The 224,053-nt window shown below is 69.4% G+C and carries 212 protein-coding genes, 4 tRNA genes, 2 rRNA genes, 6 pseudogenes and 1 riboswitch (2 of these 225 only partly in view); of the genes and pseudogenes, 150 read left to right on the forward strand and 74 right to left on the reverse strand.

All coding sequences use genetic code 11. The features are described from left to right. The 10 genes from AB5J55_RS24265 to AB5J55_RS24310 all read left to right on the forward strand — a co-directional run. Positions 1 to 2,214: ribosomal RNA gene (locus AB5J55_RS24265) — 23S ribosomal RNA — on the forward strand; it begins 908 nt to the left of the window's first position. 94 nt (positions 2,215 to 2,308) lie between these two features. Next, positions 2,309 to 2,425: ribosomal RNA gene (rrf, locus tag AB5J55_RS24270) — 5S ribosomal RNA — on the forward strand. Positions 2,426 to 2,495: 70 nt separating this feature from the next. Further along, a complete protein-coding gene (locus AB5J55_RS24275) occupies positions 2,496 to 3,161 on the forward strand; it encodes an HAD family hydrolase (RefSeq protein ID WP_369272682.1) in 666 nt (221 codons plus the stop codon). Between the two features lie 69 nt (positions 3,162 to 3,230). Next, complete coding sequence (locus tag AB5J55_RS24280) at positions 3,231 to 4,442, forward strand: MFS transporter (protein ID WP_369272683.1); 1,212 nt, start codon at positions 3,231 to 3,233, stop codon at positions 4,440 to 4,442. Continuing rightward, the gene (locus AB5J55_RS24285; RefSeq protein ID WP_369272684.1) at positions 4,393 to 5,565 is read left to right on the forward strand and encodes an acetoin utilization protein AcuC; all 1,173 of its coding nucleotides are present in this window, start codon (positions 4,393 to 4,395) and stop codon (positions 5,563 to 5,565) included. The genes AB5J55_RS24280 and AB5J55_RS24285 overlap by 50 nt, the downstream gene beginning before the upstream one ends. A gap of 291 nt (positions 5,566 to 5,856) precedes the next feature. Further along, positions 5,857 to 6,672, forward strand: a complete 816-nt coding sequence (locus AB5J55_RS24290; RefSeq protein ID WP_369272685.1) for a phosphatase — start codon at positions 5,857 to 5,859, stop codon at positions 6,670 to 6,672. A gap of 129 nt (positions 6,673 to 6,801) precedes the next feature. Next, positions 6,802 to 7,014, forward strand: a complete 213-nt coding sequence (locus tag AB5J55_RS24295) for a helix-turn-helix domain-containing protein (protein ID WP_004984898.1) — start codon at positions 6,802 to 6,804, stop codon at positions 7,012 to 7,014. 156 nt (positions 7,015 to 7,170) lie between these two features. Then, a complete protein-coding gene (locus AB5J55_RS24300) occupies positions 7,171 to 7,269 on the forward strand; it encodes an AURKAIP1/COX24 domain-containing protein (protein ID WP_003948845.1) in 99 nt (32 codons plus the stop codon). A gap of 293 nt (positions 7,270 to 7,562) precedes the next feature. Further along, positions 7,563 to 8,624: an NAD-dependent epimerase/dehydratase family protein gene (locus AB5J55_RS24305; protein WP_369272686.1), complete on the forward strand. Its 1,062-nt coding sequence runs from the start codon at positions 7,563 to 7,565 to the stop codon at positions 8,622 to 8,624. Positions 8,625 to 8,638: 14 nt separating this feature from the next. Further along, a complete protein-coding gene (locus AB5J55_RS24310; RefSeq protein WP_369272687.1) occupies positions 8,639 to 9,691 on the forward strand; it encodes a lysophospholipid acyltransferase family protein in 1,053 nt (350 codons plus the stop codon). A gap of 130 nt (positions 9,692 to 9,821) precedes the next feature. Here the strand turns inward: AB5J55_RS24310 and AB5J55_RS24315 are convergent, their stop codons facing one another. The 3 genes from AB5J55_RS24315 to AB5J55_RS24325 form a co-directional block, all read right to left on the reverse strand. Further along, positions 9,822 to 11,063: a DUF5667 domain-containing protein gene (locus AB5J55_RS24315; protein WP_369272688.1), complete on the reverse strand. Its 1,242-nt coding sequence runs from the start codon at positions 11,061 to 11,063 to the stop codon at positions 9,822 to 9,824. Positions 11,064 to 11,309: 246 nt separating this feature from the next. Further along, positions 11,310 to 12,083 carry an ECF subfamily RNA polymerase sigma factor, BldN family gene (locus AB5J55_RS24320; RefSeq protein WP_369272689.1) on the reverse strand — a complete coding sequence of 258 codons (774 nt, stop codon included), beginning with the start codon at positions 12,081 to 12,083 and terminating at the stop codon, positions 11,310 to 11,312. A gap of 969 nt (positions 12,084 to 13,052) precedes the next feature. Further along, positions 13,053 to 13,973, reverse strand: coding sequence for an HAD family hydrolase (locus AB5J55_RS24325; RefSeq protein WP_369272690.1), 921 nt, complete (start codon positions 13,971 to 13,973; stop codon positions 13,053 to 13,055). Between the two features lie 153 nt (positions 13,974 to 14,126). Between AB5J55_RS24325 and AB5J55_RS24330 the strand changes: the two genes are divergently transcribed. The 5 genes from AB5J55_RS24330 (at position 14,127) to AB5J55_RS24350 (ending at position 19,893) form a co-directional block, all read left to right on the forward strand. Continuing rightward, a complete protein-coding gene (locus tag AB5J55_RS24330; RefSeq protein ID WP_369272691.1) occupies positions 14,127 to 14,414 on the forward strand; it encodes a glutaredoxin family protein in 288 nt (95 codons plus the stop codon). A 280-nt stretch (positions 14,415 to 14,694) separates the two neighbouring features. Beyond that, entirely contained in the window at positions 14,695 to 15,468 is a 774-nt protein-coding gene (locus tag AB5J55_RS24335; protein ID WP_369272692.1) for a redox-sensing transcriptional repressor Rex, read from the forward strand. Continuing rightward, entirely contained in the window at positions 15,465 to 17,234 is a 1,770-nt protein-coding gene (locus tag AB5J55_RS24340) for a glutamyl-tRNA reductase (protein WP_369272693.1), read from the forward strand. Before AB5J55_RS24335 ends, AB5J55_RS24340 begins: the two co-directional genes overlap by 4 nt. Then, the gene (hemC, locus tag AB5J55_RS24345; RefSeq protein ID WP_369272694.1) at positions 17,231 to 18,190 is read left to right on the forward strand and encodes a hydroxymethylbilane synthase; all 960 of its coding nucleotides are present in this window, start codon (positions 17,231 to 17,233) and stop codon (positions 18,188 to 18,190) included. The genes AB5J55_RS24340 and hemC overlap by 4 nt, the downstream gene beginning before the upstream one ends. Beyond that, on the forward strand, positions 18,187 to 19,893 hold the full coding sequence (locus tag AB5J55_RS24350; RefSeq protein WP_369272695.1) for a uroporphyrinogen-III synthase: 1,707 nt from the start codon (positions 18,187 to 18,189) through the stop codon (positions 19,891 to 19,893). Before hemC ends, AB5J55_RS24350 begins: the two co-directional genes overlap by 4 nt. A gap of 101 nt (positions 19,894 to 19,994) precedes the next feature. On the opposite strand, the gene AB5J55_RS24355 is transcribed toward AB5J55_RS24350, so the two are convergent. Continuing rightward, entirely contained in the window at positions 19,995 to 21,380 is a 1,386-nt protein-coding gene (locus tag AB5J55_RS24355; RefSeq protein WP_369272696.1) for an FAD-binding oxidoreductase, read from the reverse strand. 225 nt (positions 21,381 to 21,605) lie between these two features. On the opposite strand from AB5J55_RS24355, the gene hemB reads away from it, so the two are divergent. After that, positions 21,606 to 22,598, forward strand: a complete 993-nt coding sequence (gene hemB, locus AB5J55_RS24360) for a porphobilinogen synthase (RefSeq protein WP_369272697.1) — start codon at positions 21,606 to 21,608, stop codon at positions 22,596 to 22,598. A gap of 319 nt (positions 22,599 to 22,917) precedes the next feature. Further along, on the forward strand, positions 22,918 to 23,274 hold the full coding sequence (locus AB5J55_RS24365; protein ID WP_369272698.1) for a DUF805 domain-containing protein: 357 nt from the start codon (positions 22,918 to 22,920) through the stop codon (positions 23,272 to 23,274). A gap of 24 nt (positions 23,275 to 23,298) precedes the next feature. Here the strand turns inward: AB5J55_RS24365 and AB5J55_RS24370 are convergent, their stop codons facing one another. Further along, positions 23,299 to 23,493, reverse strand: coding sequence for a hypothetical protein (locus AB5J55_RS24370; RefSeq protein ID WP_369272699.1), 195 nt, complete (start codon positions 23,491 to 23,493; stop codon positions 23,299 to 23,301). A gap of 289 nt (positions 23,494 to 23,782) precedes the next feature. On the opposite strand from AB5J55_RS24370, the gene AB5J55_RS24375 reads away from it, so the two are divergent. Together AB5J55_RS24375 and AB5J55_RS24380 are read left to right on the forward strand one after the other, a co-directional pair. After that, positions 23,783 to 25,003 (forward strand): PLP-dependent aminotransferase family protein, encoded by a 1,221-nt coding sequence (locus AB5J55_RS24375; RefSeq protein WP_369272700.1) that lies wholly within the window; start codon positions 23,783 to 23,785, stop codon positions 25,001 to 25,003. Between the two features lie 3 nt (positions 25,004 to 25,006). Beyond that, positions 25,007 to 25,858 carry an arylamine N-acetyltransferase gene (locus AB5J55_RS24380; protein ID WP_369272701.1) on the forward strand — a complete coding sequence of 284 codons (852 nt, stop codon included), beginning with the start codon at positions 25,007 to 25,009 and terminating at the stop codon, positions 25,856 to 25,858. An 18-nt stretch (positions 25,859 to 25,876) separates the two neighbouring features. Here the strand turns inward: AB5J55_RS24380 and AB5J55_RS24385 are convergent, their stop codons facing one another. The 3 genes from AB5J55_RS24385 to AB5J55_RS24395 are packed head-to-tail and all read right to left on the reverse strand — an operon-like array spanning position 25,877 to position 28,489. Continuing rightward, a complete protein-coding gene (locus tag AB5J55_RS24385) occupies positions 25,877 to 26,686 on the reverse strand; it encodes a DUF4253 domain-containing protein (protein ID WP_369272702.1) in 810 nt (269 codons plus the stop codon). Between the two features lie 31 nt (positions 26,687 to 26,717). Beyond that, positions 26,718 to 27,641, reverse strand: coding sequence for a DUF2690 domain-containing protein (locus tag AB5J55_RS24390; protein ID WP_369272703.1), 924 nt, complete (start codon positions 27,639 to 27,641; stop codon positions 26,718 to 26,720). After that, positions 27,638 to 28,489, reverse strand: a complete 852-nt coding sequence (locus AB5J55_RS24395) for a peptidoglycan-binding protein (RefSeq protein WP_369272704.1) — start codon at positions 28,487 to 28,489, stop codon at positions 27,638 to 27,640. The genes AB5J55_RS24390 and AB5J55_RS24395 overlap by 4 nt, the downstream gene beginning before the upstream one ends. 318 nt (positions 28,490 to 28,807) lie before the next feature. Here AB5J55_RS24395 and AB5J55_RS24400 point away from each other — a divergent pair, with 318 nt between their 5' ends. Continuing rightward, entirely contained in the window at positions 28,808 to 29,248 is a 441-nt protein-coding gene (locus tag AB5J55_RS24400) for a peptidoglycan-binding protein (protein WP_369272705.1), read from the forward strand. 82 nt (positions 29,249 to 29,330) lie between these two features. Here AB5J55_RS24400 and argS read toward each other — a convergent pair whose 3' ends face one another. After that, a complete protein-coding gene (argS, locus tag AB5J55_RS24405; RefSeq protein WP_369272706.1) occupies positions 29,331 to 31,085 on the reverse strand; it encodes an arginine--tRNA ligase in 1,755 nt (584 codons plus the stop codon). A 257-nt stretch (positions 31,086 to 31,342) separates the two neighbouring features. Here argS and lysS point away from each other — a divergent pair, with 257 nt between their 5' ends. Beyond that, positions 31,343 to 33,085 (forward strand): lysine--tRNA ligase, encoded by a 1,743-nt coding sequence (gene lysS, locus AB5J55_RS24410; RefSeq protein WP_369276278.1) that lies wholly within the window; start codon positions 31,343 to 31,345, stop codon positions 33,083 to 33,085. A gap of 90 nt (positions 33,086 to 33,175) precedes the next feature. On the opposite strand, the gene AB5J55_RS24415 is transcribed toward lysS, so the two are convergent. The 3 genes from AB5J55_RS24415 to AB5J55_RS24425 form a co-directional block, all read right to left on the reverse strand. Then, on the reverse strand, positions 33,176 to 34,510 hold the full coding sequence (locus AB5J55_RS24415) for a DUF2637 domain-containing protein (protein ID WP_369272707.1): 1,335 nt from the start codon (positions 34,508 to 34,510) through the stop codon (positions 33,176 to 33,178). Between the two features lie 167 nt (positions 34,511 to 34,677). After that, positions 34,678 to 35,577: a DUF3558 domain-containing protein gene (locus AB5J55_RS24420; RefSeq protein WP_369272708.1), complete on the reverse strand. Its 900-nt coding sequence runs from the start codon at positions 35,575 to 35,577 to the stop codon at positions 34,678 to 34,680. A 137-nt stretch (positions 35,578 to 35,714) separates the two neighbouring features. Further along, complete coding sequence (locus AB5J55_RS24425) at positions 35,715 to 36,560, reverse strand: DUF3558 domain-containing protein (protein ID WP_369272709.1); 846 nt, start codon at positions 36,558 to 36,560, stop codon at positions 35,715 to 35,717. Positions 36,561 to 36,775: 215 nt separating this feature from the next. On the opposite strand from AB5J55_RS24425, the gene AB5J55_RS24430 reads away from it, so the two are divergent. Then, complete coding sequence (locus tag AB5J55_RS24430) at positions 36,776 to 37,969, forward strand: RtcB family protein (RefSeq protein WP_369272710.1); 1,194 nt, start codon at positions 36,776 to 36,778, stop codon at positions 37,967 to 37,969. A 53-nt stretch (positions 37,970 to 38,022) separates the two neighbouring features. Here AB5J55_RS24430 and AB5J55_RS24435 read toward each other — a convergent pair whose 3' ends face one another. Both AB5J55_RS24435 and AB5J55_RS24440 read right to left on the reverse strand, forming a co-directional pair. Next, on the reverse strand, positions 38,023 to 38,769 hold the full coding sequence (locus AB5J55_RS24435) for a tyrosine-protein phosphatase (protein WP_369272711.1): 747 nt from the start codon (positions 38,767 to 38,769) through the stop codon (positions 38,023 to 38,025). 11 nt (positions 38,770 to 38,780) lie between these two features. After that, a complete protein-coding gene (locus tag AB5J55_RS24440; protein ID WP_328880070.1) occupies positions 38,781 to 39,557 on the reverse strand; it encodes an SDR family NAD(P)-dependent oxidoreductase in 777 nt (258 codons plus the stop codon). A 103-nt stretch (positions 39,558 to 39,660) separates the two neighbouring features. Here AB5J55_RS24440 and AB5J55_RS24445 point away from each other — a divergent pair, with 103 nt between their 5' ends. Beyond that, positions 39,661 to 40,089 carry an ester cyclase gene (locus tag AB5J55_RS24445; RefSeq protein WP_369272712.1) on the forward strand — a complete coding sequence of 143 codons (429 nt, stop codon included), beginning with the start codon at positions 39,661 to 39,663 and terminating at the stop codon, positions 40,087 to 40,089. A 9-nt stretch (positions 40,090 to 40,098) separates the two neighbouring features. On the opposite strand, the gene AB5J55_RS24450 is transcribed toward AB5J55_RS24445, so the two are convergent. Next, complete coding sequence (locus AB5J55_RS24450) at positions 40,099 to 40,434, reverse strand: YnfA family protein (protein WP_369272713.1); 336 nt, start codon at positions 40,432 to 40,434, stop codon at positions 40,099 to 40,101. Positions 40,435 to 40,571: 137 nt separating this feature from the next. Between AB5J55_RS24450 and AB5J55_RS24455 the strand changes: the two genes are divergently transcribed. Further along, positions 40,572 to 41,057, forward strand: coding sequence for a hypothetical protein (locus AB5J55_RS24455; protein ID WP_369272714.1), 486 nt, complete (start codon positions 40,572 to 40,574; stop codon positions 41,055 to 41,057). Positions 41,058 to 41,084: 27 nt separating this feature from the next. Here the strand turns inward: AB5J55_RS24455 and AB5J55_RS24460 are convergent, their stop codons facing one another. Continuing rightward, positions 41,085 to 41,492 carry a winged helix-turn-helix transcriptional regulator gene (locus AB5J55_RS24460; protein WP_369272715.1) on the reverse strand — a complete coding sequence of 136 codons (408 nt, stop codon included), beginning with the start codon at positions 41,490 to 41,492 and terminating at the stop codon, positions 41,085 to 41,087. A gap of 132 nt (positions 41,493 to 41,624) precedes the next feature. On the opposite strand from AB5J55_RS24460, the gene AB5J55_RS24465 reads away from it, so the two are divergent. Beyond that, complete coding sequence (locus AB5J55_RS24465) at positions 41,625 to 42,515, forward strand: NADP-dependent oxidoreductase (protein WP_369272716.1); 891 nt, start codon at positions 41,625 to 41,627, stop codon at positions 42,513 to 42,515. On the opposite strand, the gene AB5J55_RS24470 is transcribed toward AB5J55_RS24465, so the two are convergent. After that, positions 42,512 to 43,345, reverse strand: a complete 834-nt coding sequence (locus tag AB5J55_RS24470) for a DUF6597 domain-containing transcriptional factor (protein ID WP_369272717.1) — start codon at positions 43,343 to 43,345, stop codon at positions 42,512 to 42,514. The genes AB5J55_RS24465 and AB5J55_RS24470 overlap by 4 nt on opposite strands. Positions 43,346 to 43,424: 79 nt before the next feature. Between AB5J55_RS24470 and AB5J55_RS24475 the strand changes: the two genes are divergently transcribed. The 6 genes from AB5J55_RS24475 to AB5J55_RS24500 all read left to right on the forward strand — a co-directional run bounded on the left by AB5J55_RS24475 (position 43,425) and on the right by AB5J55_RS24500 (position 49,476). After that, positions 43,425 to 44,015 carry a TIGR03086 family metal-binding protein gene (locus AB5J55_RS24475; RefSeq protein ID WP_369272718.1) on the forward strand — a complete coding sequence of 197 codons (591 nt, stop codon included), beginning with the start codon at positions 43,425 to 43,427 and terminating at the stop codon, positions 44,013 to 44,015. A gap of 77 nt (positions 44,016 to 44,092) precedes the next feature. Continuing rightward, a complete protein-coding gene (locus AB5J55_RS24480; protein WP_369272719.1) occupies positions 44,093 to 45,187 on the forward strand; it encodes an LLM class flavin-dependent oxidoreductase in 1,095 nt (364 codons plus the stop codon). Next, entirely contained in the window at positions 45,184 to 45,789 is a 606-nt protein-coding gene (locus AB5J55_RS24485) for an FMN reductase (protein ID WP_369272720.1), read from the forward strand. The genes AB5J55_RS24480 and AB5J55_RS24485 overlap by 4 nt, the downstream gene beginning before the upstream one ends. A 141-nt stretch (positions 45,790 to 45,930) precedes the next feature. Then, complete coding sequence (locus AB5J55_RS24490; RefSeq protein WP_369272721.1) at positions 45,931 to 46,662, forward strand: response regulator transcription factor; 732 nt, start codon at positions 45,931 to 45,933, stop codon at positions 46,660 to 46,662. Between the two features lie 30 nt (positions 46,663 to 46,692). Continuing rightward, positions 46,693 to 48,084, forward strand: coding sequence for an ATP-binding protein (locus tag AB5J55_RS24495; RefSeq protein ID WP_369276279.1), 1,392 nt, complete (start codon positions 46,693 to 46,695; stop codon positions 48,082 to 48,084). A gap of 126 nt (positions 48,085 to 48,210) precedes the next feature. Continuing rightward, entirely contained in the window at positions 48,211 to 49,476 is a 1,266-nt protein-coding gene (locus AB5J55_RS24500; RefSeq protein ID WP_369272722.1) for an ArgE/DapE family deacylase, read from the forward strand. Positions 49,477 to 49,646: 170 nt separating this feature from the next. Here AB5J55_RS24500 and AB5J55_RS24505 read toward each other — a convergent pair whose 3' ends face one another. Then, complete coding sequence (locus AB5J55_RS24505; protein WP_369276280.1) at positions 49,647 to 50,543, reverse strand: LysR family transcriptional regulator; 897 nt, start codon at positions 50,541 to 50,543, stop codon at positions 49,647 to 49,649. 79 nt (positions 50,544 to 50,622) lie between these two features. On the opposite strand from AB5J55_RS24505, the gene AB5J55_RS24510 reads away from it, so the two are divergent. Both AB5J55_RS24510 and AB5J55_RS24515 read left to right on the forward strand, forming a co-directional pair. Beyond that, entirely contained in the window at positions 50,623 to 51,567 is a 945-nt protein-coding gene (locus tag AB5J55_RS24510) for an EamA family transporter (protein WP_369272723.1), read from the forward strand. A 41-nt stretch (positions 51,568 to 51,608) separates the two neighbouring features. Beyond that, positions 51,609 to 52,337 (forward strand): NAD(P)-dependent oxidoreductase, encoded by a 729-nt coding sequence (locus AB5J55_RS24515; RefSeq protein ID WP_369272724.1) that lies wholly within the window; start codon positions 51,609 to 51,611, stop codon positions 52,335 to 52,337. Here AB5J55_RS24515 and AB5J55_RS24520 read toward each other — a convergent pair. Further along, positions 52,309 to 52,620 (reverse strand): hypothetical protein, encoded by a 312-nt coding sequence (locus tag AB5J55_RS24520; RefSeq protein WP_369272725.1) that lies wholly within the window; start codon positions 52,618 to 52,620, stop codon positions 52,309 to 52,311. The two genes, AB5J55_RS24515 and AB5J55_RS24520, sit on opposite strands and share 29 nt — an antisense overlap. Before the next feature lie 333 nt (positions 52,621 to 52,953). Here AB5J55_RS24520 and AB5J55_RS24525 point away from each other — a divergent pair. Together AB5J55_RS24525 and AB5J55_RS24530 are read left to right on the forward strand one after the other, a co-directional pair. Beyond that, positions 52,954 to 53,049 (forward strand): annotated as a pseudogene (locus tag AB5J55_RS24525) (hypothetical protein); the annotation flags it as partial. A 91-nt stretch (positions 53,050 to 53,140) separates the two neighbouring features. Next, positions 53,141 to 53,386, forward strand: a pseudogene (locus AB5J55_RS24530) (DUF6087 family protein); the annotation flags it as partial. 67 nt (positions 53,387 to 53,453) lie between these two features. On the opposite strand, the gene AB5J55_RS24535 reads toward AB5J55_RS24530, so the two are convergent. Next, the gene (locus tag AB5J55_RS24535; protein WP_003974483.1) at positions 53,454 to 53,891 is read right to left on the reverse strand and encodes a hypothetical protein; all 438 of its coding nucleotides are present in this window, start codon (positions 53,889 to 53,891) and stop codon (positions 53,454 to 53,456) included. Between the two features lie 509 nt (positions 53,892 to 54,400). Here AB5J55_RS24535 and hemL point away from each other — a divergent pair. From hemL to AB5J55_RS24585, 10 genes are all read left to right on the forward strand, one after another. Beyond that, positions 54,401 to 55,720: a glutamate-1-semialdehyde 2,1-aminomutase gene (hemL, locus tag AB5J55_RS24540; RefSeq protein WP_369272726.1), complete on the forward strand. Its 1,320-nt coding sequence runs from the start codon at positions 54,401 to 54,403 to the stop codon at positions 55,718 to 55,720. Continuing rightward, positions 55,717 to 56,430, forward strand: a complete 714-nt coding sequence (locus AB5J55_RS24545; protein ID WP_369272727.1) for a histidine phosphatase family protein — start codon at positions 55,717 to 55,719, stop codon at positions 56,428 to 56,430. The genes hemL and AB5J55_RS24545 overlap by 4 nt, the downstream gene beginning before the upstream one ends. A 109-nt stretch (positions 56,431 to 56,539) precedes the next feature. Next, positions 56,540 to 57,826: a hypothetical protein gene (locus tag AB5J55_RS24550; protein WP_369272728.1), complete on the forward strand. Its 1,287-nt coding sequence runs from the start codon at positions 56,540 to 56,542 to the stop codon at positions 57,824 to 57,826. A 66-nt stretch (positions 57,827 to 57,892) separates the two neighbouring features. After that, the gene (locus AB5J55_RS24555) at positions 57,893 to 58,507 is read left to right on the forward strand and encodes a TlpA family protein disulfide reductase (protein ID WP_369272729.1); all 615 of its coding nucleotides are present in this window, start codon (positions 57,893 to 57,895) and stop codon (positions 58,505 to 58,507) included. Position 58,508: 1 nt separating this feature from the next. Beyond that, the gene (locus tag AB5J55_RS24560; RefSeq protein ID WP_369272730.1) at positions 58,509 to 59,276 is read left to right on the forward strand and encodes a cytochrome c biogenesis CcdA family protein; all 768 of its coding nucleotides are present in this window, start codon (positions 58,509 to 58,511) and stop codon (positions 59,274 to 59,276) included. Between the two features lie 3 nt (positions 59,277 to 59,279). Then, entirely contained in the window at positions 59,280 to 61,001 is a 1,722-nt protein-coding gene (locus AB5J55_RS24565; protein WP_369272731.1) for a cytochrome c biogenesis protein ResB, read from the forward strand. Continuing rightward, positions 60,998 to 62,098 (forward strand): c-type cytochrome biogenesis protein CcsB, encoded by a 1,101-nt coding sequence (gene ccsB, locus AB5J55_RS24570; RefSeq protein ID WP_369272732.1) that lies wholly within the window; start codon positions 60,998 to 61,000, stop codon positions 62,096 to 62,098. Before AB5J55_RS24565 ends, ccsB begins: the two co-directional genes overlap by 4 nt. A 76-nt stretch (positions 62,099 to 62,174) precedes the next feature. Continuing rightward, positions 62,175 to 62,780: an RNA polymerase sigma factor gene (locus AB5J55_RS24575; protein ID WP_369272733.1), complete on the forward strand. Its 606-nt coding sequence runs from the start codon at positions 62,175 to 62,177 to the stop codon at positions 62,778 to 62,780. Next, positions 62,777 to 63,709 carry a CU044_5270 family protein gene (locus tag AB5J55_RS24580; RefSeq protein WP_369272734.1) on the forward strand — a complete coding sequence of 311 codons (933 nt, stop codon included), beginning with the start codon at positions 62,777 to 62,779 and terminating at the stop codon, positions 63,707 to 63,709. The genes AB5J55_RS24575 and AB5J55_RS24580 overlap by 4 nt, the downstream gene beginning before the upstream one ends. Before the next feature lie 38 nt (positions 63,710 to 63,747). Continuing rightward, on the forward strand, positions 63,748 to 64,152 hold the full coding sequence (locus AB5J55_RS24585; RefSeq protein ID WP_369272735.1) for an SRPBCC family protein: 405 nt from the start codon (positions 63,748 to 63,750) through the stop codon (positions 64,150 to 64,152). Positions 64,153 to 64,173: 21 nt separating this feature from the next. Here the strand turns inward: AB5J55_RS24585 and AB5J55_RS24590 are convergent, their stop codons facing one another. From AB5J55_RS24590 to AB5J55_RS24605, 4 genes are all read right to left on the reverse strand, one after another. Then, complete coding sequence (locus AB5J55_RS24590) at positions 64,174 to 65,565, reverse strand: condensation domain-containing protein (RefSeq protein WP_369272736.1); 1,392 nt, start codon at positions 65,563 to 65,565, stop codon at positions 64,174 to 64,176. Positions 65,566 to 65,723: 158 nt separating this feature from the next. Then, the gene (locus AB5J55_RS24595) at positions 65,724 to 66,689 is read right to left on the reverse strand and encodes an isopenicillin N synthase family dioxygenase (protein ID WP_369272737.1); all 966 of its coding nucleotides are present in this window, start codon (positions 66,687 to 66,689) and stop codon (positions 65,724 to 65,726) included. Beyond that, entirely contained in the window at positions 66,682 to 67,140 is a 459-nt protein-coding gene (locus AB5J55_RS24600) for a nucleoside deaminase (protein ID WP_369272738.1), read from the reverse strand. The genes AB5J55_RS24595 and AB5J55_RS24600 overlap by 8 nt, the downstream gene beginning before the upstream one ends. Before the next feature lie 73 nt (positions 67,141 to 67,213). Next, positions 67,214 to 67,531 (reverse strand): hypothetical protein, encoded by a 318-nt coding sequence (locus AB5J55_RS24605; RefSeq protein ID WP_369272739.1) that lies wholly within the window; start codon positions 67,529 to 67,531, stop codon positions 67,214 to 67,216. Between the two features lie 26 nt (positions 67,532 to 67,557). On the opposite strand from AB5J55_RS24605, the gene AB5J55_RS24610 reads away from it, so the two are divergent. Beyond that, positions 67,558 to 68,073, forward strand: a complete 516-nt coding sequence (locus AB5J55_RS24610; RefSeq protein WP_369272740.1) for a hypothetical protein — start codon at positions 67,558 to 67,560, stop codon at positions 68,071 to 68,073. Positions 68,074 to 68,092: 19 nt separating this feature from the next. On the opposite strand, the gene AB5J55_RS24615 is transcribed toward AB5J55_RS24610, so the two are convergent. Further along, positions 68,093 to 68,416 carry a PLD nuclease N-terminal domain-containing protein gene (locus AB5J55_RS24615; protein ID WP_369272741.1) on the reverse strand — a complete coding sequence of 108 codons (324 nt, stop codon included), beginning with the start codon at positions 68,414 to 68,416 and terminating at the stop codon, positions 68,093 to 68,095. Between the two features lie 88 nt (positions 68,417 to 68,504). Here AB5J55_RS24615 and AB5J55_RS24620 point away from each other — a divergent pair, with 88 nt between their 5' ends. The 3 genes from AB5J55_RS24620 to AB5J55_RS24630 are packed head-to-tail and all read left to right on the forward strand — an operon-like array spanning position 68,505 to position 71,481. Then, a complete protein-coding gene (locus AB5J55_RS24620; RefSeq protein ID WP_369272742.1) occupies positions 68,505 to 69,962 on the forward strand; it encodes a menaquinone biosynthesis decarboxylase in 1,458 nt (485 codons plus the stop codon). After that, a complete protein-coding gene (gene mqnP, locus AB5J55_RS24625; RefSeq protein ID WP_369272743.1) occupies positions 69,959 to 70,861 on the forward strand; it encodes a menaquinone biosynthesis prenyltransferase MqnP in 903 nt (300 codons plus the stop codon). The genes AB5J55_RS24620 and mqnP overlap by 4 nt, the downstream gene beginning before the upstream one ends. A gap of 47 nt (positions 70,862 to 70,908) precedes the next feature. Continuing rightward, on the forward strand, positions 70,909 to 71,481 hold the full coding sequence (locus tag AB5J55_RS24630; RefSeq protein WP_369272744.1) for a Uma2 family endonuclease: 573 nt from the start codon (positions 70,909 to 70,911) through the stop codon (positions 71,479 to 71,481). Here the strand turns inward: AB5J55_RS24630 and AB5J55_RS24635 are convergent. Then, positions 71,459 to 72,103, reverse strand: coding sequence for a rhomboid family intramembrane serine protease (locus AB5J55_RS24635; RefSeq protein WP_369272745.1), 645 nt, complete (start codon positions 72,101 to 72,103; stop codon positions 71,459 to 71,461). The genes AB5J55_RS24630 and AB5J55_RS24635 overlap by 23 nt on opposite strands. Positions 72,104 to 72,193: 90 nt before the next feature. Here AB5J55_RS24635 and AB5J55_RS24640 point away from each other — a divergent pair, with 90 nt between their 5' ends. The 9 genes from AB5J55_RS24640 to AB5J55_RS24680 all read left to right on the forward strand — a co-directional run bounded on the left by AB5J55_RS24640 (position 72,194) and on the right by AB5J55_RS24680 (position 80,154). Then, positions 72,194 to 72,877, forward strand: a complete 684-nt coding sequence (locus AB5J55_RS24640) for a UbiX family flavin prenyltransferase (RefSeq protein WP_369272746.1) — start codon at positions 72,194 to 72,196, stop codon at positions 72,875 to 72,877. Between the two features lie 68 nt (positions 72,878 to 72,945). Continuing rightward, positions 72,946 to 73,407 (forward strand): Lrp/AsnC family transcriptional regulator, encoded by a 462-nt coding sequence (locus tag AB5J55_RS24645; RefSeq protein ID WP_369272747.1) that lies wholly within the window; start codon positions 72,946 to 72,948, stop codon positions 73,405 to 73,407. Between the two features lie 74 nt (positions 73,408 to 73,481). Then, entirely contained in the window at positions 73,482 to 74,645 is a 1,164-nt protein-coding gene (mqnE, locus tag AB5J55_RS24650) for an aminofutalosine synthase MqnE (protein ID WP_328880031.1), read from the forward strand. 33 nt (positions 74,646 to 74,678) lie between these two features. Next, on the forward strand, positions 74,679 to 75,338 hold the full coding sequence (locus tag AB5J55_RS24655) for a UdgX family uracil-DNA binding protein (RefSeq protein WP_369272748.1): 660 nt from the start codon (positions 74,679 to 74,681) through the stop codon (positions 75,336 to 75,338). Positions 75,339 to 75,378: 40 nt separating this feature from the next. Further along, complete coding sequence (locus AB5J55_RS24660; protein ID WP_369272749.1) at positions 75,379 to 75,903, forward strand: N-acetyltransferase family protein; 525 nt, start codon at positions 75,379 to 75,381, stop codon at positions 75,901 to 75,903. Between the two features lie 88 nt (positions 75,904 to 75,991). After that, positions 75,992 to 76,294: a DUF4229 domain-containing protein gene (locus AB5J55_RS24665; RefSeq protein WP_369272750.1), complete on the forward strand. Its 303-nt coding sequence runs from the start codon at positions 75,992 to 75,994 to the stop codon at positions 76,292 to 76,294. Positions 76,295 to 76,437: 143 nt separating this feature from the next. Then, positions 76,438 to 78,093: an SPFH domain-containing protein gene (locus AB5J55_RS24670; RefSeq protein WP_369272751.1), complete on the forward strand. Its 1,656-nt coding sequence runs from the start codon at positions 76,438 to 76,440 to the stop codon at positions 78,091 to 78,093. Then, positions 78,090 to 79,433, forward strand: coding sequence for an SPFH domain-containing protein (locus AB5J55_RS24675; protein WP_369272752.1), 1,344 nt, complete (start codon positions 78,090 to 78,092; stop codon positions 79,431 to 79,433). Before AB5J55_RS24670 ends, AB5J55_RS24675 begins: the two co-directional genes overlap by 4 nt. A 58-nt stretch (positions 79,434 to 79,491) precedes the next feature. Further along, positions 79,492 to 80,154 (forward strand): TetR/AcrR family transcriptional regulator, encoded by a 663-nt coding sequence (locus AB5J55_RS24680; RefSeq protein WP_369272753.1) that lies wholly within the window; start codon positions 79,492 to 79,494, stop codon positions 80,152 to 80,154. Here AB5J55_RS24680 and AB5J55_RS24685 read toward each other — a convergent pair. Continuing rightward, entirely contained in the window at positions 80,136 to 80,987 is an 852-nt protein-coding gene (locus AB5J55_RS24685; protein ID WP_369272754.1) for a MaoC/PaaZ C-terminal domain-containing protein, read from the reverse strand. The two genes, AB5J55_RS24680 and AB5J55_RS24685, sit on opposite strands and share 19 nt — an antisense overlap. Then, positions 80,987 to 82,321: a 3-oxoacyl-ACP reductase gene (locus AB5J55_RS24690; RefSeq protein WP_369272755.1), complete on the reverse strand. Its 1,335-nt coding sequence runs from the start codon at positions 82,319 to 82,321 to the stop codon at positions 80,987 to 80,989. Before AB5J55_RS24690 ends, AB5J55_RS24685 begins: the two co-directional genes overlap by 1 nt. Positions 82,322 to 82,405: 84 nt before the next feature. On the opposite strand from AB5J55_RS24690, the gene AB5J55_RS24695 reads away from it, so the two are divergent. The 3 genes from AB5J55_RS24695 to AB5J55_RS24705 all read left to right on the forward strand — a co-directional run bounded on the left by AB5J55_RS24695 (position 82,406) and on the right by AB5J55_RS24705 (position 87,141). Next, positions 82,406 to 83,692, forward strand: a complete 1,287-nt coding sequence (locus AB5J55_RS24695; RefSeq protein ID WP_369272756.1) for an acetyl-CoA C-acetyltransferase — start codon at positions 82,406 to 82,408, stop codon at positions 83,690 to 83,692. Positions 83,693 to 83,927: 235 nt separating this feature from the next. Continuing rightward, positions 83,928 to 85,856 (forward strand): long-chain fatty acid--CoA ligase, encoded by a 1,929-nt coding sequence (locus AB5J55_RS24700; protein WP_369272757.1) that lies wholly within the window; start codon positions 83,928 to 83,930, stop codon positions 85,854 to 85,856. Positions 85,857 to 86,025: 169 nt separating this feature from the next. Further along, a complete protein-coding gene (locus AB5J55_RS24705; RefSeq protein ID WP_369272758.1) occupies positions 86,026 to 87,141 on the forward strand; it encodes a sugar ABC transporter substrate-binding protein in 1,116 nt (371 codons plus the stop codon). A gap of 27 nt (positions 87,142 to 87,168) precedes the next feature. Here the strand turns inward: AB5J55_RS24705 and AB5J55_RS24710 are convergent, their stop codons facing one another. Then, on the reverse strand, positions 87,169 to 88,068 hold the full coding sequence (locus AB5J55_RS24710; RefSeq protein WP_369272759.1) for a LysR family transcriptional regulator: 900 nt from the start codon (positions 88,066 to 88,068) through the stop codon (positions 87,169 to 87,171). A gap of 279 nt (positions 88,069 to 88,347) precedes the next feature. On the opposite strand from AB5J55_RS24710, the gene kstD reads away from it, so the two are divergent. Beyond that, entirely contained in the window at positions 88,348 to 90,120 is a 1,773-nt protein-coding gene (kstD, locus tag AB5J55_RS24715) for a 3-oxosteroid 1-dehydrogenase (RefSeq protein WP_369272760.1), read from the forward strand. A gap of 38 nt (positions 90,121 to 90,158) precedes the next feature. On the opposite strand, the gene AB5J55_RS24720 is transcribed toward kstD, so the two are convergent. From AB5J55_RS24720 to AB5J55_RS24735, 4 genes are read right to left on the reverse strand one after another with little or no spacing between them, the layout of a single operon-like run. After that, positions 90,159 to 90,806 carry a class I SAM-dependent methyltransferase gene (locus AB5J55_RS24720; protein WP_369272761.1) on the reverse strand — a complete coding sequence of 216 codons (648 nt, stop codon included), beginning with the start codon at positions 90,804 to 90,806 and terminating at the stop codon, positions 90,159 to 90,161. Between the two features lie 27 nt (positions 90,807 to 90,833). Then, entirely contained in the window at positions 90,834 to 91,076 is a 243-nt protein-coding gene (locus AB5J55_RS24725) for a hypothetical protein (protein ID WP_369272762.1), read from the reverse strand. A gap of 25 nt (positions 91,077 to 91,101) precedes the next feature. Beyond that, the gene (locus AB5J55_RS24730) at positions 91,102 to 91,425 is read right to left on the reverse strand and encodes an AzlD domain-containing protein (RefSeq protein ID WP_369272763.1); all 324 of its coding nucleotides are present in this window, start codon (positions 91,423 to 91,425) and stop codon (positions 91,102 to 91,104) included. Beyond that, on the reverse strand, positions 91,422 to 92,111 hold the full coding sequence (locus AB5J55_RS24735; RefSeq protein ID WP_369276281.1) for an AzlC family ABC transporter permease: 690 nt from the start codon (positions 92,109 to 92,111) through the stop codon (positions 91,422 to 91,424). Before AB5J55_RS24735 ends, AB5J55_RS24730 begins: the two co-directional genes overlap by 4 nt. Before the next feature lie 107 nt (positions 92,112 to 92,218). On the opposite strand from AB5J55_RS24735, the gene AB5J55_RS24740 reads away from it, so the two are divergent. After that, positions 92,219 to 92,767 carry a helix-turn-helix domain-containing protein gene (locus AB5J55_RS24740; protein WP_369272764.1) on the forward strand — a complete coding sequence of 183 codons (549 nt, stop codon included), beginning with the start codon at positions 92,219 to 92,221 and terminating at the stop codon, positions 92,765 to 92,767. A gap of 127 nt (positions 92,768 to 92,894) precedes the next feature. Here AB5J55_RS24740 and AB5J55_RS24745 read toward each other — a convergent pair whose 3' ends face one another. Next, a complete protein-coding gene (locus AB5J55_RS24745) occupies positions 92,895 to 93,098 on the reverse strand; it encodes a cold-shock protein (protein ID WP_003992177.1) in 204 nt (67 codons plus the stop codon). A gap of 322 nt (positions 93,099 to 93,420) precedes the next feature. Here AB5J55_RS24745 and AB5J55_RS24750 point away from each other — a divergent pair, with 322 nt between their 5' ends. The 5 genes from AB5J55_RS24750 (at position 93,421) to AB5J55_RS24770 (ending at position 98,695) form a co-directional block, all read left to right on the forward strand. Beyond that, on the forward strand, positions 93,421 to 94,269 hold the full coding sequence (locus tag AB5J55_RS24750; protein WP_328880014.1) for a menaquinone biosynthesis protein: 849 nt from the start codon (positions 93,421 to 93,423) through the stop codon (positions 94,267 to 94,269). A 76-nt stretch (positions 94,270 to 94,345) separates the two neighbouring features. Continuing rightward, entirely contained in the window at positions 94,346 to 96,031 is a 1,686-nt protein-coding gene (locus tag AB5J55_RS24755; protein WP_369272765.1) for a serine/threonine-protein kinase, read from the forward strand. A gap of 10 nt (positions 96,032 to 96,041) precedes the next feature. After that, positions 96,042 to 96,773: a prepilin peptidase gene (locus AB5J55_RS24760; protein WP_369272766.1), complete on the forward strand. Its 732-nt coding sequence runs from the start codon at positions 96,042 to 96,044 to the stop codon at positions 96,771 to 96,773. Between the two features lie 102 nt (positions 96,774 to 96,875). Next, complete coding sequence (mqnC, locus tag AB5J55_RS24765; RefSeq protein ID WP_369272767.1) at positions 96,876 to 98,075, forward strand: cyclic dehypoxanthinyl futalosine synthase; 1,200 nt, start codon at positions 96,876 to 96,878, stop codon at positions 98,073 to 98,075. A 17-nt stretch (positions 98,076 to 98,092) separates the two neighbouring features. Further along, complete coding sequence (locus AB5J55_RS24770) at positions 98,093 to 98,695, forward strand: hypothetical protein (RefSeq protein WP_369272768.1); 603 nt, start codon at positions 98,093 to 98,095, stop codon at positions 98,693 to 98,695. A gap of 18 nt (positions 98,696 to 98,713) precedes the next feature. Here the strand turns inward: AB5J55_RS24770 and AB5J55_RS24775 are convergent, their stop codons facing one another. Continuing rightward, positions 98,714 to 99,712, reverse strand: a complete 999-nt coding sequence (locus tag AB5J55_RS24775; protein ID WP_369272769.1) for a chitinase — start codon at positions 99,710 to 99,712, stop codon at positions 98,714 to 98,716. 172 nt (positions 99,713 to 99,884) lie between these two features. On the opposite strand from AB5J55_RS24775, the pseudogene AB5J55_RS24780 reads away from it, so the two are divergent. Both AB5J55_RS24780 and AB5J55_RS24785 read left to right on the forward strand, forming a co-directional pair. Next, positions 99,885 to 100,919 (forward strand): annotated as a pseudogene (locus AB5J55_RS24780) (acyltransferase); the annotation flags it as partial. A gap of 48 nt (positions 100,920 to 100,967) precedes the next feature. Then, a complete protein-coding gene (locus AB5J55_RS24785; protein ID WP_369272770.1) occupies positions 100,968 to 101,663 on the forward strand; it encodes a demethylmenaquinone methyltransferase in 696 nt (231 codons plus the stop codon). On the opposite strand, the gene AB5J55_RS24790 is transcribed toward AB5J55_RS24785, so the two are convergent. Together AB5J55_RS24790 and AB5J55_RS24795 are read right to left on the reverse strand one after the other, a co-directional pair. After that, positions 101,650 to 101,961 (reverse strand): PASTA domain-containing protein, encoded by a 312-nt coding sequence (locus tag AB5J55_RS24790; RefSeq protein ID WP_369272771.1) that lies wholly within the window; start codon positions 101,959 to 101,961, stop codon positions 101,650 to 101,652. The two genes, AB5J55_RS24785 and AB5J55_RS24790, sit on opposite strands and share 14 nt — an antisense overlap. Positions 101,962 to 102,115: 154 nt before the next feature. Next, positions 102,116 to 102,622, reverse strand: coding sequence for a GNAT family N-acetyltransferase (locus tag AB5J55_RS24795; protein WP_369272772.1), 507 nt, complete (start codon positions 102,620 to 102,622; stop codon positions 102,116 to 102,118). Positions 102,623 to 102,720: 98 nt separating this feature from the next. On the opposite strand from AB5J55_RS24795, the gene AB5J55_RS24800 reads away from it, so the two are divergent. After that, positions 102,721 to 104,028: a geranylgeranyl reductase family protein gene (locus AB5J55_RS24800; protein WP_369272773.1), complete on the forward strand. Its 1,308-nt coding sequence runs from the start codon at positions 102,721 to 102,723 to the stop codon at positions 104,026 to 104,028. Between the two features lie 15 nt (positions 104,029 to 104,043). Here the strand turns inward: AB5J55_RS24800 and def are convergent, their stop codons facing one another. Next, a complete protein-coding gene (gene def, locus AB5J55_RS24805; RefSeq protein WP_369272774.1) occupies positions 104,044 to 104,673 on the reverse strand; it encodes a peptide deformylase in 630 nt (209 codons plus the stop codon). Between the two features lie 116 nt (positions 104,674 to 104,789). Here def and AB5J55_RS24810 point away from each other — a divergent pair, with 116 nt between their 5' ends. Next, entirely contained in the window at positions 104,790 to 106,616 is a 1,827-nt protein-coding gene (locus tag AB5J55_RS24810) for an FAD-dependent oxidoreductase (protein WP_369272775.1), read from the forward strand. A 77-nt stretch (positions 106,617 to 106,693) separates the two neighbouring features. Here the strand turns inward: AB5J55_RS24810 and AB5J55_RS24815 are convergent, their stop codons facing one another. After that, positions 106,694 to 107,527, reverse strand: a complete 834-nt coding sequence (locus tag AB5J55_RS24815) for a C40 family peptidase (protein WP_369272776.1) — start codon at positions 107,525 to 107,527, stop codon at positions 106,694 to 106,696. Positions 107,528 to 108,240: 713 nt separating this feature from the next. Here AB5J55_RS24815 and AB5J55_RS24820 point away from each other — a divergent pair. The 15 genes from AB5J55_RS24820 (at position 108,241) to recQ (ending at position 126,529) form a co-directional block, all read left to right on the forward strand. Then, positions 108,241 to 108,600 (forward strand): NADH-quinone oxidoreductase subunit A, encoded by a 360-nt coding sequence (locus AB5J55_RS24820; protein WP_030950624.1) that lies wholly within the window; start codon positions 108,241 to 108,243, stop codon positions 108,598 to 108,600. 15 nt (positions 108,601 to 108,615) lie between these two features. Then, positions 108,616 to 109,170 (forward strand): NADH-quinone oxidoreductase subunit B family protein, encoded by a 555-nt coding sequence (locus AB5J55_RS24825; protein WP_010041554.1) that lies wholly within the window; start codon positions 108,616 to 108,618, stop codon positions 109,168 to 109,170. After that, the gene (locus tag AB5J55_RS24830) at positions 109,167 to 109,928 is read left to right on the forward strand and encodes an NADH-quinone oxidoreductase subunit C (RefSeq protein ID WP_369272777.1); all 762 of its coding nucleotides are present in this window, start codon (positions 109,167 to 109,169) and stop codon (positions 109,926 to 109,928) included. The genes AB5J55_RS24825 and AB5J55_RS24830 overlap by 4 nt, the downstream gene beginning before the upstream one ends. Then, positions 109,925 to 111,247: an NADH-quinone oxidoreductase subunit D gene (locus tag AB5J55_RS24835; protein WP_328879997.1), complete on the forward strand. Its 1,323-nt coding sequence runs from the start codon at positions 109,925 to 109,927 to the stop codon at positions 111,245 to 111,247. Before AB5J55_RS24830 ends, AB5J55_RS24835 begins: the two co-directional genes overlap by 4 nt. Beyond that, a complete protein-coding gene (gene nuoE / locus AB5J55_RS24840) occupies positions 111,244 to 112,116 on the forward strand; it encodes an NADH-quinone oxidoreductase subunit NuoE (RefSeq protein ID WP_369272778.1) in 873 nt (290 codons plus the stop codon). Before AB5J55_RS24835 ends, nuoE begins: the two co-directional genes overlap by 4 nt. Beyond that, a complete protein-coding gene (nuoF, locus tag AB5J55_RS24845) occupies positions 112,113 to 113,465 on the forward strand; it encodes an NADH-quinone oxidoreductase subunit NuoF (protein ID WP_369272779.1) in 1,353 nt (450 codons plus the stop codon). Before nuoE ends, nuoF begins: the two co-directional genes overlap by 4 nt. Then, positions 113,462 to 115,966 (forward strand): NADH-quinone oxidoreductase subunit G, encoded by a 2,505-nt coding sequence (locus tag AB5J55_RS24850; RefSeq protein ID WP_369272780.1) that lies wholly within the window; start codon positions 113,462 to 113,464, stop codon positions 115,964 to 115,966. Before nuoF ends, AB5J55_RS24850 begins: the two co-directional genes overlap by 4 nt. Beyond that, on the forward strand, positions 115,963 to 117,327 hold the full coding sequence (gene nuoH, locus AB5J55_RS24855) for an NADH-quinone oxidoreductase subunit NuoH (protein WP_369272781.1): 1,365 nt from the start codon (positions 115,963 to 115,965) through the stop codon (positions 117,325 to 117,327). The genes AB5J55_RS24850 and nuoH overlap by 4 nt, the downstream gene beginning before the upstream one ends. Beyond that, positions 117,320 to 117,961, forward strand: coding sequence for an NADH-quinone oxidoreductase subunit NuoI (nuoI, locus tag AB5J55_RS24860; RefSeq protein ID WP_369272782.1), 642 nt, complete (start codon positions 117,320 to 117,322; stop codon positions 117,959 to 117,961). Before nuoH ends, nuoI begins: the two co-directional genes overlap by 8 nt. Continuing rightward, positions 117,958 to 118,800 carry an NADH-quinone oxidoreductase subunit J gene (locus tag AB5J55_RS24865; RefSeq protein ID WP_369272783.1) on the forward strand — a complete coding sequence of 281 codons (843 nt, stop codon included), beginning with the start codon at positions 117,958 to 117,960 and terminating at the stop codon, positions 118,798 to 118,800. The genes nuoI and AB5J55_RS24865 overlap by 4 nt, the downstream gene beginning before the upstream one ends. After that, on the forward strand, positions 118,797 to 119,096 hold the full coding sequence (gene nuoK, locus AB5J55_RS24870) for an NADH-quinone oxidoreductase subunit NuoK (protein WP_003998919.1): 300 nt from the start codon (positions 118,797 to 118,799) through the stop codon (positions 119,094 to 119,096). Before AB5J55_RS24865 ends, nuoK (AB5J55_RS24870) begins: the two co-directional genes overlap by 4 nt. Before the next feature lie 15 nt (positions 119,097 to 119,111). After that, positions 119,112 to 121,025, forward strand: a complete 1,914-nt coding sequence (gene nuoL, locus AB5J55_RS24875) for an NADH-quinone oxidoreductase subunit L (RefSeq protein ID WP_369272784.1) — start codon at positions 119,112 to 119,114, stop codon at positions 121,023 to 121,025. 5 nt (positions 121,026 to 121,030) lie between these two features. Further along, positions 121,031 to 122,602: an NADH-quinone oxidoreductase subunit M gene (locus tag AB5J55_RS24880; RefSeq protein WP_369272785.1), complete on the forward strand. Its 1,572-nt coding sequence runs from the start codon at positions 121,031 to 121,033 to the stop codon at positions 122,600 to 122,602. Beyond that, complete coding sequence (nuoN, locus tag AB5J55_RS24885) at positions 122,599 to 124,248, forward strand: NADH-quinone oxidoreductase subunit NuoN (RefSeq protein ID WP_369272786.1); 1,650 nt, start codon at positions 122,599 to 122,601, stop codon at positions 124,246 to 124,248. The genes AB5J55_RS24880 and nuoN overlap by 4 nt, the downstream gene beginning before the upstream one ends. 262 nt (positions 124,249 to 124,510) lie before the next feature. Next, positions 124,511 to 126,529, forward strand: a complete 2,019-nt coding sequence (recQ, locus tag AB5J55_RS24890) for a DNA helicase RecQ (RefSeq protein WP_369276282.1) — start codon at positions 124,511 to 124,513, stop codon at positions 126,527 to 126,529. Positions 126,530 to 126,571: 42 nt separating this feature from the next. On the opposite strand, the gene AB5J55_RS24895 is transcribed toward recQ, so the two are convergent. After that, entirely contained in the window at positions 126,572 to 127,510 is a 939-nt protein-coding gene (locus AB5J55_RS24895; RefSeq protein ID WP_369272787.1) for a M56 family metallopeptidase, read from the reverse strand. Between the two features lie 210 nt (positions 127,511 to 127,720). Beyond that, positions 127,721 to 128,941, reverse strand: a complete 1,221-nt coding sequence (gene fahA, locus AB5J55_RS24900; protein WP_369272788.1) for a fumarylacetoacetase — start codon at positions 128,939 to 128,941, stop codon at positions 127,721 to 127,723. A 324-nt stretch (positions 128,942 to 129,265) separates the two neighbouring features. Here fahA and AB5J55_RS24905 point away from each other — a divergent pair, with 324 nt between their 5' ends. Further along, the gene (locus AB5J55_RS24905; protein WP_369272789.1) at positions 129,266 to 130,096 is read left to right on the forward strand and encodes an HAD family hydrolase; all 831 of its coding nucleotides are present in this window, start codon (positions 129,266 to 129,268) and stop codon (positions 130,094 to 130,096) included. A gap of 35 nt (positions 130,097 to 130,131) precedes the next feature. Here AB5J55_RS24905 and AB5J55_RS24910 read toward each other — a convergent pair whose 3' ends face one another. The 3 genes and pseudogenes from AB5J55_RS24910 to AB5J55_RS24920 all read right to left on the reverse strand — a co-directional run bounded on the left by AB5J55_RS24910 (position 130,132) and on the right by AB5J55_RS24920 (position 134,863). Beyond that, the gene (locus tag AB5J55_RS24910; protein WP_369272790.1) at positions 130,132 to 130,896 is read right to left on the reverse strand and encodes a transglycosylase SLT domain-containing protein; all 765 of its coding nucleotides are present in this window, start codon (positions 130,894 to 130,896) and stop codon (positions 130,132 to 130,134) included. A 5-nt stretch (positions 130,897 to 130,901) separates the two neighbouring features. After that, positions 130,902 to 131,070: riboswitch (cyclic di-AMP (ydaO/yuaA leader) on the reverse strand. A 286-nt stretch (positions 131,071 to 131,356) separates the two neighbouring features. Then, positions 131,357 to 133,365: pseudogene (locus AB5J55_RS24915) on the reverse strand (CocE/NonD family hydrolase). A gap of 19 nt (positions 133,366 to 133,384) precedes the next feature. Then, positions 133,385 to 134,863: a peptide MFS transporter gene (locus tag AB5J55_RS24920; RefSeq protein ID WP_369276283.1), complete on the reverse strand. Its 1,479-nt coding sequence runs from the start codon at positions 134,861 to 134,863 to the stop codon at positions 133,385 to 133,387. Between the two features lie 228 nt (positions 134,864 to 135,091). Here AB5J55_RS24920 and AB5J55_RS24925 point away from each other — a divergent pair, with 228 nt between their 5' ends. The 5 genes from AB5J55_RS24925 (at position 135,092) to AB5J55_RS24945 (ending at position 141,072) form a co-directional block, all read left to right on the forward strand. Continuing rightward, a complete protein-coding gene (locus AB5J55_RS24925; protein WP_369272791.1) occupies positions 135,092 to 136,102 on the forward strand; it encodes a polyprenyl synthetase family protein in 1,011 nt (336 codons plus the stop codon). A 297-nt stretch (positions 136,103 to 136,399) separates the two neighbouring features. Then, on the forward strand, positions 136,400 to 137,434 hold the full coding sequence (locus AB5J55_RS24930; RefSeq protein ID WP_369272792.1) for a CHRD domain-containing protein: 1,035 nt from the start codon (positions 136,400 to 136,402) through the stop codon (positions 137,432 to 137,434). 284 nt (positions 137,435 to 137,718) lie between these two features. Next, positions 137,719 to 138,984 (forward strand): outer membrane lipoprotein carrier protein LolA, encoded by a 1,266-nt coding sequence (locus AB5J55_RS24935; protein WP_369272793.1) that lies wholly within the window; start codon positions 137,719 to 137,721, stop codon positions 138,982 to 138,984. An 80-nt stretch (positions 138,985 to 139,064) separates the two neighbouring features. Next, positions 139,065 to 140,165, forward strand: a complete 1,101-nt coding sequence (locus AB5J55_RS24940) for an ABC transporter ATP-binding protein (protein WP_369272794.1) — start codon at positions 139,065 to 139,067, stop codon at positions 140,163 to 140,165. A gap of 25 nt (positions 140,166 to 140,190) precedes the next feature. Then, a complete protein-coding gene (locus AB5J55_RS24945; protein WP_369276284.1) occupies positions 140,191 to 141,072 on the forward strand; it encodes an ABC transporter permease in 882 nt (293 codons plus the stop codon). A gap of 52 nt (positions 141,073 to 141,124) precedes the next feature. On the opposite strand, the gene AB5J55_RS24950 is transcribed toward AB5J55_RS24945, so the two are convergent. The 3 genes from AB5J55_RS24950 to AB5J55_RS24960 form a co-directional block, all read right to left on the reverse strand. Beyond that, entirely contained in the window at positions 141,125 to 141,709 is a 585-nt protein-coding gene (locus tag AB5J55_RS24950; RefSeq protein ID WP_369272795.1) for a flavodoxin family protein, read from the reverse strand. An 82-nt stretch (positions 141,710 to 141,791) separates the two neighbouring features. Then, positions 141,792 to 143,165 carry an amidase gene (locus AB5J55_RS24955; RefSeq protein WP_369272796.1) on the reverse strand — a complete coding sequence of 458 codons (1,374 nt, stop codon included), beginning with the start codon at positions 143,163 to 143,165 and terminating at the stop codon, positions 141,792 to 141,794. Between the two features lie 120 nt (positions 143,166 to 143,285). Further along, positions 143,286 to 143,807: a DUF6668 family protein gene (locus AB5J55_RS24960; RefSeq protein ID WP_369272797.1), complete on the reverse strand. Its 522-nt coding sequence runs from the start codon at positions 143,805 to 143,807 to the stop codon at positions 143,286 to 143,288. 290 nt (positions 143,808 to 144,097) lie between these two features. Between AB5J55_RS24960 and AB5J55_RS24965 the strand changes: the two are divergent. Beyond that, positions 144,098 to 145,280: pseudogene (locus AB5J55_RS24965) on the forward strand (tetratricopeptide repeat protein). Between the two features lie 84 nt (positions 145,281 to 145,364). Here AB5J55_RS24965 and AB5J55_RS24970 read toward each other — a convergent pair. The 4 genes from AB5J55_RS24970 to AB5J55_RS24985 all read right to left on the reverse strand — a co-directional run bounded on the left by AB5J55_RS24970 (position 145,365) and on the right by AB5J55_RS24985 (position 149,032). After that, positions 145,365 to 146,309 carry a M28 family metallopeptidase gene (locus tag AB5J55_RS24970; protein ID WP_369272798.1) on the reverse strand — a complete coding sequence of 315 codons (945 nt, stop codon included), beginning with the start codon at positions 146,307 to 146,309 and terminating at the stop codon, positions 145,365 to 145,367. A gap of 161 nt (positions 146,310 to 146,470) precedes the next feature. Next, positions 146,471 to 146,953 (reverse strand): VOC family protein, encoded by a 483-nt coding sequence (locus AB5J55_RS24975; RefSeq protein WP_369272799.1) that lies wholly within the window; start codon positions 146,951 to 146,953, stop codon positions 146,471 to 146,473. Between the two features lie 113 nt (positions 146,954 to 147,066). Beyond that, on the reverse strand, positions 147,067 to 148,020 hold the full coding sequence (rarD, locus tag AB5J55_RS24980; protein ID WP_369272800.1) for an EamA family transporter RarD: 954 nt from the start codon (positions 148,018 to 148,020) through the stop codon (positions 147,067 to 147,069). A 157-nt stretch (positions 148,021 to 148,177) separates the two neighbouring features. Continuing rightward, positions 148,178 to 149,032, reverse strand: a complete 855-nt coding sequence (locus tag AB5J55_RS24985) for an SDR family oxidoreductase (RefSeq protein ID WP_369272801.1) — start codon at positions 149,030 to 149,032, stop codon at positions 148,178 to 148,180. 89 nt (positions 149,033 to 149,121) lie between these two features. On the opposite strand from AB5J55_RS24985, the gene AB5J55_RS24990 reads away from it, so the two are divergent. Next, a complete protein-coding gene (locus tag AB5J55_RS24990; protein WP_369272802.1) occupies positions 149,122 to 149,544 on the forward strand; it encodes a winged helix-turn-helix transcriptional regulator in 423 nt (140 codons plus the stop codon). 143 nt (positions 149,545 to 149,687) lie between these two features. On the opposite strand, the gene AB5J55_RS24995 is transcribed toward AB5J55_RS24990, so the two are convergent. The 5 genes from AB5J55_RS24995 to AB5J55_RS25015 all read right to left on the reverse strand — a co-directional run bounded on the left by AB5J55_RS24995 (position 149,688) and on the right by AB5J55_RS25015 (position 156,712). After that, positions 149,688 to 150,767: a 2-oxoacid:ferredoxin oxidoreductase subunit beta gene (locus AB5J55_RS24995; RefSeq protein ID WP_369272803.1), complete on the reverse strand. Its 1,080-nt coding sequence runs from the start codon at positions 150,765 to 150,767 to the stop codon at positions 149,688 to 149,690. After that, positions 150,760 to 152,688, reverse strand: a complete 1,929-nt coding sequence (locus AB5J55_RS25000) for a 2-oxoacid:acceptor oxidoreductase subunit alpha (RefSeq protein WP_369272804.1) — start codon at positions 152,686 to 152,688, stop codon at positions 150,760 to 150,762. The genes AB5J55_RS24995 and AB5J55_RS25000 overlap by 8 nt, the downstream gene beginning before the upstream one ends. 297 nt (positions 152,689 to 152,985) lie before the next feature. Beyond that, a complete protein-coding gene (locus tag AB5J55_RS25005; RefSeq protein ID WP_369276285.1) occupies positions 152,986 to 153,645 on the reverse strand; it encodes a LuxR C-terminal-related transcriptional regulator in 660 nt (219 codons plus the stop codon). A gap of 356 nt (positions 153,646 to 154,001) precedes the next feature. Further along, positions 154,002 to 155,366 (reverse strand): sensor histidine kinase, encoded by a 1,365-nt coding sequence (locus AB5J55_RS25010; protein ID WP_369272805.1) that lies wholly within the window; start codon positions 155,364 to 155,366, stop codon positions 154,002 to 154,004. A gap of 137 nt (positions 155,367 to 155,503) precedes the next feature. Next, positions 155,504 to 156,712, reverse strand: coding sequence for a sensor histidine kinase (locus AB5J55_RS25015; RefSeq protein WP_369272806.1), 1,209 nt, complete (start codon positions 156,710 to 156,712; stop codon positions 155,504 to 155,506). Between the two features lie 305 nt (positions 156,713 to 157,017). Here AB5J55_RS25015 and AB5J55_RS25020 point away from each other — a divergent pair, with 305 nt between their 5' ends. The 13 genes from AB5J55_RS25020 to AB5J55_RS25080 all read left to right on the forward strand — a co-directional run bounded on the left by AB5J55_RS25020 (position 157,018) and on the right by AB5J55_RS25080 (position 169,684). Further along, the gene (locus tag AB5J55_RS25020) at positions 157,018 to 157,440 is read left to right on the forward strand and encodes an NADH-quinone oxidoreductase subunit A (RefSeq protein ID WP_328424719.1); all 423 of its coding nucleotides are present in this window, start codon (positions 157,018 to 157,020) and stop codon (positions 157,438 to 157,440) included. Continuing rightward, positions 157,431 to 158,114, forward strand: a complete 684-nt coding sequence (locus AB5J55_RS25025; RefSeq protein ID WP_369272807.1) for an NADH-quinone oxidoreductase subunit B — start codon at positions 157,431 to 157,433, stop codon at positions 158,112 to 158,114. Before AB5J55_RS25020 ends, AB5J55_RS25025 begins: the two co-directional genes overlap by 10 nt. Then, the gene (locus AB5J55_RS25030) at positions 158,111 to 159,688 is read left to right on the forward strand and encodes an NADH-quinone oxidoreductase subunit C (protein WP_369272808.1); all 1,578 of its coding nucleotides are present in this window, start codon (positions 158,111 to 158,113) and stop codon (positions 159,686 to 159,688) included. Before AB5J55_RS25025 ends, AB5J55_RS25030 begins: the two co-directional genes overlap by 4 nt. Continuing rightward, a complete protein-coding gene (locus AB5J55_RS25035) occupies positions 159,685 to 160,653 on the forward strand; it encodes an NADH-quinone oxidoreductase subunit H (protein ID WP_369272809.1) in 969 nt (322 codons plus the stop codon). The genes AB5J55_RS25030 and AB5J55_RS25035 overlap by 4 nt, the downstream gene beginning before the upstream one ends. Before the next feature lie 113 nt (positions 160,654 to 160,766). Further along, positions 160,767 to 161,288: a 4Fe-4S binding protein gene (locus AB5J55_RS25040; RefSeq protein WP_369272810.1), complete on the forward strand. Its 522-nt coding sequence runs from the start codon at positions 160,767 to 160,769 to the stop codon at positions 161,286 to 161,288. A 17-nt stretch (positions 161,289 to 161,305) separates the two neighbouring features. Beyond that, positions 161,306 to 161,980, forward strand: coding sequence for an NADH-quinone oxidoreductase subunit J (locus AB5J55_RS25045; protein WP_369276286.1), 675 nt, complete (start codon positions 161,306 to 161,308; stop codon positions 161,978 to 161,980). Then, positions 161,980 to 162,369 carry an NADH-quinone oxidoreductase subunit NuoK gene (nuoK, locus tag AB5J55_RS25050; protein WP_369272811.1) on the forward strand — a complete coding sequence of 130 codons (390 nt, stop codon included), beginning with the start codon at positions 161,980 to 161,982 and terminating at the stop codon, positions 162,367 to 162,369. Before AB5J55_RS25045 ends, nuoK (AB5J55_RS25050) begins: the two co-directional genes overlap by 1 nt. Next, positions 162,366 to 164,360 (forward strand): NADH-quinone oxidoreductase subunit L, encoded by a 1,995-nt coding sequence (locus tag AB5J55_RS25055; RefSeq protein WP_369272812.1) that lies wholly within the window; start codon positions 162,366 to 162,368, stop codon positions 164,358 to 164,360. Before nuoK (AB5J55_RS25050) ends, AB5J55_RS25055 begins: the two co-directional genes overlap by 4 nt. 6 nt (positions 164,361 to 164,366) lie before the next feature. After that, positions 164,367 to 165,941: a NuoM family protein gene (locus AB5J55_RS25060; RefSeq protein WP_369272813.1), complete on the forward strand. Its 1,575-nt coding sequence runs from the start codon at positions 164,367 to 164,369 to the stop codon at positions 165,939 to 165,941. Continuing rightward, the gene (locus AB5J55_RS25065; protein ID WP_369272814.1) at positions 165,938 to 167,461 is read left to right on the forward strand and encodes an NADH-quinone oxidoreductase subunit N; all 1,524 of its coding nucleotides are present in this window, start codon (positions 165,938 to 165,940) and stop codon (positions 167,459 to 167,461) included. Before AB5J55_RS25060 ends, AB5J55_RS25065 begins: the two co-directional genes overlap by 4 nt. Before the next feature lie 240 nt (positions 167,462 to 167,701). After that, positions 167,702 to 168,562 (forward strand): zinc metalloprotease HtpX, encoded by an 861-nt coding sequence (htpX, locus tag AB5J55_RS25070; RefSeq protein WP_328424705.1) that lies wholly within the window; start codon positions 167,702 to 167,704, stop codon positions 168,560 to 168,562. After that, positions 168,559 to 168,954, forward strand: a complete 396-nt coding sequence (locus tag AB5J55_RS25075; RefSeq protein WP_369272815.1) for a YccF domain-containing protein — start codon at positions 168,559 to 168,561, stop codon at positions 168,952 to 168,954. The genes htpX and AB5J55_RS25075 overlap by 4 nt, the downstream gene beginning before the upstream one ends. 163 nt (positions 168,955 to 169,117) lie before the next feature. Next, the gene (locus tag AB5J55_RS25080) at positions 169,118 to 169,684 is read left to right on the forward strand and encodes an SMI1/KNR4 family protein (RefSeq protein WP_369272816.1); all 567 of its coding nucleotides are present in this window, start codon (positions 169,118 to 169,120) and stop codon (positions 169,682 to 169,684) included. A gap of 58 nt (positions 169,685 to 169,742) precedes the next feature. Here the strand turns inward: AB5J55_RS25080 and AB5J55_RS25085 are convergent. After that, positions 169,743 to 170,069 (reverse strand): annotated as a pseudogene (locus tag AB5J55_RS25085) (hypothetical protein); the annotation flags it as partial. Between the two features lie 78 nt (positions 170,070 to 170,147). On the opposite strand from AB5J55_RS25085, the gene AB5J55_RS25090 reads away from it, so the two are divergent. After that, complete coding sequence (locus AB5J55_RS25090) at positions 170,148 to 170,414, forward strand: GlsB/YeaQ/YmgE family stress response membrane protein (RefSeq protein ID WP_369272817.1); 267 nt, start codon at positions 170,148 to 170,150, stop codon at positions 170,412 to 170,414. A 140-nt stretch (positions 170,415 to 170,554) separates the two neighbouring features. On the opposite strand, the gene AB5J55_RS25095 is transcribed toward AB5J55_RS25090, so the two are convergent. After that, a complete protein-coding gene (locus tag AB5J55_RS25095) occupies positions 170,555 to 171,043 on the reverse strand; it encodes a YajQ family cyclic di-GMP-binding protein (protein WP_030174428.1) in 489 nt (162 codons plus the stop codon). Positions 171,044 to 171,267: 224 nt separating this feature from the next. Here AB5J55_RS25095 and AB5J55_RS25100 point away from each other — a divergent pair. Then, positions 171,268 to 171,349, forward strand: a tRNA-Tyr gene (locus AB5J55_RS25100). A gap of 557 nt (positions 171,350 to 171,906) precedes the next feature. On the opposite strand, the gene AB5J55_RS25105 is transcribed toward AB5J55_RS25100, so the two are convergent. From AB5J55_RS25105 to AB5J55_RS25150, 10 genes are read right to left on the reverse strand one after another with little or no spacing between them, the layout of a single operon-like run. Further along, a complete protein-coding gene (locus AB5J55_RS25105; protein WP_369272818.1) occupies positions 171,907 to 172,185 on the reverse strand; it encodes a gas vesicle protein K in 279 nt (92 codons plus the stop codon). Further along, complete coding sequence (locus AB5J55_RS25110; RefSeq protein ID WP_369272819.1) at positions 172,182 to 172,409, reverse strand: gas vesicle protein; 228 nt, start codon at positions 172,407 to 172,409, stop codon at positions 172,182 to 172,184. Before AB5J55_RS25110 ends, AB5J55_RS25105 begins: the two co-directional genes overlap by 4 nt. 3 nt (positions 172,410 to 172,412) lie before the next feature. Continuing rightward, complete coding sequence (locus tag AB5J55_RS25115) at positions 172,413 to 173,225, reverse strand: GvpL/GvpF family gas vesicle protein (RefSeq protein WP_369272820.1); 813 nt, start codon at positions 173,223 to 173,225, stop codon at positions 172,413 to 172,415. A 55-nt stretch (positions 173,226 to 173,280) separates the two neighbouring features. Beyond that, positions 173,281 to 173,604 (reverse strand): gas vesicle protein GvpJ, encoded by a 324-nt coding sequence (gvpJ, locus tag AB5J55_RS25120; protein ID WP_369272821.1) that lies wholly within the window; start codon positions 173,602 to 173,604, stop codon positions 173,281 to 173,283. Continuing rightward, positions 173,597 to 174,598: an SRPBCC family protein gene (locus AB5J55_RS25125; protein ID WP_369272822.1), complete on the reverse strand. Its 1,002-nt coding sequence runs from the start codon at positions 174,596 to 174,598 to the stop codon at positions 173,597 to 173,599. Before AB5J55_RS25125 ends, gvpJ (AB5J55_RS25120) begins: the two co-directional genes overlap by 8 nt. 6 nt (positions 174,599 to 174,604) lie before the next feature. After that, positions 174,605 to 175,363 (reverse strand): histone protein, encoded by a 759-nt coding sequence (locus AB5J55_RS25130; protein WP_369272823.1) that lies wholly within the window; start codon positions 175,361 to 175,363, stop codon positions 174,605 to 174,607. A gap of 7 nt (positions 175,364 to 175,370) precedes the next feature. Next, complete coding sequence (locus AB5J55_RS25135) at positions 175,371 to 175,625, reverse strand: gas vesicle protein GvpG (RefSeq protein WP_369272824.1); 255 nt, start codon at positions 175,623 to 175,625, stop codon at positions 175,371 to 175,373. Position 175,626: 1 nt separating this feature from the next. Continuing rightward, positions 175,627 to 176,376 carry a GvpL/GvpF family gas vesicle protein gene (locus AB5J55_RS25140; protein ID WP_369272825.1) on the reverse strand — a complete coding sequence of 250 codons (750 nt, stop codon included), beginning with the start codon at positions 176,374 to 176,376 and terminating at the stop codon, positions 175,627 to 175,629. A 3-nt stretch (positions 176,377 to 176,379) separates the two neighbouring features. Beyond that, positions 176,380 to 176,847, reverse strand: a complete 468-nt coding sequence (gene gvpJ, locus AB5J55_RS25145) for a gas vesicle protein GvpJ (RefSeq protein ID WP_369272826.1) — start codon at positions 176,845 to 176,847, stop codon at positions 176,380 to 176,382. Positions 176,848 to 176,887: 40 nt separating this feature from the next. Then, positions 176,888 to 177,208, reverse strand: a complete 321-nt coding sequence (locus tag AB5J55_RS25150) for a gas vesicle protein (RefSeq protein WP_369272827.1) — start codon at positions 177,206 to 177,208, stop codon at positions 176,888 to 176,890. Between the two features lie 351 nt (positions 177,209 to 177,559). On the opposite strand from AB5J55_RS25150, the gene AB5J55_RS25155 reads away from it, so the two are divergent. Next, positions 177,560 to 177,772: a hypothetical protein gene (locus AB5J55_RS25155; protein ID WP_369272828.1), complete on the forward strand. Its 213-nt coding sequence runs from the start codon at positions 177,560 to 177,562 to the stop codon at positions 177,770 to 177,772. Positions 177,773 to 177,995: 223 nt separating this feature from the next. Here AB5J55_RS25155 and AB5J55_RS25160 read toward each other — a convergent pair whose 3' ends face one another. After that, positions 177,996 to 178,652 carry an SDR family oxidoreductase gene (locus AB5J55_RS25160; protein ID WP_369272829.1) on the reverse strand — a complete coding sequence of 219 codons (657 nt, stop codon included), beginning with the start codon at positions 178,650 to 178,652 and terminating at the stop codon, positions 177,996 to 177,998. Between the two features lie 164 nt (positions 178,653 to 178,816). Further along, positions 178,817 to 180,082, reverse strand: coding sequence for an amidohydrolase family protein (locus AB5J55_RS25165; protein WP_369272830.1), 1,266 nt, complete (start codon positions 180,080 to 180,082; stop codon positions 178,817 to 178,819). Positions 180,083 to 180,366: 284 nt separating this feature from the next. Between AB5J55_RS25165 and AB5J55_RS25170 the strand changes: the two genes are divergently transcribed. From AB5J55_RS25170 to AB5J55_RS25205, 8 genes are all read left to right on the forward strand, one after another. Next, a tRNA-Thr gene (locus AB5J55_RS25170) sits at positions 180,367 to 180,439 on the forward strand. Positions 180,440 to 180,485: 46 nt separating this feature from the next. Next, positions 180,486 to 180,558 (forward strand) — tRNA-Met (locus AB5J55_RS25175). Positions 180,559 to 180,647: 89 nt separating this feature from the next. Beyond that, a complete protein-coding gene (gene rpmG, locus AB5J55_RS25180; RefSeq protein WP_003948671.1) occupies positions 180,648 to 180,812 on the forward strand; it encodes a 50S ribosomal protein L33 in 165 nt (54 codons plus the stop codon). 134 nt (positions 180,813 to 180,946) lie between these two features. Further along, positions 180,947 to 181,411 (forward strand): MaoC family dehydratase N-terminal domain-containing protein, encoded by a 465-nt coding sequence (locus AB5J55_RS25185; protein WP_369272831.1) that lies wholly within the window; start codon positions 180,947 to 180,949, stop codon positions 181,409 to 181,411. A gap of 5 nt (positions 181,412 to 181,416) precedes the next feature. Continuing rightward, complete coding sequence (locus AB5J55_RS25190) at positions 181,417 to 181,845, forward strand: MaoC family dehydratase (RefSeq protein WP_369272832.1); 429 nt, start codon at positions 181,417 to 181,419, stop codon at positions 181,843 to 181,845. A gap of 110 nt (positions 181,846 to 181,955) precedes the next feature. Continuing rightward, positions 181,956 to 182,522 carry a TetR/AcrR family transcriptional regulator gene (locus tag AB5J55_RS25195; protein ID WP_369272833.1) on the forward strand — a complete coding sequence of 189 codons (567 nt, stop codon included), beginning with the start codon at positions 181,956 to 181,958 and terminating at the stop codon, positions 182,520 to 182,522. A gap of 111 nt (positions 182,523 to 182,633) precedes the next feature. After that, complete coding sequence (locus AB5J55_RS25200) at positions 182,634 to 184,094, forward strand: MFS transporter (protein ID WP_369272834.1); 1,461 nt, start codon at positions 182,634 to 182,636, stop codon at positions 184,092 to 184,094. 256 nt (positions 184,095 to 184,350) lie between these two features. Next, positions 184,351 to 185,406, forward strand: a complete 1,056-nt coding sequence (locus AB5J55_RS25205; RefSeq protein ID WP_369272835.1) for a UDP-N-acetylmuramate dehydrogenase — start codon at positions 184,351 to 184,353, stop codon at positions 185,404 to 185,406. 28 nt (positions 185,407 to 185,434) lie between these two features. Here AB5J55_RS25205 and AB5J55_RS25210 read toward each other — a convergent pair whose 3' ends face one another. Beyond that, the gene (locus tag AB5J55_RS25210; protein WP_369272836.1) at positions 185,435 to 186,067 is read right to left on the reverse strand and encodes an NAD(P)-dependent oxidoreductase; all 633 of its coding nucleotides are present in this window, start codon (positions 186,065 to 186,067) and stop codon (positions 185,435 to 185,437) included. 119 nt (positions 186,068 to 186,186) lie between these two features. Here AB5J55_RS25210 and AB5J55_RS25215 point away from each other — a divergent pair, with 119 nt between their 5' ends. Further along, on the forward strand, positions 186,187 to 186,783 hold the full coding sequence (locus tag AB5J55_RS25215) for a TetR/AcrR family transcriptional regulator (RefSeq protein ID WP_369272837.1): 597 nt from the start codon (positions 186,187 to 186,189) through the stop codon (positions 186,781 to 186,783). A gap of 22 nt (positions 186,784 to 186,805) precedes the next feature. On the opposite strand, the gene AB5J55_RS25220 is transcribed toward AB5J55_RS25215, so the two are convergent. Both AB5J55_RS25220 and AB5J55_RS25225 read right to left on the reverse strand, forming a co-directional pair. Beyond that, the gene (locus AB5J55_RS25220) at positions 186,806 to 187,834 is read right to left on the reverse strand and encodes an adenosine deaminase (RefSeq protein WP_369272838.1); all 1,029 of its coding nucleotides are present in this window, start codon (positions 187,832 to 187,834) and stop codon (positions 186,806 to 186,808) included. A 143-nt stretch (positions 187,835 to 187,977) separates the two neighbouring features. After that, on the reverse strand, positions 187,978 to 189,204 hold the full coding sequence (locus AB5J55_RS25225) for a pyridoxal phosphate-dependent aminotransferase (RefSeq protein WP_369272839.1): 1,227 nt from the start codon (positions 189,202 to 189,204) through the stop codon (positions 187,978 to 187,980). A 284-nt stretch (positions 189,205 to 189,488) separates the two neighbouring features. Between AB5J55_RS25225 and AB5J55_RS25230 the strand changes: the two genes are divergently transcribed. The 16 genes from AB5J55_RS25230 (at position 189,489) to tuf (ending at position 209,062) form a co-directional block, all read left to right on the forward strand. Continuing rightward, a tRNA-Trp gene (locus AB5J55_RS25230) sits at positions 189,489 to 189,561 on the forward strand. A 108-nt stretch (positions 189,562 to 189,669) separates the two neighbouring features. Further along, positions 189,670 to 189,954, forward strand: coding sequence for a preprotein translocase subunit SecE (gene secE, locus AB5J55_RS25235; RefSeq protein WP_234761724.1), 285 nt, complete (start codon positions 189,670 to 189,672; stop codon positions 189,952 to 189,954). Between the two features lie 80 nt (positions 189,955 to 190,034). After that, a complete protein-coding gene (nusG, locus tag AB5J55_RS25240) occupies positions 190,035 to 190,844 on the forward strand; it encodes a transcription termination/antitermination protein NusG (RefSeq protein ID WP_369272840.1) in 810 nt (269 codons plus the stop codon). Between the two features lie 192 nt (positions 190,845 to 191,036). Beyond that, the gene (gene rplK / locus AB5J55_RS25245) at positions 191,037 to 191,471 is read left to right on the forward strand and encodes a 50S ribosomal protein L11 (protein WP_028805116.1); all 435 of its coding nucleotides are present in this window, start codon (positions 191,037 to 191,039) and stop codon (positions 191,469 to 191,471) included. 78 nt (positions 191,472 to 191,549) lie between these two features. Beyond that, positions 191,550 to 192,275 (forward strand): 50S ribosomal protein L1, encoded by a 726-nt coding sequence (rplA, locus tag AB5J55_RS25250; protein WP_369272841.1) that lies wholly within the window; start codon positions 191,550 to 191,552, stop codon positions 192,273 to 192,275. Positions 192,276 to 192,413: 138 nt separating this feature from the next. Next, on the forward strand, positions 192,414 to 193,220 hold the full coding sequence (locus tag AB5J55_RS25255; protein ID WP_369272842.1) for a hypothetical protein: 807 nt from the start codon (positions 192,414 to 192,416) through the stop codon (positions 193,218 to 193,220). 72 nt (positions 193,221 to 193,292) lie between these two features. Further along, entirely contained in the window at positions 193,293 to 194,165 is an 873-nt protein-coding gene (locus AB5J55_RS25260) for a hypothetical protein (protein WP_369272843.1), read from the forward strand. Between the two features lie 290 nt (positions 194,166 to 194,455). Then, positions 194,456 to 194,986 carry a 50S ribosomal protein L10 gene (rplJ, locus tag AB5J55_RS25265; RefSeq protein ID WP_031118800.1) on the forward strand — a complete coding sequence of 177 codons (531 nt, stop codon included), beginning with the start codon at positions 194,456 to 194,458 and terminating at the stop codon, positions 194,984 to 194,986. Positions 194,987 to 195,100: 114 nt separating this feature from the next. Continuing rightward, positions 195,101 to 195,490, forward strand: a complete 390-nt coding sequence (gene rplL, locus AB5J55_RS25270; protein WP_062706819.1) for a 50S ribosomal protein L7/L12 — start codon at positions 195,101 to 195,103, stop codon at positions 195,488 to 195,490. A gap of 605 nt (positions 195,491 to 196,095) precedes the next feature. Beyond that, a complete protein-coding gene (gene rpoB / locus AB5J55_RS25275) occupies positions 196,096 to 199,581 on the forward strand; it encodes a DNA-directed RNA polymerase subunit beta (protein ID WP_369272844.1) in 3,486 nt (1,161 codons plus the stop codon). 98 nt (positions 199,582 to 199,679) lie between these two features. Next, positions 199,680 to 203,579, forward strand: a complete 3,900-nt coding sequence (locus tag AB5J55_RS25280; protein WP_369272845.1) for a DNA-directed RNA polymerase subunit beta' — start codon at positions 199,680 to 199,682, stop codon at positions 203,577 to 203,579. Between the two features lie 185 nt (positions 203,580 to 203,764). After that, positions 203,765 to 204,349, forward strand: a complete 585-nt coding sequence (locus tag AB5J55_RS25285; RefSeq protein ID WP_369272846.1) for a DUF1707 and DUF4190 domain-containing protein — start codon at positions 203,765 to 203,767, stop codon at positions 204,347 to 204,349. 354 nt (positions 204,350 to 204,703) lie between these two features. Further along, positions 204,704 to 205,075, forward strand: coding sequence for a 30S ribosomal protein S12 (gene rpsL / locus AB5J55_RS25290; protein ID WP_003948652.1), 372 nt, complete (start codon positions 204,704 to 204,706; stop codon positions 205,073 to 205,075). Between the two features lie 2 nt (positions 205,076 to 205,077). Then, positions 205,078 to 205,548, forward strand: a complete 471-nt coding sequence (gene rpsG / locus AB5J55_RS25295; protein WP_003992340.1) for a 30S ribosomal protein S7 — start codon at positions 205,078 to 205,080, stop codon at positions 205,546 to 205,548. A gap of 39 nt (positions 205,549 to 205,587) precedes the next feature. Beyond that, on the forward strand, positions 205,588 to 207,714 hold the full coding sequence (fusA, locus tag AB5J55_RS25300; protein WP_190073629.1) for an elongation factor G: 2,127 nt from the start codon (positions 205,588 to 205,590) through the stop codon (positions 207,712 to 207,714). Between the two features lie 154 nt (positions 207,715 to 207,868). Further along, positions 207,869 to 209,062 (forward strand): elongation factor Tu, encoded by a 1,194-nt coding sequence (tuf, locus tag AB5J55_RS25305; protein WP_030046358.1) that lies wholly within the window; start codon positions 207,869 to 207,871, stop codon positions 209,060 to 209,062. A gap of 96 nt (positions 209,063 to 209,158) precedes the next feature. Here the strand turns inward: tuf and AB5J55_RS25310 are convergent, their stop codons facing one another. Further along, positions 209,159 to 209,710: a hypothetical protein gene (locus tag AB5J55_RS25310; protein WP_369272847.1), complete on the reverse strand. Its 552-nt coding sequence runs from the start codon at positions 209,708 to 209,710 to the stop codon at positions 209,159 to 209,161. 271 nt (positions 209,711 to 209,981) lie between these two features. On the opposite strand from AB5J55_RS25310, the gene AB5J55_RS25315 reads away from it, so the two are divergent. The 14 genes from AB5J55_RS25315 to rplW form a co-directional block, all read left to right on the forward strand. Further along, on the forward strand, positions 209,982 to 210,569 hold the full coding sequence (locus AB5J55_RS25315; protein WP_369272848.1) for a putative colanic acid biosynthesis acetyltransferase: 588 nt from the start codon (positions 209,982 to 209,984) through the stop codon (positions 210,567 to 210,569). Between the two features lie 23 nt (positions 210,570 to 210,592). Next, on the forward strand, positions 210,593 to 211,699 hold the full coding sequence (locus tag AB5J55_RS25320; RefSeq protein WP_369272849.1) for a glycosyltransferase: 1,107 nt from the start codon (positions 210,593 to 210,595) through the stop codon (positions 211,697 to 211,699). 73 nt (positions 211,700 to 211,772) lie between these two features. Beyond that, the gene (locus AB5J55_RS25325; RefSeq protein ID WP_369272850.1) at positions 211,773 to 212,474 is read left to right on the forward strand and encodes a CDP-alcohol phosphatidyltransferase family protein; all 702 of its coding nucleotides are present in this window, start codon (positions 211,773 to 211,775) and stop codon (positions 212,472 to 212,474) included. Between the two features lie 121 nt (positions 212,475 to 212,595). After that, the gene (locus AB5J55_RS25330) at positions 212,596 to 213,576 is read left to right on the forward strand and encodes an NAD-dependent epimerase/dehydratase family protein (protein WP_369272851.1); all 981 of its coding nucleotides are present in this window, start codon (positions 212,596 to 212,598) and stop codon (positions 213,574 to 213,576) included. A 28-nt stretch (positions 213,577 to 213,604) separates the two neighbouring features. Continuing rightward, entirely contained in the window at positions 213,605 to 214,804 is a 1,200-nt protein-coding gene (locus tag AB5J55_RS25335; protein ID WP_369272852.1) for a glycosyltransferase family 4 protein, read from the forward strand. Between the two features lie 153 nt (positions 214,805 to 214,957). After that, entirely contained in the window at positions 214,958 to 216,388 is a 1,431-nt protein-coding gene (locus AB5J55_RS25340) for a hypothetical protein (protein WP_369272853.1), read from the forward strand. After that, the gene (locus tag AB5J55_RS25345; RefSeq protein ID WP_369272854.1) at positions 216,385 to 217,992 is read left to right on the forward strand and encodes a hypothetical protein; all 1,608 of its coding nucleotides are present in this window, start codon (positions 216,385 to 216,387) and stop codon (positions 217,990 to 217,992) included. Before AB5J55_RS25340 ends, AB5J55_RS25345 begins: the two co-directional genes overlap by 4 nt. Then, positions 217,989 to 219,545 carry an oligosaccharide flippase family protein gene (locus AB5J55_RS25350; RefSeq protein ID WP_369272855.1) on the forward strand — a complete coding sequence of 519 codons (1,557 nt, stop codon included), beginning with the start codon at positions 217,989 to 217,991 and terminating at the stop codon, positions 219,543 to 219,545. Before AB5J55_RS25345 ends, AB5J55_RS25350 begins: the two co-directional genes overlap by 4 nt. Before the next feature lie 74 nt (positions 219,546 to 219,619). Then, positions 219,620 to 221,200 (forward strand): fibronectin type III domain-containing protein, encoded by a 1,581-nt coding sequence (locus tag AB5J55_RS25355; protein ID WP_369272856.1) that lies wholly within the window; start codon positions 219,620 to 219,622, stop codon positions 221,198 to 221,200. After that, positions 221,197 to 221,682: an adenylyltransferase/cytidyltransferase family protein gene (locus AB5J55_RS25360; RefSeq protein WP_369272857.1), complete on the forward strand. Its 486-nt coding sequence runs from the start codon at positions 221,197 to 221,199 to the stop codon at positions 221,680 to 221,682. Before AB5J55_RS25355 ends, AB5J55_RS25360 begins: the two co-directional genes overlap by 4 nt. A gap of 536 nt (positions 221,683 to 222,218) precedes the next feature. After that, entirely contained in the window at positions 222,219 to 222,527 is a 309-nt protein-coding gene (gene rpsJ, locus AB5J55_RS25365; protein ID WP_003948644.1) for a 30S ribosomal protein S10, read from the forward strand. Positions 222,528 to 222,544: 17 nt separating this feature from the next. Further along, a complete protein-coding gene (gene rplC, locus AB5J55_RS25370; protein ID WP_055622540.1) occupies positions 222,545 to 223,189 on the forward strand; it encodes a 50S ribosomal protein L3 in 645 nt (214 codons plus the stop codon). A gap of 8 nt (positions 223,190 to 223,197) precedes the next feature. Continuing rightward, entirely contained in the window at positions 223,198 to 223,854 is a 657-nt protein-coding gene (rplD, locus tag AB5J55_RS25375; RefSeq protein ID WP_328424618.1) for a 50S ribosomal protein L4, read from the forward strand. Further along, positions 223,854 to 224,053, forward strand: the beginning of a protein-coding gene (gene rplW, locus AB5J55_RS25380; RefSeq protein WP_369272858.1) for a 50S ribosomal protein L23. It continues 220 nt past the right edge of the window; the window shows 200 of its 420 coding nt (coding positions 1-200); its start codon is at positions 223,854 to 223,856; its stop codon lies off the right edge, out of view. Before rplD ends, rplW begins: the two co-directional genes overlap by 1 nt.

The following is a 224,053-nucleotide window of genomic DNA, read 5'->3' on the forward strand; positions in this document are numbered from 1 at the left end:
CTGGTTCTCCCCGAAATGCATTTAGGTGCAGCGTCGTGTGTTTCTTGCCGGAGGTAGAGCACTGGATAGGCGATGGGCCCTACCGGGTTACTGACCTTAGCCAAACTCCGAATGCCGGTAAGTGAGAGCGCGGCAGTGAGACTGTGGGGGATAAGCTCCATGGTCGAGAGGGAAACAGCCCAGAGCATCGACTAAGGCCCCTAAGCGTACGCTAAGTGGGAAAGGATGTGGAGTCGCAGAGACAACCAGGAGGTTGGCTTAGAAGCAGCCACCCTTGAAAGAGTGCGTAATAGCTCACTGGTCTAGTGATTCCGCGCCGACAATGTAGCGGGGCTCAAGCGTACCGCCGAAGTCGTGTCATTGCGATATGTACCCCCAACGGGGATCGTGATGGGTAGGGGAGCGTCGTGTGCCGGGTGAAGCAGCACCGGAAGGTAGTTGTGGACGGTTCACGAGTGAGAATGCAGGCATGAGTAGCGATTCACACGTGAGAAACGTGTGCGCCGATTGACTAAGGGTTCCTGGGTCAAGCTGATCTGCCCAGGGTAAGTCGGGACCTAAGGCGAGGCCGACAGGCGTAGTCGATGGATAACCGGTTGATATTCCGGTACCCGCTGTGAAGCGTCAAACATTGAATCGGGCGATGCTAAGTCCGTGAAGCCGCCCTGGAGCCTTCGGGCAAAGGGGAGTGGTGGAGCCGACGGACCAGACCTGTAGTAGGTGAGTGATGGGGTGACGCAGGAAGGTAGTCCATCCCGGGCGGTGGTTGTCCCGGGGTAAGGGTGTAGCCCGAGTGGTAGGTAAATCCGCCATTCATACAGGGTGAGACCTGATGCCGAGCCGATTGTGGTGAAGTGGATGATCCTATGCTGTCGAGAAAAGCCTCTAGCGAGTTTCATGGCGGCCCGTACCCTAAACCGACTCAGGTGGTCAGGTAGAGAATACCGAGGCGTTCGGGTGAACTATGGTTAAGGAACTCGGCAAAATGCCCCCGTAACTTCGGGAGAAGGGGGGCCACGCTTGGTGAGAGGACTTGCTCCTCGAGCTGGGGGTGGCCGCAGAGACCAGCGAGAAGCGACTGTTTACTAAAAACACAGGTCCGTGCGAAGCCGTAAGGCGATGTATACGGACTGACGCCTGCCCGGTGCTGGAACGTTAAGGGGACCGGTTAGTCAGGATTCGTCCTGGCGAAGCTGAGAACTTAAGCGCCAGTAAACGGCGGTGGTAACTATAACCATCCTAAGGTAGCGAAATTCCTTGTCGGGTAAGTTCCGACCTGCACGAATGGCGTAACGACTTCTCGACTGTCTCAACCATAGGCCCGGTGAAATTGCACTACGAGTAAAGATGCTCGTTTCGCGCAGCAGGACGGAAAGACCCCGGGACCTTTACTACAGTTTGATATTGGTGTTCGGTTCGGCTTGTGTAGGATAGGTGGGAGACTTTGAAGCGGGCACGCCAGTGTTCGTGGAGTCGCCGTTGAAATACCACTCTGGTCGTGCTGGATGTCTAACCTGGGTCCGTGATCCGGATCAGGGACAGTGTCTGATGGGTAGTTTAACTGGGGCGGTTGCCTCCTAAAGAGTAACGGAGGCGCCCAAAGGTTCCCTCAGCCTGGTTGGCAATCAGGTGTTGAGTGTAAGTGCACAAGGGAGCTTGACTGTGAGACCGACGGGTCGAGCAGGGACGAAAGTCGGGACTAGTGATCCGGCGGTGGCTTGTGGAAGCGCCGTCGCTCAACGGATAAAAGGTACCCCGGGGATAACAGGCTGATCTTCCCCAAGAGTCCATATCGACGGGATGGTTTGGCACCTCGATGTCGGCTCGTCGCATCCTGGGGCTGGAGTCGGTCCCAAGGGTTGGGCTGTTCGCCCATTAAAGCGGTACGCGAGCTGGGTTTAGAACGTCGTGAGACAGTTCGGTCCCTATCCGCTGCGCGCGCAGGAATATTGAGAAGGGCTGTCCCTAGTACGAGAGGACCGGGACGGACGAACCTCTGGTGTGCCAGTTGTTCTGCCAAGGGCATGGCTGGTTGGCTACGTTCGGGAGGGATAACCGCTGAAAGCATCTAAGCGGGAAGCCTGCTTCGAGATGAGTATTCCCACCCACTTGATGGGGTAAGGCTCCCAGTAGACGACTGGGTTGATAGGCCGGATCTGGAAGCACGGTAACGTGTGGAGGTGACCGGTACTAATAGGCCGAGGGCTTGTCCTCAGTTGCTCGCGTCCACTGTGTTGGTTCTGAAACCACGAACAGCCCCATGCCAGGCCACGGTATGGTGCGGCATGGTTCGACAGTTTCATAGTGTTTCGGTGGTTATAGCGTGAGGGAAACGCCCGGTTACATTCCGAACCCGGAAGCTAAGCCTTACAGCGCCGATGGTACTGCAGGGGGGACCCTGTGGGAGAGTAGGACGCCGCCGAACAAATTTTAGAAAAGGCCCACACCTTATGGTGTGGGCCTTTTCGCATTTCAGGGTCTATTAGGGTCTGGGCATGCGCTATGACCTCGTCATCTTCGACAACGACGGTGTGCTCGTCGACAGCGAGCCCATTTCCAACCGGATGCTCGCCGCGTACCTCACCGAGCTGGGGCATCCGACCTCGTACGAGGAATCCATTCGGGATTACATGGGCTCTGCCATGCATCGGATTCATGAGTTGGTGCTGGAGCGGACAGGGCAGCGGCTTCCCGGGGACTTTGATGACGTCTTCCATGCGCGTGTGTTCGCCGCCTTCGAGCGGGAGTTGAAGGCGGTGGCCGGTGCGGCCGAAGTACTCGAGAAGCTTGGTGGGGACGGTGTGCCGTACTGCGTGGCGTCGTCCGGGAGCCATGAGCGGATTCGGGTGGGGCATCGGACGACGGGGCTTGAGCGGTTCTTCGATGAGGGGCGGATCTTCAGCTCGCAGGACGTGGGACGGGGGAAGCCGGCGCCGGATCTGTTTCTGTACGCGGCCGAGCGGATGGGGGTCGCGCCGGAGCGGTGTGTCGTTGTCGAGGACAGTCCGCTGGGGGTGGAGGCTGCTGTGGCGGCGGGGATGGACGTGTACGGGTTCACCGCGATGACACCCGCCGCGAAGCTGGCCAAGGCCAGTCGACTCTTCGCCGACATGGGCGAGTTGGTCGACCTGCTGGCGTTGCCCGACGAGCGCGACGCCTAGCAAACTTGAGGGAGATTCATCTTTGGCTGGATCTACCCACCAGTACCCCGGGGCCTTACGCTCGCCGCCATGACTGATGTGCTGCGGCGCGGTAGGGCCTCGTTGGCGTTCGGCTTCTTCGCTCAGGGAGTTGCCTTTGCCCTGCTCGTGACCCGGATTCCGGCCATCCAGGACCGGTACGGCGTCTCCGACGCGCTGCTGCCCGCCTTTCTTGCCGCCGTACCGATCCTGGCCGGCGTCGGGAGTGTGACGACCGAGCGGCTGGTGAAGCGGATACCGCCGAGCCGGGTGCTGCGGTGGTCCCAGCCCGTCGTGCTCCTGGCGCTGCTCGGGGTCGCGGCGGGGGAGCGGATGGTGGTGCTGGGGCTCGCACTGGCCGCGTTCGGGCTGGCCGTGGGCGCGCTCGATGCCTCGATGAACATGCTCGGGGTGAGTCTGCAGCGGTCGTACGGGCGCAGCATCATGCTCAGCTTCCACGCCGTGTACAGCCTGGGCGGGATCGTCGGCGCCTCGTTGGCCTGGGTGGGGGCGCATTGGGATCTGGCGCTGGTCGTGTCGTATCTGCCGGTTGTCGTGGTCTTGTTGCCGGCCGCGCTGGTGGGGAGTCGGTGGTACGTCGACGGTGGGAGCGGCGCCGTGGCGGAGGAAGCGGGTGAGGGTGGGCCCGTTGTGTTCAAGATGCTGTTGCCGCTGTGTCTGGTGATGACATTCGCGTACATCGGCGACTCGACCGTCTCCAACTGGAGCGCGAAGTATCTCGCGGACGTGCTGGGGAGCTCGGAGCAGATGGCGACCGTGCCGTACAACGTCTATATGGTCACCACGCTGCTGGGGCGGGCCATCGGGGACTTCGGGGTGCGGCGGTTCGGGGCTGTCGCGGTCGTGCGGATGGGGTCCGTGGTGGCGGCCGTCGGGTTCGCGGTGGTGGCCGGGGCGCCGGGGGCGTGGGTGGGGATGCTGGGGTTCACGCTGCTCGGGCTGGGATTGTGTGTGCTGGTGCCGCAGACCTTCGCGGCGGCCGGGCGGTTGTTCCCGGGGGCTTCTGATACGGCCATTGCGCGGCTCAATGTGTTCAATTACGTGGGGTTTTTGATCGGCTCACCTTTGGTGGGTGCACTGGGGGATGCGTGGAACTATCGCGGGGCGATGCTTGTGCCGATGGTGTTGGTGCTGGTGACGCTTGTGTACGCCCGTTCGTTCGCCGCTCAACCGGACCGATACGGTGGCGGGCATGAGCGGCCGAGCACAGCTGATGTGGGACGAGGCAGTAACGGGCTATGACTTCGGCCGGGACCATCCGATGGACCCGGTCCGGCTCGCGCTGACCCGGAGACTCGTCGATGCCTTCGGGCTGGACAAGGACGTGGATGTCGTCTCGGCGCAACCGGCCGGGGAGTCGACCCTGCGGCTGGTGCATCGGGAGGACTACATCGAGGCCGTGAAGGCGGCTTCGGCGAACCCGGCGGCGGCGGATCAGTCGTACGGGCTCGGGACGCTGGATGACCCCGCGTTCGCGGGGATGCACGAGGTGTCGGCGCTCATCGCCGGGCAGTCGGTGGGGGCGGCGGAGGCCGTGTGGCGGGGTGAGGCGCTGCATGCGGTGAACTTCGCCGGTGGGCTGCACCATGCAATGCCGGGGGGTGCGTCGGGGTTCTGTATCTACAACGACGCCTCGCTGGCCATTGCCCGGCTGCTGGAGTTGGGGGCCGAGCGGGTCGCGTACATCGATGTCGACGTGCATCACGGGGATGGGGTGCAGGCGGCGTTCTGGGCAGATCCGCGGGTGTTGACGATTTCGTTGCACGAGCATCCTCGTACGTTGTTTCCGCAGACCGGGTGGCCGGAGGAGACGGGTGCGGAGGCGGCTGAGGGGTCGGCCGTGAATGTGGCGTTGCCGGCCGGGACCGGGGATGCGGGGTGGCTGCGGGCGTTCCATGCTGTCGTGCCGGAGTTGATCGGTGACTTTCGGCCGCAGGTGCTGGTGACTCAGCATGGGGCTGACACGCACTTCGAGGATCCGCTTGCGCACCTTGCCGTTTCGCTGGATGCGCAGCGGGCTGTGCAGGTGGCCTGTCATGAGCTGGCGCACGAGTACGCCGACGGGAAGTGGGTGGCGCTGGGTGGGGGCGGATATGCGGTGGTGGAGGTTGTGCCGCGGTCGTGGACTCATCTGGTGGGGATTGCTGCGGGGCGGGCGATTGAGCCTGAGGCGATGATTCCGGAGGGGTGGCGGCAGGAGGTCTTTGCGCGGACTCGGCAGTTGGGGCCGGCGCGGATGACGGATGGGCGGTGGCCCATTTCCTGGGGGGACTGGGAGGCGGGGTACGACCCTGCGGATCGGTTGGATCAGGCGGTGCTGGCTACTCGGCGGGCGGTGTTTCCGTTGCGGGGGCTGTTGCCGTAGGTGGGGTGGGAGCCTCGTGGGTTTCGCCCCCGCCGCCCCTACCCGTCCCGTCCTTGAAGGGGCTCCCGGCCCTTCGACCCCGGACCTGGGGGCTGCCGCCCCCACACCCCCGCTATCGGCCTGAACGGCCTCGTCCTCAAACGCCGGACGGGCTGAAATACCCGGACCGGCGCCGAGAACGTGCCGCCGGCGGGCGCGCAGCCCCAGGGCGGGCCGGCCCCGTTAGCCCAACTGTGCGGCCTTTCCCCATTCCTCCGCCCCTTCCCCGTTCCGTCCGTCACCATCGCTCACGTGGTGAGTCGCGGAGCGCTTCGTGCCCATCTTCTGGATGCTCGGCTGGCCGGGGTCGTGGCTACTTCTCGGGAGGTGAGTCTGAGGAGTTATCGGCTGTTCGCGGCCGGCGATCCGCGTGTGGTTATCGGGCTTGATCCTGCGGGGAGTTGGCGGCAGCGGGATTTGATTGCGTTGATGGCGGACAGGTGCGGGGTTTCGGCCGATCCGGCATGCGTATCTGGACTGGATGTGATCGATCCGGAGCGGACTTTGACCGGTTTGGATGCCTTCGCCGATCGGGTCGCGGCCGCCGCCCAGCGCAGCGCGCCCGTGCTGCTCGGTACCGGGCATCCGCATCGACTGCTCGGGTTCTACGCCGCCTTGGCGGACGCGTTGTCGGCGGCGGGATGTGCCGTACTCACCCCTGCGCATGGTCGCTGTGTCGACATAACGACCCGGTTCGGTCTACGCACGTACAACCTTGCCTACGTACGAGGAGTCGCGTTGGTGCGGGAACCCGACCTCTCTCGCCCCGGTTGTGAGCCCGGCGCACACACGCACTCACCGCTCCCGGTTCGTACCGCGCTGGCTGCCGCGGCGGAGGCCGGCGGGCCGTTGCCGGAGCTGGTGATCGGGGATCACGGGTGGGTCTGCGGGGCAGGTCAGCTGGGGTTTGAGGCGATTGGGCTGGCCGATACCGATGACCCCGCGCTCTTCGTGGGGGAGGCCGAGGGGGCCGTGTCCGCCGTCGTTCCACTTGATGACGCTGTGCGGTCTGATTACTACCGGCCGCTTACCCGCTACGTACTCAATCGAGCGTGTCTGTCACAGTAGGCCGCCGATGGGTGCACCTCTTCCCCACTCGCATCACACGCCCCTACCCTGGGGAGTGAGCACGCAACGACGAAGAGTCACCGGAAGGGGAAGCCGGTGGCCGTCGAGTGCGGAAGGTTCAGGTGTGTCATGGCTGCAGCTGGCGAGAGGCCTCTGAACGAGGTTCAGTTCCTTACCGTGGCGGAAGTCGCCTCGGTGATGCGAGTGTCGAAGATGACCGTGTACCGGCTGGTGCACAGTGGTCATCTGCCCGCGATCCGGGTGGGGCGGTCCTTCCGCGTCCCCGAGCAAGCGGTTCACGAGTACCTCCGCGAGAGTTACGTGGGGGTGGAAACCGCCTGACAGCGACGGGTGAGGGGGGATCCTCAGGGCATTGCGGGATCCCCCCTCGTCCCCTCGATTACGACCTCAGCGCTCGGGCGGGTAGGCTAGCCCCTCGTAGGTCGTATGGGCCCATGGCGCCCAACGCCGAGTGATGAGAAGTGAGCGAGGGTAGTCGTGGGCTCTGTTATCAAGAAGCGGCGCAAGCGGATGGCTAAGAAGAAGCACCGCAAGCTGCTCAAGCGCACGCGCGTTCAGCGTCGCAACAAGAAGTAAGCGGCGCGCTGCGAAAGCGGCGTGACGTGTTTGTGGCCCCCCACCGGATCCGGTGGGGGGCCACACGCTTTTTTGGGGCCGGTGGGTGAGACCGTGGAAGGGGATGTGCGATGAGTCGAACTTCGTACGTATGCCTGTACACATGCCTGGTCCGTCTGGTCGTACGCATGGAATTCCCGTCACTTCATGCATTGGGCGGTCATCACAGCGCAACGTCGACCCGCTAAGTTGGCCGCACAAGGGGAACTCGGGGAACTCGGCAGGGTACGAGTGCTGGAAGGAAGGCGCTGATCTTGGGCAAGGTCGTGCTCGTGACCGGAGTGGCCCGTCAACTGGGGGGCCGGTTCGTACGACGGATCCAGCGTGACCCGCAGGTGGACCGGGTGGTCGCCGTGGACGCGGTCCCGCCCGAGCATCATCTGGGCGGCGCCGACTTCATCCAGGCCGACATCCGGCAGCCCACCATCGCGCGGGTGCTGGCCGAGAGCGGCGCGGACACCGTCGTGCACATGGACGTGACCGGGACCGCGCTCGGCAGCGGCAGCCGGACCATGGTCAAGGAGACCAACGTCATCGGGACGATGCAGCTGCTCGGCGCCTGCCAGAAGTCCCCCAACGTCAAGCGGCTGGTGGTCAAGTCCAGCACGAACGTCTACGGGTCAGCGCCCCGCGACCCGGCCGTCTTCACGGAGACCACGCCGCCCAAGTCGCTGCCCAGCGGCGGCTTCGCCAAGGACGCCGTCGAGGTGGAGGGCTATGTGCGCGGGTTCGCGCGGCGGCGGCCGGACGTGGCCGTGTGCGTGCTGCGGTTCGCCAACATCCTCGGCCCGACCGCGGACACACCGCTCGCCTCGTACTTCTCGCTGCCGGTCCTGCCGACCGTGTTCGGCTACGACCCACGGCTGCAGTTCGTCCACGAGGACGACGTGATCGAGGTGCTGCGCATCGCCTCGCACGAGCCGGCGCGGGGCACGCTCAACAGCGGCACCTTCAACATCGCCGGCGACGGTGTCCTGCTGCTCTCGCAGTGCTCCCGGCGCCTGGGCCGCCCCACCGTGCCGCTGCTGCTTCCCGCGGTGACATGGGCGGGCTCCCTGGTGCGTACGCTGGGTATGTCGGACTTCTCGCCGGAACAGATCCGGCTGCTCACGCACGGCCGGGTGGTGGCGACGGACCAGATGCGAGAGACGCTCGGATTCAAGCCGAAGTACACGACGGCGGAGACCTTCGCGGACTTCGCGCGCAGCCGCGCGCCGGGCCTGCTCCCGCCGGAGGCCCTTGCCGGGGCCGTCGACCGGATCGCCGCAGCGCCCGTCCTGGGCGGCGGAAACCCCCCGACGCAGAGCGCCAACTGAGGAGCGCATCAACGATGGCGGACGCCAAGGTCATTCCGTTCGACGACGACCGGTCCCGCGGGAGCGCCGTGCAGCGGCCTTCGCGGCGCCGGAGCGCGGGGAGCCGGCGCAAGAACGGTGAATCCGCGCTGGTACGCGAGGTCCAGCCCCTCCCGGGACGGGCCTTCGCGCAGGATGATGTTCCTGTGACACGTGAGGAAGAGCCGCCCCGCAAGGCCCAGGACGACGGCGGCCTGGAGCGGCGGATCGCGAGCGGCCTGGCCTTCCTGCGCCGCCGCCTCACCGGGGACTACGAGGTCGACGACTTCGGGTACGACGAGGAACTCACCGACCAGGTCCTGATGTCCCTGCTGCGCCCGGTGTACGAGAACTACTTCCGGGTCGAGGTGAAGGGTGTCGAGAACATCCCGGCCGAGGGTGGCGCGCTGATCGTCGCCAACCACTCCGGCACGCTGCCGCTGGACGGCCTGATGATGCAGGTCGCCGTGCACGACCACCATCCCGCGGGCCGGCACCTGCGCCTGCTCGCGGCCGACCTGGTCTTCATGCTGCCGGTGGTCAACGAACTCGCTCGCAAGCTCGGCCACACCCTCGCCTGCGCCGAGGACGCCGAGCGGCTGCTGGCGCAGGGCGAGTTGGTCGGCGTGATGCCGGAGGGCTTCAAGGGCATCGGCAAGCCCTTCAGCGAGCGCTACAAGCTGCAGCGCTTCGGCCGGGGCGGCTTCGTCTCCACGGCCCTGCGCCAGGGCACCCCGATCATCCCGTGCTCGATCGTCGGGGCCGAGGAGATCTACCCGATGATCGGCAACGCGAAGACGCTGGCCCGCCTGCTGGGCTTCCCGTACTTCCCGCTGACGCCGACCTTCCCGTGGCTGGGCCCGCTGGGTGCGATTCCGTTGCCGACCAAGTGGACGATCCAGTTCGGTGAGCCGATTCCAACGGACGGCTATCCGCCGGAGGCGGCCGAGGATCCGATGCTGATGTTCAACTTGACGGACCAGGTCAGGGAGCAGATCCAGCACACGCTGTACAAGTTGCTGGTGCAGCGGCGGTCGGTGTTCTTCTGATCGGCGTACTCGTGGTCGGTGTACTCGTGGTCGGTGTTCTTCCGATACGACGTTCTTCCGATACGTCGACGGGGGCGCCCCCTCGTGAGAGGGGGCGCCCCCGTCGACGTATGACCTGGCTCTACGGCTGCTAGTTCGCGTCCTCGCTGTCGATGCCCAGGCCGGGCAGGAGGCCCGGGAGGAGGGGCGGGAGGGTGACGGCGGGCTCGGTGCTCGGGGTGGACGTGGATGGTGAGGCGCTGCCGGTGTCCTTCGGCGGGTCGAGCAGGCCGCCGGTGTTTCCGCCGAGCAGACCTTCGCCCTCGCCGGTGGAGCCCTCGGCCGACTTGCTGGGGCTGCTCGACCGGTTGCCGTCGGACGAGCCGCTGCCGCCCGCGCTGGGGCGGGCCGACCGGTCGGATCCGGACGTACCTGTGGATGCCGATCCGGAACCGCCCTGCCGCTTTCCGTCGCCGCCCTGCGCCGGGGTCGGCGGGAGGAGGGACTGCAGCGGGGCGACCTCTTCGTCTATGGCGTCGAAGACCGAGGACACCTGGTCACTGACGTCCCCGAGCTGGAGGGGAAGCCGCTCGCGCAGGACGCCCCACGCCGCTCGGTGCGAGCGTGAGAAGGCGGAGAGGGCCTGGATGGGCCCCAGGGAGCCCGGGTCGCGCTTGTACGCCTCACGGAGCAGGCGGTGCCCCTCCGAGGCGTCGTGGCGCATGCCGGACAGGGCACGGCGGACCTCGCCGACCGACTCATGGTCGAGCTGTCCGCCGCGGCCACGCTCCATCAGCCTGCGGGCCTCGCTCAGCCGGGTGGAGGCCTGATCGAGATATGTTCGCCCGCGCTCGTCGTCGCCATCGGCCAGGACGTTGAGCTTGAAGTCCTCGATGCCGCGCTTGAGGCCGTAGAGATTGTCACCGGGCAGGGCCTCGGAACTCGCGGCGGCGACTCCGCCGAAGGCCCCCGCGGCGACTCCTACGCTGAGCCCGCCCGCGGTCAGGCCCTTGGCCAGCCGGGAACGCGGCCGGAACTTGCCCAGCGGGGACGCCCGGTGAGCGCCCCGGGCCCGATGCGAACGCTGCTCGGGCAGGGCGGGACTCGCCTCGCCCGCCGCGGTGCCCTCCTGCATCATGGCCTCCATCGCGGCCACGAGCTGGGCCCGCTGGACGACCTTGACCTCCGGGTCGAGCACGGGCTTGGGCAGCTCGTCCAGACTCGTGGTGAGGGCCAACAGGCGCCCCTGCTCGGTCTGTTCCGCAGCAGCCGGTGCCGGTGCCGATACATCGCACTGCTCGGCCTGCTCGGCCGCCGAGACCCGGTCGGTCAGCTCCTCCAGGGCCTGGGCGAAGGCGTTCGCCCGCCGGTGCGCCGATACGTTCGCGATCACTGGCGGCACCTCCTCTCGTCATCACGGTCGACTCCCCAGGGGGTCCTGAGGGTTGCACGCCCTGACCGAATCCACGCGATCGAGTGATCAGAGTCGGCCAGAGAGTGACCACAGGGAGCCTGCATCCCGCACAACGAGTGGCTTGGCACTTGGGTTACGGACGGAGGATGAACGGGTCGCGAAGTCAACGGACTTTCACCGAGGGTGAGTTGAAGTAGCGGAGTGTGCTGGTTCGGTAGGGGCCGCTCAGCGGGCGTCTTCCGGGAGCAGCCGGGCGAGGGTGCGCACGGCGCGGTACTGGAGGGTCTTGATGGCGCCCTCGTTCTTGCCCATGACACGGGCGGTCTCGGCGACGGAGAGGCCCTGGAGGAATCGGAGGGTGACGCACTCCTGCTGCTGCGGGTTGAGGCGTCGTACGGCCTCGAGGAGGGCGGCGTTGGAGAGGGACTCGAGGACGGAGTCCTCCGGGGAGCGCTCGACCTCGTTGGCGTCGAGCATCTCGCCGGTGGTCACCTCCAGCCGGAAGCGGCTGGACTTGAAGTGGTCGGCGACGAGGTTGCGGGCGATGGTGACGAGCCAGGCGCCGAAGTCCCGGCCCTGCCAGGTGAAGGTGCCGATCCGGCGGAGTGCGCGCAGAAAGGTCTCGCTCGTGAGGTCCTCGGCGGTGGCCTTACCTCCCACCCGGTAATAGATGTAGCGGTAGACGGTGTCGCTGTACTGGTCGTAGAGCCGGCCGAACGCGTCGGCCTCGCCGGCCTGCGCGCGTTCCACGAGATCCATCATTCGAGCGCTGTCGCTGTCGGCGGCCGGCCGGCGGGTGGTTGTTGCGCCGGTCGAGCGTCCGCGTCTGCCGACGGCGGCGCTGCCGTCGGCGAGCGCGTAGCACGGGCCTACGGGCGCGGTGGTTACGGCGAGGGCGGGGACGGCGTACGCGGTGGGGACGAAGCCGCGCAACAGGTTGTGGACCGTTGCGCGCAGCGTAGCCAGGCCCGAGGCGTCAACCCCGACGTGTGGGTACACGGGACTCCCAGAGGCAGAGCTTCCATCACGTGCAGTGCGGGACCGTTCACCCGTCGTAGCGACGGAGGGGTACCGGATTGCGTCTGAGGAGAATAACGCTTCGTGCAGGCACTGCTACGCCCAGTTGCTCAAATCATCGATTGCGTCTCTTCTGTAACCGATTGACGTCCTATCAAGTGCCGGAGCGTGACCGGTTGTTGATCGAAGTCGTCCGTGTTCCGGCTTACTCCAGGGCGTGTTGTGGCCGTGTGCAGCCAAGGGGACTGGACAGGGGGTTGTGGGGGTAGGAGGTGCGGATTGGCCGGCCGCCCGGGCGTGGTCAACTTGCTGCTCCCGGGCGTTCCTCGCCCCCGCCGCCCCTACCCTTCCCGTCCTTGAAGGGGCGCTGCCCCTTCGACCCCGGTCCCCTGGGGACTGCCGCCCCCAGACCCCCGCTTCGGCCTGAACGGCCTCGTCCTCAAACGCCGGACGGGCTGAAAACCCGGGCCGGCGCCGAGAAGTGCCGTCCGCGCTCGTGCACCGCCCCCTGCGGGTGGGTGGGGGTTGGGGATGGCACAGCCCTCGTCCTCAGATGCCGGACGGGCCGAAGTGCCTGGACCGGCGCCGAGGGGGGACCGTCCGCGCTCGTGCACCGCCCCCTGCGGGTGGCTGGGGGTTGGGGATGGCGCGCAGCCCTCGTCCCCAGATGCCGGACGGGCCGAAGTGCCTGGACCGGCGCCGAGGGGGGACCGTCTGCGCTCGTGCACCGCCCCCTGCGGGTGGCTGGGGGTTGGGGATGGCGCGCAGCCCTCGTCCTCGGATGCCGGACGGGCCGAAGTGCCTGGACCGGCACTGGAACGTGACCTGCGGAGTGGCCGTGGCGGCGCGCCCTTCGGTACGTCCCCGACCCGCGACGAAACCGTTGGCGCTACGCGAACCCCCATCTGGCGGCACGGGCCGCCGAAGGCATCGGCCCGTAGCCGAAGAGCGCTATCGCCGCCGTCTGTGCAATGCGATTGCCGCTGCCGTGCCCCCGGCGACCGCGCCCACGCCCGCCGCCGCCGGGATGCCGACCTTCGCGGCCTTTCGGCCGGTGCGGTAGTCGCGTAGGCGCCAGTCCAGCTTTCGGGCGTGTTTGCGGAGCTTGGTGTCGGGGTTGATGGCGTAGGGGTGGCCGACGAGGGAGAGCATCGGGATGTCGTTGTGGGAGTCGCTGTAGGCCGCGCAGCGGGAGAGGTCCAGGCCCTCCGCGGAAGCCAGGGCGCGGACGGCCTCCGCCTTCGCCGGGCCGTGCAGCGGTTCGCCGACCAGCTTGCCGGTGTAGACGCCGTCCACTGATTCGGCCACCGTGCCGAGGGCGCCCGTCAGGCCGAGGCGGCGGGAGATCACCTGGGCGATCTCGACCGGGGCGGCCGTGACCAGCCACACCTTCTGGCCCGCGTCCAGGTGCGCCTGGGCAAGGGCGCGCGTACCCGGCCAGATGCGCTCGGCCATGTACTCGTCGTAGATCTCCTCGCCGATCGAGGTCAGCTCGGCGACGCGGTGGCCCTTCACGATCGACAGGGCCGAGTCGCGGGCGTCCTGCATGTGCTCCGGGTCCTCGACCCCCGCCAGCCGGAACCACGCCTGCTGCCAGGCGAACTTGGCGAGGTCGCGTGTCTCGAAGAACTTCCGCTTGTACAGGCCCCGGCCGAAGTGGAAGAGGGCAGCACCTTGCATCACGGTGTTGTCCAGGTCGAAGAAGGCGGCGGCTTGCTCGTCGCCGAGCACCGGGAACTCCGGCTCGACGGCGGAGACCTCCGTCGCTTCCTGCGACGACTTGCGCGCTGCCTCCGCCGAAGCCTCGCCAGCCAACACGCTCCGCGCCGTGGCGGAACGCCTACGGGGAGTGAGCCATCCAAGAGCGGCCATGACCGTGAGCATAGCCAGTTTGTTCGGTGCTTCCGGAGTCGAGAGGTTTGGAGGTTGTGAACTCTCCGCGACCGCGTAGTTAAACAGCGTGGTGATGCGTCGCATCAGCACCCGTTCGGCGTCCGCCCCGCATTCGCGCGCCGGCGCGCGAGAATGGCTGACATGAGCCCCCTCTTTCGTCGCGCCGCAGCCAAATCCCCCCAGGACCGGCTCGTCACCCTCATCGGCAAGCCCGATTGTCATCTGTGTGATGAGGCACAGATCGTCGTCCGGAAGGTGTGTGCCGAGCTGGGGGTTCCGTGGGAGCTGAAGGACATCAACCAGGACCCCCAACTCCACGGCCAGTACTGGGAACAGATCCCCGTCGTCCTCGTCGACGGCGCCCAGCACACGTTCTGGCGCGTGAACGAGGATCGCCTCCGCAAAGCACTGACCGGGTAGTCCAACTACTCCGAAAACGGCTTAGGATCGACGGCGACTTGGTCTCGGGGGCGGGGATCGTTGAGGAGAGTGTGCGGTTTTGCCCTCAAGAGTTGAGGAACGGTGGTGCGTATGCGCCGGTTCCACACCAGTGCGCCGGGCGTGCGTGAGCCCGGTCACGTTGGGCGGGCAAATCGGACACCATCTTTGTGCACGCGTTCACAAAGACATAGCCTGCATTCGACGGGGCGGTCTAGGTACGTGTGACCGCCTGCCCCCACGCTCTACCCGCAGGAGCACCGTGGCAACTGGCCGAACTCACCGACCGGCGACCCGCAGCCGAGGGATTCCCGAGGCCACCGTCGCCAGGCTTCCGCTGTACCTCCGCGCCCTGACCGCACTGTCGGAGCGCTCGGTACCCACGGTCTCCTCCGAGGAGCTCGCGGCCGCGGCGGGGGTCAACTCCGCCAAGCTGCGCAAGGACTTCTCGTACCTCGGGTCGTACGGAACGCGCGGTGTCGGCTACGACGTCGAGTATCTCGTCTACCAGATCTCCCGCGAACTGGGCCTGACCCAGGACTGGCCGGTTGTGATCGTCGGTATCGGTAACCTCGGCGCCGCGCTCGCCAACTACGGCGGCTTCGCCTCCCGTGGCTTCCGGGTCGCCGCGCTCATCGACGCCGACCCGGCCATGGCCGGCAAGCCCGTCGCCGGGATCCCCGTGCAGCACTCCGACGACCTGGAAAAGATCATCCAGGACAACGGCGTGTCGATCGGTGTCATCGCCACCCCCGCCGGTGCCGCCCAGCCGGTCTGCGACCGGCTCGTGGCCGCCGGGGTCACCTCCATCCTGAACTTCGCGCCGACCGTGCTGACCGTCCCGGACGGCGTCGACGTGCGCAAGGTCGACCTTTCCATCGAGCTGCAGATCCTCGCCTTCCACGAGCAGCGCAAGGCAGGCGAGGAAGCCCACGCCCACGCCGACGGCGCCGGACCGGCCGCCGTCACCCGCGAGTCCGACCGATCCACCGACCAGGGGCCGGACGGGGAAGTACCCGCCGTGATGCCGGCATGAGTCTCCTCGTCGTAGGGCTGAGCCACCGCAGCGCCCCGGTCAGCGTCCTGGAGCGCGCTGCGCTGAGCGCGGACGCCCAGATCAAGCTGCTGCAGGACACCGTCGCCGCCGAACCGGCCACCGAGGCCGCCGTGCTGGCCACCTGCAACCGCATCGAGCTGTACGCCGACGTGGACAAGTTCCACGCCGGTGTCGCCGAGTTGTCCACGCTGCTCGCCCAGCACAGCGGGGTGGGGCTGGAAGAGCTCACGCCCTACTTGTACGTCCACTACGAGGACCGGGCCGTCCACCATCTGTTCTCGGTGGCCTGCGGCCTCGACTCCATGGTCGTCGGGGAGGGGCAGATCCTCGGGCAGATCAAGGACTCCCTCGCCAAGGCGCAGGAGCTGCACAGCGCCGGACGGCTGCTGAACGACCTGTTCCAGCAGGCCCTGCGGGTCGGCAAGCGCGCCCACTCCGAGACCGGCATCGACCGCGCCGGCCAGTCCCTGGTCACCTTCGGCCTGGAGCAGCTCGCGGGCGGCATGGACGTCGCGGCGTGGGCCCGCGGCAGGAAAGCCCTGGTCATCGGGGCCGGCTCGATGTCCTCGCTGGCCGCCGCCACGCTCGCGCGTGCCGGTGTCGCCGAGATCGTCGTCGCCAACCGCACCTACGACCGCGCCGAGCGCCTCGCAGCCCTGCTCGGAGAGCAATACGCCCAGGGCCTTGGTGAGACCGACGGTACGGACGTGCCGGCCCGCGCGGTACCGATGGAGTCGGTGCCGGTCGAGCTGACACGTGCAGATGTCGTCGTCTCCTGCACCGGAGCGACCGGACTCGTCCTCACGGCCGAGGAGATCGCCGCAGGCGTGGAGGGCCGTACCGGTCAGCCGGTCGCCTTCGAGGAAGCCGGCGACAGCGGTCGTACGGCTGCCAAGGCGCCGGCCGCCAGGAGCGGCGCCGACGCCGCCGACGTACGGCAGACTCCGCTGCCGCCCACCAGCGTCGGCACCGACGAGGACTGCCCGCTGGATCTCGGCTCCGTGCAGGGAGGTTTCTCTGTCATGGGGGAGGCCGCCGTCGCCGGTATGGACGCGGCCACCCTGGAGCAGCACGCGGCCTGGGCCGCGGGCAGCGCCGTCGACCGTCGTGAGGCCGCCCGGCGCAGCCCCGAGGCCGACGCCGAGCTGATCACCGCGCTCGCCGCGACCGTGGCCACCGTCGGCCGGATCCCCGAGCGCCGCAAGCCCGAGCCGGTCGTCGAGGCGTCCCGCCCCGCTCCGGTGCTCGCCCTGCTCGACCTCGCCATGCCCCGCGACATCGACGCCGCCGTGCACCGGCTGACCGGGGTGCGGCTGGTCGACATCGAGTCGCTGGCGGAAGCCTCCGCCGACGCTCCGATGGCGGCCGACGTCGACCAGGTCCGCCGTATCGTCTCCGACGAGGTCGCGGCCTTCGGGGCGGCTCAGCGGGCCGCGCACATCACGCCCACCGTCGTCGCGCTGCGCACGATGGCCGCCGATGTCGTGGCGAGCGAGATCGCCCGGCTGGAGGGGCGGCTGCCCGGGCTCGACGACAAGCACCGCGGCGAGATCACGCAGACCGTCAAGCGCGTGGTCGACAAGCTGCTGCACGCGCCGACCGTGCGGGTCAAGCAGCTCGCGGCGGAGCCGGGCGGCGCGGGGTACGCGGATGCCCTGAGGACCCTGTTCGACCTCGACCAGGAGACGGTGGCCTCCGTCTCGCGCGCCGAGGACAGCACCGAGAAAGACCGAGGCCCACGATGACTCAGCAGGCACTACGGCTCGGCACCAGGCGCAGCAGGCTCGCCATGGCCCAGTCCGGGCAGGTCGCGGACGCCGTCAGCCAGGTGACCGGACGGCCCGTCGAGCTGGTCGAGATCACCACGTACGGCGATGTCTCGCGCGAGGCGCTCGCGCAGATCGGCGGCACCGGCGTCTTCGTCACCGCCCTGCGCGACGCGCTCCTCAAGGGCGAGGTCGACTTCGCGGTCCACTCCTTGAAGGACCTGCCGACCACGCAGCCCGAGGAACTGGTCCTCGCGGCCGTTCCCGAGCGGGAGGACCCGCGCGATGTGATCGTCGCGCAGGACGCACTGAAGCTCACCGACCTGCCGCGCGGGGCGCGCATCGGTACGGGTTCGCCGCGCCGGATGGCGCAGCTCAACGCGTATGCGCGCAGCCACGGGCTGGACATCGAGACGGTCGCGATCCGCGGGAACGTGGATACGCGGATCGGGTACGTGCGCGATGGTGAGCTGGATGCGGTGGTGCTGGCCGCGGCCGGCCTGAGCCGTATCGGCCGCATCGACGAAGTGACCGACTTCCTGTCGGTCGACACTGTTTTGCCCGCCCCCGGCCAGGGGGCACTGGCGATCGAGTGCACCGCGGACAACGCGGACCTGATCGCCGCGCTCGGGGAACTCGACGACCCGTTCACACGGGTCGCAGTGACCGCCGAGCGCTCACTGCTCGCCGCCCTGGAGGCCGGTTGCAGTGCACCTGTGGGTGCGCTGGCCGACCTTCTGGCCGACGGGCAGATTGTCAAGGAAATGCGCCTGCGGGGCGTCGTCGGCACGACCGACGGCACTCGTATGGTGCAGCTGTCCACCACCGGTCCCGTGCCCGAGACGCACGACCAAGCGCTTGCGCTCGGTCGCGAACTCGCCTCCGAGATGCTTGCCCAGGGCGCGGCCGGTCTGATGGGGGAGCGAGCACAGTGAGCCCCACCACCCTTCCCGCCGGCCTTGAACACGGGCACGTCACCTTCCTCGGTGCCGGACCCGGGGATCCGGGGCTGCTGACTCTGCGCGCCGTCGAAGCGCTGGCGAACGCGGACGTACTGGTCGCCGAGCACGAGGTGCTCGACGTCGTACGTCAGCACGCCAGGCAAGGCGTCGCCGAAGTGCACACGGACACGGGTCCCGATACGGACGCCGCTGTGGGCACAGGCGCGCCTCAGCTGGCGGTTGTTGACGGCGCGTCAACAACCGCTGGGCTACCCGCAGTGCGGGATGCCGCACATCTTGTCATGGAGGCCGCACGGGGCGGCAGGCGGGTCGTGCGTGCGGTGTCCGGTGATCCCGGGCTCGACACGTACGCCGCCGAGGAGATGCTGGCGTGTGCCGCGGCGGGCGTGCCGTTCGAGGTCGTGCCGGGTGTCGCCGCTGCCGTGGGCGTGCCCGCGTATGCCGGCGTGCCGCTGCGGGACGCGCAGGGCGCGGACGTGCGGTTCGTGGACGCGCGGACGGCTTCGGACCGCTGCTGGACGGAGGTCGGGGCGTCGGACGGGACGGTCGTCGTCTCGACGACGCTGGATTCCGTGGGCGCGGCCGCCGGTGAGCTGGTGTCGGCGGGGCGCAAGCCCGATACGCCGATGACGGTGACCGTCGCCGGTACGACCACCCGGCAGCGGACCTGGACCGCGACCCTCGGGACCATCGCCCAGACGCTCAAGCAGGCCAAGGTGCTGCCCTCGCCCGAAGGCGGGCGGCCGGTGATAGCCGTGGTCGGTGAGCGTTCCGCCGCCGCCCAGCGCGACCAGCTGTCGTGGTTCGAGTCCAAGCCGCTCTTCGGGTGGCGGGTGCTCGTGCCGCGTACGAAGGAGCAGGCGGCTTCGCTCTCCGACCAGCTGCGGTCGTACGGGGCCGTGCCGCACGAGGTGCCGACGATCGCCGTCGAGCCGCCGCGGACGCCTCAGCAGATGGAGCGGGCGGTCAAGGGGCTCGTCACCGGGCGGTACGAGTGGATCGCCTTCACCTCGGTGAACGCGGTCAAGGCCGTGCGGGAGAAGTTCGAGGAGTACGGGCTCGATGCCCGGGCGTTTGCCGGGATCAAGGTCGCCGCGGTGGGGGAGCAGACCGCGAAGGCGCTGATCGCGTTCGGTGTGAAGCCGGATCTTGTGCCGAGTGGGGAGCAGTCGGCTGCGGGGCTGCTGGAGGACTGGCCGCCGTATGACCCGGTCTTCGACCCTATTGACCGGGTGTTCCTGCCTCGGGCCGATATCGCTACGGAGACCTTGGTCGCCGGGCTCATCGAGCTGGGCTGGGAGGTCGATGACGTCACGGCCTATCGGACCGTGCGGGCTTCGCCGCCGCCGGCCGAGACCCGGGAGGCGATCAAGGGGGGTGGCTTTGATGCCGTTCTCTTCACGTCGTCTTCCACCGTGCGGAACCTGGTGGGGATTGCCGGTAAGCCGCACAACGTGACGGTGATCGCCTGTATCGGGCCGGCCACCGCGAAGACTGCCGAGGAGCATGGGCTTCGGGTGGATGTGATGGCTCCGGAGCCGTCCGTGCACAAGTTGGCCGAGGCGTTGGCCGAGTTCGGGTTGCGGCGGCGGGCCGCGGCGGTTGAGGCGGGGGATCCTGTTACTCGGCCGAGTGAGCGGCGGCCGGGGGCTCGGCGGCGGCGGTCCACGACGTAGGTGTGGGCGGGGTGTTTTTCGCCCCCGCCGCCCCTACCCGTCCCGTCCTTGAAGGGGCAGCGCCCCTTCAAGGACGGGACGGGCTGAAGTGCCCGGACGGGCTACATCGGCACCGTGTGGCCGAAGCGGAGCAGGTTGGATGGGTCGTAGGTGGACTTGTCCTGGCCCAGGCGGGTGTAGGTCTCGGGGGTCCAGGCTCGGGCCCGGTCGGTGGTGTCTCCCGGGGTGCCGTGGATGTTGATCATTGTGTGGCCCGTGCCGTAGGGGGTCATCGCTGTGTACAGGGACCTTGTGGCCATCTCTATGGCCTCGGCTGCCGGTGGGGCTGCCAGGACGCCCACCGATTCCAGGAGGTAGTCCGCGTCCCGGGAGCAGATCGCGTCCTCCAGGCGGGCGGGGCGGGCGAGGGCGCCGCCCATGTGACGGATTTCGACCACGAGTAGGGGGCAGTCGGGGACGTCGGGGCCCACCTGGGAGAGGAATGTGTCGATCGCGTCCGCGGGCAGGTCGCGTAGCAGGGCGCATGCCTCGCGGGCCGGCAGGGGGTCCTGCGGTTCCATGTGGATGCGGTCCAGGGCTGCGTACGGCATCTCCTCCACCATGTCCACCGCCACCGGGGCCGCCGCGCGGATCGGGGCCAGCAGGCGCTCCCCCTCGGCCGGGTCGCCGGGCCAGGCGATCGCGACGCGGGCCCAGAAGCCGCCGCGCAGGGGTTCGGGGATCTCCGGGATGGGCGGGAGCCGGAGGAGGGAGAAGGTGCTGCACATCTCGTCCGGGACGGTCTTTGTCCAGTCGGTCCAGGCGTGCAGTAGTGCCTCCGTGTGCTCGCCCGAGGAGTAGATCCCGCCGCCGAGGATCGTGGACAAGGGCAGCAATTCGCAGACCATCGAGGTCACCACGCCCACATTGCCCTTGCCGCCGCGCAGTGCCCAGAACAGTTCCGGCTCGTGGTCGGGGTCGGACTCGTACAGGGTGCCGTCGGGTGTGGCCACCTGGAATGAGCGGACCAGGTCGGCCGCGTAGCCGTAGGCCCGGCCGAGGACCGGCAGGCCGCCGCCCAGGGTGTAGCCGACCGCGCCCGCGTCCGTGGACGTGCCGGAGAGGGCGGCCAGGCCGTGCGGCGCGGTCGCGTCCATGACGTGCCGCCACTTCGCTCCGGCCGCGATGGTGGCGAGGCGTTGGTCCGTGTCGATGCGTACGTCTGTCATGCGGGCCGTGCTGATCAGCAGGCCGTGGTCGATCGGGAAGTTCGCGCCGTGGCCCGTCGCCTGCACGGCGACCGGAGTGCCGGTGGCCGACGCCCAGCGCAGCGCCATCACGATGTCGTCGACGCCCGTCGCGCCCACCACCACGTCGGGCGTGTGCAGCGCGGCCAGGTTGAAGCCGGTGACCTCGTCGGCGTAGCCGTCGTCGCCGGGGCGCAGGACCGGGCCGTGGATCTCGGAGAGGGCAAAGAGGTCGGGGGTGTTGTGGTGGGTGGCGGTCATCGCGTCCTCCGTGGTGTGTGTGCGTGCGTACGGAGGGACGGCGGCGGCGAGGCGGGTGGGGCGGGGCCGTCGGGGTCCATGTGTGTGGGGGCCAGCGGGGCCCGGGAGGTCTCTCCTTCAGGATGGACCCGGTGAGTGGGGGGCCGCATGCGGGCCGCAGGGGCCGTGTTCCGTCCGACGCCTCGTCGGCAAAGGCACCCGCGACGCGGGCGTAGCGTAGGTGGCATGACGACGTACGGATCCTTCCCCGGTACGCGGCCGCGGCGTCTGCGGACCACCCCCGCCATGCGGCGGATGGTCGCCGAGACCAGGCTGCACCCCGCCGACTTCATCCTCCCGGCCTTCGTACGCGAGGGCGTCAGCGAGCCGGTGCCGATCGCGGCCATGCCGGGGGTCGTCCAGCACACGCGGGACAGCCTGAAGAAGGCCGCTGCCGAAGCGGTGGAGGCCGGCATCTCCGGGATCATGCTCTTCGGGGTCCCCGAGGAGGAGAAGAAGGACGCCCTCGGGACCCCTGGAACCGATCCTGACGGGATTCTCCAGGTCGCCATCCGCGATGTGCGGGCTGAAGTGGGGGACGAGCTTCTCGTCATGTCCGATCTGTGTCTCGACGAGACCACCGATCACGGGCACTGCGGGGTACTGGACGCGGACGGGCGTGTCGACAACGACGCGACCCTGGAGCGGTACGCCGAGATGGCGCAAGTGCAGGCCGACGCCGGAGCCCACGTGGTCGGACCCAGCGGAATGATGGACGGGCAGATCGGCGTCGTCCGGGACGCGCTCGACCAGATCGGGCGGGAGGACGTCGCCGTCCTCGCCTACACCGCCAAGTACGCCTCCGCCTTCTACGGGCCCTTCCGGGAGGCCGTCGCCTCGTCGCTGCAGGGTGACCGGAAGACGTATCAACAGGACCCGGCGAACGCGCGGGAGTCGCTGCGGGAGCTCGCCCTCGACCTGGAGGAGGGTGCCGACATGGTGATGGTCAAGCCGGCCGGACCCTACCTCGACATCCTGGCGCGGGTCGCCGACGCGGTGGACGTACCGGTCGCCGCCTATCAGATCTCCGGCGAGTACTCGATGATCGAGGCCGCCGCCGAGAAGGGCTGGATCGACCGGGACCGGGCCATCCTCGAGACGCTGACCGGCATCAAGAGGGCGGGCGCGCGCAACATTCTGACCTACTGGGCCGTCGAGGCGGCACGGGGACTTCGCTGACGAAACGGCCGACGGCCCGGCAACGGTTCCGGATCGGTCCGGCATCAGAACGCATTCGTTTCGGCCACGGCCAGAACTCGGCCAGGGGTAGTTCCGGTTGCGGCGCCGGATCCGCGCGGGATTACTCGGTGATCTTCGAAGGATCTGTCCTGAATTCGGGCGGTCGCAAAGCGGGCGGGGGCAGGCGGGTGGTCGGGGTTCGGTGCAATGAGCTGCGCAGACAACCGAATTGACGAGGCCCCGTCAGTGTTCGTAGCTTCTGCGCCTGGCCTGATCCGTTCCGGAGGGTCTGTCATGCGTCGATCCCTGGGGGGATGCAGTGAGCTGGTTCGTCGAGGTGCTCAAGAAGTACGCGGTGTTCAGCGGTCGTGCGCGCCGCAAGGAATACTGGATGTTCACGCTGTTCTACCTGATCTTCGAGATCGTGCTGATGGCCGTCGGCTACGCGATCGACTTCCCGGCCCTCGTGGGCATCTTCGTGGTCGCGCTCCTGCTGCCCACCCTGGCCGTCACGGTGCGCCGACTGCACGACACCGATCGCTCGGGCTGGTGGATCCTCATCGGGATCGTCCCGCTCGTCGGCTTCATCGTCATGCTGGTCTTCCTGTGCTCGGACACCCAGCCGGGCGCGAACAAGTTCGGCCCGAGCCCCAAGGAGGTCCCGGCGCACGCGTGATGCCGTGAGCCGGTGATGTGGGCCTCAAGGCCTGGAGGCCGCCCGGACGTTGTCCGGGCGGCCTTTCGCCGTCCCCGGGTCGTGGAGGGCGGCCGGGCCCTCGTCGCGCAGTCCCTCGCCGTCCTCGCACGCGGTCAGCGTGAGCGCGGCGATCGTCACCAGCGTGGCGGCGAGGAGCCGGGCCTGCGGGCGGCGGGCGGGGGGTGCGGACGCGGACATGCGGTGGGCCCTCTCCGTGGGTGGGGTTGGGGTCGGACCCCAGCCTGCGTGATCATCCCTCCCGGCCGCCAGCGTCCGTCGTCAATTCGGGACGCCCGAGCGGCGGGATGCAGGTTGACCTGCGGGGACGTCATGTCCCAACGGCTCGGTGTGGGACGTCCGGAGCGGTGAAACGCCCTGCCGCGCGGCTGCGGAGTCCGTATACCGAAAAGCTGCCTGTAGGCGACACGTAGTTCTCTACGCTGCGGCACGAGCCGTCACGCTCGTCGTCGAGCCGAAGGAGCCTGTCATGACCGTCACCGAGCCAGCGCCTCCCGTGCCCCACCACGCCCCGGCCGCCGTGCCGCCGCTCGCGGCGCGGGCCGGGGCGGTCGGTGGCTCGCCCGTGCGGGACATTCTCGCCGTCACCGCCCGGCCCGAGGTCATCAACTTCGCGGGCGGGCTGCCGGCACCGGAGCTGTTCGACCGGGAGGGCATCGCGGCCGCCTTCCGTGATGTGCTCGCCGAGACGCCGGAGCGGGCGTTGCAGTACTCCACGACGGAGGGCGAACCGAGCCTGCGCACCGGGCTCGCCGCGCGCATGTCGGCGGGGGGCCTCGCGACCGACGCCGACGACCTCCTCATCACCACCGGCTCCCAGCAGGGTCTGTCGCTCCTGGCGACGGCGCTGCTGGATCCCGGTGACACGGTTCTCGTCGAAGACCCCTGTTATCTGGCGGCCCTTCAGGCCTTCGCCCTCGCGGGAGCGCGGGTCGTGGCCGTGCCGGGGGACGCGGACGGGGTGGACGCCCAGGCGCTGGAGGAGCTTGTCGCGCGGGAGCGGCCGAAGCTCTTCTACACCGTGCCCACCTTCCAGAACCCGACCGGCAGGACCCTGCCCGCCGAGCGCAGGGCGGCCGTCGCCGAGGTCGCCGCCCGGGGCGGGGTGTGGATCGTCGAGGACGACCCGTACGGCGAACTCCGCTACGAGGGCGAGCGCGTGCCCTGGATCGCCTCCTATCCGGGGGCCCAGGACCGCACGGTGCTGCTCGGCTCCTTCTCCAAGGTGATGGCGCCGGGTCTGCGACTGGGCTGGCTGCGCGCGCCGGCCGCCCTGCGGCGGGCCTGCGTGGTCGCCAAGCAGGCGGCCGACCTGCACACGCCGACCCTGAACCAGCTCGCCGCCGCCCGCTACCTGACCGGCCTCGACGGACATGTCGCCGGCGTCAGGGACGTCTACCGCGAACGCCGTGACGCCATGGTCGCCGGCCTGCCCGGGGCCCTCCCGGAGGGATCGACCTGGGTCCGTCCCGAGGGCGGCATGTTCCTGTGGGCCCGCCTGCCGGAGTCGTACGACACGACGGCTCTGCTGCCGAAGGTGGTCCGGCAGGACGTGGCGTACGTCCCCGGCGAGCCCTTCTTCGCCGGTGAGCCCGACCGGTCGACCCTGCGGCTGTGCTTCGTGACGCAGACGCCCGAGGAGATCGGGGAGGGCCTGAGGCGGCTCGGGGAGGGTTTGCGTCAGGCTTAGGGCATGGCCGACACAGCGCAGACGGTTCAGGCGGCGGGGTTCGACCTCGACGCGTACCTCCGGCGGATCGGTTGGGAGGGCGAACGGCGGGCCGGCGTGGCGACGCTTCGGGGTGTGCACCTGGCGCACATGAGGGGCATCCCCTTCGAGAACCTGGACGCCCTGCGGCGTACGGCGCCCTCCCTCGACCCGGCCGATCTGATGGCCAAGCTGGTCCACAGCCGGCGCGGCGGGTACTGCTACGAGCACAACACGCTGCTCGCGTGCGCGCTGGAGGCGCTGGGCTTCGGCGTGACCCGGCTGGCCGCGCGCGTCGTCGTGGGAGCGGACCGCGTCGAGAGCCGCCCGCGCACCCACATGGCGCTGCTCGTCGAGGAGCCCGGCGACCCGCAGCCGTATCTCGCGGACGTCGGCTTCGGCGCCATCGGCGCGCTGCTGGAGCCGGTGCCGCTGACGGCCGGTGTCGAGTTCCGGGACGCGGAACGCCGGCACCGGCTCGTCCACGCGCCCCACCACGGGCCGCTGGAGCTGTGGGTGCTCCAGGCCCACGACCGTGCGAAGGGCGACTGGGCGGATCAGTACGCGTTCACTCTGGAGCCGTTCGAGAAGCCCGACTTCGAGGTCATCAACTGGCACATCGGCACCAATCCGCGCTCGCCGTTCACCCAGCGCGTCTACGTCCAGAGCGTCACCGCCGAGCGTCACCTCCTGCTCAACGGCACGCTGCTCACGCGGACGCGGGCGGACGGGGCGGTCGTCGAGCAGGAGGTGACGCAGGAGGAGCAGGCGCGGCGGTTGCTGGCCGAGGAGTTCGGCATCGAGGTGCCGGACGGGATGCGGGTGTTGCCGCAGTGACCGGGGATGGCGGGGCCGTCAGTCCCACCAGAAGTGCCAGGCCGGCTGGTTGAGGAGCCGCTTCTCGGCGTACGCGCGCACGGTGCTGTCACCGCTCTGCAGGATGTTGTCAGGGCAGAACGCGAAGTGCTCGGCGGCCACGGCCTCCGCCTCCGCCGGGGTGGTCGGCGGCAACGCGACGGAGACGAGAAGGTGGTCGAAGCCGAGCGCCACGACCCGTATGCCGAAGCGGTCCTCCCAGGAACGGAGCACCGCGCAGAGGCGGGCGGTGTCGCCCTCGTGGTTCACCGGGCCCGTCCAGCCGATCGCCGCCGGAACGTCCGCGCTGCGACGGGCCGGAACGAGGGCGAGGCGGGGGCCCTCCAGCAGGCCGCCGCTGTCCAGCAGGGAGTCCGCGATGTCGGTGGCCACCGCGTCGGGGTCGTCGGCGGGGACGGTGCCGGAGGCGGCGGGCGCGTCGGCCAGGCCGGGCCACTCCTCCTCCGTCTCCCCGGCCGCGTACTCGTCCCAGAGGTCCGCGAGCACCTCATCGGCGTCGTGATCTCCCGGGTACGACATCGCGTCGGGCGTCAGCTCCCACATCTGCGGGCCGCCATGGCGGCCGCCCGCGTCCAGGACGACCGGCAGCAGGCCGGCGATCCGCCGGGCCGGGGCCAGCGCGGCCCAGGATCCCGGCACCGCCTGCTGGTCGGCGAGCCACAGCAGCGGCTCGTGCGATTCGCCCTCGTGGGTCGCGTCGAGAAGCCTCCCGGGCGGGAGTTGGAGACCGAGCGAGGCGCCCGTCGGGTCGGTCGCGAGCTTCGGCAGCGGGTTCGGAAGAGTCGCCATGCCGGTGACTGTAGAGGTCGGCACTGACAACTCATCCGGCCACTCGGCTGTCGAAACACTCCTTCCCGCCGCCCGCTGCCGGCCAGAAACAGGCACGGACTGCGGTTCCGGGCCGAGCCGCGGTCATCGGGGTGTGTACGTACGCGTCCGTGTCGATGCCGCTCTCGGCCTCGGCGCTGCGGACGTCACCGTCACCGACGTCGGCGCAGCCGCGGTCGGTCGCCGACATTTCCAGCCGGTCACCCACGTGCGTCCCCCACATCCGGGCCCAACTCGTCCCGCATTCCTCGCTGTAGCGCAGTTCCAGCCAGGCGCCGGTGGCGGTGCGGTGCCTGGCGAGGGTGACCGGAGCCGCGGCGCACTTCATGTGCATCGGGCTCCTGCCCTCGCACGCCGCCCCCTGGCAGCGGGGCCCGGCCGCGGACGGCGGCGGGGCCAGGGCCGACCCCGGCTCCCCCTCCGGGTGCGGCAACAGCAGGACCACCGCCGCGACGCCCCCGAGGAGCACGGCACAGATCGACGCGAGCACCGCCAGGGCTGTCGCACCGCGGTGGGCGGCACGGCCGTCGGCGGGAGTTCCGGCACCCGTGCCCTGCTGAAGAGACGGAGATGGAGGGGTAGGCGGAGGGGGAGTTGCAGGGGGAGGCAGGGGGGCCTCAGCGGACGGCGCCGAGGGCGGAGACGGAGGCCGGGGGCCCTCCCGCGCCCGCCCGCTGCTCTCCGACTCCGCGATCTCCCACAGGGCCAGACAGCGCCCCTCCGGCTCGCCCGCGAGACGGCACAGCTCCTGTACCGCGTCGCGCGGGGGCAGGGTGCGGCCGTTGAGGTAGCGGTCCCAGGAGGACTTGCTGAACGCCGTCTTCGCCGCGAGGCCGACCAGGCTCAGGCCGGTGCGCACCTTCAACTCCCGCAGTGCGCAGGCCAGTCGTGCCCGTTCCGGGGACGGTGTCGTCATCGCCGGAGGGCCTTCCAGGTGTGCGGGCCGATGATGCCGTCCACTGCAAGCCCCGCCCGCTGCTGTGCGCGTCTGACCGCTGCCTCCGTCAGCGGACCGAAGATCCCGTCGATGGCGCCCGGCGAGATGCCCGCCCGGCGCAGCAGACACTGCGCCTCGGCCACGTCCGGCCCCGCGTGGCCGTTCGCCAGGACGGCGCCCCCGGTGGGGCTGATGCCCGCGTACCAGCGGCCGTCGACCCGCTCGACACGGCAGGCGTAGGCGGGCGCCGGCTGCGAGGGCGATGCCGGTGCCGACGCGGCGGACACGGCGAACGGAGCTGCTGTCTCTCCCGCGCCGCCGAGGAGCCGTACGGCGATGAGGACCGTCGACGAGACGGCCAGCACCAGTGCCACGGCGCCCGCGAGCAGGGCGACCCGCAGCGAACGCGTCGGAGAACGTGCGCCGTCGGCCGGAGCTTCGGCGTCGGCTTCGACCGCGGTCCCGGCCCAGGTCGTCAGGATCTCCGACGCTGTCGTGGTTGCTTCCGGCATCGCCGCGTCCGGGGCGGGCGGGCCCGCCGCGGGCGCTTCCCCGCGCCTGTTCCCCCACGCCTCCGCCGCGACCTCGCGCAGGGCGAGCCACCGGGTCGGATCCTCACCCCCGAGCCGGGCCATCGCCTCGACTGCCTGCGGTGGCGGCAGCGAACGGCCGCCCAGATACCGTTCCCATGACTTCGGGCTGTACCCCGTCCTCGCGGCCAGCTGCCGCAGGCTCAGCCCGCTGTGGTCCTTCAGCCGGCGCAACCGCACCACCAACTGCCGTATCCGCGGATCGAGTTCCGCGGGCAGCACTGCCCAACGCGACATGTTCCCCCCACTCGCGTTCACGGTCCGGCACGCGGTCCGTGGTCAGCGGCCCCCATGCCCCGTCGCATTCTGCATCAGCATCCACGGCCCGCACCGGGAGCGGGTTTGCGTACCGGTACGAAATCGGCCAACCGCTCGCCTCGGGCGTCCCGCCGTGCCGTCACACCGCGTCAGGTTTCCGCAGGTCAGCGGGTGGGACGTCCCGCGGTGACGTCACTTCCGCGGCAACTGTGGCAAGCCTCGCCGCCCGCCCCGCACTCTCGTTTCGCCAGCCCGGCGGCAGGGGCCGCCACCCGAGACAGAGCGAGAGGGAAACGCATGCGACCGAATGTCTGGACGAGGACCCTCGTCAGCGTCAGTGCCGTCATCGGCCTTGCCGCCGGAAGCCTCGCCACCGCGGGCACCAGCTTCGCGGCACCGGACACACAGCCGGCCGTGAGCTCCGAGGTCTCCGTCCTCGCGGTGAACAACCTCGGCCTGACCGCCGCCGAGGCCAAGAAGGTCCAGGGCTGGCTGAAGCAGTACTGGGGCTACACCGGCGCGATCGACGGGCAACTCGGCACCAACAGCTGGAAGGCGTTCCAGCGCTGCTTCAAGGAGTACTGGGGCTACACCGGCGCGATCGACGGCATCGTCGGATCGGGCACCATCAAGGCGCTGCAGCGGCTGCTCCAGCACTACGGCTACACCGGCGCGATCGACGGGATCGCCGGCTCGGGCACCAGGGCCGCGTTCAAGAACTTCGCCAACAGCCGTTAGCCGCACAGCCGTTCCGCACCACGACAGCGGCCCGTCCTCTCCTTGGGGGGAGAGAACGGGCCGCGCGTGTGTCCTCGGACGCTCAGAGCCGCTCGGGCGTCCGGATGCCCAGCAGGGCCATGCCCTGGTGCAGCGTCCGGGCCGTCACGTCGCACAGGAGCAGACGGTTCTCCACCTGCTCGGGCGACTCCGCCTTCAGCACCGGGCACTTGTCGTAGAACGACGTGTACAGCGACGCCAGCTGGTACAGGTACGCGGCCAGCTTGTGCGGGGCGTACTCCGCGGCCGCCTCGAAGACCGTGTCGCCGAACGCGTCCAGGTGCAGGCCGAGCGCCCGCTCCGCGGCGTGCAGTTCCAGCTCCGGGTGCGCGGCCGGCCGGGCCTCGCCCGCCTTGCGCAGGATCGACTGGATCCGGGCGTAGGCGTACTGGAGGTAGACGGACGTGTCGCCGTTCAGCGAGACCATCTGGTCCAGGTCGAACTTGTAGTCCCGGTTCGGCGACGTCGACAGGTCCGCGTACTTCACCGCGCCGATGCCGACCTGCGCGGCCCGCTCCTGGATCTCGTCCTCGGTGAGGTCCTGCGCCTTCTCCCGGACGACCTCCGCGGCCCGCTGCACCGCCTCGTCGAGCAGGTCCTCCAGCCGTACGGTCTCGCCCTCACGCGTCTTGAACGGCTTGCCGTCCGCGCCCAGCACCGTGCCGTAGCCCATGTTGTGCGCGGTGACGCCGTCGTTCAGCCAGCCTGCCCGGCGAGCCGTCTCGAAGACCATCTTGAAGTGCAGCGACTGACGTACGTCCACGACGTAGAGCAGCGACGTCGCGTGCAGGTCGGTGACGCGGTTGCGGATCGCGGTGAGGTCGGAGGCCGCGTAGCCGAAGCCGCCGTCGGCCTTCTGCACGATCAGCGGGACCGGCTGGTCGTCCTTGCCGCGGATCTCGTCGAAGAACACCACGAGCGCGCCCTCGGAGCGGACCGCGACACCCATCTCCTCCAGGAGGCGGGCGGTCTCGGGCATGCCCTCGTTGTACGCGGACTCGCCGACGATCTCCTCGTCGCGGATCTCCATGTCCAGCTTCTCGAAGACCGAGTAGAAGTAGACCTTCGACTCGTCCACGAACTGCTGCCACAGCTCGAGCGTCTCCTTGTCACCGGACTGCAGGGCGACGACCCGCTTGCGGGCCCGCTCCTTGAACTCCTCGTCCGAGTCGAAGACCGCGCGGGACGACTTGTACACCCGGTTCAGGTTGCTCATCGCCTGCTCGCCGTCGACGTCGGCCGCGGGGGCAAGCTCGCCGGGGTTCTCGAACAGGTACTGGATGAGCATGCCGAACTGGGTGCCCCAGTCGCCGATGTGGTGCCGGCCGATCGTCTTCTCGCCGGTGAAGTCGAGCATGCCGCGGAGGGCGTCGCCGATGACCGCCGACCGCAGGTGGCCGACGTGCATCTCCTTCGCCACGTTCGGCTGGGCGTAGTCGACGACGGTGATGCCGGGGGTGTCCTTGCGGGGGACGCCGAGGCGTTCGGTGTCCGCGTAGCGCGCCGCGAGGTTCTCCGTGATCGCCTGGTCGGAGACCGTGATGTTCAGGAAGCCGGGGCCGGAGACCTCGACGTCCTTGATCACACCGCCGGTGACGATGTTGCCGACGACCTGCGTCGCCAGCTCCCGGGGGTTCGACTTGGCCTTCTTGGCGAGGGCCAGGATGCCGTTGGCCTGGAAGTCGGCCCGGTCGCTACGTCGCAGCAGGGCGTCCCCGACGGTTCCCGGGAGGGTGGCCGTGAGGGCGTCGGAGAGCTGTGCGTCGACGTTGGCGGTGATGGACGTGACCGGGGCCATGGGTATGGGCTGCCGTTCTGGTCGGGGCTGGGTTGACAGTCCCGGTCAGTATCCCACGGGGGTGCAAAGGGGTTTTCCGGGTTCATGGCCGGGTGCGGGGCGGTGGGGGCCGGTCGCGCAGTTCCCCGCGCCCCCGACAGGCGGCTGCGCCGCCTGTCGGGGGCTGCTGTGAAAAGGCGTTTTCGTCGTTGCCGCCGGAGCTGGGAGAATGTTGGAGCCAGCCGTTGACCGTACGGCTGCCCTGGAGAAAGAAGGACGTGCCGATCGTGGCTCAGAGCACCGAGACCACCGACTGGGTCTCCCGTTTCGCGGATGAGGTCATCGAGGAGTCGGAGCGTCGGGCCCCGGGCAAACCGGTCGTCGTCGCGTCGGGACTCTCCCCCTCCGGACCCATCCACCTCGGCAACCTGCGCGAGGTCATGACCCCGCACCTCGTCGCCGACGAGGTCCGGCGGCGCGGGCACGAGGTCCGGCATCTGATCTCCTGGGACGACTACGACCGCTACCGCAAGGTGCCGGCCGGTGTCGCCGGGGTCGACGAGACGTGGGCCGCGCACATCGGCAAGCCGCTGACCTCCGTCCCGGCGCCGAGGGGGTCGGCCCACCCGAACTGGGCCGAGCACTTCAAGGCGGCGATGGTCGAGGCGCTCGCCGAGCTGGGCGTGGAGTTCGACGGGATCAGCCAGACCGCGCAGTACACCTCCGGGGTGTACCGCGAGCAGATCCTGCACGCCATGAAGCACCGCGGCGACATCGACGCCGTGCTCGCGCAGTACCGCACCAAGCCCAAGGGGCAGGGCAAGAAGTCGCAGAAGCCGGTCGACGAGGCCGAGCTGGAGGCCGCCGAGGGCTCCGGCGCGGCCGGCGAGGACGACGGCAGCTCCGGCTCCGCCGGGTACTTCCCGTACAAGCCCTACTGCGGCAACTGCGAGAAGGACCTCACCACCGTCACCTCGTACGTCGACGACACCACCGAGCTGACGTACACCTGCAACGAGTGCGGCTTCTCCGAGACCGTCCGGCTCAACGAGTTCAACCGCGGCAAGCTCGTCTGGAAGGTCGACTGGCCCATGCGGTGGGCGTACGAGGGTGTCGTGTTCGAGCCGAGCGGTGTGGACCACTCCTCGCCGGGGTCGAGCTTCCAGGTGGGCGGCCAGATCGTCGGGATCTTCGGCGGCAAGCAGCCGATCGGGCCGATGTACGCCTTCGTCGGCATCAGCGGCATGGCGAAGATGTCCTCCTCGCGCGGTGGGGTGCCCACCCCGTCCGACGCGCTGAAGATCATGGAGCCGCAGCTGCTGCGCTGGCTGTACGCCCGCCGCAGGCCCAACCAGTCCTTCAAGATCGCGTTCGACCAGGAGATCCAGCGGCTCTACGACGAGTGGGACAAGCTCGACGGGAAGGTCGCCGACGGGTCCGCTCTGCCCGCCGACGTCGCCGCGCACTCGCGTGCCGTGCGCACGGCCGCGGGTGAGCTGCCGCGTACGCAGCGCCCGCTGCCGTACCGGACGCTCGCGTCCGTCGCCGACATCACCGCCGGGCACCAGGACCAGGCGCTGCGGATCCTCTCCGAGCTGGACCCGGAGAACCCGCTGGGCTCGCTCGACGAGGCGCGTCCCCGGTACGACAAGGCCGAGGCCTGGATCAACACGCAGGTGCCCGCCGACCAGCGGACCATCGTGCGCGACGAGCCCGACGTCGAGCTGCTGAAGTCCCTCGACGAGGCGTCCCAGCAGTCCCTGCGGCTGCTCCTCGACGGTCTGGAGTCGCACTGGTCGCTGGACGGGCTGACCCACCTCGTCTACGGCGTGCCCAAGGTGCAGGCCGGGTTCTCCGCGGACGCCACGCCCAAGGAACTGCCGGCCGAGATCAAGACGGCCCAGCGGACGTTCTTCGCGCTGCTGTACCACCTGCTGGTCGGGCGGGACACCGGGCCGCGGCTGCCCACGCTGCTGCTCGCGGTGGGGCAGGAGCGGGTGCGGACCCTGCTCGGGGAGTAGGCGGTACGGGAAAGGGGCCCTCTGCGGAGGGCCCCTTTTTCGTGCTCAAGGCCTGTGCTCAAGTCCCGTGCTCGAGTCTCCGGCTCGGCGTCAGGCGATGTGGTCCTCTTCCAGCTCCGCCGAATGGCGCTTCTGGAAGCGTTCCGTGAGGGTCTTCAGAGCGCTGGGGCTCAGCGACGTGCCGTACGTCGCCTGGATGTTGTCGCCCAGGACACGGGGCGTGGGGTAGCTGCCGTCGATCGACTGACGGAAGACCTGGTAGTAGTCGTCCTCGTTCGGCTCCGGGGGCTCCGGAGGGCCGCCGCCCTCGCCGAGCTGGCGGGTGCGGTTGCCGGTCACGGGGATCGGGAAGGTGCCGGTGTCCTCGGGGGAGGGTTCCTGGACGGGCGGTTCCTGCTGGTACTGGTCCTGGTACTGCTCGGCCTGGAGCTGCTCCTCGTACCACTGCTCGTAGTGGCCCTGGGGGTCGTACTGGGCGTTGTAGCCGCCCTGGTACTCGACGTTCCGGGGGGTGTTGAACCAGTCCTGCACGTACTCCGGCTGCTCGACGTCGGGCGGGCCGACCGGCTCGGGACCGACCAGCTCGGGGCGCTGCTCGCCGGCGGGTGCCGCCTGCCGGGGGACCGGCGCCGCGGCGGCGCGAGGGCCGGCCGCGTTGCCCGGCGTCATGCCGGCCACGTCGGCCGGCGGAACGGCGTCCAGGGCCTGCTTGGGCGCCGGCGGCAGCAGGGCGGGTTCGATGCCCGCCGCCGCGAGCCCCGCCGGAGCCGTCTGCGCCAGCGGAACCCCGTACCGCGCCAGACGCAGCGGCATCAACGACTCCACCGGCGCCTTGCGCCGCCACGCCCGGCCGAAGCGGGAGCGCAGGCGGGCCTGGTACACCAGCCGCTCCTGCTCCAGCTTGATGACCTGCTCGTAGGAGCGCAGCTCCCAGAGCTTCATGCGGCGCCACAGAAGGAAGGTCGGGAGGGGGGAGAGGAGCCAGCGGGTGAGGCGGACACCCTCCATGTGCTTGTCGGCCGTGATGTCCGCTATGCGGCCGATCGCGTGGCGGGCCGCCTCCACCGAGACGACGAACAGGATCGGGATCACGCCGTGCATGCCGACGCCCAGCGGGTCCGGCCAGGCCGCCGCGCCGTTGAAGGCGATCGTCGCCGCCGTCAGCAGCCACGCCGTCTGGCGCAGGAGCGGGAACGGGATGCGGATCCACGTCAGGAGCAGGTCGAGGGCGAGCAGGACGCAGATACCTGCGTCGATGCCTATCGGGAAGACATAACTGAAGTTCCCGAAGCCCTTCTGGATGGCCAGCTCGCGGACGGCCGCGTACGAACCGGCGAAGCCGATGCCGGCGATGATGACGGCGCCGAACACGACCACACCGATGAGAATGCGGTGCGTCCGAGTCAGCTGCGGTGGCCCGGCCACTCGTACTCCCCTCCCAGTGCATGTTGTTGCGCGCAACAGGGTGGCACATCTGTGCGGCGCGCGGATTGCGGGTACGGCACGAGCCCGGTCCCTTCAGAGGGCCGGGCTCGTGCAACAGGCGTGTCTGAGCTGCGTGTTGTGACGCAGCGGTGGGGCAGGTGTGACGGTCAGCTCTTCTTCGACGCTGACTTGGACGGGGAGCCGGACGCCTTCGAGGAGCTCCCGGAGGGCGACTTCGAGGGAGACTTCGAAGCCGACTTCGACGGGGCGCTGCTCGGCGTGCCCGCGCTGCCGCTGCCGTTCGCGTTCTTCACCGCGGCCACCGCCTCCTTGGCGGCCTTGCGCGCGAGCTTGTCCAGGGACTCCGCACTGGGGGTCTTCTCACCGGCCAGACCGGCGCCGTTGTAGTCGAGCGTCACGACGACGTTCTCGACCCGGGCCACGATGGTCTCCTGCCGGAAGGAGCCCTCCTTCTTCTTCAGGTCGTAGCGCACCGCCGTCGCCTCGTCGCCCACCCCGGCGACCGGCTCCGACTTGGTGTTCTTCGCGCCCGACACCGACTTCGCGTCCTGGGCCTGCGTCTCGTAGAACTCCTGCGCCCGCTTGTCGCCCGACCCGCGCGAGGCGTCCGACTCGAAGCGCAGCAGGGAGACGTTGAGCCAGCGGAACTGCGAGCCCTTCACGCCGTTGTTGTCGAGGCTGCTCCAGGAGCAGGAGCCACGCGTCGACGCGTCGTCCGACGAGCCCTTCTTGCCGGACTTGGCCTCGGGGGCGAGCTCCTCCAGCGTCTTCTTCGACAGCGTCTTGCACGCCTCCGGAAGCGCCTCGTACGCCGCCGCCTGCACCGTTGGCGACGGGCTCGCGGACTCGGACGCCGAAGCAGAGGCCTTCGTGTCCCCGGCGGTCTTGTCGTCCGAACCGGAGTCCGAGGAACAGCCCGCGGAGATCAGCACCGCGGGGACGACGGCCGCGCAGACAAGGGCACGCTGCAGGCCGTGAAGGCCCTTCCCCCGCTGCTCGTGCTGCTTACGCCCGTCACGCTGTTCTCGCTCTGCTGCTCGCTGCATGGTTCCTTCACTCATGACTGACACTCGTGGTCCCTGCGGTCGGATCGGGTCCGAGGGGCCACGGTACGCGGTGAAGAAGGTGTGCGGTCTCGTTTCGGTTACGTCGCACTTGGGCGTACGAGGGTGCGCGAGGGGCGCTACTCGGCCAGTTCGTCGGCCAGTTGTGCCGCCAGTTTCTGGGCCCTGTCCTGCATTTCCTCGCTGTCCGGGACCGTGCCGACGGTGGCCGGCTGCTCCTCGTACTCGATCGTCACGATCACGTTGGACGTGCGGAACGCCACAGTCACCTTGCGCTGCTGGGCCGTCGAACCGGAGCTGCTGAGCTTGTCGTCGAGGAAGGCCTCGTCGCCGAGGTCGTCGAGCACGCGGGGCTGGAGGTCGGCGGAGGTCGAGGCCGAGGCCGACGGGGAGGTGGAGGCGGAGGGCGAGGAGGACGCGGACGGTGAGGCCGGGGACGAGGAGGAGGGCGAGCCGCTCGGGTCGGCGGAGGGGGTGCCCTCGTCGGTCGCGGTGGCGGACTCGGTGCTCGTCGGCTCGGGGAGGTCGGCCGCCTCCTGCAGGGCCGCGAAGAGCTGCTCCGCCTCGCTGTCGTCGCTGACCGAGGTGTCGTACGACACCACACGCTCGAAGTCGACGAAGAGATGGTCGGTGGCGTCGGTCGACTCGACCTTCCAACGGCACCCGACCTTGCGGTCGGTGTCGTAGGTGAGGGTCGGGGCGCCCTCGTACGCCTTCTCGCGCTGGTCCTCGTCCGTGATCTGCTTGATGCCCGGCAGGAGCGAGTCGAGCGTGTCCTCGCCGACCACGCCGCACGGTTCGGGCAGCGTGTCGTACCGGCCGGGCTCGGCCGCCGCGGTCGCCGTGCCGGAGTCGCCGGGGTTGGAGCCGTCGGTCGTGCCGCCGTCGTCGGAGCTGCCGGTGCAGCCGGCCAGCAGCGCCGCGAGGAGTGCGGCGACGCCGGATACGTAGGCCTTCCGCTGCACGGTCAGGCTCCTCTCGACGGTGGCTCTGTGGTCGGTCCGTTGCCGGTCATTCAGTGTCCCCGCTGGTTATTCGCTTGCCGCGCGGGGGCGCCCACTGGAGACAATGTGTATCGCACGCACTGCCGTGGGCGCCGGTCCGCTGTCCCTTTCGTCGACCTTGGCGCCGGTTTTGCGATTTCAGGCTTGTATTTGTTTTCCGGGGGATTGAGGACGTTATGTCGTACGTGGAGATGCCGGGCGCGAAGGTTCCCATCCGTATGTGGACCGACCCGGCGACGGTCGAGGACGGGGCGCTCCAGCAGCTGCGGAACGTCGCGACCCTGCCGTGGATCAAGGGCCTCGCCGTGATGCCGGACGTGCATTACGGGAAGGGGGCGACGGTCGGGTCCGTCATCGCGATGCGCGGGGCCGTGTGTCCCGCGGCGGTGGGCGTGGACATCGGGTGCGGAATGTCGGCGGTGAAGACGTCGCTGACGGCCAATGACCTGCCGGGGGACCTGTCGCGGCTGCGGTCGAAGATCGAGCAGGCCATTCCGGTGGGGCGCGGGATGCACGACGACCCCGTCGACCCCGGGCGGCTGCACGGCTTCGGTACGGGCGGGTGGGACGACTTCTGGGGCCGGTTCGACGGGATCGCGGATGCGGTCAAGTTCCGTCAGGAGCGGGCCGGCAAGCAGATGGGAACGCTGGGAGGCGGCAACCACTTTGTTGAGGTCTGCACTGATACGGACGGTTCTGTCTGGCTGATGCTGCACTCCGGTTCCCGGAACATCGGCAAGGAACTGGCCGAGTTCCACATCGGCGTGGCCCAGAAGCTCCCGCACAACCAGGGGCTGGTCGACCGCGACCTCGCCGTCTTCGTCGCGGACACCCCGCAGATGGCGGCGTACCGCAACGACCTGTTCTGGGCGCAGGAGTACGCCAAGTACAACCGCACGATCATGATGGCGCTCCTCAAGGACGTGGTCCGCAAGGAGTTCAAGAAGGCCAAGCCGACCTTCGAGGCCGAGATCAGCGCGCACCACAACTACGTGGCCGAGGAGCGCTACGACGGCATGGACCTGCTCGTGACCCGCAAGGGCGCGATCCGGGCCGGCTCCGGCGAGTTCGGGATCATCCCGGGCTCGATGGGCACGGGTTCGTACATCGTGAAGGGCCTCGGGAACCCGATGTCCTTCAACTCGGCCTCGCACGGCGCGGGTCGGCGCATGAGCCGGAACGCGGCGAAGCGGCGCTTCTCCACGAAGGACCTGGAGGAGCAGACACGGGGCGTGGAGTGCCGTAAGGACTCCGGTGTCGTGGACGAGATCCCGGGCGCGTACAAGCCGATCGAGCAGGTCATCGATCAGCAGCGGGACCTGGTGGAGGTCGTGGCGAAGCTGAAGCAGGTCGTCTGTGTGAAGGGCTGAACGCGGCAGGCCCCCGGTGCGGACCGGGGGCCTCGCTCATGCCCGCCGGCGCGTCACCGCTCCAGCAGCGCGGCCCGGAGCGCCTGGCTCAACGGCTGTGGGTCCAGGGACAGCGCCTCGAAGACGTAGCCCTCGATCGAGCCGTAACGCCCCGCCAGGTCGGCCAGGAACAGGCGCATGACCGCTTCGGGGGCGCGGCCGAAACCCGGCCAGCTCGGGGCGCGGCCGTCGTTGCGGGCCTTCCAGTCGGCCAGCAGGGCGGGGGCGGCCAGTTCCGTGAGGGTGAAGTCCTCGATGATCGTGCGCTCCGGCACTCCGAGCAGGCCCAGGATCAGCGCCGCCAGCAGGCCCGTGCGGTCCTTGCCCGAGGCGCAGTGGAAGGCCAGGGGCGTGTCCGACTCCGCTGCCTTCGCCACGAGTTCCAGCGCGCCGCGGATTTCCTTCGTGCCGTCCTGTGCCACCTCCCGGTAGCGCTCGGCCAGATACGCGCCCGGGTCCACGTCGGGAGTCAAGGCCGCCTGGTTGTACGGGCGGTGCTCGATGCTGAGGTTGTGGTAAGTGAACGACGGGTGGTCCGGGATACGGCCGCTGTTCTCGATCTCCCGCGGGTGGCGCAGGTCGATGACCGTGCCGATGCCCAGGGCGCGGAAGCGGGCCCAGTCCGCGGTGCCCTCGCTCAACTTGCCAAGGGAGTCCGCGCGGTAGAGACGGCCGGCGCGGACGCGATGGCCGTCGGTCGTCGGGTAGCCGCCCAGGTCGCGGAAGTTGTGCAGCGCTTCGAAACGTATGTGTCCGTCCACGCTGCGTGACCCTACTTCTCCCGGTGGACCTTCGTGTTGGACGCCTGGGCGCGGGGCCGGACGACCAGGAGGTCGATGTTGACGTGGCTGGGGCGGGTGATGGCCCAGGTGATGGTGTCGGCGACGTCGTCGGCGGTCAGCGGGGCGGCCACGCCTTCGTAGACCTTCGACGCCTTGTCGGTGTCGCCGGAGAAGCGGGTCAGGGCGAACTCGTCCGTCTTGACCATGCCGGGCGCGACCTCGATGACGCGGACCGGGCGGCCGACGATCTCCAGGCGCAGGGTCTCGGCGAGGACGTGGGCGCCGTGCTTGGCGGCGACATAGCCACCGCCGCCCTCGTAGGTGCCGTGGCCGGCGGTGGAGGAGACGACGACCACCGTGCCGTCGCCGCTCGCCTCCAGCTTGGGCAGCAGGGCCTGGGTGAGGTTCAGGGTGCCGAGGACGTTCGTCTCGTACATGGTGCGCCAGTCGGCCGGGTCGCCGGTGGCCACCGGGTCGGCGCCCAGGGCGCCGCCCGCGTTGTTGACCAGGACGCCGATCGTCTTGAAGGCCAGCGCGAACTCGTCGACCGCCGCGCGGTCGGTCACGTCCAGTTGGTAGGCCGCCGCGGAGTGGCCGGCTGCGTTGATCTCCTCGGCCAGTGCCTCGATGCGGTCCTTGCGGCGGGCGGTGAGGACCACGCGGTAGCCGGCCGCGGCGAGCTGCCGTGCCGTGGCGGCGCCGATACCGCTGCTCGCACCGGTGACGACGGCGATGCGGGAGGCGGTGGACGGGGCTGCGGCGGGCATGGCTGCTCCTCTTGCGTGGTCGAGTCCAGGCACTGTCCGGCCAGGATAGGCGCGCGATGCGGTGGGACAATGAGACGGGTGGTCCCCGAGCAGGAGGTGGATCATGGGACAGGCACGTGAAGTCATGGACCGGCTCACCGCGGCGATCACCACCGCGGACCCCAAGGGCATCGCCGAGCTGTACGCACAGGACGCGGTCGCCGTCACCCCGGACGGCGGGGAGCTCCACGGGCGCGACGACATCGCCGCGTACTGGCGCCAGATGACGGAGATGGTTCCCGACGGCCGGTACGAGTCGGTGCACTCCTACGAGGTCGGCAACACGGCCATCGACGAGGGCGTCTTCAGCGGCCGGAACACGGGACCGATCCAGTTGCCCACCGGCGAGACGCTGCCCGCCACGCAGAAGGAGATCAAAATCCGCGGGGTCGACTTCGCCACCGTCGACGACAGCGGACACATCGTCGACTACCGGCTCTACTTCGACGAGATGGAGTTCCTCGGGCAGTTGGGGCTGCTGCCGCCGACCTGAGCCCGGAGTTCAGTCGCCTCGCGGTGCGTACATGATCACCGCCATGCCCGCGAGGCAGATCAGCGCGCCCATGACGTCCCAGCGGTCCGGGCGGTAGCCGTCGGCGATCATGCCCCAGGCCAGTGAACCGGCGACGAAGACACCGCCGTAGGCGGCGAGGATGCGGCCGAACTGTGCGTCGGGCTGGAGCGTGGCGATGAAGCCGTAGGCGCCGAGGGCCATCACGCCCGCGCCGATCCACAGCCATCCGCGGTGTTCGCGCACGCCCTGCCAGACCAGCCAGGCGCCGCCGATCTCGAACAGGGCGGCGACGGCGAAGAGGGCGGCGGAGCGCAGGACGAGCATGCGGGCAGCTTGCCATGGGGCCGCGTCGTGTCCGTTCACCGGTTCGGGGCCGCGGCACCTCACCTGTTGGACGGCGCCTGCCGCTCGCTCCGCGTGGGATACATCCGTACGACCACGCAGGAGTGAGGAGTCGGCGGATGCGGCGGATGAGGGTTGCTGCGATGTGCGGTGCGGCCGTGATGGCGGTGGCCGGTGGGGTGACCGTGGCCCCGACGGCCGGGGCGGTGAGCGCGCCGGAGGCGGTCCTCGCCTATCACGGTTCCGCCGCCATGTCCGGTGGCCGGGTCGCCGTACGGTTCACGCCGTACCGGCTCGGCACGGGTGCCGTGCCGGACCCGGCGGTGGCGGTACGGCTGCGCTGGTCCGAGCCGCTGGCGGACCGGCAGGCGCTGCCCGACAGGTGTGCGCGGGCGGGCGAGCGGATCGTGATGTGCCGGGTCGGGGCGCTGGACGCGGACGGGGTGGGGGAGCCGGTCGGTCTGCGGGTACGGCTGCGGGGCGCGCCGTCGGAGGTGCTGGTGGAGTTCGACACCGTGCGCAGCGGTGGCGCGGCGGGCGTGGACCGCGGGAACGATCAGCAGCGGGTGCTGGTGCTGGACACGGGGGACTCGTACCACTTCTGACGCCGGCCTCCGCCTCGGAGCCAGGGTCTAGTCGGCCGGGGTCTCGCTGTCGTAGCGCTCGCGTGCCTGTCGGACCTCGTCGAAGTGGGTCTCCGCCCAGTCCTTCACCGCGGTCAGCAGCAGGGCCAGGCCGTGCCCGAGCGGCGTGAGCTCGTAGTCGACGCGGACGGGGACGGACGGGGTGACCTTGCGGGTGAGGAGGCCGTCCCGCTCCAGTGAGCGCAGGGTCTGGGTCAGCATCTTGGGGCTGACCCCGGCGATCTTGCGGCCGAGGTCGCTGTAGCGCATGGGGCCCGCGGAGAGCGCGGCGACGACGAGGCTGACCCACTTGTCGCTGAGGCGGTCCAGGAGCTGGTTGGTGGGACAGCTCTTGAGGAAGGCGTCGTAGGCGATGCGGGCCTCTTCGCGCCGCTGGGCCGCTGTCATGGTCGGCATGGCTCACCTCGCGGGTAGGTACGCACTCCCAGGTAACTACTTACGAATAGATAGTAACTCTTCCTAGGGTTGTTGCAACAGCGGGGAAACCCACCCCGACATGCACTGATTGCACAAACCAGGAGAGTTGCCATGCGCGCTGCTGTGGTGAGGACGTTCGGCGGACCGGACGCCGTGGAGATCGTGGAGCGGGAGGTGCCCGAGCCGGGTGCGGGGCAGGTGCGGATCAAGGTCGCGGCGGCGGGGCTGAACCCGGTCGACGCGGGGTTGGCGGCCGGTGTCTTCGGGGGTGCCGGCACTGATATCGGGCTCGGCTGGGACGTGGCCGGGACGGTGGACGCGGTGGGGTCGGCCGCTTCCTGGGGTGTCGGGGGCGAGGTGGTGGCGCTGCACTACGGCATGCTCAAGCCGCTGGGCACGCACGCCGAGTACGTCGTCGTCCCCGCGGACGCCGTCGCCAAGGCCCCGGTGACGGGCGACTCCGTCCACGCGGCCACGCTGCCGCTGAACGCCCTGACCGCCGCGCAGGCCCTGGACCGGCTGGAGTTGGGGCCGGATCAGTCGCTGCTGGTGACGGGCGCGGCGGGTGCGGTCGGCGGGTACGCCGTCCAACTCGCCGCTCACCGGGGGATATCCGTCACCGCACTGGCCCGCGAGGCCGACGAGGAACTCGTGCGGTCCCTGGGGGCCACCCGTTTCACGGCGGGCGCCGTCGAGGCGGGGAGCTTCGACGCCGTGCTGGACGCCGCGATCCTGGGTGAGACGGCCCTGGGGTGGGCGCGGGACGGGGGCTCCTACATCGGCGTCATTCCGGGCATCCAGCCCGGGTCCGTGCGCGGGGTGCGGACCGGTGCGGTAGAGGTGAGTGCCGACGGGGCGCAGCTCGCCGAACTGGTCCGGCTGGTGGACGACGGGGTGCTGGCCCTCCGGGTGGCCGAGACCTTCGCGCTGGACGACGCGGCCAAGGCACACGCCCGGCTGGCGGAGGGCGGGGTGCGGGGCCGGTTGGTCCTGGTTCCCTAACCGTCGGTGCGGCTGGACCGGCCGTCCGCCGCGTATGCCGTCGGCGGCACCCCCACCGTCGCCGTGAAGTCCCGTACGAGGTGGGCCTGGTCGGCGTAGCCGAGTTCGCCTGCGAGGGTGGCCCAGTCGACCTCGGCGCGGGTGCCGGCGAGGTCCAGGGCCTCGTGGATGCGGTAGCGCAGGAGGACCCACTTCGGGCTGACGCCGACGTACGTCGAGAACAGGCGCTGCAGTGCCCGCACCGACAGGCCCTGCTCCCGGGCGAAGTCGCCGACACGGCGCACCGTGCGGTCGGCGCGGATGCGCCGGACGAGGTCGATGGCGAGGTCGGCCTGCGGGTCCGGGGCGCAGGGCAGGGCGAGCAGGAAGGCGTCGAGGGCGGCCACGCGGGCGGCGTCGTCGGCGGGGGTCACGCTCGCGCGGGCGGCGTCGCCCGTGGCGTGCGCGAACACCTCCTCGGCGGGCAGCGCGCGGCCCGTCCACCGGGACACCGGCGCCTCGGGGGCGTAGGGCCGGAAACCGCCGGGCCGGAACTTCACCCCGCAGACCCGGCCCCGGCCGGTCAGCTTCCGGGTGTACAGACCGAGCGCCACGCCGGTGACCTCGGCATACGGCGGCCCCTCGTCCTCGTCCCACTGGAAGGTGAGGTTCACGGCCGGGTGCGGGACGACGTGGGAGGCGTAGGGCGCGGGCAGGTCCCAGTCGATGAGCCAGTACCACTCGACGTACCGGCGCAGCGGCTCGGCGGGCTCGTGCCGGCGGAACCGGACGCGGTTCAGCAGCGCGGACGGGTCGACGATCCCGCGGGTGTCGTGGCGGGGTGCCTCCATGGCCGGATCGTACGTCGCGATTTCGCAGGCGTCGCGTTTCTTCAAGAAGGGCGGGGGGCGGCTTCCCTACGGTCGGGGCATGGACACGAACAGTGTGAGGACGTACGGCATCGGTGAGCTGCTGGCCATGGCGCGCGAGCGGGCGGTTCCGGTGCTGCGGGGCATTCCCGACACCGCGCTCGCCGCTCCCACGCCCTGCGCCGAGTACGACGTGAAGGCGCTGGTCAACCACCTCTTCCAGGTGATCGTGCAGTTCCAGAAGCTCGCCGTGAAGGAGGCGTCGGACTTCGCCGAGACCCCCGACCGGGTCGCCGGGAGCCCCGAGTGGCGGGAGCGGCTCACGGACGAGGCGGACCGGCTGGTGGCGGCCTGGTCCGCGCCCGGTGCCGAGGAAGGCAGGACCGGCGGGATGAACATGCCCGCGCGGCTGGTCGGCTCTATGGCGCTGCTCGATCTCACCGTGCATGTGTGGGACCTGGCGCGGGCGACGGGCCAGGACTACCCGGCCGCCGACGAGGCGGTCGTGGCGGAGCTGGCCGGCGCGGTGGACGAGCTGGCACCGACGGCCAGGAGGATGGGGGTGTTCGGGGAGCCGGTGCCGGTGGCCGAGGGCGCGTCGGTGTTCGAGCGGCTGCTGGCGCGGACCGGCAGGGATCCGCACTGGCGCTAGTGGTCGGGAATAGTGCCTGGCCGCTCGCCGTTCTCCGGGTATAGTTGAACCGTCAACAACCTGGAGGGTGAGCGACCATGCAGTTCGGGATCTTCAGCGTCGGCGATGTCACGCCGGACCCCACCACGGGCCGTACGCCGACCGAGCGCGACCGCATCAAGGCCATGGTCGCCATCGCGCTGAAGGCCGAGGAGGTCGGGCTCGACGTCTTCGCGACCGGCGAGCACCACAACCCGCCGTTCGTGCCGTCGTCGCCGACGACGATGCTCGGCTACATCGCGGCACAGACGGAGCGGCTGGTGCTGTCCACCTCCACCACCCTCATCACCACCAACGACCCGGTGAAGATCGCCGAGGACTTCGCGATGCTCCAGCACCTGGCCGACGGCCGGGTGGACCTGATGATGGGCCGCGGCAACACGGGCCCGGTCTACCCCTGGTTCGGCCAGGACATCCGGCAGGGCATCAACCTCGCCATCGAGAACTACGCCCTGCTGCACCGGCTGTGGCGCGAGGACGTCGTGAACTGGGAGGGCAAGTTCCGTACGCCCCTCCAGGGCTTCACCTCCACGCCCCGGCCGCTGGACGGCGTGGCGCCGTTCGTCTGGCACGGCTCGATCCGCTCGCCGGAGATCGCGGAGCAGGCCGCGTACTACGGCGACGGCTTCTTCCACAACAACATCTTCTGGCCGGCCGACCACACCAAGCAGATGGTCGAGCTGTACCGGACCCGGTACGCCCACTACGGGCACGGCACCCCCGAGCAGGCGATCGTCGGGCTGGGCGGGCAGGTCTTCATGCGGAGGAACTCGCAGGACGCGATCCGGGAGTTCCGCCCGTACTTCGACGTCGCGCCGGTCTACGGGCACGGCCCGTCACTGGAGGACTTCATGGACCAGACGCCGCTTACGGTCGGCTCCCCGCGGCAGGTGATCGAGAAGACGCTCTCCTTCCGCGAGTACGCCGGTGACTACCAGCGCCAGCTGTTCCTGATGGACCACGCCGGGCTGCCGCTGAAGACCGTCCTGGAGCAGCTCGACATGCTCGGCGAGGAGGTCGTGCCGGTGCTGCGCAAGGAGTTCGCGGCCGGGCGTCCGGCCGAGGTGCCGGAGGCGCCCACGCACGCCTCCCTGCTGGCGAAGAAGGGTTCGGAAGAGGTGACCGTCGCATGAAGCTCGTCGTCGTGTCCGCGGGGCTGAGCGTCCCGTCCTCCACGCGGCTGCTGGGCGACCGGCTGGCGGCGGCGATGGTCCGACAGGCCTCCGACCCGGTGGACGTGGAGGTCGTCGAGCTGCGCGACCTCGCCGTGGAGATCGCGCACAACTTCACCAACGGCTTCCCGGGCCGCAAGCTGGCCGCCGCGATCGACGCGGTGACCTCGGCGGACGGGCTGATCGTCGTCACGCCGGTGTTCTCGGCCTCGTACAGCGGGCTGTTCAAGTCCTTCTTCGACGTGATCGACAAGGACGCGCTGGCCGGCATCCCGGTGCTGATCGCCGCCACCGGCGGCACCGCCCGGCACTCCCTGGTCCTCGAGCACGCCCTGCGTCCGCTCTTCGCCCACCTGCGGGCCGTGGTCGTGCCGACCGGCGTCTACGCCGCCTCGGAGGACTGGGGCGCCGAGGGGCTGAACGGCCGGATCGAGCGGGCGGCGGGCGAGCTGGCGGGGTTGACGCAGGGCCTGTCGGGAGTCAGGACGGCCGCCGCGGACGACCTCACGGTTGTGCCCTTCGCCGAGCAGCTGGCGGCCATTTCCAGCCCGTCCGGCGCTTGAGGACGAGGCAGTTGAGGCCGAAAGGGGGTCTGGGGGCGGAGCCCCCAGGGGCGGCCGTGTGAGGGTGTGAGCCCAGTAAGAAGGGTGATCGTAAGCTCGCTCACACGGCCGAACCGCCGGAGGCCTTGGCACACTGAACCCGTGTCCCAGACTGTTCTCCTCGCCGAAGACGACCGCGCCATCCGCCACGCCCTGGAGCGCGCGCTGACCCTGGAGGGCTACCAGGTCACCGCGGTCGCCGACGGCGTCGAGGCGCTGGCGCAGGCCCACCGCACGCCGCCGGACGTGCTCGTGCTGGACGTGATGATGCCCGGTATCGACGGCCTCCAGGTCTGCCGGGTGCTGCGCGCCGAGGGCGACCGCACCCCGATCCTGATGCTGACGGCGCTCGTGGAGACCCAGGACCGCATCGCCGGCCTGGACGCGGGCGCCGACGACTACGTGGTGAAGCCCTTCGACGTCGAGGAGGTCTTCGCCCGCCTGCGCGCCCTGCTGCGCCGCACCAGCGAGGCGAACGGCGCCCCCGTCGACCTACCGAAGCAGCCGCAGACCCCCGCCCCCGAGCCCTCCGGCCGGCTGATCGAGGCGGCCGGGCTGCGGATGGACCCGCAGGCGCGGCGGGCGTGGCGGGGCACGCGGGAGCTGGAGTTGACGCGGACCGAGTTCGAGCTGCTCGAGCTGCTGGTCCGCAACGCCGGCATCGTCCTCGACCACTCCACCATCTACGACCGCATCTGGGGCTACGACTTCGGCCCCGGCTCCAAGAACCTCGCCGTCTACGTCGGCTATCTGCGCCGCAAGCTCGACGAGCCGGGCGCGCCGCAGCTGATCCACACGGTGCGCGGGGTGGGTTACGTGCTGCGGGAGGACTGAGTGGGCGCGGCCCGGCGTCGGCTCGGGAGGCTGCTGACGGCACGACGCAGCACGGGACTGGGCACCACCTTCGCCCTGTCCTTCGCCGCCGTGACCGCCGTGGTCACCGTCCTGGTCGGTCTGCTGTCGTACACCGCCGCCGCCCGGCTGGTGCGGGTCGACCAGGAGTCCGTGTTCGACGAGGTCGTGCAGGACCTGCGGGGCGAGGTCCGGCAGCGACCGATGACCCCGGACGACTTCTCCTCCTCCGCGCCGGGCCACGATCTCGTACGGCCCGCCCGTACCGATGTGCAGGTGCTGGGCCCGGACGGGACCGTCGTCGACCCGGGGCGGCCGGGACTGCCGGTCACCTCCGCCGACCGGCGGATCGCGGTCGACGGGACGGCCGGGCGGATGATCCAGCACAAGGACGTCGACGTCGGCAGCGACGTCTACCGCGTCGCGACGGTCGCGCTCGGCGGCGGGCGGGGCGCGGTGCAGATCGCCCAGGAGTTCAGCGACACCGAGGACCTGCTGCGGGCACTCCAGCAGCGGACCCTGCTGCTGATGGCGGCCGTGGTGACGCTCGCGGGGCTCTTCGGCTGGTGGCTGGCCCGGCGCATCACGCGTCGCCTGGTCGTCCTCACCTCCGCCGCCGAGGACGTCGCCCGCACCCGGCGGCTCGGCATCCAGGTGCCGGTCACCGGATACGACGAGGTCGGCCGGCTGGGCCGCGCCTTCGACCGCATGCTCGGGCGCCTCGCCCAGTCGGAGGAGGACCAGCGGCGGCTCGTTCAGGACGCGGGCCACGAGCTGCGCACCCCGCTCACCTCACTCCGTACGAACATCTCCCTGCTGCGCCGCATCGACGAACTGCCTCCCGACACCCGTGACGAGCTGGTCGCGGACCTGGGTCAGGAGGCGCGCGAACTGACCGATCTGGTCAATGAGTTGGTCGACCTGGCGGCCGGGCAGTCCGACGCCGAGCCGGCCCAGCGGGTGGACCTCGCCGACATCGCGGAGGACGTCGCCGGGCTCGCCCGGCGGCGTACGGGACGGCGGATCGTGGTCCGCGCATGCGGGGAGACGACGACGCAGGGGCGGCCGGCGATGCTTCAGCGCGCGGTGACCAACCTCGTCGAGAACGCGGCGAAGTTCGACCGCGAGGGGACCGCGCCGATCGAGATCAACGTCGCCGGGCCCGCCCGGCCCGGGACGGTGCGCGTGGAGGTCCTCGACCGGGGGCCCGGTATCGCCGAGGACGATCTGATCCGGGTCTTCGACCGCTTCTACCGGGCCGCCGACGCGCGATCGCTGCCGGGGTCCGGGCTGGGGCTGTCGATCGTGCGGGAGGTGGCGCTGGCGCACGGGGGAGCGCCGTTCGCCTTCCGGCGGGACGGGGGCGGGACGGCGATCGGGTTCACGGTGGGCGGTTCCGGCTGAGGGCGGGCCGCACTCTCTCGGATCTCCATGGATCGGATCTCCATGGATCGGATCACCGTGAATGGGCCACCATCTGTTCGGGCGGGGCGTGCGTCGTGCCCGGTGGTCGAGGGGAGGAGCGTCATCGTGCTGAGCGACGTGGAGAGCGCCGTACTGGCGGAGATCGACGAGACCGGGATCGGGCGGACGCTGCTGGAGCTGATCTCCGTGCCCAGCGTGACCGGGAGCGCGGCCGAGTCGGAGCTGCAGCATCTGCTGGCGGGGCGGCTTGAGCGGCTCGGGCTGGACGTCGACCTGTGGTCCATGGACCTGGACGCGCTGCGCGCGGACCCCGGCTTTCCGGGGGCGGAGGCCGAACGCGAGGAGGCCTGGGGGCTTGTCGGGGTGACGGAGGACGGCGGCGACGGTCCGGCCTTCGTCCTCCAGGGCCACGTGGATGTCGTACCGCCGGGCGACCTGGACGCCTGGGAGGGCGATCCGTTCGTGCCGAGGGTGGTCGGGGACGTCGTCCACGGCCGGGGCGCCTGCGACATGAAGGCCGGCCTGGTGGCCCACCTCGCCGTCCTCGCGGCGATACGGGCCGCCGGGGTGCGGCTGCGCGGGCGGGTCGGCGCGCACTTCGTCGTGGGCGAGGAGGACGGCGGCCTCGGCGCCTTCGGCACGCTGCGGCGCGGCCACCGGGGCGACGTCTGCGTCATCGCCGAGCCGACGGGCGGTGCCCTCGTGACCGCCAACGCCGGCGCCCTGACCTTCCGTATCGCCGTGCCCGGCAAGGCGGCCCATGGCAGCGCTCGGGACCAGGGCGTGAGCGCGGTCGACGCGTATCTGCCGCTGCACCGGGCGCTGGCCCGGCTGGAGACCGAGCGCAACCGGGACGCGCATCCCCTGATGGCCGAGCACCCGATCCCCTACGCCCTGTCGGTGGGGACCCTGCGCGCCGGGGACTGGGCGAGCAGCGTGCCCGATCTGCTGGTCGCGGAGGGGAGGTTGGGCGTACGGCTGGGGGAGGACCCGGCGCAGGCGCGGGCGGCGTTCGAGCGGTGCGTGGCGCAGGCGTGCGCCGATGACCCCTGGCTGCGCGCGCACCCGGCGACCGTGACCTGGCCGGGCGGGCAGTTCGCCGCCGGGCGGCTGCCGGAGGGGCATCCGCTGCCGGAGGTGATCCGGGGCGCCCATGCTGACGCCGGGGGAGCCGCGGGGCTGCGGGAGTGCGGGGCGCCGTACGGGAGCGATCTGCGGCTGTACGACGGGGCGGGGATCCCGACGTTGCAGTTCGGGCCGGGGGACATCCGGGTGGCGCACAGTGAGCGGGAGCGGGTGTCGCTCGCCGAAGTGGTGCAGGCGGCGCGGACGTTGGCGGTGACGGTGCTGCGGACGGTCGGCACGAAGTGAGCCGAGCCGGGGGGCGACGCCTGGGCCCTGTCGTTGGATCAGGTCGGCGTCGCGGGCCCCTGGCACGCACATCTGCTCGGGTCCGCCAGGTGGAACCGATCCGCACAGCCGAGCGGATCCAAACGACAGGGCCTAGAGGGGTCGGAGCCGGGCGGGGCGCCCTGACGCCCTCACTCCTTTGAGGAACGTCCGACCCCGAGGACAGCGAGCAGCGCCCGGGTTGCAGGGCTGGGATTGAAGCGGCTCCACGCCAGGTACTCCATGCGATGCGGTCCGTCGAGCACCCGGACCAGGGCCAGTTCGGGGTCGTCGGCGGCCAGCGGGCCGATGTACGCCGACGGCAGCAGCGCGATGCCGAGTCCGCGGGCGACCAGCCGGGAGATCAGCTCGACGACGCCGGCCTCATACGCGACGTCGCGGACCAGACCGGCCGCGGCGAAGGCCCGGTCGGACTGGGCGCGGGCCGGCGTCCCGGCCGCGAAGTCCACGAACGTCTCGTCGGCGATCTCCGCCAGCGTGACCCGGGAAACGCCGGCGAGCCGGTGCCGGGCCGGCACGACGAGGGCGTGCTCGTCGTGATCGAGGACGACGGACTCGACGCCGGACGGCGCCTCGCCCTCGGGCAGGCCCAGGAAGGCGATGTCCAGGTCGCCGTCGCGGATGGCCGTCGCCAGTTCGTCGCTGCGTCCGGAGCGCAGGACGACGTGGACGTCCGGGTACCGGGCGCGGTACCGCTGCAGCAGCTCCGGTACGTCCACGGCTGCGGTCGTCACGATCACACCGACGGCGAGCCGGCCCCGTACGACTCCGGTCGCCGCGGCGGCGTCGGCGACCGCGCGGTCGGCCGCGGCCAGGCACTCGCGCGCGGCGGCGACGAACGCCTCCCCGGCACTGGTCAGTTCGACACGGCGGCTGGAGCGGGCGAACAGCCGGACGCCGAGCTCCCGTTCCAGTCCGGCGATCCGGTGACTGAGTGACGACTGCACCACGTCGCAGCGCTCTGCGGCGCGGGTGAAGTTGCGGGTTTCGGCGACGGCGACGACGTAGCGCATCTGCTGGAGGTCCACGTTTCCATCGTTGTGGTTCATGGCTGTGATGACAACCATGCTTTGGAGTCATGAGGTGCGGCTGCGGAGACTGCGTGACATGCCTTCCTTGACCGAGCGGTCACCGGGCCCGGTACGGCCTTCGTACGCGCTGCCGGTGACAACCGCCGCGACCGCCGCAACCGTCGCCCTCACCGCGATCGCCCCCGTGACCTGGGGCACCACATACGCCGTGACCACGGAACTCCTGCCACCCGGGCACCCGATGTTCGCGGCGCTGATGCGCGCCCTGCCCGCCGGACTGATCGGGCTGGCGATCACGCGCGTGCTGCCGCGCGGGGACTGGTGGTGGCGGGCCGCCGTCCTCGGCGGTCTCAACATCGGCGTCCTGTTCCCCCTGTTGTTCCTCGCCGCCGAACGCCTCCCCGGCGGCGTCGCCGCCACCCTCGGCGCCACCCAGCCACTGCTCGTCGCCGGGCTGGCCATCGCGGTGCTTCACGACCGGCCGACACTCTGGCGATGGACGTGGGGCGTGATCGGCGTCGCCGGCGTCGGACTCGTCGTGCTCGGGCCGGACGCCCGACTGGACGCCGTCGGCGTGCTCGCCGGCCTCGGCGGTACGGCCGCCATGGCCGGCGGGGTCGTCCTCACCAAGCGCTGGGGCCGTCCCGCGGGCGTCGGCGCCCTGACCCTGGCCGGCTGGCAACTCACCGCCGGCGGGCTGCTGTTGCTCCCCCTCACCCTCGCGATCGAGGGCGTGCCGCAGCGGATCGACGCCGGGGCGGCCGGCGGCTACCTGTGGCTCGGCAGCATGGGCGGGCTGATCGCCTACACGCTGTGGTTCCGCGGCATCGGCAGGCTGCCGGTCGGCGCGTCCGCACCGCTGGTGCTGCTGTCCCCGCTGGTCGCGACCGTCGTCGGCCTCGCCCTGGGCGAATCGCTGAGCCTGCCGCAGAGCGCCGGCTTCGCGCTCGCCCTGGCCGCGCTGCTCGCGGCACAGCTCAATTCCCCGAAGGCGCTGATGAGAGGAGTGCGGGTTCGATGACGACGGGTTCGATGAAGACGAGCTTGATGAGGGCAGGGCCGATGAAGGCAGGCAGGACGATCGCCGTGCTCGGTGCCACCGGGATGGTCGGCAGCCGGGTGATCGGCGAGGCGGGCGCGCGCGGACACCAGGTGCTCGCCCTGTCCCGGAAGCCCCCGGACCAGGGTCCGAACGTCACGCCGGTCGCGGTCGACGCGAACGATCCCTCCGCCTTGCGCGAGGTGCTCACGCAGTCCGCGGCGGACGCCGTCGTGCTCACCGTACGGACCCTTCCGGTCGACCAGGAGTTCCTCGTCGGAGCCACCCGCACGGTGCTGGACGTCGCCGCCCGACTCGGCATCCGCGTCCTCGTCGTCGGCGGCGCCGGCGCGTTGCGCAGCCCCGACGACCCCGACCTGCTGGTGGCCGACAACCCCGCGTACGTGCCGGCCGAGTGGCGGGCCGTGGCGGCAGCCGGAACGGCTCAGTTGCGGGCCTGCGAAGCCCACCCCGATGCCGACTGGGTCTATCTGAGCCCACCGGCCCTGCTGGAGCCCGGTGACCGGACCGGCCGCTACCGGCGGGGCACCGACACCTTGCTCACCGGCGCGGACGGCCGTTCGTGGATCAGCGCGGAGGACCTGGCGGTCGCGGTGGTCGACGAACTGGAGACCTCCGGCCCCGAGCGCCACGGCCACCACGTCCGCCACTTCACGATCGTCCACTGCGACGAGAACCCGGCGACGTCACCTCGGCACGCGGTCACACGAGGTTGCGCTCCAGGGCGGTGACATAGCCGGCCATGAAGTGGTCGCGGATGCCGTCGCCGGCGATGGCATACACGCCGCTTGCGGCGCCACCCGTGGTGGAGCGGTCGATGGGGGCCCATCCGAAGCACTTCGGACTCGTCTTCGGGGCGTTCGACTTCGCTCGACCGACCGCGGTGAGTGGATCTTCATCGAGTGCAGTCCTTCCGGGCAGTGGGCATGGATGGAGCCGCCGACCGGTCTGCCGATGACTGCCGCACTCGCCGATCTCCTGGAAGGAGGACTCCGTGGCCGGTGAAACCGACATCGAGACGGCCGCAGCCGATCTCCGGCGCCGGCTCGCCCGACACTGGAGAAGGATGGCTGGCTGCGCTTGCCGCAGTGGCGGGCCGCCGTGGAGGCCGTGCCCCGCCACAGGTTCATCCCGCGCTTCCACTGGGAGAACCACGCCCCGGGCGTCACCACCTGGGATCCGGTCACACAGGAGACGGTCGGTGAGGAGGAGTGGCTCCGGCTCGTCTGCACCGACGAGACATGGATGACCCAGTTCGACGGCCGGGACATCGACTGGGCCGACCCGAAGCCGATCAGCAACGCGACCCCGGTCTCGTCGTCGGCGTTGCCGAGCCTCGTGGTCCGGATGCTCGAAGACCTGGATGTGCGGGACGGCGTGAATGTGCTGGAGATCGGCACCGGAACCGGTTACTCGACAGCACTGATGTGCCACCGGCTTGGCAGCGAGAGCGTGACCTCGATCGAGACGGACGAGGGCGTGGCCCGACGAGCCGGCCACGCCCTCACCGGATCCGTCCCACAGGCGGCGGGGGCGCCCTGGCGCAAAGATCGGCCGACTTCGCGCCGTGCCTGTCGTGCCCGGCGACGGGCCCAGGGCATCGCATCTGAGCCCGGATGCGCCCCGTGCCATCGAGCGCTGGAACGGGCACACCTGGGAGCTGTACGGGTTCGCCGACAGCCCGGCCGAGGCGGAAGACGACGGCGACCCGCCCGCTGCCCAGGGCACATCACCGCCCCCGGCGAAACCAATGTGCCCTCAATGTGCCCTGGCCACCTGACGGCCCCTCCCCGGCACCAAAAAGGGCGAGGCCCGAAGACCCCGCCCGATCTGCAAGAAACCGCAGGTCACGGCCACACGAGGCAGTACGGCTGATGCCCCGCCTCATGCAACCTGTGACTGAAGTCCTGCCACTCGTGCAGCAGCTGATACACGTTGAACGCATCCCGGGGCCCACCCCGGTCCGGCACGGTCGACCAGATGAACGCCGCCGCGCCCACCGCTTCCTCTCCTATGCCGCGCAGGGGGTCCACGACCGTCATCGGCAGCTTGACCACGGCGTAGTCGGGGTGGAGGACGACCAGCTCCAGGGGTGGCACCTTGTGCAGGGGGACGCCCTCGATGCCGGTGAGGACCATCGCGGCCATGGTCTCCGGCTTGATCTTGGTGAACATGCCGTTCATGCCAAGCTCGTCGCCGCCGAGTTCCTCGGGGCGCATCGAGATCGGGACGCGGGCCGCGGTCGCGCCGTCAGGCGCGCCGAAGTACTTGTACGTCACCCCCACCCGACCACCATTCCCGCTCACCCTCAGCCGATCACTGCGTCGGTCGGCCCGCTCTGATTCGTTAGGTACACCCGGCATATCCGGTACTACGTGTCCCTGACGTGCTTCGTTCGAATCCTCCGCCTCGCGCCGGTGTTTTCCCCGCCGGGCACGTCGAGGACCGAGGTCATCAGTCCCCTCGCCCAGTCCGCCACCGCGATGCATATCTCCACCCGACTGCTTTTCTAGGACGCGTGGCCCCGGCCGCGCAACCCGATCATCGTGTCAGTGACCTCCCCCACGGCCGCCCGCCGAAACGTGCGTTGAAACACCTGTCCGCGGGATGCCTTCAGTCCCCGACCATCACGCCCCGCATGAGCTGTGTGTATCACGCCCAGTCTCGCAGATCGCGGGCGAGCGGAGACCGGTTGCCCGGTCAGCGGTGGCCCCGCTGCCGTCACCTCCCGCTGGCCTACCCTGAGGAGGTCACTGGCAATCGGAGCCCGAGAAGGTCGGAGAAGTCGCAGGCCATGAGCGAATCGCCCTACCCATACGAAGCACCGGCCTCGCAGGCCCTGTTCGACCGTGCGGCCGCCGTCACACCCGGCGGCGTGAACTCCCCGGTCCGTGCCTTCCGCGCCGTGGGCGGAACGCCCCGGTTCATGGTGTCCGGCAGCGGCCCGTATCTCACCGACGCCGACGGACGTGAGTACGTCGACCTCGTCTGCTCCTGGGGTCCCATGATCCTCGGGCACTCCCACCCGGACGTGATCGCCGCCGTCCAGGACGCAGTCTCCCGCGGTACCTCCTTCGGTACGCCCGGCGAGGGCGAGGTCGCGCTTGCCGAGGAGATGGTCGACCGGATCGAGCCGCTGGAGCAGGTGCGGCTCGTGTCCAGCGGCACCGAGGCCACGATGTCCGCCATCCGGCTGGCCCGCGGGTTCACCCAGCGGTCCAAGGTGATCAAGTTCGCCGGGTGCTATCACGGGCACGTCGACTCGCTGCTCGCCGCCGCCGGGTCAGGGGTCGCGACCTTCGCTCTTCCCGACACCCCCGGCGTCACCGGCGCCCAGGCCGGCGACACGATCGTCCTGCCCTACAACGACCTCGAGTCCGTCCACGAGGCCTTCCACCGCTTCCCCGGTGAGATCGCCTGTGTGATCACCGAGGCCTCGCCCGGCAACATGGGCGTCGTCCCACCGCTGCCCGGCTTCAACCAGGGGCTGAAGGACGCCTGCGGGAAGAACGGCGCCCTCTACATCTCCGACGAGGTCATGACCGGCTTCCGCACCAGCCGCGCCGGGTGGTACGGCGTCGACGGGGTCAAGCCCGACCTCATGACCTTCGGCAAGGTCATGGGCGGCGGCTTCCCGGCCGCCGCCTTCGGTGGCCGTGCCGATGTGATGGCCCACCTCGCGCCCGCCGGGCCCGTCTACCAGGCCGGCACCCTCTCCGGTAACCCCGTCGCCACCGCCGCCGGGCTCGCCCAGCTGCGGCTCCTCGACGAGGCGGCGTACGACAAGGTCAACGCAGTGTCGGAGACCATCCAGTCCCTCGTCACCGAGGCCCTCACCAAGGAAGGCGTCACGCACCGGCTGCAGACCGCCTCCAACATGTTCTCCGTGTTCTTCACGGACCGGGAAGTGCGCAACTACGAGGACGCCAAGCGGCAGGAATCCTTCCGCTTCACCGCCTTCTTCCAGTCGATGCTGGCGCAGGGCGTCTATCTGCCGCCCTCGTCCTTCGAGTCCTGGTTCGTTTCCACCGCCCACGACGAGCAGGCCGTCCAGCGGATCGCCGACGCCCTCCCGGCGGCGGCCCGAGCGGCGGCGGAGGCCACGGCGGCATGAGCGACACCCCCATGACCAACGACAGCCCCACCAGCGACAGCGACATCACCGTCGTACACCTCATGCGGCACGGCGAGGTGGCCAACCCGGACGGGATCCTCTACGGCCGGCTCGCGGGGTATCACCTGTCCGACCTCGGGCGGCAGATGGCCGACCGGGTCGCAGAGCATCTCTCCTCCCGGGACGTCACGTACGTCTGCGCCTCCCCGCTGGAGCGGGCGCAGGAGACCGCGACGCCGATCGCCAAGGCGCACGGCCTGGACCTCACGACCGACGCGCGGCTCATCGAGGCCGGCAACGTCTTCCAGGGCAAGACCTTCGGAGTGGGGGACGGGGCCCTGAAGAGGCCGGAGAACTGGAAGCACCTCGTCAACCCCTTCAAGCCGTCCTGGGGCGAGCCGTACGTCGAGCAGGTCATCCGCATGATGGGCGCGCTGGACGCCGCCAAGGACGCCGCGCGTGGGCACGAGGCCGTGCTGGTCAGTCATCAGCTGCCGATCTGGATCGTGCGCAGCTACGTCGAGAAGCGGCGGCTGTGGCACGACCCGCGCAAGCGGCAGTGCACGCTGGCGTCCCTCACGAGCTTCACGTACCAGGGAGACAAGATCGTGTCCGTCGGCTACAGCGAGCCGGCCATCGACCTCGTCCCCGCCCATCTCCGCGCCGGCGCCAAGCCGGTGAAGGGGAAGGACAAGGCCTTCGGCGCCTAAGACACCTTTGTGACATTTGTTGCGAATCCTCCGTGATCTGGAGGAACCTCCCCGTTCGTCGCGCCCTCTGACTGGGTGACCACCAGAGGATGCGACGGACGGGAATGCAATGGGCGACTTCAACCGAAGGGGAGTTCTCGGGCTCGGCGCCGGAGCCGCTGCCGCACTCGGACTCGCGGGGTGCGGCACCTTCACGCAGTCAGACGGATCGAACCAGGGTGGCGGTTCCGGCGACGGCGGGGACAACCGGCCCGGCACCCAGACCCAGCGCGCCAAGCCCATAGGCGACGGCTCCACCTCGTACACCGGCAAGCAGCCGAACCAGCCCGGCAAGCCCGAGCCGCTGGAGCCCGGTCAGGAGCCGCCGCAGTTCGTCGTCTTCTCCTGGGACGGTGCCGGTGAGGTCGGCAACGGTCTCTTCCCGCGCTTTCTCGACCTCGCCAAGCAGCACGAGGCGCACATGACCTTCTTCCTCTCGGGGCTCTATCTGCTGCCCGAGTCGAAGAAGCGGCTCTACGACCCGCCGAACAACCCGCGCGGCGCCTCGGACATCGGCTACCTCACCGACGACCACATCAAGGCCACGCTGAAGAACGTCCGCCAGGCCTGGCTCGACGGCCACGAGATAGGCACCCACTTCAACGGCCACTTCTGCGGCGGCAACGGCACCGTCGGCAACTGGACCGCGCAGCAGTGGCGCAGTGAGATCGACCAGGCCAAGTCCTTCGTCAAGGAGTGGCGTACGAACTCCGGGTGGACCGACCTGCCCTCCCTGCCCTTCGACTACGAAAAGGAACTCGTCGGCGGCCGCACGCCCTGTCTCCTCGGTCAGGACAACCTGCTGCCCACCGCCCGTGAGCTCGGCTGGCGCTACGACGCCTCCTCGCCCGGCGGCCGTCAGGTGTGGCCGACGAAGAAGCAGGGGCTGTGGGATCTGCCGTTGCAGCAGATACCTTTCCCCGGCCGTTCGTTCGAGGTCCTCTCCATGGACTACAACATGCTCGCCAACCAGTCGATCAACTCCACGAACGCGCCCAGCCACAACTACCCGGCCTGGCGAGAGCAGTCCGCGCAGGCGTACATCCAGGGATTCAAGCGGGCATACGAGACAAACCGCGCCCCCTTCTTCGTGGGCAACCACTTCGAGCAGTGGAACGGCGGCATCTACATGGACGCCGTCGAGGAGGCCCTCAAGCACATCGCGCGGGAGAAGGAGAAGGGCGGCGATGTCCGGCTCGTCTCCTTCCGGCAGTTCGTGGACTGGATGGACGTACAGAAGCCGGACGTTCTGGACAAGTTGCGCACGCTGGAGGTTGGGCAGGAGCCGGCCGGGGGCTGGAGCGCGTTCACGAAGGGCGGCGCGGGCAGCTCCGCGAGCCCCCAAAACGCTGCCTGAAATGCGGTTTTCCACCCGCAAGGGGGGTGCGCAAGATCCCCGGAACGGGCATGCGAAACTTTTCACATGAGTGCCGCAAGCGCCCCCCTGCGCTCGAACCGCCGACGTCTCGTCCTGCTCACCGCGACAGCCGCGGCCACCGCGCTGACCCTGTCCGCGTGCAGTTCCGGCGGCACGTCGGGCGGCGGCGGTGACACCAACTTCGTCACCGGCAAGAACGGCATCGACACGGTCGCGCAGGGCGAGCGCACCACGGCGCCCGTCCTGGACGGCAAGACCGTCGACGACAAGAAGCTGACCACCGCCGACTACAAGGGCAAGGTCCTCGTCGTCAACGTGTGGGGATCGTGGTGCCCGCCCTGCCGGCTCGAGGCGAAGAACTTCGAGAAGGTGTCCACCGACCTCAAGGACCAGGGCGTTCAGTTCGTCGGCATCAACACCCGCGACACCAGCACCACCCCCGCGCTCGCCTTCGAGAAGGAGCAGGGGATCACCTACCCGAGCCTGTACGACCCGACGGGCAAGCTGATGCTCCGCTTTGAGAAGGGCACGCTCAACCCGCAGCTCATCCCCTCCACCCTCGTCATCGACCGGGACGGCAAGGTCGCGGCGCGTGCGCTGCAGCCCCTCAGCGAGGAGTCGCTGCGGGGCATGATCGAGCCGGTCCTCGCGGAGAAGTGACGTGGCCGGAGCGCTCACCCTCGCCGCGGAGTACAACGGCACCGTGCTGCACGGTGCCCTGCTGCTGGCGCTGCCGATCGCGATGCTCGGCGGGCTCGTCTCCTTCTTCTCCCCGTGCGTCCTGCCTCTCGTCCCCGGCTATCTGTCGTACGTCACCGGAGTCAGCGGCACCGACCTGGCCGAGGCCCGCCGCGGACGGATGGTCGCCGGCGCCTCCCTGTTCGTGCTCGGCTTCACCGTCGTGTTCGTCTCCGGCGGGGCGCTGTTCGGCTACTGGGGCTCGACCCTTCAGGAACACAAGGACGACCTGTCGAAGATTCTCGGCGTCCTGATGATCCTCATGGGCGTCTTCTTCATGGGGATGATGCCCTGGCTCACCCAGCGCGAGTTCCGCTTCCACACCAGGCCGACCACCGGACTCGCCGGTGCGCCCCTGCTGGGCGCACTGTTCGGTATCGGCTGGACGCCGTGCATCGGCCCGACCCTGTCCTCCGTGCAGACGCTCGCCATCAACGAGGCCAGTGCCGCCCGCGGCGCCATACTGACCGTCGCCTACTGCCTCGGCCTCGGCATCCCCTTCGTGCTCGCTGCCGTAGCCTTCCGCAAGGCCCTCGGCGCCTTCGCCTGGGTCAAGCGCCACTATGTCTGGGTAATGCGCATCGGCGGCACCATGATGATCGTGACCGGTGTGCTGCTGCTGACCGGCGCGTGGGACCGCATCGTGCAGGAGATGCAGGTCTGGTCCAACGGCTTCACTGTGGGGATCTGATCCATGAGCAAGACGACAACCGACGCGACCCCGGCCGACGACCAGGACCTGGGCACCGCCGGCTCTCAGCTCTCCACCGCCCCCGCCGAGGAGATCTCCCACCTGCCCTCCCTCGGCGTCATCGGCTGGGCCCGCTGGTTCTGGCGGCAGCTCACCTCGATGCGGGTCGCGCTTCTGCTGCTTCTGCTGCTGTCGCTCGGCGCGATCCCCGGCTCGCTCATCCCGCAGACCGGCATCGACGAGACGAAGGTCGCCGAGTTCCGCAAGACACACGAGACGCTCGCGCCGATCTACGACAAGCTGGGCCTCTTCAACGTCTACAGCTCGGTGTGGTTCTCCGCGATCTACATCCTGCTGTTCGTCTCCCTCATCGGCTGCATCGTCCCGCGCACCTGGCAGTTCGTCGGCCAGCTCCGCGGCCGTCCGCCGGGCGCCCCGAGGCGCTTGACCCGGCTGCCCGCCTACACCACCTGGCGCACCGAGGCCGAGCCCGAGCAGGTCCGCGAGGCGGCACTTGCGCTGCTGAAGAAGCGCCGCTTCCGCGCCCATCTTGCCGGTGACGCCGTCGCCGCGGAGAAGGGCTATCTGCGCGAGGTCGGCAACCTCGCCTTCCACATCGCGCTGATCGTGATGCTGATCGCCTTCGCCTGGGGCCAGTTGTACAAGTCCGAGGGCAACAAGCTGATCGTCGAGGGCGACGGCTTCTCCAACACCCTCACCCAGTACGACGACTTCAAGTCCGGCAGCCTCTTCAGCCAGGACGACCTGGATCCGTTCAGCTTCAACCTGAAGAACTTCGTCGGCAGCTACGAGCCGTCCGGCCCCAACCGCGGCACCCCGCGTGTCTACAAGGCGGACGTCACCTACAGCGTGGGCGCCTTCGGCAAGGAGGAGAAGACCACCATCGAGGTCAACGAGCCGCTGGAGATCGGCGACTCGAAGGTCTACCTCGTCAGCCACGGCTACGCCCCCGTCGTCACGGTCCGCGACGGCAAGGGCAAGGTCGTCTACAGCGACGCGGTACCGCTGCTGCCGCTCGACGGCAACGTCACCTCCACCGGTGCGATCAAGGTCATGGACGGCTACCGCGATGCCAAGGGCAAGTGGGACCAGCTCGGCTTCCAGGCCTTCTTCCTCCCCTCCTACGTCAAGGGCAACGAGATCGCCTCGCAGTTCCCGGCGCTGCTGAACCCGGTGCTGAACCTGGAGGCCTACCACGGTGACCTCGGTGTCAACGCGGGCCTCCCGCAGAGCGTGTACCAGCTGAACAAGAAGAACCTGAAGGGGTTCAAGGACTCCAAGGGCGCACAGCTCAGGGAGAACCTGAAGCCCGGCGAGACCATGAAGCTCCCGGACGGCGCCGGCTCGATCACCTTCGAGAAGGAGATCAAGGAGTGGGCCGGCTTCCAGGTCGCCCGCCAGCCCGGCAGCGGCTGGGCGCTCGCCGGTTCCCTCGCTGCGATCTTCGGCCTGGCCGGCTCCCTGTTCATCCAGCGCCGCCGCGTCTGGGTGCGGGCAGCCCCCGGTCCCGACGGCGTCACGGTCGTCGAGATGGCCGGCCTCGGCCGCAGCGAGTCCGCCAAGGTGCCCGAGGAACTCGGCGACCTCGCCGGGATCCTGTACGAGCAGGCGCCGGGCGCACCCGACGCCGCCGACGACCCCGCAGATTCCGAAGCTTCCCCCGACCCCCAAGTCGCACCCGCCGAAGGGGCTGACACCAAGTGACTCTCGCCGCCGCGACCGAGCTGGCCGCCGCCACCAACGAAAACCTGGCGAACATCAGCAACACGCTGATCTACTCGTCGATGGCCGTCTACACGCTGGCCTTCTTCGCGTACATCGCCGAATGGCTCCTCGGCAGCCGCAGCAAGGTGGGCCGCACAGCCGCCGCGCTCACCCCGGCGAAGACCGCCAAGGCCGCCGCGCCCGCCGTCACCGTGAACAAGGGCGGCTCCACCGCCGTACTGGAGCGGCCGAAGGTCGTCGTGCGGGCCACCGCCGGTCAGCGGGACGTGCCGGACGGGCCCGGGGCGCACGGTGGGGACGCGCAGGGCGACCTCTACGGGCGTATCGCCATCTCCCTCACCGTGCTCGCCTTCCTGATCGAGTTCGGTGGTGTGCTCACCCGGGCTCTGTCGGTGGAGCGGGCGCCGTGGGGCAACATGTACGAGTTCAACATCACCTTCTCCACGGTCGCCGTCGGGGTGTACCTGTCGCTGCTCGCGCTGAAGAAGAACGTGCGCTGGCTCGGGCTGTTCCTGATCACCACGGTCCTCCTCGATCTCGGCCTCGCCGTCACTGTCTTGTACACCGCCAGCGACCAGTTGGTTCCCGCCCTTCACTCGTACTGGCTGTACATCCACGTCTCCACGGCGATCTTCTGCGGCGCGGTCTTCTACGTCGGCGCGATGTCCACGCTGCTCTACCTCTTCAAGGACAGCTACGAGAACAAGCTCGCCAACGGCGGCACACCCGGCCGCTTCGCGAACTCCGTCCTCGACCGGCTGCCCGCCTCGGCGTCCCTCGACAAGTTCTCCTACCGCGTCAACGCCGCCGTCTTCCCCCTGTGGACCTTCACGATCATCGCGGGCGCCATCTGGGCGGGCGACGCCTGGGGCCGTTACTGGGGCTGGGACCCCAAGGAGACCTGGTCCTTCATCACCTGGGTCGCCTACGCCTGCTACCTGCACGCCCGCGCCACGGCCGGCTGGAAGGGCCGCAAGGCCGCCTACCTGGCCCTGATCGCCTTCGGCTGCTGGCTGTTCAACTACTACGGCGTGAACATCTTCGTCTCCGGCAAGCACTCCTACGCCGGGGTGTAAATCCGTTGCGGCCAAGGCCGGTTCCTGTGACCTGGGTCACGGGAACCGGCCTTTGTCGTACGGACAGGTAGAGGGCGTGGATACGAATCTGCGGAAACGGATCCGCGCGGGGGACCACGACGCTTTCGGTGAGCTCTTCGACGCGTACGCACGCTCCGTCTACAACCACGCCTTCCGGCTCACCGGTGAGTGGCCGGTGGCCGAGGATGTCGTCTCGCTGACCTTCCTGGAGGCCTGGCGGCTGCGCGAGAGGCTCGATGAGGAAGGCGGTTCGCCACGCCCCTGGCTGCTCGGCATCGCCACCAACGTCACGCGCAACCTCCGCCGGGCGACCCGCAGGCACACGGCAGCCGTCGCCCGTATGCCGCGCGACGAGACCGTACGGGACTTCGCCGACGAGGTCGCCGGGCGTGTCGACGACGCCGTGCAACTGGCCCTCGTACGGACCGCGTTGACCAGGCTGCGGCGGGCCGAGCGTGAGGTGCTGGCGCTGTGCGTGTGGTCGGGGCTGGACTACCGGGCGGCCGCCGAGGCGCTGGGGGTGCCGGTCGGGACCGTACGATCGCGGCTCTCGCGGGCTCGAACAAAACTCGCGAAATATATGGAACCGCCTTACCCGGACGGACAGATGAGAGGTGACCGCACCACCGCGGTCGGGCCCACGAGGGAGGGAAACAGATGAGCCGGCTTCCCGAGCACGACCTTCCGCCGGGCCGTCACCGACTCCTCAAGGAGCATCTGATGACCGAGATCCGGCGTGCGGACGCGACCGACAGGCGTGCACTCTCCAGGAGGTGGCTGCACCCCGCGCTCGCCGCTGCCGCCGTCGCGACCGCGGCCGCCGTCACGTTCGTGGTCCTGCCGTCGTCCGATGGCGGCGCGAGCGTGCGGCCGACCGGCAAGGCCGCCGCGGTGCTGGAGGACATCGCGCTGGCGGCCGGGGACGCGGGCGGCGGCTACGGCGAGATCCGCGACGACCAGTTCGTGTACGTCGACAGCAAGGTGTCGTACGCGGGGTACGAGGAGGGGAAGGGGACCACGATCCAGCCGCTGCACAGGTCCGAGGAGTGGACATCAGTGGACGGCACCCGCAAGGGGCTGGTCCGGGAGGACGGGCGCGGTCAGTGGTCCACGGACCCCGACCCCGCCCCGGGCAAGCCCGGCTACGACATCACGACCAATTACCGGCACCTGTCGACGCTCCCCACCGACCCGGAGAAGATGTACGACTGGCTGGCCGAGGTCGGCCCGGCGCACAGCGGCCAGAAGACCCATCAGGCGATGTTCGTGCTGGTCGGCGACTTGATCCGGGACGCGATCATGCCCCCGGAGCAAGGCGCGGCGCTCTTCCGCGCGGTCGCCCGGATCCCCGGCGTGAAGGTCGTCGAGAACGTGGTGGACGCCGCCGGACGGCGCGGTGTCGCGATCACCCGGGACGACCCCGACAACCCGACCCGGGACGAGTGGATCTTCGACGCGAAGACCTTCGAGTTCCTCGGCGAGCGCTCCGTGGCCACCGAGGACTACTCGAACATCAAGAAGGGCCGGGTCACGAGCAACACGGCGATCCTGGGCCGGGCCGTCGTCGACCGTGCAGGTCAGCGCCCGTAAGGGGTGCGCATCGCCCTCGGCGGGGTCAGGCTGGTGTCATGAGCGGTTCCGTAGAACAGGGCATCAGCCAGACCCACGGGAACACGCACATCCTGCACTTCCTGGTGCGGCTTCCCCGGCCCGTGGAGACGGTCTGGCCGGCGCTCGGCACCCCCCAAGGGCTTGCCGCCTGGTTCACGCCCGCCGACGTACTGGAACCTCGGCTCGGCGGCGCGATCTCACTGCGTGACGTCGGATCCGGGCAGGTCACGGCATGGGACGTCGAGCGGGTCGCCGAGTACACGGTGGAGGGCGGCGGACGCCTGCGGTTCCACCTCGAACGGGACGGCGAGACGGGGACCGCCCTGCGCTTCACGTACGAGTTCCAGGGCGAGACGGGGTCGGAGCAGCACTGGCGGGCCCGCTTCGAGGCGCTGATCGAGGTGCTGGAGGGCGGCTCCTGAGCGCCACCGCGTCACCCCGGACTACGAGACGGTCGAGGCGATGACGTCCCGCAGCCGCTCCACGTACAGCCGCATGTTCTTCTGCGCGACGTCGGTGTCCGGGTAGCGGCTCGCGAACCACAGGCCCTCGTGCAGCCGGGTGACCCACGCGCACACCTGGTCGCCGTACGACACCCTGATCAGCCCGTACGCCTTGTGCTCGGTCCAGTGGCCGGAGCCGGGGATGCCGCGGGCGTCGACGAAGGAGACGATCGAGTACAGGTCCGGTGACGTGGGGCGGAAGTCCGCGCCGAGCAGGCGGAGCACCCGGGCCAGCGGCATGCGGGCCAGATGCCGGCCTGCATGCAGCGCGGCGCGTACCGTGCGCAGGGCGCTGGGCAGGTCGTGGGCCTGCTCCATGGGGATCTCGATGGGCGCGCCGCCGACGTACCAGCCGACGGAGTCGGACCACCGGGACTTCACTCGGGTGTGGAACGGCACGACGGTGCGGTAGACGGGCTCGCCGCCGATCTCGTGGACGATGAGGGCGGTCGCGGCCAGGATGCCGACCGAACTGCCGCCGTAGGGACGGCAGTACGCCTCGAACGCGGCGGCGGTGTCCGCGTCGGTGAGCGGCTCGCGCAGCAGTTCCTGGGTGGGCAGCCCGCCCTCGGGGTCCAGGCCCAGATCGACGGGGAAGTTGGGCAGCCTGCCGTCGCAGCGCCGGATGAACTCGCGCCAGCGGCCGACGATGTCGTGGCTGTCGTCGATCCGGTCGGCGTCCGTCCGCTCGATCTCGCAGAAGTCGACGTAGCTGCCGGCGGGCGTCCCTTCCACGGTCCCGCCCGCAAGGCACACGCCGTAGAGCTCGTGGATCTCGGCGGGGATGCGATGGATGGAGTGGGCGTCGACGTTGCTGTGGTCGAAGGCCATGTACACGCTGGTGGAGTCGTCGCGGACGACGGCCGTGTAGATGAGGTTGGGCCAGCGCAGCGCGTCCGCGGTGACGTCGAAGCGGTCCTGGAGATGCTGGACCAACGCCCTGGGGTCGGTGAAGTCGCCGACCTCGGTGCGGTGCAGGGACACGGCGTCGGCGTCGAGCGTGAACCGGCGTACGTCGTCGCCGGGCCTGCCGGACCAGCGGAAGCCGCTGCGCAGCGTCTCGTGCCGCAGCGTCCACCTGCGCAGCGCCTCTCCCAGCGCGTCGAGGTCGGCCCGGCCCGGGAGGTCGAACGCGGTACCGAGCCAGGTCGGCACGAACAGGCCGTCCTCGCGCACGGATTGGGCGGTCCTGAGGTGCGACTCCTGGATGTACGCCGGTGGGCGGGAGTCCTCCGGGAGGTCTGCCGCCGTCGCCACGGTCGCCGGACTGAACGTCCATTCGACGAGTCGTCCGGGTCGGACCTCGCAGCGCTGGATGTCAGTCATTCGCACGGGCGGCTCCATTCGCGGCGGGGGACACACCCGAAAGGGTGGTATCCCGCCCAACGAGGCAACCCTTTCTCAGAAACGGCTCGTCGCGATCACTCGACCATGATCATCGACGGTCATCAACGGGCGGCGGTCGGTTGACGGCGGGCAGGCGGCGGCGGTCAGTTGACGGTGATCGAGTTCAGCTTCTCCCGCAGGTACACATGCGAGTCCACCGGCGCGTACGCCACCCGTCCCACCGGAGCGGGCACCGACTCCACGCGGGTGCCGGGCGTGCACTCCCCGAAGTAGACGAGGGACATCAGCTCCTCGGAGGGGGCGTCGGCGGGCGGCGGCAGGACGCGATGTCGCCCGGACCGCCACCGGTCGCCGGTCCAACGGGCCATCAGATCCCCGATGTTGATGGTGAACGCGGCCGGATCGAACGGCGCGTCCTCCCAGCCGCCGTCGTCCGTGTAGACCTGCAAACCGCCCTTGCCCGCCTGCCGGTCGAGGATCGTCACGGTCCCGAAGTCGGTGTGCGGTCCGATCCGGAACTGACCGGGCTCCGGCTCACCGATCACCTCCGCTCCCGGGTACCAGTTGATGTTGAAGCCGTACGTCGGGTGGGCCATGTGGCGGGTGAAGAAGTCCGGTTCGAGGCCGAGGGCCTCACCGAGCAGGGAGAGGAGCCGGTTCTCCAGTTCGCCCATCCGCGCGAGGTACTCCTCGCACAGCGCCCGGAGGTCGGGGACCTCGGCCGGCCAGACGTTCGGCGCGTACCACTCGGCGTTGACGACCGGGTCCTCGAAGGGCTCGTGCGTCGCGAAGGTCAGCGACTCCTTCAGGTCCGGCGGGGTCTCGGTGCCCTCCGCGTAGCCGTTCGCCTCGGCCCCGGGGCCGAGCCAGCCGCAGCCGCCGACCTTGGCCTCGTAGGCCTGCTTGGCCTCCACGGGGAGCACGAAGAAGGCGCGGGCCGCCTCCCGGATCCGTCCGCGCAGCGCAGGGTCCACGCCGTGGCCGGTGACCAGTAGGAAGCCGGCGGTCTGCAGGGCCCGGTCGACGGTACGGGCGATCGCGCCGCGCGCCTGGGTGTCGCCCTCGAGCCAGGGCCCGAGGTCGATCGTGGGAATTCGTGGCTCACTCACCGATGTCCTCGTTCCACAGTGCCGGATTGCTCCTGATGAAGTCGCGCATCATCGCGACGCAATCGGGGTCGTCGAGCAGCACGATCTCCACGCCGTGCTCGGCCAGCCAGTCGTGCCCGCCGTGAAAGGTGACCGCCTCGCCGATGACGACGCGGGAGATCCCGAACTGCCGTACCAGTCCGGAGCAGTACCAGCAGGGCGAGAGCGTGGTCACCATGGTCGTTCCGCGATACGACCGCTGCCGTCCCGCCGCCCGGAACGCGGCCGTCTCCGCGTGCATCGACGGGTCACCGTCCTGCACGCGCCGGTTGTGTCCGCGGCCGAGGACGACCCCGTCCGGGCCGTGGAGCGCGGCACCGATCGGGATACCGCCCGCGGCGAGCCCGGCGCGCGCCTCCGCGACGGCAGTGGCCAGCCAGGCGCTGGCCGTAGCGTGATCCAAGAGCTCCATGTCTCTCACTTTCCTGCGGGGGAGACGCGGGGGCGACCTGGGATGCCTACCCACGCGCCGCAAAGACGGAGCGTCACCCGCTCTCCCCGTTGAAGGGCGCGAAGCACGTCACCGTGTCCGGCGTACGCAGGGTGCCGTCCGCGGTGAACGACTGCCGCGCCCCCTCGGAGGGAACGTCGTCCCCGGTGACGCGGGCGGCACGGTCGTACTGCTCACGCGTGGCGTCCGGCAGGGGCTGCTTCAGGAGCGTGGACGCGCGACTCGGGCTGCGGGATGCGGACTTCGCTGCCCTGGACGCGTTCGCGCGTGAGGTCGCCGGCTTGCGCTGACGCGGTAATTCGGTGGCGGGGCGGTGGGCGCCGGGTGTTGTGTGGCCTGGCCCGGTGATCACGAGGAATGCCGGGGTGGGGAGGCTTTGTGGCGGGTCGGGAGTGGGCTTGGCAGGTTGCCGAGCTGCGTCAGAGGGGTGGTGCGCTGGCCGCCTTCGTGGCCGCGTGCGGTGACGACGAGGAACGGGGCCGGGAGGCCCGGGAGTTGGCGGGGCGGTTGCTCGCGTCGGATCCCGGCGACCTCGATGCGGCCCACGAGATCGTGCGGACGCTGGCCGATTGGGCGGACGATCTCGCGGATCACCCGTACCACCCCGGCGTCCCCCGCCCCGACGCGGCCGACCGTCTGACGCGCGACCACGTCAAGGACGTCCTGCGCGACCGCCTCACGGCGCCGGCCCGCGACTGGCTGTCGGGGACGAAGCTCTCCTTCGACGTCTGCTTCTTCGCCCTGCGCAGGCTGCGGAGACTCGATCCGCAGACGCGCGAGGACGTCTTCTATGCCTACGGCCGCGGCACGATGGCCCTCGACCTCGGCAATCGCGCGGCCGCGGCACGGGAACTGGCACGACTGAGGGAGCTGCGCGAGCTGTACGAGGCGTAGGCGGAGCCCGAGCTCCGTGTCAGGGCTCGTCCCGCTTCCGCTTGTCGTCCTTCGTCCCGTCGTCGTCCTCGTCCAGGGACTTCAGGAACTCCGGATTGTCGTCGGGCGCGACCCACTGCCGGCGCCGGTTGTCCCGGACGCCGGACCAGCCTTCGGCCGCCAGGCTGCGCTTCTTGCCCGCGATGAGCCAGGAGATTGAGCCGACCAGCGGGAAGACCAGGACGAGGATGGCCCACAGCGGCTTGGGCATGTGGCGGATCTCGTCCTCCTTCGTGCTGATGCAGTCGATGAAGGCGTACACGCTGAGCGCCAGTGGCACGAGGAACATCAGCACGCGGAGCATGGGCCCCTCTCCAGCGAAACGGTCGTCGGACCGGGGGCACCGCCCCCGGGTTAAGGGCCAGGGTAGCCGCTCGGGGATACTTGACCCCATGGCTTACGACGATCTTCGTTCCCTGCTCAGGGCGCTGGAGCGCGAAGGCGACCTCAAGCGCATCAAGGCTGAGGTCGATCCGTATCTCGAGGTCGGGGAGATCGTCGACCGCGTACAGAAGTCCGGTGGTCCCGCGCTGCTCTTCGAGAACGTGAAGGGCTCCTCGATGCCCCTCGCGATGAACGTCTTCGGGACCGACCGGCGGCTGCTCAAGGCCCTGGGCCTGAAGTCGTACGGCGAGATCTCCGACAAGATCGGCGGGCTGCTCAAGCCCGAGCTGCCGCACGGCTTCGTCGGGGTCCGCGAGGCCTTCGGGAAGCTCGGCGCCATGACGCACGTGCCGCCGAAGAAGGTGAAGTCGTCGGGCGCGCCCGTGCAGGAGGTCGTGCTGCAGGGCGACGAGGTCGACCTCGACCGGCTGCCGGCGCTGTTCACCTGGCCCAAGGACGGCGGCTCCTTCTTCAACCTCGGGCTCACGCACACCAAGGACCCGGAGTCGGGCGTACGGAACCTGGGGCTGTACCGCCTCCAGCGCCACGACAAGCGCACGATCGGCATGCACTGGCAGATCCACAAGGACAGCCGGAACCACTACCAGGTCGCGGCGAGGCGGGGCGAGCGGCTGCCGGTCGCCATCGCCTTCGGGTGCCCGCCCGCCGTGACGTACGCATCCACCGCCCCGCTTCCCGGTGACATCGACGAGTACCTGTTCGCCGGGTTCGTCTCCGGCAAGCGGATCGAGATGGTGGACTGCAAGACGGTGCCGTTGCAGGTGCCGGCGCAGGCCGAGGTCGTGCTGGAAGGGTGGCTGGAGCCCGGCGAGATGCTGCCGGAGGGGCCGTTCGGCGACCACACCGGCTTCTACACGCCGCAGGAGCCGTTCCCGGCGCTGAAGATCGACTGCGTGACGATGCGGAAGCGGCCGTTGCTGCAGTCGATCGTCGTAGGCCGCCCTCCGACGGAGGACGGACCCCTGGGCCGTGCGACGGAACGCTTCTTCCTCCCCCTGCTGAAGATCATCATCCCGGACATCGTGGACTACCACCTGCCCGAAGCCGGCGGTTTCCACAACTGCGCGATCGTCTCGATCGACAAGAAGTACCCGAAGCACGCCCAGAAGACGATGCACGCGATCTGGGGCGCGCACATGATGTCCCTGACCAAGCTGATCGTGGTCGTCGACTCCGACTGCGACGTCCACGACCTGCACGAGGTCGCCTGGCGGGCGCTCGGCAACACCGACTACGCCCGTGACCTCACGGTCGTCGAAGGCCCCGTCGACCATCTCGACCATGCCTCCTACCAGCAGTTCTGGGGCGGCAAGGCGGGCATCGACGCGACGAAGAAGTGGCCCGAGGAGGGCTACACGCGCGACGGCGGCTGGCCCGACATGGTGGAGTCCGACCCCGAGACGGCGGCGAAGGTCGACCGCCGCTGGAAGGAGTACGGACTGTGAGCAGCGCCTCCGCCGCGATTCCGCAGCCAGGACGCACGAAGGCGTTCCTCCGCCTCGTCATGATCGAGCACTCGGTGTTCGCGCTGCCGTTCGCGTACATCGCCGCGCTCACCGCGATGTTCCAGTGGGACAGGAACATCCACTGGGGGCGGCTGCTCCTGGTGACGATCTGCATGGTGGGTCTGCGGACCTTCGCCATGGCCGTGAACCGGATCATCGACCGCGAGATCGACGCCCGTAATCCGCGCACCGCCCACCGCGAGCTGGTGACGGGCGCGATGTCGGTCCGTCACGCCTGGACCGGCGCCCTGATCGCCCTGGTGATCTTCCTGGGTTCGGCGGCCCTGCTGAACCCGCTGTGCCTGGCGCTCGCCCCCATCGCGGTGATCCCGATGGTGGTCTACCCCTACGGCAAACGCTTCACGAACTTCCCCCAGGCCATCCTGGGTCTCGCCCAGGCGATGGGCCCGGTCGGCGGCTGGCTGGCGGTCACCGGCACCTGGTCCTGGGACGCGGTGATCCTGGGCCTCGCGGTGGGCATCTGGATCGGCGGCTTCGACCTGATCTACGCCTGCCAGGACATCGACGCCGACCGCGAGATCGGCGTCATGTCGGTCCCGGCCCGCTTCGGCATCCCGGCGGCGATCTGGAGCGCCCGGGCCTGCCACGCGGTCACGACGGCCCTGTTCGTCTGGTACGCCCTCGCCACGGACGCGGGCACCTTCTTCTGGCTGGGCCTGCTGATCGTCGCCGGCGCGTTCGTCTACGAGCACTCGATCGTTCGCCCGCATGACCTGTCCCGCCTGAACAGGGCGTTCTTCAGCGTCAACGGGTTCATCGGGATTGCCCTGTTCGTGTGTGCGCTGATGGATCTTGTGGTTCGGGGTCTGACCGTGTAGCTACCGTGCGGCCTAGCATCGAGGGCAGGACCCCCAGGGAGGCCACCGTGACCGTCTCGGGCATCGACCGCCTGCACTCGCAGCTCAGCAAGCTGGAGGACATGTTCCCCGGCTATCTGACGGAGATTGTCGAAGGCAGCATCGTGATGAATCCGGTCAGGCCGTTCCACGGGAAGACGATCCTGAGGGTGTCGGCGAACCTTGAGGGGCAGCTTCCGCCGGAGTGGGGACTGGTGAGCGATGTGGCGTTCCCCTTCGACGACGCCAACGAGTTCTGCCCGGACATCGCGGTCATCCCCGCCGAGGCGGAGGACGAGAACCGCAGCTCCTACCCCGCCGATCTGATCGAGCTCGTAGCCGAAGTGGTGTCGCCGGAGATTGTCCGCCGTGACTACGAGGTCAAGCCCCGCTGGTACGCCTCACGTGGCATTGCCAACTACTTGATCTTCGACCCGCTGCAGGGCCACTGCGTCACGATGTGGAACCCCGGCCCGGACGGCTACCGAGGCCGCGACACCATCGCCTACGGCCCCGACCTGACCATCGACTCCCCGCTCGGCAGGCTGAAGATCCCCACCGCGAGCCTCCCTGTCGACCCTAAAGCGCGCCCCCGCCCCTGAGCCCAGGCCCGTCCGCCCGGCGCCGCAGCACGAACGCCGCCGCGACCCCCGCCACCAGCCCCACCAGATGCCCCTGCCAGCTGACGCCGGACTGGGTCGGGGCGAGGCCCGCCAGTATCGAGGTGCCCCAGATCGCGGCCACCAGCAGGCCGGCCAGGATGCCGAGCGGGCGGCGCTCCACGAAGCCACTGACCACGAGGTAGCCGAAGAGGCCGAAGATCAGGCCGGAGGCGCCCGCGGTGTTGGTCCCGGACGGGGATATCAGCCAGACGCCGAGCCCGTCGGCGACGATGATCAGGGCGCAGACGGCGGCGAAACGGCGTATGCCGCCGAGGGCGGCCAGGAAGCCGAGGACCAGCAACGGCACGCTGTTCGCGGCGACATGGGCGAAGCCGAAGTGGATGAAGGCGGCCGGGACGACGTCCACCAGCTCGGACGGGGTGCGCGGGACGATGCCGAAGCCGTCCAGCGCGTGCCCGCTGAGCACGTCGGCCACTTCCAGGAGCCACAGCAGCGCCACCCAGACCAGCATCAGCTTGGCCGCGGTCCGGGCGCGGTCGCCCCGCGACCACTCGCGGCGCTGCGCACCCCACGTGCCTGCCGTCCCCGACGTACCCGCCATGGCCACCCCACCGCCCAACTCGTCCCCCTGGGGAACGCCCGGCCCCCCTTGGTCGGTTCCCACCCCGTAAGGCCGGATAGGCTCGGTGTCGTGAACCCAGTCAAGCCAGGAGAGACGCCGCGTACGCCTTGGATCGTAGGGGTGTCCGGCGCTTCCGGCACCCCATACGCCGCCGCGGTGCTGCGCGCGCTCCTCGCCGCGGGGGAGAGCGTCGACCTGGTCGTCAGCAGGGCGTCCCGGCTCACGCTCCTCGACGAGACCGGGATCTCCTTCCGCGACGCCCACTGGCAGGACGACCTGCGCGAGTGGCTCGCGCGGGGCGCCGACGGCAAGCCCGGGACCTTCGAGCCGGACATCGCGGGTGTCCGGTACTGGAACGCCGGGGACCTCGCCGCGGGCCCGTCCTCGGGGTCGTACCCCACGAAGGGCATGCTGATCGTGCCCGCCTCCACCGCCTGCGTCGCCGGCGTCGCGCTGAGCCTGTCGAAGGACCTGCTCCAACGCGCGGCGGGTGTGGCCCTCAAGGAGGGGCGCAAGCTGGTCGTGGCCGTCAGGGAGACCCCGCTGAACGGCCAGACGCTGAGGCACCTGGTGACCCTCGACGACGCGGGCGCCACCGTCGTACCCGCCTCGCCCGCCTTCTACGCGGGGGCCACCCACATCCAGGACCTGGTGGACTTCGTCGCCGGACGCGTGCTCGACGCGGCGGGCGTCGAGCACCGGCTCTACCGCCGCTGGAAGGGCGAACTGGGCGGCGGAACCCGCACGACATGAACGCCATCTGAGCAAGTCGCAGTAACTCTCATCACTTCGGGAACTCTTCACCGGAAGGCTTCGATCGCATGGACGCGGTGGACAGGCAGCTCATCCAGGCCCTGAGGGAGAACGGCCGGGCCTCCTACGCGGAGCTGGGACGCCTCGTCGGCCTGTCGGGACCCAGCGTCACCGACCGCATCAACCGGCTGGAGGCGGCCGGCGTCATCACCGGCTACCGCGCCACCGTCGACGCCGCCTCGCTCGGCCTCGGCGTCACCGCGCTGATCGGCATCTCGCTGTCCGACGCCACCGACCACGAGGATGTCGCGAGCCGCCTGCGGGACCTGGGCGAGATCGAGGACTGCTGGTTCATCGCGGGCGACGACTCGTACATGCTCAAGGTCCGCGCGGCCGACGTGGACGGGCTGGAGAAGATCATCCGCCGGCTCAGCGGCACCAAGGGCGTCTCCCGGACCCGTACGACGATCGTGCTCTCCACCAAGTGGGAGAACCGGGTCGGACAGCTGCCCGAGGAAGAGGGCGCGTAGCGCCTGATGGGGGTCCCCCCGCCCGAAGGGGCGGGGAGTACGGTTTACGGAGTCTTTCCGAGAGAGGTGCACGCATGGACGTCGGGCTCAAGCGCGAGCTGGAGGAGAAGGTCCGCTCCGGCGAGCGGCTGTCCCGCGAGGACGGCATCGCGCTGTACGAGTCGGACGACCTGGCGTGGCTCGGCGGCCTCGCGCACGAGGTGCGCACGCGCAAGAACGGCGACGTCGTCCACTTCAACGTCAACCGCCACCTCAACATGACCAACGTCTGTACGGCCTCCTGCGCGTACTGCTCCTTCCAGCGCAAGCCGGGGGAGAAGGACGCGTACACGATGCGCATCGAGGAGGCCGTCAAGCTCGCCAAGGCGATGGAGTCGGACAACCTCACCGAGCTGCACATCGTCAACGGCCTGCACCCGAACCTCCCGTGGCGCTACTACCCGCGCTCCCTGCGCGAGCTGAAGGCCGCCCTCCCGAACGTCTCCCTGAAGGCCTTCACGGCCACCGAGATCCACCACTTCGAGACGATCAGCGGTCTGTCGGCGTCGGAGATCCTCGACGAGCTCATCGACGCCGGGCTGGAATCCCTCACCGGCGGCGGCGCGGAGATCTTCGACTGGGAGGTCCGGCAGCACATCGTGGACCACCGCACCCACTGGGAGGACTGGTCCCGGATCCACCGCCTGGCGCACGAGAAGGGTCTGAAGACCCCGAGCACCATGCTGTACGGCCACATCGAGGAGCCCCGGCACCGGGTGGACCACGTCCTGCGCCTGCGTGAGCTGCAGGACGAGACGGGCGGCTTCCAAGTCTTCATCCCCCTGCGCTACCAGCACGACTTCGTCGACATGAAGGACGGCAAGGTACGCAACCGCCTCCAGGCCAGGACCCAGATGGCGACCGGCGCGGAGGCCCTGAAGACCTTCGCGGTGTCCCGTCTGCTGTTCGACAACGTCCCGCACGTCAAGGTCTTCTGGGTCATGCACGGCGTCCAGACCGCCCAGCTGGCTCTCCAGCACGGCGCCGACGACATGGACGGCTCGGTCGTCGAGTACAAGATCACCCACGACGCGGACAACTTCGGCACGCCGAACAAGCTGACCCGCGAGGACCTGCTGGACCTCATCCGGGACGCGGGCTTCCGCCCGGTGGAGCGGAACACGCGCTACGAGATCATCCGCGAGTACGACGGCCCGGACCCGCTGCGACGCGAGTCCCCGCAGCCGATGCGGGTGTGATTCCGACGGGCGGGGCCGTGGTACCCGTCCGCCATGGTGAGCACCAAGGCGCCCGAGGACGCCTACACCGCTGAACCCTTCCTCCCCGACCGTGGCGGTCTTCCCGCCCTGCGTCGCGCCGCCGCCGAATGCCGGGGCTGTCCCCTCCACCGGGACGCCACCCAAACCGTCTTCGGCGTCGGCGGCCGGAACGCCCGCGTCATGCTCGTCGGCGAACAGCCCGGCGACCAGGAGGACCGGCAGGGCAGGCCCTTCGTCGGTCCCGCCGGGCGTCTCCTCGACAGGGCGCTGGAGGAGGCCGGCCTGGACCCGGCGGACGCTTACGTCACCAACGCCGTGAAGCACTTCAAGTTCACCCGGGCCGAACCCCGCAAGCGCCGGATCCACAAGGCACCGACCCTGCGCGAGATGACCGCGTGCGGTCCCTGGCTGGCCGCCGAACTGGCCGTTGTGAAGCCGGAGTTGATCGTGCTGCTGGGCGCGAGCGCGGGCAAGGCGCTGCTGGGGTCGTCGTTCCGGGTCGGAGAGGTGCGCGGAATGCTGCTGGAGCGGGAGATCCACGGCCGGCCCGAGAAGCTGGTGGCGACGGTGCATCCGTCGTCGGTGCTGCGGGCCCAGGACGACGCGGACCGGGAGACGGCGTACACGGGGCTGGTCTCGGACCTGAAGGCGGCGGCGCGAGCGTTGTCGTAATGGCTTTCGCCGCGCTCCCTGTAATGGCTACGATTGCGCCGTGTCCCTTACCTTCACGCTCGACCCGGCCGTCACTCCCGACCTCCGCGACGGCATCCTCGACCTGTGGACCGACGTCTCCAACGCGGGCGGAGCCGTGGGCTTCGTGCCGCCGGTGACACGGGAGGAGATCCGGCCGGAGCTGGTGCGGCAGTTCGCCGGGATGGCCGACCGAAGCAGGCGGCTGCTGGTCGGGCACGATGACGACGGGCGGGTCGCCGCGACCGCGTTCCTCACCTTCAACTCGCACCGGCTGATGATCCACTGGATCTGGCTCTACACGGTGATGGTGCACCCCCGCCACCAGGGCAAGGGCTACGGCCGCGACCTGCTGACCGCCGCCGAGCAGGCCGCCCGCACCTTCGACGGCATCGAGGCGATCCGCCTCACCTGCCGCGGCGGGCTCGGCCTCGAGAACTTCTACGGCTCCTGCGGCTACAAGGAGGTCGGGCGGATCCCCGACGCCATCCGGGTCGCGCCCGGCGACGACCGCGAAGACGTGATCATGCTGCTGCCGCTCGATTGACCCACCCCGCCGACCCCCCTGCAAGATCGGCCGCCCCGCGTGCTTCACTGGACAGTGGCCCTTTTTGGAATCGGAAGAGTGGATTGAGATGCTCCGCTACACACTGATGCGCCTCGGGATCTTCGTGGGCTGCCTCGTGGTCGTCTGGGGCCTCGTCTACTCCGGCCTAGCCCCGCGTGGCCTCGGCGACTCCAACGGCATGTGGATCGTCCTGCTCGCGCTGCTGCTCTCGGCACCCATCAGTTTCGTCGTGCTGCGCAAGGAGCGCGACCGCGCCTCCGTGCAGATCGTGCAGAAGGTCGACCGAGTGAAGGCCAACCTGGAGGCGAACCGCAGCCAGGAGGACGACGCGGTCGACGAGACGGCTCGGGCGCAGCGCCAGACCTCCTGACTTGCCGCGTCCCGGCAGCGATACCACTCGGTAACCGCACGGGCCCCGCCCTTACGCTTGTCCGGATCCATGGTGTGGGATGGCCGGATCCACGTCGGTGGAACGGCTGTTCGCACCGGCATTCGTGAACGTAAGGGGGAACCGTGGCACGAGCGCGCGCGCAGGCAAAGAAGAGCGCACGACGCGTTGCCGACGCCGTCGTCTCCGGAACCGATCCGCGGACGGCCGCGCAGGACGAACTGCGGCGGCAGATCGGCGGTCGGGGGACACGGGGAGACGGTGGCGAGGAGTACGACGCCCAGGGCCAGGGCATCGACCCGGCCGACTTCCCGGCCGCCCGGGAACAGGGCGGCTCCACCGCCACCGTGATGCGGCAGAAGACGGTGCCGCTGGACGAGGCCGGGGAGGCGCTCGGCCGCAGCGAGCAGGTGCGCGAGGGCGCCGAGATGGTGCACGCCATCTGCCCGATGGTGATCCCCAAGGGCCGCTCACTGATCTCCATGCTGCCCGTGCTGACGCTGCTCGTGCTGGGTGCGGTGGGTGCGGGAATCGTGGGCGCGTCCGGCGCCGACGTCCTGACCAACCCGCTGTTCGGCGTGCACTACTGGGTCATCTCGCTGTGCGCCGTCGCCTTCGTGTGGTGGCGCCAGGGCATGGTCATGGTGCCGGACGGCTGCCAGGCGATGATCACCCGGTTCGGCAAGCTGGAGAGGGTCGTCGGCCCGGGCCGGATCGTGCTGCTGAGCCCGTGGAAGCGGGTGTCGTACATCGTCAACACCACGATCGAGTACCCCTTCAACGCTCCGGTGCGCGAGGCACCGACCAAGGGCGGCGTGAAGGCGTCGATCGACCTGTTCATCCAGTTCCGGATCAGCGATCCGACCGAGTTCGTCTACACGCTGGGCGCGGTACGCGGCTTCGAGGAGAAGCTGAGCAACGCGGTGAGCGAGACGATCCGCACCCTCGTCTACGAACAGGAAGCCGCCGGCATCTACGACATGGTCGGCGAGGACACCGGCCGGCTGCTGGACCTGCTCAACCAGCAGTTCCGCCCGGCCGTCGAGCTGACCAACGCCAACATCACCCACGCCGAACCGTCCGACCAGCGTTACCGCATGGACCTGGCGGCGCCCGAGATGGTGCGGGTGGCCAAGGAGGCGTACACGCACGAGTACGCGCTCCAGCTCCGCAAGGAGCAGGACGAGGGCGACCTCACCCGCGAACTCGCCTCCAGCCACGAGACGCTCTCCGCGATCCAGGCCGACATCGCCCAGTACCAGGCGCAGATGGACACCGCCGTGGAGCGCGAGACCAACCGCGCCGAGGCGCTCGCCCGCCAGCGCTACGTCCAGGCCGAGTCCGAGGCGAAGGCCAACGCGGCCCTGCTGGAGGCACAGGCCCTCGACATCCGCGCGGTGACCGCCGCGGAGGCGCCCGAGATCCTGGAGTACCGCTACCAGCAGCAGGTGCTGGACACGCTGGAACAGGTCGCCGACCACCTGCCCCGGCTGGTGCGCATCGGCGGCGCGACGGACGGCGTCGCCGGCATCGACTTCCTGGAGCTGGCCCGCGAGTTGGTCGGCGAGCGCGGCACGGAACTGTTCACCGACGAGGACATGGCAGCCGTACGGTCGCGTCTCGCCGAGGTGTCCGAGCGGATCGCCGCGCGCGAGACGGAGATCGGCGCGCTGCTGGCGGCCGAGCGGCCCACGGTGCCGCAGGTGCCCGAGCAGCGCGAATCGACCGACAGTTCCGAGAGCTCGATCAGCTCTGACGTGTCCGAGGGGGCCGACCAGTGAGCACCGCCCGTTCCTCCCACCGCCGGTCGGTCATCTCCGAGAAGGTCGCCCCCTGGAGCGACATCGCGCGGCTGCTGCGCGGCGGCGAGGCCGACACCCTGATCCCGGTCATCATCCCCCGCCACCGGCGCCGACTGTGGTGGATGCTGCCGCTGTGGCTCGGCGTCTACGCCCTGTTCATGGGCGTGATGCTGTCCCTGCAGGAGGCGGACTCCGAGTCGGTCGCCGGGGACCTCGCCTACGGCACCCTCGCCACCCTCTCCTACGTCGGCGGAGTCGTCCTGCTGCTGATCGGCGTGCTGTGGTGGTGGCGCTCCTCGATCGTCGAGATCGAGCAGGGCACCAACGGCGTGCTGACCCGCTACGGCGCCGTCATCCGCACCCTGGACGCCGGCCGCCACTACCTGTGGCACCCGTGGTCCCGGGTCGACTTCGTCGTCGACACCGCCACCGAGATCCCGTACTCCGCGCCGGTCATGGCCTGCCCGACGCAGGAGAACGTGCCGCTGCGCTCCATCGAGTTCTTCCTGAAGTTCCGCATCACCGACGCCGTGCTGTTCGTCCGCACCATCGGCGCGGGCAACTTCGACCTCGTGCTCTCCAGCGCCGTGCAGGACGCGATCCGGCAGCGGGCGCGCAAGATGCGCACCGAGCGGGCGTACGACCTGCGCGGCTCGGACGTGGCCGACATGCAGGAGCTGCTCAACCGCCAGCTGTCCGGCTACGGCGTGCGCATCACCGGCTCCAACATCCCGGACGTGCAGCTGCCGGCGCAGTACCAGCAGCACCTGGCCACCCGGGAGCGGGTCGCCAAGGAGCGCACGGCGTACGACCAGGAGTGGGGGCTGATCCGCAAGCGCCGCATCGACCAGCTGGGCATGGACATCGAGCGGGCCAAGAAGGTGCGCGACGCCCGGATCGTCGAGGTCAAGGCCGCGCTGAACCGGGCCCGTGAAGAGGTCGCCCAGCTGCTGGAGGAGCAGGAGACCAACGCCCAGCGCGTGCGGTTCGAGATCGAGACGCGGGGCCGCAGCGGTCTGATCGCCGCCGAGAACGAGGCACGCGCCCAGCGCGCTCTGGCCAAGGCCTACCGCGACAACCGCGCTGTCCTGCAGTACGAACTGGCCCGGCGCCGCCTGGAGGTGGGCGCGAAGCTCGCCGGCCGGGCCCCGCAGCCGGTGGTCGTACGGACCGATGGCACGAGCGCCGACACCTCCGCTCTGTCCACCCTGCTCGCCGCGCAGTTGCTGCCGCGGCTGACGGCCCTGCCGTCGGTCGACGGGCAGTTGCTGACGGACCGGGTGGCACGGTTCGCCGACGAGCTGAGCGACGACAAGTAGGGCAGGCGTTCATGGCGGGCCGGGTGGGATCTCCCTCCCGGCCCGTACGCTAACGGCCATGGGTGCCGTGAAGACCAAACGGATGCCGCGGGCCGTCCGTGAGCAGCAGATGCTGGACGCCGCCGTGCGGACCTTCGGCAGGCGCGGGTACATGGCCGCGTCGATGGACGAGATAGCCGAACTGGCGGGTGTCTCGAAGCCGTTGGTGTATCTGTATCTGAACTCGAAGGAAGACCTCTTCACCGCCTGCATCCGGCGCGAGGCCGCCGCGCTCGTCGTGGCAGTGCGCTCCGGCGTACGGACCGAACTGCCCGCCGACCGCCAGCTCTGGGACGGGCTGCGGGCGTTCTTCACCCACACCTCGCACTACCCGGACGCCTGGTCCGTCCTGCACCTCCAGGCCCGCACCCATGGCGAGCCGTTCGCCTCCGAGGTCGCCGCGATGCGTGCGGAGATCGTCGAGTTCGTGACGCAGCTGATCCTCGCGGCCGCACGCGAGGCCCACCGCGACCCCGACCTCCCCGAGAGCGAGGTCGCCGGTCTCGCCGAGGCCCTGGTCGGCGCCGCCGAGTCCCTCGCCGACTGGGCCAACACCACGCCGAACGTGACGGCACGGGAGGCGGCGGCCACGCTGATGAACTTCGCGTGGGCCGGCCTGGGCAACCTCATGGACGGCCGGCCCTGGTCACCGCCGGACGCCCCTCACGGGGCGAGCGGGTAGACCTCCCCGGCAAGGTGGACGCGGTCCTCGCCGCCCCGCAGCTCGAACCGCCCGCCCTCCGCGGCGTACGTCACCTTCCCCGGCAGCAGCACCGGCGCCCGGAAGCCGGCCCGCACCCGCACCGCTTCCGGTGTGCCGTGCGCGGCGAGACAGCGGGCCACCGTCCACATGCCGTGCGCGATGGCCCGGGGGAAGCCGAACAGGCGGGCGGTGAGCGGGGGGAGGTGGATGGGGTTGCGGTCGCCGGAGGCGGCCCCGTAGCGGCGTCCGACGTCGGCGGCGAGCCGCCAGTCGGCGACTGCGGGCAGCGGCTTGTGCTCCGGCACGTCCTCCACGGTCGGTGCCGCCGCCGGGGTGTCGGTGCGGTGCCTGGCCAGATAGGTGCTCCGCGACTCCCACACGACCTCGTCGCCGGCCCGCATCTCGGTGATCACGGCGGCCTCCGTACCGCGTCGGTGGGGCATCAGCCCGTCGATGTGCACGGAGAGTTCGTACGCACGCGTGGCGGTGAGGGCCCGGCGCCGGGTGACGGCGATCGACGTGTGGACGAGACCGAGCAGCGGCAGCGGGAAGTCCCGGCCGCTCATCAACCGCATCGCCAGCGGGAAGCCCAGCACATGCGGATACGTCACCGGCAGGGCGTCGTCCCCGGTGGGGAACCCGCACACCCGCTCGTACGCGGCCAGCCGGGCGAGGTCGACGCGGAGGTCCGGCAGAACGAGCCTGGTGCGCGGGAACTCCGCCTGCGGGCCCGGGCGTTTGAAGGGTGACAGCAGGGCGCCCCGGGCGAGCAGGGGCGGAAGCGAAGGAGGAGCCGTGAGGACGAGGGACATCACGCCCCCAGCAGGCTCTGGCCGCATACCCGGACGACCTGGCCGTTGACGCCTGAGGATCCCGGATCCGCCAGCCAGGCCGTCGTCTCGGCGACGTCGATCGGCAGTCCGCCCTGCGCGAGGGAGTTCATCCGGCGCCCCGCCTCCCGGATGAACAGGGGAATCGCGGCGGTCATCCTCGTCTCGACGAACCCGGGCGCGACCGCGTTGACCGTCACCCCGTGCTCGGCCAGCGCACGCGGCGCGAGGGCTCTGACCAGCCCGACGATGCCCGCCTTGCTCGCGCCGTAGTTGGTCTGCCCGGCGTTCCCCGCCAGCCCCGCGATCGACGCCGTCGCCACGATCCGTCCGCCCCGTTTCAGCGTTCCGCTCTCCAGCAACGCGTCCGTGGTGCGCAGCACGCTCGTGAGATTGACGTCGAGCACCGAACTCCAGCGCTCGGCAGGCATGTTGACCAGTCGCCGGTCGCGTGTGATGCCGGCGTTGTGCACCAGGACGTCCAGACCGTCCGGCAGCGCGGCGGCGATGCGCGCGCCCGCGTCGGGGGCGGTGATGTCGAGTGCGAGCGCGGTGCCGCCGAGCCGGTCGGCCACGCGCCGGGCGTCCTGTTCGGCCTGCGGCACGTCGAGTACGACGACCCGGGCGCCGTCCCGGGCCAGCGTCTCGGCGACCGCCTCGCCGATGCCGCGCGCGGCGCCGGTGACCAGCGCGGTGCGGCCGGTGAGGGGGCGGTCGGGGTCGTGGGGTGCGTCGCGGGGTGCGGTGACGTCCGCCGGTGCGGAACCCACCTCGATGACCTGGCCGCTGAGGTACGCCGACTTGGGGGAGAGGAGGAAGCGCAGGGTCGACTCGGCGGCGTGCGCGTCCGTCAGCCGCAGGAGATTCACCGTCCTGCCCCGCCCGATCTCCTTGCCGAGCGAGCGCGTGAAGCCCTCCAGGGCCTGCTGGGCGGCGGCCTGGTGGTGGTCGGCCGGGTCGAGGGGCGCGCCGAGGACGACGACCCGGCCGCTCTCGGCGACCGACCGCACGACGGGGTGCAGGGCCGCGTGCACCTCGGCGAGCGTCTCCACGTCCCGCACGCCCGTGGCGTCCAGGACGGCGGCGGCGGGCTTCCCGGAGGGGGCGGTCGTCAGGTCGAGGCCCAGAGCGGTGCGGGCATCGGCATCGGTGAGGCCGAGGTCCGACTTGCCGGCCGTCAGGAGCAGCCGGTCGCCCTTGAGCGAGGGCCGCTCCGGTGACCAGCGGTGCAGCGCGGCGGGCTGCGGCAGTCCGAGTCGGCGGGTGAGGAAGCGGCCGGGGGCCGTGCCGGTAAAGCTCAGATAGCGGTCGGCCATGTCCCACTCCCAGTGCGCTCCGGTGCTGACTCCGGAGTAAGGTTACCCGAGGTAAGTCCATGGTGGACATGAGGAGTGGTGGAGATGAGCTCCCTGTTGGCGCCGGCGGTCCGGCGTGTAGCGATCATCGGCGGCACCCGTATCCCGTTCGCCCGCTCCGACGGCCCGTACGCCACCGCGTCCAACCAGGACATGCTCACGGCCGTGGTCGACGGCCTGGTCGAGCGGTACGGGCTGGGCGATCCGGGCGCGGTCGGCGAGCTCGTGGCGGGGGCCGTCCTCAAGCACAGCCGGGACTTCAACCTCGCCCGCGAGACCGTCCTCGGCTCGAAGCTGGACGCGCACACACCCGCCTACGACATCCAGCAGGCCTGCGGAACCGGTCTCCAGGCCGTCATCGCCGCCGCCAACAAGATCGCGCTCGGCCAGACCGAGTCGGCGATCGCCGGTGGCGCGGACACGGCGAGCGACGCGCCCCTCGGCGTCAACGACGAGCTGCGCCGCATCCTGCTTCAGGCCCGGCGGGCCAAGTCGCTCGGCGGCCGGCTCAGGGCACTGTCGGGCGTACGGCCGTCCCACCTCGTCCCCGACATCCCCCGCAACGCCGAGCCCCGCACGAAGCTGTCCATGGGTGAGCATGCCGCCGTCACGGCACGGGCCTGGGGTGTTTCCCGCGAGGCGCAGGACGAGTTGGCGGCGGCCAGTCACCAGCGGCTGGCGGCGGCGTACGAGCGGGGCTTCTTCGAGGGTCTGGTCGTGCCGTTCCGGGGCCTGGACCGGGACCAGAACCTGCGCCCCGGTTCGACGCCGGAGAAACTGGCCGCGCTCAAGCCGGTGTTCGGCCTCGACCGGCCCGACCCGACGATGACGGCGGGCAATTCGACGCCGCTGACGGACGGGGCGGCGGTGGTGCTGCTGGCGAGCGAGGAGTGGGCCGAGCGCAGGGGGCTGGAGCCGCTGGCGTACCTCACCGCTTACGAGACGGCGGCCGTGGACTTCGTACGGGGCGATGTCGCGGGTGGCGAGGACGGACTGCTGATGGCACCGGCGTACGCCGTCCCGCGGATGCTGGAGCGGGCCGGACTGGCCCTCCCCGACTTCGACCTCGTCGAGATTCACGAGGCCTTCGCGTCCCAGGTGCTGGCCACGCTGGCGGCGTGGGAGAAGCGGGGGCTCGCCCCCGTGGACCGGGCCCGGCTGAACGTGACCGGGTCCTCCCTGGCCACCGGCCACCCCTTCGCGGCCACCGGAGCGCGGATCGTGGCGACGCTGGCCAAGTCGCTGGCGCAAAAGGGCGGTTCGGGCCGCGGGCTGATCTCCGTGTGTGCGGCGGGCGGGCAGGGGGTGACGGCTGTCCTGGAGCGAAGGTAAGGGGACGGTGAGGCGAAGCTGAGTGTCCCTCACATAACCCGCGACGTTGCACATACCCGACTCCGGACCACCCCCGAACCCGCACAACCCCCACACGCCCGCGCCGTACGATCACCTGCCTAACCAGCGGTAACCCGTTTCCGCAGGCCTCGGCAGGTGAACGCCACGGTGCGCGAGGCACGTACGTCATGCAGCAAGCAGTTTCTTCGCTGCACGCCCGCCGCAGGAGCCGCCCGTGTCCACCCCGCTTCCCTCCTTCGCCGCCTCGGCCGCCTTCGACGACGCTCCGGGCCCGAGCCTGGTGCAGCCCGAGACGCGACGACTGGACGGTGCCGTGCGGGAGGCGTACGTACCGCCGTTCGCGCCGCCGGTGACCCATGGGTCGCTCGGGGACCTGCCTTTCGACAACGCGGCCGCGGCGCCGGACGCGGTCGTCCTCAGCCGCAGGGGCGAGGACGGGCGGTGGTCGGACGTGACGGCCGCGCAGTTCGCCGAGCAGGTGCAGGCGGTGGCGAAGGGGCTGATCGCCGAGGGACTGGAGCCGGGCGACCGGATCGCGATCATGGCGCGGACGAGGTACGAGTGGACGCTCCTCGACTTCGGCGCATGGGCGGCCGGCCTTGTCACGGTCCCCGTCTACCCCACCTCGTCCGTCTTCCAGACCCGCTGGATCCTCCAGGACTCCGGTGCGGTGGCCCTGGTCACGGAGACCGCCGCGCAGGCGGCCGCCCTCGGCCCCGAACTGGACCGGGTGCCCGACCTGCACCGCATGTGGGTGATGGAGAAAGGTCATGTGGAGCGGCTGGCGGAGCTGGGCGCGCAGCAGCCGGACGGCGAAGTGGGCGTACGGCGGGGCATGCTGGTGCCGGACACGCTGGCGACGCTCATCTACACCTCGGGCACGACGGGCCGCCCCAAGGGCTGCGCGCTGACGCACGGCAACTTCTTCGCCGAGGTGGACAACGCGATCGAGCTGCTCTACCCGATCTTCAAGGCGCGCACCAGCGAAGAGGCGTCGGTGCTGCTCTTCCTCCCCATGTCGCACGTCTTCGGCCGTATGGTCGCGGTGGCCTGCATCCGGGCCAGGGTGCGCCTCGGCCACGCGCCGAGCCTGAAGGCGGAGGACCTGCTGCCGGACCTGGCCGCCTTCCGCCCCACGTGCCTGCTGACCATCCCCTACATGCTGGAGAAGATCTTCAACTCCGCCCGCGCCAAGGCCGAGACGGGCGGCCGGGCGTCCTCCTTCGACCGCGCGGCGTCGGTGGCCGAGCGCTACGGCGAGGCGATGGAGGCCAGGGCCTCGGGGACGGGCGGTGGCCCGGGCACGACGCTCAAGACGGCCCGCGCCTTCTACGACCCCCTGGTCTACCGCCGTATCCGCAACGCGATGGGCGGCCGGGTGCGGTACGCGATCTGCGGTGGCTCACCGCTCGGCCGCCGTCTGGCCGCCTTCTACTCCGGCGCCGGCATCGAGATCTACGAGGGCTACGGCCTGACGGAGGTGACGGGCGCCGCGACCGTGACCCCGCCCTCCAAGCCCCGTCTGGGAACGGTGGGCTGGCCCCTGCCCGGCACCCGCATCCGTATCGCCGCGGACGGCGAGATCCTCATCTCCGGCGACCAGGTGCTGCGCGGCTACTGGGACCCTTCCGCGGGCGGCGTCGTCCCGGCCGCCGCCGACGGCTGGCTGCCGACCGGGGACATCGGCGCCCTGGACGACGAGGGCTATCTGACGATCACCGGCCGCAAGAAGGAACTCCTGATCACGGCGGGCGGCAAGAGTGTGGCCCCGGCGCCCCTGGAGAACTGGCTGCGCTCGCACCCCCTGATCTCCCAGTGCATGGTCGTGGGCGACCGCCGGCCTTTCGTGTCCGCCCTGATCACCCTGGACATGGACGGCGTGAGCCACTGGCGCCGCATGAACGGCAAGCACGCCGTCCCCGCGGAACTCCTGGTCGACGACGCCGAGCTGAGGGCGATTCTGCAACGCGCGATCGACGAGGCCAACAAGCTGGTCTCGCGCCCGGAGTCCATCCGCCGCTTCACGATCCTGCCGACGGACTTCACGGAGCTGGACGGCCACCTCACACCGTCGATGAAGCTGCGACGGGAGGCTGTCATGCGGGACTTCGCGGCGGAGGTCGAGGAGCTGTACACGAAATAGCGGCGGTTCCGGGCAACCCGCCAGGATCCGACATCACGACAAACGGTTGCCGTCTCGTTACGACATTTGCTTGACGTGACATGCCATGGCCACGTTGGCTACCGCCACCGGGTAGCAAAGCCGCTCATCCGCTCGGAAGGCACCAGTAGTGAATGCTCGTACCCCCCACATGCCCGCTGCACGCCGCTTCTCCATAGCCCTCGCCGCGTCCGCCTCGGCGCTCTCGCTCGCCGCGTGCGGTGTGGTCGACGGCATCGGAGGCGGTGACAGCTCGGAGTCGCCCAACAAGGGCGACGACGTCACGGTGGGGCTCCTGCTGCCCGACAAGGACACGGCGCGCTTCGAGAAGTTCGACCACCCGCTGATCAAGAAGGAAGTCGCCTCCCTCACCCACGACAAGGGCAAGGTCGTCTACGCCAACGCCGAGTCGAGCACGGACAAGCAGAGTCAGCAGTTCCAGCAGATGATCGCCGACGCGGTGGACGTCATCCTCGTGGACGCGCTGGACTCCAAGGCCATCGCGCCGGACGTGCAGAAGGCGAAGGACGCGGGCATTCCCGTCATCGCCTACGACCGGCTCGCCGAGGGGCCGATCGACGCGTACGTCTCCCACGACAACGAGCTCGTCGGCGAGGTGCAGGGCCGCGCCCTCGTCGAGGAACTCGGCGCGAAGGCCGCGACCAGCAAGGTCGTCATGATGAACGGCGACCCCGCCGACCCGAACACCGACCGGTTCAAGAAGGGCGCGCTCGACGAGCTCGAGGGCGAGGTGAACATCGTCAAGCGGTACGACACCGACAAGTGGGCGCCCGAGACGGCCAAGGCGAACATGAAGAAGGCGATCTCCGCCGTCGGGCTGGACAACATCGCCGCCGTCTACTCGGCGAACGACGGCATGGCCGGCGCCGTCATCGACGCGCTGAAGGAGTCCGGCGCGAGCAAGATCCCGCCGGTGACCGGGCAGGACGCCAACCTGGACGCGGTGCAGCGGATCGTCGCGGGCGAGCAGTTCATGTCGGTGTACAAGTCGTTCCTGCTGGAGGCGACCAACGCCGCGAAGATGGCCGTGTACAAGGCCCAGGGGCGCGCGATCCAGTTCGACGCCCTGACCCAGGACTCGGTCGACAGCCCGACCCAGGACGGCATCCCGGCCCAGCTGGTCTCGGTGGTCCCCCTGACGAAGAGCAACATCAAGCAGACGGTGATCCAGGACGGCGTCTACACCGTCAAGGAGATCTGCACCGCCGAGTACAAGGCGGACTGCGCGGCCATCGGCCTGGAGTAGACGCCGAGGCGCCCTCTTCAGTGCCCGTCAGACCCGGGTGGCTCGGCGGTGGGACTCCACCAGGTCCGCGAACGCCCGGGCCGGCGGGCTGAGCGAGTCCCAGCGGCGCACGGCCCAGCCCACGGGCAGGGGGCGCAGCTCGGGGAGGGGAATCAGGCGCAGCCGACCCTCCTCGGGGACCGGCAGCCCCGGCAGCGCGGGCAGGACCGCCCGTCCCACCCCCAGCTCGGCCAGCAGCAGCGCGGTGTCCCAGTCGGCGACGCTCGTGTCGTGCGCGAACCGGACGCCCAGCTCGGCGCAGGCGGCGTCCAGATGGGCCGCCGAGGCGGAGTTCGGCGGCAGCCGGATCAGCCGCACGTCACGCAGGTCGGCGCCGACATCGACGTACGGCCGCGCCGCGAGCGGATCGTCGGACCGCACCGCCAGCACCCACGGCAGCTCCACCACCGGCCGCTGCTCGATACCGCGCACCTGCGGCCCGAGGGTGATCCAGGCCAGGTCGAGCGTGCCGTCGGCCAGCGCGTCGAAGCTGCCCCGGCCCGAACTGACCGTGCGGAACTCCAGGTTGACCCGAGGATGCCGTCGCCGGTACGCGACAACCGCCTCGGCCATGAAGTGCCGTACGGTCGTCGCGCCTGTCGCCACCCGCACGTAGCCGCTCTCCCCGTCGACGAGATCCCGCAGCTGCCGTACGGCGAGGTCCAGCCCCGATATCCCCTCTGCGGCGGCCGCCTCCAGCACCCGGCCGGCCTGCGTCGGCACGACCCCCCGGGGCTGCCGCTCCAGCAACGCGACCCCGGTCTCGCGCTCCAGCCGCTTCACGTGCTGGCTCACCGCCGACTGGGTGCACCCCAGCTCCCGGGCGACCGAGCTGAGACTCCCGGCACGGCATACGGCCACGAACACACGCAGGTCATCGAGGGTCATGACCTCTAAGTTAATGCTTGGGTACAGCCACAAATCCCAAGGATTGACTGGGCCTTGGCCGATGGACGACGATCCTCGAAGGGCCCGGGCGGCAACCCGCTCCACACCCTCGCCGGAGTCCGGACCATGGCGTGGGGGGAGCGGGTGCCGACCCAAAAGCGCGACCGGACGGCGGTTTCAACGCTCCTGCAGCGCCCTTGACTTCACGAGGCATCCGCGTCACATTCGCATTTCTGACACACCCTCAGAAACGCGGCGTCCAGGGCGGGAGCGGCCTCCATGACCAGCAGCGTGCACCCTTCGCGAAGACACGTACTGGCCGCCGGTGCCGCCGGAGCCGCAGGCACGGCCCTCGGGTCCGGCGCCGTGGCCCAACCCGCCGCTCACGCCGCCGACCTGCCCCTCCTGGGCACCTACGACGTCGTCGTCATCGGCTCCGGAGCTGCCGGCATGACCGCCGCGCTGACTGCCGCCAAGCAGGGGCTGAGTTGTGTGGTGGTGGAGAAGGCGTCCACCTTCGGAGGGTCCGCCGCGCGGTCCGGGGCCGGGATCTGGATTCCGAACAACTCGGTGATTCTCGCGGCCGGTGTGCCGGACACGCCGGCGAAGGCGGCCGAGTACCTGGCCGCCGTCGTCGGGCCGGATGTTCCCGTCGAGCGGCAGCGGGCCTTTCTGGCGCACGGCCCGGCGATGCTGTCCTTCGTCATGGCCAACAGCCCGCTGCGATTCCGCTGGATGGAGGGGTACGCCGACTACTACCCCGAGCTGCCCGGCGGCCTCGCGAACGGCCGCTCCATCGAGCCCGACCAGCTCGACGGCAACCTCCTGGGCGCCGAGCTGGCGCGGCTGAACCCGCCGTACATGGACGTCCCTCCAGGCATGGTCGTCTTCAGTGCCGACTACAAGTGGCTGGCCCTGGCTGCGGTGAACGTCAAGGGCGCAGCCGTGGCCGCGGCCTGTCTCGCGCGCGGTACGGCCGCGGCGCTGCGGGGTGAGAAGCCGCTGACCATGGGACAGTCGCTGGCGGCCGGCCTGCGCCTGGGGCTGCGGTCGGCCGGGGTCCCGGTCTGGCTCGGTACTCCCCTCACCGACCTGTACGTCGAGAACAGTGCCGTGAGCGGCGCGGTCGTCACCCGGGACGGCGTCCCCGGCCTGGTGCGGGCCCGCCGTGGCGTGATCGTCGGCTCGGGCGGCTTCGAGCACAACGCGGCGATGCGCGAGCGCTACCAGCGGCAGCCCATCGGCACGGACTGGACGGTGGGCGCGAAGGAGAACACCGGCGACGGCATCCGGGCCGGGCACCGGCTCGGCGCCGCCCTGGGCCTCATGGACGACGCCTGGTGGGGCCCGGCGATCCCGCTCCCCGGCCAGCCGTACTTCTGCCTCGCCGAACGCACCCTCCCCGGCGGTCTGTTGATCAACGCCGCCGGCGCCCGCTTCGTCAACGAGGCCGCCCCCTACAGCGACGTCGTCCACACGATGTACGACGTCAACGACACGAGCCCGGCCATCCCGTCCTGGCTGATCGTCGACCAGAACTACCGGAACCGGTACCTCTTCAAGGACGTCCTCCCGGCCCTGCCCCTCCCGGCCGACTGGTACAGCTCGGGCGCCGCGCACAAGGCCTGGACCCTGGACGCGCTCGCGCGATCGATCGGTGTCCCGGCGCCGGCCCTGCGGACCACGGTCGACCGCTTCAACTCGCAGGCCCGGCAAGGCAGGGACCCCGACTTCAAGCGGGGCGACAGCGCCTACGACCACTACTACACGGACCCCTCCGTGCTGCCCAACTCGTGCCTCGCGCCCCTCTGGCTGCCCCCGTTCCACGCCTTCCGCATCGTCCCCGGCGACCTCGGCACCAAGGGCGGCCTCCTCACCGACGCCCGCGCCCGCGTGCTGCGGGATGACGGCTCGGTGATCCGGGGACTGTACGCCGCCGGCAACGCGAGCTCGGCCGTCATGGGGCACAGCTACGCGGGCGCGGGCTCGACGATCGGCCCGGCGATGACGTTCGGGTACATCGCGGCGCGGGACATCGCCGGGAGCCTCTAGAAATCCGCTCCCGCAGTGTCCCGCGCGGGATCAGGCGGTCACCCGGGCTTGCGGGCGATGAGGAACGCCTGCGGGGACGTCTCGTCCAGCGCCGGGTCTGCTTCGCGCACCGTCCGGGAGACGAGGGTGAAGCCGGCCGCCGTCAGCAGGTCGGCCATGTCTTCCGGGCGGCGGCGCTGGAAGGTGAGCGAGACAGGGTGCCCGAAGGGCCGGTCGTGGTGCCGGTGTTCGTCACCGGCCTGGAACGCGACGAGCAGGGGCGCGCCGGGCGCCAGCACCCGGTGGAACTCGGCGAAGAGCTCCGGGAGCCGGTCCACAGGCGTGTGGATGGAGGAGTAGAAGGACAGCGCACCGGCCAGAGCGCCGTCCGGCAGCTCCAGCTCCAGCATCGAACCCTGCTCGAAGCGCAGCCCAGGGTTCTCGCGGCGCGCGATCGCCAGCATGGACTGCGACAGATCGAGCCCGAACACGGACAGCCCGAGCGAGGCGAGGCGGGCGGTGGTCCGGCCCGGTCCGCATCCCAGGTCGGCGACCGGCCCGTCCCCCTCGACGAGTTCGGCGAACACCCCCAGCAGTGCCCGCTCCAAGGGTCTGCCCGCGAGTTCGTCCCGGAAGAGGTCCGCGTAGTCCTCGGCGATGGCGTCGTAGAAGGTACGGGTGGTGGTCAGGAAGTCGGAGTCGGTCATGGGCGGGGACCCTAGCGAACGCGACCGCTACTCGGACCCGTCCTGCGCCCGACCCGTTCCCATCCGGCCACCGCCGATCGCGGCGCCGACGGCGATGCCCAACCCCATCCCCAGGGCCAGCCCGAGCCCGAGGTTGTCGAAGGCGGTCAGGCCGAGCACGATGCCGATGCCCGTGCCGAAGGAGAGGCCGAGCGAAAGGCCCATGGCCGGTTTGCTGTTGGCGGCACCGCCGCCGCCTTCCCCGTGGTTGTTCCCGTCCCCGTTGTTCACCTGGCGATTCTCCCACGGGGCCGGCTCATGGCACCCCAGCCGCCCGCAGCACCGCGGTGGCCACCGCCGCCCCCAGCACCACCACCGGGAACGGCGCCCGCCGCCACGCCAGCACGCCGCCCACCAGCACCCCGGCCGGCCGCGCCCACCCCGCGAAGCCGTCGCCCTCCGTCCAAGTCCCCGTCGCCAGCAGCGCCACGAGCAGCACCACCGCACCCGCAGCCAGCAGCTCCTGGACCCGTGCGGGGAGCACCACCCGCCCGTGCAGCGCCGGGCCGACCAGACGGAAGGCGTACGTCCCCACTGCCAGCGCCAGGATCATGGCGACCGTTCCCGTCGTGCCGGTCATGACGCGCCTTCCTTCCTGCCGGACGAGCGGTACGCGACGAGTCCCGCCAGCGCCAGCAGCACCGGCACCCCCGCCGGGACGACCGGTACCGCGGCCAGGGCGAGGGCGGCGCCGAGGAGCGCGGCACGGCGTACGGCGGAGTCCTTGCGCAGAGTGGGTAGGACCAGTGCGACCAGCACGGCGGGGAAGGCGGCGTCCAGGCCGTACGTCGCCGTGTCGCCCAGTGCGGTTCCGGCGAGCGCGCCGGCGAGGACACCGATGTTCCAGGCGACGAACAGTCCGAGGCCGTTCACCCAGAACGCCGCCCGGCGCCGTACCAAGTCCGGCTGGGCGAGGGCGAAAGCCACCGTCTCGTCGGAGACGAGGTGGGCGCCGAGGAGGCGGGCGAGGCGGCCGCGGCCGAGGACGTCCGCCACGGCCAGGCTGAAGGCGGCCGTGCGGGTGTTGAGCAGCAGCCCGGTGGCCGCCGCGGCGAACGGCCCGCCCCCGGCCAGCAGCACGCCGACCGCGCTGAACTGGGCCGAGCCCGCGTAGACGACCAGTGACATCACCACCGGCACCCACACCGGCAGCCCGCCGGCCACCGCGATCGCGCCGAAGGAGACGCCCACGACCCCGCCGGCCAGCCAGATGAGGGCGCTGTCGCGCACCAGGGCCGTCATCGCGGGCGCCGGAAGAGGTGACATCATCGGTGTTCGGAGTAGCGAACGCATGTTTTCCAGAATGAACAGTCGGCACCCGTTCGTCAAGGCGAACGATTGGACCGACGAAGCGAACGACGGGAAGTGAACCGATGAGCGAGCCCCTGACCTGGATCGCCGCCTCGCTGCGACGCGAGCGCACCCGGGCCGGGCTGTCCCTGTCCGAGCTGGCCAAGCGGGCCGGCATCGCGAAGTCCACGCTCTCCCAGCTGGAGGCCGGCGGGGGGAATCCCAGCGTGGAGACGCTGTGGGCGCTGGGGGTCGCGCTCGGTGTTCCGTTCAGCGTGCTGGTGGAGCCGCCGTCGCCGGCGGTCCAGGTGATCCGGGCGGGGGAGGGGCCCACGGTCGCCTCCGAGCGGGCGGACTACGTGGCCACGCTGCTCTCCGCCAGTCCGCCCGGCGCTCGCCGGGACATCTATCACCTGCGCGCGGAACCCGGCCCGGCCCGGGAGTCGGAGCCGCACATTCCGGGGTCGGTGGAGCACCTGATCGTGAGCACGGGGCGAGTGAAGGCGGGGCCGCGGGGGGACGAGGCCGAGCTGGAGCCCGGCGACTACATGTCGTATCGGGGGGATGTGCCCCACTCGTACGAGGCGCTCGCTCCCGGGACGACGTTCGTGCTGGTCATGCAGCACATCTAGGCGTCGACGGGGAGGGGAAAGGCAGGAGCCCCGCTGCCTTGCGGCACGGGGCTCCTTGGGTACTGCTATCTGTTCCGGATCAAAGCACCAGGCTCCGAGACCGAATGATCAGACTGATCGGGACTGATCAGACGGGGGTGACGTTCTCCGCCTGCGGGCCCTTCGGGCCCTGGGTCACGTCGAAGGAGACCTGCTGGTTCTCCTCCAGCGAACGGAAGCCGCTCGCATTGATCGCGGAGTAGTGAACGAAGACGTCGGGGCCGCCGCCTTCCTGGGCGATGAAGCCAAAGCCCTTTTCGGCGTTGAACCACTTCACGGTTCCGGTAGCCATAAGCCCTCCTTGGGCCCAAAGGGTTGCCCTGCTCCAGAACCCTGCAAGTGTGAAAACAAAATGCCGCACAACTGCATACGTCTGAAAACGACGAGAGCCCGCGGTCACATGCTCCGCAGGCTCTGTACTGCAAGGGAAACCAAACTGCAACTTGCGGCGAGCCTAGCACGCGGGCAGCCGAAAGCAATAGAGGTCAAGATCACGTCACCCGGACGTTTGAATGCACGTGTCGGGGTTGACGGGAGCGCTGGTGATCTGAGCGTCACCGGGGAGTCGCCACCCTGAAGGGTGCACGCTACCCCATGGGGTCTAGTCTCGCGATGTGGACAATTCTCGCACCAGGCCGCGCGTAGGCCACATCCAGTTCCTGAACTGCCTGCCCCTGTACTGGGGGCTCGCGAGAACGGGCACACTCCTCGACTTCGAGCTGACCAAGGACACTCCCGAGAAGCTCAGCGAGCAGCTGGTGCGGGGCGACCTCGACATCGGGCCGATCACCCTCGTGGAGTTCCTGCGCAACGCCGACGACCTGGTCGCCTTCCCCGACATCGCGGTCGGCTGCGACGGCCCGGTGATGTCCTGCGTGATCGTCTCGCAGGTCCCGCTGGACCGGCTGGACGGCGCCCGGGTCGCCCTCGGCTCGACCTCGCGGACCTCGGTCCGGCTGGCCCAGCTGCTGCTCGCCGAGCGCTACGGCGTACAGCCCTCCTACTACACCTGCCCGCCCGACCTCAGCCTGATGATGCAGGAGGCGGAGGCGGCCGTACTCATCGGAGACGCGGCGCTGCGGGCCAACCTCCTCGACGGCCCGCGTTACGGCCTCGAGGTGCACGACCTCGGCTCGCTCTGGAAGGAGTGGACCGGCCTGCCCTTCGTCTTCGCGGTCTGGGCGGCGCGCCGGGACTACCTGGAGCGCGAGCCGGCCATCACCCGCCAGGTCCACGAGGCCTTCCTGTCCTCCCGCAACCTCTCCCTGGACGAGGTCGGCAAGGTCGCCGAGCAGGCGGCCCGCTGGGAGGCCTTCGACGAGCAGGTCCTGGAGCGGTACTTCACGACCCTGGACTTCCGTTTCGGCGGCCCGCAGCTGGAGGCGGTCGCGGAGTTCGCGCGGCGGGTGGGACCGACGACGGGCTTTGCAGCGGATGTGAAGGTGGATCTGCTTCAGCCGTGAGGGTGGGGTCCGCGCGCACTAATCTGCTGGAAGTTCCACGGCCGCACTAGGCCGTACGGGGGAGGGGTGGACGCCGATGCAGCCGCTCGGAGTTGACGAGCCCACGGTCGTCGGACCGTACCGGCTGCTCGGCCGGCTCGGCTCCGGCGGCATGGGGCGGGTGTATCTCGGCCGCAGCACGGGCGGCCGTACGGTCGCCGTCAAGATCGTGCATCCGCACTTCGCGCTGGACGAGGAGTTCCGCGCCCGCTTCCGCCGGGAGGTGGACGCGGCGCGGCGGGTGGGCGGTGCGTGGACGGCGCCCGTGCTGGACGCGGACCCGCAGGCGGCGGTGCCGTGGGTGGCCACGGCCTATGCGGCGGGTCCCTCGCTGTCGGCCGCGGTCGCGGACTCGGGCGCGCTGCCCGCGCATTCGGTACGAGCGCTGGGGGCCGGGCTGGCCGAGGCGCTGGCGGCCGTGCACGAACTGGGGCTGGTGCACCGGGACGTGAAGCCGTCGAACGTCCTGCTGACACTGGACGGCCCCCTGCTGATCGACTTCGGCATCGCGAGGGCCATGGACGGCACGGCGTCGCTGACATCCACCGGCGTCTCGATCGGCTCCCCCGGATACATGTCGCCCGAACAGATCGTGGGCAAGGGCGCCACGGGGGCGGCGGACGTCTTCTCGCTGGGCGCGGTACTGGCGTACGCGGCGACCGGGGCGCCCCCGTTCTCCGGGGACTCGTCGGCGGCGCTGCTCTACAAGGTCGTGCACGAGGAGCCCGAACTCGGCCCGCTGGACGGCGAGGTGCGGGAGCTGGTGGAGGCCTGCCTGGCCAAGGAGCCGGGTGCCCGGCCCACGCCGGGTGAGGTGGCCCGGCGACTGGCTCCGGACGGGGCGGCCCGGCTGGTGACGGGCGGATGGCTGCCGGGCGGGCTGGTCGAGCAGGTCAGCCGGAGTGCCGTGCGGCTGCTGAACCTGGAGGCGGGGGAGCCGGGAGAGAGCGGCCCGCCGGCATGCGACGTCCCGTCGGGGCCGGTGGGCTTCAGCCGGCAGGCGACGGTGGGGGAGTTCGGGCCGCCACCGGTCATGCCGGGGCCGGGAGGTGCGGGCGCGACCACGCCGCCCGTCGCCGTCCCCGAGCCCCGCGACGCCCCGCCGCAGGAGGCGACCCCCGCATCCGACAGCCGCCCCGGCAAGCTCTCCCTCTCCGTCGCGGCGGCCTCGGCGCCGGGGGAGGGCGGCCGTGGCCGGAGGCTGAGCTGCACCGTCGCGCTCGCGGTGGCGGGGGCGTTGGCCGCGGTGACGGTGGGTTCCGTGGTCGTGTTCGACCTGTTGCCGGGCGGGGACCAGGACCGCAACGCGGGTTCCGACGCCGCCTCGTCCGCATCGCCGGGCAAGAGCAGCCCCACCGTCGAGGGTTCCGTGCCCGCCCGGTATCTCGGCACCTGGGAGGGCCAGGCCACCGCCCTGGACGGCGCCCTGCCGTCGGGCACCTACCGGCTCACCGTGCACAAGGCCGACGTGGGCGAGGAGTTGGGCACACTCCGGCAGACGGACGTGCTCGGACTCGTCTGCAACGACGTACTGACCCTGAAGAAGGTGACGGCCAAGGAGCTCGTCGTCACGTCCGTGGGCAGGAAGACCAACCACGGCGGCTGCAACCCGGCACCGCACACCGTCCGGATCTCCCCGGCGGGCGACGACCTGGTGTTCCGCTCGGAGAGCGACGCGGAGGGCAAGCCCGAGGCGCGGCTGTCGAAGGTCGGGCAGGGCTGAGCACGTGGGGGTGAGCACGCCCGTCCTGGTCGTCCTGGCCGCACTCTGGGGTGCCGCGGCGGGCACGCTGCTGCCCCGGCCCGCCCATCGGTTCTCCGTCACGGAGGAGGAGGGGTGGCGGGAGCGGTGTCCGGGCGGGCACCCGATCGGGGGCTGGATCGGGTGGGCTCGGTGTCGGGAGTGCGCCGACGCGCCGTCGTACGGGCCCAGTACGGCCCTCATGGTCACCGTCACCGCCCTCGTCTGCGCCGCTCTCGCCGCCGCCACCGACACCCGGCCCGAGCTGGGCGTCTGGCTGCTGCTGGCGCCGGTCGGCGTGCTGCTCGCGGTCGTCGACCTGCGGGTGCGGCGGCTGCCCGACGTCCTGACCCTGCCGCTCGCGGCCGCCGCGCTGCTGCTGCTCGGCCTGGCCGCCGTCGTCCCCGAGCACGCCGGTGACTGGCCGACCGCCCTGTGGGCCGCCCTCGCGCTCGGCGCCGGCTACTTCGTGCTGTGGCTCATCAACCCCGGCGGCATGGGCTTCGGCGATGTGAAGCTCGCGCTCGGGGTGGGGGCGGCGCTGGGGTGGTACGGCTGGCCGACGGTCATGCTCGGCACCTTCGCCGGGTTCCTGTTCGGGGCTCTGTACGGCGGTGCGCTGGTCGTTCTGCGGCGGGGCGGGCGCAGGACAGCGATCCCGTTCGGGCCGTTCCTGCTCGGCGGTGCGCTCGTGGGGCTGCTGATCGGGGCGTACGCGGCGTGACGTGGGCGCCGTCGGCCCGGGAGCGGCCTGACGTCCCTGGCCCGAAAGGCCTGGCGTAGGCTGGTTCGGTCTGTCCAACTGCTTGACGAAAGGGACGCCCCGGTGACCGAGAAGGCCGACCTCCAGTCTGTGCTCGACCGTGCCGCAGCGGGTGGGCGGATCACCCCAGAGGAAGCGCTCGACCTCTACCGCGACGCCCCGCTGCACGCGCTGGGCGCCGCCGCCGACGCCGTACGCCGCCGCAGGTACGCCGGCACCGAGCACATCGCGACGTACATCATCGAGCGCAACATCAACTACACGAACGTGTGCGTCACGGCGTGCAAGTTCTGCGCCTTCTACGCCGCCCCCAAGGACACGGCCAAGGGCTGGACCCGCGACCTCGACGACATCCTGCGGCGCTGCGCCGAGACCGTCGAACTCGGCGGCACCCAGATCATGTTCCAGGGCGGTCACCACCCGGACTACGGCGTGGAGTACTACGAGAAGCACTTCGCGGCCATCAAGAAGGAGTTCCCGCAGCTCGTCATCCACAGCCTGGGGGCGAGCGAGGTCGAGCACATGGCCCGGATCTCCAAGGTGAGCATCGAAGAGGCCATCACCCGGATCCACGAGGCCGGGCTCGACTCCTTCGCCGGCGCCGGCGCCGAGCTGCTGCCCGCGCGGCCGCGCAAGGCCATCGCCCCGCTGAAGGAGAGCGGTGAGCGCTGGCTGGAGATCATGGAGGCCGCGCACCGGCTGGGCGTCGAGTCCACGTCGACCATGCTGATGGGCACGGGCGAGACGAACGCCGAGCGCATCGAGCACCTGCGGATGATCCGTGACGTCCAGGACCGCACGGGCGGCTTCCGGGCCTTCATCCCGTACACCTACCAGCCCGAGAACAACCACCTGAAGGGCCGTACGCAGGCCACGATCTTCGAGTACCTGCGGATGATCGCCATCGGGCGGCTGTTCATGGACAACATCGCCCACATCCAGGGGTCCTGGCTGACCACCGGCAAGGAGATCGGCCAGCTGTCGCTGCACTACGGCGCCGACGACCTCGGCTCGATCATGCTGGAGGAGAACGTCGTCTCCTCCGCCGGCGCCAAGCACCGCTCCAACCGGATGGAGATCATCGATCTGATCCGCAAGGCGGGGCGGGTTCCGGCCCAGCGGGCGACCACGTACGAGCACCTCGTCGTGCACGACGACCCGGCGAACGACCCCGTCGACGAGCGGGTTGCGTCGCACATCTCGTCCACGGCGATCGAGGGCGGCACGGCGCATCCCGAGCTGAAGATCCTCGCGTCGAACTAGGCCTGGCCGGGGCTTTCGTGCTGACGATTCACGCCGACTCCAGAGGTCATGCACTCGTCGTCCAGGGCGAGTTGATCGCTGACGTCGGGCAGCTGGCGGACCTGGCCGCGGCCCATCCGCGGGCGCGGGTGCGGGAGTGGCCGGGCATCCTCACGCCCGGGCTGATCAATTTGCACGGCAACGAGCTGCTGGAACAGGCGTACCACCCGGATCCGCGCGAGGCGGACCTGCTGGGCACCGCACCGTTGACCGGGAAGGCGCTCGACGCGCTGGACATGGACGACGCCCGCTGGGGTGCGAGCGCCCGGCGTGGCCTGCAGCGCATGCTGGCCCACGGCACGGTCCGGGTGGCCTGCGAGGAACTGCGCAACCCGGCGGTGCGGGACGCCCTGCACCGCTCCCGTCTGGCCATGGGCCGGCTCGGGCGCCCCGGTGGAACCCCGGCGCTCGACCCCTACGCCTCCGGGCTGCCGGTGGAGTTCGCGGAACCGAGGGAGCAGCACTCCGCCGCCCGGTTCGCCTTCTTCGACGTGCGGGACGAGGCCGAGCTCGCGGCGCGCGGCGCGGGGACGTGTGTGGCCACGGTCGTGGACGGGCGGCTGGTGTACCGGCGGCGGTAGCCGCCCCAACGTACCGGATCAGCCCGCGAACGCCTCCGCGAACGCACCGTCCTCCTGGCCGACCCCGCTGCAGTTCGTCAGCGGGTCGTCCGAGGAGGAGCCGTCGGCACACTGCCGGTCCCGGAACGTCGCCCACATCGACACCCACCCGATTCCCTTCTCCTCGGCGAACTCCCGCACCTGCGCCGCGTCGTCGAGCGTGAACGTCTCGTTGTCGACGTCGTTGACGCCGAGCATCGAGGTGAGCGCCATGGCCCGCCAGGCGGTCGCGTCGGACGTGCCGAAGAGCTCCTTGAGTTGTGTGTGGGCGGCATTGGCGGAGGTGAGGGCGTAGTCGCCCATGTCGCCGGTGTAGGACTCGCCGTAGTTCATCGTCATGAGGTTGACGGTGGAGACCTGTACGTCGTGCTGGTTGGCGGACTCCAGCAGCGCCACACTGTCGTCGTCGAGGCCGGAAGGCATCACCGGCAGCGTGAAGGACACGCGGAGGTCGCCGCGCTCCTGCTGCAGCAGGGCGATCGCCTCCGAACGCAGGTCCACCGAGTCGGAGTCGGTCAGCTCGTCGCCCTCGATGTCGAAGTCGGCCTGGCTGGAACCCGCCGCGTCCAGCGCCTTCCCGTACGCCGCCGCCAGCTCGGACGCGCTGTCGCAACTCGCCGCCATTTCCTTGCCGGAGGCGCCGCCGAAGGAGACCCGGACGGTGGCGCCGTTCTGTTTGAGTTTCGAGATACGGGACTTGACGGCCGAGTCGGAAATGGCGGTGGTGCCGTTCCATTTCGGGGTGCAGTTGCTGCCGTCCGAGATGACGAAAGCCAGGTTGTACGTCGTCGGGGAGCCGACGGAGTCGTTTTCGGAGGCTTCGGTGGCGCTGACGTAGGGGGCGTACGACGTGCTCGCGGCAGCCGTTCCGGAGGCCGAGGGGGAGGCCGTCGCGGAGGACGAGGTGCTGGGCCGCTGGGGGGTCGGCGGCGCCGCGTCCGCCGTACCACCGGAGCCCGCGGAGCACCCCGTGGTCAACGCGAGCAGGCAGGTGAGTCCGGCCGCCGTTGGCAGAAACTGAAGCGAACCGGCGAGGTCGGAACGCCGGCGGGGGTGAGCTGAGGTGGGGGCGCACAGGAGAGGGGCGCTTGCCGCGCCGCTTGCCGCTGCGACGGACGCCAGGGATCCCGGCCCGGATCCGCGGCCCGAGCCCCCCGCCAGGGACCGCTACTTCGACACCCTCCGAGCCGTCGCCCTCATGCGCGTCGTCACGTACCACACGTTCGGCTGGGCCTGGGCGGGCATGGTCTTCCCCTCGATGGGAGTCATGTTCGCCCTGGCCGGCACCCTGATGGCGAAGTCCCTGGAGCGCCCGGCGCTCAAGGTGGTCCGCAGCCGGATGCGGCGGCTCCTGCCGCCCTTCTGGTTCTGGGGCGTCTTCGTGGTCGTGGCGATGCTGATCCACGACTGGATGCCGGGCCGGCAGATCGTCTACTGGATCGTCCCGCTCGGTGACCCGCCGGGCAACGCGTGGGCCGAGCAGGCCTGGGAGATCCTCTGGTACCTGCGGACGTACCTCTGGTTCGTCCTGCTCTCGCCGCTCCTGCTGCGCGCCTTCCGCCTGGCCCCGGTGCCCGTCCTGATCCTGTCCCTGGCACCGGTCCTCGTCGTCCACTTCCTGTGGGAGCCCCCGGACAACCGGTTCGGCAGCGCGCTCACCGACCTCGCCACGTTCCTCTTCTGCTGGATCCTCGGCTTCGCGCACCGCGACGGCGTCCTGCGCCGCCTCAAGCCCTTCGCCGTCGCCGTCCTCTCGCTCGCGGCGATCGGGTACGGCGGCTGGTACGCCTTCACACACCAGGCCGAGACGGGCTCGTACGACCTGGACGACATCCCGCTCGCGCAGGCGTTCTGGTCGGCGGGCTATGTGACGCTGCTGATGTACGCGAAGGAGTACTTCCGCATCGACTTCGCCTGGCTGACCCGTGTCCGCCCCCTCGACCGCCTCGTCACGGTCTTCAACGCCCGTGCCGTGACGTTCTATCTCTGGCACGAGATCGCCCTGATCCTCGCCGTCCCGCTGATCGACCGGTTCTGGAACGTGCCCGCGTTCGAGAAGTACCTGCCGTTGGAGAGCCAGTGGTTCATGTTCGGCATCGGCTGGATCCTGATCGCGGTGTTCGTGCTGCTGTGCGGCTGGGTGGAGGACGTGGCCGGGAAGAAGAAGCCGAAGCTGCTCCCCTGAGGCCGTACTGCCACGAAGTGCGAGCGGCCGTACTGCCACAATGGGCCCGTGACCCGCGCATCCCTGGACAAGCAGCCGCACGAAGTCGCTTCGATGTTCGACAACGTGGCGGAACGGTACGACCTGACCAACGACGTGCTGTCGCTCGGCCAGGACCGCAGATGGCGCAAGGAGGTCGCCAAGGCCGTCGACGCCCGCCCGGCGCAGAAGATCCTGGACCTGGCCGCCGGTACGGCCACCTCCTCGCTGCCGTTCGCGCAGACCGGCGCGTACGTCGTCCCCTGCGACTTCTCCCTCGGGATGCTGCAGGTCGGCAAGCGCAAGCACACCTGGCTGCCGTTCACGGCGGGCGACGCGACGAAGCTGCCGTTCAAGGACGACACCTTCGACGCCGTGACGATCTCCTTCGGGCTGCGCAACGTCCAGGACTTCGACGCCGCCCTGCGCGAGATGTACCGGGTGACGCGGCCCGGCGGCCGGGTCGTGATCTGCGAGTTCTCGCACCCGACCTGGGCGCCCTTCCGCACCGTCTACACCGAGTACCTGATGCGCGCCCTGCCCCCGGTCGCGCGCGCGGTGTCCTCGAACCCAGACGCCTACGTCTACCTCGCCGAGTCCATCCGCGCCTGGCCCGACCAGCCCGCCCTGGCCGAGCGGCTGCGCAAGGCCGGCTGGTCGAAGGTCGCCTGGCGGAACCTGACGGGCGGGATCGTGACCCTGCACCGGGGCTTCAAGCAGAGCTGACGACGGGGTACGGATCCCCGGGCTCGTCCAGTTCGCGCTGCAGTCCGCCACCGGGCGGCCGTGGGATGCGTGGTTCGCGTACGCCTCCGCCGCCCTCCCCCTCGCCGAAGTCGAACCAGACGTAGACCATCGACTCCCGCGGCACCTCGGCGCCGGGCTGGGGGTACTGGCGTACGACGTAGTCGACGACGACCAGGTGGAAGTCCGGCCGGTCCGGTGCGTTGAGGAGAAGGCCGTGCGACTTCGCTTCCTCGCGCGCGTCCAAGGCCATCAGTCCGACGAGTTTCGGTACTCGCACCTCGGGCGTTTTGGGTGTTATGCGCACAGATGTCACCCCCAGCGGTACTGGCAGGGTAACCGCCCGGGGTACCGTCCGGAAGCGTCAAGTACCTTTCTGTAACAGTCGATTACTCAGGGTGAAATATCCGGAATCGAGCTGTGCAGTTCTGGTGTCACAGATCGAGCCGGTAGCAGTGCCCCTTCTGCCGTGCGTCCGGCGTGGCGAACACCTCGGCGAGCCGCATCCCCAGCCGCCGCGTCACCGCGATCGACCGCTCGTTGCGGGCGTCGACCATCGCCACCACGCCCGGCACCCCGGCCGCCCGCACCCGGTCCAGCGTCAGCTGCGCGGCCGCGCTGACGTATCCCTTGCCCCAGTGCTCCCGCCCGAGCCGCCAGCCGATCTCGATCTCGCCCCTGGGACCCCACTCCCGCTCCCACGGCTGGGCGCCGGTGAAGCCGATGACCTGATCGTTCTCGTCGAGGACGGTCCACAGGCAGTACCCGCGCTCGGCGTCGTGCCGGCGCTGGCGGGCGGTGAGCTCCTCGTAGACGGACAGCTCCGCGGCCCGTCCGCCGTGGAACTCCATGACATCCGGGTGGGCGAAGATCCGGTGCCAGGCGACGGCGTCCTCGTCGGTGGGGACACGGAGCCGTACGACAGGGAGAGCTCGGTTCACGGAGGCAGCCCTTCAGCCGGGTGATCAATACTGCTGAATAGACTGCCCATGTCCAGTGCCGGTCGGCACACAGATTTCGAACTTGGGGAGATCCCGCCGTGACCGTCGTGCCCGAGCCCCACTCCTCGCCCTTCTCCGAGAACACCGCCGATGTGATCGTCGTGGGCGCGGGGCCGGCCGGCTCTGCGACGGCGTACCACCTGGCCAAGTCCGGCCTCGACGTCCTGCTGCTGGAGAAAACCGAGTTCCCCAGGGAGAAGGTCTGCGGTGACGGCCTGACCCCGCGCGCGACCAAACAGCTCGTGGCCATGGGCATCGACATCTCCGAGGAAGCGGGCTGGCTGCGCAACAAGGGCCTGAGGATCATCGGCGGCGGCGTGCGGCTCCAGCTGGACTGGCCCGATCTCGCCTCCTTCCCCGACTACGGCCTCGTCCGCAAGCGCGACGACTTCGACGAGCAACTCGCCCGCCAAGCCCAGAAGGCCGGCGCCCGCCTCTACGAGCGCTGCAACGTCGGTGCCCCGATCATCGACGACCGCACCGGCCGCATCACGGGCGTCCACGCCAAGCTCGGCGAGGAGAAGCGCGAGGTCACCTTCCACGCGCCGCTGGTCGTCGCCGCCGACGGCAACTCCACGCGCCTGTCGCTGGCGATGGGCCTGCACCGCCGCGAGGACCGCCCGATGGGCGTGGCCGTACGGACGTATTTCGAAAGCCCCCGCCACGAGGACGACTACCTGGAGTCCTGGCTGGAGCTGTGGGACCGCCGCGGCCCCGGCGAGGACCGCCTCCTGCCCGGCTACGGCTGGATCTTCGGCATGGGCGACGGCACGTCGAACGTCGGCCTGGGCGTGCTCAACACCTCGGACTCCTTCAAGGAACTGGACTGGCGCGAGGTCCTGAAGGCCTGGTGCGCCTCCATGCCGGAGGACTGGGGCTACACCCCGGACAACATGACCGGCCCGATCCGCGGCGCGGCCCTCCCGATGGCCTTCAACCGCCAACCCCACTACACCAAGGGCCTGCTCCTCGTCGGCGACGCCGGCGGCCTGGTGAACCCCTTCAACGGCGAGGGCATCGCCTACGCCATGGAGTCCGGCCAGATCGCCGCCGAGGTCATCGTCCAGGCCCACGCCCGCTCGACTCCCGCGGGGCGTGAAATGGCCCTCCAGCGCTACCCGCGCGTCCTGAAGGACACCTACGGCGGCTACTACACGCTGGGCCGCGCCTTCGTGAAGCTCATCGGCAACCCGAAGGTCATGAAGATCGCGGCCCAGCGCGGCCTGACGCACCCCATGCTGATGAAGTTCACGCTGAAGCTGCTCGCGAACCTCACGGACCCGACCGGCGGCGACGCGATGGACCGCATCATCAACGGCCTCAGCAAGGTGGCACCGAAGGCCTGAGGCAAGGCCCTAGGCCTAGGCCCTGCTGAGGGCCTCGATGTTGGCGGCCCGGCGCGCGAACACCTCGTCCCGCCGGTCCGCCACCTGCCGCAGCGCCTCCTTCCGCTCCCGCTTGGAGAGCCGGTCCACATAGACCTGCCCGTTGCAGTGATCGGTCTCGTGCGCGAGGCAACGGGCGAAGTACCCCGTGCCGTCGATCACGATCGGCTCGCCGTCCCTGTCGAGCCCGCGCACCACGGCGCGGTCCGGTCGCGGTACGTCCATCACCGCACCCGGCACCGACAGACACCCCTCGCTGTCGTCGAGGAGCCTCCTGTGCGCCGCGTCGAGCGGTTCCAGCACCGGGTTGACGATGTGCCCGACGTGTCGGACGCCGTCGTCGTCCGGGCAGTCGTACACGAACAGCCGAAGATCGACACCGACTTGGTTCGCCGCCAGTCCGGCCCCGTCGGCGATGTACATGGTCAGGAACATGTCGTCGATGAGCGCGGCGAGATCCGGCCCGAACTCGGTCACGTCCCGGCACGGCTTGTGCAACACCTCCTCACCCATCTCGGTGATCCTGCGCACCGCCCCACGCCGGGCCTCGGGCGCGAGCGGCGGATACGAGTCGACGGGCCTGCCTTGCACAAAAACGCTGGGCATCGCTTCTCTCCCTTTCCGGGCTTCTGTCCTTCTGCTGTTGCGGGTTGTGAGAATGCTGTGGTCGGCCGGGAATCAGGCTTCCGACCTCCGCGGACCCTCCCTACCCTCCGGGATTCATGACAACAGAACACACGCAGGAGCCCCAGGAGCAGACAGGTCACACACGATCCGGCCACACCCGCAGACGCTTTCTGGCCGGTGCCGGGGGAGTGGCCGGCGCCCTCGCCTTATGGCCCGCGGGAACCGCGAAGGCTGCTTCCGCAAGACGCGTCGCCGTCCTGGGCGGCGGAGTCTCCGGCCTGAGCGCCGCCCACGAACTCGCCGAACGCGGCTACGCCGTCACCGTCTACGAGTACTACGACACCCTCGGCGGCAAGGCCCGCTCGATGCCCGTCCCGGGCACGGCGAGCGGCGGCCGCGCGGACCTCCCCGCCGAGCACGGCTTCCGGTTCTTCCCCGGCTTCTACCGGAACCTGCCGGACACCATGCGCCGCATCCCCGTCCCCGGCAACGCGCACGGCGTCCACGACAACCTCGTCAGCGGCACCGAGGCCCTGTTCGCCCGCGCCGACGGCCGCCCCGACCTGCACTTCCCGCTCCGCCGCGGCACCACCCCGCCCCGCCCCGGCGACCTCACCCTCGGCTGGATCCGCGACCAGCTCCTGTCGGTCCTGGACCTCGGCACCCGCCTCCCCGCCCACGAGGTGGCCTACTTCGCCGACCGCCTCCTGGTCCACCTCACCAGCTGCGACGCCCGCCGGGAGGAGGTGTGGGAGAAGGTCGCGTGGTGGGACTTCATCCGCGCCGAGGAGATGAGCGAGGAGTACCGGACGCTCCTCGGCATCGGCCAGACCCGCAATCTCGTCGCCACGCGCGCGGAGGTGGCGTCCACCCGAACCGTCGGGCGCGTCATCATCGAGGCCCTGCTCCTGTGGGGCCTGCTCGGCCGCGGCATGGACGGCGACGCCGACATCGACCGCGTCCTCAACGCACCCACCAGCGAGGCCTGGATCGACCCCTGGGAGGCGCACCTGCGCTCCCTGGGCGTCGACTTCGCCCTCGGCACCCAGGTCCGCGAGGTCCACTACGACGGCGGCCGGGTGACCGGCGTCCGCGTCACGGCCCGCGACGGCGGCGACGAACGCACCGTCACCGCCGACCACTACCTCTCCGCCCTGCCCGTCGAGCACGCCCGCGGGACGTGGGGCCCGGCCCTGCGCGCGGCCGACCCTCAGCTCGCCCGGTGCGATGCGCTGCAGACGGACTGGATGACCGGCGTGATGTTCTACCTGCGCACGCCCACTCCCGTCGTGCACGGCCACATCAACTGCCTGGACTCACCGTGGGCGGTGACCGGCGTCGGCCAGGCGCAGTTCTGGGCCGGCCGGGACTTCTCCCGCGACTACGGCGACGGGCGCGCCCACGACTGTCTCTCCGCGATCATCTCGGAGTGGGACAAGCCGGGCATCCTGTACGGCAAGACGGCCAAGGAGTGCACCAAGGAGGAGGTCGTCGCCGAACTCTGGGCTCAGCTCAAGGACGGCCTCAACGACGCCGGCAAGACCACGCTCCGGGACGAGGACCGCCTCGGCTGGTTCATGGACCCGGCGGTGACGGGCCTGGGCGGCCCGAACCCGCGGAACCGCGAACAGCTCCTCATCCACCCCACGGGAACTCTCTACAACCGCCCCACGGCCCGCACATGGGTCCCGAACTTCTTCCTCGCGGGCGACTACGTCCGCACCGACGTGGACCTGGCGTCGATGGAGGGCGCCAACGAATCGGCCCGCCTGGCCGTCAACGCCCTCCTGAAAGCGGACGATTCGGCCGCCGAACGCTGCCGGACCTGGGGGCTCTACCGGCCCCCGGAGCTGGAGCCGCTGAAGCGGGTCGACGAAGTGCGCTACAGGCTGGGTCTGCCCAACACCTTCGACCTCGGATGAGGCGTAAGGGCCGCTGCCCCCGAGCGGCTGCGGCCCTTACGTTGATCTCTGGGAGTCGGATGCGACTCAGCGGCGACTCAGAGGACGCGCACCGCACCCGACGCCGGGTACCCGGACAGGTCCTGGATGACCACGCCCTTGGACGGGTTGGCCGCGTCCAGGTACTGGCCGTCTCCGATGTAAACGCCCACGTGGTACGCGGAGCCCTTGCCGCCCCAGTACAGGATGTCGCCGACCTGAAGGTTGGACAGCGACACGTCGGTGCCGACCATCGACTGGTCCTGCGAGACCCGCGGCAGGTCGACGCCGACCTGCTTGAACGCGGCCTGGACCAGGCTGGAGCAGTCCCACGCGCTGGGGCCGGTGGCGCCCATGACGTACGCGTCTCCCAGCTGGGCCTTGAGGAAGGAGATGACGGTCCCGACGCTGCCACTGGCAGGAGCGGACACGTCCGTGCTCGTGGAAGCGGAAGCGGACAGGGTGGTCCGCTCGGCGCTGCGCGAGGCGGCGGCCTCTGCGGCGGCCCGGCGGGCCTCCTCGGCCTTCTTCTTCGCCTCAGCCTTCTTCTTGGCCTCCGCGAGGTCCTTCTTGGCTTCCTTGGCCGCCGCGGCGGCGGCCGCGTCACGCTCGGCGTCGAGCTCGTAGTTCGCCGCCGCCAGCTGAGTGGCGTCCGCGGACTGGGCGAGCTGGTTCGCCAGGTCGCCCGTGAGGGCGGGCAGTTCGATGGTCTGCGTCACCGGCTCGGCGGCGTTCGCCGTAGCCGCAGCGCCAGCCGCTGCCATGCTGAGGACGCCACCGGTAACTCCGGCGCGCATCGCGATGGTCGTCGTCGCGCTGCGGCGGGGCTTCCGGTGGCTGCGTATGTGAGCGGTGTGGGACATGAGAACAACCGGTATCAGGGGCTCCTCCATACCTACAAGAAACGTGTGCTGCGCCACAGTTGCTCAATGGCGGCCCCAAATTCCCGGCGCGACGCCCTTTATTGACGCCGTAACGGACATTGCGGACGCGTATCACTCGGCCCGTGATCACGGTCTTTCATCATTAAGTCCGAATTGCCCATCACCTACCACTTGTTGAGACCGGTGGCCAAGCCCGGTTCTCAGGGCCCTCTCATCATGTGGCAGAGGTCACGCAACGGTCACAGCCTCGTGCGCGTCCTGTGCCCGGATCGCGCCCACCGACGCTCGTGAACGCGTGCACGCGTCCACACCCCCCTCCGCGGCTCCCTCTGAAGTGTGAACGCGCTCCTCTATCAAGACGGCCCGTCCATCACCAATTTGCATGCAAGAGAAGTCTCTTGATATTGAGACGACCCCTCCGAGCTGGGACGACGAGCGAAAATGTCACCTCTGGTGATCACTCGGACGCTTCTCGTGCGAAGATCACCGCTCATCCGGCTTCATGATCCTTCGTCAGGTGGTGGAGATCACAAAGCTTGTGTAATACCCCGTGTCGCAGATCACAGAGCGGCAGGCATAAGATGCGAGGCAGTTGGGCTTGTGACCTGCTTCACATGTTCTCGATCTTCGCCGGGACGAGCGGGGCTTGTGGGACCGGTGAGGCGGATGTGAGCCCAGTGCAACCGCCAGCAGTCAGTGCCGACTGAGAGGAGCGAGGAGCGGTGAACGCCTATGCGCCCATCCTCGTACTGGGAGCCCTCGGGGCAGGCTTTGCGATCTTCTCCGTGGTCATGGCCACGCTGATCGGTCCGAAGCGGTACAACCGGGCCAAGCTCGAAGCCTACGAGTGCGGCATCGAGCCGACCCCCACGCCGGCCGGCGGCGGGCGCTTCCCGATCAAGTACTACCTGACGGCGATGCTCTTCATCATCTTCGATATCGAGATCGTCTTCCTCTACCCCTGGGCCGTCACCTTCGACTCCCTGGGGATCTTCGGGCTCGTGGAGATGCTGCTCTTCGTGCTCACCGTCTTCGTCGCGTACGCGTACGTATGGCGGCGCGGCGGCCTGGAATGGGACTGAGGGGCCTTTAACGACATGGGACTCGAAGAAAAGCTGCCGAGCGGATTCCTGCTGACCACCGTCGAGCAGGCCGCGGGCTGGGTGCGTAAATCGTCCGTCTTCCCGGCCACCTTCGGCCTCGCCTGCTGTGCCATCGAGATGATGACCACCGGCGCCGGCCGCTACGACCTGGCCCGCTTCGGTATGGAGGTCTTCCGCGGCTCGCCGCGCCAGGCCGACCTGATGATCGTCGCCGGCCGGGTCAGCCAGAAGATGGCGCCGGTGCTCAGGCAGGTCTATGACCAGATGCCGAACCCCAAGTGGGTGATCTCCATGGGGGTCTGCGCCTCCTCGGGCGGCATGTTCAACAACTACGCGATCGTCCAGGGTGTCGACCACATCGTCCCGGTCGACATCTATCTCCCCGGCTGCCCGCCGCGGCCCGAGATGCTGATGGACGCCATCCTCAAGCTCCACCAGAAGATCCAGACCTCCAAGCTCGGCGTGAACGCCGAGGAGGCGGCCCGGGAGGCGGAGGAAGCGGCGCTCAAGGCCCTGCCCACGATCGAGATGAAGGGGCTGCTGCGGTGAGCGACGCGAACGGCACCAATGGCGCGAACGGGTCGAACGGGGTCAACCCCGAGAAGGACCTCTCCGCCTCCAACCTCCCGGGCCAGCGCGGCCAGGGCGGCGAGGAGATCCGCGTCCAGCGCGGCATGTTCGGCGCCAGCAACGGCGGCGACACCTCCGGCTACGGCGGCCTCGTCCGCTCGGTCCGGCTCCCGGGACCGGCGAGCCGCCCCTACGGAGGCTGGTTCGACGAGGTCGCCGACGAACTCGAGGGCGCGCTGGAGGAACAGGGGCTCCTCCCCGACAACGCCATCGAGAAGACGATCGTCGACCGCGGCGAACTCACCTTCCACATCGAACGCGAGCACCTGGTCCGCGTCGCCCGCACCCTGCGCGACGACCCGGCCCTGCGCTTCGAACTGTGCACCGGCGTCAGCGGCGTCCACTACCTCGGCGACACGGGCCGCGAGCTGCACGCCGTCTACCACCTGCGCTCGATCACCCACAACCGGCTGATCCGCCTGGAAGTCAGCGCCCCCGACAGCGACCCGCACATCCCGTCGCTCGTCTCCGTGTATCCGACGAACGACTGGCACGAGCGCGAGACGTACGACTTCTTCGGAATCGTCTTCGACGGTCACCCCGCCCTGACGCGGATCATGATGCCGGACGACTGGCAGGGCCACCCGCAGCGCAAGGACTACCCCCTCGGCGGCATCCCCGTCGAGTACAAGGGCGCCCAGATCCCGGCTCCGGACCAGCGGAGGTCGTACTCGTGAGCACGCAGTCAGCATCGGCCCGTGAGACCACCGAGGGCACCGTATATACGGTCACCGGCGGCGACTGGGACGAGGTCGTCCAGGCCGCGGCCCGCGCCGACGACGAGCGCATCGTCCTCAACATGGGCCCGCAGCACCCCTCCACCCACGGGGTGCTCCGCCTGATCCTGGAGATCGACGGCGAGACGGTCACCGAGGCCCGCTGCGGCATCGGCTATCTCCACACCGGCATCGAGAAGAACCTCGAGTACCGGACCTGGACGCAGGGCACCACGTTCGTGACGCGCATGGACTACCTGACGTCCTTCTTCAACGAGACCGCCTACTGTCTCGCCGTGGAGAAGCTCCTCGGCATCGAAGACCAGATCACCGAGCGCGCCAAGATCATCAGGGTGCTCCTGATGGAGCTGAACCGGCTCTCCTCCCACCTGGTGTGCATCGCCACCGGCGGCATGGAGCTCGGCGCCACCACGATCATGATCTACGGATTCCGTGATCGTGAAATGATTCTCGACATCTACGAGCTCATCACGGGCCTGCGGATGAACCACGCATACATCCGCCCCGGCGGACTCGCCCAGGACCTGCCGCCCGGCGCGGTGGACCACATCCGCGAGTTCGTGAAGAAGATGAAGAAGAACCTCCCGGAGTACGACAAGCTCGCCACCGGGAACCCCATCTTCAAGGCCCGCATGCAGGACATCGGCTATCTCGACCTGGCCGGCTGCATGGCCCTCGGCGCCACCGGCCCGATCCTGCGCTCCACCGGCCTGCCGCACGACCTGCGCAAGTCGCAGCCGTACTGCGACTACGAGACCTACGACTTCGAGATCCCGACCGCGGACACCTGCGACTCCTACGGTCGCTTCCTGATCCGCCTGGAGGAGATGCGCCAGTCGCTCGGGATCGTCGAGCAGTGCCTGGACCGGCTCCAGCCGGGCCCGGTCATGGTCGCCGACAAGAAGATCGCCTGGCCCGCCCAGCTCGCCCTGGGACCCGACGGGCTCGGCAACTCCCTCGACCACATCAAGAAGATCATGGGCACCTCCATGGAGGCCCTGATCCACCACTTCAAGCTGGTCACCGAGGGCTTCCGCGTCCCGCCGGGACAGGCGTACGCGGCCGTCGAGTCGCCCAAGGGCGAGCTCGGGGTGCATGCCGTCTCAGACGGCGGCACCCGCCCCTTCCGGGTCCACTTCCGTGACCCGTCCTTCACCAACCTGCAGGCCATGGCGGCGATGTGCGAGGGCGGCCAGGTCGCCGACGTCATCGTCGCCGTCGCGTCCATCGACCCCGTGATGGGAGGCGTCGACCGGTGACCACCTCTTCTTCCGAGCGGGGCGTCAGCCTGGGCATGCCCCAACTGCCCGCGCCCGGCTACCCGGACGACGTTCGAGCCCGGCTGGAGGCCGACGCGCGCGAGATCATCGCCCGCTACCCGGACTCCCGGTCCGCCCTCCTGCCGTTGCTGCACCTCGTGCAGTCGGAGGAGGGCCACGTCACGCGCACCGGGATGCAGTTCTGCGCGGACGTGCTCGGTCTGACCACGGCCGAGGTCACCGCCGTCGCCACCTTCTACACGATGTACCGCCGCAAGCCCTCCGGCGACTATCAGGTGGGCGTCTGCACCAACACCCTGTGTGCGGTGATGGGCGGTGACGCGATCTTCGAGGAGCTCCAGGAACACCTGGGCGTCGGCAACGGCGAGACCACCGACGACGGCAAGGTCACCCTGGAGCACATCGAGTGCAACGCGGCCTGCGACTTCGCGCCGGTCGTGATGGTCAACTGGGAGTTCTTCGACAACCAGAACCCCGCCAGCGCCAAGCGCCTGGTCGACGACCTCCGGGCGGGACGTCCCGTCGAGCCGACGCGCGGCGCTCGGTTGTGCACCTTCAAGGAGACCGCGCGGATCCTGGCCGGCTTCCCCGACGAGCGGCCCGGGGCCGTCGAGGAGAGCGGCAGTGCGGGACCTGCGTCGCTGGTGGGCCTCCGCCTGGCCAGGGGAGAGGCCGCACCCGCGCGCGTGGTCCATCCGCGGGACGGCGGCCCGCACGAGGGGCCGCAGGACAGGGCAGTGCACGAACCGTCGCCGGCTGAACACCTCAGCTCGCACGACGCGCCGCAGGATTCGTCCGCGTCCGACCCAGCCCACCCGGCAGGGCCTGTCGCCGAGGAGGGGGAGTGATGACGTTGGCACCCGAGCTGAAGGAAAACAGCCCCGAGAAGCTGCTCGCACCCGTGCTGTCGGCCTTCTGGGACGAGGACAGGTCCTGGACGCTGGACGTCTACCGAAGGCACGAAGGGTACGAGGGTCTTCGCAAGGCGCTCGCCATGACGCCGGACGACCTGATCGCGTACGTCAAGGACTCCGGTCTGCGCGGGCGCGGCGGCGCGGGATTCCCGACGGGGATGAAATGGCAGTTCATTCCCCAGGGCGATGGAAAACCGCACTATCTAGTTGTCAACGCCGACGAATCGGAGCCCGGAACCTGCAAGGACATTCCGCTCCTCTTCGCGAACCCGCACAGCCTCATCGAGGGCATGATCATCGCGTGTTATGCCATCAGGTCGTCGCATGCCTTCATCTATCTGCGCGGTGAAGTCGTCCCTGTGCTGCGGCGGTTGCACTCGGCCGTGAGCGAGGCCTACGCGGCCGGCTACCTCGGCCAGAACATCCTCGGCAGCGGCCTCGATCTCGAACTCACCGTGCACGCGGGCGCGGGCGCGTACATCTGCGGTGAGGAGACCGCACTGCTCGACTCGCTCGAAGGCCGCCGTGGTCAACCGCGGCTCCGTCCCCCCTTCCCTGCGGTGGCAGGTCTCTACGCCTGCCCGACTGTTGTGAATAACGTCGAGTCGATCGCGTCGGTTCCCGCGATCGTGAATCGGGGCAAGGACTGGTTCAGGTCGATGGGCAGCGAGAAGTCCCCGGGCTTCACGCTCTACTCGCTCAGCGGCCATGTCGCCAACCCCGGCCAGTACGAGGCCCCGCTCGGCATCACGCTCCGCCAGCTGCTGGAGATGAGCGGCGGGATGCGGCCCGGGCATCGCCTGAAGTTCTGGACCCCGGGCGGCTCCTCGACGCCGATGTTCACCGACGAGCACCTCGACGTCCCTCTTGACTACGAAGGAGTGGGTGCCGCGGGTTCCATGCTCGGTACGAAGGCTCTCCAGTGCTTCGACGAGACGACCTGCGTGGTGCGCGCCGTCACCCGCTGGACCGAGTTCTACGCCCACGAGTCCTGCGGCAAGTGCACGCCGTGCCGCGAAGGCACGTACTGGCTCGTGCAGTTGCTGCGTGACATCGAGGCCGGCAAGGGAGTCATGTCCGACCTCGACAAGCTGAACGACATCGCCGACAACATCAACGGCAAGTCCTTCTGCGCCCTCGGCGACGGTGCCGCCTCGCCGATCTTCTCCTCGCTGAAGTACTTCCGTGAGGAGTACGAGCAGCACATCACGGGCCGCGGCTGCCCCTTCGACCCGGCCAAGTCGACGGCCTGGGCCGACCACCGCACGGAGGTGAACGCATGACTGTGACCACCAGCGCTCCCTCCGGAGGGGGAGAGGCGGCGGTCCCGCCGGTAGATCTCGTGTCGCTGACGATCGACGGCGTCGAGATCAGTGTGCCGAAGGGCACCCTGGTCATCCGGGCCGCCGAGCAACTCGGCATCGAGATCCCCCGCTTCTGCGACCATCCCCTGCTCGACCCGGCCGGCGCCTGCCGCCAGTGCATCGTCGAGGTCGAGGGCCAGCGCAAGCCGATGGCGTCCTGCACGATCACGTGCACGGACGGCATGGTCGTGAAGACACACCTGACCTCGCAGGCCGCCGAGAAGGCCCAGAAGGGTGTGATGGAGCTCCTGCTCATCAACCACCCGCTGGACTGCCCGGTCTGCGACAAGGGCGGCGAGTGCCCGCTGCAGAACCAGGCCATGTCGCACGGGCACTCCGAGTCCCGCTTCGAAGGCAGGAAGCGGACGTACGAGAAGCCCGTGCCGATCTCCACGCAGGTGCTGCTCGACCGCGAGCGGTGCGTGCTGTGCGCCCGCTGCACCCGGTTCTCCAACCAGGTCGCGGGCGACCCGATGATCGAGCTGATCGAGCGCGGCGCGCTCCAGCAGGTCGGCACCGGCGAGGGCGACCCCTTCGAGTCGTACTTCTCCGGCAACACCATCCAGATCTGCCCGGTCGGCGCGTTGACCTCGGCGGCGTACCGATTCCGCTCCCGCCCCTTCGACCTGGTGTCCTCGCCGAGCGTGTGCGAGCACTGCTCCGGTGGCTGCGCCACGCGCACCGACCACCGGCGTGGCAAGGTCATGCGGCGGCTCGCCGCCAACGACCCCGAGGTCAACGAGGAGTGGATCTGCGACAAGGGGCGGTTCGGGTTCCGGTACGCACAGCAGCGCGACCGGCTCCAGACGCCTCTGGTGCGCAACGCCGAGGGTGACCTCGAGCCGGCTTCCTGGCCGGAGGCGCTGCAGATCGCGGCCCAGGGGCTGCTCGCCTCACGCGGCCGGACCGGCGTGCTGACCGGCGGCCGTCTCACCGTCGAGGACGCCTACGCGTACAGCAAGTTCGCGCGCGTGGCGCTCGACACCAACGACATCGACTTCCGCGCGCGCAGGCACAGCAGCGAGGAGGCCGACTTCCTCGCCGCGCGGGTCGCAGGTCACGGCCGCGACCTCGACGGTACGGGCGTCACGTACACGGCCGTGGAGAAGGCACCGGCCGTCCTGCTGGCCGGGTTCGAGGCCGAGGAGGAGGCGCCCGGCATCTTCCTGCGGCTGCGCAAGGCCTGGCGCAAGCACGGCCAGAAGGTCTTCTCGCTCGCCACGCACGCCACGCGCGGCTTGGAGAAGGCCGGCGGCACCCTGCTGCCCGCCGCCCCCGGCACCGAGACAGAGTGGCTGGACGCGCTCGCCGGCGGTGTCGGCCTGGACGAGGCCGGATCGAAGGCGTCCGAGGCGCTGCGCACCGAGGGCGCGGTGATCGTCGTCGGCGAGCGGCTGGCCTGCGTGGCGGGCGGGCTCACCGCCGCCGTACGGGCCGCGTCCGCGACCGGTGCCCAGCTGGTGTGGATCCCGCGCCGGGCGGGGGAGCGCGCTGCCGTGGAGGTGGGCGCGCTGCCGTCGCTGCTGCCGGGCGGACGTCCCGCGACCGACCCGCGCGCGCGTGAGGAGGTCGCCGCCGTCTGGGGAGTCGCCGAACTCCCGCACCGCTACGGCCGCGACACCGGTCAGATCGTCGAGGCCGCCGCGACCGGCGAACTCCAGGCCCTGCTGGTCGCGGGCGTCGAGGTCGCCGACCTGCCCGACCCGGCACGCGCGCGTGAGGCGCTCGGCGAGGTCGGCTTCGTGGTGTCGCTGGAGCTGCGGCCCGGCGAGGTCACCGAGCTCGCCGACGTGGTCCTGCCGGTCGCGGCGGTCGCCGAGAAGGCCGGCACCTTCCTCAACTGGGAGGGCCGGGTGCGCTTCTTCGAGGCCGCGCTCAAGCCCGACCAGATGACCCGCCGCCTGGCTCCGACCGACGCGCGCGTGCTGCAGATGCTGGCCGACGCCATGGACGTACATCTGGGCCTGCCGGATCTGCGCACCACGCGCGCGGAGATCGACCGGCTCGGCGCCTGGGACGGACCGCGGGCCACCGAACCCCTGACGATCGCCGCCCAGTTGCCGCGGCCGGCCGCCGGTGAGGCGGTCCTCGCCGGGCACCGGCTGCTGCTCGACCAGGGGCTCCTCCAGCAGGGCGACGAGGCGCTCGCCGGCACCCGGCACGCCGCCCGCGCGCGGGTGTCGGCCGCCACGGCCGCCGAGGCCGGGGTGAAGGAAGGCGACGTCCTCGCCGTGACCGGCCCCGCCGGAGTCGCCGAACTGCCCCTGCAGATCACGGAGATGCCCGACCGGGTCGTGTGGCTCCCGCTGAATTCCGTGGGCGCCGGCGTCGCCTCCGACACCGGGGCGCTGCCCGGCTCACTCGTCCGCATCGGCCCGGCGACCCTCGCGTCCGAGGCCCCCGAGGAGGTGGAGGCATGAGCCCTTTCCTCGCCGCTGAAGACCTCTCGATGTTCGGCCGCGACCCCTGGTGGCTGGTCGTCATCAAGGCGGTGTTCTGCTTCGCCTTCCTGATGGTGACCGTGCTGTTCTCCATCGTCTGGGAGCGCAAGGTCGTCGCCTGGATGCAGTTGCGCATCGGTCCCAACCGGCACGGCCCCTGGGGCATGCTCCAGTCGCTCGCCGACGGCATCAAGCTGATGCTCAAGGAAGATGTCATCGTCAAACGCGCGGACAAGGTCGTCTACGTCCTGGCGCCGATCGTCGCGGCCATCCCGGCCTTCATGGCGATCGCGGTGATCCCCTTCGGTCCGGCCGGCAACGAGATCTCGATCTTCGGCCAGCGCACCACGATGCAGCTCACCGACCTGCCGATCGCGATGCTCTACATCCTCGCGGTCGCCTCGGTCGGCATCTACGGCATCGTCCTTGCGGGCTGGAGTTCCGGATCCACCTACCCGCTGCTCGGTGGCCTGCGTTCCTGTGCGCAGATGATCTCGTACGAGATCGCCATGGGCGCGGCCTTCGCCTCGGTGTTCCTCTACTCCGGGTCGATGTCGACCTCGGCGATCGTCGAGGCGCAGCAGGACCGCTGGTACATCGTGCTACTGCCGGTCTCCTTCCTGATCTACATCGTGACGATGGTCGGCGAGACCAACCGCGCCCCCTTCGACATGCCGGAGTCCGAGGGCGACCTGGTCGGCGGCTTCAACACCGAGTACTCGTCGATCAAGTTCGCGATGTTCATGCTCGCCGAGTACGTGAACATGGTGACGGTCTCGGCGGTGTCCGTGACGCTCTTCCTGGGCGGCTGGCGGGCCCCATATCCGGTCAGCACCTTCTGGGAGGGCGCGAACCACGGTTGGTGGCCGCTGCTCTGGTTCGTGATCAAGGTCCAGTTGCTGCTGTTCTTCTTCATCTGGCTGCGCGGCACGCTGCCCCGCGTCCGCTACGACCAGCTGATGAAGCTCGGCTGGAAGGTCCTCATCCCGGTCTCCGTGGTCTGGCTGATGCTTGTCGCGACCGTGCGGACCCTGCGGAACGAGAACTACGACTTCGCCGACATCGCCCTCTACGTCGGCGGCGGCGTCCTCGCGCTGCTCCTGCTCTCCTTCGTCGCGGACATGTTCCGTGACCGGGCGAAGACGGCCGAGCAAACCGTGGAGGAACCCGCCGGCTTCGACGCGATGGCGGGCGGATTCCCCGTACCGCCACTGCCCGGGCAGGAACTTCCGCCGGTGCCTCGACGTCGCCCGCGCCGTGAGCGGGAGCTGATTGTCAGTGGTGGGCCCGATACTCAGAGTGACGGATCTCTGGATGGAAAGGAGGCGTCCGATGGCTGAGGAGCCCAAGGAGACCAAGCCCGGTTTCCAGAACCCCGTGGCCGGCTTCGGCGTGACCTTCAAGGCCATGTTCAAGAAGCGGCTGACCGAGCAGTACCCGGAGCAGCAGAAGACCACCGCTCCGCGCTTCCACGGACGGCACCAGCTCAACCGCCATCCGGACGGCCTGGAGAAGTGCGTCGGCTGCGAGCTGTGCGCCTGGGCCTGCCCCGCCGACGCCATCTATGTGGAGGGCGCCGACAACACCGACGAGGAGCGCTACTCGCCGGGCGAGCGGTACGGCCGCGTCTACCAGATCAACTACGCCCGCTGCATCCTGTGCGGCCTGTGCATCGAGGCGTGCCCCACGCGCGCGCTCACGATGACCAACGAGTTCGAGCTCGCGGACTCCAGCCGCGCCAACCTCATCTACACCAAGGAGCAGCTGCTCGCCGGTCTTGAGGACGGCATGGTCGACAGCCCCCATGCCATCTACCCGGGCACTGACGAGCAGGACTACTACCGGGGTCTGGTGACGGAGGCCGCGCCGGGCACGACCCAGCAGGTCGCGCTCTCCCAGGGCGAGGTCCCGCAGGAGGCGGACTCGACCTTCGGTGAGGACGAACCGGCGTCCGAGAAGGTGATCGGCCGATGACCGAGCAACTCGCCGCCTACTCCACCTCCACCGGAGAGGCCTTCCAGTTCTGGGTCCTCGGCACCGTCGCGGTGATCGGCGCCCTGTGCACCGTCTTCATGAAGAAGGCAGTGCACAGCGCGCTCTGTCTCGCCGGGACCATGATCATCCTGGCGGTCTTCTACCTCGCCAACGGCGCCTACTTCCTGGGCATCGTGCAGATCGTCGTCTACACCGGCGCGATCATGATGCTGTTCCTGTTCGTGGTGATGCTCGTCGGCGTCACGGCTGCGGACTCCCTGAAGGAGACCATCAAGGGCCAGCGCTGGCTGGCCCTTCTGTGTGGCCTGGGCTTCGGCATCCTGCTGATCGGTGGTATCGGCAACGCCTCGATCACGGAGTTCAACGGTCTCGCCCAGGCGAACGCGAACGGCAACGTGGAAGGCCTCGCCGCCCTCATCTTCACCAAGTACGTCTTCGCCTTCGAGATCACCGGCGCCCTGCTGATCACGGCCGCCATCGGCGCCATGGTGCTCACGCACCGCGAGCGCACCGAGCGGGCCAAGACCCAGCGCGAGATGTCCGAAGAGCGCGTCCGCGAAGGCAAGCACGTCCCGCCGCTGCCGGCCCCCGGCGTGTACGCCCGCCACAACGCGGTCGACATCGCGGGTCTCCTGCCCGACGGCACCCCGTCCGACCTCACGGTCAGCAAGACGCTGCGCGAGCGCGGCCAGATCCGTGACGTGTCCACCGAGGCGCTCAACGACCTGCGGGCCCTGGAACAGCGCGCGGAGGAACGGCTGGAGCGGACCGCGATCGAGCCGTCGACCTTCAAGCGGCCCGAGGAGGCGTCGAAGTGAACCCGGTCAACTACCTCTACCTCGCCGCCCTGTTGTTCACGATCGGCGCCACCGGCGTGCTGATCAGGCGCAACGCGATCGTCGTCTTCATGTGCATCGAGCTCATGCTCAACGCGTGCAACCTCACGCTCGTGGCCTTCTCGCGGATGCACGGCAATCTCGACGGCCAGATCATCGCCTTCTTCACGATGGTCGTCGCCGCCGCGGAGGTCGTCGTCGGGCTCGCGATCATCGTGTCGCTGTTCCGTTCCCGCCACTCGGCCTCGGTCGACGACGCCAGCCTGATGAAGCTCTAAGGGGTCGGAAGAATCGTGGAGAACCTGATTGCGCTGCTGATCGCGGCGCCATTGCTCGGAGCGGCCCTCCTGTTGTGCGGCGGCAGGCGTCTCGACGCCGTCGGCCAGTGGATCGGCACGCTCCTGTCGTTCGTCTCCTTCGTCTTCGGCGTGATCCTCTTCGCCGATCTGCTGGGCAAGGACGCCGAGAGCCGGACCCTCACCCAGCACCTGTACAGCTGGATCCCGGTCGAGGGTTTCCAGGCGGACGTCGCCTTCCGCCTCGATCAGCTGTCGATCACGTTCGTGCTGCTGATCACCGGCGTCGGCTCGCTGATCCACCTGTACTCGGTCGGGTACATGGAGCACGACGAGCGGCGCCGCCGCTTCTTCGGCTATCTGAACCTGTTCCTCGCGGCGATGCTGCTGCTCGTCCTCGCGGACAACTACCTGCTGCTGTACGTCGGCTGGGAGGGCGTCGGTCTCGCCTCCTACCTGCTGATCGGCTTCTGGCAGCACAAGCCCAGCGCCGCCACGGCCGCGAAGAAGGCCTTCCTGGTCAACCGCGTCGGCGACATGGGCCTGTCGATCGCGATCATGCTGATGTTCCTCTGGTTCGGCTCCTTCGCCTTCGGGCCGGTGCTCGGCTCCCACGAGGAGGCCGGACTCGTCGCCGACACGAGCGAGGGCAGGCTCACCGCCATCGGCCTGATGCTGCTGCTCGCCGCGTGCGGCAAGTCCGCCCAGGTGCCGCTGCAGTCCTGGCTCGGGGACGCGATGGAGGGCCCGACCCCGGTCTCGGCCCTCATCCACGCCGCGACGATGGTGACCGCGGGCGTCTACCTGATCGTCCGCTCCGGAGCGATCTTCAACGCGGCGCCGGACGCGCAGCTGGTCGTCACCATCGTCGGTGCCGTCACGCTCCTCTTCGGTGCGATCGTCGGTTGCGCCAAGGACGACATCAAGAAGGCGCTGGCCGGCTCGACCATGTCCCAGATCGGGTACATGGTCCTCGCCGCCGGCCTCGGCCCCATCGGCTACGTCTTCGCGATCATGCACCTGGTGACGCACGGCTTCTTCAAGGCCGGGCTGTTCCTCGGCGCCGGTTCGGTCATGCACGGCATGAACGACGAGGTGGACATGCGCAAGTACGGCGCCCTGCGCAAGTACATGCCGGTCACGTTCGTCACCTTCGGCCTCGGATACCTCGCCATCATCGGTTTCCCGGGCCTGTCCGGCTTCTTCTCCAAGGACAAGATCATCGAGGCGGCGTTCGCCAAGGGCGGCACCGAGGGCTGGATCCTCGGCGGCTGCGCGCTGCTGGGCGCGGCCATCACGGCGTACTACATGACGCGCGTGATGCTGATGACGTTCTTCGGCGAGAAGCGCTGGCAGCCCGACGAGAAGGGCAACGAGCCGCACCCGCACGAGTCGCCCAAGGTCATGACGATCCCCATGATCGTGCTGGCCGTCGGGTCGGTGGCCGCCGGTGGGTTCTTCAGCATCGGCGAACGCTTCGTGCACTGGCTGGAGCCCATCACCGGGTTCGAACACGGCCACCCGCCGATCAGCGCGGGAGTCGTCACCGGCGCGACCGTCGCGTGCATGGTCATCGGCGTCGCCATCGCCTACGGCCAGTACGGCCGCCGGCCGGTCCCGGTCGTCGCCCCGCGCGGGTCGCTGCTCACCCGGGCCGCCCGGCGCGACCTGCTCCAGGACGACTTCAACCACGTCGTCCTCGTGCGCGGCGGCGAACACCTCACGCGCTCCCTGGTGTACGTCGACCACACCCTGGTCGACGGCGTCGTCAACGGCACGGCGGCGTCGGTCGGCGGTCTGTCCGGACGGATGCGCAAGCTCCAGAACGGCTTCGCACGGTCGTACGCGGTCTCGATGTTCGGCGGTGCGGCGGTCCTCATCGCCGCGACCCTGCTGATGAGGGCGGTCTGATACCGATGTCCTTTCCTCTGCTGACAGCTACGGCGGCGCTCCCGGCGATCGGGGCGATCGCCACGGCCGCCGTACCGGCCGCCCGGCGCACCGCCGCCAAGTGGCTGGCGCTGCTCTTCTCGCTCGCCACGCTCGCCCTCGCGATCACCGTCCTGGTCCGCTTCGACCCGAATGGCGACCGTTACCAGCTCACTGAATCCCACGCCTGGATCGCGGAGTTCGGGGTGCGGTACGAACTCGGCGTCGACGGCATCGCGGTGGCGTTGATCGCGCTGACGGCGCTGCTGATGCCGTTCATCATCCTCGCGGGCTGGCACGACGCCGACCCGCTGGAGACCGGCAGCAGGCGCTGGCGGCCGACGCAGGGCTTCTTCGCCCTGATCCTGGCCGTCGAGGCGATGGTGATCCTCTCCTTCGAGGCCACCGACGTCTTCCTCTTCTACATCTTCTTCGAGGCCATGCTCATCCCGATGTACTTCCTCATCGGCGGCTTCGGGGACCGTGCACACGAGCACGGCGAGAAGGTGGCGTCCACGCAACGGTCGTACGCCGCCGTGAAGTTCCTGCTCTACAACCTGGTCGGCGGTCTGATCATGCTGGCCGCGGTGATCGGCCTGTATGTGGTCGCCGGGAACTTCAGCCTCCAGGAGATCGCCGAGGCCCGCGCCAACGGCACGCTCGACATGGCGACGAACACCGAACGCTGGTTGTTCCTCGGCTTCTTCTTCGCCTTCGCGGTGAAGGCGCCGCTGTGGCCGCTGCACACCTGGCTGCCCAACGCGATGGGGGAGGCCACCGCACCGGTCGCCGTCCTCATCACCGCGGTCGTCGACAAGGTGGGCACGTTCGCGATGCTCCGCTTCTGCCTCCAGCTGTTCCCGGAGGCGAGCAAGTGGGCGACGCCCGCGATCCTCGTACTGGCGCTGATCAGCATCATCTACGGCGCCCTGCTCGCGGTCGGGCAGCGGGACATCAAGCGACTGGTGGCGTACGCGTCGATCTCCCACTTCGGCTTCATCATCATGGGCATCTTCGCGATGACCAGCCAGGGCCAGTCCGGCGCGACGCTCTACATGGTCAACCACGGCATCTCGACGGCCGCGTTGATGCTGGTGGCCGGATTCCTGATCTCCCGGCGCGGTTCGCGGCTCATCGCCGACTACGGCGGTGTGCAGAAGGTCGCCCCGGTGCTCGCCGGCACCTTCCTGATCGGCAGCCTGGCGACCCTGTCGCTGCCGGGCCTGGCGCCCTTCGTCAGTGAATTCCTGGTCCTGGTCGGCACGTTCACGCGCTACCCGGTGATCGGCATCATCGCCACCTTCGGCATCGTGCTCGCCGCGCTCTACACACTCGTCCTCTACCAGCGGACGATGACGGGCCCGGTGAAGGCGGAGGTCTCCGCGATGCCCGACCTCCGGGTGCGTGAACTCGTGGTCGTCGCCCCGCTGGTCGCACTGTTGATCTTCCTGGGCGTCTACCCGAAGCCCCTCACGGACATCGTCAACCCGGCGGTCAAGCAGACCATGTCCGACGTACAGAAGAAGGACCCCCAGCCCGAGGTGGAGGCGGCCAAGTGAGCGCATCAGCCGTCCACAGCCTGTGGACAACCGCGGCCGATCCGATCTCGAAGATCGACGCGCCGAAGATCGAGTACGGACAATTGTCGCCCACCCTGATCATCGTCGGAGCGGCGATCGTCGGGGTGCTGATCGAAGCGGTGGTCCCGCGCAAGTCCCGCTACTACGCGCAGGTGTTCGTCTGCGTCGTGGCGCTCGTCGCCGCCTTCGCCGCGGTCGTGGCGCTGGCGGCCGGCGGATACGCCACGACCAAGGCGGGCATCGCCGCGATGGGCGCGATCGCCGTCGACGGACCGGCCCTCTTCCTGCAGGGCACGATCCTGCTGGCGGGCCTGGTCGGCCTGTTCACCTTCGCCGAGCGGCGACTCGACCCGGAGGCACACGGCAACCGGGTCGACTCCTTCGCCGCACAGGCCGCGTCCGTGCCGGGCAGCGACAGTGAGAAGGCCGCGGTGAAGGCCGGGTTCACCACCACCGAGGTGTTCCCGCTGCTGATGTTCGCGGTCGCGGGCATGCTGATCTTCCCGGCGGCCAACGACCTGCTGACGCTGTTCATCGCGCTGGAGGTCTTCTCGCTCCCGCTGTATCTGATGTGCGCGCTGGCCCGCCGCAAGCGGCTCATGTCGCAGGAAGCCGCGGTCAAGTACTTCCTGCTGGGTGCCTTCGCGTCCGCGTTCACGCTGTTCGGCATCGCGCTGCTGTACGGGTACGCGGGTTCCGTGTCGTACGCCACGATCGCGCAGGTCGTCGACGGTACGGTCCCGGACGTCACCCCGGCGCTCGCGGACACTATGGGCAACGACGCGCTGCTGCTCGTCGGCGCCGCGATGATCGTCATGGGCCTGCTGTTCAAGGTGGGCGCGGTGCCGTTCCACATGTGGACGCCGGACGTCTACCAGGGCGCGCCGACGCCGGTGACCGGGTTCATGGCGGCGGCGACGAAGGTGGCGGCGTTCGGTGCGCTGCTCCGCATCCTCTATGTCGTGCTGCCCGGCCTGCGCTGGGACTGGCGGCCGGTCATGTGGGGCGTCGCGATCGTCACCATGCTGGGCGGTGCGATCGTCGCGATCACGCAGACGGACATCAAACGGCTGCTGGCGTACTCGTCGATCGCGCACGCGGGCTTCATCCTCGCGGGTGTCATCGCGACCACGCCGGACGGGGTGTCGTCCGTCCTCTTCTACCTGGGCGCCTACTCGTTCGTGACGATCGGGGCGTTCGCGGTGGTGACGCTGGTGCGCGACGCCGGCGGCGAGGCGACACACCTGTCCAAGTGGGCCGGTCTGGGCCGTCGTTCACCCATGGTCGCGGCCGTGTTCGCGGTGTTCCTGCTGGCTTTCGCCGGCATCCCGCTGACCTCGGGCTTCGCCGGGAAGTTCGCCGTGTTCAAGGCGGCGGCCGAGGGCGGGGCGGGCCCGCTGGTCGTGGTCGGTGTGATCTCGTCCGCGATCGCGGCGTTCTTCTACATCCGCGTCATCGTCCTGATGTTCTTCAGCGAGCCGAACCCGGAGGGGCCGACGGTGGCCGTGCCGTCGCCGCTGACGATGACGGCGATCGGGGTGGGCGTGGCGGTCACGCTGGTACTGGGTGTGGCGCCGCAGTACTTCCTGGATCTGGCCTCCAATGCGGGGGTGTTCGTGCGCTGACCAGGCGCATGCTTGCACGGCGGTGGCCCGGCTTCCCTCGAGGGGATGCCGGGCCATTGTGATGTGGTGAGGCCCGCGAGGTGACGGCGACCACGAGGTGACGGGGACCGCGAGGGGGTGCAGCCCACTCTTGCCGATAGCTCAGAGCTATCCCTCGATCACGGACGGGTGAACGGTGGGCCTGTGGATAACTCCGGCGCTGTCGGTGGCGGCCCCTATCGTGGAGGCAGTGGTCGAGGGTCGACGTACGGGGGACATGGCGATGGGTGCGACGGGCGGGATCAGCGAGATGCCAGGGTTGAGCGAGGTGGCACAGGCCGGTGACGGCGAGGTGCTGGCCGCACTGCAGCGGGTCTTCGGGTACGAGGCCTTCCGCGGCGAGCAGGAAGCCGTCATCGAGCACGTGGTGGCCGGCGGCGACGCCGTGGTGCTCATGCCGACCGGCGGCGGTAAGTCGCTGTGCTACCAGATCCCGTCCCTGGTCAGACCAGGTACCGGCATCGTCGTCTCGCCGCTCATCGCTCTGATGCAGGACCAGGTGGACGCGCTGCGGGCGCTCGGCGTGCGCGCCGGGTTCATCAACTCCACGCAGGACTTCGACGAGCGGCGCGTGGTGGAGGCGGAGTTCCTCGCGGGCGAGCTGGACCTGCTCTACCTGGCGCCGGAGCGGCTGCGGGTCGAGTCGACGCTGGACCTGCTGTCGCGCGGCAAGATCGCCGTGTTCGCGATCGACGAGGCGCACTGCGTGTCCCAGTGGGGGCATGACTTCCGCCCGGACTATCTGGCCTTGTCGCTGCTGGGCGAGCGCTGGCCGGACGTCCCGCGCATCGCACTCACGGCGACGGCCACGCACGCGACGCACCAGGAGATCACCCAGCGGCTGGACATGCCGAACGCCCGGCACTTCGTGGCGAGCTTCGACCGGCCCAACATCCAGTACCGGATCGTGCCGAAGGCGGACCCGAAGAAGCAGCTGCTGAACTTCCTGCGCGAGGAACACGCAGGCGACGCCGGCATCGTGTACTGCCTGTCGCGGAAGTCCGTGGAGGCGACGGCCGAGTTCCTGAGCCGCAACGGCATCGAGGCGGTGCCGTACCACGCCGGCCTGGACGCGGGCACGCGCGCGGCGCACCAGTCCCGGTTCCTGCGGGAGGAGGGGCTGGTCGTGGTGGCGACCATCGCCTTCGGGATGGGCATCGACAAGCCGGACGTGCGGTTCGTCGCCCACCTCGACCTGCCCAAGTCGGTCGAGGGCTACTACCAGGAGACGGGCCGCGCCGGCCGCGACGGACTCCCCTCCACGGCCTGGATGGCCTACGGCCTCAACGACGTCATCCAACAGCGCAAGCTGATCCAGTCGGGCGAGGGCGACGAGGCGTTCCGGCGCCGGGCGGCCTCCCACCTGGACGCGATGCTGGCGCTGTGCGAGACCGCGCAGTGCCGGCGTGGTCAGCTGCTCGCCTACTTCGGCCAGGACCCCGATCCGACGGGCTGCGGCAACTGCGACACCTGCCTGACACCACCGGAGACCTGGGACGGCACCATCGCGGCGCAGAAGGTGCTGTCGACGGTCGTGCGGCTGCAGCGTGAGCGGGGGCAGAAGTTCGGGGCGCTGCAGATCGTCGACATCCTGCTGGGGCGGCGCACCGGCAAGGTGATCCAGTTCGATCACGACCAGCTGTCCGTCTTCGGCATCGGCGAGGAGCTGGGCGAGGGCGAATGGCGGGGCGTCATCCGGCAGTTGCTGGCACAGGGGCTGCTCGCGGTGGAGGGCGAGTACGGGACGCTCGTGCTGACCGAGGCAAGCGGGACGGTGCTGCGGCGGGAGCAGGAGGTGCCGCTGCGGAAGGAGCCGAAGAAGCCGGAGACTTCGCGGTCGGCGTCGGGGTCCGCCGGGGCCGGGCGCGGAGAGCGTAAGGCGAAGGCTGCGGTGGCCGAGCTGCCGGAGGCTCTGGTGCCGGCCTTCGAGGCGCTGCGGGCCTGGCGTGCCGAGCAGGCGCGGGAGCAGGGGGTTCCGGCGTATGTGATCTTCCATGACGCGACGTTGCGGGAGATCGTGACGGTGTGGCCCGCGTCCGTGCGTGAGCTCGGGAGCGTCGGCGGTGTCGGTGAGAAGAAGCTGGCCACGTATGGGGAAGGCGTGCTCGAGGTGCTGACCTCGGTGCGTGGCGAGTCCGGTGCGGGGGCGGGGGCCGAGACGAACCCCGGGGCTGGCACCCATGACGCGGCGGACGACTGGCCCGAGATGGAGCCGGAGCCGGAGCCGGAGGACTGGGCCTAGGAAGAGCCACCCGCGAGTGCGAGGGCTCGTCGGCGACGACGGTCAGCTCAACGCCGTCAGCCCCGGAGCGAACGTGATCAGGAGCGGCAGCAGCGGTACCAGCGCTGCCAGCGTCGTGGTGAGGGCACGGTTGCGACGGCCCAGGCGTGGGGGCGGCTGGAGGAGGCGGTTGACGCGTTCGCCCAGGAGGCGGTTGGTGGACGCGCAGGACAGGACGCCTCGGTGCTGGTTGAGCTCGATCAGGGCCAGCGCCGTCGTCAGGTGCCCGCAGCGGCGGGAGGCCGTGTCGTCGGCGGCCAGTTCGACCAGGCGGTGGGTCTGGTCGCAGAAGTGGGCGAACAACGGGATGTGGGGGAATCCGGTGGCAAGCGCGGTCGAGAGGTGCAGCAGCCAGTCGTGGTGGGCCCGGGCGTGGCCACGCTCATGGGTGAGGACGGCGTCGAGTTGGTGGTCGGTCAGGCGGTGCAGGGCGCCCGTGGTGACGATCAGCTGGGGCGGGCTGCCGGGCATCCACCAGGCGTCGGGGTACTCGTCCTCCAGCACCAGCAGCGGGCCCCGCGCCGAGCCCAGGCCGGCCGGGAGGTCGGGGGCGCGTTCGAGCAGGTGGGCCCTGGCCCGGCCGCGCCGCCGACGCGCCTCGACGAGCTCGCGGGCCAGCATCGCGGTCGTCCAGGCGGCACCGCCGGCCAGCAGCAGGGTGAGGGCCACCGCCCAGGCGGACGCGGCCGAGAGGTCGTACGCCTCGGTCACCGACGGTGGCGCCGGAGCGAAGAGCTGTGCGCGTACCGTGCCGAAGACGGCGGCGGTGCCCAGGGCCAGGGCCGTCAGGCAGCACAGCAGGACCGTGGCGACCAGGCACTGCCACACCCAGAGCGCGACCACCGGTTCCCGTTCGGGCCAGGAGGCCCGGGTCAGCGCCTGGGGGACGGGTACGGCGGCCGTCAGGGCGACGATGCTCAACAGGAGCAGGCAGACGGTCATGCCAAGGGCTCCGGATCCTGGTCAGGGAAGGTGCGGGGGCGGCAGTACGGGGCGGTGGGTCATGAACACCGGTTGCGGCTCGGTTCCCACCGCCAGTCAGTATGACGGTGACCATCCCAGGAGTCAGGGGGAAAGACTCGCCGAATGCCCGGCACCCCTGTGACAGCTGACGGTTGGGCCGGTCGCCCGGCGTCACTGCGCCCCGTCCCATCACGACGCCACGACCCGTCCCGTCACCTCCCCGAGTCCGACCCGAACCCCACCGGGGCCCGGGGCCCAGGCGGACAGGGTCACCACGTCGCCGTCCTCCAGGAACGCCCGCTTGCCGTCCGGGAGTTCGAGAGGGTCCCGGCCGTTCCAGGTCAGCTCCAGCAGTGAGCCGCGCTCGCCTTCCGTCGGGCCGCTCACCGTGCCCGAGCCGTACAGGTCGCCGGTGCGCAGGGAGGCGCCGTTCACGGTCATGTGGGCGAGCTGCTGTGCGGCCGTCCAGTACATGGTGGAGAAGGGGGGCTCGGAGACGACATGGCCATTGATGGCCACGGAGATACGCAGGTCGTAACCGCCGGGCTCGACATCGGGGCCGGAGTCGTCCAGGTACGGCAGCAGGGGGTGCGTCCGCTCCGGCGGCGCCACCCGCGCGTCCTCCAGGGCGTCCAGCGGGGTGATCCACGCCGACACCGACGTGGCGAAGGACTTGCCGAGGAACGGGCCGAGGGGGACGTACTCCCAGGCCTGGACGTCACGTGCCGACCAGTCGTTGAGCAGGCACAGGCCGAAGACGTGCTCACGGAAGTCGCCCAGCGCCACCGGCCTGCCCATCTCCGAGGGCGTGCCGACCACGAAGCCGACCTCGGCCTCGATGTCGAGGCGGACCGACGGGCCGAAGACCGGCTCCGCATCGGCGGGGGCCTTGCGCTGGCCGGACGGTCGTACGACGTCCGTGCCGGAGACCACGACTGTGCCGGAGCGGCCGTGGTAACCGATCGGCAGGTGCTTCCAGTTGGGGGTGAGGGAGTCCTCGGCGTCGGGACGGAAGATCTGGCCGACGTTCCGGGCGTGGTTCTCGGAGGCGTAGAAGTCGACGTAGTCCGCGACCTCGAAGGGGAGGTGGAGCGTGACCGAGGAGAGCGGGTGGAGGAGGTCCGCGATGGCCTCCTGGTGCGCCGGCACCGTCACCCACGCCGTCAGTGCGCGCCGTACGTCCGACCACGTGGTGTGGCCCGCGGCGAGCAGTGGGTTCAGGGAGTCCTGGGCGAGTAGCGGGGCGTACGGCGAGCCGAGTGCGTAGGCCGCCTTGCCCGCGTCGAGGACGTGGTCGCCGAGCCGGACGCCGACCCGTCGCGCGGAGTCCGAGCCGGGAAGGGAGAAGACGCCGTACGGAAGGTTGTGCGTGCCGAAGGGGTCGCCCTCGGGGAGATCGAAGGGGGGCATGGGGTGCTGCCTCACTCTCATACGCTCCGTGCCATGTGGTCGGGCCACACGTTACGGGTGAGACGAGGGTCTTGGGCAGTGCGGAACTCGCGTCGCGGGGGCCGCCGAATCAGCAGGTCGCCGTGCGCGGTCACATCGACCAGACGGGGGTCGGTGCCGTCCGGGAGCCCGTGGGCACCACGTGGGGGTGAAATCGCCACAAGCAAAAGGAAGTTGCCCGCGCGGAATCAGAACTGGAACCGGAACAGGTGTCAACGCATGTGAACACAGCAGCCGTCCGGTTCGAGTCGAGTCGATGGGGCCTCCTGTCCGTATTCTCTGATCATGGCCCGACCCATCGCATATTCACTCATCGCCACTGACCTGGACGGGACGCTGCTCCGAGGCGACGACACGCTCTCCGACCGTTCCCTCGACGCACTCGCTCAGGCGGCGGCGGCCGGTGCGCAGCACCTCGTCGTGACGGGGCGGCCGGCGCCCAGAGTGCGCCCGCTCCTCGACGTCCTGGGCAGCCGGGGGCTCGCGGTGTGCGGACAGGGTGCGCAGTTGTACGACGCCGGAGCGGACTGTCTGCTGTGGTCCATCACCCTGGACCGGGAGTTGGCGGAGACCGCGCTCGGCAAGATCGAGGCCGAAGTGGGGCAGGTGTACGCGGCCGTCGACCAGGACGGCGTGGACGGGCTCACGCTCATCGAGCCCGGGTACCTGATGCCGCACCCCACCCTGCCCGCCGTACGTGTCCGGCACCGCGACGACCTGTGGTGCGAGCCGATCAGCAAGGTCCTGCTGCGCCACCCCACCCTGTCCGACGACGAGTTGGCGGCGACGGCGCGGTCGGTGGTCGGCTCCCTCGCGACGGTCACCATGTCGGGGCCCGGGACCGTCGAACTCCAGCCATGCGGCATCACGAAGGCGACCGGTCTCGCGCTCGCCGCCGAGCATCTCGGTCTCGGCGCGCGCGAGACGATCGCCTTCGGGGACATGCCCAATGACATCCCCATGTTCGACTGGGCCGCCCGCGGGGTGGCGATGGCCAACGCGCATCCCGAACTCAAGGCGGTCGCCGACGAGATCACCCTCTCGAACGAGGACGACGGCATCGCCGTCGTCCTCGAGAGGCTGTTCGCGGGGAGCCTGGCCGACTTCGCCCGGTAGGGCATGTCGTCGGCGGCCAGGCCCCGCGCCCGGGCCTAGTAGGGACCGTTCACGTTGTCGATCGAGCCGTAACGCGCGGCCGCGTAGTTGCACGCGGCCGTGATGTTCGCGACCGGGTCGAAGGGGTCGTACACCGTCCCCGGCACGTGGTACGACGCGAAGGTCGGGTCGATGACCTGCAGGAGGCCCTTGGACGGGGTGCCCGCGACGGCGTTGGAGTCCCAGTTGTTGATGGCCTGGGGGTTGCCGGACGACTCGCGCATGATGTTGCGGTGAATGCCCTCGTACGAACCCGGAATTCCGTTTTGCGCCATGATGTCCAGCGCGTTGCGGATCCAGCCGTCCAGGTTGTTCGGGTACGTCTTCACGGAGGACTGGGTGGCCTTGGCGACGCCCGACTTCTTGGCGGGTGCGGACGCCTTGTCGGCCGACTTGCCCGGCGAGCTCGCCTTCTTCGTCGCCCGGACCTCCAGGTCGAGGCCCGGGTGGATCAGACGGGGGTCGTCGCCGACGGCCTTGCGGTTGTCCTTGTAGAGCTGCTTCCAGCCGCCCTGCACGTCGTACCGGTCGGCGATGCCGTAGAGCGTGTCGCCCTTCTTCGTGGTGTACGCGACGGTCTTGGCCTTCACGGCGGCCTGGGGAGCGGCCTGCGCGACGGTGGGGGACTGGGCCGGCTGTGCGGCGCTCGCGGTGGTCGCGCTCAGGAGCGGGATGGCGAGGGCGGCGGTCCCGGTGCCGGCTGCGATGACGTGCCGGGTGAGCGGGTTGGTGCGGGGGCGGCGGTGCTTGCCTCGGGGCATGGCGCTGTTCCTCTCCGGCGCCTGCGAGGTGAGCTGTCGGGTTCGGGCGGGAGATGCCCGGCCGCGCCGCCGTGCGGCGGCGCGACTTCACCCCGAGCCGGTCCGGGGCGCCATCAAGACGTCCGGTCCGGCGACTTACCTGGGTCCCCCGCTCCTGCCGTGCGTGTATGAGTTGCGTGGGTGGGTGGCTCGGGCGGCGGCAGGATTAGGCGTCCGCCCGACTGAGCGGGAACGTATGCGAGAGCACATGCCTGGAACAAGTGCCGTGGTCACCTGTCGGCCGGTTGACCATGGTCTGGTGCGAATGGGGCGCTTGATCCTTTGCGGTTGCCAAGCCTCAACTTGCTGTGGAGCAAGGGGAGACGTGGGTGCGCCGAGACGGTTCCATGAATGGGCGTGAGTGACCCAATTCACTGGCATCCACAAGAGCGGCAAATCGGGCAATGAATCCAACTCGCCTTTAACCGGCTGTCCGTGGAGTCCGTTTCTCCCATGTCCGGTGGAAAAGTACCTCTTCGCCCTCCATGCAGATCACCTCGTTGGAGGCGATGAAGTCCTGCCGGTCGCAGCTGATCTCCGAGCGTGTGCGCACGGTTGCGTCCCACCCCAGCTCCGGGCGGTGCAGGCGGATCGACCAGTCCGAGCGGGTGCGGGCCGACAGGGGGTCCCACTCGTTGATCGTGTACGTCTCCAGCGCTTCCTCGGTGAACTCCAGGCCGTCGGAGTACACGCGCGTGCCGCCGTACCGGGGGGCGACCTCCAGGCGCCACTCGCCCTTGGCCACGTCTCGCACGACGAGGCGCTCGGGGCGGGGCTCGTCCAGCGTGATGGGGGAGTTCACGCCGAGCGGTTCCGCCTGCTCCGGTTCCTCGAAGGTGATCGCTGTGTCGTCTGCTGACTCGTCCAACGCACGCGCGCGTACCGGAAGTTCCAGCGAGCTTCCCGACGGTTCCAGGCCGAAGCCCGCTGCCGAGTCCGGCTGGGGCCAGATCCACGCCAGTACGCGGAGGAGACGGCGAGGCGGATGCGGTGGCCGGGCGGGAAGGCATGGCCGATGCCGTTCAGCTCGAAGGTCACGTCCTCGGTGGCGCCCGGCTCCCACGGCACCGCGCGGTCCCGGCCGCGGCGCGCCGACAGGTTCAGCACGCCCCGCGTGACCAGCGCCGAGGAGCCGTCCGGTGCGACGTCGCAGAGTCGGGCGACGACCTGCCCGCGCGGCACCTCCGACGTCAGCCGCAGCCGCACCTTCGGCCGCCCCAACACCCAGGTTTCCTCGCCCACTTCGAACTCGAAGCAGGCAGAGCGCGCGTCCTCCTCCCGCTGGTCGGGCGGCAGGTCGGCGTCGTTGCCGAAGGGGAAGAAGCGACCGGCGTCGATGCCGGTGTGCATGGGGGAGCGGACCAGGACGGGGGCGCCCTGGAAGGCGTACGTCACCGCGCGCACGTGGGGAGAGGGCCAGGCCGGCTCGCCGACCCAGCGGCCGGGCAGCGTGGGGTACACCGTGGCCGGGCGGTGCGAGTCACTGACGTACGAGCGCAGCAGGGGCTCGGCCATGACACCCGTGTCCTCGCCCTTCAGCCAGTGGTCCCACCAGCGCAGCGTCTCCTGGAGGAAGCCGATCGCCGGGCCGGGCGGCAGGCCGCGGTCGGGGTACTGGTGCGACCAGGGGCCGATCAGGCCGCGCACGCGGTCCGCCGGCAGGTGCTCGACGAGACGCAGGACGGTGTCGCGGTACGGGTCGTGCCAGCCGCCCACCGCCAGGACGGCGGCGTCGATCGCGCCGTAGTCCTCGCAGACGCTGCCGTGGCGCCAGTACCCGTCGCGCGTCTGGTGGCCGAGCCAGGTGTGCAGGAACGGTTCGACGGCCTCCAGCCGCTTGAGCCACATCTCCCGCCAGGCGTCCCCGAGATACTGCGGATCCGGCGGGCGGGCGACGAAGGCGAGCATCGTCGAAGCCCAGGCGTGCATGTCGACGGCGAGGACGGAACCTCCCATGTAGTGCACGTCGTTGTCATAGCGATCGTCCGCGGAGCAGACCGTGACGATCGCCTTGAGCGGTTCGGGCGCGAGGGCCGCGATCTGGAGGGAGTTGAAGCCGCCCCAGGAGATGCCGAACATGCCGACCCGGCCATTGCACCAGGGCTGGGCCGCCAGCCAGTTGACGACCTCGACCCCGTCCGCGAGCTCCGTCGCCGAGTACTCGTCGGTCGGCATGCCCTCGCTGTTGCCGTGCCCGCGGATGTCGACGCGCACGGAGGCGTAGCCGTGGCCGGCGTACCAGGGGTGGCGCTGGTGGTCGCGGGGTGCGGTCCAGTCGGTCAGGCGGTACGGCAGGTACTCGAGGAGCGCCGGTACGGGCTCCTCCGTCAGGGGGCGCCACACGCGCGCGTACAGCAGGGTCCCGTCCGGGAACGGGATGCGGAGGTCGTGGTGAGTCGTCTCGTAGGGGAAGGACGTACGGATGTGCATGAGCGGTATCCCCGTCAGGTCAGTGCACCGGGTGCATCGTGCGGCGAAGCCAGGGTGCCGCGGCCATCACGGCGAGCCCCGCGGCCACCGCGATCGCGCCGTTGACGCCGAAGCAGGCGGGCTGGGAGACGTCGTCGTAGAGCTTCACCGTCTGGGCCTGGATGCCGTTGGCCAGGGCGAGGGACAGGAACCACAGGGACATGGTCTGGCCGGTGAACGCGGCCGGGGCGAGCTTGGTCGTGGCCGACATGCCGGAGGTCTCCAGGAGGACGTCGCCGAGGCCGAGGAGCAGGTACGAACCCACGATCCACCAGACGGGCATGAGGTAGTCGTCGGAGGAGTGCCCGGAGGTCGGCAGCACCATCAGCAGGAAGGACAGGCCGCCGAGGACGACCCCGATCGCGATCTTGCTGGACGCGTGCGGCTGGCGGCGCCCCATCCTGACCCACAGCGCGGCCACGACAGGGGCGAGGGCCACCTCGAAGGCGCCGAGGGCGGAGGCGTACCAGCCGGCGAGGAAGCCGAAGCCGAGGACGGTCGTCTCGGCGTTCGTCGAGGCCAGCAGGATCATCGTCGAGTACGCCTGGAAGAGGATGAAGTTGAAGACCGTCGAGGCGAGGAACAGGACGATGTACGGGCGGAGGCGACCGCGTTCCTCGGGGGTCGCGCGCGGGCTGGAGAACATCACCGCGAAGTAGACGGCCGGGGCGATCACCGAGGCGAGCGTGAGCAGGTCGACGAAGCGGTCCATGGTGAGCCAGCCGGCGGCGAGCACGAAGGCGACCGCCGCGGTGAAGGCGAGGCCCGTGACGATCAGGCGGATCGCCCGGCGCATCGCGTCCGGAGACAGCGCGAATTCGGCGGAGTGCTTCCGCCCGGCCAGGTGACGGCGGCCGGCGACGTACTGGACCAGGCCGAGCGTCATGCCGATCGCGGCAGCCGAGAAGCCCCCGTGCCAGCCCTTGTGGTCGCCGAGCCAGCCGGTGACGAGGGGGCCCGCGAAGGCGCCGATGTTGATCGCCGTGTAGTAGAGCGCGAAGCCGGCGTCACGGCGGTCGTCGTCGGTGCGGTAGAGCTTGCCGACCATGGTGGCGACGTTGGGCTTGAGGAGCCCCGTGTCGGCGCTGATCAGGCCGAGGCCGACCCAGGTCATGCCGGTGGTCGGCACCGCCATGGCGTAATGGCCGCAGGCGATGAGGATGCCGCCCCACAGCACCGCCCGGTACGAGCCGAGGGTACGGTCGGCGAGCCAGCCGCCGGCGACCGAGACCAGATAGACGAGGGTGCCGTACGCGGCGGAGACGGAGGCCGCGGTTCCGGCCGACATGCCCATACCGCCGTGGGTGACCGTGTCGGCGAAATACAGGACGAGGATGGCCTGCATGCCGAGGAACGAGAAGCGTTCCCAGACCTCCAGACCGGAGAGGGTGAGGAGGCCTTTCGGCTGGCCGAGAAAGGCATGGTCGTCGCGGGGCGGGGGCCCGCTCTCCGGCTCGATCTCGACGTCGGTTCGGGATACGGGCCGCTACTTCCCTATAAGTGGATGGATATCCCGCCTTATCAGGTGATCAAAAACATACCGGTCGTGATCCGATACCGCCCGTGGTGGACGGGTGGGCGGCATCGGTGATCGAAACGTGACCGGATACGCTGACTTGAGTGATGGCAGCGACCTATCGACAAACCGTGTAACCGCCAGTAGACACCAGCAGACAGGAGACCCCTCGTGACCGTCGTCGGGCCGTTCGGGCTGAGCGTGCGGGACCAGGCTCTGGAAGCCGATGTCCAGGCCGGATTGGCGGCTGTCGAGGAGGGATTGCTCGAAGCCACCAAGAGTGAGGTCCCCTTCATCACGGAGGCCGCCCAGCATCTGGTGCGGGCGGGCGGGAAGCGGTTCCGGCCGTTGCTCGTGATGCTCGCTGCCCAGTTCGGCGACCCGTATGCGCCGGGGGTCGTGCCGTCGGCGGTGGTGGTGGAGCTGACCCATCTGGCGACGCTGTACCACGACGACGTGATGGACGAGGCCGCGGTGCGGCGGGGTGTCGACAGTGCGAACACCCGCTGGGGGAACTCGGTTGCCGTACTGACCGGGGACTTCCTGTTCGCGCGCGCCTCACACACTCTCGCCGACCTCGGGCCCGAGGCGGTGCGGGTGCAGGCCGAGGCGTTCGAGCGGCTGGTCACCGGACAGATCCTGGAGACCGCGGGGCCGCAGGACGGGCGCGATCCGGTGGAGCACTACCTGGACGTCCTGAGCGGCAAGACCGGGTCGCTGGTCGCGGTGTCGTGCCGGTTCGGGGCGATGATGTCGGGCGCCGACGAGACGGTGGTCGATGTGCTCACCCAGTACGGGGAGCGGCTGGGGGTCGCCTTCCAGCTCGCGGACGACGTTCTGGACATCGCCAGTGACTCCCACGAGTCCGGGAAGACGCCGGGGACGGATCTCCGGGAAGGGATTCCCACGCTGCCCGTGCTGCGGTTGCGGGAGCGGGCCGAGCGGTTGGGGCTGGCGGAGGATGTCGCCCTGTGCGAGCTGCTGGACTCCGATCTGACGGACGATGCGCGGCATGCGGAGGCGTTGGCCGCGCTGCGGGAGCATCCTGCGTTGGAGCAGGCTCGGCGGGACACGGTGCGGTATGCGGAGGACGCGCGGGCTGCGTTGGCGCCGTTGGCGGACATCGGGGCCAAGGCTGCGTTGATGGAGTTGTGCGATGCGGTGGTGCATCGGGCCGGATAGGGGTCTTCGCCCCCGCCGCCCCTGCCCTTCCCGTCCTCCAGAGGCTGCCGTCCCTTCGACCCTGCTCCTGGGGGCTGCCGCCCCCAGACCCCCGCTTCGGCCTGAACGGCCTCGTCCTCGAACGCCGGACGGGCTGAAATGCCCGGACCGGCCTCACGCCGCTGACGGCCCTCGTGCGGCTGTGACGCACGTCACTTATCTGGACTGAGTCCAAAGTGAGATCGCCTCCGTATCAATGCCCAGAAGCTGACGCAGGGGGCGTCAGCTGCATTACGGGGAGAAAACAGAATCATGGGCATGAACGCGACGTTCTCGAAGCGCCGTAAGAGCCTGATCGTCACCGCTGTCGCGGTGGCTGCCGCCGGTGGGGTCGCCGCCGCGGTGATTCCCGCCTTCGCCGCCGGAGGTGACCGCGCCGACCACGCGGGTCACGCCGGAGGCGACGCGCAGGGGATCGTGAGTCAGAGTGGGACCGCCGGCGGCGGCACCGGGGGTACGGTCCTCGCCGCCAGTCTTCGGGGGGCGAACGAGGTGCCCGTGGCGGGTGGGCCCGCCGTCGGGGACAAGGACGGTGCCGCCGTGCAGTTCGTGAAGGTCAAGGGCGACAAGGTGTCCGTCGCCCTCGCCTGGCGCGGCACCGGCAAGCCGACCGCCCTCCACATCCACCAAGGCGCCAAGGGCACCAACGGCGGCATCAAGGTCGACTTCGGTGGCCTGCTCGGCAAGGGCAAGGGCGGGGGCGACGGCAGGGGCAACGGCCACAGCCTCACCGGCACCGTCACCGTGAAGGACCACGCCCTTCTCAACGCCCTCAAGACCGACCCGAGTTCCTTCTACGCCAACCTCCACACCGCCGAGTTCCCGGGCGGCGCCGTCCGGGGCCAGCTCCACAAGGTCACCGTCGCCAAGTTCGACTTCCGCGACGCGCTCGACAACTTCCAGGCGTCCGTCATCAAGGGCAAGCAGATCTACGAGTGCAAGCCGGCCGAGGGCGGCGGGTACGCCTTCGCGCAGCGAGACGTCAGTGCCGTACTCGGCGGCCGTATCGCGCACTCCTTCGTCGCCCCCAACTCCGGTACGCCGCAGTGGATCGCGCGGGACGGCAGTGCGGTGACGGGGGCCGTCATCTCCAAGACACCCAACGGCGAACGGAACATCCCCGAGCTCGACCTGAAGGCCACCCAGTCCGGCAAGCATCGTGGCCTCCTCGCCGACACCGCCGAGATCCTGCGGCTGAACACGGTCGGCGGCGTCGCCCCGGCCGGGTCCTGCACACCCGGCGCGATCGTCGGGGTGCCGTACCAGGCGGACTACGTGTTCATCAACGGCTGATCCTGCGCGCGCAGCGCCCACACACGGCGGCGTCTTCCACACCGACCCCTACGGGTCGGGGGAGGCGCCGCCTTCGTGCGTCATACCGGAGGTGTACACGGAGTTGGCTCCGAAGGTTGACGTATCTCCGCGGCCGATTTGGTCAGATGGAAACCACGGACAACACCACTCCTCACCGATTCGGGTGAGAATGGCGGCTCAGGGGTGGAGCAGTGCGGGGTCGAAAGACTCGCGGGCGACGCACGAGAAGGACAGCCGCCGCCGACGACGGAGGTAAGGCAGACATGGCACCGTACGAATCCGACGACAGTACGACCGCAGCGGAGGTCGACGACCACCGCGCGGGGCGGCGCAAGGCCGCGCGGTACGTCGTCCCGGTCGCGGTCGTGGGCGTCGCGGCGGCGACCATCGGGCTCGTCCCGGCGCTCGCCGACTCCGGCGACCCGGACCTGCCGAAGATCACCGCAGAGCAACTCATCCAGAAGATCGCCCAGTCGGACGTACAGCAGCTGTCCGGCACCGTGAAGATCAGCACCGACCTGGGGCTGCCGGATCTCGGCGGGCTGGAGTCCAGCTTCGCCTCCGGCGCCATGGCGTCGGGCTCGGACGGCGGATCGTCCGCCGACCCGACCGCCAAGCTCACCGAGCTGGCGTCCGGCACGCACACCCTGCGCGTCGCCCTCGACGGCGAGGACAGGCAGAAGCTCTCCCTCCTGGAGAACGCCTCCGAGTACAGCCTCATCCACAACGGCAAGGACGTCTGGGGCTACGACAGCAAGTCGAACGAGGTCTTCCACGGCACCGCCGAGGAGGCGAAGGACGGACACGCGAAGGAAGACGTTCCGGCCACGCCCAAGGACTTCGCCGAGGAGGCGCTCAAGTCGGTCGACGACACCACGTCCGTCACCGTCGACGGAACCGCGCATGTCGCGGGCCGGGACGCGTACCGGTTGCTGATCAAGCCGAAGCAGTCCGGGACCACGGTCGGCGCGATCACCGTGGCCGTGGACGCCAGGACGGGCATGCCGCTGAAGTTCACGCTGACCCCGGCGAGCGGCGGCGCGGCAGTGATCGACGCCGGCTTCACCCAGGTCAGCTTCGCCAAGCCGGCCGCCTCCACCTTCGACTTCACCCCGCCCAAGGGTGCGAAGGTCACCGAGGAGGGCGAGCTGGAGGGCAAGGCCCGGGAGCACGGCGGCCCCAAGTCCGAGGACGAGCTGCGCAAGGAGCTCGACAAGGAACTCGGCGGCCTGAAGTCCGAGGACAAGCTCGGCAAGGCCTCCGACGAGGGTCCCGAGGTCATCGGCGAGGGCTGGAACTCCGTGGCCGTCTTCGACAACGGCGGCGAGGGCGTCCCCTCCGGCGCCGAGGTCGGCGGCGACATGGGCGGCTTCCTCGACTCCCTGGGCGACAAGGTCACCGGCAAGTTCGGCTCGGGCACGGTGTTCAAGACCCGCCTGATCAACGCCCTGATCACGGACGACGGCAAGGTCTACGTGGGCGCGGTCGACAAGGACGCGCTCGTGAAGGCGGCCGACTCGGGCAAGTAGGCCCCAGCAGGAGCGCGTCGGCGGCGTACCCGCGCCACCGCGCGTCACGCAACGAGGTGCCAGAGGAGCCGAGGGAGCCCATGGAGGAACTGCCCGCCGCGGAGGGCGACGAGGTCGACAAGGCAGGCCAGGTGGATCGGGCTGTCCGGACGGATCGAGTCGGCCAGGCCGATCACGTCGGCCCGGTCGGTCCGAGCGGCCAGGCCGGCCAGACCGACCTCTCGGCCCCGGTCGACAACGTCGACAACGTCGACACGGTGATCGCCACCCACGCGCTCACCAAGCGCTACCGCGGCGGGCAGCTCGCCGTGGACGGTCTCGATCTGACCGTCCCGGCAGGCAGCGTCTTCGGCTTCCTCGGCCCGAACGGCTCGGGCAAGACCACCACCATCCGCATGCTGATGGGCCTCATCCAGCCGACCTCAGGTACCGCGCGCGTGCTCGGGCAACCCATGCCCCAATCCGCGCGGGTGGTGCTGCCGCACGTCGGGGCCCTCATCGAGGGCCCCGCCCTGTACGGCTTTCTCTCCGGCCGCGACAACCTCATCCGGTACGACGCCGCCGACCCGACCGCCGATCCGCGCACCCGGCGCACGCGTGTCGCGGCCGCGCTGGACCGGGTGGGCCTTGGGGGCGCGTCCGGCAAGAAGGCCAAGGCGTACTCGCTCGGCATGAAGCAGCGGCTGGGACTCGCGGCCGCGCTGCTCCAGCCGCGCAGACTCCTCGTCCTCGACGAACCGACCAACGGCCTCGATCCGCAGGGCATGCGTGAAATCCGGGCCCTGATCCGGGAGTTGGCGTCCGACGGCACGACCGTCTTCCTCTCCTCCCACCTCCTCGACGAGATCGAGCAGGTCTGCACGCACGCGGCGGTGATGGCCCAGGGCAGGCTGATCACCCAGGGCGCGGTCGCGGAGCTGGCGGCCGGGACGCGCGGCCGGCTCGTCGTGACCACTCCCGACGCCGGGGACGCCGCCCGGGTGCTGAAAGAGCAGGGCGCCGGTGACGTCGTCATCACCGACGACCGGGTGACCGCAGAACCTCCCGAGCGTGATCTCGCCGACGTCAACGCGGCGTTGGTGTCGGCCGGAGTCCGCGTCCGGGGCTTCGGCGTCGAACGGGCCTCCCTGGAGGACGCGTTCGTGGCGCTCACGGGGGAGGGGTTCGATGTCGCAGGCTGAAGTGATCCGGCAGGGCGGGGAGAGCATGTGGCCGGGCGGCGAGATCGCAGGCTCCCGCAAGGTCAGTCCGCTGTGGACCTTCGGTCTCCTCCGCAGCGAACTGCTCACCACGTTCCGGCGCTGGCGCACCCTCGCGCTGCTCGCCGTCCTGGCGGCCGTGCCGATCCTGGTCGGGATCGCCGTGAAGATCGAGACGAGCGGCGATGGGTCGACGGGCGGTGGCCCGCAGGGCGGCGGCCCGGCGTTCATCTCGCAGATCACCAACAACGGCCTGTTCCTGGTCTTCACCGCGCTGGCCGCGACGCTTCCGTTCTTCCTGCCCATGGCGATCGGCGTCATCGCGGGCGACGCGATAGCCGGCGAGGCGAACGCCGGCACCCTCCGCTACCTCCTGGTCGCCCCCGCCGGCCGCACCCGCCTGCTCCTGACCAAGTACGCCACCACGATGGCCTTCTGCCTGGTGGCCACCCTCGTGGTCGCCGTCTCGGCGCTCACGGTCGGAGCGTTGCTCTTCCCGCTGGGTGACCTGACGACGATCTCAGGCACACGGATCAGCTTCGCGGAGGGGCTGGGCCGCGCCCTGCTGATCGCCCTGGTCGTCGCCGCGTCACTGATAGGCGTGGCCGCGCTCGGGCTGTTCGTCTCGACGCTGACCAACAGCGGCATCGCGGCGATGGCCACGACCGTAGGCCTGCTGATCACCGTCCAGATCCTCGACCAGATCCCCCAGCTCCACGCGATCCAGCCGTACTTCTTCTCCCACTACTGGCTGTCCTTCGCCGACCTCATGCGCGAACCCGTCTACTGGGACGACCTGGTCAAGAACCTGGGGATCCAGGCGCTGTACGCGGCGGTGTTCGGCTCGGCGGCGTGGGCAAGGTTCACGGCGAAGGACGTCACGGCGTAGACGTCACCGCGTAAGGCGCCACCGCGTAGGTGTCACGCCGCTTCGGTGGCAGTCACTCCGCTTCGTACGGGAAGCGTGCGAGCGGCGCCTCCTGCGCGAAGAAGGTCTTCGCGCGGGCAAGGGCCTCGGCGTCGTTCAGCACGTCACCGGGCTTGCTGCCGTTGCCGAGCAGCACCCCGCCGAAGCGCATCCGCATGTACGCGGCGGAGTTGCTCAGCGTCCCGACCAGCGGGTCGGCAACCTCCTGCTCCTCGTGCGCGAGCGCGGTGACGCCCCACAGGGTGCGCCCGCCCATGGTCGCCTTGAAGTCGACCCCGGGGGTGCGCAGCCAGCCCGACCAGTAGTCGAGGTAGCGCTTGACGTGGGCGGACACCGAGTACCAGTACAGGGGTGAGGCGATCACGATGTCGGTGGCCGCGAGGGTGGCGTCGAGCAGCAGTGCCACGTTCCCCTGTGTGGGGCGGACATGGTCGCTGTCGTGCCGCAGATCCTCGAAATCGGGCAGCGGGTGTGCGGCCAGGTCGATCCACTGCTGTTCGACACCCTCGGGCAACTGCTCGGCGGCCCGGCGGGCCAGCAGTTCGGTGTTGCCGTCCTGGCGGCTGCTGCCGAGGACGAACAGGAAACGGCGGGTCATGGGTCCCCCAAACGGTCGGCCCCTGATCAGGCCATGGTCGGCGTACGGCATCTAATCGCATGTGCATTATATGCACACGCATTCAGATGTCGTTGGCGGTCGGCCAGGGTCCGATATGTCTCTCGGCCACCCCTGCCACGGTGAGCAGCAGCGACTCCTCGCCATGCGCCGCCACCAACTGGAGCCCGACCGGACTCCCGTCCGGCCCGAACCCCGCCGGGATGCTGATCGCCGGATGCCCGCTCAAGTTGAACGCCCAGGTGAGCGCGGTGGAGTACCGGTCGCCGGGACCGTCGTGGCCGTGCGGCGGGGTGGGCGCGGTCGGGGTCAGCAGCAGCCGCGCCTCGGCGAAGAGGTCAGCCAGACGGTTGTCGTTGGCGGCACGGACGCGGTGGGTGGCGGGGTCGGCGGGGGCGAGGGCGGCAGCCGGGGAGCGTAGGGCGAGCCATGCCGGTGCGGGGTCATCGAGGCGGAGTGGAGTGCTCGGGCGTATGAGCCGTATCGCGCCGGCTTCGGCCAGTCGTACGGCCGCGGTGTGGGCCACGGCGACGACGTCCGGGTCGGGGGAGTCGAAGCCGAGGTCGGGGGACCATACGGCGGTCGGAACCCCGGGCCGGTCGGCGTGCCTGTCGTACGGGGCGGTATCGGGTGGTCCGGCCAGGCGGTCGTACGGGGCGGGGGCGGCTGGTCCGGCGAGGCTGCCGTACCCACCGGAACCGGGTGGCCCGTCCGCGTCCGCCTCTTCCCCCGACACCAAACTCCAGTACGCCGCCGCATCCGCCGCACACCGCGCGAGCACTCCCGGCGCCATCAGCCCCGTGCGATCGGTCGACGGCAGTCGCCCGTTGCCGGCCTTGAGCCCGACGACTCCGCACCACGCCGCCGGAATCCGCACCGATCCGGCCCCGTCGCTCCCGGTCGCGAGCGGCACCAGCCCCGCCGCCACCGCCGCCGCGGACCCGGCCGAGGAGCCGCCCGGCGTACGGTCGTGGCGCCAGGGGTTGGCGGTACGGCCGTACCGGCCAAGTCCCCAGGTCTGCCAGGGGGTTCCGGGCCCCGGAACGGACGTCGCCCCGACCGGCACACACCCTGCCGCGAGCAGGGGCCCCGCTGTCCGCAGCCCTCGCCGCCCTTTCACCCCGATCGGCACCCCGGGCAACGGCAGCCGCTCACCCGCCCCGACCCGCGCGTCCACCTCACCGGCCCGTCGGAGCGCCTCGTCGCCCCACACTTCGATGAAGGCGGACAGGACGGGGTCGGCCCGCTCGATCCGTTCGAGGGCCTCCGCGACCACGTCGACGGCGCGGAGGGTGCGCGCCCGTACGGCCGCGGCGATCTCTACGGCTGACAGAGCGGCAGGGGCGGGGGCGCAGCCGGGGTCGGGGCCGAGGGCGGGTGCGGGTGCGGGTGCGGGTGCGGGTGCGGGACCAGGGTCTGGGCCGGGTGCGCGCGTCATGGGGTGATTCTCCGCGAGGCTCTCGCAAGGCTCATACGTTCAGCCGACCTGAGCCACCGACCCCTTACGCCCGGCCGACCTGTACCCCGCCGATCTGAACCGCCGACCCGAACAGTCGCCTCAGCGAGAGTGCCCCGTCAACCGAGCCAACGCCGCCGCCTCCCGCGGTGCCTGCCCGCTGAGTTCCCCGAGTCGCCAGGCAGCCACCCACGGAACCCGGTACACGTCGATGACCGACTCGATCACCTTGACGCGCTCCGCGAGCGGTCGCGGCAGTCGGCCCGGCGCGTCCGCGACCAGGACGACGGCATCCAGATCGAGCCCGTGCGGAGCCTCCCCGCGTCGAAAGACCTCGAGGGCGCCCAGGGCTGCGGCCAGCCCGGCCGCATGCGTACGGGCCACGAGCAGCACCGACGGGGGATCGGCCGGCCCGGGCCAGTCACGTCCGCAGTCATGGCCGCCGTAGACCGCGGCGAGCGTGGAGGCACCCGCTCCGCCGTGTACGCCGACCCAGGAGAAGCGTCGGGGTGTGACGGCGGCTGGGGAGGCGAGGGGCTCCTCGGGCAGGGCCACCGGCCCGCGGATCCAGATCTCCGGCCCCGGCTCGGGCCGCCCCCGCTGTACGTGCATGTCAGTCCGCATGCCCGTACTCCTCCCTCCCACGCGATTGATCTTGGCGCCAGGCATGAGAACGCTGTGACGTGGCACAAGCTCCTGGAACGAGTCTGTGACGACCCGGTGACGCCCGCGCCGGGCGCTACCGGAGAGACTCGACAGTACGGGTACGACGTGTCCGAAGTACGTGTACGACGTGTCCGACCTGTACGACCGGATGTTGATGCCGGGGAAGCGGTACCCGACGGCGGGAGGGAGCACCATGAGCCCGAACGTGCTGTCGGCGAAACCCCCGACACATGCGAGTGAGGGAAGCGATGTCTCGACTGAGCCGCGCGATGAAGCGGGAACAGAAACGCGCCGCGGCGGCCCCCGTGGTCGCGCCGATCGACGTACGCGTCCCCGCCGGCGGTCCGGGCGGGGGCGGTGCGTCGATCGGCGGCGTACCCGTCACCGCGGTTCCCGGTGAGGAGATCCAGCACACCGTTCTGACCCACCTCCAGCGCATCGCCGTCGCCGCCGGTCATTCCGTGCACGCCACGATCCACGACGAGCGGATCGGGTACGTCGTGCCGCTGCGGGTGGAGGCGGACGGATCCAGCCACTTCACCGACGAGCCCGTGCGGACGCCTCCGGGGGCACCGATGCAGTCCCCGGCGCCGGCAGAAGCCGTACGGCCTCCCACGGACCCGCCCGCCCCACCCGCGCCCCCGGCAGCACAGCCCGCGTCGCCCGCCCCGCAGCCCCTGCCACTCCCCACGGATCAGGCTCCTTATCGGGACAGGCCCACGCATGTCCTACGACCGCTGCCGGGCCCGGAGCCGGAGGCCTCGCACACGTTCCGGCTGCGCGCGCTGCCCGAGTCGGTGGAGGACGCCGCACCCGGCACGGTCCCACCGCCGCTGGGGGAGTTCGGCCCGCCGCCGTCCATGGACGCGTGGCCGGAGCCGACGAATCTGCCCGCCCCGCGGTTTCGACGCGGTGGCCGAAGCCGTCCTGGGGGACGCGCCCCCGGCCACAACCGCCGACGCCGCGCCCTTCGCGCAGCAGATGGCGCAGGTCAACGAGGCCGTGAAGGCGGGGCGGACGACGGAGGCGACGGCGCTCGCGGAGCGGACCGTGGCCCAGGCGTCGGCGGTGCTGGGGCTGGAGCACCCCGAGGTGCTCGGGATGCGTGAACTCGCCGCGTACATCGCCTACCTGGCCGGCGACCCGGAGCGTGCTTTCGCCCTCGCCCTCGACGTGGCCCGGACGCATCACCGCACCCGCGACGCGGAGGCGGCGTACGGCAGCCTCCACGGCGCGGCCACGGCCTGGCGGGCGGTACGGGACCCGGCGCTGGGCCTGGCCCTCGGCAGGGACCTGCTCGCACTGTGGGACGAGCTCATGGCCGAGGGCGGCCCGGCCGCCGAGGATGCCGAGGAACTGGAGGCGGCCCACGCCCGCATGGACCGCCTCACCGCCCGAGCCGCCAAGTCGGCCGAACCGCCCACCGGTTGAAGGCCCGAGGCTGAAGGTCCGGAGCGGTGACTCCGAGGCCGAAGCCCCGGAGTCACCGCTCCGGGCTCGCATCGACCCGGTGCCCTACTCCGACAGCTCCCATACGGCGTACGCGACGGCGTCGCTGTTGCGGTTGAGGGCGGTGTCGTTGATGTTGGACGTGTTGTCGCAGGACGAGTGGTAGCAGCGGTCGAAGGACTGCCCCGCCGTACCGCCCCACTTGGCCGCCTGCGCCGCGGTCTTCGCACGGCTGGCCCCCGTGAACAGTCCGCCCACCGGCACGCCCGCGCTCTTGAACGGCGCGTGGTCGGAGCGGCCGTCGCCCTCGGTCTCGATCTCGGTCGCGACGCCGAGGCCGGCGTAGTAGTCCTTGAAGGTCTTCTCGATCGCGGGGTCGTCGTCGTAGACGAAGTAGCCGGGGTTGGGCGAGCCGATCATGTCGAAGTTCAGATAGCCGCTGATCTTGGCGCGGTTGGCGGAGGAGAGGTTGTTGACGTAGTAGCGGGAGCCGACGAGCCCCAGCTCCTCCGCGCCCCACCAGGCGAACCGCAGGTGCTTGGTGGGCTGGTAGCCGGCCCGCGACACGGCGAGCGCGGTCTCCAGGACGGCCGCGGAGCCGGAGCCGTTGTCGTTGATGCCGGGGCCGGAGGAGACGCTGTCGAGGTGCGAGCCGGCCATGACGACCTGGTTGGTGTCGCCGCCGGGCCAGTCGGCGATCAGGTTGTAGCCGGTACGGCCGCCGGAGGTGAACTGCTGGATGGCCGTGGTGTACCCGGCGGCGTCCAGCTTGGCCTTCACATAGTCGAGGGAGGCCTTGTAGCCGGGGCGGCCGTGGGCGCGGTTGCCGCCGTTGGCGGTGGCTATGGACTGGAGCTGGGTGAGGTGGGCCTTCACGCTCGCCACGGGTATGTCGGGCGCGGCGGCGACGGAGGGCGCGGGTGCCGCGCCGGCTATGGATCCGCCGGTCAGCAGCAGGACGGCCGCGACGGTACCGGCCGTCATCGCGCGCCCGGAGACGGAGAGCTTCATGTGGGGGGCTCCGAATTCCAGGGGGCTCCCTGTGGGGTGGCCACAGGGGAGCCACAGTGAATGGGGTGCCTGGATCGTGGAGCTAAGCCTGACTCTCCGTCAAGAGGGCTGCCGACGCAGGAAGTTCGGGGCACGGCGCGGGTTTGAGGGCCCGGCGTGCCTCACTGCACGCAGAACTCGTTCCCCTCCGGATCCGCCATCACCGCCCACTCCCCGCCCGGCTCCTTCACATGCCGCAGCACACTCGCCCCCAGCCCCTGCAGCCGCTGGACCTCGCTCTCGCGCTCCCCGGCCGCCGCGTGCAGATCGAGATGGAGCCGGTTCTTGACGGACTTCGCCTCCGGCACGCGCTGGAACAGCACCCGCCGCCCCAGCCCGGTGCCGCTGTCCTTGTCGTACGGGTCGTCCGGATGCCGTACGGCCACCAGGTCCCGGAAGGCGAGACGCGCGTGGAACTCGACGACGGCCTCCCGCGGCAGCACGCCGAGCTCCAGCAGCCGCTCGATGAACGCGCCGTTGTCCTCGACCTCGTAGTGCAGCGCGGCGGCCCAGAAGTCGGCCTGGGACTGGGGGTTGGCGCTGTCGACGACGAGCTTCCAGTGGAGCGGGGTGGGGGCGGAGGTGGATTTCGGTGCCTGTGTCATGCGACCACTCATAGGGGGTGGGGGAGGGGGCCGCAATGAGAATCGCCGGGGCGGGGCAGTCTCAGCCCGCCCGGTGTCCCTCGGGGCGGGGCAAGCTCAGCCCGCCCGGTGTTTCAGGCGTCCACCGCGGCTGACGCCGGCTTCTCCACCCGCGGCACGCTGAGCCGGGCCATCCTGCCCCGGTGCGCGGAGCGCCACGCGTCGGCCGTCAGCAAGGTCAACGCCAGCCACACCAGCGCGAACCCGGCCCACCGCTCGGCGGGCATCGCCTCATGGAAGTACAGGATGCCGAGCAGGAACTGGAAGACCGGCGCCAGGTACTGCAGCAGCCCCAGCGTCGAGAGCGGTACGCGTATCGCGGCCGCGCCGAAGCAGACGAGCGGCAGGGCGGTCACGACGCCGGTGGCCGCGAGCAGGGCCACATGCCCGGGCCCCTCAGAGGTGAACGTCGACTCCCCGCGAGCCGCCAGCCAAGCGAGATACCCCACGGCGGGCAGGAACTGGATCGCGGTCTCCGCGGCCAGCGACTCGACGCCGCCGAGGTTGACCTTCTTCTTCACCAGCCCGTACGTGGCGAACGAGAAGGCGAGGACGAGGGAGATCCACGGCGGCCGTCCGTACCCGACCGTCAGCACGACCACGGCCGCGAGGCCGACCCCGACCGCGGCCCACTGCACGGGCCGCAGCCGCTCCTTCAGCAGCAGCACGCCCATCGCGATGGTGACGAGCGGATTGATGAAGTACCCGAGGGACGCCTCGACCACGTGCCCCGAGTTCACGGACCAGATGTAGACGCCCCAGTTGACGGTGATCACGGCCGCGGCAACGGTGACGAGCGCCAGCCGCCGCGGCTGCCGTATCAGCTCACCCGCCCAGGCCCAGCGCCGTACGAAGACCAGCGCGACCGCCACGAAGACGAGGGACCAGGCCATCCGGTGCGCGAGGATCTCGACTGCGCCGGCGGGCTTCAGCAGAGGCCAGAAGAGGGGAACGAGCCCCCACATCCCATATGCGGCGAAGCCGTTCAGCAGTCCTATACGCCGCTCTCCCTGCGACTTCCCGCTCACGGCCCCTCCTTCGCGCACACACCGGACCGCGCCCATACGGCGGTCTGCACGAAGGTAACGCCGAATACCCCTACCTGTCATGCCCGTATCGCCATACGGTCATGACAGGCGGGGTGAAGCGCCCGAGATGAACTGGGGGGAGTCAGTTCATGGGAGCTCAGGCCTTGAGGCCGGCCGCGATCGCCTCGGCCAGCGGCGTGGTCGGGCGGCCGGCCAGGCGGGACAGGTCCCCGCTGTCGACGACCAGCTCGCCCTTCTCGATGGAGGCGTCCACGCCCGCCAGGATCACGGCGAACGGCTCGGGCACTCCGGCGCCGGTCAGGATGCCGATGAGGGCGTCGGCGGAGACGGCGTTGTCGGCGATCTCCTTGCCGGTCTGCCGGCTCAGCTCGGCGGCGTACTCGGCCAGGCTCCAGGCGACGTCGCCGCCCAGTTCGTACGTCTGGTTCTCGTGCCCCTCGCCGGTCAGTACGGCGACGGCGGCGGCCGCGTAGTCGGCGCGGGAGGCGGAGGAGACGCGGCCCTCGCCGGCGGCGTGGGTGACGGCGTTGTACTGCAGCACCGGGGCGAGGTTCTCGGTGTAGTTCTCGTGGTACCAGCCGTTGCGCAGCAGCGCGTACGGCAGTCCGGACTCCAGGAGCACCTTCTCGGTGCCGCGGTGGTCGTCGGCGAGGGCGGCCGTGAGGCTGCCGGGGGCGCTGGTGTAGGCGAGCAGGGCGACGCCGGCAGCCTGTGCGGCGTCGATGACGACCTTGTGCTGGCCGACGCGGTCGCTGCCCACCTCGCTGCCGGATATGAGCAGCACCTTGTCGCCGGACGCGAACAGTCCGTCGAAGGTCTCGGGCGCGTTGTAGTCGGCGACGGCGATCCTCACGCCGCGCTCGGCGAAGTCGGCGACCTTCTCGGGGCTGCGGACGACGGCGGTGACCTGGTCGGCCGGAACCTTCTCCAGCAACTGCTCCACGACGTGGCGGCCGAGGTGTCCGGTGGCTCCGGTGACGACGATGCTCATGATCAGAACTCCTTGTGGGGTGCGGTGGCACTAACCCTAGGAGGTGCGCTAACTCAGCGAAAGTACCCACTTTGAAGTAAGGTACTGGCATGGCCGTAAGTGACGTGGTGAGCGCGACGACAAGCGCGACGACAAACAAGTACGACATCGGCGAGCAGATGTGCCCCTACCGCCTGGTCCTGGAGCACGTCACCAGCCGCTGGGGCGTCCTCGTCCTGATCGAACTGCTGGAGCGCCCCTACCGCTTCAGCGAACTGCGCCGGGCGATCGGCCGGGTCAGCGAGAAGATGCTGACCCAGACCCTCCAGACCCTGGAACGGGACGGTCTGATCCACCGCGACGCCCAGCCGGTGATCCCTCCGCGGGTCGACTACTCCCTGACCGACCTGGGCCGTGAGGCGGCGGAACAGGTGCGCGGACTGGCGCTGTGGACCAAGGACCGGATGGGCGACGTGCAGAAGGCGCGGGACGCGTACGACGCGCGCAAGAGCGGCGCCCAGCGCGGCTCCTGAACGACAGGACCAGGAGTCAGCGGAGCTGGAGTCAGCGGACCAGGAGTCAGCAGGCCCCAAGCCCCGGCAGCCTGGCCCCGGAGCGGCCGAGGGCCCGGATGCCTTACGACACCCAGGCCCTCGCCTCTCTTCGAACGTGCCGGTCAGCCAACCACCGTCCAGGTGTCCCCACCCGCCAGCAGCGCAGCCAGATCCCCCTTGCCGTTCTGCTCGATCGCCGTGTCCAGTTGGTCGGCCATCTGCGTGTCGTACACCGGACGCTCCACCGAGCGCAGCACGCCGATCGGGGTGTGGTGCAGGGTGTCCGGGTCGGCCAGGCGGGACAGGGCGAAGGCCGTGGTCGGGGATGCGCAGTGGGCGTCGTGGATGAGGATCTGCGACTCGTTCTCCGGGGTCACGGTGACGACCTTCAGGTCGCCCGTCTGCGGGTCCCGTACGACGCCGCGCGCGCCATCGGTGCCGAAGCGGATCGGCTGCCCGTGCTCCAGCCGGATCACCGCCTCCTCGGCCTGCTGCTTGTCCTTGAGGACCTCGAAGGCGCCGTCGTTGAAGATGTTGCAGTTCTGGTAGATCTCGATCAGCGCCGTACCCCGGTGGGCGGCCGCCTCGCGCAGCACCTGGGTGAGGTGCTTGCGGTCGGAGTCGACCGTGCGTGCCACGAAGGAAGCCTCCGCGCCGATGGCCAGGGACACCGGGTTGAAGGGCGCGTCCAGCGAGCCCATCGGCGTCGACTTGGTGACCTTGCCGACCTCGGAGGTCGGGGAGTACTGGCCCTTCGTCAGGCCGTAGATCCGGTTGTTGAACAGAAGGATCTTGAGGTTGACGTTGCGGCGCAGGGCGTGGATCAGATGGTTGCCGCCGATCGACAGTGCGTCACCGTCGCCCGTCACCACCCACACGCTCAGGTCCCGGCGCGACGTCGCCAGCCCGGTCGCGATCGCGGGCGCGCGGCCGTGGATGGAGTGCATGCCGTACGTGTTCATGTAGTACGGGAAGCGGGACGAACAGCCGATGCCCGAGACGAAGACGATGTTCTCCTTGGCCAGGCCCAGCTCCGGCATGAAGCCCTGGACCGCGGCGAGGATCGCGTAGTCACCGCAGCCGGGGCACCAGCGCACTTCCTGATCGGACTTGAAGTCCTTCATGGACTGGCGGGCCTCGGCCTTGGGGATGAGCGAGAGTGCCTCGATCGTGCCCGTGCCTTCCGTGGACGTCTCAGGCATCGATGGCCTCCTTGAGAGCCTTGGCGAGCTGTTCCGCCTTGAACGGCATGCCGTTGACCTGGTTGTACGAGCGGGCATCCACCAGGTACCTCGCCCGGACCAGAGTGGCGAGCTGGCCGAGGTTCATCTCGGGGATCACCACCTTCTCGTAGCGTCCGAGTACCACGCCCAGGTTGCGCGGGAACGGGTTCAGATGGCGCAGATGCGCCTGTGCGATCGACTCGCCGGCGGTGCGCAGCCGGCGGACGGCCGCCGTGATCGGCCCGTACGTCGACCCCCAGCCCAGCACCAGCGTCTTCGCCTCGTGCGGGTCGTCGACCTCCAGGTCGGGCACCTCGATGCCGTCGATCTTGGCCTGGCGGATGCGGACCATGAAGTCGTGGTTGGCCGGGGCGTAGGAGATGTTGCCCGTGCCGTCCTCCTTCTCGATGCCGCCGATCCGGTGCTCCAGGCCCGGAGTACCCGGGATCGCCCACGGCCGGGCGAGGGTCTGCGGGTCGCGCTTGTACGGCCAGAAGACCTCGCTGCCGTCCTCCAGCGTGTGGTTCGGGCCCTGCGCGAACTGCACCGTCAGATCCGGCAGCTCCTCCAGCTCCGGGATCCGCCACGGCTCCGAGCCGTTGGCCAGATAACCGTCCGACAGCAGCATCACCGGAGTGCGGTACGTCAACGCGATCCGCGCCGCCTCCAGGGCCGCGTCGAAGCAGTCGGCCGGGGTGCACGGGGCGACGATCGGGATCGGCGCCTCGCCGTTGCGGCCGAACATCGCCTGCAGCAGGTCCGCCTGCTCCGTCTTGGTCGGCAGCCCCGTCGAGGGCCCGCCGCGCTGGATGTCGATCACCAGCAGCGGCAGCTCCAGCGACACCGCCAGGCCGATCGTCTCCGACTTCAGCGCCACACCGGGGCCGGAGGTCGTGGTCACCGCCAGCGAGCCGCCGAAGGCCGCACCCAGGGCCGCGCCGATGCCCGCGATCTCGTCCTCGGCCTGGAAGGTCCGCACGCCGAAGTTCTTGTGCCGGCTCAGCTCGTGCAGGATGTCCGAGGCCGGGGTGATCGGATACGAGCCAAGGTAGAGCGGAAGGTCCGCCTGGCGGGACGCGGCGATCAGTCCGTAGGACAGGGCGAGGTTCCCGGAGATGTTGCGGTAGGTGCCGACCGGGAAGGCCGTTGTGGCCGGGGCGATCTCGTAGGAGACGGCGAAGTCCTCGGTCGTCTCCCCGAAGTTCCAGCCCGCGTGGAAGGCCGCGATGTTCGCCGCCGCGATGTCCGGCTTCTTGGCGAACTTCGACGCCAGGAACTTCTCGGTGCCCTCCGTCGGCCGGTGGTACATCCAGCTCAGCAGGCCCAACGCGAACATGTTCTTGCTGCGCTCGGCCTCTTTGCGGGTGAGGTCGAACTCCTTGAGCGCCTCGACCGTCAGCGTGGTCAGCGGCACCGGGTGGAGGCTGTAACCGTCGAGCGAGCCGTCCTCCAGGGGGCTGCTGTCATAGCCCACCTTCTGCATCGCCCGTTTGGTGAACTCGTCCGTGTTGACGATGATCTCCGCGCCGCGCGGAAGATCGCCGATGTTGGCCTTCAGAGCGGCCGGGTTCATCGCGACCAGCACGTTCGGCGCGTCGCCCGGGGTCAGGATGTCGTGGTCGGCGAAGTGCAGCTGAAAGGAGGACACGCCCGGCAGAGTGCCTGCGGGAGCGCGGATCTCGGCCGGGAAGTTCGGCAACGTCGACAGGTCGTTGCCGAAGGACGCCGTTTCCGAGGTGAAACGGTCGCCGGTGAGCTGCATACCGTCGCCCGAGTCCCCCGCGAAACGAATGATCACCCGGTCCAGCCGGCGGACGTCCTTCGTCCCTGCCGGTTTGCGCTGCTCTCCCACGACGGCTTCGTCGGCCTGCTCCGCTGGGCTACTGACCTGGCTGGTCACTGAACTGGACCTCCTTCGAGGCGGCTGTCTGCGCTGGCCTTCCCGCAAGCCTTCCCAGGATCAACCCTACGTCCGCAAAGGTCGCCCTCCCTGGGCCATTCGCATGACGGACGTGGATTTGAGCTGGTTCGCCACCCTGACTTGTCATGATTTACGCGCCCCCCGACGCTTCCTTTGAAGACGCTCCCTGTTCTTTGTTCGGTTGCCGCGTTCGTGCTGCGTTCGTGCTTGTCGGTCGGTCTGCTCGGTGGGTGCCGCGCGAGCGGTTGCCCATTTGACTGACACGGTGTCAGTCCGTCAGGAGTTCAGATAGGTGAGGACCGCGAGAACGCGTCGGTGATCCCCGTCACTCTGGTTCAGTCCGAGCTTGAGGAAGATGTTGCTGACGTGTTTCTCGACGGCACCGTCGCTCACCACCAGCTGCCGGGCGATCGCGGAGTTGGTCCGCCCCTCCGCCATCAGCCCCAGGACCTCCCGCTCCCGCGGGGTGAGCCCCGCCAGCACGTCCTGCTTACGGCTGCGGCCCAGCAGCTGGGCGACGACCTCCGGGTCGAGGGCCGTACCCCCTTGGGCCACCCGCACGACGGCGTCCACGAACTCCCGAACCTCCGCCACGCGGTCCTTGAGCAGATAGCCGACTCCACGGCTGGAACCGGCCAGCAGTTCCGTGGCGTACCGCTCCTCCACGTACTGCGACAGCACGAGTACCCCGAGTCCAGGGTGCGTCCTGCGCAGCTGCACGGCCGCCCGCACGCCTTCGTCGGTGTGCGTCGGGGGCATTCTGACGTCCGCCACCACCACGTCCGGCAGCTCGCCCTGCCCGTCGAGCTCCGTGATGGTCTTGATCAACGCTTCGCCGTCCCCGACGCCGGCCACGACCTCGTGCCCACGGTCGGTCAACAGCCGGGTCAGCCCCTCCCTGAGCAGCACCGAATCCTCGGCGATGACCACCCGCACCCTGTCCTCCACGATCCCCGGCCCCCCGCGCCTCGGCGTTCGGCCGAGCGTGCCCCGGCCCTGTCGTCCTCGCGACCTCAGTATCCCGCGATCTGCTCTCCGTCACCGGGCCTGTGGATAACCTGCCCGAGCCGGTTGGGATCGCTTGTGGACAAAGGAGGCGTCCTTGGGGGCGCGTGCTCGGGGAGCACTCGCCTGCAAGAGACCGAAGGAGGGCTGGGGGCCGAAGAGCCGGGGCCCAACAACCGGGGCCGAAGAAGGGCCGTGGGGGGCGTGACGATGGCCTGGAGGCGGACGAGGTCCGCTCCAGGCCAATGACATTTGTCGAACTACACAGTGGGCTTACACCCATGCGGCTACACGGTCCGCCAAGGAAGCTCCGCCGTGACCCGAGTAGGCCCGCCGACCGGCGAGTCCACCACCAGAATCCCGTCCACCGCGTCCAGCCGCTCCGCCAGCCCGGACAGCCCCGACCCTCCGGATGTGTCGGCGCCACCGATCCCGTTGTCCACGACCTGCAGCATCAACCGGTTCTCCACCCGCCACACATCCACCGCCGCCCATGTGGCCCGTGCATGCTTGCTGATGTTCTGCAGCAGCTCCGACACCGTGAAGTAGGCGATCCCCTCGATCGCCGGCACCGGCCGCTCCTCCAGATCCACCTGGACCTCCACCGGCACCGTGCACCGCGAGGCCACCGCCGACAGGGCCGCGTCCAGCCCTCGGTCCGTCAGGACCGCCGGATGGATCCCGCGGGCCAGATCCCGCAGCTCCTGAAGCGCCGTCTTCACCTCGCCGTGCGCCTCGTCGACCATTCGCGCCGCCGCCTGCGGGTCCTCCGTCAGCTTCTCCTTCGCCAGACCCAGATCCATGGCCAGAGCCACCAGTCGGGCCTGGGCGCCATCGTGCAGGTCGCGCTCGATGCGCCGCAGGTCCGCAGCGGCCGTATCGACGACGACACCGCGGTCCGACTCCAGCTCCACCACGCGCGTGGCCAGCCGCGACGGCCCGAGCAGGCCGTGCACCAGCAGCCGGTCCACCTGCGTCAGCGCCCGCACGATCCACGGCGTGGCCAGCGTGAACAGCAGGCCCACCAGCGCGGTGACCGTGATTTCGAAGGGGTTGTCGAGGTAGAACTGGTGCGTCTCGTCGCCGTAGACCTGAATGCCGTCCTGGCCGACCCACATCGGGAACACCCAGAACCACAGCGGATACGTCAGCATCGCCCAGCCGTACGCCCAGACGTTCACGGCGACGACGAAGGAGAACACCGCCCACGGGAAGTGCAGCACCGCGTACAGCACGCTGCGCCACGACGTCCCGCTCTTCAGTACAGCGCCTATCCACGCCATGAACCCGCGCCGGCGCATCCGCAGCGGCTCCGGGTCGGCCACCTCCAGGTGCAGCAGCGCACGCGCGCGTGCCCGCTCCAGCGCCCCGAAGGCCCGGCAGCCGGCGAGCCCCGCGGCCAGCACCGGGATGCCGAGGAACGTCACCAGCAGGCCCGCGCCCAGCGACACCATCGTGATGGCGTAGACGAACAGCATGATGCTGATCGGCAGGCTGAGCAGCACATAACCGAACTCGCGCCAGCTGCGTGCCTCGAACGGCGCCCGCAGCCCGGCCGGCAGCCGGTGCCGTCGCTCACCGCCGTGCTCGGGAAGGCCGTGCTCGGGGTAACCGAGCCCGTGCCCGTAGCCCTGTCCGTACTCCGTGGCCATCGGCGTCGTCCGTTCTCCTCGTCCCGTCAGCCCCGCCTCGGGGCTGTGCCGTCGTATCTCCAACCCTGCTGCGTCGCAGGTCCACGGACCATGGAGGCCGTCGGCGTCTTGAACGGGGGGTTTTCCCTACCCCTGCGCTATCCCTGCCCGGGGACGCGGTCGCGCCAGGGCAGCTCCGCCGTCACGGTCGTAGGGCCGCCGCGGGGTGATTCGATGACGAACAGGCCGTCCACGGCGTCCAGCCGGTCGGCGAGACCGCGCATGCCCGTGCCGCCGTCTAGGCGCGCGCCCCCGCGGCCGTCGTCCCACACCTGGATGAGCAGCCGCTCGTCCGAACGCCACACGTCGACCGACGCCGACTTCGCCCCGCTGTGCTTGCTGACGTTCTGCAGCAGCTCGGAGACGGTGAAGTAGGCGATGCCCTCGATGGCCGCGGCCGGTCTGGAGAGCAGGTCGACGGTCACCTTCACCGGCACCGTGCAGCGTGAGGCGACCGCCGACAGGGCGGCATCCAGGCCGCGGTCGGTGAGGACGGCCGGGTGGATGCCGCGGGCGAGGTCCCGTAGCTCCTGGAGTGCCAGTTTCACCTCGCCGTGCGCCTCCGCGACCATCGACGCCGCCACGTCGGGATCCTCCAGCAGCTTCTCCTTGGCCAGGCCCAGCCCCATGGCCAGGTTGACCAGACGGGCCTGAGCGCCGTCGTGCAGGTCGCGCTCGATGCGCCGCAGATCGGCCGCGGCCGTGTCCACCACCACCCCCCGGTCCGACTCCAGTTCCGCGATACGGCGCTCCAGCTCGTCGGAGGGCGACAGCAGGCCGCGCACCATCGCCCGGTCCGCGTTCGCCAGGCCCCGCGCGATGAACGGCAGCACCGGCCACAGCACGAACAGCGACGTCAGCGTGATGGTGAAGGTGAGGACGCCCCAGGGCAGGCGGATGAAGTCGTACAGGATCGTGCGCCAGCCGACGGGGTCCTTCAGCGCCAGCCACAGCTGGGGGAAGAAGCCGTCCTTGCCGCCGCGCAACGGCAGCCGACTCGGCTCGTCCACCTGCATCCCGAGCAACGCACGCGCGCGTGAGCGCTCCAGCTTGCCCAACTGCCGCGCGCCCAGCAGGCCGGCGGCGAGCAGCGGGAACCCGATCACCGTCAGCGTCAGCAAGGCACCGGTGAACAGCACTGTCACGACGTAGACGAAGCCGAGCAGCGACATCGGAAGGTTCGCCAGAAGGTGCGCGATCTCTTTCCAGGTGTGCCGGTCGTAGGCGAAACGGGCGGGCGGCAGCGGCGGCTGGTCACCCTCGGAACCCCGGGAGGGGTCCCACGAAGGGCTGGGGCTTTCGGTCATATGGGCTAGCGTGCCGCGCGGTGCGCCGCCGCGCCATGAGGCGGACCGCCGTGGTCTTGCGGGGGAAATCCCCACCCCCGCGCCGAACCTCGCGACCGGCCGGGGGTCGGCTGCCGTGTCCCGAGGACAGACGTGCGGCGTCCTGAGGCGAGTCTCGACGAGATCTCAACGTGTGACGGGCTGCTTACGCTGTCTTTAGCAGGGCCTAGACTCCCGTGCGTACAGATCGTCGAACAGCGGTGTTCACGAGACCACAGGTCGCAGGACACTGGTAGGACAACGAGGTCAGGGAGCGAGGGGCGGACGTGTCGGAACAGACCGTCGTCGTCGCGGCGGATGTGCACTACGTCGTCGTCTCGGCGGACTACTTCCAGTCCTACTCGGTCGTCGGACTGCTGGCCGTCATCGGCGTGCTGTTCGTCGCCGTCGCCTTCGGGGCGGGCCGACTGCTGCGCCCCGTGGTCCCTACGCCCGAGAAGCTCCTGACGTACGAGTGCGGAGTCGATCCCGTCGGCGAGGGCTGGGCCCACACCCAGGTCCGCTACTACGTCTACGCCTTCCTCTACGTGATCTTCGCCATCGACTCGATCTTCCTGTTCCCCTGGGCGACGGTGTTCGCCGACCCGGGCTACGGCGCGACCACCCTCGTCGAGATGTTCATCTTCCTCGGCTTCCTGGCCGTGGGCCTGCTCTACGCATACAAGAAGGGCGTCCTGGCATGGACGTGACGCCAGAAGTGAACTCGCCGGAGCGCGCGGAAGTGGATTCGCCGGAGCCCGTTCTGCTCCCGGAGCCGAAGCGGCTGGGCGCCTTGGCCCGCCTCGCCCCGGAGCCGATGAAGGTGATCCTGAACTGGGGCCGCCGCTACTCGCTCTGGGTCTTCAACTTCGGGCTCGCCTGCTGCGCCATCGAGTTCATCGCCGCGTCGATGGCCCGCCACGACTTCATCCGCCTCGGCGTGATCCCGTTCGCGCCCGGCCCCCGGCAGGCCGACCTCATGGTCGTCTCGGGCACGGTCACGGACAAGATGGCCCCGGCCGTGAAGCGCCTGTACGAACAGATGCCCGAGCCGAAGTACGTCATCTCCTTCGGCGCCTGCTCGAACTGCGGCGGCCCGTACTGGGACTCCTACTCCGTCACCAAGGGCGTCGACCAGATCATCCCGGTGGACGTCTACGTCCCCGGGTGCCCGCCACGCCCCGAGGCACTGCTCCAGGGCATCCTGAAGCTCCAGGAGAAGATCGCGCGGGAGTCGCTGGTGGAGCGGTACGGCGCCGGAGCGGCCCGGCCGTCCACGGCGGCGTTGCAGAGTGGGTTGGTGCGCGGGCCGCAGGCGCCCGGCGCCGGCGGAACGGGTGCCGGCGGCGCGGGTGCCGGCGGCGTGGGGGAGGCCGACCGATGACGACGATCGGCTGGCTGCCCGCCCCCGTCGGGGACCTCTTCGGCCCGGAGGCCACGGCCGAGGAGTCCTATGAGGTCCTGACGGTCGATGTCCCCCCGACGTCCTGGATCCCGGCACTTGAAGCAGCCCGCGACGAGCTGGGCTGCACCTACTTCGACTGGCTGAGCGCGGTCGATGAACCCGGCACGGGCTTCCGTGTCGCGGCCCACGTCGCCGCCCTGTCTCCGGTACGGCGCCTGTTGGTCCGCACGACGGTCCCGCACGAGGCACCGACACTGCCCTCCGCGATCGGCGTCTACGCGGGCGCGGCCTGGCACGAACGCGAGACGCACGAAATGTTCGGCGTGGCCTTCACCGACCACCCCGCCCTCGACCACCTGCTCCTCCCGGAGAACTTCGAGGGCCACCCCCTCCGCAAGGACTTCGTCCTGGCAGCCCGCGTCGCCAAGGCCTGGCCCGGCGCCAAGGAACCCGGCGAGTCCGAACACGGCGGCCCCAAGCGCCGCCAAATGCTGCCCCCCGGCGTCCCCGACCCGAACGAATGGGGCCCCCTGAAGGGCCAACTCCCCCCTGCCCCCGCCCGCCCGGCCCGCGGCGCGGCACGCACGGCCGGGGAACGGCCGACCCGCGCAGCGGGGGAGCGACCGGTCCGACGCGCGCGTACGGCGGCGGAGGGTTCGGCGAGCCAGGCGGAGACACCGGCTGCGGGTGAGACTCCGACGGGCGCTCCTGCTGCGGGCGTGGCGAGGCGGTCGCGTACGGCGGCGGAGGGGTCGGCCAGTCAGGCGGAGGCCCCTGCTGCGGGTGGGGCTCCTGTTGCGGGAGCGGCGCGGCGTTCCCGTACGGCCGCGGAGGGTTCGGCCGGCCAGACGGAAGCCTCGGCTGGTGCAGCGCCCGCGACGGGTGCGGCCCGGCGTGCGCGTACGGCAGCCGAAGGGTCGGTCAGCCAGCAGGAGACGGCATCGGCAGTCGAGACGCCGGCCGGCGAGACGGCTGCTACGGACTCCGAGACCTCGCCGGAGGCGGGCGGGCCCCCGGGTGCCACCGGCACACCGGCAACCACGGCCGGCACGTCGACCACGCCGCGCCGCACCCGGAGCGCAGGCGAGGGCTCGGCAAGCCAGCGGACCCCTTCCGATACGGAGGCATCCCGCGAGGCGGCTGCGGGCACGGCTGCTTCCGGCGCGGCTGCGTCCAGGGCGGCTGCAACGGATGGGACGTCGGCTGACGCGGCCGACGACGCCACCACCCCCTCCACCCCTTCGGCCACTCCCGAGCCCCCCTCGACCCCCCGCAGCTCGGACGCCCCCTGGCACCACGCCCGCCCGGCCTTCGACGAACCGGCACTCAAGCAACGACCCGAGGCCGAGCAGCAGCAGTCCGAGCCCGAGCCGCGGACCGAAGCCGAGGCTCAAACCGAGGCCGAGGCCCAGACCGAGGCCGAGTCACCGTCGGAGACCCCGGCGAAGCACGGCTCGTCCGACCCCGCAGCCACGTCCGACGACGCCGCAGACTCCACCGACGAGAACCCGAACCACCCGGACCACAAAGACCCCTCAGGAGGCCCGCAGTGAACGACGCGCTCGACGTCACCCTGCGACTCCTGATCGTCTTCGTCGTCTTCCTCACCTTTCCCCTGCTCATCGGTCAGACCGAGCACAAGGTGATGGCCCACATGCAGGGCCGCCTCGGCCCGATGTACGCCGGCGGCTTCCACGGCTGGGCCCAACTCGTCGCCGACGGCGTGAAGTTCGCGCAGAAGGAGGACGTCGTCCCGGCGGGCGCGGACCGCCGTATCTTCCAGCTCGCCCCCGCTGTGGCCCTCCTGCCGTACCTGCTCGTACTCCTCGCCATCCCCATCGGCCCCAGCGAGGGCGCGGTCGGTGAGGTCATCGACGCGGGCATCTTCTTCGTCCTGGCGGTCATGGGCGTAGGCGTCCTCGGCTCACTCATGGCCGGCTGGGCCTCCGCCAACAAGTTCTCCCTCCTCGGCGGCCTCCGCACCGCCGCTCAGCTCCTCGCCTACGAACTCCCGATGCTGCTCACCGCCGCCTCCGTGGCGATGGCTGCCGGAACCGTCTCCCTCCCCGGCATCCTCGACGCCTTCGAGTGGTGGTGGCTGCCCTGGCAGATCGTCGGCGCGATCGTCTTCTTCGTCGCCGGACTGGCTGAGCTGCAGCGTCCCCCCTTCGACATGCCCGTCGCCGACTCGGAGATCATCTTCGGCGCCTACACCGAGTACACCGGTCTCCGTTTCGCTCTCTTCCTCCTCGCCGAGTACGCCGGAATCGTCGTCCTGTGCGGCCTGACCACCGTCCTCTTCCTGGGCGGTTGGCACGGCCCCTGGGGCGCCGACGGCCTCGGCTGGGTCTGGACCCTCCTGAAGACGGCCGTCCTCGCCTTCATCGTGATCTGGCTCCGCGTCACCTATCCCCGCCTGCGCGAGGACCAGCTCCAGAAGCTCTCCTGGACTCTCCTCGTCCCCCTCTCCCTCGCCCAGATCGCCCTCACCGGCATCGTCAAGGTGGTGATCCAGTAACCATGTCCCGCCCGTCACCCGACCACCACCCCTCAACGACCCCCTCCGGGCGGCCCCGCCGATCGATTCCCGGCAGTGGCCTGGCCAAGGGGCTGGCCGTCACCCTCCGCACGATGACGAGGAAGTCCGTCACCGCGCAGTACCCGGACACCCAGCCCGACCTCCCGCCCCGCACCCGTGGCGTGATCGGCCTGTTCGAGGAGAACTGCACGGTCTGCATGCTCTGCGCCCGCGAGTGCCCGGACTGGTGCATCTACATCGACTCCCACAAGGAGACGGTCCCGGCTGCGGCCCCCGGCGGCCGCGAACGCAGCCGCAACGTCCTCGACCGCTTCGCCATCGACTTCTCCCTGTGCATGTACTGCGGTATCTGCATCGAGGTCTGTCCTTTCGACGCCCTGTTCTGGTCCCCGGAGTTCGAGTACGCCGAGACCGACATCCGCGAGCTCACCCACGAGCGCGACAAGCTCCGCGAGTGGATGTGGACCGTGCCGGCCCCGCCCGCCCTCGACCCCGGCGCGGAGGAGCCCAAGGAGATCGCCGCCGCCCGCAAGACCGCCGAGAAGCTGGCGGCCACGCAGGCTGCGGAGGCCGCGCCGACCGAGGCGACCGAGCCGCAGGAGGGTGAGTCGTGACCCTCACTTCCACCGCGCTGACCCTGGCCGCCGACACCCACGGCTTCCTTTCCCCGACCGGCGTGGAGATCGTTTTCCTCCTGGTGGGTCTGGTCACCTTCGGCGCCGCGCTGGTCACCGTCACCACACGGCAGCTGGTGCACGCTGCCCTGTGGCTGGTGGTCACGCTCGGCGGCCTCGCCGTCGAGTACCTCCTGCTCACCGCCGAGTTCATCGCGTGGGTGCAGGTCCTCATCTACGTCGGTTCCGTCGTCGTCCTCCTCCTGTTCGGTCTGATGCTCACCCGAGCCCCCATCGGCCGCTCCCCGGACGCCGACTCCGGCAACCGCTGGGCCGCGCTCACCGTGGCCGTCGCCTCCGCGGCCACCCTGATCTGGGTGGTCGTGGACGCCTTCCGCACTACCTGGATCGACCTTGACGGCCCCGCTGCCGGCTCCACCAAGGCCACCGGCGAGAGCCTCTTCCAGAACTGGGTCCTCCCCTTCGAGGCCCTCTCCGTCCTCCTCCTCGCCGCCCTGGTCGGCGCGATCGTCCTGTCCCGCAAGGCGAAGACCGAGTCGGGCTCTCCCTCTGTGAACTCCCGTGCCGTGACCGGTGGTTCCCCATCCGTCCCGGATTCCCGTAATCACCCGACCGGGCGAAACAAGCCGGTCGAGGGAACCGATCCGGCCGAGCAGGAAGGCGCCCGCTGATGCACCTCGCCTATCCCGCCGTACTGTCCGTCCTTCTCTTCTGCACCGGCCTGTACGGCGTGCTCGCCCGCCGCAACGCGATCCTGGTCCTGATGTCGGTCGAGCTGATGCTCAACGCCGTCAACCTCAACCTGGTCGCCTTCGACGTCTGGCTCAGCAAGACCGCCGAGGAGACCCTGCACTCCGGCCAGGCGCTGACCCTGTTCACCATCACCATCGCCGCCGCCGAGATCGGCATCGGCCTGGCGATCGTCCTCGCCGTCCACCGCAACCGTGGCACCGCGGACATCGACAAGCTCCGCGACACCGCCGAGAGCCACGACACCGACGGCCCCGACCGCGACGCCTCCACGGCCCAGCAGGCCGAGAAGGCTGAGGCCACCGCGTGACCACGACCACCCTCGCCGTCCTCGTCCCCCTCCTTCCCTTCCTCGGCGCCGCGGCCGGCCTGCTCCTGGGCCGCACCGCGCCCGGCTTCGTCCGCCCGCTCGCCGTCCTGCCGACGCTGACGTCCCTCGTCCTCGCCGCGGTGGTCGCCGTGCGCCAGGGCGGAGACCAGGCGATCAACGCCGCCACCGAGCTCACACCCACCGGCTCGGTCCCGATCGAGCTCGCCCTGTACATCGACGGCTTCGCCGCTCTCGTCGCCGTACTCGTCGGTGTCGTCGCCACCTGCGTGCAGATCTACTCCACGGGCTACCTGCGCGAGGACCCGCGCTACCCCTCGTACGCCGCTCTCGTCTCCCTGTTCACCTCGGCAATGCTGCTCGTCGTCTACTCCGGCGACCTGATGGTGCTGCTGGTCGGCTGGGAGATCATGGGCATCTGCTCGTACTTCCTGGTCGGCCACTACTGGGAGACCCCGGAGGCCCGCGCCGCCTCCATCAAGGCGTTCCTGGTGACCAAGCTCGGTGACGTCCCCTTCCTCATCGGCCTGTTCGCGCTGGCCACCGACGCCGGGTCCTTCCGCATCACGAAGATCCTCGGCACCGTCGCGAGCGGCGGACTCGACCACCCGACGCTGATCGCCCTGCTGCTCCTCGCGGGCGTGGCGGGCAAGTCGGCGCAGTTCCCGCTGCACACCTGGCTCCCCGACGCGATGGCGGGTCCGACGCCCGTCTCCGCGCTGATCCACGCCGCGACGATGGTCGCCGCCGGCGTCTACTTCGTCGCGCGTCTCCTCCCGGTCTTCGAAGCCTCCCAGGCCGCGATGATCGTCCTCGCCGTCATGGCCGCCGTCACGATGGTCGGCTCGGGTATCGCCGCGCTCGCCCAGGACGACATCAAGCGCGTCCTCGCCTACTCGACGATCGGTCAGCTCGGCTACATGACCGGCGCCCTCGCCGTCGCCGACCGCGGTGCCGCCGTCTTCCACCTCCTGTCCCACGGCGCCTTCAAGGCGCTGCTGTTCCTCGCGGCCGGCGTGATCATCCACGCCGCCGGCACCAACTCGCTGGCCGCCATGTCCCGCATGACCCACCTGCGCAACCGCGTCCCGGACGCCTTCTGGACGATGACCGTGGCGCTCCTCGCGCTCGCCGCGATCCCGCCGTTCAGCGGGTTCTTCTCCAAGGAGTCCGTCCTCGGTGCCGCCGAGCACGTCGCCACCGGCCACACCGAACACGCCCCAGGGGCCGCGGGCTGGATCGTCCTCGTCACCGGCCTGCTCACGGCCCTGCTCACCGCCGCCTACGCGATGCGCCTGTGGCTGCTGGCCTTCCGCGGCCACGGCGCCGAGGCCCCCGACCACGGCAGACAGCCCCTGACGATGACCGTGGTGCTGTGGGTGCTCGCCGCCCCGTCCCTCGCCGTCGGCGCTTTCGCCTACCGCGTGCTCCCCGACTGGTTCGACGGCGGTGACCTCGCCCCGACCCTCACCACCTCGGTCCTCGGCACGGGCGTGGCCCTGGTCGGCGGCATCGTCACCTACGCGGCCTGGCACCACCTCGCGGCCGTGGCGGCACGCGTCCCGCTGGGTGCTGTCGCGGCCCACCCCGAGGGTGACGCCGCCCAGGTCGAGGCCGAGGCCATTGCCAGCCACGCGCCCGTGTACGGAGGAGTGGCCTACGCGCCCGACCCGGCGGACCCTGGCCGGCTGCTGCTCGGCCCACTGCACCGGCATGCCGCCGTCGGCTTCCACCTCGACGCGCTGTACCGGGCCCTGTTCGTCCGCCCGGTCCAGGCCGGCGCGAGTCTCGTCCGGTTCCTCGACCGCGAGGTCGTCGACACCTATGTGCGCGGCGCGGGTGCGCTACCCCGCTGGCTCGGCATCGCCGTACGGCGCGCCCAGACGGGCAATGTGCAGACCTATGTGAGCGCGCTGCTCGCCGGCACCGTCGTCCTGGCGGTCGCCGCCGTCCTCGTCGCCACGGGAGCGTGAGCAGGCGTGATCGATATCAACGAGTCCGTGATGCAGGTCCTTCTGGCATTCGTCGTCGTCGGCCCGCTCCTCGGCGCCGCCGCGGCTCTTCTGCCCGCCCCGCCCGGGCTGAAAGGGAAGTCACCCGAGCAGGCCGTGCTCCGGCACGGCGTCACCGTTACCGGCGCGGTCCTCATCGCCGCGATCGTCCTGGTGCTCGGCTTCGACCACGACCAGCCGTCGAAGATGCAGGCCAGCACCGACATCAGCTGGATCCCAGCACTTGACGTGCGCATCCACCTCGGCATCGACGGCATCTCCCTGCCCCTTCTGGTACTGACCGCGCTGCTGACCTTCCTTTGCGCGCTCTACTCGTACTTCAAGATGCCTGCGGGCCCGACCCCGAAGGCCTTCGTCGCACTGGTGCTCGTCCTGGAGTCCGGCACCCTCGCCACCTTCGCCGTCCTCGACCTGCTGCTCTTCTTCCTCGCCTTCGAGATGGTCCTGATCCCGATGTACTTCCTCATCGCCCGCTGGGGCGGCGAGGGCAAGGCCACGGCCGCCTGGAAGTTCATCCTCTACACGCTGCTCGGCTCCGTGGTCATGCTGCTCGGCCTGCTCCTGATCGGAGTCAAGGCGGGCACATTCGACATGGTGGCACTCGCCACTGACAACGGCCGGTCCCTGACTGCATCCGTGCAGGTCATCGCCGTTTTGTCGATCGGTATCGGGCTCGCGGTCAAGACGCCGATGTGGCCCCTGCACAGCTGGCTGCCCGACGCCCACACCGCCGCCCCGACCGTCGGCTCGGTCCTGCTGGCCGGCGTCCTGCTGAAGATGGGAACGTACGGGTTCGTCCGGATTCTCCTGCCGATCGCTCCCGACGGCTTCGCCGACTTCGCGCCCTACCTCGCCGCCTTCGCCGTCGTCGGGATCATCTACGGATCCCTGGCCTGCCTCGCCCTCGCCAAGCGGGGCGCGAAGGGCGACCTCAAGCGCCTGATCGCCTACTCCTCCGTCGGCCACATGGGCTTCGTCCTGCTCGGCATCGCCACGATGACCCCGACCGGTGTGAACGGCGCCCTGTTCGCCAACATCGCCCACGGCCTCATCACCGGCCTCCTCTTCTTCCTGGTCGGCGCGCTGAAGGACCGTACGGGGACCACTGACCTCGACACCCTCGCCGACAAGACCGGCGCGGCCCTCTACGCCAAGACGCCCCGCCTCGGCGGCCTCCTCGCGTTCGCCGCGGTCGCCTCGCTCGGGCTGCCGGGCCTCGCCGGGTTCTGGGGCGAGATGCTCGCGCTGTTCGGGGCGTTCGAGCCCGCGGCCCAGCTCAATCGGCCGGCCTTCCTGACCTTCATGGCGATCGGCGCCTTCGGCACCCTGCTCACCGCCGCGTACCTGCTCGTCGTGGTCCGCCGCGTCTGCATGGGCGCCGCGCCGCAGGAAGCCCCGAAGCTCGCCGACATCCAGAGTTACGAGTTCGCGGCCTGGACCCCGCTCGTCGCCCTCACCGTCGTCGCCGGACTGTGGCCGAAGACCCTCCTCGGCCTGACCGACCCGGCCGTGCAGCAGCTCCTCGCAGGAGGCACCCGATGAGCTCCCTGGCCCAGCCACTGGCCGAGTCGGTGGTTCAGTCAGTCGACTGGCTCGCCATCGCGCCGCCCACCATTGCGGCGGTCGTGGGACTCGTGGTCCTCGTCGCCGACCTGTTCGTCGCGGAGAACAAGAAGGCCCTGCTCGGCTGGACGTCCGTGGTCGGCCTGGCTGCCTCCATCGTCCTGCTGCTGCCCCTTCTGGACGGCGACCGCTCCACCTTCTGCCTGACCGGCGACGCCGCGGTCTGCAGCTATACGGCCGACCGCTTCACCCTCGTGATCCAGTTCCTGGTTCTCGGCGGCGCCCTCCTCGCGGCGCTCCTATCGGTCACCGCTCTCAAGGACGCCGACAAGGAACTCCCCGAGGGGGAGTACTGGTTCCTGCTGCTCTCCTCCGCCGCCGGTGCCGCCCTGCTGCCCGCCTCCCGGGACCTGGCGACCCTCATCGTCGCGCTCGAAGTCGCCTCGCTTCCGGCCTTCGCGCTGGTCGGCCTCCGTTTCGGTGACCGCAAGTCCTCCGAAGCGGCCCTGAAGTTCTTCCTGTCCTCGGTCACGGCGACCGCGGTCAGCCTCATGGGCATCAGCTTCGTTTACGCCTCAACCGGCACCCTCTACCTCACGCAGATCGCCGACCGGATCCAGAACGTCGACGGACAGCTCCAGACCCTCGCCCAGACGGGAGTCGTCCTCACTCTGGTCGGCTTCGCCTTCAAGACGGCCGCCGTCCCCTTCCACTTCTGGGTGCCGGACACGTACGTAGGGGCGCCCCTACCGGTCGCCGCCTACCTCTCGGTCGTCGGCAAGGCGGTCGGCTTCACCGGGCTGATCCTCGTCACGGTCATCGCCCTGCCGTCGTACGCCGACGTCTGGGGCCCGGCCCTCGCGGCGCTGGCCGCCCTCACCATGACCGTCGGCAACGTCGGGGCCCTGCGCCAGCAGGCCACGCGCGCGTACAGCGCGGTACGCCTGCTCGCCTGGTCCTCCGTCGGCCAGGCCGGCTACCTCCTGGTGCCGATTGCCGCCGCCGCGTACTCCGACGACGGCGAGCGTGCCATCGGCTCCACCGTCGCCTACGCCCTCATGTACGCCGCCGTGAACCTGGGCGCCTTCGCAGTGGCCGCCCTGGTGGGCCGTACGAAGTCCCTGAACCGCATCAGCGACTACCGCGGCCTGTACGCGCACAACCCCCTGACCGCCCTGATCCTGGCCTTCTTCCTGCTCTGCCTGGCCGGACTTCCGCCGGGCATCATCGGTCTCTTCGCCAAGGTCACCGTCTTCTCCGCCGCCGTAGACGCGGGCCTGGGCTGGCTGGCCGTGGTCATGGCCGTCAACGTGGTGATCGCGCTGTTCTACTACCTCCAGTGGACGGCCCTGCTGTTCCGTGCGCCCGAGGGGGAGGCCGGGGTGCACCTCCTCCCTGCGCCACTCACCGCCGCGATGGCCCTCACCGGCGTTGTCGGCATCGCCTTGTCCGGAGCCCCTCAGCTGATCCTGCGCTTCGCCGACACCGGGCTCTTCTGAGCCTCTGACCCACTTCCTGTACGCGCGCGTGGATCACTCGGCCCTCACGCGCGCGTAGCCGTGCGCCGGCGCCTTCACCCGGACGGCCCACGCCTGCCGCCCTGCCCACCAGGGAACCCGTGGCCCTCGCCTGGCGTTGACCAGTACAGAAGGGTCCACTGGACGTGAGACCACGGCATAAGTGGCATCGGAGATCGACCAGCAAAGGGTTCCCCTGCCGCACCACTTGGAGGGCGTACCGTGCACCGCCGGCACAACGGGCTCAGGACCGCAGTCCTCCTCGGGGGACTGTCCGCAGTCATCATCGTCATCGGCAGTTTCTTCGGCCGGATGGGGCTCGTCATCGCGGTTCTGATTGCGCTGGCCACGAACGCGTACGCGTACTGGAACAGCGACAAGTTGGCGCTGCGCGCGATGCGCGCCCGCCCGGTCAGCGAGTTCGAGGCCCCGGCCCTGTACCGCATGGTCCGCGAGCTCTCCACTCAGGCACGCCAGCCCATGCCCCGCCTCTACATCTCCCCGACAGAGGCGCCGAACGCGTTCGCGACGGGCCGCAACCCGCGCAACGCGGCCGTGTGCTGCACCGAGGGAATCCTACGCCTCCTCGACGAGCGCGAGCTGCGTGGCGTCATCGGCCACGAGCTCAGCCACGTCTACAACCGGGACATCCTGATCTCGTCGGTCGCCGGCGCCCTAGCCTCGGTGATCATGTTCCTGGTCAACTTCGCCTGGCTGATCCCGATCGGCCGCTCCGATGACGACGACGGCCCCGGCATCCTCGGCATCCTGCTGATCATGATCCTCGGCCCGCTCGCCGCCACGCTCATCCAACTGGCCATCAGCCGCTCCAGGGAGTACGAGGCCGACGCGTCCGGCGCCCAGCTCACCGGCGACCCGCTCGCCCTCGCCAGCGCCCTGCACAAGCTCGAACTCGGCACCAAACAGCTCCCGCTGCCCCCCGAGCCCCGCATCGAGACGGCCAGCCACATGATGATCGCGAACCCCTTCCGCCCAGGTCAGGGGTTCTCCAAGATGTTCTCCACCCACCCGCCCATGGCGGACCGAATCGCCCGACTCCAAAAGATGGCAGGTCCCCGATGAAGACCATCCTGAACGTCATCTGGCTCGTCCTGAGCGGCTTCTGGCTGTTTATCGCCTACCTGGCCGCGGGCCTGCTGCTGTGCATCACCATCATCGGTATCCCGTTCGGCATCGCGGCCTTCCGCATCGGCGTCTACGCGCTGTGGCCCTTCGGGTACACGACGATCGAACGCCGCGACGCCGGAGCCCCCTCGTGCGTCGGCAACGTCCTGTGGCTGGTCCTCGCGGGTTGGTGGCTGGCCCTCGGCCACATCGCCACCGGCCTCGTGCTGTGCATCACGATCATCGGCATCCCGTTCGGCATCGCCAACTTCAAGCTGATCCCGGTGTCGCTGTTCCCGCTGGGCCGCGAAATCGTGCCGTCGGACCAGCCGTTCGCTCAGGGCTGGTAGCGGGTCGCAGCGGGGAGCGGAGAGCCGGGGGGCGAACCGAGCCAGCGGGCGAACTGCGCCGGGGGGGGGGCGAACCGCCGAGCGACAGCCGCGGGTTTTTCCACAACCTCTGAGTTATCCACAGGCCCGCTTGATTGTCAGTGGCAGCTTGCATCATGAACGCATGACCGAGAACGAGCAGTTGCTGACGAGGGTGGCGGACAAGGCCCGCAACACCCGACCGTGGGGCTGGACTTTGCTCCCTGAGCCCTTGGACGCGGCCACCGTGGCCCGCGCCGAGGCCGCCCTCGGCTTCCGCCTGCCCCCGCTGCTCGCCGACCTCTACCTGCGTATAGGAGACGGCGGATTCGGTCCGGAGTACGGCCTGTTGCCCCTGCTCGACAGCTCTCCGGCCGGCGAACCCGCCGCCGTCACTCAATACCGCGCCAACCGCGAGAGCGGCCGCAAGGACCCCGACTGGCCATGGCCCGAGGGCGTCCTGCCGATATCCCACTGGGGCTGCGCGATGTACGCGTGCGTGGACTGCCGCAGCCCAAAGGCCACCGTCCTCCTCTTCGAACCGAACGCCGACGACGCCGACCGGGCCTGGTACGTGGACGCCCCGAGCCTCACGGCCTGGCTGCGCGCCTGGGTCGACGGCACGGGCTGGTACGAGGAGATGAACGAGGAGCTGGAGCTGGCCCCTTGGACCGATTTCCGCATACGTACGGCTACGGCCGGCGCGTCCTGAGGAGACGTGGATCGTCGGTCACCTGGTGGATCGGCGGCGGAACGAGGCATTGGCCACCATCCCCGAGTCGCTCGCGCCCGTACACATACGTGCCGCCCGAGGCCGGATACAGGGCGGCCAGTCGCGCCGACGACGTGGCGTTGCAGTAGGCGACCACGGCCGCGACCGCGAGCCCGAGCAGCAGTCCGGACCTGGCCGCGCTTGCCGCCGTGGGCGCGAGGGCGGCGAAGATCCCGGCTCCGACCATCGAGCCGAGTCCGATGACCACGGCGTCGCCGACACCGGGGGTGTGCCGCAGCCCGGGGGACAGGGAGCCGGACCGTGACGCGGCCCGAACCCTACTGATCGCTGCAACCGAGGGGCGCCACCGTGACGTCCTGCTCATCAACGAGCACGAACAAGGGCGCCCGAAATCACAGTGCCCGGAAAGTGCAGGCACAGCGCGGAAGGGCAGGTTCACGGCATGACGATCATCAGCTGGATCATTCTGGGGCTGTTGGCCGGAGCCATCGCCAAGGTTCTGCTGCCGGGCCGTGACCCGGGTGGCTTCATCGGCACGACGCTCATCGGTGTCGCGGGCGCATTCATCGGTGGCTGGATCTCAGCCCGCTGGCTGGACCACCCGATCAGCAAGGACTTCTACGACGGCGCGACCTGGGCCTCCGCGATCGGCGGCTCCCTGGTGCTCTTGGTCGCCTACCGCATCCTGTTTGGCCACTCTCGCAACTGAGCGAGGCGAGCACACCCCGGACCGCGGCCAGCAGGCGAGAAGGGTGGGCACCTCAGGTGCCCACCCTTCCTCGTACGGCGTCGAAGTCCTAGCCGTAGCCGGTGCCGAAGCCGAGCCGATGTCGGCATCGGATCAGTTGCTCACCGGTAGTTCACGAACTGCAGCGCGAAGTCGAAGTCCTTGCCCTTCAGGAGGGCGATCACGGCCTGCAGGTCGTCTCGGCTCTTGGAGCTGACCCGCAGCTCGTCGCCCTGGACCTGGGCCTTCACACCCTTCGGGCCTTCATCGCGAATGATCTTTGCCACCTTCTTCGCGTTCTCCTGGGAGATGCCCTCCTCGATCGACGCGAAGATCTTGTACTCCTTGCCCGAGAGCTGGGGCTCGCCCGCGTCCAAGGCCTTCAGCGAGATCCCGCGCTTGATCAGCTTGGACTGGAAGACGTCGAGGACAGCCTTCACCCGGTCCTCTGAGTTCGCCTCCATCAGGATCTTTTCACCGGACCACGAGATCGAGGCACCGACGCCCTTGAAGTCGTAGCGCTGCGAGATCTCCTTGGCGGCCTGGTTGAGGGCGTTGTCGACCTCCTGCCGCTCGACCTTCGAGACGATGTCGAAACTGGAGTCGGCCATGTCCTGTGGCTCCTTGTATCGAGGTGCGTATGGAGTGCGTATCGGCGGGCGTGGGGGTGGCCGCCGAGCCCGGGGCAACCCGGGACCGCATCCGGACCAGCCTAGCCACCCCGTCTCCCCCGGGAGGCGATCAATCGGGTGGCGAAGCACCCCTCCGCATCGGGTATTGTTTACGTCGTTGCCAGCGAGCACCGCCGAAAAGCGGTTCGAAAGGCAGCAACCCCGGCGGTGTGCCCGAGCGGCCAAAGGGAGCAGACTGTAAATCTGCCGGCTCAGCCTTCCCAGGTTCGAATCCTGGCGCCGCCACACTGGGGAAGACCCCCTCCGAACTGCGGGAACGCAGATCGGAGGGGGTCTCTTCGTATAGGGCAAGCCTCTTCGAAGTAAGAGTGCAATGCCTGGATGGTCCGGCTTGTCTCAGGTGATGTCCGGGTCTGATCAGCGTGTGTCCCCAGGCTTCCCCCAGAGGAAGCCCTGCGCTGTCCGACCTAGCGCAGGCCAGCCTCGCTTTGACGGTTGGCACGCTCCGAGCTTGCGCCGCCATACCCCTCGCGTAGACGCGGAGTGGCACGGCCGCGGAGTGTCCGGCTCGGCGCGCGACCTTCATGGATCCATAGCGGAGAAGAGCGCGGTCATCAGCTCCTAACAGCGGCCGTCGGCTTGGGCTTTGACGGTGTAGTTCCTGGAAGCGTCTGCGTGCCGACGAGCTAGCGTGCCTGGTAGGAAGCAATCGGAAGGCGCCCGCCCCGGGGTCGGGAACCGGTGCGGATGCGTAGCCTGGTGGGCCGACGGCGGGCCGCCGCGCTCGCGGCGAGCGCGGCGATGCTCAGCTCACGGATCCGGCCGAACCGGCACCAACATCTTCAGCTTCGGGGCAGAAGGGTTCCGAGCGGGCCGAGGTCGAGATTGAGGTCCTCTGGACGCACTCCGTGTTGCTCGCAGAGTTCAGTCATCCGCTGGTCGAGCAGCATCAGGGTGGTCCCGATCTCGTCAACCTGTTCATCGCTGAGGTCGCCCTGCTCGATCCGGCGAATCGCCTGGCGCTCCATCAGCTGCCTGAGGAGTTCGACCACGGTGAGCACCAGGGCGACGAGGTCGCGTCCCATCTGGTCGGACTCCAGGTCGAATCGGGAGCTGGTCATAGGGGGCCGCCGTCCGCCCATGGAGCGGGGACCCGTTCGTTGACGGACGAGAGCAGGGCATGAAGAGACAGGCGTACCAGCGGAACGTCAGCGATGGCGATGACCAGGTCGCCACTGATCACTACGCCGGTTGCCAGGACGCGGTCCAACAGGTCGACGAGCGGTACGCCGATGGGGCCATTGAGCTGCCCGGGGTTGTCCCAGGGCACGACTTCGTGCGTCACGGTCTACACCTCGCCGACGAATGAATAGGGCACCCACGGCCCTGACAGCTCGATGTGCGCCCCGGTGCGTTCCCGCAGCGTCCGTGTCAGGAGGGCGAGCTCCTCGGCGCGGTGTTCTGCCACGAGATACGTCGCGTTGAGGACCTGGACCCGTCGATCTTCGGAGGGCTGGAGTTGCGGCCGCAGTCTGCGGGACGCGGTGGCGAGGCTACGGACCTGGGCATCCACCGTTTCCGCGGTCCGCAGGGCCTCGTTCTGGCTCCGCTCGCGGCGCTCCTGCGCTCCTCGCTTGCTGTTCAGGTAGGCGAGGCCGGCGCCGGGCGCCGGGCGGGATCGGTCAAGCGGCGTGACCCGCCGGATCGGCGTCTGGTTTGCGGCGTCGGGTGGGCTCGGCGGCGCGTAGACCTTGACGCCCCATTCGGCATGGTGCGCGATGCGCTTGAGCGCAGCGTGGAACCGCTCCGCCTCTTTCGCCAGCGCGTCTCGTGCCCTCTCGACACCGTGGTAGACAGTGGCCATCGGCAGGGGAACAGTCGGGCAGCAGGCCGCGACCGCAGTGACGACGTCGTGGTGGGCCCGTGCGTATCGTTCCAGTTCCCGTTGGTCGGACAGGCGCACCTGCCAGGCTTCATCCGTGAAGTCGCCGGCTCGGACGGTCTGGACGATCGCTGTCAGTGTCCCCAGTGACAGCGTGCCCACAGGCGCCTCGTCGGTTACTCCCGACAGCCCGGCGACGGCCGCCAGGTTCGGGTTCCAGCAGACAGCGAACACGTAGGTGGCGTTGTCGTCCGAATGCTCAGGGTCGCGCTCTGTCATGTACCTAGGTTCTCCTTGGTGCATTGCTGGCTTCGGGCGTTGCGGAGCGCTGAGGCTATTTGTCCGATGTCTCGGCCTCGAGCGCTTTCAGCCGCTCGCGCAATTCCTGGTTCTCTTCCTGCAAGGCATTGTGAGAAGCACGTGAGCTGAGTGCCGGATCGTTTTCCCACCAGTCGATCCCGGCCTTCCTCGCGGTATCCACGGATGCCACGAACAGGCGAAGTCGAATGGTGAGCAGTTCAATGTCAAGGAGATCGATCTTGATGTCGCCTGCGATCACGATTCCTTTGTCCAGAACGCGTTCGAGAATGTCGGCGAGATTGGTGGTCTGAGGGCCTGAGGCGAGGTAGGGATCCTGCCGGAAGTCGACGTCAGACACGGCGTCGCCTCCGTCCTCGCCTCTTCCTGGAAGCATCTGCTTCCTCGTCCTCCGCCTGGTCCTCTTCCTCGTCCTCGTCCTCCGCCTGGTCCCCGTATGAGTCTTCGGCTTCGCCCTCTGCCGCCTCTTCGTCCTCGCCCTCGTCGCCCTCCGGTTCCTCCTGTTCGGCCTCTTCCTCTTCCACGGCGTCCTCGTGCGTTACGACGACTTCTCCGTCACGGATTTCACCGCGCCAGCCTTCGGGCTCTTCTTCAGTGAGGGTGACGTACCGCTGGAAGTTCTTGAAGTCCAGTCGCATGCGGCGCCCTTGCGCTCGCCAGAGGTTGCCCGTCTTCTCGAAGAACCCGGACGGGTAGTACTCCACGACCAGGACGATTCGAGTCAGGGTGGGTGTCAGTTCATGGAAGCTGACTGCGCCGCGGGTGGTGCCCTTGGCTCCTTCGGAGGTCCAGACGATGCGGTCGTCGGGAATCTGTTCCTGAACACTCGCTTTGAAGCTGCGTGATGAAGGGCCGACTTTGACCTTCCAGTCGCTCTCGACATCATCACCCTTCGAAACGCTCTGAACGCCTTTCGTGAAGCTGCTGAATTTGTCGTACTGCGTCCAGTGATCGTAGGCGTTCCGCAGAGGCACCCCCACATCGAGAACCTCGATGATGTTCATGACCTTGCCGCCGCCGGACTTGCGTTTCCCTTTCCCTCCGCCGAAGGCTCCCTTGGCCTTTTCTACGACACTGTCCTTGACACCCTTGGCCTTCTCTGAAACGAATGCTTTCAGTGGTGAGTCGCCTTGGAGGATGCGGGAGCCGATCGCGGGAAGCGAGCCACCGCTCTGGGCTGCATCAGTGAGCTTCGTGGTGACGTCGGTCAGTTTGTCGCCGGCCTTCTCGGCAAGATTTTCCACCTGCGCGGACAGGAACTTGGACAGCTCTTCGCGAAGCTGGTCAGCGCCCGACTTTGCCTCTGCCGGGTGGTCTTCTTCCGTCTTGGTCATTCCTGACTACCTCCGACGATCGGCGCGCTTGGATGCTGCTCGCTTCGATGACGTCGTCTTCCCGGCCGCGGTCTTCTTGGCGGGAGTGGTCTTCTTTGCCGTGGTCTCCTTGGTGCGGGCGGTCTTCTTCGCCGTGGTCTTCTTGGCGGGAGTGGTCTTCTTCGCCGCGGCCTTCTTGGCAGGAGTAGTCTTCTTCGCCGGTGCAGTCTTGCGCGCCGCGGTCTTCTTCGCCGCCCCAGGTTTCTCTTCGCGCGCGGGAGCAGTCTTCTTGCGTGCCGCTGGTGCTGATGCCTTACGGGACCGGTCCGATTTCGGACTACGGCGCCGCTGCGGCCTCGCTTCCGCCTCTTCTCCCTCCTCTTCCTCTTCCTCTTCCTCTTCCTCCTCCTCGTACTCCGCATCCTCCTCTTCCGGCGCATACTCCTCGTCGCCGTCCTCCCGTTCGTCCGTCTTCTCTCCGAGCAGGGCCGTACGCTCCCTGATGGCGCCGGCGAGCGTGCTCATGCCCCGGTCGGCGGCGGCAGTCATTGCCTTGCGGCCCGCGTCGAGGAATTCCCCTCTCAATTGCTCCTGCAGTTCGGCGACCTGCGGAATCTCTCCCAGCCTGCGCATCCCTTCGGCGGCGAGCTGTCGAGGTTCGAGGCCGAATCGCCGGCCCGCCAGATAGGTCGCAATGGAGAGAGCCATCCGGCCCTTCTTGGTGCGGCCCAGGACATAGCCGCCCACCACTGCAGCCGCGATAGCCACCTTGTCCTTGGCATCCACGAGTGCATCACCTCCGATCGTTCGACGCGGAACAGGACTGTGCGGCATGCAGCCGGTCGAGCAGCCGTTCCTCTTCTCGTTCGAATTCCTCCAGGCTGATGCTTCCGTCCTCAAGGTCCTGGTTCAGCAGAGCCAGCTGGGCACGGAGTACTCCTGGGTCGTGCAACTCGCGTTCGGCGGCGTCTTGGAGCTTCTCCGTCACCCAGACAACGCCACGGACCGGCGCAATGGGGAGGGTGAGAAGTCCGGTGATCAGTCCCATCTCAGACTCCGGCGGTCAGGACGGGAGCGCCTTCGCGGGATACGAAGCTGTAACAGGGAAGTGGACCCGAAAGGCGCAGCTCAACACGGTCGCGGTTTGTGCTGGCGAATTGCTCTGCGGCCCTTCGGAAGGCATCACTGTCGCTGCGATTGACGAGGAACGACGTGTTGAGCACGCATCCCTGGACTTCAGGCCCCGAGGTCACCGCACGGGCCTTGGGGGTGAGCTCGCTCAGAATGCGCCGACCGGCTTCGGCGGCCCTGGTCTGCAGAGCTGCCGCGACAGCCTCGCCCAGCCGGAGGCTGGCTTCGTAGCCGGGCCGTCGACGCAATTCGTCCCGCAGCCGGCGGACCTTTTTGTCCTGCGCGACAAGGCTTGCCAGTGCGTCCTGTGCCGGGAGTGCCTTGATATTGACCTCGACCGCGCCCGAGAGATGTTCGAGTGCTGCCATGTGGTCCGCCTCATGTGCCGCCAGCTGGCCGCGCACCGTCTCCTCGTCAGGCGCGACCATGCCGAACCGCATGGGCAGTACCGAGCCCTGTTCCGAAAGGCGCAGCAACAGATCCTGGTGAGCAAGCAGGTCGCGGCGTCTGGCGCGGAGATTCGGGGGAGCCTCACTGACGACAGCGGCGACGCGCCCCTGCCGGACCGGCCGGAGCTGGGCAGCCGGGCTGCCCACACCGCGTGCGTCTGCCGGCAGCGGCATTCCCGCCCGGATCACCGCGTAGACGTAGACACCATTGGCTGTCACGACTCACCCCTCCGCGGTTCGGCGACGACTCGTACTGCCCCGGGCCGGAGCACGCCGCTTCCTCGGCTGTTCCTGCTGCTCCTCCTCGTCCTCATCAGGCTCGTCGGAGTCGTCGTCGCGGCCCCCGATTACCTTGCGAACGGTGTCTCCCATGCTCGCCGCGGCCTTGTGGACCTTGCGTTTGCCGATGGATCTGGCAGCACTGCCGCCCAGCAGTTCGGGAACGGTGGTACTGCCGGAGTCCCGCTCGAGGTCGAGCCGGTTGCACGCTTCTGCGAATCGCAGGTAGGTGTCCACGCTTGCCACAACGATGCGCGCGTCTATCTTGAGGATCTCGATGCCGACCAGGGAGACCCGGACGAACACATCGATCACCATGCCTCGATCGAGGATGAGTTCGAGCGTGTCGTACAACGTGCCGGCCCGCGGTGGGCACGCCACTACCTCGTCGGAGTAGGTGGTCGCCGGCATGTGGGGTCCTTCCGGTTGTCGGGCAAACCTGAGTCACTGGTCATGCGTCGGCGGACCCCCGCTGATACCGGCGGACCCTCCGGTATTCCGTGAGTTCGCCGTCCTGATCGAGCCGAACCTCGTAAGACGCGAGGAGGCTGGTGGTGTCCGGAATTCGGGGCAGCTCAAGGACATCCACGACGACACACCACCCGTCGTCCTCACGCCCCACTGCTGATACGCCCTCCATGGGATGGCCGGTCAGCCGTTCCAGGCTCTGGCAGGCAGCACGCGCGGCATGATCTGCTCCCCGCACGGTTGGTGTGCGGCGAGCAGTGGACGTCGATGTTTTTTTGGCGCGCGGCCGATGCTCTTCTGCCATGAAATCGAGTCTGGTAAATATCCGGCACTGCGCACTTTGAGTGGAGCATTCGGGCGCACGCGCCGGGCTGCTGTCGACACGGTCGACTTCTCGACGACGGAGCGGCATCCGGCTCCAGGTCGGCGTGCAACGAGCTTGCAGCCGGCGGGTCATGAAGAGCTAAAGCCCTGGCCGCCGTCGGCGGCTTGATCTGCCTGAGGTACGCCGGTCGATCATGCGGAAAATCTGCCGACTCAGCCTTCCCAGGTTCGAATCCTGGCGCCGCGACACTGGGGAAACCCATCCGATCTGCGGAAACGTAGAGCGGAGGGGTTTCGCGTTCCTGAGTCACGGCCGGGGCACACTGACCCCATGGTCACGCCACGCAGAAGCTGCCCCGAGTGCCGTCGTGAGATCGCCGTCGTCGCCGGCCGTTTCGCGCGGCATGATCCGCCCGGCGCGCGGCAGAACGGGGAGCTCGTGTCGTGCCCCGGATCACGGCGACCGACGCAACTCGGGGCCGCGCAGCCCGCATTGGACGGGTATGCCGTGCCCGACTTCCCCGGGCAGCTTCCGCTGTTCTGAATACTCCGCCGATGGCCACCCAGGATCCCATCGCCGGCCCCATCACGCGCTGCTCCGAGCCTCGCATGGCCCCATCGCACCGGCCCCGAGCGTCATTCCGCCGGCGGATGCCGAGGCCTGCCCGCGTATCCGTACTACCGCCTCGCGGCCGTGCAGCCGGGCTCCGTCCAGGACGTGCCGGGTGCACGACGGGAGCCCGCTTCGGCCCCCTCCGGGCCCATCTTCAGTTCCCTGCCACCGACTTCACCGCCACCGACACCGGTGCCGAACCGCTGATGAGTTCGAGCGTCAGGCCGGCCGTGGCCGGGGTGTCGAGCAACTCCGCGAGTACGGCGGCCACGTCGTCGCGCGGGATCGGGCCGCGGCCGGTGTGGGCCTCCAGGCGGACCAGGCCGGTTCCGGCGTCGTTCGTCAGGGCGCCGGGGCGCAGGATCGTCCAGTCCAGGGCGTCCAGACCGCGGACGTACTCGTCGGCCGCGCCCTTGGCGCGCAGGTAGACGTCGAAGATCTCGTCCCCCTCGTGCGCGGGGTCCGCGCCCATGGACGACACGACCACGAAGCGCCGTACGCCCGCCTGGACCGCCGCGTCCGCGAACAGGACCGCCGCGCCCTTGTCCACCGTGTCCTTGCGGCTCGTCCCGCTGCCCGGCCCCGCGCCGGCGGCGAACACCGCCGCGTCCGCGCCTCGCAGGTGTGCCGCGACCTCCTCGACCGAGGCCGACTCCAGGTCCAGCACGACGGGTTCGGCGCCGGCCTCCCGCAGATCGTCGCTCTGTTCGGCCTTGCGGATGATCCCCGCGACCTCGTTCCCGCGCGCGGCGAGCAGTCGCTCAAGCCGCAGCGCGATCTGACCATGACCACCAGCGATGACAATGCGCATGTCTTCGACCGTACGCCCGGACAGGCGCGTTCGCCGCACGACTTCAGCCACGCCTCACGTCATCACGGACACACGGCTCACGTCCCCACGCCGGGCGCACGCCTCACGCGCGGGCGCCGGTGCACCAGCCACCCGTGCACCCCCGGGCGTGCACCCACGCACCCTCACGACACCTCGCCCCGCCCCTGCCGCGGCAACCCCAACTCCGCGGCCACGGCCGAGTTGCAGTACTCCCGCACCGCGCTCGTCCGCGCCACCACGCGCCCCCGGTGCACCACGATGCGGCTGTACGCCAGCGACAACGCCCCCGCCAGCCGGCCCCCGCGCACCGCCAGCAACTCGGCCGGGAAGCCCGCCTCCACCCGCACCTCGGGCAGACCCAGCACCGAACGCGCCGACGCACTCACGGCGTCGTACGCGTCCTCGGGGCGCAGCCCGTGACGTGAGGACAGCAGGTAGGCGGCCTCGAGTGGGTCCCCGCGTCCCACCGGGTTCGACAGGTCCCTCAGGGCGCCGCTCCCCGCGGCGACGCGTACGCCGGCGGCGCGCAGCAGTCGTACGGGCGCCGTGCTCCGCCGTTCGGCGCCCCCGCAGCCGCCCTGCGGCAGGCACACCACCGTCACCCCGGCCGCCGCGAGCTGGTCCGCGGTGCGGGAAGCCACCTGGGCGGGCAGGCGCCCCAGGCCGCCGCACGGGCCGAGGGTCACGCCGGGGCGCAGTCCTCCGGCCATCGCGGCGAGCCGTGCCAGGCGTGCCGGGTCGGTGGCGTCGGTGTGCAGATCGACGGGGCAGCCGTGCTCGGAGGCGACCTCGAGGACCGCCTCCACGTAGCCCGTCGGATCCGGGTCCAGGTCGGGGCAGCCGCCGACCACGGACGCGCCCATCTTCAGCGCGTCCCGCAGCATCGCCAGCCCCTCGGCGCCGGCCACTCCGGTCAGCAGCCGCGGCATCGCCACCGTCGTCAACTCGGTGAGCCCGCGCAGGGAACGCCGTGCTTGCAGGACCGCCTCCAGCGCGCCCAGCCCTGGAACGTCGCCCACGCGCACGTGTGCCCGCAGCGCGGTCGCCCCGTGCCCGAGTTGGAGCAGGGCGGCCTCGGTGGCCCGGCGCTGGACGTCCTGGGGCTCGTACGAGACGGGTCCGCCCTCGTCGGCCGAGAGTGCGGTGTCGCCGTGGGCATGCGCTTCGGCCGGAGCCGGCAGAAGCAGATAGCCGCCGAGGTCCACACGCGCGCCGCAGGCCTGCGTGCCGTCCCCCGCCAGGCTCCCGGCCGTGCCGACCGCCTCGATGCGCCCGCCGCCCAGCCGTACGTCCACGGTCCGGCCGTCGGTGAGCCGCGCCCCGCACAGCAGCAGAGCACCCGGGTCGGCCGGTCCGGACGAGCCCGACGAGGACGACGAGTGCGGCGGCTGGGGATGACTGTCGGGCATCGCGCTCCAGAGGCTCGGGCTGCGCATCGGGCCGCGGGCACGGTGCCGGGGGCTGCGCCCGGGCCCGCAAGATCACGCAGAGTGAGTCGAGCCTAGGGTGGCGATACGGCCCGGGCGCGCAGGAGCGCAATAGTCGTACCGGTGTGGTCGGCCGAACGGAGCCGTCCCACGCGGTGCCGCAGTGGCCCGCGAGACGCCTGCTTGGTGCTCCGTTCGGCCCCCGGCAGGTGCCGCGAAACGGATTTGGGTGAACGGCCGCTGAGCGTGTAATGTCTTCATCGCTCGCCCCAATAGCTCAGTCGGCAGAGCGTCTCCATGGTAAGGAGAAGGTCAACGGTTCGATTCCGTTTTGGGGCTCTGGTGTGTGAGGTTCCCGTCGCAAGGCGGGGCCCGATCGCATCACAGCGGTGTAGCTCAGTCGGTAGAGCAAGCGGCTCATAATCGCTGTGTCACCGGTTCAAGTCCGGTCACCGCTACTGACAGTAGCCGATTGCGGGGTCGGTCCTTCGATCGGCTACTCTTCTATGCGTTAAACCGTCCCATCCGTTCGTCAAGGAGCACTCACGTGGCTGCCACCGACGTCCGCCCGAAGATCACGCTGGCCTGCGTGGAGTGCAAGGAGCGGAACTACATCACCAAGAAGAACCGGCGTAACAACCCGGACCGTCTTGAGATGAAGAAGCACTGCCCGCGTTGCAATGCGCACACCGCGCACCGCGAGACGCGATAAATCAGGCTCGTACGCGAGGCCGTCCCCGATCGTGGGGGCGGCCTCGCGTCGTTTCCGCCCCGGTTACCGGTCGGTTCGACCGATCCCGGTGAACCAGCAGGTCAACGGCAGCAGACAGCAGGAGGTACCGAGCCATGGCGCTCGACCAGTCCTTCGTGGGGCGGAGTTACCCGCCCACCGAGCCCTACGAGGTGGGCCGGGAGAAGATCCGTGAGTTCGCGGAGGCGGTGGGGGACGCCAACCCGGCGTACACGGACCCGGAGGCCGCCGAGGCGCTCGGCCACCCCGATGTGATCGCCCCGCCGACCTTCGTGTTCTCCATCACCTTCAAGGCCGCGGGACAGGTCCTCAAGGACCCGCAGCTGGGCCTGGACTACAGCCGCGTCGTGCACGGCGACCAGAAGTTCTCCTACGCGCGCCCGGTGCGCGCCGGTGACCGGCTGGCCGTCACGTCGACCATCGAGGCAATCAAGTCCATGGCGGGCAACGAGATCCTGGACATCCGCGGCGAGGTCCACGACGAGGCCGGGGAGCACGTCGTGACCGCCTGGACCAAACTCGTGGCTCGTGGCGCGGACGCCGAAGAAGGGGAGGGCTGAGACCCATGACGGCGAAGATCGCGTACGGCGATGTCGAGGTCGGCACCGAACTGCCGCCCCAGAGCTTCCCCGTGACCCGCGCCACGCTCGTCCAGTACGCGGGCGCCTCGGGTGACTTCAACCCGATCCACTGGAACGAGAAGTTCGCCAAGGAGGTCGGGCTGCCGGACGTCATCGCGCACGGCATGTTCACGATGGCCGAGGCGATCCGCGTCGTGACCGACTGGACCGGCGACCCCGCCGCGGTCGTCGAGTACGGCGTCCGCTTCACCAAGCCCGTCGTCGTGCCGAACGACGACCAGGGCGCCACGATCGAGGTCAGCGGCAAGGTCGCGGTCAAGCTCGACGACAACAAGGTCCGCGTGGACCTGACCGTGAAGAGCGCCGAGCAGAAGGTGCTCGGGATGTCCCGGGCGGTCGTACAGCTGGCGTGAACGGCACGCGTGTGCCGTGATGTAAGGGGCGTCCTCCCTGGTGGGCGCCCCTTACGCATTCTCCGGTCATCACCGTTGCCTAGTTAGTGATTGAGTACTAACTTAGGTGCATGGCCAGGATGAGCGCAGAAGAGAGGCGTGAGAGTGTCGTCCGCGCGGCGATGACCGAGTTCGCCCGCGGTGGCTACTACGGCACGTCGACCGAGGCGATCGCCAAGCGGGTCGGCGTCTCGCAGCCGTATCTCTTTCGGCTCTTCCCGGGCAAGAAGGCGATCTTCCTCGCGGCGGCCGAGCGCTGTGTGGAGGACACCATCCGGATGTTTTCGGAGGCCTCCGACGGGCTGGAGGGCGAAGAGGCTCAGCGCGCCATGGGTGCCGCGTACCGCAAGGTCGTCTCCGACCAGCCCGAGCGGCTGATGATGCAGATGCAGATGTACCTCGCCGTAGCGGCAGCCGAGCAGGGGGGCGACCACGAGTTCGGCGAGGCGGTACGCGCCGGCTGGATGCGGCTGTGGGACACCGTCCATCTGCCGCTGGGGGCGGACGCTCACGAGACGACGACCTTCATGGCGTACGGGATGCTCATCAACTGCCTCGTCACCATGGGCTTCCCTCCCGACCACCGGGTCTGGGCGGGGATGGAACTGCCGAAGCGGGCCGGGGGGCAGCGCACGTAGAAGAAGGGTGAGGTGGCTCACCTGGATTTTTCACGATGTCAAAAGTTAGTGACCGATAACTACCCGAGCAGGCTTACGCAGGAACCGGAACGCGTCACCTCTGGGGGAGCGATGTCACACCAAACCGAGCAGAACACGCGGACCGCGCGCCGTGGCGGGGCCGCCTGGGCCCTGGTCATCACCAGCGTCGCCGGGTTCATGGCGGCGCTCGACAACCTCGTCGTCACGACCGCACTGCCCTCCATCCGCGAGGACCTGGGCGGAGGGCTGCACGACCTGGAGTGGACGGTGAGTGCCTACACCCTCACCTTTGCCGTCCTTCTGATGTTCGGCGCGGCGCTCGGGGACCGCTTCGGCCGTCGCCGGCTCTTCCTCGTCGGCATCTCGATCTTCACCGCCGCGTCCGCAGCCGCGGCCCTCGCACCCGGCATCGACTCCCTGATCGCCGCCCGCGCGGTGCAGGGCGCCGGCGCGGCGATCATGATGCCGCTGACGCTGACCCTGCTGACGGCGGCCGTGCCCGCGGCCAAGCGGGGGATGGCGTACGGCATCTGGGGCGCCGTCAACGGGCTCGCGATCGCGTCCGGGCCGCTGATCGGCGGCAGCCTCACCGAGCACATCTCCTGGCAGTGGATCTTCTGGCTGAACGTTCCGCTGGGCATCGCCCTGCTGCCGCTCGCCCGTCTGCGTCTCGCCGAGTCGTACGGCGTCGGCGCCCGGCTCGACATCCCCGGCACCTTGCTCGCCAGCGGTGGTCTCTTCGGGATCGTGTACGGCCTGGTGCGCGGCCCCGCCGACGGCTGGACCGGACGCCTGGTTCTGACCGGCCTGTTCGCCGGAGGCGCGCTGCTGGTCGGGTTCGTCCTCTACAGCACGCGCGCCAAGAGCCCGATGCTGCCGATGCGGCTGTTCCGCTCCCGGGCGTTCTCCGGGATCAACGCCGCGAGCATGCTGATGTTCCTCGGCATGTTCGGGTCGATCTTCCTGCTCAGCCAGTACATGCAGATCGTGCTCGGCTACTCGCCGACGGAGGCGGGGCTGCGGATGCTGCCGTGGACCGGCATGCCGATGCTCGTCGCGCCGATCGCCGGCATCCTCGCCGACCGCATCGGTGGCCGACCTGTCGTGGCCACCGGACTGTTCCTCCAGGCCGCCGGCCTCGCCTACATGGCGTCCGTGGTCACCGTCGACGTCTCCTACGCCGCCCAACTGCCCGGCCTGATCATCAGCGGCGTCGGCATGGCCCTGTTCTTCGCACCGGCCGCCCACCTGGTCATGTCCAGCGTCCGCGTCTCGGAGCAGGGCATCGCGTCCGGCGCGAACAACGCCCTGCGCGAGGTCGGAGGGGCGCTCGGCATCGCGGTCATGGCGTCGATCTTCTCCGCGCAGGGTGGGTACGAGACGGGGCAGACCTTCGTCGACGGGCTGCGGCCCGCGCTGGTCACTGGTGCGGGGGTGGTGGCTCTCGCGGGGGTGGCTGCGGTGCTGATCCCGGGGCGGGGGCGGAGTCGGGGCGACGGGGGTGTGCGGGTGGCGGAGCAGGCGCCGACGCTGGAGACGGTCGCCGGCTGACCGCGCCTGAACGCGGCGGGGGCGTGGCCGGCAGTAGTTCTCGCCCCCGCCGCCCCTGTCCTTCCCGTCCTTGAAGGGGCTGCGCCCCTTCGACCCCGGCCAGGGGGCTGCCGCCCCCCAGACCCCCGCTTCGGCGGCCTCGTCCTCGAACGCCGGACGGGCTGAGATGCCTGGAGCGGCACTGGAGAATGGCCGTGGTGGTGACGTACCCCCCGGCGCGGCCCCGGCCCATCCACCGTCTCGTACTCTTGAGCCCGTGCAGGAACTCCACGACGCCCCCCTCGCCCCCCTCACCACCTTCCGCCTTGGCGGCCCCGCCACCCGGCTGGTCACCGCCACCACCGACGCCGAAGTGATCGACGTCGTGCGCGAGGCCGACGCCGACGGCACCCCGCTGTTGATCATCGGCGGTGGATCGAACCTGGTCATCGGGGACAAGGGCTTCGACGGCACCGCGCTCGTCATCGCCACGAAGGGCTTCGAGCTGGACGGCGCCGCGCTCGAGCTGGCCGCCGGCGAGGTCTGGACCGACGCCGTCGCCCGCACCGTGGAAGCCGGCCTCGCCGGCATCGAGTGCCTCGCCGGAATCCCCGGCTCCGCAGGCGCCACGCCGATCCAGAACGTCGGTGCGTACGGCCAGGAGGTCTCCTCGACGATCACCGAGGTGATCGCGTACGACCGGCAGGCAGGCCGGACCGTCGTCATCCCGAACGCCGACTGCGCCTTCTCCTACCGCCACAGCCGCTTCAAGGCCGACCCCGACCGTTACGTCGTCCTGCGCGTCCGCTTCCAGCTGGAGAACGCCGAAGGTCTCTCCGCCCCCATCAAGTACGCCGAGACCGCCCGCGCCCTCGGCGTCGAACCCGGCGACCGCGTACCTCTCGCCGCCGCCCGCGAGACCGTGCTGAAGCTGCGTAGCGGGAAGGGCATGGTCCTGGACGCCGAGGACCACGACACCTGGTCGGCCGGCTCCTTCTTCACCAACCCGATCCTCACCGACGAGCAGTTCACGGCCTTCCACGCGCGCGTGCGCGAGCACCTCGGCGCCGACGTGGAGCCGCCCGCGTACCCGGCGGGGGAGGGGCACACCAAGACCTCCGCGGCCTGGCTCATCGACAAGGCCGGCTTCACCAAGGGCTACGGCACGGGTCCCGCCCGCATCTCCACCAAGCACACCCTCGCCCTCACCAACCGTGGCGCGGCGACCACCGAGGACCTCCTCGCGCTCGCCCGCGAGGTCGTAGCCGGAGTACGCGAGGTCTTCGGCATCACGCTGGTCAACGAGCCGGTGACGGTCGGAGTCAGCCTCTAGCTCCCGGCCGCTCCCGTAGCCGGGGCCCTCAGTAGGCCACCCCCACCCCCTGCTTCACCGTCGCCGGATCCCCCACCATCCCCAGCATCGCGTGCGCCACATCCCCCCGCCCGATGAAGCGCCCCTTGCGAGGAAACCCGCCAACCACCGTCCGGTACCTGCCGGTGAGCGGCTTGTCCTGCAGTCGCGGCGGCCGTACGACCGTCCAGTCCGTGCCGCTGCCGGCCACCTCGGCCTCCATCTCCCGCAGGTCGGCGTATATGTCCTTGAGGACCGCCGACACGACGCCGAGAACGGCACGGTCCAGGAACCCGTCCCCCTCCGGCGCGGGTCCGACCGGCGCGGCGCTGACCACGAGCAGCCGCCGCACCTCCTCGGCCTCCAGGGCCGCCAGCACCGTCCGGGTCAGCCGTGCCGCGATGCCCGCATCCTTGCGCCCGCGGGCACCGAGGCCGGACAGCACGGCGTCCCGTCCGCCGACGGCGGGCCGCAGCGCACCGGGATCGGTCAGATCCGCTCGGAACACCTCCAGACGGTCACCGGTGACGGGGAGACGCGCGGGATCCCGTACGACGGCCGTGACCTCGTGACCGGCGTCCAGGGCCTGGCGGACGATCTCCTTGCCGATACCGCCGGTGGCACCGAGAACGGTGAGTTTCATGAGAGCTCCCGTACACATGAGACAGGTCGTTGAATTGGGTGGGTGAGTATTCACTCACCCACCTCCACCACTAGAGTGAGTAAGTACTCACCCACCCGTCAAGGGCGATTGGACAACCCATGGAGAACAAGCCGACCCGGGTCCGGCTCCTCGACGCCGCCCACGAGCTGATGCTCACGGTCGGGCTGGCTCGGGCGACGACGAAGGAGATCGCGCGGGCGGCGGGATGCTCCGAGGCGGCGCTCTACAAGCACTTCGACAGCAAGGAAGAGCTGTTCATCCGGGTCCTCACCGAGCGCCTGCCCCCACTGCGCCCCCTGCTCAGCAGCCTCGCCGCCGAGCCGGGCCGGCGCTCCCTGGAGGAGAACCTCACCGAGATCGCCCGCCAGGCGGCGCTGTTCTACGAACAGAGCTTCCCGATCGCCGCGTCGCTGTACGCGCAGACCGAGCTCAAGCGGCGACACGACGACGCCATACGGCAGATGGGTTCGGGCCCGCACGTGCCGATCCAGGAACTCGACACCTACCTGCGGGCCGAGCAGGAACTGGGCCGGGTCAGCACGGACACGGACACGTTCGCGGCGGCGTCGCTGCTGATGGGAGCCTGCGCGCAACGCGCGTTCGCCTATGACGCGACGAAGCAGGCCGTACGGCCGCCGGTGGACGAGTTCGCCGCCCGGCTGGCCCGCACGCTGCTGGCCGGTATCGCCGACTGATGCCGGCCATGGAACGAGCGGCCTAGGCGAGCCAGTCGTCCACCCCGGCCAACAGCTTCGCCTTCACCTCGTCCGGCGCCGCCGATCCCCGCACCGACTGCCGCGCCAGTTCCGCCAGTTCCTCGTCCGTGAAGGCGTGGTGGTGGCGGGCGATGTCGTACTGGGCGGCCAGACGCGAGCCGAAGAGCAGGGGGTCGTCGGCGCCCAGTGCCATCGGAACGCCGGCTTCGTACAGCGTCCGCAGCGGGACGTCCTCCGGCTTCTCGTAGACGCCCAGAGCGACGTTCGACGCGGGGCAGACCTCGCACGTCACGCCCCTGTCGGCGAGGCGCTTCAGCAGCCGCGGGTCCTCGGCGGCGCGCACCCCGTGGCCGATCCGGTTCGCGTCCAGGTCGTCCAGGCAGTCACGGACCGAGGACGGGCCGGTCAGCTCGCCGCCGTGCGGTGCCGACAGCAGGCCGCCCTCACGGGCGATGTGGAAGGCACGGTCGAAGTCCCGCGCCATGCCCCGGCGCTCGTCGTTCGACAACCCGAAGCCGACGACGCCCCGGTCGGCGTACCGCACAGCGAGCCGCGCCAGCGTGCGGGCATCCAGGGGATGCTTCATCCGGTTCGCGGCGACCAGGACACGCATCCCGATCCCCGTGTCGCGCGTCGCCGTCTCGACCGCGTCCAGGATGATCTCCAGCGCTGAGATCAGACCGCCCAGCCGGGGTGCGTACGACGTCGGGTCGACCTGGATCTCCAGCCAGCCGGAACCGTCCCTGACGTCCTCCTCCGCAGCTTCTCTGACCAGCCGCTGGATGTCCTCCGGCTGTCGCAGGCACGAGCGCGCGGCGTCGTACAGGCGCTGGAAGCGGAACCAGCCCCGCTCGTCCGTCGCGCGCAGTTTCGGCGACTCCCCGCGGGTCAGCGCGTCGCTCAGCGCCTCGGGCAGGCGCACGCCGTACTTGTCGGCCAGTTCCAGCAGGGTCGCCGGCCGCATCGAGCCGGTGAAGTGCAGGTGCAGATGGGCTTTCGGCAGTTCAGAGACATCACGTACACGCTCCATTCCAGGATCCTGCCGTACGTGTCCGCCGTCCCGGTAGCGGTTTCCCCGTTCGTGGTCTTGCTCGCACAAACAAATGGGTCACCCACGGAAAATGGGTCACCTCCGGAAATCCGGAGGTGACCCATGGGAACGGAAGGCGGACGTCAGTCCCTGGCCTCCGCGAGCAGCTTCTGGATGCGGCTCACGCCCTCGACGAGGTCCTCGTCCCCGAGGGCGTACGACAGTCGCAGATAGCCCGGCGTGCCGAACGCCTCGCCCGGCACCACCGCGACCTCGGCCTCCTCCAGGATCAGCGCGGCCAGCTCGACCGTGTCCTGCGGGCGCTTGCCGCGGATCTCCTTGCCGAGCAGGGCCTTGACCGACGGGTACGCGTAGAAGGCGCCCTCGGGCTCCGGGCAGAGCACGCCGTCGATCTCGTTGAGCATCCGCACGATCGTCTTGCGGCGGCGGTCGAAGGCCTCCCGCATCTTCGCGACCGCGTCCAGGTCACCGGAGACCGCGGCCAGCGCGGCGACCTGGGCGACGTTCGAGACGTTCGACGTGGCGTGCGACTGCAGGTTGGTCGCGGCCTTCACCACGTCCTTCGGGCCGATGATCCAGCCGACCCGCCAGCCCGTCATGGCGTACGTCTTGGCGACACCGTTGACCACGATGCACTTGTCGCGCAGCTCCGGCAGAATCGCGGGCAGCGACACGGACACCGCGTCGCCGTAGACCAGGTGCTCGTAGATCTCGTCCGTCAGCACCCACAGGCCGTGCTCGACGGCCCAGCGGCCGATGGCCTCGGTCTCGGCCTCGCTGTAGACCGCACCCGTCGGGTTGGACGGCGACACGAAGAGGACGACCTTCGTCTTCTCCGTACGGGCCGCCTCCAGCTGCTCCACGGAGACGCGGTAGCCGGTCGTCTCGTCGGCCACGACCTCGACCGGGACCCCGCCAGCGAGACGGATCGACTCCGGGTACGTCGTCCAGTACGGGGCCGGGACGATGACCTCGTCGCCCGGGTCGAGGATCGCGGCGAAGGCCTCGTAGATGGCCTGCTTGCCGCCGTTGGTGATCAGGATCTGCGACACGTCGGGCTCGTAGCCGGAGTCGCGCAGCGTCTTCGCGGCGATCGCGGCCTTCAGCTCGGGCAGACCACCGGCGGGGGTGTAGCGGTGGTACTTCGGGTTCTTGCAGGCCTCGATGGCGGCCTCGACGATGTAGTCCGGGGTCGGGAAGTCGGGCTCACCGGCGCCGAAGCCGATCACCGGACGCCCGGCGGCCTTGAGGGCCTTGGCCTTGGCGTCCACGGCGAGGGTGGCGGACTCGGAGATCGCGCCGACTCGGGCGGAGACCCGGCGCTCGGTCGGATGGGTTGCAGCGCTCATGGGGCCCATCGTTTCAGACAGGAAACGCGCCCGGCACGGGGGTTTCACGGACTGAACATCAGTTGAACAACCGTGCGGATCGCGGCCTCGGCCAGCGGATCTTGTGTTCGGCAACCGGTGATCTTCGGCCGATCTTTCGCCGACCAAGCCCTCCACGGGCACTTTCTGTTCGACGGCGCGCCCAGGACCACGTACACTCTCACCTCGTTGGCCTTCAGCGGTCCGCAGTCGCGGGTGCACACCGAGCACCCGTCCGGATGCGGTACGTTGGGGGACAGACACAAAGGGTCGTAGCTCAATTGGTAGAGCACTGGTCTCCAAAACCAGCGGTTGGGGGTTCAAGTCCCTCCGGCCCTGCTACACACACCTTCGCCAGGATGTGTGCGCATGTACGTACAGCAATGCACCGCCGTGCGGCTCAGACCGGGCGCGGCACGGCCACGACCCGGAATCAGGTGAGGACGAGTGACGGACGCCGTGGGCTCCATCGACATGCCTGATGCCCAGGACGAGGCGCCTGAGTCCAAGAAGACCCGTAAGGGTGGCAAGCGCGCCAAGAAGGGCCCGCTGAAGCGACTCGCGCTCTTCTACCGCCAGATTGTCGCGGAACTCCGCAAGGTTGTCTGGCCGACGCGTAACCAGCTGACGACGTACACCACAGTGGTGATCATCTTCGTCGTCATCATGATCGGTCTCGTGACCGTGATTGACTATGGGCTCGACAACGCCGCCAAGTACGTCTTCGGCTGAGCCAAGAGCGAAGGGCGCCGTGGTTACCGGCGCCCCTTTCGCATGTTCCACCCCTATGTATCCAGGAAGAAGCAGCCACCGTGTCTGACCAGAACCTGAACGACGCCGTCGAGCCGGACGAGTCCGTGGAAGACGAGCTCGACATCGTCGAGGGCGCGGACGAGGACCTGGACGAGGTCGAGGCTGCCGATGCCGAGGCGGGCGAGCCCGCCGAGGAAGCCGCGCTGCACGTCGAGGACGAGGAAGAGGCCCCCGAGGAGGAGGCCGAGCCCGTCGACCCCGTCGCCGCCCTGCGCGAGGAGCTCCGCACGCTGCCCGGCGAGTGGTACGTGATCCACACCTACGCCGGCTACGAGAACCGCGTGAAGACCAACCTGGAGCAGCGCGCCGTCTCGCTGAACGTCGAGGACTACATCTTCCAGGCCGAGGTGCCGCAGGAAGAGGTCGTCCAGATCAAGAACGGCGACCGCAAGACGATCAAGCAGAACAAGCTGCCGGGTTACGTGCTGGTCCGCATGGACCTGACCAACGAGTCCTGGGGCGTCGTCCGCAACACCCCCGGCGTCACCGGCTTCGTGGGCAACGCCTACGACCCGTACCCGCTGACCCTGGACGAGATCGTCAAGATGCTCGCCCCGGAGGCCGAGGAGAAGGCCGCCCGCGAGGCCGCCGAGGCCGAGGGCAAGCCCGCTCCGCAGCGCAAGGTCGAGGTCCAGGTGCTGGACTTCGAGGTCGGCGACTCGGTCACCGTCACCGACGGCCCGTTCGCCACGCTGCAGGCCACGATCAACGAGATCAACGCCGACTCGAAGAAGGTCAAGGGCCTCGTCGAGATCTTCGGCCGCGAGACCCCGGTCGAGCTCAGCTTCGACCAGATCCAGAAGAACTAGCCCCTTCCGGGCTGCTTCGGTTCCTTCAGGACACACCGCTTCCGAGCAGGTCAGATCGGCTCTCGTAGCTGCTCTGACCTGCTCGGTTTTTAGCCGCGCATGGATACCCGTTATCGTTGTGCGGTATGCCTCCATCCGGATGATCCGGACTGGATGGCTGAACACTCTCACTAAGACCCGGAGAGAGAGCACATGCCTCCCAAGAAGAAGAAGGTCACGGGGCTCATCAAGCTCCAGATCCAGGCCGGTGCCGCCAACCCGGCCCCGCCGGTCGGCCCCGCGCTGGGCCAGCACGGCGTCAACATCATGGAGTTCTGCAAGGCCTACAACGCCGCGACCGAGTCGCAGCGCGGTTGGGTCATCCCGGTGGAGATCACGGTCTACGAGGACCGTTCCTTCACCTTCATCACCAAGACTCCGCCGGCCGCCAAGATGATCCTCAAGGCTGCGGGTGTTGAGAAGGGCTCCGGCGAGCCGCACAAGACCAAGGTCGCCAAGATCACCGAGGCGCAGGTCCGCGAGATCGCCACCACCAAGATGCCCGACCTCAACGCCAACGACCTGGACGCCGCCGCGAAGATCATCGCCGGCACCGCCCGTTCCATGGGCATCACGGTCGAGGGCTGACCCCAACCTTCCCAGCAGAAGTGAGTGGCAGGGCCTGCTCGGCCCGGACCACAACTCCTAAGAAACCCAGGAGCAGTAGTGAGCAAGCGCAGCAAGACTCTCCGCGCTGCGGACGCCAAGATCGACCGGGACAAGCTCTACGCCCCGCTCGAGGCCGTCCGTCTCGCCAAGGAGACGTCCGCGACCAAGTTCGACGGCACCGTCGAGGTCGCCTTCCGTCTGGGTGTCGACCCGCGCAAGGCCGACCAGATGGTCCGTGGCACCGTGAACCTTCCGCACGGCACCGGTAAGACCGCCCGGGTCCTGGTCTTCGCGACCGGTGACCGTGCCGAGGCCGCGCGTGCCGCGGGCGCCGACATCGTCGGTGCCGACGAACTGATCGACGAGGTCTCGAAGGGCCGCCTGGACTTCGACGCCGTCGTCGCCACCCCGGACCTCATGGGCAAGGTCGGCCGCCTCGGCCGCGTGCTCGGTCCGCGTGGTCTGATGCCGAACCCGAAGACCGGCACCGTCACCCCCGACGTGGCCAAGGCCGTCACCGAGATCAAGGGCGGCAAGATCGAGTTCCGCGTCGACAAGCACTCGAACCTGCACTTCATCATCGGCAAGGCGTCCTTCGACGACACCAAGCTGGTGGAGAACTACGGCGCCGCGCTGGAGGAGATCCTCCGTCTGAAGCCGTCCGCCGCCAAGGGTCGCTACATCAAGAAGGCCGCCATCACCACCACGATGGGCCCCGGCGTTCCTGTCGACCCGAACCGCACCCGCAACCTCCTCGTCGAGGAGGACCCGGCCGCGGTCTGAGCCATCGGCTCACCAGGCTCGAAACGGGCCCCGCACCCTTCCCGGGTGCGGGGCCCGTCCCTGTCTTCCCGTTTGTCTCGCCTGTTTGTCAGTGCCCTGGGTTAACGTGCATTCACGGGATTCGCGCAGGGGGGACGAATGACGAGCACGAGGGCGCGCCGGTCGGCGTTGGGGGTCACGCTGCTGACCGCGCTGACGGCCCTGCCCGCCTGTACGTCCTCGGACGGCCCCGGCGAGGCGGACCGCACCGCGCCCACCCGCGCCGTGACGGCAGCGCTGCGCACCGTCGAGCGGTCCACCGGCCAGGCCGAGTCCGCCCGCGTCAGGTCCACGACCACCATGGGCTCGGCGCTGTCCATGAAGGCCGACGGCACCCTTGCCTGGAGCGACGGCCTCACCGGGACCCTGACGATCACCTACACCGGCGGCACGGCGGCAGAGGCGATGCGCCGCCTCGGCACCACGTCGATGGAGGCCCGCTACCTCCCCGACGCCTACTACGCGCGCATGGGCGACAAGTTCGCCGAGAAGACCGACGGCAAGCACTGGATCAAGTACGCCTACGACGACCTGGACGACCTCGCCGGCAGCTCCGGTGCCGCTCTCGCGGACCAGATGCGGGCGACCGCGCCGCATACGTCGGTGAAGCTGCTGCTGTCCTCCACCGACGCACGCAAGGTCGGCGAGGAGACGGTGAGCGGCGAGCACACCAGGCACTACTCCGGCACCGTGCAGGGGCAAGGCGTCGCCGAGCAGACCGTCGACATATGGGTCGACGACCGGGACCTGCTGGTCAAGAAGGTCGAGAGGGGCCGGACGGCCACGGGAGCGCTGACCCAGACCGCGTATTACAGCGACTACGGAGTGAAGACCGAGGTCGAGAGACCTGCGGCGGGGGACACGGCGGACCTCAAGGAGCTGCTGAAGGGCTCCGAGCGCCGCTGACTGTTGGCCACTGAGCCCTGACTCACGAGTCGTGAGTCCTGAATTCGAAGACCGTTCCTTGGGGGGGAACCAATGCGGGAATCCACGCGGCTCGGTGTGCGCGCCCTCGTGCCGGGTCGGGTCGTGGGCGTCGGCCTTGCCGCGGTGCTGCTTGCCGGCTGTGGGGCAGGGGTCGGCGCCGAGCCGTCCGCGGGCTCATCGGCCGCCGACGCCGTCGCGCGGGCCGTGGAGAAGACCGAGGGCGTCACATCCCTCAGCTATCGGATCACCGGCCAGTTTCCCGAGCGAGGGCGAATAGCGGACGAGGCGACCGTCCGTACGGCGCAGCCGGTGGCGGCGCGCCTCAGGACGGCCAATCTGAGCGGCGATCAGCAGGGTGAGTCCGAGCTGAGGTTGGTCGACGGGGTGCTGTACGGCAGCGCGACCGGCGACATGGTCCAGGAGATGGGCGGCCGGCACTGGGTCAGCTACGGCCCGAAGGCCAAGTTCACCACGCACGGCGGCCTGCGCATGGATGTCGGCGGTCTGCGCGACCAGGTCAGCCGCAACCCGGCCCGGGAAGCCACCTTCCTGGCAGCCGCCGAGGACGTGAAGCGGATCGGTTCCGAGAAGGTCGGCGGCGCGGGCACCACGCACTACGCGGGGACGGCGACCGTCGACGAGCTCCGCGCCTCCCTGGACGAGGTGAAGGAAGAGACCGCCCGGGAGGGGCGCGAGAACAGCCTCGACCAGTACGAGAAGCTGGGCGTGGACGAGCTCACCCTGGATGTGTGGGTCGACGGCGACGACCACATCAAGCGGCTCCGCACCCAGGGCTTCGGGCGCCACGGCACGCTCGACCTCACCTTCGCCTTCCTCGACCACGGCAAGGCGGTGACGGTCCGCGCGCCACGCGCCGACGACACCGCGGACCTGCGCAAGCCCCTGGAGAAGAACGGGAGCTGAGCACCGTAGGGGCCGATTTGCCTGACGGCGATTGCGTCCCGTACTCTCCTACAGAAGCCAAAGACCGCTGGTCGTTGCCGTGCGCTCGCGAGAGGGTGCGGTGGCCGAAGGATCCGCTGAAAATTGCGGGCGACCCGCGCAGGTGACTGTGGAAGAGCTCCCGGAGTGCGTACGTCCCGTATGTGCCGCCGGTCGAGTCCGCCCCGTGCGCCTGCGCCGGGGCGTTTCGTTTTCCCCAGTCCTCCTTCGGGTCCGCGCGGTCCGAATCACCCGGAAGGAGGCCGAGGCTCATGGCGAGGCCAGACAAGGTCGATGCCGTCGAGGAGATGCGGGACAAGTTCCGCAACTCCAACGGCGCCGTCGTTACCGCGTACACCGGTCTCACCGTGGCGCAGCTCCAGCAGCTGCGTCGTTCACTCGGTGAGAACGCTCAGTACCGTGTGGCGAAGAACACGCTGACCAAGATTGCGGCCAACGAGGCCGGGATCACCACGATCGACGACCTCTTCACGGGTTCGTCGGCCGTCGCCTTCGTGACCGGTGACCCGGTCGAGGCGGCGAAGGGTCTCCGTGACTTCGCCAAGGACAACCCCAACCTCGTCATCAAGGGCGGCGTCCTTGACGGCAAGGCGTTGTCCGCCGATGAGATCAAGAAGCTTGCGGACCTCGAGTCCCGCGAGGTTCTGCTCTCCAAGCTGGCCGGTGCCTTCAAGGCGAAGCAGTCCCAGGCTGCCTCCGTCTTCCAGGCGCTGCCGTCGAAGCTCGTCCGCACCGTGGACGCGCTCCGTGCCAAGCAGGACGAGCAGGGCGGTGCCGAGTAACTCGGCTCGCACACTGGCCCCCGCTGCCTGAACGCGGAGGCCACAGCGGGCCGACGTACGCCCGCCACACCCAGTACACCCGGCACCTGCCGATTTAGTGGAAGGACCGCCATCATGGCGAAGCTCAGCCAGGAAGACCTGCTCGCGCAGTTCGAGGAGATGACCCTCATCGAGCTCTCCGAGTTCGTGAAGGCGTTCGAGGAGAAGTTCGACGTCACCGCCGCCGCTGCCGCGCCGGTCGTCGTCGCCGGTGGTGCCGCTGGTGGCGCCGCCGCCGAGGCCGTCGAGGAGAAGGACGAGTTCGACGTCATCCTCACCGGCGCCGGCGACAAGAAGATCCAGGTCATCAAGGTCGTGCGTGAGCTGACCTCCCTGGGTCTGAAGGAGGCCAAGGACCTCGTGGACGGCGCCCCGAAGCCCGTTCTCGAGAAGGTCGCCAAGGACGCCGCCGAGAAGGCCGCCGAGTCCCTCAAGGGCGCCGGCGCCTCCGTCGAGGTCAAGTAAGACCTTCCCGGTCCTACTGGTCGACCACGACCTTTGCGCCTGCTGAAAGACAGTCCTCCGGGGCTGTAACGCAGTCGCACCGAAGAGCGATCATCCATTCGGGTGGTCGCTCTTCGGCGTTCCTGGGGGCGCGGCCACGGTTGCCTTGCGCCCGCTACGGCGAGGGGTATGGTGATCTTCGTCGTGTCCCTGGGCGCCTCCGCGTGGGGCATGGGGGCCTTGACGAACCGCACGCAGCGCGCAATTCTCAGGACGCGTCGTCACAAGGATCCGAATCCGAGGCATGGATCGGCGGCGAAGAGGGCAGTATCAACGTGCATTGAGGGCGAGCATGCCGAGGGCGTTGAGAACGAGGGCGTTGAGAACAACGAGGGTCGCGAAAAACCCGCACTGGACATCAGTGTGCCAAGTGGCTACACTGACCCTTTGCGCTGCCTGTTAGCTGTCCCCTGCCCGTCACCAGGGGCATGCCCTCGCTTGAGCACCGATGACCGGACCTCCCTGACCTGGCCATTCTTTGGTCGGAGAAGGAAACGCCTGTCTCTGTGTCCCTGTGAGGGGCCGGTACGCGCGTAGTGAGTCCGAGCCCTCGGAAGGACCCCCTCTTGGCCGCCTCGCGCACTGCCTCGACCGCGAATACGAACAACGGCGCAAGCACCGCCCCGCTGCGCATCTCCTTTGCAAAGATCAAGGAGCCCCTCGAGGTTCCCAACCTGCTCGCGCTGCAGACCGAGAGCTTCGACTGGCTGCTCGGCAACACCGCCTGGCAGAGTCGGGTCGAGGCGGCTCTGGAGTCCGGTCAGGACGTCCCCACCAAGTCCGGTCTGGAGGAGATCTTCGAGGAGATCTCCCCGATTGAGGACTTCTCCGGGTCGATGTCGCTGACGTTCCGCGACCACCGTTTCGAGCCGCCGAAGAACAGCATCGACGAGTGCAAGGAGCGCGACTTCACGTACGCGGCTCCGCTCTTCGTCACGGCCGAGTTCACGAACAACGAGACCGGCGAGATCAAGTCCCAGACCGTCTTCATGGGTGACTTCCCGCTCATGACGAACAAGGGCACCTTCGTCATCAACGGCACCGAGCGTGTCGTGGTGTCCCAGCTGGTCCGTTCGCCGGGTGTCTACTTCGACTCCTCCATCGACAAGACGTCCGACAAGGACATCTTCTCCGCCAAGATCATCCCGTCCCGGGGTGCCTGGCTGGAGATGGAGATCGACAAGCGCGACATGGTCGGTGTGCGCATCGACCGCAAGCGCAAGCAGTCCGTGACCGTTCTGCTCAAGGCTCTCGGTTGGACGACCGAGCAGATCCTCGAGGAGTTCGGCGAGTACGAGTCCATGCGCGCCACTCTGGAGAAGGACCACACCCAGGGCCAGGACGACGCGCTGCTCGACATCTACCGCAAGCTGCGTCCGGGCGAGCCCCCCACGCGTGAGGCCGCGCAGACGCTTCTGGAGAACCTGTACTTCAACCCGAAGCGCTACGACCTCGCCAAGGTCGGCCGCTACAAGGTCAACAAGAAGCTGGGTGCGGACGCTCCGCTGGACGCGGGCATCCTGACCGTCGAGGACATCATCTCGACGATCAAGTACCTGGTGAAGCTGCACGCCGGCGAGACCGAGACCACCGGGGACAGCGGCGGCACGATCGTCGTCGAGACCGACGACATCGACCACTTCGGCAACCGTCGTCTGCGCAGCGTCGGCGAGCTCATCCAGAACCAGGTCCGCACGGGTCTGGCGCGTATGGAGCGAGTCGTCCGCGAGCGCATGACGACCCAGGACGTCGAGGCGATCACGCCGCAGACCCTGATCAACATCCGGCCGGTCGTCGCCTCCATCAAGGAGTTCTTCGGCACCAGCCAGCTGTCGCAGTTCATGGACCAGAACAACCCGCTGTCGGGTCTCACCCACAAGCGCCGTCTGTCGGCTCTTGGCCCGGGTGGTCTCTCCCGTGAGCGGGCCGGCTTCGAGGTCCGTGACGTGCACCCGTCTCACTACGGCCGTATGTGCCCGATCGAGACTCCCGAAGGCCCGAACATCGGTCTGATCGGTTCGCTCGCCTCGTACGGCCGCGTCAACGCGTTCGGTTTCGTCGAGACGCCGTACCGCCGGGTCACCGACGGTGTCGTCACCGACGAGGTCGACTACCTGACGGCCGACGAAGAGGACCGCTTCGTCATCGCGCAGGCCAACGCCACGCTCTCGGACGACATGCGGTTCGCCGAGAACCGCGTCCTCGTCCGTCGCCGTGGCGGTGAGGTCGACTACGTCGCCGGTGACGACGTGGACTACATGGACGTCTCGCCGCGCCAGATGGTGTCGGTCGCGACCGCCATGATCCCGTTCCTCGAGCACGACGACGCCAACCGTGCCCTCATGGGCGCGAACATGATGCGTCAGGCCGTGCCGCTGATTAAGTCCGAGTCCCCGCTCGTCGGCACCGGCATGGAGTACCGCTCCGCGGTCGACGCCGGCGACGTGGTCAAGGCCGAGAAGGACGGTGTGGTCCAGGAGGTCTCCGCGGACTACATCACCACCGCCAACGACGACGGCACGTACATCACGTACCGCCTGGCCAAGTTCTCCCGGTCCAACCAGGGCACCTCGGTCAACCAGAAGGTCATCGTCAACGAGGGCGACCGGATCATCACGGGCCAGGTGCTCGCCGACGGTCCCGCCACCCAGAACGGCGAGATGGCGCTGGGCAAGAACCTGCTCGTGGCGTTCATGCCGTGGGAGGGTCACAACTACGAGGACGCGATCATCCTGTCGCAGCGCCTCGTGCAGGACGACGTCCTCTCCTCGATCCACATCGAGGAGCACGAGGTCGACGCCCGTGACACCAAGCTCGGCCCCGAGGAGATCACCCGGGACATCCCGAACGTCTCCGAGGAGGTCCTCGCCGACCTCGACGAGCGCGGCATCATCCGTATCGGCGCCGAGGTCATCGCCGGTGACATCCTCGTCGGCAAGGTCACGCCCAAGGGTGAGACCGAGCTGACGCCGGAGGAGCGCCTGCTGCGCGCGATCTTCGGTGAGAAGGCCCGTGAGGTGCGTGACACCTCGCTGAAGGTGCCGCACGGCGAGACCGGCAAGGTCATCGGCGTCCGCGTCTTCGACCGCGAGGAGGGCGACGAGCTTCCCCCCGGTGTGAACCAGCTGGTGCGCGTGTACGTGGCGCAGAAGCGCAAGATCACCGACGGTGACAAGCTCGCCGGCCGACACGGCAACAAGGGTGTCATCTCCAAGATCCTGCCCATCGAGGACATGCCGTTCCTCGAGGACGGGACCCCGGTCGACATCATCCTCAACCCGCTGGGTGTGCCGTCCCGAATGAACCCGGGGCAGGTCCTGGAGATTCACCTCGGCTGGCTCGCCAGCCGCGGCTGGGACGTCTCCGGCCTCGCGGAGGAGTGGGCACAGCGCCTCCAGGTGATCGGCGCCGACGCGGTCCAGCCGGGCACGAACGTCGCGACCCCCGTCTTCGACGGTGCGCGCGAGGACGAGCTCGCCGGTCTGCTGCAGCACACCATCCCGAACCGCGACGGCGAGCGCATGGTGCTCCCGACCGGTAAGGCGCGGCTGTTCGACGGCCGTAGCGGTGAGCCGTTCCCGGACCCGATCTCGGTCGGCTACATGTACATCCTGAAGCTGCACCACCTGGTCGACGACAAGCTCCACGCCCGTTCGACCGGCCCGTACAGCATGATCACCCAGCAGCCGCTGGGTGGTAAGGCCCAGTTCGGTGGCCAGCGCTTCGGTGAGATGGAGGTGTGGGCGCTGGAGGCATACGGCGCCGCGTACGCCCTCCAGGAGCTGCTGACCATCAAGTCCGACGACGTCACCGGCCGCGTGAAGGTCTACGAGGCCATCGTCAAGGGCGAGAACATCCCCGAGCCCGGCATCCCCGAGTCCTTCAAGGTGCTCATCAAGGAGATGCAGTCGCTCTGCCTGAACGTGGAGGTGCTGTCCAGCGACGGTATGTCCATCGAGATGCGTGACACCGACGAGGACGTCTTCCGCGCTGCGGAGGAGCTCGGCATCGACCTGTCCCGGCGCGAGCCGAGCAGCGTCGAAGAGGTCTGACGGGAGTCCGGCGGGGCCCTTACCCACAGGGCCCCGCCGACCCCCAGGCCCCCGTTTCAGACCCCAAGACTTACAACCCTGAGAGGGATTGACGCATAGTGCTCGACGTCAACTTCTTCGATGAGCTCCGGATCGGTCTGGCCACCGCTGACGACATCCGTCAGTGGAGCCACGGCGAGGTCAAGAAGCCCGAGACCATCAACTACCGCACCCTCAAGCCCGAAAAGGACGGACTCTTCTGCGAGAAGATCTTCGGTCCGACCCGGGACTGGGAGTGCTACTGCGGCAAGTACAAGCGTGTCCGCTTCAAGGGCATCATCTGTGAGCGCTGCGGCGTCGAGGTGACTCGCGCCAAGGTGCGTCGTGAGCGGATGGGCCACATCGAGCTGGCCGCGCCTGTTACGCACATCTGGTACTTCAAGGGTGTCCCGAGCCGGCTGGGCTACCTGCTCGACCTGGCTCCCAAGGACCTCGAGAAGGTCATCTACTTCGCGGCGTACATGATCACGTACGTCGACGAGGAGCGCCGCACGCGTGACCTGCCCTCCCTGGAGGCGCACGTCTCCGTGGAGCGTCAGCAGGTCGAGAACCGTCGCGACGCCGACCTGGAGGCCCGCGCCAAGAAGCTCGAGACCGACCTGGCCGAGCTGGAGGCCGAGGGCGCCAAGGCCGACGTGCGCCGCAAGGTGCGCGAGGGTGCCGAGCGCGAGATGAAGCAGCTGCGTGACCGTGCGCAGCGCGAGATCGACCGTCTCGACGAGGTGTGGACCCGGTTCAAGAACCTCAAGGTCCAGGACCTCGAGGGCGACGAGCTGCTCTACCGCGAGCTGCGTGACCGCTTCGGCACGTACTTCGACGGCTCGATGGGTGCCGCGGCGCTGCAGAAGCGCCTGGAGTCCTTCGACCTCGACGAGGAAGCCGAGAAGCTCCGCGAGATCATCCGTACCGGCAAGGGCCAGAAGAAGACCCGTGCGCTCAAGCGCCTGAAGGTCGTCTCCGCGTTCCTGCAGACCAGCAACAGCCCCAAGGGCATGGTGCTCGACTGCGTGCCGGTCATCCCGCCGGACCTTCGCCCGATGGTGCAGCTGGACGGTGGCCGCTTCGCGACCTCCGACCTGAACGACCTGTACCGCCGTGTGATCAACCGGAACAACCGACTGAAGCGCCTTCTCGACCTCGGTGCGCCCGAGATCATCGTGAACAACGAGAAGCGCATGCTCCAGGAGGCCGTCGACGCGCTGTTCGACAACGGTCGTCGTGGTCGCCCGGTCACCGGTCCCGGTAACCGTCCGCTGAAGTCCCTCAGCGACATGCTGAAGGGTAAGCAGGGTCGATTCCGTCAGAACCTGCTCGGCAAGCGTGTGGACTACTCCGCGCGTTCCGTGATCGTCGTCGGTCCGCAGCTGAAGCTGCACCAGTGCGGTCTGCCCAAGGCGATGGCGCTGGAGCTCTTCAAGCCGTTCGTGATGAAGCGCCTGGTCGACCTGAACCACGCGCAGAACATCAAGAGCGCCAAGCGCATGGTGGAGCGCGGCCGCACGGTCGTGTACGACGTCCTCGAAGAGGTCATCGCCGAGCACCCGGTTCTGCTGAACCGTGCTCCCACCCTGCACCGCCTCGGCATCCAGGCCTTCGAGCCGCAGCTGGTCGAGGGCAAGGCCATCCAGATCCACCCGCTCGTCTGCACCGCGTTCAACGCGGACTTCGACGGTGACCAGATGGCCGTGCACCTGCCGCTGTCCGCGGAGGCGCAGGCCGAGGCCCGCATCCTGATGCTGTCCTCGAACAACATCCTCAAGCCCGCCGACGGCCGTCCGGTGACGATGCCGACCCAGGACATGGTCCTCGGTCTGTTCTTCCTCACCACCGACAGCGAGATGCGGAACGTGAAGGGCGCGGACCGCGGCTTCTCGTCCGTGGCCGAGGCGATCATGGCCTTCGACGCCGGCGAGCTCTCGCTCCAGTCGAAGATCGACATCCGCTTCCCGGTGGGCACCATCCCGCCGCGTGGCTGGACGCCGCCCGCCCAGGAAGAGGGCGAGCCGGAGTGGCAGCAGGGTGACAGCTTCCGTCTGAAGACCACGCTCGGCCGTGCGCTCTTCAACGAACTGCTGCCCGAGGACTACCCGTTCGTCGACTACGAGGTCGGCAAGAAGCAGCTCTCCGAGATCGTCAACGACCTCGCCGAGCGCTACCCGAAGGTCATCGTGGCGGCGACGCTCGACAACCTGAAGGCGTCCGGCTTCTACTGGGCCACCCGTTCCGGCGTCACCGTCGCCATCTCCGACGTCGTCGTTCCCGAGGCGAAGAAGGAGATCGTCAAGGGCTACGAGGCGCAGGACGAGAAGGTCCAGAAGCAGTACGAGCGCGGTCTGATCACCAAGGACGAGCGCACGCAGGAGCTCATCGCGATCTGGACCAAGGCGACCAACGAGGTTGCCGAGGCCATGAACGAGAACTTCCCGAAGACCAACCCGATCTTCATGATGGTGAACTCGGGTGCACGAGGCAACATGATGCAGATGCGTCAGATTGCCGGTATGCGTGGTCTGGTGTCGAACGCGAAGAACGAGACGATCCCGCGTCCGATCAAGGCCTCGTTCCGTGAGGGTCTGTCCGTGCTGGAGTACTTCATCTCCACGCACGGTGCCCGTAAGGGTCTGGCGGACACCGCCCTTCGTACCGCCGACTCGGGTTACCTCACCCGTCGTCTGGTCGACGTCTCCCAGGACGTCATCATTCGCGAGGAGGACTGCGGTACCGAGCGCGGCCTCAAGCTGGCCATCGCGGAGCGCGGCGCGGACGGCGTGCTGCGCAAGGCGGACAACGCCGAGACCAGCGTGTACGCGCGCTGCCTCGCCGAGGACATCGTCGTCGACGGCAAGGTGCTCGCCCCGGCGGGCGTCGACCTCGGTGACGTCCTCATCGACCAGCTGGTCAAGGCCGGCATCGAGGAGGTCAAGACCCGCTCGGTCCTGACCTGTGAGTCCGCCGTCGGCACCTGCGCCATGTGCTACGGCCGCTCGCTCGCCACCGGCAAGCTGGTCGACATCGGTGAGGCGGTCGGCATCATCGCCGCCCAGTCCATCGGTGAGCCCGGTACCCAGCTGACGATGCGTACCTTCCACACCGGTGGTGTGGCCGGTGACGACATCACCCAGGGTCTGCCGCGTGTCGTCGAGCTCTTCGAGGCCCGTACCCCGAAGGGTGTCGCGCCGATCTCCGAGGCCACCGGCCGCGTCCGGATCGAGGAGACCGAGAAGACCAAGAAGCTCGTCGTCACCCCGGACGACGGCAGCGACGAGACGGCGTTCCCGATCTCGAAGCGTGCCCGACTCCTGGTCAGCGAGGGCGAGCACGTCGAGGTGGGCCAGAAGCTCACCGTGGGTGCCACCAACCCGCACGACGTGCTGCGCATCCTGGGTCAGCGTGCCGTCCAGGTCCACCTGGTCGGCGAGGTCCAGAAGGTCTACAACTCGCAGGGTGTGTCGATCCACGACAAGCACATCGAGATCATCATCCGGCAGATGCTGCGCCGCGTGACGATCATCGAGTCGGGCGACGCCGAGCTGCTGCCCGGCGAGCTGGTCGAGCGCTCGAAGTTCGAGACCGAGAACCGTCGTGTGGTCCAGGAGGGCGGTCACCCGGCCTCCGGTCGTCCGCAGCTGATGGGTATCACCAAGGCCTCGCTGGCGACGGAATCCTGGCTGTCGGCCGCCTCCTTCCAGGAGACGACCCGAGTTCTGACGGACGCGGCGATCAACGCCAAGTCCGACAGCCTCATCGGCCTCAAGGAGAACGTCATCATCGGTAAGCTCATCCCGGCCGGTACGGGTCTGTCCCGCTACCGCAACATCCGGGTCGAGCCGACCGAGGAGGCCAAGGCCGCGATGTACTCGGCCGTCGGCTACGACGACATCGACTACTCGCCGTTCGGCACCGGCTCCGGCCAGGCCGTTCCGCTGGAGGACTACGACTACGGTCCGTACAACCAGTAAGCGGGCAGCCTGAGTCAGGCACAGTCGAGGGCGGTCACCTTTCGGGGTGGCCGCCCTTCGGCGTGCGTGGCTTGTTTCCGGGTCGTCGCGGGCGTCTCCGGGTTTTCTCCGGGCAGACCCCGATGCCCTCGAAGCCGGTTCGGCGCATCATGGAGGGACTCCGACCACAACGGGGGAGGTGCTCCATGACGCATCCGTCGTGGCAGCCGGGGCAGCCGTGGCAGCCATGGAAGGGCAGCAGCGCGCCGCAGCCGTGGTCCGGCGCCGGCGCCCCGCAGCCGTGGACGGGCCCGAGCGCGCCGTCGATGCTCGCCTCGCACGCCGACCGTGAGCGCGCCGTGGACGTGCTCAGAGCCGGCTACGGCGAGGGGCGGCTGGAGCAGCCCGAGTTCGAGCAGCGGGTCTCGCGGGCCTACACGGCCCGTACGGTGGGGGAGCTGGCCCTGCTCGTCGCCGACCTGCCCCAGGGCCCCATGCCGCATCCGGCGCCCGTGATGCCCGTACCACCGACGTTCCTGGCGACGCCGCGGCCGCAGACGAACGGCAAGGCCGTCGGTTCGGCGGTCTGCGGGGTGCTGTGCCTCGTGAGCCTCGGCCTGACCGGCATTCCGGCCGTCGCCCTGGGGCACGCCGCGCGTGCCGAGATCCGCCGAACCGGCGAGGGCGGGGACGCCCTCGCCCTCACCGGCCTCGTGCTGGGGTGGCTGTCGACCGCGGCCTGGGCGGCCATGCTGACGCTGATGATCGTCGCTGCCGCCCTGTCCGCATGACGGGGCGGTGGGCGGTCGTTTCGTCGCTCGTGCGATGTGGCGCTGACATGCCAGGATCGCCGATTCGAAGATCAAACACGGCGTACGGTCTTGACATCGACCGTATGGCGATGCGGGCGAGGCCCATTTGTTTTGACCGCAGCGAATGAGGTAGGTACGCTCAGACCTTGTGCCTGGGGTGTGCCCTGGCTCTCGTGCGTGCCTTCAACCGCATCGCGAGCTGTGAGCGGCCACCGTAATCTGTGCTGTTTTCGCCTTGCGGCGGGAGTCCGCCGGATTCGACACACCCGACCGCGTGGGTCGGCGACGTTCCAGGTTAGCTTCACCATTCGGCACACAGAAACCGGAGAAGTAGTGCCTACGATCCAGCAGCTGGTCCGTAAGGGCCGGCAGGACAAGGTCGAGAAGAACAAGACGCCCGCACTTGAGGGTTCCCCTCAGCGTCGTGGCGTCTGCACGCGTGTGTTCACGACCACCCCGAAGAAGCCGAACTCGGCCCTGCGTAAGGTCGCGCGTGTGCGTCTGACCAGCGGGATCGAGGTCACCGCTTACATTCCGGGTGAGGGACACAACCTGCAGGAGCACTCCATCGTGCTCGTGCGCGGCGGCCGTGTGAAGGACCTGCCGGGTGTTCGCTACAAGATCATCCGTGGCTCCCTCGACACCCAGGGTGTCAAGAACCGCAAGCAGGCCCGTTCCCGCTACGGCGCCAAGAAGGAGAAGTAGAAATGCCTCGTAAGGGCCCCGCCCCGAAGCGCCCGGTCATCATCGACCCGGTCTACGGTTCTCCTCTGGTGACGTCGCTCATCAACAAGGTGCTGCTGAACGGCAAGCGCTCCACCGCCGAGCGCATCGTCTACGGCGCCATGGAGGGTCTGCGTGAGAAGACGGGCAACGACCCGATCATCACGCTGAAGCGCGCGCTGGAGAACATCAAGCCGACCCTCGAGGTCAAGTCCCGCCGTGTCGGTGGTGCGACGTACCAGGTTCCGATCGAGGTCAAGCCCGGTCGTGCCAACACGCTCGCGCTGCGCTGGCTCGTCGGCTACTCCCGCGCCCGTCGCGAGAAGACCATGACCGAGCGTCTGCTCAACGAGCTTCTCGACGCTTCGAACGGCCTCGGTGCGGCCGTCAAGAAGCGCGAGGACACGCACAAGATGGCCGAGTCCAACAAGGCCTTCGCGCACTACCGCTGGTAGTCGCTACCCACATCGAGACCGAGAGAAGACTGAAGCCTTATGGCTACCACTTCACTTGACCTGGCCAAGGTCCGCAATATCGGGATCATGGCCCACATCGACGCGGGCAAGACGACCACCACCGAGCGGATCCTGTTCTACACCGGTGTGTCTTACAAGATCGGTGAGGTCCACGACGGCGCTGCCACCATGGACTGGATGGAGCAGGAGCAGGAGCGTGGCATCACGATCACGTCTGCTGCGACCACCTGTCACTGGCCGCTCGAGGACAACGACTACACCATCAACATCATCGACACCCCGGGGCACGTCGACTTCACCGTTGAGGTGGAGCGCTCCCTGCGTGTGCTCGACGGTGCCGTGACGGTGTTCGACGGTGTCGCCGGTGTCGAGCCGCAGTCCGAGACGGTGTGGCGTCAGGCCGACCGTTACGGCGTGCCGCGTATCTGCTTCGTCAACAAGCTGGACCGTACCGGCGCCGAGTTCCACCGCTGCGTGGACATGATCTCGGACCGCCTGGGCGCCCAGCCGCTCGTCATGCAGCTTCCGATCGGCGCCGAGGCCGACTTCAAGGGCGTTGTGGACCTGGTCCGCATGAAGGCGCTCGTGTGGTCCGCCGAGGCCGCCAAGGGCGAGATGTACGACGTCGTCGACATCCCGGCCACGCACACCGAGGCTGCCGAGGAGTACCGCGGCAAGCTGATCGAGGGCGTCGCCGAGAACGACGAAGAGATCATGGAGCTGTACCTGGAGGGCCAGGAGCCCACCGAGGAGCAGCTGTACGCCGCGATCCGTCGCATCACCATCGCGTCCGGCAAGTCCAGCGACACCACGGTCACCCCGGTGTTCTGTGGCACCGCGTTCAAGAACAAGGGCGTCCAGCCCCTGCTCGACGCGGTCGTGCGCTACCTGCCGACCCCGCTCGACGTCGAGGCCATCGAGGGCCACGACGTGAAGGACCCCGAGCTGGTCGTCAAGCGCAAGCCGTCCGACGACGAGCCGCTGTCCGCGCTGGCGTTCAAGATCATGAGCGACCCGCACCTCGGCAAGCTCACCTTCGTCCGGGTTTACTCGGGCCGCCTGGAGTCCGGCACCGCCGTGCTGAACTCCGTCAAGGGCAAGAAGGAGCGCATCGGCAAGATCTACCGCATGCACGCGAACAAGCGTGAGGAGATCGACTCGGTGGGCGCCGGCGACATCATCGCCGTCATGGGCCTGAAGCAGACCACCACCGGTGAGACGCTGTCCGACGACAAGAACCCGGTCATCCTGGAGTCCATGGACTTCCCGGCGCCGGTCATCCAGGTCGCCATCGAGCCCAAGTCGAAGGGCGACCAGGAGAAGCTGGGCGTCGCGATCCAGCGCCTGGCCGAGGAGGACCCGTCCTTCCAGGTCCACTCGGACGAGGAGACCGGCCAGACCATCATCGGTGGTATGGGCGAGCTGCACCTCGAGGTGCTGGTCGACCGTATGCGCCGTGAGTTCAAGGTCGAGGCCAACGTCGGCAAGCCGCAGGTCGCCTACCGCGAGACGATCCGCAAGGCCGTCGAGCGCGTCGACTACACGCACAAGAAGCAGACTGGTGGTACCGGCCAGTTCGCCAAGGTGCAGATCGCGATCGAGCCGATCGAGGGCGGCGACGCCTCGTACGAGTTCGTGAACAAGGTGACCGGTGGTCGTATCCCGAAGGAGTACATCCCTTCGGTCGACGCCGGTGCGCAGGAGGCCATGCAGTTCGGCATCCTCGCCGGTTACGAGATGACCGGCGTGCGCGTCACCCTCATCGACGGTGGCTACCACGAGGTCGACTCCTCGGAGCTCGCCTTCAAGATCGCCGGTTCGCAGGCCTTCAAGGAGGCCGCGCGCAAGGCCAGCCCCGTGCTCCTTGAGCCGATGATGGCCGTCGAGGTCACCACGCCCGAGGACTACATGGGCGAGGTCATCGGCGACATCAACTCCCGCCGTGGCCAGATCCAGGCCATGGAGGAGCGGGCGGGTGCTCGCGTCGTGAAGGGCCTCGTGCCCCTCTCGGAGATGTTCGGTTACGTCGGCGACCTGCGCAGCAAGACGTCCGGCCGTGCCAGCTACTCCATGCAGTTCGACTCCTACGCCGAGGTTCCGCGGAACGTCGCCGAGGAGATCATCGCGAAGGCCAAGGGCGAGTAACGCACCGCGTTCACACGCTTTAGGCTTGACTCCGGAGCCTTGAGGGGCAAACACCCGCAAACACGGATGTTTGCCCCTGGGCCCGGGCTTTCCAGCAAAGATCACCTGGCGCCGATGAAGCAAGGCGTTCAGAACCACTCCACAGGAGGACCCCGTGGCGAAGGCGAAGTTCGAGCGGACTAAGCCCCACGTCAACATCGGCACCATCGGTCACATCGACCACGGTAAGACGACCCTTACGGCCGCCATTACCAAGGTGCTGCACGACGCGTACCCGGACCTGAACGAGGCCTCGGCCTTCGACCAGATCGACAAGGCTCCCGAGGAGCGCCAGCGCGGTATCACCATCTCCATCGCGCACGTCGAGTACCAGACCGAGACGCGTCACTACGCCCACGTCGACTGCCCCGGTCACGCGGACTACATCAAGAACATGATCACCGGTGCTGCCCAGATGGACGGCGCCATCCTCGTGGTCGCCGCCACCGACGGCCCGATGCCGCAGACCAAGGAGCACGTGCTCCTGGCCCGCCAGGTCGGCGTTCCGTACATCGTCGTCGCCCTGAACAAGGCCGACATGGTGGACGACGAGGAGATCCTGGAGCTCGTCGAGCTCGAGGTTCGTGAGCTGCTCTCCGAGTACGAGTTCCCGGGCGACGACCTGCCGGTCGTCAAGGTCTCGGCGCTCAAGGCCCTTGAGGGCGACAAGGAGTGGGGCAACACCGTCCTCGAGCTCATGAAGGCCGTGGACGAGAACATCCCGCAGCCCGAGCGCGACGTCGACAAGCCGTTCCTGATGCCGATCGAGGACGTCTTCACGATCACCGGTCGCGGTACGGTCGTCACCGGCCGTATCGAGCGTGGTGTCCTGAAGGTCAACGAGACCGTTGACATCGTGGGCATCAAGCAGGAGAAGACCACCACCACGGTCACCGGCATCGAGATGTTCCGCAAGCTGCTCGATGAGGGCCAGGCCGGTGAGAACGTCGGTCTGCTGCTCCGCGGCATCAAGCGCGAGGACGTCGAGCGCGGCCAGGTCATCATCAAGCCCGGTTCGGTCACGCCGCACACCGAGTTCGAGGCCCAGGCCTACATCCTGTCCAAGGACGAGGGTGGCCGCCACACGCCGTTCTTCAACAACTACCGTCCGCAGTTCTACTTCCGTACGACGGACGTGACCGGCGTTGTGACCCTCCCCGAGGGCACCGAGATGGTCATGCCGGGTGACAACACCGAGATGAAGGTGGAGCTCATCCAGCCCGTCGCCATGGAAGAGGGCCTGAAGTTCGCCATCCGTGAGGGTGGCCGGACGGTCGGCGCCGGCCAGGTCACCAAGATCAACAAGTAGTCTTGTTGGTTTGACCTGGTAGCTCCAGCGCGAGCTCCTGAAGGGGCCCGTACGACTTTGGTCGTACGGGCCTCTTTGCTGTGTGCCTCTAGGGCGTCAGGTGTTGTCGCCGTCCGGGACGATGCAGAACGCCACGTGGCTGATGGCGTAGAAGTCGTTGGGAGGCGCCGATGACGTGTTGAGCGGCGAGTGGAGCGTCTCGTCGGCCTCGATCTGGCCGGCCATCGTGGTCCGGTAGTCGTAGACGTTGGCGTTGGGGCCGCCCTTGACGATGACCGCGGCAGCGGCGAACGGGCCGGAGATGTCGAAGTCGAGCAGGTCCGGCTCCCCCTCGCTGTTGTCCGTGACGGAGAGGAGGATCGAGCCGTTGGACCCGTTGAACGTGAAGTTGAGCGTCTCACCGTCCACAGGCGCGTTGTCCGTGTCCTGCTCGGTGAAGCCGGTCAGGGGCGGCTGGATGTCCACACAGTCCGGATTCCCGGCCAGTTCTGTGGGCGCCACCTCGGCCTGCAGCTGGGGCCCCGGCTGTGCCGACGCGGGGCCGGCCCCGAGGGTGACCGCCAGGGCCGTGGTCAGGCCGAGGCCGACGCAGCGCGCTCCCCATCTCGCTCGTGCCGGCCGCGTGGCCGCTCGACTGGTTACTCGCACGATGTGTGCTCCTTTTGCTCTGGATCTGCCTGATTGCACCCTTTGTGGGCAGTCTGATTAATTGCACAATCGGATCGGCGTCAGTCCCCGAGGGTTCCTTTTCGTGGGCCGTCCGAGGCCCAGGGCACCGGAAAGGGCGAGTGCCGGTCCCGGCGGATGCGCCGGGCAGTCGAGGGCGTGGGCAACACGCCTGTATGTGCTGGTGCTTGCGATGCGGTCATAGTAAATACACGTAAATACAGATTCTTCGCATTTCGGGAAGGGCGCCGCCATGTCAGAGACCGCTGCGCCGCCTGGTGGGGCCGCCCGTGCTGGCCAGGCCCATCACAGGGCCGTAGTCGAGCGTTCCCTGCGGGGTTTCACAGGGGCGGGCTACGACAAGGGGCGGCCCTGGCTGGTCCAGGCTGCGTGGTTCGCCGTCATGCATCTCGTGTTCCGCAAGTGGTGGTTCCCGGCCCGCTGGCGGCCTGCGGTGCTTCGGGCGTTCGGTGCGCGGATCGGGCGGCGGGTGTTGATCCGGCACGGTGTCCGGGTGCACTGGCCCTGGCGGCTGTCCGTCGGCGACGACGTGTGGATCGGTGAGGGTGCCTGGCTGCTGAACCTGCAGCCGATCACCATCGGCAGCGATGTGTGTGTCTCACAGGACGCGTTCCTGTGCACCGGAAGTCATCAACACCGCAGTCCCACCATGGAGTTCGACAACGGGCCCATCCGTCTGGAGCCCGGGTCGTGGGTCGCGGCCCGGGCCGTCGTACTGCGCGGCGTGACCGTCGGCCGCAGTGCGGTGGTCGGTGCCTCGGCGGTCGCCCACCGGGACGTCGCTGCCGGTGAGGTCATCACCCGTGGGACAGCGGCATGAGGGTTGTCCACGTGGTGACGCTCGTGAGCGACGACGGAGCGTACGGCGGTCCGACAAGCGTGGCCGCCGGGCATCTTGAGGAGTGCGCCGCTCGAGGGCATGAGGTCACGTTGGTGTCGCTCTGGCGAGGCAGGTCCGCGGCGCCCAAACGCCTGGGCTCGGTGCCGCTGCGGACGCGTCCGGCTCGCTCGCTGCTCCCGGGGCGTTTCACCGGGCTCATGCATCCGCTGCTGGTCAGGGACCTGTGGGTGTCGATGGGCAGGGCCGACGTGGTCCATGTGCACGCGGGGCGCGACCTCGTCTCCCTCGCGGCGCTCGCCGTCGCCGCGCTGCGCCGCAAGAAGTTCTTCGCGCAGACGCATGGCATGGTGCAGCCCCGGCACGCGGCCGTCGCCAGGCTCTTCGACCGTGTGTACGTGCCGCTGCTGCGGCGGGCGCATGGCTGTCTGGTTCTCACCGAGCACGAGCGCCGGGCCGTGGCCGAGGTCATCGGTGCCGACGGTCCGCCGCTGATGACCCTGCCCAACGGGGTGCGACCCGAGACCGGGGGAGGGGCGGAGTCCCCGCGGCGCCACCGCGAGGTGCTCTTCCTCGCCAGACTGCACCCGCGCAAACGCCCGGAGGCCTTCGTCGAGATGGCCGCGCTGGTGCACCGGCGGATGCCCGACGCCCGGTTCACGATCCACGGGGCGGACGAGGGGATGCTGCCCACGGTGCGCCGGCTGATCGCCGCCCATGGGCTGCAGGGCATCGTCTCCTACGGCGGGGCGCTGCGGCACCCGGAGGCGGTACGGGCGTATGCGAGGGCGGCGGTCTATGTGCTGCCCAGCGTCGACGAGCCGTTCCCGATGACCGTGATGGAGGCCCTCTCGGCCGGCACCCCCGTGGTGTGCACGGACAGCAGCGGCATCGCGGACGAGCTGGCTCGCCGGGGCGCGGCGATGGTCACCGACGGCAGTCCGGAAGAGCTGGCCGACGCGGTGTGCCGTGTGCTGGCCGACGACGCAAAGCGGGACGCCCTCGTGGATGCGGGGCATCGCGCCGTCCGGGAGGCGTTCTCGATTCATGCGGTGACGGATCGGCTGGAGGCGATCTATCGGGGTGTGTGTCACGCCCCCTCTCGGGATTAGCACGCGCGCGGACGACTCCGAGAACTCGGTACGCGGTTGATCCTCCCGCCCGTTCACGCACGAGGTCGAGGTAATGGAATTCTCCAGCACGCTGCAGCAGCTCTCGAAGGTGCAGAAACCCGCCCATGGGGTCTCCTTCTACTCCCGGTTCGTCAACCGGCCGGCCGGGAGACTGCTTGCGGCAGCGGCGTACCGCGTCGGGCTCTCGCCCAACCATGTGACGGCCGTCAGCGCGCTGATCACCTTCGCGGCCGTTTTCGCGATTGCTCTCCGCCCGCCTTCCTATGCGTTGGGGCAGTGCGTCTCACTGGCTCTGCTTCTGGGGTTCGCGCTCGATTCCGCTGACGGTCAACTGGCCAGGCTGCATCGGTCGTCCAGCCTTTCCGGGGAGTGGTTGGACCATGTGGTGGACTGCGCGAAAATCCTGGGCATTCACGCGGCGGTGCTGATTTCCTTCTACCGCTTCTTCGATCTGACGGAGCCCGCGCTGCTGCTCCCGATCATCTTCCAGTTCGCCGCTGTCCTGCTGTACTTCGGAGGGATTCTCACGGAACAGCTGAGAAGGCGAAGGGTGAAACCGCCCACCGGACCGCCGGCACCGGCTTCCAGTGTTCGTGGCATGGCCCTGTTGCCCGTGGATTACGGGCTGTTCTGCCTGATTTTCCTGTTCCTGGGGAGTCAGCGGCTGTTCCTGGCGCTGTACGTCGCCCTGCTCGTGGCCCATGTCGTGCTGCTTCCGGCGTTTTTCGCCAAGTGGCTCCGGGAGCTCTCCTGACGCGAACTCGGACGGAGGTATCGGGCACCTTGTGATGCGGAAACGCGCGGCATATCACATGAAAAGGTGTAAACAGTGATTAATCTGCCAGTCGGATTCCGGCTTTCCAGAAGGAGCTGCCATGAGCAAGCAGGTGGATGTCGTTGTCGCGGGTGGCGGGGGATTCATCGGTGGGCATCTCGCGGCCGACCTTTTGTCCCAGGGCCTGACCGTTCGGTGTGTCGACATCAAGCCGATTCACGAGTGGCAGCAGGTGCACGCCGGCGTCGAGAACGTCGTCGCCGATCTGTCCCTCCTCGAAAGCGCCCGCGCCGCAGTCCGGAACGCCCGTCAGGTGTACATGCTGGCCGCCGACATGGGCGGCATGGGATTCATCGAGAACCACAAGGCCGCCTGCATGATGTCGGTGCTGACCAGCACCCACATGCTGAAGGCCGCGCACGAGGCCGGCGTGGAGCGCTATTTCTACTCCTCGTCCGCCTGCGTGTACGCCGCCGGCAAACAGAACGACCCGAAAGTCACCGCCCTCAAGGAGGAGGACGCCTACCCGGCGCAGCCCGAGGACGGCTACGGCTGGGAGAAGCTCTTCTCGGAGCGCATGTGCCGCCACTTCGAGGAGGACTACGGGTTCACCTGCCGTGTCGCGCGCTACCACAATGTGTACGGCCCGGCGGGCACCTGGAACGGAGGTCGCGAGAAGGCCCCGGCGGCAGTGTGCCGCAAGATCGCCGAGGCGGTCATCTCCGGTGAGCACCGGATCGACATCTGGGGTGACGGCCGGCAGACCCGTTCCTTCATGTACATCGACGACTGCCTGCACGGCACGCGGATGCTCATGAACGGCACCAGCAGCGTCCCGGTCAACCTCGGCTCCTCCGAGCTGGTCACCATCAACCAACTGGTCGACATCGTCGAGGAGATCGCGGGCATCCGCTGCGAGCGCGCCTACCGGCTGGACGCGCCGCAGGGCGTGCGCGGCCGTAACTCCGACAACGGCCTGATCCGCGAACTGTACGGCTGGGAGCCGTCGATCCCGCTGGCAGACGGGCTCGAGAAGACCTACGCCTGGGTCTTCGACCAGGTCAAGCGCGCTCGATCCTGATCCCTCGAACCGGCCGGGAGAGCAGTACATGAGGATCCTCGTCCACGACTACAGCGGGCACCCCTTCCAGGCCCAGCTCAGCCGTGAACTGGCGTACCGCGGCCATGAGGTCGTCCACTCGACCTGCTCGGCCTATGTCTCCGGGAAGGGCAACCTCGCCGAGGACACAATCGTCGGCCTCCGCTTCGTCACCATCGGCGACCGCGTCGTACTGGACAAGGGTGCCTACTTCCGACGCCTCTTCAAGGAAACGCGGCTGGGTCTGGAGCTGGCACTGCAGGTACGGCGCGAGAAGCCGGACGTGGCGATGCTGGCGAACCTGCCGATCCCGACCCTGGTCGTGGCCGCGTCGGCACTGAAGGCACTGCGTATCCCGTGGGTGCTGTGGCACCAGGACATCACCGCCGTCGCACTGAAGAGCTTCGCCGCCGCCGGGGTGTCGAGGCTGATGGGTGTCGCCGCCCGGGTCTTCGAGCGGGGCGAGAAGTGGTCGGCGCGACGAGCCTCGGCGATCGTCGTGATCGCCGACTCCTTCGTGCGGGTCCACCGGGAGTGGGGCACCGCGGACAAGGTCACCGTCATTCCCAACTGGGCGCCGCTGGACGAGATCCTCCCCGTGGCCCGAGCCAACGCGTGGTCGCAGGAGCACGGCCTCACCGGCGTCAGGACGGTGCTGTACTCGGGCACGATCGGCCTCAAGCACAACCCCGTCCTGCTGGTGCGGCTGGCCGAGACATTGCGCGAGCAGGGCGAACGGGTCCGCCTCGTCGTCGTCAACGACGGACCGGCCGTCCCGGTCATCAAGGAGGCCGCCGCCGCCCGTGGTGTCGACCTGACCCTGTTGCCCTTCCAGCCCTACGAGCGGCTGCCCGAGGTGCTGGGCGCGGGCGATGTGCTGGTCGTGCTGCTGACGGCGGACGCGGGAGAGTTCTCGGTCCCCTCCAAGACGCTGTCCTATCTGTGTGCCGGACGCCCCGTGCTGGGCCTGATGCCGACGGACAACCTGGCGGCGAAACTGCTCCGGCGGGCCGGCTCGCCGGTGTTCGCCCCCGAGGAGGCCTCGCTGTCCGAAGCGGCCACATGGGTCCGGGAGGTACTGAACGACCCGGCGCGGGCGGAGTCGCTGGGCAAGGAGAGCAGGGCGCTGGCCGAGCGGGAGTTCGCCCTGGAGGGGTGTGCTTCGCAATTCGAGGAAATTCTGCGGGCGGCAGGCCGCGCCGTCCCGTGACTATTGTGACTTCATATTAATTCACGTCATGTGAAACGCCCTGTGAAATGCGGGGGATCGGCCTGGCCTTTGGGCTATAAATCTACCGGTGTCGATCCATTCCGTTTGCTCGCTCAATCGGGGGTGCAGGTGCGAGGCGGTGAACAGCGTTCCGTGGCAGCGGTGTGCTGCTGGGCCTTCTTTTTCGTCGCCTTCCTGCCCGCGCTGATTCTCCAGGCCATCGACACGCGATTCGGGATGGCGCTCGCCGTGCAGTGCGTCGTCGTGGTGCATACCGGAGTGGGGCTGGCCCGGGTACTCACCGATACGTCGGTGCGCCTGATCGCGTTCGGATTCTGGCTCTTCTCCTACGTATGGCTCGGTCTGGCGCCGCTCGCCATGCTCGCCACCGACACCTATCCGCTCGGACACCGCAGCGGTGAGGCGACCGCTTTCGCGGCCGCCCTGCTGACAGAACTCGGTCTCCTCGCCTACACCGCGGGGGCGGCCCTGGCCTCCGGAGGCAAGCGCGGCAGGTCGGCCGTTCTGGAACCGCTGCTGTCCCGCAGGCTCTCGCCGCTTCCCGTGCTCCTGCTGTGCGGCCTGTCGCTGCTGCTCGCGGTCGTGCTGATCCCCGGGCAGGAAGGCGGCCTGCGGGCCTACTTCACCAGCAGACAGGCTCTGTGGCAGTCGGACACCCAGTCGAACACCGCGCACGCGCTGCGCGTCTGGTGTCTCGTCGTCCCCGCCTTCTGGTCCATGGTGGCCCTGGTCCACCTGCCCCGCCGGGCCACCGGCGACCGATTGCTGCGCGCGGTCCGTTGGATGCTGCTCCCGGCCCTGCTCGCGCTCAACGTGATCGTCAACAACCCCATCAGCAGGCCGCGTTTCTGGGCCGGAACCGTCCTGCTGGTACTGCTTTTCTCATGGCACCGGTTCAACACCCCGCGGGCCTTTCGCGGAATCGCCGTGGCCATCACGGCCGTGGTGCTGTTCGCCTTCCCGTACAGCGACTACTTCCGTTACGACGAACGGGAAGTGCTGCAAGTCGTGGGACTCGCCGAGCAGTTCAGCACTTCCATGGATTACGACGCATTTCAGCAAATGCAGACCGGCATCGACTATGTGCAGGAAAACGGCTTCTCGCCGTCGGCCCTGCTCGGTGTCGTCCTGGTCGTGATCCCTCGCACCGTGTGGCCCGGAAAGCCGCAGGCCACCGGTATCGAATTCGCCGAGTACGCGGGCTACGACTTCCACAACCTCTCCGCGCCGCTGTGGATCGAGAGTTACCTGTGGGGCGGTCCGCTGTGTGTCGTCGCGGTCTTCTGCCTGCTGGGCGCGGCCGGACGGCGGGTGGACGACATCAGGGCACGGTTGCGGGACCGGCAGAGCACCCTGGCGGTTCTGCTGGTCCCCGCCTTCGCCTTCTACCAGTTGATCTTCCTGCGCGGCAGCCTCATGGCGATCATCGCACCCCTCGCGCTGCTCCTGATCGTTCCGTTCTTCCTCACCCGCGCCGCCGGGCCGTCCCGGCTCCCGGCCCCGGTGCGGCCACCCGCCACCGCGGGCCACGCACTCATCCCCGGCCACAGGAGGCACCCGTGACCAGCCCCGCCGGTTTCGACGATCGGTACGACGACCCCGACGAGCTTCGCGACCAGGTGCGCCTGCTGCTGAGGTACCGCGCGACCATCGTGCTGGGCGTGGTCCTGGGGCTGCTCGGCGGACTGCTCCTGGTCCTGCTGGGCGCGGGCAGTTACACCTCCACCGCTGAGGTCCTCGTGCGCCCCAGGTCCGACCCGTTCAGCACGATCGGCGTGGGCGCGGACAGCCAGGTGAGCATGGGCACGGAGCGGCAGATCGCGCTCAGCGCGACCGTCGCGGCCCGGGCGGCGAAGGAATTGCGGCACAAGCCAGGCGCCGACGCGCTGCCGGCGGACCTGCGCGTGACGAACCTCCCGGACACCCAGGTCCTCCGGTTCGAGTACACGGCGGGCACCGCGCAGCGTGCCGCTCGGGTCACCAACGCGTTCGCCCGGGCCTACCTCGCCGATCGCCAGGACCGCTCCGAGGCCATGGCCGCCCGGATGGCCGCCGGACTGGAGCGGCAGATCGCCGAGCTGACCAAGCGGCTCGACACGAAGAAGGGCGCCCCGCCCGTCGTCGGCGCCGCGGGGCTGCGGGAGCAGGTCGGCATCCTGCGCAAGAAGATCTCGGACGTCAGGACCTACGACCCCTTCGCCGGCGACATCGTCCGCAGAGCCGAGCCGGCCGCGCGGCCCGCGGGCCCCGGTCCCGGCTGGCTCATGGGGGCCGGCCTGCTCGGCGGTCTCATCCTGGGTGTCGTGCTCGCCTGGCTGCGATCCGCCCTTGAACCGCGGGCACGTTCGGTCGGCGAGGTCCAGGAGGCGCTGCACGCTCCCGTGCTGGGCATCCTCCCGGCCCCCGGCGCGGAGGGCGAACTGCTGGAGGTCGGCCTGGCGGACGGCAGCCGCGCGCAGGCGTACCGCGCCCTGGCCCTGCGTCTGCGGGGCGGCGACGGCCGTACGTCCCTGGGCAGGCTCATGATCGTGGCGCCGAGGCAGCAACGAGGTGCCGAGGCCGTCGCCGTGAACCTCGCGGCCGCCCTCACCGAGTCCGGTGACGAGGTCCGACTGGTGGACGCCGCCGTGCACACCCCCGGCCTGTGGGCACGACTACCGCTGTCGTCCGGCGCCCCCGAGACGGATGACGTACCAGAGGGCGCAGTGGTCGTCGACGCGGGCACGGCCGGGCGGTTCACGCTCTGCCCCCACGGTCGCGGCACCAGCGGCGACGACGGGCCGGCGGCCCCGGCGGCGCGTGCCGTGCCGGATGCCGATTCCGGCGGGTCGACGCTCTTCCTTAGTCCGCCCCTGCTGGAACACGGCGACGGTCTGGTGCTCGCCCCGTGCGTGGACGGCGTTCTCGTGGTGGGCGCGCTGCACGACATCAGGCGCGACGACCTCAAGCGTGTTCACGAGCTCGTCAGCTGCTTGGGCGGTCACCTCGTGGGCGCGGTGCTCCACGACAGGTCCCGGTCCGGCTTGCTCGGCCGGGTCATGGACAGCGACCCGCCGCGCCGCCGGCGGGGGCGGAACGCGTCCACGACACCGTCCGCCCCGGCCGACGACGCCACGGCGAAGCCGACCGCGCCCATGAGGGACGACACGCTCACCACCTCCCGGTGAGCACCTCCGGTACGACGGCTCCGGCCACCGGCGGATCGACCGTCCGGTCCGGGGTCGCCGCCACCGCACGCGGTGGGTGGTGGGGTTTCCTGGGCTCGACGGTCAACGCGGTCTTCGGCTATGTCCTGGTCACCCTGGTCACCCGCGGGCTCGGGGCGTACGGAGCGGGCGCGGTGTTCACCTGCGTCGCGGCCTTCACCATCCTGTGCAACGCCTGCAAGCTCGGCGCCGACACCGGGCTGGTGCGCTTCGTCCCCGGTGACCTGGCCATCACCGGCGGCCGCAAGGTGGGCACACTGCTGCGCAGCGCGGTCGTGCCAGGAGCCCTGGCGAGCACCACGGCCGCCGCACTGCTGTTCCTGTCGCCCAGGACGGCCACCGCGCTGCTGCCGAGTCTCCCTCCGGGCGACGCGATGACCCTGGTCCGGCTGTTCGCCGTGTTCCTCCCCCTGGCCACGGTCACCCTGATCCTGCTGGGCGCCACCCAGGGGCACGGCACCGTGATCCCCTACGTCGGTGTCGAACAGATCGGGAAGCCGGTACTGCGCGTACTGATCGCCGTACCGGTCCTGCTGCTGGCCCCGGGCGTGCTGAGCCTGGCCGCGGCCTGGCTCGTGCCCTCGCTGGCCGGTTTCCTCATCGCCGCGCTCGCACTGCGCAGGTGCCGCCGCAGGAGTACGGGACATGTCTCCGTACGGCAGACCGTCGTACAGGAGACCGCCACCCGGCGCGGGTTCTGGGCGTTCGCCGCGCCCCGGGCCGTCTCGTCCGTCTTCGACATCAGCGCGGTCTGGCTGGGTGTCGTCCTGCTGTCCTCCCTGGCGACGAGCGAAGAGGCGGGCATCTACACCGCCGTCGGCCGCGTGGTCATCGCGGCAACGCTGCTCCAGCTGGCCATCCGGCTGGCCGTCGCTCCCGAGATCAGCCGTCTCCTCGCCCTGGGGGACCTCGCGGAGGCCTCCCATCTGCACCGCGTCTCGACGCGCTGGATCGTGCTGTTCTCCTGGCCACTACTGGCCCTGCTCACGAGTTTCCCGGGCACCGTTCTGTCGCTGTTCGGACCGGAGTTCGAGCAGGGGGCCGGTGCGCTGGTGCTGCTCTGTCTCGCCTCGGCGGTCAATGTCGGGGTGGGAAACGCCCAGACGGTGCTGCTCATGGCGGGCAAGAGCACCTGGCATCTGGCGGTCACCGGCGTCGCGTTCGCGGTGCAGTTGACGGTGGGGTTCCTCGCCATTCCCCGCTTCGGTGTCCTCGGTGCCGCCCTGTCCTGGGGGGCGGCGACCGTCGTGGAGAACGTCGTCGCAGCCGTGTTGGTGCGGCGGCACCCCGGCTTCGCCTTCATCGACGGGGGATACCTCCTGGCGGCTGCAGTCGCCCTGTGTCTCACCGTGCCGCCGGTCGTCACCGTGAGGCTGTTGGCAGGTGACACGACCGTAGGACTTGCCGTCGCAATCACCATGGGATTGTGCGCATTTGGTATAGGTTTGTGGCGATTTCGTACACCTTTGGGAGTGCGCGAACTCGTCGGTGTGCTGCGCGAACGCACCCCATGAGGCCGTCTCGGAACCGGGACCGCCGCTCCATCTCCCCTTCCTCCACCCGTCCTTGCTGCAACCCGGGATGTTCCATGCGCCTGAGAAAAAGCACCAAGCGGGGGGCCACCGCGGCTTCGGTCGCGGCCCTCCTCGCGGCTGCCTCGCTCATCACCGCTTCGGCCTCGGTGGCCGACAGCGACGAAAAGACCCTGACCGCCGATCCCTTGGCGACCTGGCAGACCGACGGCATCGTCTGGTCGATCGAGTACGCACGCGGTGTCGTGTACGTCGGCGGGACCTTCAGCAAGGTCCGTCCGCCGGGCGCCAAGCCCGGCCAAAGGGAGGTCGCGCGCAGGAACTTCGCGGCCTTCGACGCCGTCACCGGCAAACTGCTGTCGTGCGCCCACCGCTTCACCGGCGCCGGAAACACCGTACGGGCGCTCAAGGCGACGGCGGACGGCAAGATGCTCTACGTCGGCGGCTCGTTCGCCAACGCGGGCCAGGCCAGGGCGGCCAATGCGGTCGCGCTCAACACGGCAGGCTGCTCGCTGCGCAAGGACTTCCGCCCGAAGATCTCGTCGACCGTGCGGGCCATCGACGTCACGAAGAGCGCGGTCTACCTGGGAGGCGACTTCACGGCCGTCAACGGCCGGGAGAGGGAGCGGATCGCGGCGTTCACCCGCCGAGGTGCGCTGCTGCCGTTCAAGGCGGAGATCGAGGCTCCGGTACGCGCCATCAGCGCCGCGCCCGAGTACGGCAAGATCATCGTCGGCGGTGACTTCCAATTGGTCAACGAAGACCTGGAAGCCTCGCTGGTCGCCCTGCACCCCCGCACGGGGAAGACGGTGGCCCAGTACACGGACTGGCTGCCGGCCCGATCGGTCGTGAAGGCGCTGGTCCGCGACAAGACGAAGTTCTACGTGGCGGCCGAGGGCACTGGGACGGGCATCTTCGACGGCCGTATCGCCGCCAGCCTCCGCACCGGCAAGCTGGTGTGGCGTGACACCTGCCTGGGTGCCACCCAGGCGCTCGCCCTGCACAACGGTGTTCTCTACAGCGGATCCCACGCCCACAACTGCAGGGACACGCCGGGCGGTTTCCCCGAGCACCACAACCGCCAGCACTTCCTGGCTCAGTCGACCCGCAACCGCCACATCCTGCACTGGTTCCCCGACACGAACGAAGGGATCGGCGAGCAGAACGGTCCCCGGGCCATGGCGATGGCCGGTGGCATCCTGTGGGCGGGCGGAGAGTTCACCACCGTCAACAACCGTCCGCAGCAGAGCCTGACGCGCTTCGGGGCCGGCCCCGACCGGGGGGCTCCGGAGAACCCGCCCAGGCTCACGGCCTCGGTCCGCAGCGCCGGTCGGGTCACGCTCACCTGGCGTGCCGCATGGGACCGGGACGACGCGGAGCTGAAGTACCTCATCTACCGGGACGGCCGGCTCGTGGCCACGCGGTCGGGCCGGTCCCAGGAGTGGAACCGCCCCACGATGAAGTACACCGACACCGTCACGCCCGGCTCGCGCCATCGGTACACGATCGCCGTCACCGACGGCCGGAACACGGCGCTCGGGTCGCAGGCGCTCACAGTCACCGCGGTCGCCGACAAGGCTACGAAGGCTTCGAAGTCGTCCAAGGCCTCGAAGGCTTCGACGGAAAGGCGCCGATGAGGGAGCGTCTCGGCTACGCGCCAGGGGTCTTCGACCTCTTCCACGTGGGCCATCTGAATGTCCTGCGCCGGGCCCGTGGGCACTGCGACCGGCTCGTCGCCGGCGTGTGCTCGGACGATCTCGTGGTACGCCTGAAAGGCAGGCCGCCCGTCGTGCCGCTCGCCGAGCGACTGCAGATCGTCCGCAGTGTGCGCTACGTGGACGAGACCTTTGTCGCGACCGTGGACGACAAGATGGAGATCTGGAAGGAAGTCGGTTTCGACGTCATCTTCAAGGGCGACGACTGGCTCGGCACGGACGTCTGGACGAGGCTCGAGACCGAATTCGCGAGGGTGGGGGTGGAGGTCGTCTACTTCCCCTACACCGAGCACACCTCAAGCACGCTGCTCCGGGACGCGCTCCACCTTCTCGCCCCCCAGAAGCCTTCCGAGCCGCTCACGGGGCAGCTCGCCGGACCCCGTCCGGGAGGAGCGGAGAGCTGACGCGGCCCCGGGTGGACTGATGCTGGTGTGACTGACGGGTCCGTTGAGGTTGCGGACCCGTCAGCCCGTCTCTCCGCCCCACATCAGCCGCCGCGCACCCCGCGGGTCCCGGGCCCCGGCGGCCCGGGTTTGACCTACGTCACCCTCGGGGTATTCTCTCCGGCTCGATTGGCCAGCCCCCTGCCCCATATGGCAGACTGTCCGAGTTGCTCGGTCGAGTGTTGATGCTGCGCGCCTCCCGCCGGGAGGACCGGAAGCGAGTCCCACAGTACTCGTCGCCCTAACTGCCGTAAGGCAGCGCTGGGGCGGACGTACGGGAATCTTTCGGGAAGTGACAGTGCGACGCCGACCAGGCACCCGGTGGGCCTCCTAGCTCCCGGCTTGCGGTTCCGGAAGGGCCGTGTTCCCACGCAGGGATGTTCGATCAAGGGGCATCTGTGTCAGCGGGAGCGCGACACGCCCGACCGCGTGGGTCGGAGGAGGTCAAGGGAACACCGGGTTCCAGAGCGTAAGAGAGACAGGACTACTGAGTAGCCATGGCGGGACAGAAGATCCGCATCCGGCTCAAGGCCTACGACCACGAGGTCATCGACTCCTCGGCGAAGAAGATCGTCGAGACGGTGACCCGCACTGGTGCGTCGGTCGCGGGCCCGGTGCCGCTGCCCACTGAGAAGAACGTGTACTGCGTCATCAAGTCGCCGCACAAGTACAAGGACTCGCGCGAGCACTTCGAGATGCGCACGCACAAGCGCCTGATCGACATCCTCGACCCGACTCCCAAGACCGTTGACTCTCTGATGCGACTCGACCTCCCGGCCGGTGTCGACATCGAGATCAAGCTCTGAGGGCCGGTGATCTGAGAATGGCTAAGCAGATCAAGGGCATCCTGGGCGAGAAGCTCGGCATGACGCAGGTGTGGGACGCGAACAACCGTGTTGTTCCGGTCACCGTCGTCAAGGCCGGCCCCAACGTCGTGACCCAGGTTCGTACGAACGACGTCGACGGCTACGAGTCGGTCCAGATCGCCTTCGGCGAGATCGACCCTCGCAAGGTGAACAAGCCCCTCAAGGGCCACTTCGCCAAGGCCGACGTCACCCCCCGTCGTCACCTCGTCGAGATCCGCACCGCTGACGCCTCCGAGTACACGCTCGGCCAGGAAGTCACGGCCGAGGTCTTCGAGGCCGGCGTGAAGGTCGACGTCACCGGCAAGAGCAAGGGCAAGGGCTTCGCCGGTGTCATGAAGCGTCACAACTTCAAGGGCCTCGGCGCCGGACACGGCACCCAGCGCAAGCACCGCTCTCCCGGTTCCATCGGTGGCTGCGCCACCCCGGGCCGTGTGTTCAAGGGCCTCCGCATGGCGGGTCGTATGGGCAACGAGCGGGTCACCACCCAGAACCTGACCGTCCACGCCGTTGACGCGGAGAAGGGTCTGCTGCTCATCAAGGGCGCGGTTCCCGGTCCGAACGGCGGCCTCGTCCTGGTCCGCACTGCGGCCAAGGGGGCCTGAGGTAACCGATGAGCACTGTTGACATCCTTTCGCCGGCGGGCGACAAGGCCGGTTCCGTCGAGCTCCCCGCGGAGATCTTCGACGTAGAGAAGATCAGCGTTCCGCTGCTCCACCAGGTCGTCGTCGCACAGCTGGCCGCTGCCCGCCAGGGCACGCACAAGACCAAGACCCGCGGTGAAGTCCGTGGTGGTGGCAAGAAGCCTTACCGCCAGAAGGGCACCGGTCGCGCCCGTCAGGGTTCGACCCGCGCGCCGCAGTTCGCCGGTGGTGGCGTCGTGCACGGTCCCGTGCCGCGTGACTACTCGCAGCGGACCCCGAAGAAGATGAAGGCCGCGGCCCTGCGCCACGCCCTCACCGACCGGGCCCGCAACAACCGCATCCACGTCGTCTCCGGCGTGATCGAGGGCGACAACCCGTCCACGAAGGCCGCCAAGAGCCTGTTCGGCAAGATCTCGGAGCGTAAGAACCTGCTCCTGGTCGTCGAGCGCGCCGACGAGGCCGCGTGGCTGTCCGCCCGCAACCTGCCCCAGGTCCACATCCTGGAGCCGGGCCAGCTGAACACGTACGACGTTCTCGTCTCGGACGACGTGGTCTTCACCCAGGCCGCGTTCGAGTCCTTCGTGTCGGGCCCGAAGGCCAATGACACCGAAGGGAGCGAGGTCTGATGGCCATCCGTCACCCCGCCATTGCCTCGAAGGCCGCGAAGAAGGCCAAGGAGGCGCGCGTCAAGAAGGCGCGTCGCCACGCCGCCGAGGGCAAGAACACCGTCGTCACGCCGGCCAGCAAGGCGTTCACGGACCTCCGTGACATCCTGATCAAGCCGGTCGTGTCCGAGAAGAGCTACGCGCTCCTCGACGACAACAA

This window comes from Streptomyces sp. R11, from assembly GCF_041051905.1.
In the GTDB taxonomy this organism is placed as follows: Bacteria; Actinomycetota; Actinomycetes; order Streptomycetales; family Streptomycetaceae; genus Streptomyces.

What these genes read in the sequence shown, in the direction of transcription:
- AB5J55_RS24375 (WP_369272700.1), top strand. Translation starts at nt 23,783, where the DNA reads ATGACCGTCACCGAGCCAGCGCCTCCCGTGCCCCACCACGCCCCGGCC.
- AB5J55_RS25165 (WP_369272830.1), bottom strand. Translation starts at nt 180,082, where the DNA reads ATGCCCGACAGTCATCCCCAGCCGCCGCACTCGTCGTCCTCGTCGGGC.
- AB5J55_RS24740 (WP_369272764.1), top strand. Translation starts at nt 92,219, where the DNA reads ATGAGCGAGCCCCTGACCTGGATCGCCGCCTCGCTGCGACGCGAGCGC.
- recQ (WP_369276282.1), top strand. Translation starts at nt 124,511, where the DNA reads ATGGGTGCGACGGGCGGGATCAGCGAGATGCCAGGGTTGAGCGAGGTG.
- AB5J55_RS25285 (WP_369272846.1), top strand. Translation starts at nt 203,765, where the DNA reads ATGACGCATCCGTCGTGGCAGCCGGGGCAGCCGTGGCAGCCATGGAAG.
- AB5J55_RS24310 (WP_369272687.1), top strand. Translation starts at nt 8,639, where the DNA reads ATGGCGGACGCCAAGGTCATTCCGTTCGACGACGACCGGTCCCGCGGG.
- AB5J55_RS24990 (WP_369272802.1), top strand. Translation starts at nt 149,122, where the DNA reads ATGGCCGTAAGTGACGTGGTGAGCGCGACGACAAGCGCGACGACAAAC.
- AB5J55_RS24510 (WP_369272723.1), top strand. Translation starts at nt 50,623, where the DNA reads ATGCCTTCCTTGACCGAGCGGTCACCGGGCCCGGTACGGCCTTCGTAC.
- AB5J55_RS25260 (WP_369272843.1), top strand. Translation starts at nt 193,293, where the DNA reads ATGCGGGAATCCACGCGGCTCGGTGTGCGCGCCCTCGTGCCGGGTCGG.
- rplC (WP_055622540.1), top strand. Translation starts at nt 222,545, where the DNA reads ATGGCTAAGCAGATCAAGGGCATCCTGGGCGAGAAGCTCGGCATGACG.
- fusA (WP_190073629.1), top strand. Translation starts at nt 205,588, where the DNA reads ATGGCTACCACTTCACTTGACCTGGCCAAGGTCCGCAATATCGGGATC.
- AB5J55_RS25105 (WP_369272818.1), bottom strand. Translation starts at nt 172,185, where the DNA reads ATGACCAGCTCCCGATTCGACCTGGAGTCCGACCAGATGGGACGCGAC.
- rplK (WP_028805116.1), top strand. Translation starts at nt 191,037, where the DNA reads ATGCCTCCCAAGAAGAAGAAGGTCACGGGGCTCATCAAGCTCCAGATC.
- AB5J55_RS24460 (WP_369272715.1), bottom strand. Translation starts at nt 41,492, where the DNA reads ATGCCGACCATGACAGCGGCCCAGCGGCGCGAAGAGGCCCGCATCGCC.
- AB5J55_RS24935 (WP_369272793.1), top strand. Translation starts at nt 137,719, where the DNA reads ATGGCACCGTACGAATCCGACGACAGTACGACCGCAGCGGAGGTCGAC.
- gvpJ (WP_369272826.1), bottom strand. Translation starts at nt 176,847, where the DNA reads ATGCCGGCGACCACCTACTCCGACGAGGTAGTGGCGTGCCCACCGCGG.
- AB5J55_RS24865 (WP_369272783.1), top strand. Translation starts at nt 117,958, where the DNA reads ATGACCGAGCAACTCGCCGCCTACTCCACCTCCACCGGAGAGGCCTTC.
- AB5J55_RS25010 (WP_369272805.1), bottom strand. Translation starts at nt 155,366, where the DNA reads ATGGCCACGGAGTACGGACAGGGCTACGGGCACGGGCTCGGTTACCCC.
- AB5J55_RS24850 (WP_369272780.1), top strand. Translation starts at nt 113,462, where the DNA reads ATGACTGTGACCACCAGCGCTCCCTCCGGAGGGGGAGAGGCGGCGGTC.
- argS (WP_369272706.1), bottom strand. Translation starts at nt 31,085, where the DNA reads ATGGCCCCGGTCACGTCCATCACCGCCAACGTCGACGCACAGCTCTCC.
- AB5J55_RS24355 (WP_369272696.1), bottom strand. Translation starts at nt 21,380, where the DNA reads ATGACCGCCACCCACCACAACACCCCCGACCTCTTTGCCCTCTCCGAG.
- AB5J55_RS24905 (WP_369272789.1), top strand. Translation starts at nt 129,266, where the DNA reads ATGGCCCGACCCATCGCATATTCACTCATCGCCACTGACCTGGACGGG.
- AB5J55_RS24690 (WP_369272755.1), bottom strand. Translation starts at nt 82,321, where the DNA reads ATGGCCGACCGCTATCTGAGCTTTACCGGCACGGCCCCCGGCCGCTTC.
- AB5J55_RS24385 (WP_369272702.1), bottom strand. Translation starts at nt 26,686, where the DNA reads ATGGCGACTCTTCCGAACCCGCTGCCGAAGCTCGCGACCGACCCGACG.
- AB5J55_RS24555 (WP_369272729.1), top strand. Translation starts at nt 57,893, where the DNA reads ATGAGTGCCGCAAGCGCCCCCCTGCGCTCGAACCGCCGACGTCTCGTC.
- AB5J55_RS25065 (WP_369272814.1), top strand. Translation starts at nt 165,938, where the DNA reads ATGAGCTCCCTGGCCCAGCCACTGGCCGAGTCGGTGGTTCAGTCAGTC.
- AB5J55_RS24985 (WP_369272801.1), bottom strand. Translation starts at nt 149,032, where the DNA reads ATGAGCATCGTCGTCACCGGAGCCACCGGACACCTCGGCCGCCACGTC.
- AB5J55_RS24815 (WP_369272776.1), bottom strand. Translation starts at nt 107,527, where the DNA reads ATGGAGGAGCCCCTGATACCGGTTGTTCTCATGTCCCACACCGCTCAC.
- AB5J55_RS24960 (WP_369272797.1), bottom strand. Translation starts at nt 143,807, where the DNA reads ATGCGGACTGACATGCACGTACAGCGGGGGCGGCCCGAGCCGGGGCCG.
- AB5J55_RS24565 (WP_369272731.1), top strand. Translation starts at nt 59,280, where the DNA reads ATGAGCAAGACGACAACCGACGCGACCCCGGCCGACGACCAGGACCTG.
- AB5J55_RS24280 (WP_369272683.1), top strand. Translation starts at nt 3,231, where the DNA reads ATGACTGATGTGCTGCGGCGCGGTAGGGCCTCGTTGGCGTTCGGCTTC.
- AB5J55_RS25135 (WP_369272824.1), bottom strand. Translation starts at nt 175,625, where the DNA reads ATGGGACTGATCACCGGACTTCTCACCCTCCCCATTGCGCCGGTCCGT.
- AB5J55_RS24380 (WP_369272701.1), top strand. Translation starts at nt 25,007, where the DNA reads ATGGCCGACACAGCGCAGACGGTTCAGGCGGCGGGGTTCGACCTCGAC.
- nuoI (WP_369272782.1), top strand. Translation starts at nt 117,320, where the DNA reads ATGGCTGAGGAGCCCAAGGAGACCAAGCCCGGTTTCCAGAACCCCGTG.
- AB5J55_RS24825 (WP_010041554.1), top strand. Translation starts at nt 108,616, where the DNA reads ATGGGACTCGAAGAAAAGCTGCCGAGCGGATTCCTGCTGACCACCGTC.
- AB5J55_RS25125 (WP_369272822.1), bottom strand. Translation starts at nt 174,598, where the DNA reads ATGACCAAGACGGAAGAAGACCACCCGGCAGAGGCAAAGTCGGGCGCT.
- AB5J55_RS25255 (WP_369272842.1), top strand. Translation starts at nt 192,414, where the DNA reads ATGACGAGCACGAGGGCGCGCCGGTCGGCGTTGGGGGTCACGCTGCTG.
- AB5J55_RS25030 (WP_369272808.1), top strand. Translation starts at nt 158,111, where the DNA reads ATGACGACGATCGGCTGGCTGCCCGCCCCCGTCGGGGACCTCTTCGGC.
- AB5J55_RS25185 (WP_369272831.1), top strand. Translation starts at nt 180,947, where the DNA reads ATGGCGCTCGACCAGTCCTTCGTGGGGCGGAGTTACCCGCCCACCGAG.
- AB5J55_RS24680 (WP_369272753.1), top strand. Translation starts at nt 79,492, where the DNA reads ATGGGTGCCGTGAAGACCAAACGGATGCCGCGGGCCGTCCGTGAGCAG.
- AB5J55_RS24615 (WP_369272741.1), bottom strand. Translation starts at nt 68,416, where the DNA reads ATGCTCCGCGTGCTGATGTTCCTCGTGCCACTGGCGCTCAGCGTGTAC.
- AB5J55_RS24475 (WP_369272718.1), top strand. Translation starts at nt 43,425, where the DNA reads ATGGACACGAACAGTGTGAGGACGTACGGCATCGGTGAGCTGCTGGCC.
- hemC (WP_369272694.1), top strand. Translation starts at nt 17,231, where the DNA reads ATGACTCAGCAGGCACTACGGCTCGGCACCAGGCGCAGCAGGCTCGCC.
- AB5J55_RS25335 (WP_369272852.1), top strand. Translation starts at nt 213,605, where the DNA reads ATGAGGATCCTCGTCCACGACTACAGCGGGCACCCCTTCCAGGCCCAG.
- AB5J55_RS24720 (WP_369272761.1), bottom strand. Translation starts at nt 90,806, where the DNA reads ATGACCGACTCCGACTTCCTGACCACCACCCGTACCTTCTACGACGCC.
- AB5J55_RS24895 (WP_369272787.1), bottom strand. Translation starts at nt 127,510, where the DNA reads ATGACCGTCTGCCTGCTCCTGTTGAGCATCGTCGCCCTGACGGCCGCC.
- AB5J55_RS25155 (WP_369272828.1), top strand. Translation starts at nt 177,560, where the DNA reads ATGGTCACGCCACGCAGAAGCTGCCCCGAGTGCCGTCGTGAGATCGCC.
- AB5J55_RS25015 (WP_369272806.1), bottom strand. Translation starts at nt 156,712, where the DNA reads ATGACCGAAAGCCCCAGCCCTTCGTGGGACCCCTCCCGGGGTTCCGAG.
- AB5J55_RS25095 (WP_030174428.1), bottom strand. Translation starts at nt 171,043, where the DNA reads ATGGCCGACTCCAGTTTCGACATCGTCTCGAAGGTCGAGCGGCAGGAG.
- def (WP_369272774.1), bottom strand. Translation starts at nt 104,673, where the DNA reads ATGCCCAGCGTTTTTGTGCAAGGCAGGCCCGTCGACTCGTATCCGCCG.
- AB5J55_RS24810 (WP_369272775.1), top strand. Translation starts at nt 104,790, where the DNA reads ATGACAACAGAACACACGCAGGAGCCCCAGGAGCAGACAGGTCACACA.
- AB5J55_RS24910 (WP_369272790.1), bottom strand. Translation starts at nt 130,896, where the DNA reads ATGCCCCGAGGCAAGCACCGCCGCCCCCGCACCAACCCGCTCACCCGG.
- kstD (WP_369272760.1), top strand. Translation starts at nt 88,348, where the DNA reads ATGACCAGCAGCGTGCACCCTTCGCGAAGACACGTACTGGCCGCCGGT.
- AB5J55_RS24330 (WP_369272691.1), top strand. Translation starts at nt 14,127, where the DNA reads ATGGCTGACATGAGCCCCCTCTTTCGTCGCGCCGCAGCCAAATCCCCC.
- AB5J55_RS25025 (WP_369272807.1), top strand. Translation starts at nt 157,431, where the DNA reads ATGGACGTGACGCCAGAAGTGAACTCGCCGGAGCGCGCGGAAGTGGAT.
- AB5J55_RS24580 (WP_369272734.1), top strand. Translation starts at nt 62,777, where the DNA reads ATGAGCCGGCTTCCCGAGCACGACCTTCCGCCGGGCCGTCACCGACTC.
- AB5J55_RS24585 (WP_369272735.1), top strand. Translation starts at nt 63,748, where the DNA reads ATGAGCGGTTCCGTAGAACAGGGCATCAGCCAGACCCACGGGAACACG.
- AB5J55_RS24705 (WP_369272758.1), top strand. Translation starts at nt 86,026, where the DNA reads ATGCCCGCTGCACGCCGCTTCTCCATAGCCCTCGCCGCGTCCGCCTCG.
- AB5J55_RS24945 (WP_369276284.1), top strand. Translation starts at nt 140,191, where the DNA reads ATGTGGCCGGGCGGCGAGATCGCAGGCTCCCGCAAGGTCAGTCCGCTG.
- AB5J55_RS24390 (WP_369272703.1), bottom strand. Translation starts at nt 27,641, where the DNA reads ATGACGACACCGTCCCCGGAACGGGCACGACTGGCCTGCGCACTGCGG.
- AB5J55_RS25040 (WP_369272810.1), top strand. Translation starts at nt 160,767, where the DNA reads ATGACGAGGAAGTCCGTCACCGCGCAGTACCCGGACACCCAGCCCGAC.
- AB5J55_RS24370 (WP_369272699.1), bottom strand. Translation starts at nt 23,493, where the DNA reads ATGTCCGCGTCCGCACCCCCCGCCCGCCGCCCGCAGGCCCGGCTCCTC.
- AB5J55_RS24940 (WP_369272794.1), top strand. Translation starts at nt 139,065, where the DNA reads ATGGAGGAACTGCCCGCCGCGGAGGGCGACGAGGTCGACAAGGCAGGC.
- rpsG (WP_003992340.1), top strand. Translation starts at nt 205,078, where the DNA reads ATGCCTCGTAAGGGCCCCGCCCCGAAGCGCCCGGTCATCATCGACCCG.
- AB5J55_RS24430 (WP_369272710.1), top strand. Translation starts at nt 36,776, where the DNA reads ATGTCGTACGTGGAGATGCCGGGCGCGAAGGTTCCCATCCGTATGTGG.
- AB5J55_RS24730 (WP_369272763.1), bottom strand. Translation starts at nt 91,425, where the DNA reads ATGACCGGCACGACGGGAACGGTCGCCATGATCCTGGCGCTGGCAGTG.
- AB5J55_RS24970 (WP_369272798.1), bottom strand. Translation starts at nt 146,309, where the DNA reads ATGAAGCTCTCCGTCTCCGGGCGCGCGATGACGGCCGGTACCGTCGCG.
- fahA (WP_369272788.1), bottom strand. Translation starts at nt 128,941, where the DNA reads ATGCCCCCCTTCGATCTCCCCGAGGGCGACCCCTTCGGCACGCACAAC.
- AB5J55_RS24735 (WP_369276281.1), bottom strand. Translation starts at nt 92,111, where the DNA reads ATGTCACCTCTTCCGGCGCCCGCGATGACGGCCCTGGTGCGCGACAGC.
- rplD (WP_328424618.1), top strand. Translation starts at nt 223,198, where the DNA reads ATGAGCACTGTTGACATCCTTTCGCCGGCGGGCGACAAGGCCGGTTCC.
- AB5J55_RS25160 (WP_369272829.1), bottom strand. Translation starts at nt 178,652, where the DNA reads ATGCGCATTGTCATCGCTGGTGGTCATGGTCAGATCGCGCTGCGGCTT.
- AB5J55_RS25090 (WP_369272817.1), top strand. Translation starts at nt 170,148, where the DNA reads ATGACGATCATCAGCTGGATCATTCTGGGGCTGTTGGCCGGAGCCATC.
- AB5J55_RS25200 (WP_369272834.1), top strand. Translation starts at nt 182,634, where the DNA reads ATGTCACACCAAACCGAGCAGAACACGCGGACCGCGCGCCGTGGCGGG.
- AB5J55_RS24465 (WP_369272716.1), top strand. Translation starts at nt 41,625, where the DNA reads ATGCGCGCTGCTGTGGTGAGGACGTTCGGCGGACCGGACGCCGTGGAG.
- AB5J55_RS25220 (WP_369272838.1), bottom strand. Translation starts at nt 187,834, where the DNA reads ATGGAGCGTGTACGTGATGTCTCTGAACTGCCGAAAGCCCATCTGCAC.
- AB5J55_RS24745 (WP_003992177.1), bottom strand. Translation starts at nt 93,098, where the DNA reads ATGGCTACCGGAACCGTGAAGTGGTTCAACGCCGAAAAGGGCTTTGGC.
- AB5J55_RS24485 (WP_369272720.1), top strand. Translation starts at nt 45,184, where the DNA reads ATGAAGCTCGTCGTCGTGTCCGCGGGGCTGAGCGTCCCGTCCTCCACG.
- AB5J55_RS24440 (WP_328880070.1), bottom strand. Translation starts at nt 39,557, where the DNA reads ATGCCCGCCGCAGCCCCGTCCACCGCCTCCCGCATCGCCGTCGTCACC.
- AB5J55_RS24340 (WP_369272693.1), top strand. Translation starts at nt 15,465, where the DNA reads ATGAGTCTCCTCGTCGTAGGGCTGAGCCACCGCAGCGCCCCGGTCAGC.
- AB5J55_RS24655 (WP_369272748.1), top strand. Translation starts at nt 74,679, where the DNA reads ATGGTGAGCACCAAGGCGCCCGAGGACGCCTACACCGCTGAACCCTTC.
- AB5J55_RS25315 (WP_369272848.1), top strand. Translation starts at nt 209,982, where the DNA reads ATGTCAGAGACCGCTGCGCCGCCTGGTGGGGCCGCCCGTGCTGGCCAG.
- AB5J55_RS24445 (WP_369272712.1), top strand. Translation starts at nt 39,661, where the DNA reads ATGGGACAGGCACGTGAAGTCATGGACCGGCTCACCGCGGCGATCACC.
- AB5J55_RS24470 (WP_369272717.1), bottom strand. Translation starts at nt 43,345, where the DNA reads ATGGAGGCACCCCGCCACGACACCCGCGGGATCGTCGACCCGTCCGCG.
- AB5J55_RS25225 (WP_369272839.1), bottom strand. Translation starts at nt 189,204, where the DNA reads ATGAGCGCTGCAACCCATCCGACCGAGCGCCGGGTCTCCGCCCGAGTC.
- AB5J55_RS24395 (WP_369272704.1), bottom strand. Translation starts at nt 28,489, where the DNA reads ATGTCGCGTTGGGCAGTGCTGCCCGCGGAACTCGATCCGCGGATACGG.
- AB5J55_RS25360 (WP_369272857.1), top strand. Translation starts at nt 221,197, where the DNA reads ATGAGGGAGCGTCTCGGCTACGCGCCAGGGGTCTTCGACCTCTTCCAC.
- AB5J55_RS25325 (WP_369272850.1), top strand. Translation starts at nt 211,773, where the DNA reads ATGGAATTCTCCAGCACGCTGCAGCAGCTCTCGAAGGTGCAGAAACCC.
- AB5J55_RS24950 (WP_369272795.1), bottom strand. Translation starts at nt 141,709, where the DNA reads ATGACCCGCCGTTTCCTGTTCGTCCTCGGCAGCAGCCGCCAGGACGGC.
- rpsJ (WP_003948644.1), top strand. Translation starts at nt 222,219, where the DNA reads ATGGCGGGACAGAAGATCCGCATCCGGCTCAAGGCCTACGACCACGAG.
- AB5J55_RS25150 (WP_369272827.1), bottom strand. Translation starts at nt 177,208, where the DNA reads ATGGCAGAAGAGCATCGGCCGCGCGCCAAAAAAACATCGACGTCCACT.
- AB5J55_RS25195 (WP_369272833.1), top strand. Translation starts at nt 181,956, where the DNA reads ATGGCCAGGATGAGCGCAGAAGAGAGGCGTGAGAGTGTCGTCCGCGCG.
- AB5J55_RS24450 (WP_369272713.1), bottom strand. Translation starts at nt 40,434, where the DNA reads ATGCTCGTCCTGCGCTCCGCCGCCCTCTTCGCCGTCGCCGCCCTGTTC.
- rplL (WP_062706819.1), top strand. Translation starts at nt 195,101, where the DNA reads ATGGCGAAGCTCAGCCAGGAAGACCTGCTCGCGCAGTTCGAGGAGATG.
- AB5J55_RS24400 (WP_369272705.1), top strand. Translation starts at nt 28,808, where the DNA reads ATGCGACCGAATGTCTGGACGAGGACCCTCGTCAGCGTCAGTGCCGTC.
- AB5J55_RS24325 (WP_369272690.1), bottom strand. Translation starts at nt 13,973, where the DNA reads ATGGCCGCTCTTGGATGGCTCACTCCCCGTAGGCGTTCCGCCACGGCG.
- AB5J55_RS24545 (WP_369272727.1), top strand. Translation starts at nt 55,717, where the DNA reads ATGAGCGACACCCCCATGACCAACGACAGCCCCACCAGCGACAGCGAC.
- AB5J55_RS25210 (WP_369272836.1), bottom strand. Translation starts at nt 186,067, where the DNA reads ATGAAACTCACCGTTCTCGGTGCCACCGGCGGTATCGGCAAGGAGATC.
- AB5J55_RS25080 (WP_369272816.1), top strand. Translation starts at nt 169,118, where the DNA reads ATGACCGAGAACGAGCAGTTGCTGACGAGGGTGGCGGACAAGGCCCGC.
- mqnE (WP_328880031.1), top strand. Translation starts at nt 73,482, where the DNA reads ATGGACGTCGGGCTCAAGCGCGAGCTGGAGGAGAAGGTCCGCTCCGGC.
- AB5J55_RS24285 (WP_369272684.1), top strand. Translation starts at nt 4,393, where the DNA reads ATGAGCGGCCGAGCACAGCTGATGTGGGACGAGGCAGTAACGGGCTAT.
- AB5J55_RS25115 (WP_369272820.1), bottom strand. Translation starts at nt 173,225, where the DNA reads ATGACAGAGCGCGACCCTGAGCATTCGGACGACAACGCCACCTACGTG.
- AB5J55_RS24975 (WP_369272799.1), bottom strand. Translation starts at nt 146,953, where the DNA reads ATGACACAGGCACCGAAATCCACCTCCGCCCCCACCCCGCTCCACTGG.
- AB5J55_RS24880 (WP_369272785.1), top strand. Translation starts at nt 121,031, where the DNA reads ATGTCCTTTCCTCTGCTGACAGCTACGGCGGCGCTCCCGGCGATCGGG.
- AB5J55_RS24600 (WP_369272738.1), bottom strand. Translation starts at nt 67,140, where the DNA reads ATGGAGCTCTTGGATCACGCTACGGCCAGCGCCTGGCTGGCCACTGCC.
- AB5J55_RS24455 (WP_369272714.1), top strand. Translation starts at nt 40,572, where the DNA reads ATGCGGCGGATGAGGGTTGCTGCGATGTGCGGTGCGGCCGTGATGGCG.
- AB5J55_RS24480 (WP_369272719.1), top strand. Translation starts at nt 44,093, where the DNA reads ATGCAGTTCGGGATCTTCAGCGTCGGCGATGTCACGCCGGACCCCACC.
- AB5J55_RS24635 (WP_369272745.1), bottom strand. Translation starts at nt 72,103, where the DNA reads ATGGCGGGTACGTCGGGGACGGCAGGCACGTGGGGTGCGCAGCGCCGC.
- AB5J55_RS24685 (WP_369272754.1), bottom strand. Translation starts at nt 80,987, where the DNA reads ATGTCCCTCGTCCTCACGGCTCCTCCTTCGCTTCCGCCCCTGCTCGCC.
- AB5J55_RS24755 (WP_369272765.1), top strand. Translation starts at nt 94,346, where the DNA reads ATGCAGCCGCTCGGAGTTGACGAGCCCACGGTCGTCGGACCGTACCGG.
- AB5J55_RS25215 (WP_369272837.1), top strand. Translation starts at nt 186,187, where the DNA reads ATGGAGAACAAGCCGACCCGGGTCCGGCTCCTCGACGCCGCCCACGAG.
- AB5J55_RS24665 (WP_369272750.1), top strand. Translation starts at nt 75,992, where the DNA reads ATGCTCCGCTACACACTGATGCGCCTCGGGATCTTCGTGGGCTGCCTC.
- rplJ (WP_031118800.1), top strand. Translation starts at nt 194,456, where the DNA reads ATGGCGAGGCCAGACAAGGTCGATGCCGTCGAGGAGATGCGGGACAAG.
- AB5J55_RS24995 (WP_369272803.1), bottom strand. Translation starts at nt 150,767, where the DNA reads ATGCCTGAGACGTCCACGGAAGGCACGGGCACGATCGAGGCACTCTCG.
- AB5J55_RS24695 (WP_369272756.1), top strand. Translation starts at nt 82,406, where the DNA reads ATGAGCTCCCTGTTGGCGCCGGCGGTCCGGCGTGTAGCGATCATCGGC.
- AB5J55_RS24710 (WP_369272759.1), bottom strand. Translation starts at nt 88,068, where the DNA reads ATGACCCTCGATGACCTGCGTGTGTTCGTGGCCGTATGCCGTGCCGGG.
- AB5J55_RS24515 (WP_369272724.1), top strand. Translation starts at nt 51,609, where the DNA reads ATGAAGGCAGGCAGGACGATCGCCGTGCTCGGTGCCACCGGGATGGTC.
- AB5J55_RS24620 (WP_369272742.1), top strand. Translation starts at nt 68,505, where the DNA reads ATGGCTTACGACGATCTTCGTTCCCTGCTCAGGGCGCTGGAGCGCGAA.
- AB5J55_RS25330 (WP_369272851.1), top strand. Translation starts at nt 212,596, where the DNA reads ATGAGCAAGCAGGTGGATGTCGTTGTCGCGGGTGGCGGGGGATTCATC.
- AB5J55_RS25075 (WP_369272815.1), top strand. Translation starts at nt 168,559, where the DNA reads ATGAAGACCATCCTGAACGTCATCTGGCTCGTCCTGAGCGGCTTCTGG.
- hemL (WP_369272726.1), top strand. Translation starts at nt 54,401, where the DNA reads ATGAGCGAATCGCCCTACCCATACGAAGCACCGGCCTCGCAGGCCCTG.
- nuoH (WP_369272781.1), top strand. Translation starts at nt 115,963, where the DNA reads ATGAGCCCTTTCCTCGCCGCTGAAGACCTCTCGATGTTCGGCCGCGAC.
- AB5J55_RS25190 (WP_369272832.1), top strand. Translation starts at nt 181,417, where the DNA reads ATGACGGCGAAGATCGCGTACGGCGATGTCGAGGTCGGCACCGAACTG.
- AB5J55_RS24275 (WP_369272682.1), top strand. Translation starts at nt 2,496, where the DNA reads ATGCGCTATGACCTCGTCATCTTCGACAACGACGGTGTGCTCGTCGAC.
- nuoK (WP_369272811.1), top strand. Translation starts at nt 161,980, where the DNA reads ATGCACCTCGCCTATCCCGCCGTACTGTCCGTCCTTCTCTTCTGCACC.
- AB5J55_RS24295 (WP_004984898.1), top strand. Translation starts at nt 6,802, where the DNA reads ATGGCTGCAGCTGGCGAGAGGCCTCTGAACGAGGTTCAGTTCCTTACC.
- AB5J55_RS24420 (WP_369272708.1), bottom strand. Translation starts at nt 35,577, where the DNA reads ATGCAGCGAGCAGCAGAGCGAGAACAGCGTGACGGGCGTAAGCAGCAC.
- hemB (WP_369272697.1), top strand. Translation starts at nt 21,606, where the DNA reads ATGACGACGTACGGATCCTTCCCCGGTACGCGGCCGCGGCGTCTGCGG.
- AB5J55_RS24645 (WP_369272747.1), top strand. Translation starts at nt 72,946, where the DNA reads ATGGACGCGGTGGACAGGCAGCTCATCCAGGCCCTGAGGGAGAACGGC.
- AB5J55_RS24930 (WP_369272792.1), top strand. Translation starts at nt 136,400, where the DNA reads ATGAACGCGACGTTCTCGAAGCGCCGTAAGAGCCTGATCGTCACCGCT.
- AB5J55_RS25355 (WP_369272856.1), top strand. Translation starts at nt 219,620, where the DNA reads ATGCGCCTGAGAAAAAGCACCAAGCGGGGGGCCACCGCGGCTTCGGTC.
- AB5J55_RS24550 (WP_369272728.1), top strand. Translation starts at nt 56,540, where the DNA reads ATGGGCGACTTCAACCGAAGGGGAGTTCTCGGGCTCGGCGCCGGAGCC.
- AB5J55_RS24520 (WP_369272725.1), bottom strand. Translation starts at nt 52,620, where the DNA reads ATGTCGGTTTCACCGGCCACGGAGTCCTCCTTCCAGGAGATCGGCGAG.
- AB5J55_RS24955 (WP_369272796.1), bottom strand. Translation starts at nt 143,165, where the DNA reads ATGACGCGCGCACCCGGCCCAGACCCTGGTCCCGCACCCGCACCCGCA.